This window comes from Halobacteriovorax sp. RT-2-6, assembly GCF_047085025.1.
Taxonomy (GTDB): domain Bacteria; phylum Bdellovibrionota; class Bacteriovoracia; order Bacteriovoracales; family Bacteriovoracaceae; genus Halobacteriovorax_A.
On record NZ_JBKIYH010000001.1, the window covers coordinates 816,106 to 1,046,791 of the forward strand.

Genomic DNA, 230,686 nt, shown 5'->3' on the forward strand with positions numbered 1-230,686 from the left:
TGATGCCTTAAGTCCCCTAATTTTTTTTAATCCGTGGTAGTAAGCCGTTGCTTGCCCCGGAGATCTATATGCATAACGCTGAAACTCAAGCATTGACATCTCTTTTGAAACACCAAGCTTATTGTGAAAAACCTCAACGACATCTTCAGCACTCGCCATTCCAAGTTGCACACTTGGATCAAGAAAGTAGCGAGCAATACGCCAAAGTCTCATTTCAAGGCCTGCAAACTTCTCTTCTAAAGTTAGATAATCATAAACAAGATCTTCCGCATATAATGCCCATCCCTCTACATTCACAGAATTCATTGCATAACGTGCGCGAATTAAGGAAGTCCTCTCTTCAAGCATACGACTAAATTGTAGATCATGCCCTGGTCTCCCCTCATGTGCAGTTAGAACAGTTGCAGCACTTTCATAAGAGAAGTCATCAAAAGGAAGGCTTCCTGTTGAAGACGTCGGTACAACAAACTCAGGCTTAATACTTCCGTCGTTTCCAATTAGTGGCGGAGGATTTAAGTGAGGAACAGGTTGCGCTCTCGATTCAGCATCCCCGGCCATTCGAATCACTAACTTCTGCTTAGGTAGTGAAACAAGATCATTTTCTGCAATTATTTTTTCCAACTTATCTGCAGCTCTTTCATAAAGCCTCTGAACATCATCAAGCTTTGTTACCTGCTTCTTCTTTAGAAATGTAATAACCGAAAGAGGATCTTCTTTTTTTAGATTATTTTTCTTTGCAATTTGAGATGCTAATTTCTGGTATTCTTTATAAAGCTCATCAAAGTCTTTCTTTCCAATTTTAATTAACTCATCCGCACCAATATCAACACCAGCATCACCTAAGGCAACTTGATATAGCTCTTTTGGTAAATTTGGATTTTGTCGTGCATGTGGAAGAATTTCGCTTCTTATGAATGCATCATACTCAAGAACTTGTTTTTGAAATAATTCATATTCCTTCTGCCAATCAGTACGGCCACTTGATTCAAGCAGTTGCTTTACTCCTGCAACGTAGGCCGGAGAATTTTCGAGGTTCTTTGTAACTTCCCCTATGAATGGATAAATTTTATCTTTATAAAGAGCAAGGTATCGCTTCTCTTCACTAAGCATTCCCATTACATAAGACTTCTTACCTTTTTCAGACATATAGTATTTAAAGCGATCAACCCCTGCTTCCTTTCGATGCTTTGGAGATTGAGGATTAATTAAGCCAAAAAGTGATTGATAGATTGATTCAGAAACATTAGAAGCACCGATAACTCCAAGACGTCTTGAAGTATCAACTCGATTCTTCATTCTCTTGATAACACTTAGAAGAATCTCATAATCTACCTTAAGGTTACCTAACTCAGTTTTCTCTTCTAGTTTCTCTAGTTTTTCAATCCACTGAATAAACAACTTATCATAAGCTTCATCCAGCTCCATTCGGGGGTTTGTCCCTAACTTATCATATTGTTCATAACCAAATGATGAGCCTATTTCAGGATTTAAATCAGAAAGCGCAAATGTAAACTCTTCGGCCAGTTTATCTGACGTTACTCCCCAGTCTTCTTCCTTTTGAGAAAAGCACGAAGTAATAATTAATAAAGATAGAAAGATTAAGTAGCTAAACTTTTGCATTATGACCCTTAGGAAAATATTTAGATTAGAAAAGTTTAATTGCTAGGTACTGGAATGTCTATGTTTGGTATTGGGTTTGCTGGTTTACAGGAATTGCTAACTTCACTTCGTGAAGTGTTGCGGTTGGGTGGTAATTTGGTAAGGGTGTTTTCTAGATTGCATAGTTGGTTCACCTGACCTCCCATACTGGTCGGTCGGCGTTGTTCAGCGTCATTTTGCCATCGTGGCAAATGCCGCTTCCAAAAAAAAAGCCGGATCACTGATCCGGCTTCTTAAAGAGAGACATTTTTGACGGAGTGAAAAAATCCTTTCTTCTGCTCCAACACACACACGTTTATATATAAGCAAGGCCCGTGCCAACTTTTCAAAACCACTGACGCAGCGAAAAGGCATTAATAGTACGTAGTTTCATAAAATGGCGATGTCATATTTATGACTGACACACATTGTCTTTGTGTTATTAAATTGACTTCACTGACTTCAAGAAACGAGACAATTTCATCATCCCAATATCACAAGCTTCAGTTTCATCTTCTGCGTTAAAAACTTGATCCACGTGTTTGAAAATCTTTTTTGTTTCTTTATAGACGATTGCAATATCTGCATTGAATCCACGAGATGTTTTATTAACTTCAATTTGACCAATGAGATTGTCATTATTTTGTAAAGTTACATAAAAATCTTTCGGATAATCATTTTGTTTCATATACTTGATGTATCTAATTCAAAGGAGAAAGACAATGAAATTTATTATTGCTGGGCTCCTCTTTTCTAGTATGACATTTGCAAACTGTTTCGAAGTTAGTAACGCAAATACGAAGATAAAGTGGGAAGCATACAAGACTGCAAAAAAAGTTGGTGTAAAAGGTGAATTTAAAAAATTCGACATCAAGACTACGAAGAAACAAGGTTCTATTGAGGATCTAATTCGTGGTGCACGTTTTACAATTGACGTAAACTCTGTTCACACAAAAGATGCTTCTCGTGATGCAAAGATTGAGAAATTCTTTTTTCAAGATATGAAAATCTCAGGTGTTGTTAATAAAGTTGATAGCAACTACCTTTATGTAGATATGACTTTAGGTGGAAAAACAATCAAGGTTCCAATGAAATACGATATCGAAGATGGTGAGCTAGAGGCAGAAGGAACAATTGATGTTCTTGATTTTGCTCTAGGAAAAAACCTATCTGCTATCAATAAAGCATGTCTTGCCCTTCACGAAGGGAAAACTTGGAACGATGTTCAAGTTTCAATTGAATCTAAGTTCTCAAAGTGTAAATAATATACTCAATTGTGGGTAAAGAAAGTGAACCTTCACTAACTTCACCCACATCTTTTTGTGATTAATTCAATTAACTATCATACTCCCTCTAAGTTCAGGGTCGAACCCTATTTAAGTAAGCTTGGAGGCATATTTGAAAAAGATAGCAACATTACTACTTTCATTGGTCATTAATATAACCTATGCGCAGGTCAATGAAATCTCAATCGAAGAAGCTTCTTTTCTTGATTCCCTATCAAAGAATTTTAAACTTCTTTATTTAAACTCTACATACGCAGAGATCAATTCAAAAGATAGAGATGGTATTACAATGGATCACCTCTTCTACTTTCGTTTAAACCTATCAAAGAATCAGAATATTCGTTGGGTTCCTGTATACACTCAATATATAGGACAAGAAGGAAAGAAAACACTTCAAGGAGAATACGCTTACTCATCATTAAGATGGTACGTAAACAATATCCTAACTGAAGATAAGCACGGAATTAACTTAAACTTTCAAAACCGAAATTATATTTTTGATGGTGAAGATCGCAACAGTGGATACGACTCATATCATAGGGCCTATTTCCTATCATCAAAAACAGTCGCTAACGGAAAGCTAACTTTAGAAGCGAATACTTACTTGCAGGTTTACAATAAGAATGGAAGGAATCCTAATGCAAATGCATGGCGTACAATGTTTGGAACTTTTGCTTTTTACAACTTTAATGACAACTGGTCTCTTGGCTTTGGTGGCGAGTGGTATACTGACCACAGAGATGGTGACAGAAAAGCTGGTGACGATCGTTTCGTCGCTTGGCTACCCTATTTAAGATATGCCAAGGGTGATGGATTTGTTGAACTTTATGCAACTTACACTGCGGCCCAATCAGGTGACAATGACCATGCTCTTATCATTGACGACTTTCACAAGCGTGGAACAGTTACATTGGATATCGGTTATTACTTCTTTTAAATCTTAACAGAATCTCAACTTTGCAAGTGGAGTTGTTATTGTTATTTTCATTGAGAACACAAGAACAATTTCCTCTCCACTTAATTACAATTGCATAGAGTAATCAGGTCTAGAGAACACACTTCGCGGCAAGGCCCCTGAATCTTGCCGCGATTCCAAAATAAATTTTCTTCTTTTCATTCGGTCAATTAATTGTTACTACAAATAAAATTTAGATATATCTGTAGGGGGATATTGAAATTGATTTGCTAGAACATTCGCTTCTGGTGTGTCGCTATATCTTTTATCCAACTACTATATATAACTTTTCATAGAATCAGGTACGCGAGCCTGACTTCTATTTCTCTAAGTATCTGGCGTGGCACTTGTGCCACGTCTTTTCTTTTCCTAATATTCAAATCTTAACAGAAACCAAACTTTTCTTTTGAGTCTTTGGTTGGTACTTAACCAGCATAAATAAAACTCGGAGATTATTATGAAACTTGTTATCGCACTTTTTGTTACACTTACAGCATTTGCTAATACTTACCAACTTTCAAACACTGTAGCTTCTGAAGCTAGCTATGACTACAAAGCTCTAGAAACAATTACACTTACAGATGTTGAGCATCTAAACTCAGACATCTTTGCTAGAACTGTTACTTTTAGAGCAGTACTTAACGGTGAACTAAAGTCATTCACTGGAAAGATCGTTGAGCGCGAAGTTGTTGGTTCAGATTACCTATACAAAGTTCAAGGATCTCTAGACAGAGACGTTGTTGCTAATGGTTACCAATGTGACGAATTTGAAGCATTCAACTATGTTTTCGATGCGCAGCTTGAAGTTAACTTTGAAGCAAAATACAGAGAAGTAAAAATCACAAAAGTTTCACTACTTAGAGAGTACAGCTACGACATCTGTCACGACAGAAAAGAGTCGACAATTACTCCATACATCCTAAAGTAATTCAATACTTCTAAGCGACACTCCGGTGTCGCTTTTTTTTTGCGATGGGAGCAACAGCGATGGACGAAGTCCTAGCAGCGACGAGCGAAGCTCTAGCAAAAGCGATGGGCGCAGCCCGAGCCACAGCGATGGACGAAGTCCCAGCAGCGACGAGCGAAGCTCTAGCAAAAGCGATGGGCGCAGCCCAAGCCACAGCGATGGACGAAGTCCCAGCAGCGACGAGCGAAGCTCTAGCAAAAGCGATGGGCGCAGCCCGAGCCACCGGCAAAGCCGCAAAACAAATTTTGAAATGATATTTAATTCTTTAAGGCTTGCTTCGGATGCTAGCGTAAGACGAGGGAAGGCGTAGTTTGCTACGCCGACCGAAGTCAGGCGCAGCAGACGGAGTGAGACCTAAAGAATTAAAAGAAGCCACCGCCCCAAGGGCCGCCCTTCTTGCGAGGCTTTTTCTTCTTGCCACCAAATCCAGGAAGATTAGGCATTCCACCTCCCCCCATTCCTGGCATACCAGGCATCCCCGGCATCGCTCCACCTTTCATCATTTGAGAAAGGCCACCCATCATCTGCTCCATCTGCTTAAACTTAGCGATAAAGTCACGAACCTGTGCTTCTGTATTTCCAGAACCACGAGCAATACGCTTGATGTGAGAATCCTTCATTATCTTATAATTGTCGCGTTCCTTTTTTGTCATCGAGTTGATGATAACGCGCATTCTTTTCATTTCATTTTCAGCAGGTGTTAAATCCCCTACTTGCTTAAGCATGCCCCCCATTCCAGGGATCATCTTCATGATTGATGCCATTGAACCTAAGTTCTTCATCATATCCATTTGTTTCATGAAGTCGTTTACAGAGAACTTTCCTTTCTCTAAACGTTTCATCATGCCTTCAGCATCATCTTTGTCTATTGCAGCTTCTGCTTTTTCAACAAGAGTTAGAACATCTCCCATATCAAGAATTCGTCCAGCCAGACGATCCGGATGAAAGAGTTCAAGGTCTTTCATTTTCTCACCTGTAGAGATGAACTTGATTGGAACTCCAGTTACGTGCTTGATTGAAAGTGCGGCACCACCACGAGCATCAGAGTCCATTTTTGAAAGTACGACACCAGTAAGCCCTACAGCTTCGTGGAAGCTCTTAGCAACGTTTACGGCCTCTTGACCTGTCATTGCATCTGCAACCATAAGAACTTCAGGATTAAGTCCCTCAAGGCTTTGACGAACTTCTTTAATTTGTCCCATTAGCTCTTCATCAACGTGAAGACGTCCGGCCGTATCAATGATAACAATTTCTTTACCGTGCTCTTTTGCATAGGCCATTGCCTCTGCTGCAATATCTTTCGGATGCTTTCCTAGATCAGAATCGAACCAGTCCATATTCATTGACTTAGCAAGAGTAATTAGCTGATCTTTAGCGGCAGGTCTGAAAGTATCGGCAGGAACAAGAAGAACGTTCTTCTTTTCTTTCTTTGTTAGGAAAAGTGAAAGCTTACCAGAGAATGTTGTCTTACCTTGACCATTTAGACCAACAACTAGAATTGGAGTAATACCGCCTTCAACAAAGTTAAGCTCAGTATTTGTGTCTCCCATCGTTTTTGCAAGTTCATCGTGAACGATTTTAATGAACTGTTCTTCAGGATTAACACCTTTGATAACTTTCTCACCAAGAGCTTCTTCTTTAACGTTGTTAATGAAATTCTTTACAACCTTAAAGTTAACATCAGCTTCTAGCAGTGCAGTCTTTACAAGTTTTAGAGTATCCTCAATATTGCTTTCAGTAATCTTTCCCTTACCCGAGATATTCTTAAACGCTTCTGAAAACTTATCACTTAAATTATCAAACATTCTTGTCGTCCTTATTTTATTTTATTCAAAATTATATCTAAACATTCACTTGGGTGCGTGGCCCAGTAGTCAGCACTATGCTCACCAAAGCCATCTTTAGTTATCCCACTCTCCCATAGAGCGCCAATTGATTCAACCCCAAAACCCTTTGCTCCTTGAGTATCCGTGTAGCTATCACCAATCATAAGAATCTTATTCTTTGGCATATCTTCAAGCATCTCACTTAACCCCTGCGGGTGTGGCTTAGGAGTCGTATCATCAAGACATCGTAACTCTAAAAAATGCTGAAGGACATTTTGGTCGTCTAAAATTCTTAACGTTGATCTGCGATCACGTGCCGTCCAAACATAGAGTTGAAATTCGTGATCAAGAAGATCTAAAATTAGTCTCTTCATTCCATCAAAGAGTTTGTAGTTATTGCTCTGCTTTGCCGTCACTTCTTTCCAAGTCGTCATGAGCTTGTTTCTTTGTAGTTCAGAGTTCACAGGATCAAGACCAAACTGATTTGCTGTGTAAACAAGATCTGGCCCATATTTTGAACGGGCCTCTTCGATCGTGACATCACGATTTAAAATAATCGTCATCATCTCGGCCACAGCGCAGATTACGGCCTCTTTAGATGAAACTAAAGTACCGTCGCAATCAAAAACAATATATCCTCTTGGATTTTCAAAAAACATTAGTAATTATTTCCAAATTATTGAAATATGTTGACCTAATTCTAGCTACTTGCTAAATAAACGCATGGCCAATAATCGCACTTTTTCACCATCTCTTCAAGCTAAGATTGACACTCTAATGGCACGTCGCCCAAAGGTCAAACTTGGTAATATTTCATTTGATTCACCACTTCTACTTGCTCCAATGAGTAGTATTTGCACAGCTCCATATCGTTTATTGATGGAAGAGCTAGGATGTGGTGGGACAGTAAGTGAATTGGTGAGCTGTCACGGGATTAACTACAAGAATGAAAAGACGGTGAAAATGCTTGAGATTCACCCACGAGAGAAGAATATTGGTCTGCAGCTATTTGGTGAAGATGGAACGGCCATGGCCGAAGCCGCAAAAGTGGCCGAAGAAAGACAGCCGAAATTTATCGATATCAATATGGGTTGTCCTGTTCGTAAAGTTGTCACAAAAGGCGGAGGATCTGCTCTTTTAAAAGATACTTCTAAGCTTGGAAAATTCTTCAACCAAATGAAGAATGCAATCGAAGTACCTTTAACAATTAAGATTAGAACTGGTTGGGATGAGAATTCAATTAATGCTGGGGAAGTTATTCATATTGCAAAAGAAGAAGGTGTTGAATTCGTTGCTATCCACGGTAGAACAAGAACTCAGGCCTATAAAGGATTAGCAAATTGGGATCTTTTAGAGAGTATTGCTGAAACATCTCCCCTGCCAATTATTGGAAATGGAGATCTTCACTCGGCCCCTATGACAAAGCAGCGCCTAATGGCAACTCGCTGTCAGGCACTGATGCTTGGACGTGGACCTCTTAGAAATCCATTTATTTTTCTCGAGAGCTTCTTAAACGAAGATGATGAGATTACATTCACACCAAGTGACTATCTTGAAGTTATCGAAAGATTCCGTGAATACATGGAAGAGTACACTGATCGAGAAAGAACTGTTCTTATCACACTTAGAAAGAATATCGTTTGGATGGCCGCAGGCTTTCCAAATGTAACTCACTTTAGAAATGTCATGTTCCAAACACCTGATATCGAAGAAACGATGAAGGTAACTCGCGAATATTTCGATGCCATAAAAAATGATCACAAGAAATTGGATCTAACTCAAGCCTTCATGGCCGGCGGACACGGCTAAGACTCCGAAATCACTTCTCATACTAAAGTTTTCCACTTGAAATGTCGAAGAGGCGTTAGTGGAGATAGTGTAAATTACTTTATACTTAAGTTAAGAGATGAAGAGACTTTTTAAAAATATTTTCAATACAGTGCTTATCGGTACATTGGCCTTCAATGCGATGGCCTCTGATATGTGTACAGATCTTGAAAATGAAATCTCTGCCATCCATGAAAAACAAGATCAAATGAAAAAAGATGATAAGGCGGACTCTCCAACACTTATCGAACTCAAAAAAATTCGCGATGCTCAAATGGCACAAGTAGTGGCCTTGAGATCATTAAAGAAAATTCGTAATGAATACCTAAGCTTTAAAAAAGAAGCCGAGGTACTTGATGTCGCTAAACTCTTTGATACTAATACTGCACAGGCGCTAAAAGAGCTTGAAACACACACTCAAGCTGTGACAAAGTATGCAGTCATTCACTCGACTGTATCGGCCTTAGCAAAGAAGCAAGCTGCAAGTATCGCTGAGAATAACAAAGAAGAAAATGCTTTCGTAAAACTCTTTAATCATCTTAAAGATGGAAATGGGAAGGATCTCTACTCTTATGTTAAATCTGCGTGTCGTGGCAGAGATGCAAGCGTACAAAAAGAATGCGAGGTCTTCAATGATTTCACAGGAAACTTTGAGATGGATCAAGGCTATGAAGATATGGCCAAGGATACAATCAATAACTATGGTGTAATCTTACAAAAAATTTATGCTGGAAGTGCAACAGAAAATGATGCAAACAATTTCCTAGAAGCTCACCTAGAGGCCCTAAAGGACGATACTGTTAATGTTGCATTAACAACGACAAAAGAAGGAACTCCTTCTATAAAAATCAACACTTCGGGCAATAGCTTAAATTTACTTTCGCACAACGATCAATTAAAGCATTACTACGAAAATACAATTTTAAAATTATACGAAGACACTTTTGATCATAACAAAGATCCAAATATCTTTAATACTGAAAAAGGTTCTTATGCTTCCTTCTACTTAGATAGTGGTATCTCTGATCAGTCATTTAGTGACTTATCTTCAGCACTGACAAGTCTAAAGAGCTGTCGTGTGAAAATAAAAGAGTGTGACGCGAGCAAAGACTTAGAAAAAATAAAAACTGCTATCAATGACTCTAGAGCGGCCATTGGTAATTACAATACACTTGATAGCATTTCACTCTACCCTAGCGAGGAAGAGAAGAAGGCCGACGAAAAAAGAAGAGATGATCTTAAGAATAAAATTCATTCATTCTTAAAAGATGCTAATGATAAAGTATCTGCCTTAAACAAAACAAGTAAGAGTAATCATAACTTTGGTGAAATTTTAGCAGATAATCTCGCAGAGCTTTGCCCTGGAACTCCGGGTGGTTCAACGACAGATATTTTATATGGCTGTGTTGAAAGTGAATTAAATGACGAAGCTTTAAGTCAAAAGATAAAAGAGCGTGAAGAAGCGCTGGGTGACGTTGAGAAGCAGATTGCAGCAATTTTCACAACAAGACCAATGAAGGACTTAGAAGTTCTAAAGGCCCTTAACTTAAAAACTTATAAGCTAAACTGTAGTGGCTTTAAAGAAGCTAATATCTCTTGTATGCCAGCTCTTGAAACGGGTAATGAAGGTATTTCGATTCTCACAAAACTAAGTGATGGTATCGATGATAAGATTATTACAGAGGATTACTCTCGCTACTTTTATGGTGAGCAAGAGCCTAATGATTTTCGCATGACTGATCGCTACCTACTAGATTACTGCCATGAAAAGAAAAACAAGCGCTGTAATGGAGCTGTTGTCGAAAATGGTGCAAGTGGAAATGATGAGGATAGCCGTGGCGACGAGTTTGATTATGCCTGTCGAGCTCTTCATGTTCGAACGTGTAACTTAAAAACAAAATCATTTGCCGATAGTAGTGTTGAACTTAAAAGTAATGAGTACTTCGACTGGGACCCTGTCTCAGAACGAATGGTCAAGCGCCAGCACAGAAAGAGCTTCTGGCCTCAAGTTGCGATGTATGCTGCTCAGAATTCGTATGCCTTCATTGGGCCAATGATCTCTACTCAGCAATTAAGGGCCCAACTTCCTGGATACATTTACACGGGCCGAGTTCAACAGCAACAACTCGCCTATCAACAACAGTACTATGATTGGTACATGGAAAAGCTTGATCTCTCTAATCAGAGAATGTTTAGTGGAAGCTATAATCCTTTCTATAGCTCTTACGACTTCTACGCCAATTATGGCTATGGATTTTAGAATCTGCTAAAACACACAAAAATTTGTCGTCTCATTCAGTTCGCTCCCTTACCAAAGTGCTAAAAATGCTCCTTATTTCAACAAGTTATCTATAAGTAGGTATTTCTTACCTTTTCTTTAATATCAACAGGTTAATATAAAGAAAGGCATCGAATTTCACGAAAAGTAAATGGGTAGGAAAATGTAAACCAATGAAATTTAAAGTAAGTTTACTCACATTCATAAGCACATTGATGCTCCTTACTTCATGTATGGAAGCGGCCAACAATCGCCGCTCTAATCTAGATTCAAACGACTCAGAACAAGAGTCATCAGATTATATTATCGAAAATCCTACGAATCCTTCTTGGTACGCCAAAGGTCAGTATGTCGATGGTGCTCTAACACTAAATTCCAGCGACACAGGAAGTATTTATCTTGTTGGTGGCATTGTTAATAATTACATTGTTTCACAAGATAAAAAGAATTCAGTGTTCTGTTTAGTTGGTTCTATTAATACTGCTAGCTCTACAGGAGTGGATAAGAAGTCACAAGTTAGATTAATGGCCACGCCAATTAAATCAAGTAAATCACAAGAAACAAGCTTAAGAATTAATGTTGCCAATGCTGGTGATAATGCTGCTTTTTGTGGTGGAGATAATATCGTAAGCTACACAAGCTCTGGATCTTCAGTGCTAGTTGACGCAAACGAGGCCGCTTACAGCCTTGCTACAATTTGCCCAGAATGTTCAACAAGTTTTACAACTATTGCACTCACTCTTCATGAGTCGGTAGCAGGTGTTCTAAAGCACTCACCTGTTCCAAGTACTTCAGTTAGCCTGTCGAATCTTTCTGTCACAATCAATGTTAATGGCTCATCAACAACACCTGGTGGTAGTTGTACAAATACTTCATGTCAGCAACAAGGCTATAACTGCTGTCTAAACGGACAATGTGTAATCGACGGTGAAGTTAGACCTGAAACAGATCAAAATAGTTCAGAATATAAAACAGCTCTTGCTGAAATCTTAGAAGATGCAAATAGTTTTAAAAATTATCCAGAACTCTTCTATGTCTGTCCTATCAACGTTAATCCGGGAGAGGATGACGATGATTCAAACGATGGCGATCCAATTGATGATGCAAATCAACAGCTATTAAAAGATATCGAAGATTACAAGTGTCTACTTGGTCAGCTCGATAGCTGTGATCCAAATCTTGATAGTGTGCGTGTGAAAGTATGGCAAAAATGTGGTTGTTCATTTGAGCCAACGTATATTGGTGGAGAACTTCAACTAGACTCTCGCTGTATTGACTACGGCCTAAAAGCTGAAAAGGACGCCAATGGTAATATTTTAAATATTCAATGTGATATTCCAGTAATTGAGAATGAAGACAGGCCATTTCAAAACCTATCAGTTTTAGTTTCTGGAAAGAGTGCTCCTCACCGCTTCTTCTCTCTAGCGGGAACTCCTTATGATGATTTATCAGAGATTCCAGAGGGAACAAATCAAGAAGGCGATACATTCTACTATCTTGATGATGCAAACAAGGCAGGCCCTTTAGAAACGTCATATAATATGAACGCTGTTATTGGTCAGATGACACTTGATCTTCAACAAGCACAACCGGCCAAGGCCTTAGATGTCGAAGTTGATAAAGTTTATATTGTCTCAGTAACAAGTGGTTACGCTACTCCTTGCCCTTACTGTCAACAAGATGCTTGGCAAAAGGTCTTTAGCTCACAGCCAGAGACAGCAAAAGGCTATGGGTTAACTTGGCGAGGGTATACAACTGATCGTGCCCAAATCGGCAGTAATACAACTTACGGAAATTATGAAGATACAATTTTTGGACGTGCTTGTTGGGTCCCTCCGACTATGCTACCGAGTTCACACATAAGCTATGCAGATGCAGGTGTGCAAAGAAGAAACCGTCTAGAAACTCAAGCGGCAATGTATGTAAACGGTTACCAAAGAGATTGGTATGGTTTTAATCAAGGTGCCCTTATTGGTTCATTTGATGGAGTATCTTGGTTCTCTGTTGGAGCAGGAAGACGTGTACGTTCGACAACGCAAAAACTATTCTTAGCAATTAATGCTCCTTTTGCGGATCTTGCTCAAAACACAAATTATACAGTTTCTGTTGTCGAAGATCTTGGTGGTCAAACGGCAGCAGATTATGACTGGGACTTCTCAAAAGATCCTTCGGCCGCAGGTCAAGGGTACGGGGCAAGTTGCCAGTATATGCATGCTTGTAATGTTGATAGCGATTGTGTTGCAAAACTTGGATGGGAATATGCCTGTGCTCAGGTAACAGATGTGAAAACCAATTGGCCAAAATTTGATATTGATGCATTTGAAAGAAATAACTATTCAAGAGAAGGAGTTTCACTCTCTTCTATTTTAAATACAAATATTAGTAGTGGTCAAAATAAGAGATGTGTTTACCGCGGGGCCGGTTCACTTTGTAAATTAAGCCCGACAACAAATGTTAAAAAGACAACACACTCAAAACTTTTAACTTGTGCTCCAAACTTCTACTGTGCGGCCCTGGACTCTGCAAGTTTTTCAAAAGAACTAATTCGCTCACCTAATGAGCCGACAGCAATCCTTTACGGACAAGCTGCAAGTATTCTTGGACGACCAATCTCTTACAGTAACCGCGGCGAAGAGCTGCCGACAAATATTCAACAAGCAATTGCTGCAAACCTCTCAATATATGCAGCTACTGGTACCTATGGGCCAGGAGATGTGGGCCTTTGTGTTCCAGGGCGCTCAACAGATACAACTAATGGATTTGAAAGTCGTCACGAGTCTGAAGATAATAAGAACCGTACTGATTATATTTCTCAAATAGCTTCTTGTAATGAAGATGCTACAGGCTTTAATCGTACCCGTTCATGTCCAGTATTCGACACAGACGGAAACTATGTGACTGTAGAAGATGCTACAATCAATGTTCCATCAGTATTACAAAATATGTGTTCAGCGGCTTCTGTTGATACAGATGAAACATCATCTTTCAAATCAATTGAAGCTGGTTTAATTAAAGATATCCTTCAGCTTCAAACGGAAACACTCGCGGCCAACGCCTGTGTTAGAAGAGCGGGAGCTGTTTGTCATACTAACTTAGACTGTGGTCCAAACCGCCTTCATGCTGATGTGGCAAGAGGACTCTCTCCTTCTAGCTTTGGTGATACAATCGCTGAGCAAAAGTACTGGGAAGAAGAACTCGTTTGTGGCCAAAGTCAACAAGAGCCTCTTTTAAATACGATTCTTGCGGGTAGTTACTATAACTATGATATGGGTCAAAACCGTTGTTGTCGTGAAATTTCGAAAGACTTCACGATGTACACACAAGTCGAGACAAATACATCATTTCCTGGTTATGACTCACAAAATGAGGTTCTTAATACGAGAACAACATCAAATGTATCTCCTGATGCAACAGGACGCTACTCTCGTTACTCAGCATCTGAGACATTTAATACAAGCTCAATTGAGATGAAAGTAGAACCGGGAGTTCTTCCAGATAATGGTCAGGCCCTTATTATTAATGAAACAGGACGCTCAAATTGCTGTGGTGGTGGTTTCATTAGAAAGTTTGAAGATGGAACAAATAACTGGACAGCTGGTGGACGCCTAAACCTTTCACCAACAAAGCTAGCTTGCCTTAACTATTCAATGAAGTCATGGCGTGAAGAGCTTCAACCTCTTTACCGTAATAACTGGCTAATGGAATACTCTTTCATGAGTGCTATTGGTGGTTACCGTACTTATAATGGAGAAGTAGGACAACCATTTGTTTGGCTAAGACCAGGTGATCCTATTGGAAGTATTCAGGCAAATATTAATGCTGACTCTGCGGCAGTACCTGAAAATATTAATACAACTTCACCTATTGATGGCCGTATTAGCTTCTACCCTGCCGATGAAGAAGGAACTCTATTTAATACGAAGATAGCATTTGGACTTTACCAGAATACTGGTTTTAATGACACATTCAATGCCCCGTATTCGCCAGTGGTTGTAAAACCGGCAGGATTCAATAACCCTATTGCCCCTGCACTTGGAGCTGATGATCTTGAGCAACAAACGCTTGCGATTTACATCCCTGACTATGTTAATGGTGCATCGATTAACGATGTTATCCTTAACTATATTACTGATCCAGATGCGACGGACTTTTCAGACCTTTCAACACACGATGAAGCAGCAATGACTGAAGTTGTCTGCCCAAGTGTAGCAGGTGCCGAACTAGCACTGGCCTCAATTAGTCAGCCGGCATACTGTACTGTTACTGAAAACAACTTAAGATACATGTTCTTTAGAATTAATAATGATCTTCTGTCTGCTCCCACACCAATGCAAATTGGATGGGTATCATTTAGGTACAATTTCCCTGCGAGTGCTTTTGGGACAATTCCAGGTGGACAAAAATACTACGAAAGTATCTTCGAAAGATATGAGTTACTAGGTGTTCCACAAGTTACTTATGAGGCCATTCGTTGTAATGATGAGAAGGCCAATCCTGCGGCCCACACTTCAAATGAAGGACGACTAGTTGAAGGTATCTATAATGAAGTAAGTGATCCGTTCTTTACTGATCCAGATAGAATTCCTGCAACAGATCCAAATATTGGAACAGCTGATGCAATTGATAATCAAGTATATTACAAAACAGATGGTTCAACGATTGCCCTACCTCAGATTTTTGCGGCCAACGACTTTAAGTGTTGTTCAAAGCTAGGGACAAACGTTACAGACCCAGGCTCAATGTGTTGTTCAGGCTTTGGTGTCTTAAATGAAGATAATACTTATGAGTGTCGTCTACCTAGTGGGACAAATATTAACACTTATCTAAACTTATTTATCTCATCTGAAGGTATCGTAACAGAAAGTGCGGATATGTCACTTGATCCAGAAAAGCATTATGATCTAAGAACAGGATTTCCACTTGTTGAGGGTGCCAATGGTGATCAAGTAAAATCTAAACTAAATCAAATTGGTAACCGCTTCTGTCAACTTGGAAAAGTAAGAACAGGTAGCGCCTTTGATAATTACTATCCTCAACCGGCGGCCGGCTACTTTACTGAAGACACTCAGTTAAAAGGTTATAACTCAATTGTCGACTCAATGGATGACTTAACTGCTGATGACGCTAACTACTCAAGCTTTATTAAAGGTTTCCGTTGGAATCATCACTTCTATTGTGAATAAGTTTCATACACTGTTCATTTAATAGACAGTAGTTTCTTCAAACACAACGAAAATTCAATATCTTGCCCCTTCTGTTTTTTGGCACACCTATTGCTTTATACATAGTATCTAAACTTAAGAAATGAAAAACCAAATGGGGAAACTATGAAAAAGCAAAATCTATCAACACTGATTAAAGTTGCCATCTTCACTGGATTAATTCCACTTTCTGCTTATGCAAATATTTGTACTATTGTAGAAAGGAAGTTTGAAAGAAAAGGTTTTGAGAAGATTAGTGACTTCGATAAAGACTTTCAAGAAAGATACAATAAATACAAGGATAGATGTGATCTAGAAAAATATAAGATTGCTGAAGAGAAGTTTCAAAAGAAACAAACAAATATCGAAAAAGATGAAAAGAAGCATGCTGACTTCATTAAAGACCGTGAGTCAATTGAGCTTTCAACAGAAGATCTTAGAGACTACTATGATAACTCACCTATTATCGCATACCGTGCATCACTGAAATATAAAGTATTCGAAGGTAATAAAGAAATCTATCTTCAAAAAGTTTCTGATGCTGATGCCATTTGCCAGAATATCCTTGGTGACAAGAAAGCTAAAGCAAAAAGTGCACTTGTTTCTATCGCTGAAAAAGAGCATATGGGTCAAGTTCAAACACCTCAGGATGTAAGTGATCAGCTAGAATCAAGATTTGATGGCGCTGGCTCATCTGCCGCATTTAAGATCACAAAAAGAGGTATCTTTGATCTTGGAGACAATGTTGAATCAGGAACAGTTACAGAAGACTTTGAAACATCAAGAAAAGAGCGTATGGAGTTCAATGCTGATCTAAGAGTTCTACAGGCCAATGGAAGCATCTCAACATTTGCAAGTGATATTAGAGCACTAGAGTTTACTAAAATTGAGTGTGTTAATAATCCTGTAAACGACAAAGATACTTTAGAAGACATTAAGACAAAGACGACAATTGAAACAAGAGTAAACTCTGCAAAAGTTGATAGCGATGAAGATGAGCAAAAAGTAGTTGTAAAATTTGAAGCACAAGAAAAACAAAACTTTATGGCCCAAAAAGGTAATAGTGATCGTGTTAATCCAAATCAACCAACGATCAACGATATCAGAAGAGGCGAAACTACAGAAAAGTATACAGTAGATGATCAGATTGACTTTATCCTAGGTGGATCAGTTAACTCAAGATCACAATAATAAATCCCCCTCCCCCCTTTAAAGGCCCGCATCATGCGGGTTTTTTTGTTTTGAGAAATATTCCAATTCCATATACAATTTAGATATGAAAAATTATTACAAAGTGCTTCTTGTTGCCACAATCAGTCATTTCTCAATGGCCCTAAGCCCTCCGCCTCCTCAGGCGCAAGTTATTGAAGAAGTAAAGTTTGAGCCGCATATGGTGGAGCATCTTATAAAAGGCTGTCCAGAAAACTCTGAATGTAATTCGCAAATGGGAAAAATATCAGAAGACTTTAAGCAAACTTTTTTAAAGGATAGCTTGATCAAGAAGAAAGAATTCGCAAACAAATATGGTCTGCCTTTCACTTTCTGGACAACTCTCCCTAAAGATAAAAATACAATTACCTATCAATCAAAGTGTAGTTTTCATCATCCTCAGAAAGATAAATTTGGAAAAATTGTAAATGACAGGCAGCCTATTTATGAAGGAATTAGATTTCTAAAGAGCACGAAGGAGCTTTCAAACAATCAAGATATCCTACCTAATATCATGTTAAGGCAAGGGCAAGATAAACCAACGATCATCCCACGCCACTCTATTCCATTTTATACAAATGGAGCGGCCATTTACTTTCAACAAGAGTATCGCGGGGTTGATTTTAAGTTTAAAATAGAAAATGAAAAGGTCTCCCTCTTCACAGATAAACTTCAAAACTATGAGATACAAAGTGGAGCTTGCAGCGAAGAGCTCTTAACTAAGTTTAAGGAAATTAATAGTCAAAAGCTCTATCAAAGTGCATATTGTAAGCTTATCTATGATGCAAAGGCGAAGAAGTATTTTCGCTATATTTTTGGATGGAGCTGTTAATTGCAACAGAAACAATTAGAAGAAATTGAGCTTTGTGTTTACAACCTAGAAAATCTATTTATAAAGGATGCCTTTGATCATCCTCCAAACCTAAACTACTTTAAATCACCACTAAATCTCAATCAATTGCGTACAGTTTTTAGTGAAATAAATGCTGATATTTATGCTCTAACGGAGATTGGTTATATTGAAAGTCTTCATTACTTTAATGAAAATTACCTTTCAAATGAGTACGAAATTTATCACAACCAAGGAAATAGTGATCGAGGAATTGAAAACGCCTTCTTAGTTAGAAAGGGCCTGCCTTTCTATTTTGAGCATCTCTCTCACACTGATAAAGAGATTGATTTTATCTTGCACGATGAAGATGAAACAAATTACTTTCTATCACGTGACTTCTCTCACTTAAGAGTATTTAGCGATAAAGAGAAAACAAAACATATAATGAGTCTTTTGAATGTTCACTTAAAGTCCCAACGAGATGATTCCGGCCATGACTTTAGATCAGTTAGAAGAAGAAAGGCCGAGCTTGAGTTACTTGTTCACGTCTATAAACAAGAATCTTCACTCTTTAAAGAAACCCCTGTCATTTTATGTGGAGACTTTAACGGTAATGCTTCGAATGAAAAAACAGATGAAGAATTTTTATCACTATACTCAGAAACAAATCTTAAGGATGTACTTGGAATTTTTGAATTACCACTAGAGTACCGAACAACATTCTATCAATTCGTTGGCCAAGCGGCCCACCCTCTTCAACTTGATTACCTCTTTATTGATGAAAGATTTAAAAATCAAATTGCAGATGCTGCTGTCTATCGCTACCGCAACTCAGTTGGAAAGGTTTTAGGCCCGCCGCGCAAACGATCGGATATATGGAATAATCCCTCTGACCACTACCCTGTGTACGCAATTTATAAACTATTGAAATAAGATTCGAGAATTGATGATTTACGCGATGCAATTGCAAGGATGAAAAAGATCATTTAATAAATTCTCTATGCATCAAATTAAACAACACATCTTAATCTGGCTTTTTGCGTTACCTACTTTTGCAGCTTCTGTTGTTGCCATCAGTGATAACCAAATTGATATCAATCATATTGATCTTAAGGATCATCTTTTTTCTAATCGCCAAGAAATCGAAAATGGTAAAGATAGCGACGCTAATGGAAAGATTGATGATCTTAATGGTTGGAATTATATCCAAAACTCTGGAAAGGTTTTTGATGACGGCCTTATTGGAACTTTCGACCCAAGAGTTTTTGAATACTATGAAATTAGAAAGAAGAAGACACTAAAGACGGCAACTGAAAGTGAACTTAAATGGTACACGGAAATTAGAAAAGACGACGAGTTTATGGAAAGCAGAGATGAGTTCTCTTCATATACGCACGGCTCTCATGTTGCATGTCTTGCAATGAACACAAAAACTTTGCCGTACGAGCTAAAGTCAGGAGATCTCCAGTATCTTCCAATTCGCTACTTAGGAGATGATCCGAAAGGTCTATTTGCTAAGAAGGAATTTATTCCTAGCAAATATAGTAAGTCATATCTAAAGATTAGAAATATCGAAAGATACTTAATGTACTATGAAAACTGGATGATTTCTAAAATGAGAGAAACTGTTAAGTACTCGTCTAAGTTTTCAAATATCTACCACGCATCTTGGGGGCAAAGCTGGGAGCCGGCCTATGATATGATCAACGGGCTCTTCCAAGATGAATTTAATTTAAAAGAAAAAGAAGTTAATGATAAATATGAAAAGCTAATCACTCAAATGCGTGATAGCTATATGAAAGGACTGATGGACAAAGGTCTAGAAGTGGTAAAAGCATATCCTAAAATGCTTTTCGTATTTTCTGCTGGAAATAAGAAAGACGATACGGACTCTTTATTGCATTATCCATCTTCAATTATTGCAGAAAACGTTATTTCTGTTGCCGCAATTGATGAACACAATAAAGATAAGGCCTATTTTTCAAATTTCGGAAAAAAGACTGTGACAATCTTTGCACCAGGAGTGGCAATCAATTCATGCTCACCAGGCGATAACTATGTTCCAATAAATGGAACTTCTCAAGCAGCTCCACAAGTAACAAACACGGCCGCAATGATTTATGCCATGGCGGACTTTTACAATAAAGATATTAATGGATCTTTTGTAAAAGACATACTGGAAGACTCGGCCAAAAAGCTGAGTACTTTAAGTAATCTTTGCACAAGTGGCGGACTACTCGATCAACAAAGCGCTCTAAGCCTTGCACGTTACTATTTAAAGTAAAACCTATGCTAAATTTTAGCTGAAATTTCATACGGAATGAGCATATTTTGCCTAAACCTCTTATCTATTTTGACGATAAGAATAGATAAGAGGTGGATCATATGAACAAATTAGCAACTTTAATCTTACTATCTTCATTAATGAGCTGTGCGAGTAGTACGCACCAAACTGAATCAATTGAAAGCAAAATTGCAGGCTTTGAAGATCGCTCAGATAGTGAAGTTAATCCAATCCCTTCTTATAAAATTAGAAGCTTTAAAAAGAAGAGTCGTGGCCCAGCGAGTGTTGGTCAAGAACTGACTAAAGATATCTCTAAGCTTGATAATAAGAAAGTCTACTTTCTTTCGCTTTATGAACAATACTTAACATTCTCTGATCTCTACCCTAGTTTTAAAAAAGACGTTAAAACATGTGCTTACTTTCATCAAGAGTTTAGCTCATATAATGACAAACCAAAGACTTGGAGTTATCAGCTAAGAGAAGATATTGATGACAATATTGAAAATGTGGTTTGGCACCTTCCATATGATGGAGAGAGAGCAACAAAAGCAACTCTTCCTCTTGCAATGAAAGAACATATGGATCGTACATATTACGAAATATCAAAACTATGTGACAATGGTTTCTCTGATAATTACTACGTTTTCGAAAACTATATTTCGTTAGCAAAAAGTAATAAAGTTTATGCAGGAACAAGTGAAGGTGCAAACTCACTAGTTAAAACAAGTCTTGTTTTTAACAAATTACTAATCGACAATCTTTCAACAAAGAAGAAAGTTAATATCGGTCGTGGACTAGCTTCAAAATCAGAAGATATTGAGTATACGGAAATTTCTTTTAGAAGAATGCAAGCACTTTGGTTTTAGGAATCTTTAACTAAATTAGGCCTTACCGACCTTTTAATTAACTTTAAGTAGAACCTATGATGTTCATATGAAAGTTCTACTTTTAATTCCCCTATTCATTATTGCATTGCTATCTTGCAATCAAGATCACCCCAAGCAAGGCCGCTTATCAGAGATAACAAGAAATTTTTACGAAATCCCTTCATTCTTTGATATCGAGATTGTCTCAATTGATATACAAAGTGAAGTCTTAGATCAAAATTACAATTGCTACGAATATAAACTTGATATCAACCTTAAGGCAAAAGAAGACCTACTAACCCTAAGACCGAATCGTCCATTTGGAAAGTATCGAATTAGAACAACAAAGGGTGAAGAGTTCATTCCCATCACAAATACAAAAGTTGAATTAGAAAAAGAAATTAGATACTACGAAGAGCAAATAGATCAGGTAGCTCTTATCAGTCAATGTGTACGAATGCGAGGTAAGAAATGTATTCGCTACAGAAAAGTGAAGGCCTCTCGTCGCCATAAAGAAAGTATGATTGATCGAAAAATAGCATCAACGAAGAAGTTCTTTCCTTTCGCAATAAATAAGAATCAGAATACTATTGTAAAAGAGCTACCCATTGTTGTTTGTAAGAATGAATTAACTAATAAGTGGAATTAGATAACACCAGTTAAGAGTAAATAAACCTCTCTAACATTTGCACGAACCACAGATATTGATGTCATCATATCCGAATAATAGATATGCTTTCTTCCATCTTCATTGTGATGAACTTTCGCAAAATCTTCTCTTTCAGTCATAAGGTGCCTCTTGAGTTCACGAGTACTAACAATGACCTCATTAATTTCATCTTCAGTTGCAATCTGTCCTTTATAGACTGAAATACTTCTTTGATAGAGAGATTCAACTTCTGAAAAGTAATTTAGAAGACGATCGGTTTCATCTGCTGATAGCTTCCAATTTTCGTAATACTTTGTAAGCATAGTTGTAAGCTTATCTAAGCTATCTGCTAATTGTTCGAGGTCAGAGGCGATCTGCATAAGCTTTATAGCATTGCGACTCTCAACTTCCTCTGCACCATTAGCAATTACTTTTGAAATAAAATCATTAATTTCAAGTTGAATATTATCAATAATTTTTTCATAATCTTTAATTTTTGCCAGAGCACGGGCCCCCTTAGTAGGACTTTCAATATACTCGTGGCACTTCTCAAACATTCTTGAAACAATATCTAAAAGCTTACCAATTTCAAGTTCGACTAAAACATATGCCATTGTCGAAGAAATATGTCTTCTTTCGCCAAGGAATTTTAACTTTGGACGATCCTTAAATTTCGCATCCGGATACATTCCCTGAATAAGTTCCGCCACAATATTCTTAAAGAAGAAGTAATTAAGGATTGCCAGTGAAATAACAAAGAATTGCCCTATGACAACAAGACTAACCGTTCCAACTGTTGTTTCAACATTATGATCAATGATCACAATTAATAAGAAACTAGCAAATGTGGCCACTAAGTAATGGACTAATGGATGGAGGGATAAACGAATTGCAAGAGGTCTTGCAACTTTTCTTGCCGTATTAAAATTTATAAAAAATGAACTTAGTGTTGAGGCGCAAATAATTGAAAAGCAAATACTAACAGGAAAAACTTTTGTGAAGATCATGACCACTGCGATGGCCAATGTCATCGTTTGGCTTCTTAAGATGAACGATACTAAAGTTCCAAAAACAAATCCAATTAGAAGGTTTGTAAATAAAGAATAATCAACAAATCGAACAACAATATCTTGAACAAGATCCCAAGTTAAAAGAGAGACAAGACTCTCATGCATTACCGATACACCAAGAAAAAGAAATGCTAGTCCAAATAGGAGCTTTGTTAGCTTTCTCACAAAGCGTTGTGTAAATACCAGACCAAGAATAAGAGCAAAGGCCATAAGATTCAGACCTATCTCCTGTCTTGAAAGCATTAGAATAAGAAAGATCGTAACGGCCCCAATGACAGAGCCAAAAAGCATAGGAATTACTCGATTCTTTTTAATCAAGTTGGCATTAACAAGACCTACCGTCACGATATTGGCCATTGTTGGTGAGAATGCTAGTAGACTCAGCCTTGCACCATTCCAGAAATTGACGACAAAGTTCTTTCCATCAATATCTGAAGCAATATGTTTGATAGCACCAGAACCCAGACTCTGAATACCTGCAGAGATAATTCGTTGTCCGTAATAAAATATAGCGAGTCCTGAGATAAAAAATAAAACCGTTTGCAAGTATTCCATGACTTATTAAATATAAATCCTTGTAAGATTTAAGAAGTGGCCTTGGCCACCCAGATAGGGATAATAATGTAGAGTATTGTATCTCGGATCAGATAAAATAGGAAAAAATAAATAAAAGCTTTTGGGCCTTTATTCCATAATCCTTCAATCCCCAAGTATTGAATCTTCTTAGACATTGCCACCATAAATTTTGTTTTACCATAGTGGGTAATGAAGAATGAAATAGCACCATCGACCTTGCGATCAAATGCCAGGAAAGGAGCCTTTAGTCGCTCCAGTAAGGACTTTAGAACAGTTTTCTGCTCTGATTGCTTATTCTTATCTACTTCGTTTGCATTATTAGTAACTGAGCTCATGATAAGCACAAATTAGCAGAGAAAAACAGTGGTGAAAAGGATTTTAGGAATCTTTGAACAACTATTAATGACACCATATAGAATTTCTATTGGCCCAGAATCAAGATATATAAGATAGTAATATTATGGAAGAAGATATTGACTAATACACTCAGACAATACAAATTAGCACAATATCTCACAAAAAGAATTAAGACGAATAAAGAAAAACAAGGTCTACAATTCCATGACACTTTTGGGTACCGATTTGGGTAATCTAAGTCACAGGGATTTTAGACGACACAGTGCAAGGAAGATTTTTTGCTACAAAAAATACACCTATTAAACATTCAAACTAAGAGTGAAAATATACCTACTCACCTGCTAAAAATGCCAGGTGCGTTTGTTCTTATTACATGTCAAAGAACAATCATCCTAACAACTACTGAATTCAGTGATGAAGACAGACAACTAGGACAATACTACTTTGGAAAGAAGGCCTATCACTTTCTACTAGAAACTATTTGTGGCCTACAAAGTAAGCTTAAGGGTGAGAGTGAGATCGTTGCCCAATTCAAAGAAGCATTCTCAAATTATTTAAAAGAAGATATTCGCTCTTCTCTAATTCTTAGAGTCCTTGAAAAACTATTTAAGGATGCTAAAGAAGTAAGAAAAGAGCACTTAATTAAGATTGGTCAACAATCTTATGCAGGTATTACAAGAAGAATCATTCAATCAAAATATGACTCTGGAGATGTTCTAATTTTAGGATCAGGACAATTAGCAAGAGATTCTATTAAGCACCTAATGAAAAAGTATAATGTTTATATTAGTGCTAGAAACCCAGAGAAAGTACAAGATATCATTAATGATTTTCCAAATATCAATATCACTGCTGTTGGCTGGAAGGATTATAACGAATACTTCAAGTTTAATAGCTATGTGAACACTATCGGATGCTCAGGAAAGATCTTTGCTGAAGAGTTCTTTGCTGGCCACTGTCCAAATAACTCAATCTTTGTCGACCTTGGCTCACCTTCTGTAATTGACACAGAATTTGACAAGAAACAGGGTGTTTATCGTTTAGGAGATATTCTTAATCACGGTAAAATGCTAGATGAAGAAAAGATTGAGAAACTAGACCAAGCGAAGATGGCCATTGAATCTCTTGTTGAGAAGAGAGCTAAGCACTTAGCTACAGTACGCGCAAATCTTTAGTATTAATTAACTCAAAAGCACCGTTATCTAAGTCGATCTGTTATCTACAGTAATTTACTGTAGGAGACGACATGGAGATTAATAGCTCAAATCGAATCGGACATATACCGCTTAGTACACTTAAGTGGATTCGAAAAAACTCAATTGTATTCGATAAAGAATTTATTTCTTTAAGAATGCTATTGCTACTTAGTCTACTCATCAATATTACATCCTTTGCACTTCCAATTGTTGTGATGCAAATCTATGATCGAATGATACCAAATCATCGAACAGCAACAGCGATTATTTTATTACTTGGACTAACTCTATTCCTAATGGCCGAAGCAGCTCTAAGATACTTGCGCTACTATATTATTACCTTTGCAGGTGCCCGATTTGAAAGTAAACACTCACAAGAGCTGATTAAGAAAACAATTACAGATTCAGATTTTTATAATGTTGGTGTATTTCAGTATTCCTTAAAAGAGATTCAAAGAAATAAGTCATTCTTTGCAGGACAAGGGATAATTACATTAACAGAGCTACCATTCTTATGCCTCTATTTTGGATTCCTTTTTTATATAAATCCGTTTATGGCATTAATTCCATTTTTTACACTGTCAGTTTATATGATGACCTCACTCTATTCTTTAAAGAGGATAACTAGAATAATCCAACTCAAGCACATAACTGATATTGATCAAAATAACCTACTTTATAAAATTCTCGATAATCTTACTGTGATTAGAAAGTTTGGTAGAATTAAACTATTTAACAATCAATTTAAAAAGAAACAGGCAAGAGTTGCTAAAAATAATTATCAGCTTAATTGCTATGAGCAACAGTTAATTAACCTCGGTCAATTAACAACACAAATTACATCTGTTGCCGTTCTAGCATTAGGAGTTTATCTAGTAAGAACAGGACAAATAGGAATTGGATCACTTGTTGCTTCACTTATTCTGGCCAATCGATGTGTAGCACCAGTCACAAAAATATTTCAAGTATTTAAGAAAGTACATGAGGCTAAAGTCATGTCTGATGTAATTATTCATCCAACAAGTTCAGCTCAAGCAAAAGAAAAACAAAAGCTAGAAAGTGTTTATTCGATGGTTATCCCTATTTATATAAGAGGTAAAAAGCACGAAATTCCATTCATGAAGGGCGATACTATTTCATTAAAATATCAAGACAAGGATACAAAGGAATTCTTATTTGCACCTAATTTGAAGGCCATCACAAAAAAAGTTTATATAAATGACTATAAGTTATCAGATGTTGATGACTTAAGTCTTTACCAGAAAATTGCAATCATAAACGCAAAGCCAAATATATGGAACGGCACAATTAGAGAGAACATCACTTCTTTTGGTCTAGTCGATGAAAAAAAGGCCCAAAAATTCATTAACATTTTGGGGCTTGGTGAAATAATTCGAAATCTTCCAAACGGACTTGATACAAAGCTGACATCAGAAGTTGAAGATAATATTTCTGATGAAGTAAAATCATTAATCTATATAACTAGACAGCTTGCACTGACACCAGAGATTATTGTTTTAAACGAATTTGAAGCAGGAGTAGATAGAGAAAACTATATTAAGGTATTCGAATATATTGCAAATATTAGAGAGTCACGAATTATATTTATCAATACCAGAGATCAAAACTTACTTAAGTTATGTAATCGAGATCTTTTGAATAATCGCATTGGCGAAATAGATACTTACTTGGCCTAGGGAGAATTATGTCGAATATAAAAATGATATTTCATAATTTAATGGAACTTAAGTATCAAGATAATTACAGCGAAGACGTCAATGAAATTTTGATGTCTTATCGGCATATGAGAGAAGTTGATCTTATTAACTCACTAGCATCGATTGGGTTAAAAACTGAAAAGCTAAAAATCAATCTTAAAAATATTGAAAATAGTGCGCTTCCATGTTTACTAGTTGCGGACCAATATATTGAAAACTTTTGCAACAACGGAGATCATCTTATACTTAGCTATGACATCAACCTAGAACAACATTATCTAATTAATGATCATGACTTAAAGAGACAAGTAGACATCGAAAATTTCTCTATCAAGTATGCTCTATTTATTAAACAAATTAACCATAACGAACTCGATAACGAAGTAATTTTTAGAAATACAGAAAAGAGTTTCCCAAAATGGATCAAGGCTTTACTTCTTCGTTTTAAGAAGGAATTCATTACTGTAATTTCTATTTCACTACTTAATACAATAACAACAATAGCATTAGCGCTCTACGCAATCATTATATATGACATAATGATTGATGCAAGAGACATGTCATTTTTCATACCGGCAACAACAGGTATTATGCTACTACTTGCAATAAACTTCACTGCTCGAAATATTCGATCAAATATAATAACCTGGTGTGTTCAGCGACTAGATTATATTCTCGAAGTTGCCATACTTGAGAAAGTTTCAAATATGTCAGATCATCAAAGGGAGTTAGAGAAGATTGACTTTCAAAACAATCGATTTGAAGAGATTAGAAACTCAGTAGAGTTTTTATCATCCGAAAACTTTTTAAAGTTAATTGATATATTATGTAATACCCTACTCATCTTTCCAATTATCTTTCTTTCTTGGCAAGTAGCTTTACCTACTCTAATTTTAGCTCCTCTCTACATTTTTATTTATCTATACAATATTTCAAATATCAGATTGAAGCAGAAAGAGTTTGATAGTTTAAATGAGAACAAGAACAATCTCGTTGATGAACTTAAAAGAACTTCAGAAGAAATATACCTTGAGAATCTCTTTCCAGTCTTTAGCACTCGCCTATCCTCACTTAGTTCCAACTCATGTTACAGAGAACATAAAACTAAAATGCATTCACAGAAAACATACCTCTTCTCATATTGTTTTATGGTTGGTGTTGCAATTATCTCAATAGCAATTGGTCTTAATTTAATTTGGAATCAAGGCCTAGAAGTAGGAAGTTTCTTTGGGTTAATGTTCTTACTATGGCATCTCTTAACACCAGCTCAGAAACTCTTAGAACTGCTACAAAAAACAGATACCGTTAACTCTTCATTTAAAAAGCTACATTATCTCCTATGCTCAAAAAGTGAAACTAGAACATACCGATCAATTGAAGATCTCTACACTAAAAATTTTGAGATTCAATTCAAATCAGTATCATTTCAATATCCTGACACTCTAGAAAATATCTTTGAAGATGTGAACCTTACAATAAAGCAAAATGAAATCTATGGTATTCATGCAGGCATAAACTCAGGAAAAAATGCTTTTATAAAACTACTTAATAAAACATATCTACCAAAATCAGGTTCAATACAAATAGGAGGAATTGATCACCGCCAATTTGATACTCTCTATTTGAGACAATATATCCTGACTTTAAATCTCAAAAAGTCCTTGTTGAAGGACATGAGTATTTACGAAAATATAAAATACATTAACCCGCTTATTTCACGTGAAGATATTATGATACACCTAGGTATCTTCGGTGTTGGTGAGTTACTTGAAGAAAATGGACTGACAATAGATACTCCTCTTAGCGGTTCAATGAAATTGAAATTATCAAACGAGCTCTATTCGACTATTGTTCTAGCGATACCATTTTGCACTCAAGCAAAAGTAGTTCTTATCGAAGATATCCCTTCAAATATGATTAACGAACAATTTAAATTATTAAAGAAATTCTTGAAACTTTCCAAAGGTAATTTCTCTGTTATTTTCTGTAGTGAACATAAAGAGATACTAAAAGAAACAGATAATATAATTTATATGGCACCTGGCTCAAAACTTTCGTCTGGAAGAAAAGAAGAACTTCTAAATATCCTCGAAGAAAGTGCACTTGTATAGAAAGATGTAAGGAATGAGATTTATGAAAGAACAAAAAAAAATATCTCTTAAAAATATCTCAGATTATGAAAAGCAATCCGACTATATTGGACAAGACATTCTGCTAGAAGAAGCAAGGGTACCACTAGCGACAAAATCGATGATCCTACTCTCTTGCTTTACTCTTATTGCTTTTTTTGCATGGATATCGTTTTCGACGGTAAATGAACTTGTAAGTGGTAATGGAATCATCGAATCAACTCGAAATATTATCACTATTCAACATAATAAGTCAGGCATACTTAATGCACTCTATGTTATGGAGGGACAGTATGTAGAGGAAGGAGAACTCCTTTATACACTTGTTGATGATAAAACAAAGAAGAAGGATAACACTCATTATATACGTTCAAACACAAGAGGAATCATAAGAAGCGTTATGATAGAGGCCATTGGACAAAGAATTTCAACAAGACAAAGTATAATGAGACTAGAGCCTATCGCTGACAGTGTCACAGCATCTATTGAAATCACTCCCGATGATATTAACTCTATTCAAGATGGAATGCCTGTTCAGCTAAAGTTTAAAGTTGGCAACAGGTATGAAACAATCCTAGGAGAGATTACATCGATCTCTTCTAATACATTTTACTCTAACGATGGTAAGGCCTACTACCAGGCCAAAGCACTTCTCTTTAAAAATCACCTTGGAAGAGACCCTAATAAGAATTTAATTTTACCAGGTGTCAAAATAAGAGCGGATATCTTTATAACTGAAAGAAGTATTCTGTCTTATTTAACAAAACCTCTAGAGTCCTCACTTAACTATGCATTAACAGAGAGATAATTATGTTTAAAAAACTACAGCAGGCCATTCAGGACAACATGTCAGAAGCAAGTAGCAGTGATAAGTCTCACATGCCAGAACATGAGACGAAAAAACCTAAGATACTTATCATAAGCAATAATAAATATATCACTGAACGCTTGATGCAAGTATTGGACGACACTTATGATATTATACAGCGAGATAAAGTTGAAATGATCATTCAAATCTTTGCAGATGTAAAAAAAAATGACGTTGATCTTATTCTCTTCTATGACTCAAGCTTAAGTAAAGACTTATCAATCTTTTCAATGCTAAAAAAGTACCCCAGATTCTCAAGTGTTCCAATAATAGTCTTGGCACAAGAAATTACAGAAAAGAGAAAGTCACACTATTTAAGCAATGACTTAAATGATTTCATTGATCTTCAAAGTTTCTCTAACATTAAACAGTTAATTAACTCAAAAATAAAACTTCAAGCTAAGATAAAATCTATTATTAATTATTCTCTCAACCACAATAGTGGGCTTGATATCGTATCAAACGCACAAATGCACATAAGAACACTAGCTGATGTTGCCGGATGTGCAAGAACATTAAAGCTATTTACAAATTCATCAATTACTCAAGAAAGGGCATTTTTTGAAATTATTCTAAACTCTCTTGAGCATGGTCAACTTAAGATTGATAAACTCGAGCGAGAGAAAATAAAGGCCAATGGGGACTATGAAAGTTATCTTGATATCTTATGCAATAGAAATAAAGAGCCTGTTATTGTGACATATGAAAAGCTAGAAGAGTCCTATCGCATCTCTGTCATAGATGGAGGAGATGGTTTTGAGTTCAAAAAATACCTAAAGGCAAACCTTAGTAACTCTATCAAAGAATCTGAAAAAGGAATTGCTATTGCCAATAGTACTAAAGGAATCGAGTTAAATTATATTGTTCCAGGAAATATTGTTGAAATTAATATTCCACATCAGGAAAAGTTCAAACTTTGGCACTAAAAAAAAGGCCCGTTATTAACGGGCCATTATTTTAAAGATTTTCTAAAGCAGAAAATAAATCGACAACCCCGCCCGTTAGGATATCTCCATCCATCGAAGACTTGGCCGTTACACTATTCATTAAAACATTTTTTAATTCAACTGCTGTTAAGTAAGGGTGTCTTGAAAGTACTTCTGCGGCTACACCTGTTGTATTAGGAGAGGCCATTGAAGTCCCTGACATATTTCCGTAGCGATTTCCAGGAGTCGTTGAATAAATTGATGATCCCGGGGCCGCAACATCAACACTTTTAACACCGTAGTTTGAAAAATAAGAAAAGCGACCATAGCGAGTTGATGAAGCTACAACTAACATCCCTTCACTTTCATAAGAAGCTGGATAAGTTAATTTTGTATCAATATTTTGTGAGCTATTACCAGCACTAACAACAACAAGAGTGTTATATGTTTTTGCGATATAATCAATTGTCTCCTTTACCAGCATTCCACCTTCATTATGTGACTTACCAAAAGAGCAGTTAATTACTTTTGCACCATTCTTTGCCGCATAAAGAAAGCTTTCCGCAATATCGACATCTGTTTCATCACCATAGCTTGGAACTGAACGAAGTCCCATAATGCGAACATTTGATGCGACACCTGCAATACCAACTCCATTATTTTGTGTTGCTGCTATTGTTCCTGAAACGTGAGTTCCATGTGAATGGCCATCCATCATATCCCCTGTTGCATTCCCTTCACTATCACGCTCAAGTGTATTGATTCCGTGAACATCATCGATATAACCATTACCGTCGTCATCAATTCCATTGCCAGGTATTTCCTTAGCATTGACCCACATTACATCCTTAAGATCCTCGTGGTTATAATCAACACCTGTATCAACAACTGCGACAATAATTGGAGCATTAGATTGTGACAATCCACTATCCTCATAAACTCTATTAACACTCATGCCATGCTTGTCAGCATCTTTAAATGCCCATAACTTTGAAAGTTTTGGATCATTTAAAACAGAGCTATAAATCTCATCTCCTTCTTCAATTGATTCTGACTCAAAAGATTCAACCGGCATTGGAAGAGGCTCACGTTTTGAGAAAGTATCAAATTGTGCATCAAGAATATTTTGATGCGCTCTTAATTTATTTAAAAGTGACTCATCCCCATTTGTATAAAGAACATATGTGGATTCAAAAAAGTAAACTGATTTATTTATTCCCTTAAACGCCGGAATATCTTTACCATTCTTTAACTTTACAATAATGCGTTTTGGGTTGATGTTAAGAGACGATGCCTTAGCTGTGATGTTAAGGAAAAAACCTAATAAAATTAGGACTGTTCCTATTAAGATCGATCGATTCATTTGCAATTCCTTTTGCTAATAAAATTTCAATGACTTAAGTGTATATATAAAAAAACGATATAAAAAATGTCTTTTTCTTACATTTTCACTCGGAGATGGGACCAGTTTAGTTAAAAATCAAAGATTAGACTCATCGCGCATGCTTGGTTTTAATGACAATTTCATGACAAAAAAGTAAGTTATCTAATGTATTTTACGTTCACACCATAAACAAGGATTTATTTTGAAATACATCATCGGAACACGTGGCTCACTATTGGCCCTGACTCAATGTAATCAAGTAAAAGATCAACTTGAAGAACTAACTGGTGACGAGTTTGAATTAAAGGTAATTAAGACTCAAGGTGACCAGATTGTTGATAAGCCACTTTGGCAACTCGAAGGGAAAGACTTTTTCACTAAAGAATTAGATGCGGCCCTACTACAAGGTGAAATCGACTTAGTCGTACACTCATATAAAGATCTTGGAAGTGATAGACCGGAAGGAATAAAGCTAGCAGCAATATCGAAACGTGACTATGCTTACGATATTCTCCTAATAAAGGAAGAGACTGTTAGTAAGTTAATGGCCAAAGAACTAACAGAATTTGTTGTTGGAACTTCTTCTCCACGTCGAATTGTTAATATTGAAAGCTCTCTATCGGAGTTCTTGCCTTATGGAGACAATGTAAAAGTATCAACAAAGATGCTTCGTGGAAATGTAAACTCACGTATTCAAAAACTTAGAGATGACAACTACGATGCGATCGTTCTAGCAATGCCTGGTATCGAAAGACTTGCTATTACTGAAAGCTCAAGAAAAGAGCTTGAGGTTCTACTTTCGGGAATGACTTATGCTGTTCTACCTCACAGTCAATTTCCAGCAGCCGCTTCTCAAGGAGCTCTTGGAATTGAATGTCTAGAAAACCGTGATGACAACGGAGTACTAGAAGAAAAACTTTTTAAGCTTCAAGACAAAGATACAGCAAGTGAAGTAAGCCGTGAGCGTAAAGCATTTGCAAGCTATGGAGGCGGTTGTCACCTTGCAGTTGGTATCAATGTCACAAAAAAAGGTGATTATTATATTCATACGCATAAGGGAAAGGTTGATGACAAGGTAATCTATGAAAGACACCTTGAAGGAAGCTTCCCTGCACCAGCCTCTAAGGCAAAGGCATTCATTGGCCTTCCGCATGCTGACCACAGAGAACAAGAATATATCTATTGTGAGTTAATCCACAAAGAGGCCCTAAAGAATGCACGCGTTCCAAATAACGACGTTCTTCTTTCTGCGCGCTATGGTGTAAGCCTTCTAAAGAATCACGGTAAAGCTGTATATACTGCTGGTACTTCAACTTGGAAGCTACTTGCTCAAAATGGCCAGTGGGTTCATGGATCATGTGATGGCCTAGGAGAAGACACACTAGACAAGATTCGCAGCTCAAAAGCCATTGAAGTTTTAAATGGCCCTAAACAAGAGCTAACAATCTTAACACATAAAGACTCTTACTCTGACTATGGACAAGTATTTGAATCATATGAAAAGAGCAATAAAGAAATTCGTGAAACATTCTTAGATGAGCTTAGACAGTGCGATGTATTCTTTTGGACTAGTTACTCACAATACAAAACTTATGTTGAACACCTTCCAGAGTTAAAAGACAAATTTCATGCTTGTGGACTTGGTAAAACATTTGAACAACTTTCAAAAGAAGGCGTTACTGTTCGTCCATTCGCGAGTATGGAAGAATTTAAAGCTTGGCTAAAAAAATAAATATAAAAGGATTACATATGAGCAATATGCACACAGAAATTTTTGAAAAAAGTAAGAAGATGGTTCCAGGTGGAGTTCACTCACCTGTTCGTTCATTCAAAGGAATGACATCAACACCAAAATTCTTTAAAAGCGCTAAAGGTGCTTACTTTACAGATATCGAAGGTAAAGAATATATCGACTTTTGCATGAGCTTTGGGCCACTCGTTCTTGGACACCAAAACGAAACTGTAAAAGAAAAACTAACTGAGGCTTTAGGTCGTGGCTGGAGTTATGGTGCTTGTGAACCATATTCAGTTGATCTAGCTGAATACCTACTTTCTCGTCTTACACATGTTGATCAAATCAGATTTGTAAACTCGGGAACAGAAGCAGTTATGACAGCACTTCGTCTTGCACGTGGTGTGACAGGAAGAAATAAAATTATTAAGTTTAATGGTTGCTACCACGGTCACGTTGATGCCATGCTAATTAAAGCGGGATCAGGACTTGCTGGTGCTGCTGAGTCTTCTTCTCTTGGTGTTCCAAAAGGTGTTGCAGATGACACTCTAATTCTAGAGCTTGAAGATCTTGAGGGTGTAAAGAAATGCTTTGAAGATCACAAAGATGAAATCGCTGCAATCATTGTTGAGCCACTTCCGGCAAATAATGGCCTCTTAATTCAAGACCAAGCATTCCTTGAAGGATTAAGAGAGATCACAAAAGCAAATGATGCACTTTTAATTTTTGATGAAGTAATTTCAGGCTTCCGTGTTGCTTTTGGTGGTATGGCAGAACTGACTGGAATCACTCCAGATATCGTTACTTACGGTAAAGTAATTGGTGGTGGTCTTCCAGTTGGAGCAATTGCGGCCAAGAAAGAAATTATGGAACACCTTGCTCCTGTTGGTGGTGTTTACCAAGCTGGAACTCTAAGTGCAAACCCACTTGCAATGGTTGGTGGACTTGAGACACTTAAACAAATGACAAAAGAGAGCTACCAAGAGCTTGAAGATAATACTCTAAGAATTGTAAATATCTTTAAGAAGTGGCTTGCTGAATATAACGATGGTCAATTTTCAAACTACAACGTAATTCACCACTCTTCTCTATTTTGGATCGTTCCAGGAGATAAGATAAAGTCAGTTGGAAATATTCCAGGCAATATTGGTGAAGACTTTGTTCCACTATTTGAACTTCTTCTTGAAAAGGGAATTTACCTGTCTCCAAATGCATATGAAGTTGGATTTGGTTCACTTGCACATAACGAAGAAGTTGCGAAGGATTTAGAGAACAGACTTTGGAACTAAAGAAAGCTTCTTCTCCATTCTTTTTAATCTCAACGATTACGACGGGACTAATTGGGCTCTTTGGCCTGTGGTGGCTCTTTTTAATTTTTAAAATGAGTGACCGCTTGGCAAAACTTAATATCACAGAGGGCCCAGACATAGGCTCACTAATTAAATGGGAAGGAATTACGTTTCTGGTCCTTATTCTCATTCTAGTGAGCTCTCACACTCTCCTCTTTATCAGAGACCAGAGAAAGAATCGCTCGATTGCAGCTTTCTTTGCAGGGCTTACGCATGAGCTTAAGACTCCCCTTGCAAGCATAAAACTTCAATCTGAAGTCATTAAAGATGAAGTTGAAAAAGACTCAAACCAAAGACTTCAAAAACTTACGACTCGCTTAATTGACGATACGATTCGACTAGAGAATCAAATGGATAAAATCCTACAGCTCTCACGTATAGAGCGAGGTGGAAACTTAAATTGTACAGATATTGAAGTAGGTCATTTCCTAGAAAATATTATTGAGAGTGGCTACCAAAATAAATTGAATGTTACGGTAACTAAGGAAGTAAAAAACATTAGCCTTCAAGCTGACGAGTTTGCTCTAAGTATCATTTTCAAAAACCTTTTAGAAAATACTATTTCACATACTGATTCGAATGAAGTTGAAATTACGATCAGTACTAAAGGACAGGCCGTAAATATCAGATATCATGATCGCGGCAGTTTTAGTGGTGATGTCAAAAAGCTTGGAAAGCTTTTCTACAAGCACCAATCGACGAAAGGCTCAGGCATAGGCCTATACCTTTCGAAGAAATTAATTGAAACGATGAAAGGTCAATTTAATATAACTTTAGATAAAGGCTTAATCTTCGATATTCAATTACCACTATCAGAACAAAGTGACGGAGGTAAAGATGAATAACTTCGGAAAGATTCTTGTCGTTGAAGATGATAACAATCTAGGTGATACACTAAGCGAATACTTAGGCGACATCGGTCACGAATGCCGACTTGCAAAGAATGTTAAAGACGCTCGTTACTATTTCGAAGACTTCAAACCAAATATCATTCTAATGGATATTGGACTTCCAGACGGAAATGGGATTGATCTTGCTAAAGACTTTAGAAAGCTTAGAAAAGACTTCATTCTTCTTTTCTTATCTGCTCTAAATGATCCTCAAACAAAAGTTGAAGGGTTTGAAGCAGGTGGCGAAGATTATATTACAAAGCCATTTGCTCTAAAAGAGCTAACGATAAGACTGGATCGACTACTAAGCTTTAAGACTAATATCGACTCCCTTGAGGAAGAAATTCTTATTGGTGATTTAAAAATTTGGCCAAAGCGATTTGAAGTACAAGATGGCGACGGCAGGATACTAAATCTAACACAAAAAGAGTGTGCCATTCTAGAAATCTTACTAAAGAAAAAGAATGAAGCTGTTGAAAGAGATTTTATTATTGACGAAGTATGGGGTGAAGATAAATTTCCATCACAACGTACTGTAGATAACTATATTGTTAAACTTAGAAAATGGGCCGAGAGTGACTCAAAGAACTCACTTGAGATTCAAAGTGTTCGCGGAATTGGCTACAAGCTTATTATAAAGGAATAAAAATGGGATTATTTAACGATCGCAAAAGTGAAAATGGAAAAGAATTTGTACCTGTATGGTTTATGAGACAAGCTGGGCGCTACCACGACCACTACCAAGGTATGAAAAAAGATCATACATTCATGGAGCTATGTAAAAAACCAGAGCTTGCATGTGAAGTAACAATGGGCCCAATCAATGACTTTAAATTTGATGCGGCCATTCTATTCTCAGATCTACTCTTCCCTCTAGAGCAAATGGGAATGGGCCTAGAGTATGCTCCAGGACCAAAGCTTGAAAAAACTCTAGAAACTGTTGCAGATGTAAAAGCACTTAAATTCTTAGATAGCGCAGAGAACTTTTATAAATTCCAAGGAGAAGCATGTACTCTTCTTAAAGATGCTCTACCAAGTAACAAGACACTTCTAGGTTTCGTAGGTGCTCCTTTCACTCTTTATACATATGCAGTTGAAGGATCTCATGCTGGTGCCTTATACAGCTCAAAAATTGGTCTATATGACGGACGTTGGGATGCATTTGTCGATCTACTTCTTCCAGAACTACTAGGAGAAATGAGAGCTCAGGCCATTGGTGGCGCAGACGCAATGTGTCTTTTTGATACAGCAGCCGGTGAGCTTAATTTTGAAGATTACACTCAAAAAGTACTACCAGTACTTAAGAAAGTAACTGCTGAATTCAAAAAAGAATTCCCAAATAAGAAAGTAATTTACTACTCAAAAATGACTCACCTTAGATACCTACAGGCGATTGAAGATGACAATATTGATGTACTAGGTATCGATTGGCGTCATGACCTTGGTCATGTTTTAAATACTCTAGGAAATGACTATTATATTCAAGGAAACCTTGAACCAGCTTATCTAGGACTTCCATGGGAGACTCTTGAGAAGAAGTGGATGGACCTATATGAGTCAGTGCAAAATGCTAATGCGCCGATGAATAAATGGATTTGCGGTCTTGGACACGGGTGCCTTCAGTGGATCGATCAAGAAAATGTACGTAAAAGTGTTGATTTAATTCAAACAAAATTTCAATATTAATTATTTGGGCGCAAAGCGCCCAAACTCCCTTCCTAGACGTCTTCTCCAACATCTGTGTAAGAAGATAACAGAATCTATCTCTATTTTAATTATCTGATTGGCCCTAAAATAATTTAGTTACAGTTATAAAATAACCAAGGAAGGTTAGATGAAAATTACACGCAAGATTTGTGTTCAGTTACTAGCAGGACTCTCACTACTTACAATTAATACTCATGCGTTTGAGCACAACTACATCGTGACAGGAAAGGACTTATTCCAGTCAACGCAAAGTCTACACTCGAATCTGCAAATTGATATTATTAAGGTTGAAAAAGACCTTGTTATTGCTAAGACAAAAATTATGAGCGAGCAAGCTGAGATCTCTCACCTTGCACACGAAGAGCATCAAAGATGTGGTGGTTTCTTTGCGTTTCAAACGAAAGAAGAAGCACTTCAATTCGTAAAAGAACAAAAAGAAAACTCAAATATTAATGCATTCTTAGCTGATTACACAATCAACCAAGAAGATCTTGTTAGATCGGCCATTGCAAATGCAAAAGAAAGCTCAATAAGAAGTGTTATTGAAAAGCTTTCTAGCTACAATAACAGATATTATAAATCTGAAACAGGTGTTGATTCTCAACAGTGGCTTAAAGATCACTGGACAAGCCTAACATCACACCGTTCTGATATTAGTGTTGATTTCTTTAACCACTCTTCATACCCACAACCATCAGTTATTGCGACAATCAAAGGTAAGAGTGATGATGTTATTGTAATCGGTGGTCACGGTGACTCAATCGCAGGTTGGTGGGGACGCACAAACGCTCATGCACCAGGTGCCGATGATAACGCTTCAGGTGTGGCAACGGTTACTGAAGTTTTAAAAACACTAGCTCAAAGTGGTTACCAACCAGAAAAAACAATTATGTTCATGTCTTATGCTGCCGAAGAAGTTGGTCTTCTAGGTTCTAAAGAAATTGCACAAACTTTTAAAAGACAAGGTAAGAACGTTGTTGGTGTTATGCAACTTGATATGACAAACTTCAATGGTTCAAACGATGACATCACAATCATCACAGATTATACAAACGAAGCACAAAATAACTTCCTAGGTTCTCTATTAGATAAGTATCTTCCAGAACTATCTTGGGGACGTGATACTTGTGGTTATGCTTGTTCAGATCATGCTTCATGGACTGCTCAAGGCTTCCCTGCTTCAACACCATTTGAAACTCGCAAACGTGAAATGAATGGAAAAATCCACTCATCTCGTGACACTCTAGATAATATGGGTGGAACAGCTGATCACGCTCTAAAGTTTGCGAAACTAGCACTAGCATTCACAATCGAACTTGATAGATAGGATATCTCTCGACTTTGATCAAATAAAAAAAGCCAGCTTATGCTGGCTTTTTTTTATTTAAATTCAATCGATAGTGGACAGTGATCACTTCCCATAACATCTGGCTGATGCCAGCAGTTTTTCACACGAGAAACAAACTCATCAGTTGACCAGAAGTAATCAATACGCCAGCCTACATTCCTTGCACGACAATCTCCGCGGTAAGTCCACCAAGTGTAGTGGCCATTCTCTTCAGCAGAAGTGTACTCGCGAAACAAATCAGTAAAGCCCTGTGCCTTAAACTCATCCATCCATTCGCGCTCAATAGGAAGAAAACCAGTCGTCTTTGTATTTGTCTTTGGATTTGCAAGATCATTTGCCGTATGCGCAGTATTATAATCTCCACAAATCACAACTTCTTTTTTCGTCTTCTTCTTTAGAGCTAATGCTTTATCAGCAACAGCACGACAAAAGTTTAACTTATATGGAACTCGAGCGTGATCTCTTTGTCCATTTGGAAAGTAACAATTAAAAAGAATGTAATCATCAAATTCAGAAATGATCGTTCTGCCTTCACAATCGAACTCAGGAATTCCAAGCCCTATCGTGTGCTTAACATTGATCCCCTTTCGAACCCAAGTAGCAACACCTGAATAGCCCTTCTTTTCAGCAGGAGCAATTAGCACTTCGTGGTTATCAGGATTATTTAAGCGATCACTTAATTGTTCAGGTAATGCCTTCGTTTCTTGAAGACAGATTACATCTGAATTATCTTCTAAATACCAATCGTAAAAACCTTTTTTTTCGCAGGCCCTAAGACCTGCGACGTTCCAACTAGAAATTTTAGTCAAAACTAAGCTCCTAAGATCGAGATACCAGAGTCAACGTAAAGAACTTGTCCAGTAACACCGTTAGCAAGACGAGAACCTAAGAATACCGCTGCTCCACCAACATCTTCTTGAGTAACATTGCGACGAAGTGGCGACTTCTCTTCAACATCATTTAGGAAACCTTTAAGCCCTGGAACACCAGAAGCAGCAAGAGTTCTAATTGGACCTGCTGAAATACAGTTTACGCGAATTCCTTCTGGACCTAGATCATCTGCAAGGTATCTCATTGTTGATTCAAGAGATGCTTTGGCAACACCCATTACATTGTAACCATTAAGAACCTTAACTGATCCGTGGTAAGTAAGAGCGATAACTGAACAATCTTTTGCCATAATAGGCTTTAGAACATTACACACACCTAGTAGTGAGTATGCTGAAATATCTTGTGCCATCTTGAAACCTTCACGGCTTGTTTTATGGAAACGATCTTTAAGATCAGTTTTATCTGCAAATGCTAGAGAGTGAACGATTACATCAACCTCTCCCCATTTTTCTTTTACGATTTCCGCCATCTGAGTCATATGATCTTCATTTTGAACGTCTAGTTCAAATGTAAACTCTCCACCGATTTGTTCACTTAGTGGCTCAACTCTTTTTTGAAGTGCTTCATTAAGATATGAAAACGCAAGACGTGCACCTTGTTCTTTCATTTGTGTTGCAATTCCCCATGCAATTGACTTGTCATTTGCAAGTCCTAGGACAAGAACTTTCTTTCCTTCTAAAATTCCCATTTATTACTCCATTTCTATTTAGTTATTTATTATTTAATAAATTTGTATCCGACAGATCGGATACTTATTATATGTTTTGGTTCCTTAGGGTTCTCTTCAAAGTATTTTCTAAAACGTACAATGAAGTTGTCAATGGTACGAGTATTTGAATCCTTTTTGTAGCCTAATAATTCAAGTAACTCACCGCGCGTAACCACTTCACCCTCATTTTGCGTTAAAAGTGTCAAAATCTTCACTTCCTGCTCTGTTAGAGTATATTCCTCTCCCTGGCAGAGTGCTTTAAAGTCAGAAAAGTGTATTTCATTGGCCCCAAATTTATATATAGTGACTTCCTTTTTTGTCCAACTAGAACGCTTTAAAAGACGTTTTACTCGCAAGATGAACTCATCTAAGTTAAAAGGCTTCGATAAGTAATCATCAGTACCTAAATTAAAACAGCGCACTTTTGATTTCGAGCTATCCTTTGCAGAAAGAACAAGAACTGGTGTTTTCTCATTAATCTCTCGTATTTGCACAAGAATATCTTCACCACTTATTACCGGAAGCATGAGATCCAAGACAACTAAATCAAACTCTTGATCCTTATATAATTTTATTCCCAAATCTCCTCGATTTGCATGAACGACTTCATAGCCTTCTAGTTCGAGGTTTAAGATAATACCTTTCGCAATATTTTGCTCATCTTCAATAAGTAAAATACGACTCATTTAACTAACCCTATTTTTAAATAATAACTTTAATGTCATCCCCTGATCGACACCTTCACTTTCAGCGCTAATGCGTCCTCCATGAATTTTCATAATTTGAGTGGCCATATAAAGTCCGACACCACTTCCCTTTGATGACTTTCCAACTTGGTAGAATTTTTTAAAAATATTTTTCAAATCTTTTTCTTCTACACCATCACCATTATCAACAAAGAAGAGTTCACTAAAACGTTTCCCTTTTTGAAAGATGATCTCCATTGTCTTCACTTCTTTGCTATTGTAGCGAATTGCATTAGTCAAAATATTCATTAATAGAATATCAAAAAGCTTGCTATCAAATTCGATTGATTCTTCATTATCAAGATGTACAAACGATATATCAAGCTCAGAGAAATTATGACGATTACGATGAACAAACTCTTCGATGGTCTGGCGGATATTGATTTGTCTTAAATCAGGCTCGACTTTCTTTTCTTCGAGACGCCCAAGTTGAAGGATTTGCTCAATATTATCACCAAGTCTTTCAGTATCATGTCTCATAATATCGAGATATTCCAACTGCTTTTCTCTCTCAAAGCTATGGCGTTTTAAAGTATCAATAAAGATTGCAATCGAAGCAACGGGAGTCTTTAGTTCGTGAGTAAATCCATTAATAAAGTTTTGCTGCATACGATAGAGCTGGCGAAGTTTTTGGTAATAATAAAAAACCATACTAAAGCCAACGATAATAAGTGAAACTAAAATAGACAGAATTAAGATCATTACCCATGTTTCAGTTTGTTGGAACTGAACAAGAGGAATATTCGACTTCTTAACAAAGTCCGTTAACTTGGCATTAACCTCTAAGTAAGAAGAAATATAGAGATATAAAGAAATACCTAAGGCCACCAAGCTCGATATAAAGATAAAGAGCGGGTGAATAAAAAATGGACCGCGTTTAATAAGTGACATATTGCAAATATTAGCAATTATTGGCACTATTAGTTAAGAAAATAATAAAAGAATTTCTATCGAGGACAACTATGCAAGACATCGCTCAATTTATTGACCACACTTTATTAAAGCCTGAAGCAAGTAGCCTACAAATTAAAAAGCTATGCCAAGAAGCTAATGAGTATGGCTTTAAATCAGTTTGTATAAATCCAAGTAATATCCTCGAAGCAAGGAAGTATATTGACCCAAGTAAGTCACTTATTTGTACAGTTATTGGTTTTCCACTTGGCGCCATGACGACAGAAACAAAGGTTTTTGAAACTAAAGATGCCATCGAAAAAGGTGCAGATGAAATTGATATGGTTTTAAATATCGGAAGGCTAAAAGAAGGAAATCTTGAGTACGTTGAACAAGATATCGCCGCAGTGGTTAAGGCGGCAAACGGAAAAGTTGTTAAAGTTATCTTTGAAACATGTCTTTTAAATGAAAAAGAAATTCGTTTAGCGGCCAAAGCATCCATAAGTGCTGGTGCTAGCTTCATAAAAACATCAACTGGATTCTCAAGTGAAGGAGCTAATCCTGAAGTCGTCTCAATAATGATTGATGAGGCTCAAGGAAAATGTGAAGTAAAAGCCTCTGGTGGGGTTAGAAGTCTTGAGGATGCACGTAAATATCTAGAAATGGGTGTAAAAAGACTAGGAACGAGTTCTGGTGTCGCGATCATGGAAGGTGAAAAAAATATCACAACTTCTTACTAATGTGTAAGTTTGCATCTTAGTATGCTATTGATAGAAGTAGATGAGAGAGAGGGACTCACACAAGGAGTTTTCATGAAGTCTATTTTGCTATCAGCAACTGTAACTTTAGTTTCAATCAAGGCGTACGCAAGTCTGCCATGTGAGCAACTCGACCAAAACCTGGCTTATGAAAACACTCGCGAATTCATAAGTATCAAAAAGAAAATCACAGAAAATTCTCAAGTAAATGACGACATTCGAAATCGAATTAAATCACTTATTAAGAACACGAGAAATTACTACTTCAAATCAGGATGCCAAAACCTAAGACATCAGCAGCTTGGGATTTTATTAGAGCTTAATGAACTGAAGAAGTTATAAGATTTTCTTTACCCTTGCCTACCTACTATTGCGCCAAGCAAAGTGCCACAATGACTTTAGAGTCATTTAGGCCAAGGCCAGGAAGGGTTATATGGAGAGAGTCACACACCAATTAACAATTTCAAAACATGCAAAAAAGCGCCTGCTTGAGCGCCAAATTCACTTTAGCGAAAATGATTATAGCCGCTTAAATGAAGCTGCTCATAAATTGAAGTTAAAAGGCGTAAAGGAATCCTTAGTTATTACTGACGATGCAGCCTTTATTCTCGATATCGATCGCTACTGTTTAATAACAGCAGTAAATAAAGACGAACTTAGTGATAATATTTTCACTAAGATTGATGCAACAATGATCTTATAGCTCATTCCAATAATTTGTTGGTAATTCACCTTTTCGAGCTAACTCACTTGCAAGGTTTGGAACCGCACCGCCAAATACTAGCTCACCATTTTCAATTTCAAGAACTGAAGTCGTAAGGATATTATTTCCTTCCATATTGTTGACTTCCAGCACTTGCGTAACTTTTCTACGGCCGTCATCAGTACGTCCTAATTGAATAATGAAGTCGACTGCTGTTGAAATATACTTTCTAACAACATGATAAGGAAGATCAAAGCCTGCCATTAAAAAGAGGGCCTCTACTCTTTGTAAACATTCCACAGGAGAATTGGCGTGAATCGAAGTCATACTTCCATCATGTCCAGTGTTCATTGCCTGAATCATATCAAAAACTTCAGCTCCCCTTACCTCACCAATAAAGATACGATCTGGTCTCATACGAAGTGTATTCTTAACAAGTTGGCTCATCGAAAGCCCTTCTTGTCCACTTGTTAGCCCGGCCTCTAGCCTTACACAATTTGTATTAGGAACAACTAACTCGAGAGTATCTTCGATTGTAATGATTCTCTCATCAGGAGAAACTTCCTTAAGAAGCATATTCATAAATGTCGTCTTACCTGAACCAGTTCCACCAGAAATAAGAATATTTTTCTTGGCCTTAATAAGTGATTTGAAGAAAGGAATATATTTTTCATTAATTCCAAAAAGCTGAGAGTGCTTATCGAGTTGGAAATTATTTGAAAGATATTTTCTAATAGTGATTGAAGTACCTTGAGATGCATATGGTTCACTAATAATATTGATACGTGAACCATCTGGAAGTCTTCCATCTAAGATAGGATTTTCGTTTGAAAATTTCTTCTTATTAAATAGTGCCACTTCATTTGAGAAATCGAGAATATCTTTCTTATTAAGAGGTACGTTAAGTCCAATAAACTCTCCTCCTCTTTCAACAAAAACATTCTTTGTTCCATTGATTACAATTTCAGAAATCCCCTTCTTCGTTGAAAGGTCTTCTAACATTTTCCATACACTATTTTCTGCCATACTCTTCCTTCTTCATACTGAACAAAACTGACTTACACAGTCTTAGATGCAATTAAATCAGTATCTCCAATACTTAAGGCGTAATTAATTATATTTTTTTGTAATTGATACTTTTGATCAGTAGCAAGCATCGACTCTATTGTATCAAAGCTTTGTTTCGCTCTAATTAATCCAAAGAGCTTCTCCTCTCCTAAATATTTTAGAAAGTGAACAAGCATAAGGATAAGGATATCAATGCGGATATTACGATTTTTTGAAAGAGATAAAAGCTGATCAATTCTTCTATCCGGAAAGTATGGATGATCTTCAATCTTTTCAATATCAGACTCATAACAAGATACTTTTAAATACATTCCAAGTGAAATTAGGCGCGAATACCCACTTACTGTTTTGTCACGAAAACGAGATTCTATTTTTTTAATATCTTCGATCTCTTCAATAACGACAGCATGCGGATGATTACTATTATAGAGAAAGTTCATATAGTAGGCCAAGAGACGATCACGAATACCGTGCCAGCCATACTTCTTCACAAGAGAAGTTAAATCTGTTTCTTCACCGCCATTTAAAATACGATAAAGAATCCTACCCATAGCAGGAGATTCAAAAATAAATCTTTGCAAATCGACAGATGTGTTACTTGAACTTGAAACATCACTTATTAGTAACTGACAAAATCTATCGGGAAGCTCTACATAATCTAATTCCATAAAACTATGATAAATGAGATTTAGATGAGATTCCAGCTTTATATTAGTAAGGAGCTCCTGTTATAATGAATCTATGAAAACACCTATTCTAGAAGAATTCAAACTCAAGGCAATTGATAAGGAAGAAATTAAGACGGCACTTAAAACGTACCGAGTTGGTCATCAGCCTCTCTATCTCGATGCATCGAAATTACAGAGGGATCGACTAATAAAGCTTCTTGGGCTTTTATCAAATGTTTTGGAGGAACAAAATCTTTCACCTAAATTCCCTTATCCTTTCTATGTGATAACGGATGTTGAAGATATTTGGACGCGCTTTCCAATCTTTAAATCTCTTGAAGATCTACCAAAGTACTATCAATTTGAAGCGGCAAGGCCAACTAATAAAGAGCAAAAAGTCTTAGACTTCATTGATATCTCAGCTTCAAATATAAGAAATGAAGATGTACAGTTATGTCTTGATGAGTTTGGACGTACAATTGCATCCCAAAGGATAATTAAAGCACTTGCAAAAGAAGGTGCAAAACTTGAGAAATTAATTTCAATCTTGGAAGACGAAAATGTCAGATAACGATAACAACGACTTAAAGAAAATTGACCAACATATCAAAAAGGTCTTAGGTGATGAATTTGCACCAATTCCTAAAAAGCAATCTTCTGGAAGTGAAGAACATAAACTGACGAATTTTCTCGATATTGAAAAGAATCGCATAAAGCAGCTAAAGGACTTCTTTCAAACGAGAGTTCCAAATGTGATTGAATTGAATCAATTTGATGAGCTCATGCAAGAATTGGTTGAATATAATGACCAACTTCGTGCAAAAGTGTTAAAAAAGACAGTTCTAAAAGACTCAAAGTTTAGTCTAAACTTAAAGCAAATATTTAATAAAACTTTTATCGAATAGGAGAAGTGAATGAAGAAGTTTTTTATGATGGCGCTTATTTGTGCATCAACACTGGCAATGAAACCAGCTACAGTTGAAATTTCGGGTGAAAATGGTGGCCGTTTAAATGGTAAAGCGTGGTCGTCAACTGAATTAAAAGACAAAGTTCACGTACTCTTTTATGTTGATCCAGATGAAAAAGATTTAAATAACCATGCTTCAGAAGCACTAGCTCGTGAAAAGTTTGACCGCACTAAATATGCCTCAGTTGCAGTAATTAATATGGATGCAACTTGGCTTCCAAACTCAATCCTAGAAGGTGCTTTAGAAGATAAGCAAAAGAAATACCCAGATACAATTTACGTAAAAGATCTTGAAAAAGTAATCGTAAAAAAATGGAAAGGAATCGTAAAAGATGACGATTCGAATATCCTTGTCTTTGATAAAAAAGGTAGCTTAGTTTACAAGATCAATGGCAAAGCAAGCGAAGCTCAAGTGAAAGAGATGATTACAATTATCAAAAAGAATATGTAGTGGTAGGTGCGAAAGCACCTACTCTTTTATAACTGTCGTGGAGTTCATCAAGACAGGATAAGTTTTTCTAAGTTTCTTCCCATTTTTTAACAGATAAGGCCATTCAACAACAACTTCACTTACCTTCTCGTCACCAAGGCCAATATGTATATAAGATGTACTCTGAGGTTGGAATTGGCCAAATGATGGATAATGCTGACGAGTATATGTATTACCTTTATTCGTATCAGCTATTATTTTAGCTCCATAAGCTTCTCTATTTGAATTCTTTCCTACTAATTTTAGCTTTATATAATTCTTCTGTGGTAGTCGATTTTCAAAAAGATATACTCTAGGCTGAATTCTAAAATCACGAGTATTTGTCTGAATCGTTAAGATATCCATTCGCCCATCATCATTAAAATCAAACACTACTGTTGAGCTAGGGTTAACAATATCAATACCAAGATCCGGGCCTCGGTTAACTAACTCATGATCTCTTTCTTGCACAAAAGACACAAGCCTTGAGTGAGGAGGAAACCCTGAATTATCAACGAGTAGATCAATAAGGCCATCATTATTCAGATCAGTCCAAAGTCCTCTCATATCACCTTGGTTCCAATTCGCCTTCGCCTCATCATTTGTATACTCTGTACGAATAAATGAAATACTCTTAAGCCCTTTATTAGTTAAAATACTTGAGCGATCACGAGACTCTAAGTCCAGAGAGTGTGAGATTTCTCCCATGGCAATATCATAATAGCCATCATTATTATAATCGCCACAAATTGCAAAAGTTGAATTTCCGCCATTAAAGCGGCCACCACTTGTGATAGCATCCATACTATATCCGGAACTCACTCCTGCATCAGTATAGACGATACTCTTTCCACGCTTTGTGGAAAGCCACAACTTATTTGGATGGCCTGCAGAGTTACTTGTTAAAATGTCTGCGAAACCATCATTATTAATATCGCAAATACTTGAAGAAAATGTAGGGGCCACATTAATATAAGTATTGCCTCTTTCTTCTAATTCACTCGTTAGTGCTCCCGAGATTTCAGAAATTTTTCCATTCTTATAAGTAAAAAGTCTGTTTTCGATTGTTTTGCCCTCTTCGTTGCGATCAAACCAATTGGCAACAAAGAAGTCTAAAAAACCATCATTGTCATAATCAAAGATATTTACGTTAGAAATTGGCGCTATAAAATCAAAACTAGTTTCACTAAATTTTCTAAAAACAATTCCATTATTTCGCGATGGACTACCTTTGTAAGAAACAAGTGGCTTTTTCGTCAGTGCTGACTTTTGATTATGAATTCCCGTAATTACATCTACAATGCCGTCCTTATCGAGGTCTACAAATTGCATGAATGTAACCTGAACATCATCTTCAAAGTAAATATTCTTAGCTTTTACAAATCCATCGTCTGTCGCAAGATAAAATTGAGGAACAGAATAATTCCCATTTAAAAAGACAAGGTCTTCTCTTCCATCACCATTTATATCGTAAACATAAACACGTGATGCCTTAATACCATCAAGACCAAGCTTTTGAGTTACATCGACAAATTTCGAACTTGCCTTTGTTGGCCCATAGTTAAGTTTGACTTGTTTTGCTTTCGATTTTTTTTCTTTCTTTTTAAAGACCTTACTTGAACATGAAGTAGCAATTAGGGCCGAAGAAAGTAGGAGTAAAGAATATTTCATATGAATATTCTAATAGGCCCTAGCATTTTTTACTAGGGCCTAAGAGATTATTTTTTAATTGTAATGAGAAATAATTAGAAATTAATGATATCTAGGCCGTATCCATCATTTGCACAAACTTGATCAGAAGTTTCTTTAACAACTTTGTCATCGTGTGAAGTCATTGCCTTAAGATTTGTCACAACTACTGCTCTTGCATCTTTTAGTGCAACACGAGCAAGGTTAAGAGCATAGTCTTTCTTATCTTGTTCGATCTTATCACTATTAAGAATTGAAGTTGTACGAGAAATTACAGCAAGCATTACATAAAGATTCATTGCCATTTCAGCAATTCTCTTTTGTGGAAGCTCGTTACCGATAATATTCTTACCATACTTCATAAGAGTGTTTTCAACTTGAATCGCGAATTGACCAAGAAGAGAGTTAAACTTCCCTGCTTCTTTATCAAGTTTTGCGTGATGCTTAGTAATTAGTCGCTGACCAATCATCTTTGATAGACGACCTTTAGCAAAGTTAGTTAAAACACCTACAGACTTAATTGGATCTTGAAGAGCTTTTGATACATCAGCTGCTTTTCCAAGAGCTTTCATACTTTCAGATGGGTTTCTAATACCAGAAAGAGCAAGGAAGATTCTTAAAATTTCGTTTGTTCCTTCAAAGATCATATTAATACGAGAGTCTCTCATAATTCTTTCATATGGATACTCTTTCATATAACCGTTACCAGCAGCAATCTGCATTCCTTGGTCAACAACTTCCCAAAGAGATTCAGAACCATAGATCTTACATACAGCAGTCTCAAGGTAGTAGTCGTTAAGACCTTTACACATATTACCAGTTGTCATGTATACGATTGACTCTGTTGCATAAATTCTTGCTGCCATAAGAGCAAGTTTATCTTGGATAAGACCAAACTCAGCAATTGGTGCACCAAATTGCTTACGACCTTTAGCATGCTCAGTAGCAAGCTTTAGGATTGTCTTCATTCCACCTACACATCCAGCACCAAGTGAAAGACGTCCAGAGTTAAGAACGTTCATGGCGATCTTGAAACCTTTCCCAAGCTCACCTAGAATATTTTCTTTTGGAACGATTACTTTATCGAAGTATACTGCACGTGTTTCAGATGCACGGATCCCCATTTTGTTTTCTTTTTCACCAAATGAAAGACCTTCCATTCCTTTTTCAACGACGAAACAAGAAATTTTTTCTTTAATTTCACCGTCTACCTCATGATCTGTCTTACAGAACACAGAATAGAACTCTGCAGTACCTGCGTTAGTAATCCAAAGCTTTTGCCCTGTAATTGTATAAGTGCCGTCACCGTTATCAACGGCCTTTGTCTTAATTGAATAAGCGTCAGAACCTGATCCTGGCTCAGTTAAACAAAATGCTGCTAACTTTTCACCTGAAGCGAGTTGTGGAAGCCACTTTGCTTTCTGCTCCTCAGTCCCCTCGTTTAAAAGTGCACGGTAACCAATCGATTGGTGAGCACCGATCATCGTTGCAACTGCGCCATCAAAAGAAGCAACTTCAGCGAAAACGCGACTATAAAGAGTGTAGTCAAGACCAAGACCACCAAGATCTTCATGAACACCCATCCCAAAAAGCCCAAGCTCAGCTAAACCTTGCATTACTTCTGGTGGGATCACACCCTCATGATCCATCTTCTCACCGTCTAAAGTCCCCTCACAGAACTTGTTTACAGCGTTTACCATCTCACGACCAAAGTCTTGCTGCTCATCAGTAAAACCTGGGTATGGAAATACATTGTCTTCTTTAACTTCACCAAAGAATAGATCTCCAACAATGGAGTCCATCATTTGCTTTTCTTCACTCATCATTAAGTCCTTTTTTAAAATCCATCTATGTGGGTAGAAAATTGATTGACTGGAATTCCCTGACATTTTAGCACGACATTCGTCAAATAATCAAAGCAAACACTTACTTAAGTTTAACCGACATTTTAACTCGGTCAAAAAGCAAGAAAATTCTTACCGAATATATCAATGGTTGATGCTTTGGGTAAACAACCTTAAAATACTATAAGGTATTAAAATATAAAAACTTTCAAGAAGAAACTTAATGACGAAAAAGAAAGGATTCTTTTCTAAAATTAAATCAAAATTATCCAAAGATCAGGATGATGGGGAATTTATTGAGCATGAAGAAAATCTTCATGACGGTGAAGAGTATGAGTACGAGGAAGAGTACGAAGAAGAGTACGAAGAAGAGGACAACGGCGAAGTCTACGAAGAAGACGTCGACATTCCCCTACCTCCCGCACCAACCCCAGACGCAGACCAGGTCTTAGAAGACCCCACTCTAGAAGTTTATATTGACGATCTAGAAGCTCACTCCGAAGAAGATGCCGGTTTTCTTTCTAAGCTAAAAAGTAAGTTAACTAACAAATCAACTAACGAAGCTGATGAAGAAGCTGACTCTGAAGATAGCGACGAAGAAGACGAAACTGAAGGATCAGAAAATAAATACAATGTCATGCAACGCATGCTTGATAAAATCAAATCAAAGACAGAAGACTTTGACTTATCAAGAGTTGGAAGTGGTCTTGGAAAAAGAACAAAAGGTCAACCAACTGGCGCACAATACTTTCTTCCTAACCTATTAAGTAATGAATCGCGCCCTAAGATTCATCATTATTTTTTAATTCTTTTAACTTGTGCCTTCTTATATCAAATTGGTAAATTTGCGGCCCTTTTCTTAAATGGCAAAGACGGTGGCGCAAAATTTCAAACAGATTTTAGTCGCCCTAATACTTACGATCACAATGCATCAATTGCTAATATTAGAAACTATAACCCATTCAATATTCAAGAAGATGAAAACGAAAAAACTGAAACAAAAGTTAAGCGTCCGAAGAATGTTGTTAAGATCTGCCTTGCTGCTGATCAAGAATCAAGACTTGGTTTCAAACTCTTAAATACAATTGTTCTTCAAAACAGTGCCAAGTCTGTTGCAAGTGTTTCTAACCGTGGAAAGGTAGAAAATGTTCGTGTTGGTGGAAAGATCAATAATATAGCAGAGATTGGAAGTATCACACGTCAAAAAGTTATCTTTAAAAACTTAAGAACTGGTGAATGTGAATTCATTGCAAACGTTGACGAGAAGGCCAAGCGCTTTGCTCGCAAGGCCAACACTAAAATTCTTCCACCAAGTAGCGCCAAAGACGTAATGCCTGAATTTAACAAGGATATTAAAGTTGAAGGAAATAACTTCAAAATAAAGAAGGAACTACGTGACTCTCTTTTAAGTAATATTGGAGATGTTCTAACGCAGGCTAAGGCCATTACAATTAAGAATCCAGATGGGTCCCTATGCTTTAAAATGACAGAAGTAAAGCCAGGATCAATCTATTCATATCTAAATGTTCAAAACGATGACATAATCTGTGAAATCAACGGTGCAAAAATCGAAAATATGAATCAAATTATGGGAATGTTTGGAAAAATTAAGTCTACGGACTATTACGAACTCGGTATTAAGAGAAACGGAGTTCAACAAAGCTACAACTACAATTTTGTCGAATAATTATAGGGATCATGGATGAAGAAACTATTTTTAAATCTCTCAGCGCTATCTTTACTTTGTCTTGCAGCAGACCCTGCTCAAGCACAGTTTAGACAATTCAAATCAAAAACCAAGGTTAATCGCGATGCGAATCCTTCGGCAGCTAGCCTACTCGATAGCAGCAATGCAGAGTCAGGAAGTGATGCATTTGGAAGAACTGCAACTCAGCCTAAGAAAACTGATGATGCTTACGTTAACTTAAATCCAGAGACTGCTTTTGGTCCAGAGATTGTTACAAGTTTTGACTTCGAAGACACTTCTCTTCAAGACCTAACTAAGCACATGCAAAAACTTACAGGTTTAAATCTGATTATCGACAAAGACCTAAAAGGAAAGATTTCTATTTCTGCACCAACACCTATTACTGTTGGTGATGCATGGAAAGCATATTTAGCAGCACTGAATATGAATGGCCTAACGATGGTTAAATCTGGTGCATTCTACAAAATTGTACAAGCTAGAGATATTCGCTACATCCCTACTAAAATCTACACAGGTAACTATGTTCCAGAAACAGAAAACTACCTAATGAAGATTATTGCCCTTAAAAATATTGATTCGACAGAAGTTTCACGCTCGTTTAGACCATTTATGTCTCGTTACGGACGAATCATTGAAATCAAACAAACAAATACTATTATTATTCAAGATACTGGTTCTAACATTAATCGTTTAATGAGTTTAATTAAATTCATCGATGTTCCTGGCCACGAAGAAACACTACAGATCATCCCTGTTAAGAATACTTCGGCATCAGAAATTGCAAAGCTACTTGATAAGATTTTAAAAGATGATACTTCTAAGAAAACTGCCTCAAGAAGAAGCTCTGATGGTGGTGGACAGATCATCTCAAAATTAACCGCAGAGCCACGTACAAACTCGATTATTGCCATGGCAAACTCAAGTGGAGCAAAGAGACTTAAGGAACTAATCAATAAGCTAGATGTTGAATTAGTTGCTTCTAATAACGAACAAATTCATGTTTACTACCTCTACCACGGAGATGCTGAAGATATGTCTAAGACACTATCTGAGCTAGTAAGTGGATCAAAATCGAATTCTTCAAGCTCAAGAAGAACTTCTCGTTTTTCTAGAACAGCAACTGAAGATAATAACGAATTATTTAATGCAGAAGTTAGAATTACTGCAGACAAGTCTAATAATGCTCTTGTTGTAACTGCCTCTCCTACTGACTGGCTTACACTTGAAAAAGTTATTAAGAAACTAGATCAACCAAAAGACCAAGTATTTATCGAAGGTCTAGTGATGGAAACAAATATCTCTAAATCACGTGATCTTGGTGTCTCTATCGTTGGTGCATACGGATCAGGTGCTGCAGACCGTGCTGGTTCAATTCACGGAACTTCAGGCTCTGTTCTGACACAACTTATTTCTGGAACTTGGACATCAATTGGTGGTCTATTTGCCGGTGTTGGTCTAGGAAATGAAATTGAAACAGAGATCAATGGTCAAACAGTGAAAATTGATTCAGTAAACGCACTTATTTCTGCAATTGCAAGTAACGGAGACACAAACGTACTCTCTACTCCTCAATTATTAGTTCTAGATAATACAGAAGGTATTTTTGAAGTTGGTGAAAAGATTCCTGTACCTAAAGAGAGCCAGGCATCTAATGGTTCAACAACGACTTCACTAGACACACAAAATGTTACTTTAAAGATGAAGATAACTCCTCAAATTAACAAGGTAACAAGATATATCAAACTAAAAATTGACCAAAACTTTGAAGATTTCTCAAGTAGGGCCCTTCCATCTGGTGTAGCATCAGTTGGTGTTGGTACAGTCGTAAGAAGTGCTGTAACAACTGTAACTGTTCGTGATCGCGACACAATTGCAATGGGTGGTATGATGAGAGACAAGACAACAGATTCAGTAAGTAAAGTTCCTCTACTTGGTGATATTCCAGTTCTTGGTTGGCTATTTAAGAATACGACGACACAAACTGAGAAACTAAATATGCTAATGTTCTTAACGCCAAAAATTCTTGATAACTATCAAGAAGATATTGCGAGTACAGTTAAAGAAAGCTTAAATCGTCGTGCTTCTCACCTAAAAGAGTTCCACGGTGAAAAAGATCCATTTAAGTCGACTGCTAAAGGTCTTTACAACAAGGCCCAAAAACAAGAGCAAGGTCCTCTTTATGATGAGCAACGTAACAAGTACTACAAGCAACAAAACCAAGATAGCGTGATGAATGACTCTGTTATTGAGCCTGGCTACAATGATGTCGTTCAGAAAGTAAATGCGAAGAAATCAGCTCCTAAGAAGGCCCCTGCTATAAAAGTAAAGTCTTCAGATAAAGAAGTTGTGATTAAGAAGTAATTTAAAAAGGCTTGATGTAAATGAGAAACCAAATGCTAGAAACATTTGAACACGGTAAAGAAAAGATTGGTGAGCTTTTAATTAAGCACACCTCTCTTACACGTGAGCAGTTAGATGAAGCACTAGAGATTCAACAAGAATCTGGAATGCTTATTGGTGAAATCTTACTTAAAAAGAACTATATTCACCCTCACGATATTACAAAAGTAATTTGTCACCAAATTGAAATACCATACGAGTCTGAAATTGATGTGGATACAATTGATCCTGAATTAATTACGAATATTCCAATTAATTATGCAAAGACGCAGGAGCTTATCCCAGTAATGGAAACTCCCCGCTTTGTTTCAGTAATTATTACGGATCCATTTAATTTTGATGCCATCAATGACCTAAGAGAAATTTTTAAAAAAGATATCCATATCTCAGTTGCCCAACCATTGAAAGTTAATGACGCAATCAATCGCGTGTATGAAAAAGCAAATAAGAATATGGTTCAGTCTCTTGAAGACGAATTTGATGAATCACTAGATCTTGACGGTCCGATTGATATCCTAGATGCTGGTGCGGATGAAGCCCCTGTTATTCGTTTTGTTAACTCGATTATTTTTAGAGCAGTAAAAGAGCGTGCAACAGATATTCATATTGAGCCGTATGAAAAAGAATCAATTTATCGTTTTCGTATCAATCGAGTTATGACGGAAGTCTTAAGACAACCGCTTAAAACACACTCTGCTGTAGCTTCACGTATTAAAGTTATGGCAAAACTTGATATTGCAGAAAAACGTCTTCCTCAAGATGGCCGTATTCCAATTAAGATGGCCGGTAAAGATATCGATATCCGTCTTTCAACGGTACCAGTTCAAAATGGTGAGCGTATCGTTATGAGGATTCTTGAAAAAGACAATAATATCCTTCAACTAGACCACCTTGGTTTCCACGGTAAGGTTCTTGATGATCTCGATGCCCTATCGCAAAGAAAAGATGGAATTGTTTATGTATCAGGTCCAACTGGTCACGGTAAATCGACAACTCTATTTGCGATGCTAAGTCGAATCAATACACCAGATCGAATGATTATTACAGTTGAAGATCCGGTGGAATACGAAGTACCTGGTATTTCTCAAATCCAGGTAAACCATAAGATTGAACTTTCATTTGCTAAAGCACTACGTGCCATTCTTCGTCAAAACCCTGATGTTATCATGGTTGGGGAAACAAGGGATTACGAAACTGCAGAGATGGCGATACAAGCTTCAATTACTGGTCACTTTGTTCTATCAACGATTCACACTAACGATGCATCGTCAGTACCAAACCGTCTGATTGATATGGGAGTGCAACCATTCATGATTGCCTCTTCTCTTTCTGGTGCTCTTGCGCAAAGACTTATTCGAACACTATGTAAGGAGTGTAAGAAGCCAAAAGATATTACTGACTTTGATCTAGAAGTACTAGGAATAGATAAAATACCTGAAGGTGCAACTGTGTATGAGTCCGTAGGTTGTCCAAGTTGTGACAATAAAGGCTACTCAGGTATGACTGTTGTCGCAGAACTTTTAATGATTAATGATGAAATTCGCTCACTTATTATTAACTCTGCTCCATCAGGGCAGATTAAAAAAGTTGCACAGAAATACGGGATGAAAACTCTTAGAGATGATGCCATTGAGAAAGTTATAATGGGAATCACTTCAATTGCAGAAATGAACCGTGCAATCAATATTGAAGGCGAAGACGAGAGTCAGGAACAATAAAGAAAAAGTAAAAAGAGTAAGAAGACATGGCCATATTTGATTACAAAGGTATCGATCGTACCGGAACTGAAAAGAAAGGTAATATCACAGCTGAAAACGAACAGGCGGCCAAGGCCAAAATTCGTGCTAAGGGTATTATGCTTACTGCGATAAAAGAACATAAGTCTTCTAGTAAGTCTTCTTTTGAGCTAAATTTCGGAAGTACCGTTTCAATCAACGACCTTTCACTTATGACAAGACAATTGGCCACTCTTGTTAAAGCAAAGATTCAAATTGTTGAAGCCTTCAATGCACTTATTGAACAGTGTGAGAACCCAAAATTAAAAGTTGTTCTCTCTGAGATTCGTCAAAAAGTAAATGAAGGTAGCTCCCTTGCCTCTGCATTCTCAGACTATCCAAAAATCTTTGACCATATTTATGTCAACATGGTTGAAGCCGGTGAACAGTCAGGTACATTAGATATTGTTCTACTTCGTCTTGCAGAATTTACAGAAGCGCAAGTTAAATTAAAAAATAAAGTTAAAGGTGCCATGATGTATCCAATCATCATGTTACTAGTTGGAGCCCTTGTTATGGGTGTAATTCTAGTTTTAGTTATTCCTAAGATTACAAAGATTTTTGTTTCGATGAAAAAAGAGTTACCTCTGCCGACAAAAATTTCAATTTGGCTATCAGGATTTTTACAACAATATTGGTGGGCCGTAATAATTGGCGCCTTTGGTCTTTATTGGCTATTTAATCGCTATATTAATACAAAGAATGGCCGCGCAAAATGGGACTACGTGACTCTAAAGCTTCCAGTATTTGGTTCACTTATTACAATGGTGAACGTTTCACGCTTTGCTTCAACTCTTGCAACACTTTTAAATTCAGGTGTACCAATTCTTGCTTCAATGAAGATTGTTAAAAACCTAATTGGTAATGTCCATATGCAAGATGCAATTGAAAGCGCTCGTATTAATATATCGGAAGGTTCTTCCATGGCAGCGCCCCTTGCACAATCAGGATACTTCCCTATCATGGTTACACATATGATAAGCTTAGGTGAAAAATCAGGTGAACTCGAACCAATGCTTAACATCATTGCGGAAAACTACGAGGATCAGGTAGAATCTAAATTAAGTGGGTTAACATCTGTACTCGAACCTATTATGATGGTCGGCATGGGTGGAGCTGTTGCTTTCATTGTAATGTCAGTTGTCGTTCCAATGATGGAGCTAAACTCAATCAATTAAGCTTTTTAGAGGATATAGAAAAGAAGACATTTAAGGAGATTTTAAATGAAGTACAATTTTTTTAAACGCCAAGTAATGAAGAGTCAGGCCGGGATGACATTAATTGAAATCCTAATTGCCCTTACTCTAATTTCACTTATGGGGACATTTATTGCAGGTAAAGTTTTCGACTCACTAGAAGAAGGTCGTGTAAAATCTGCTAACATTCAAATGAAATCACTAGAGTCACTACTGAAAGACTTTAGAAGAAAGTGTAACTTCTACCCTACAACAGAGATGGGATTAGACGCACTTATCAACAAACCGTCTGGCGGACGCGAGTGTAAGAATTATCCACCAAATGGATTTATCGATGCGGATGAAATCCCATTAGATCCATGGGATATGGAGTATGTTTATACTTCAGATGGAAAGACTTACAACATCATGTCTTATGGTAATGATAACGAAGAAGGCGGAGAAGGTTTCGCTGCCGATATCTACTTAAGAGACAATAAGTAATCTAAAATAAATTAGGGAAACTATGCATAAGGCACATGGACAATCAGGTTTTACATTAATTGAAATTCTGGTATCCATGGCCTTAGCTTCCCTACTTCTTTACATGGTTGCAGGATCAACCTTTTCCTCACGCCGCAACCTAGATGATACGATTGAAAATGTTGAACGAGTTATTCGCTTCTCAAGTGATGAAGCAAGCTTAACAAATAAATTTCTACGCGTTGGTTTTGACTTAGAAGATATCGACCAAAAACTCTCTTTAGAAATGGCACAAAGTAATGACTTTGTAATTGATATGGATTCAACAAAGAATTACGATGACATGACTGATGAAGAGAAAAAAGAAGCAAATAAGAAAGGTCGCTTCATGCCTCTACCGGACTTTGATGCTAATGACTTCCGTCCAACGGGCGGTGTTCGCATTGTTGCAGTTGGCAGCACACTAACACAAAAATTACACATAACTGGCAAACCATATGTTTACTTTTACCCCACAGGTGAGAAAGATTCTGTTATAATTATTCTTGCAACTGAAGATGAAATGGTCGCACTATCAACAGAGCCATACAGTCAAGTAATCAATCGTGAGTACGTGGCCTTGGAAGATGTTAACTTCTCTAGTGACGACTTTATTGAAAAACTAACAACAAAAGCAGAAGAACTTTATAACGAATGGTTAAGCAATTAAAAAATAATTCTGGATTTACCCTCATAGAGGTTCTTATTGCACTTGCAATATTCGCTGTCTTTATTACTTCATATATCACTGCTCAAGGCCTAAATATTACAGATTCGATGGAGATGCGAACGGAGATAACTCTTCGTGAATATGGAATTGAAAAAATGAATGAGATTCTGGCCTACCCACCGGAGCTAAAAGATAGTATTACGATGAAGCCTGAAGTAGGGAAATTTGAAAGTAATGAAAATATTAGCTATAGCGTTGAATGGAAGAATTTTACGGTACCAGACTTCGAAAAGATAACGGGCTCTGAAACACCAGATGATGGTGACGATAGCAATAACTCAATTCAAAAACAAATCTTTGGTGTTGTTAAAAAGAACCTTGAAAAACTTATTTGGCAAGTTAGTGTCACTGTTAAAGATGATACTACAGAAGAAACGTTTACAATAAGTACGTGGCTTTCAAATGATAAATATAAAGTAGAGATAAACGGACTCTAGAAGATGAGAAGTTTTAAAACCGATCATATTCACAACAATGAAAAGGGCTTCACATTAATTGAAGTTCTTATCGCTATCGCTATTTTATCAGTACTCATGACGGCCATTTATACAATCGTCGACAGCAGTGTTAACACGAACGATCGTGTTACTAAAGAAGACCGCGAGAGACTACAGTTAGAAATTGGAATGATGAGAATTGAAAGAGATATCGAACTCATCAACTCTCCTCTTTATTACGAATCGTCTAAAGCAGAAGATAACAAAGCTTTTGCAAAAATCTACAATGCCTCACAATCTCAATCGGGATCAAGGCTTGGAGGATCGTCTCAACAGCAACAGCAACAACAATCAAGTAAATATGTGATGACTTCTCATATATATCAGAATAAGAATTTTGATAACTTATCGTCAGGAAATGTTCCAATTCCAATTTTACAAAATGAAGAGAAAGGTTCACTGGTTTTTCTATCTTCAGCAAACAGAAGACTTATAAAGAATATGAAGCAATCTAACTTAATGTGGGTACGCTACCGAGTGGTAACGACATCGACAGAGGGGCAAGAGGAAGAAGAAAAAAATACAGAAGCTCCATATTCCCTAACGAGAACAATCATTCCAGTTGATATTTATAATACTGAATTAGATTGGGAAAAAGCAAAAGAATATCCAGTAATAGAAAACTTAAGAGACTTTTCTTTCGAATTCTATAGTCCAGAAAAAGAAAAGTTTGTTTCATCACTTAGAGAATTGAATAAATTAAGAAATACTCCACGTCTTATTCGTATGAATATCGATTACGTCTCAAAGAATGGAGATGAAATACAAATTAATCGAACAATTAGAGTAATGTGGCCAGAATTTGATGCAGCAGCAGACTTAAAGGAAAAGTATGACTTTAAAAAATAAGAAGACATTACTTAAGAATGAGTCTGGTATCGCCATTATTATGGTTACGACGGCCGTTGCAATTCTAACTGTTCTACTTGCTCAATTTACGTATGAGACAAAACTAAATAAAATCAGAATTGAAGGCCAAATCGATAAAGTACAAGCTAAGCTAAATGCTGAAGCAGGACTTCATTACGCCTTGTCTGTCTTAAAGGTATATAGAGAAGCGTGGAACAAACTTGAAGATAACACTTCCCTTCAATCGACAATTTCTAAAAGTGATATTGAAGCTATTGCCACACAACCATTCGTTGTGCCAATTCCGGTTACGACTGAATTAAGTGCTCTTCAAAAAAATGCTATTGCAGAGTTTGAAAAAGAATCACTAATACAAGGATCAATTTCAGTTAGTCTTAAGCCTATAACAGGATTTCTTAATCCTAATACCCTAAGAGTAATCAAACCAATGAATGGAAGCTCTTCACAATCTTCCTCTGAGGCAAGTGGCCAACAGAGCTCGACAATAACACCTCATCAATTCATGGAGAAAACTTTTACAGAAATGCTTGAAACAACATTTAGAAATGAGATCGAAAATAATGAAGACTTCGCTCTTCACTACTCTAATCTTGATCCGAAACTACTTGTTAAAGAATTAAAGTACTTTGTTTCTGGTAAAGAAGATTATGATGAGCCAGAAAAAGCAGATATCCAGAGAACTTATCAAAACCTTGGTGTTGAAGCCAAACATGCCGCTTTTGAAACAGCAGAAGAGCTTTACTCTCTTGCGGGCTGGGATGATGAGATCGTAAATCTTATAAAGGATCGAATTTCAATTCATAATGTTTCCGTAATTAATGTTAACGAAATTACAATCAATCAACTCAAAGTTTTATTTCCTGAAATGTCTGACGTTGCTCTGGAAGAATTCTTTAAGTACCGTGATGGTGATGAGGAAAATGGAACTTCACCAAGTTCATTTAAAAGTGACAAGGACTTCAAAGAACTTATTACAAATCGTCTCGGAGCTGTCGAAGCATCAGACTTTGATAAAAGAATTAAAGAATTTGCTGACGCAGATATTATCATTGGTACAGGTGGTAAGCTTTTCAAATTAGAATCCATCGGTATGTATGCCGACACAACGTATAAGTTGACTGCTTTTATCGACTTACCAATCAAACCTCAGGCACCAACAACGACATCACAAGGACAATCTGGCCAACAAGCAGGTGGTTCACAGAATCCAGATGATGATGACGACCAAGGTAGTGGACAACAACAATCAAGTACAGGTCAACAAGGGCAACAGTCTTCAAGTAAGTACTATCTCCTGCGTCCAAGAGTTGTTGAGATACGCACCTACTAATGGCAAATTTTTCATTCAAAAAAAAACAGCAAAGTTATTGAAATTTGGTAAAATAAATTTATGAGTATTTTAGTAATAGACTGTGGTGCCTACAGTATTAAATTTGTTGAAGGCCGAGTACACAAAAAAAGATTCATTATTGATGATATTGAAGAAGTTCTACTCGAAGATGTTCGTGGGCCAAGTGACCAAGAAGTATCGATTCATGAACTTCAACAAAGAATCATCTCAGGCTTTCTAAAAGACCAGCACTACAATGGTCGAATCATTACTCAACTACCAAATGAATTCTTAACGAATCGCTATCTTGATCTTCCTGCTAAGAGCAAGAAGGATGCGGAACTAATGATTCCTTTTCAACTTGAAGAGGACCTACCATTTAATATCGCCGATACTCACTACATTGTTAATCTTTATAAAAAGATCAATAGTCAATTTTCAGCAATTGTTCAAATTGCAGAAAAGAGTGTCTTTGCGACTTATCGTAATTTTCTACAAGCCTACCATACTGTTCCATCAAACTTAACGTCGGAACTTAGTGTTTATCAGAGCTTTGTTGAAGAAAAGAAATTAGAATCAAATGTATGTATTTTAGATATTGGTCATCAGACAACGAAGGCCTACCTAATTTATAACGGTATTATCTACACTCACCACATTTCGTATGTTGCTGGCGCGGCCATTGATGAGGCCATTTCAAAGACTTACAATATTGGGGCAGCAGAAGCACGTATTTTTAAACACGAAAACAGCTTCTTTCTAACGAAGTCACAGCTTGATAGTGTAACAAAAGAGCAGCAAGATTTTGCTCTTATGATGCATCATACTTTTAAAGACCTACTTTCTCAAATCGACCGATGGCTACTTGGACATAGAGTAAAAACAGGTCAAAGTATCGAACATATCTACTTAACTGGTGGTTGTGCCAATATCAAAAATATTGATAACTATATTACAGAAAGACTTCACGTAAGTGTTTCACAATTTATGACACCAGGTCTTGAGAGAATGGTTTCTGCACAAGAATACAACTCTCTAACACTCGCCTACACAATGGGTGCTTCAAATACATACAGAGAGCCTGCAAAAAACTTTTTTACGAAAGAATTTGCTTCTGCACTTAAAGATGGAATTAAACTAGAAAATACAATCTTTACTTTCTATCGTCTTGCTATAGTTTGCCTAGTTTTATCTGCAGGATTCTTAGTGGAATCACTCTACTTCGTAAATCAAGAAATTAAGTCAACAGATCGTGAGATCAAAAAACTAATTAAATCGAGTAACTTGAATATTACGCAAAAACAGGAAAGATATCTTAGAAAAACTCCTGAGAAGCTAACAAAGATTATTAAACAAAAAAATAAAGCAATTGATGTTGATTTAAAAGTTTTAGCAAAAGTTCCAAAGACTAGTGCTCTTGCTAACCTACACACAATTACAAGTGCGATAAAAAGAAACGAAGAAGTATCATTAACTAAGTACAAAGGTGATCTAAACTCAGGTTTTGCACAATTTCAAAGTAAGAGTGATCGAGATACAAAACAATTATTAAAAGTCCTTAAAGGACTTAATGTTGACGATGCCAATATTGATGAATCTAATAAAGATAAGATTACTATTAGTTTTAAAGGTAAATAATGACACAAAAGAGCATGTTTAAAGAAATTGATGTCGCTATTGATAAGCAAATAGAAGAAGCTAGAAATTCTGGTGTATTTCAATCATTTGCAGACCAACTACGCTCTTTCTCTGAAACTGAGCAAAAAATTATTAATCAGTTCTTATCTGGACTAGTTGTTATTATTCCTGTCATAGCTCTACTTGGTGTCTTTATCTTTAGAACAATGAAAGTCAGTGATCTGAACACAAGAAAAGAATTAGAGAGCGCTATTGTGAGCTTTAAAGAAGGCAACGTGAAGCTTAAGGCCCAAGAAGGCCCTATTGTAATAAATGATGCAATCTACGAAAAATCTGATTTCGTAAATAAATTAACGGATGCGACTTCGAGATTAAACTTAAAAGCAAATCAAATTAATGTTGATGGCTTTCAAAAAGAAAACTTAGGTGGTTCAATCAATCGTATTGAAACAAGTATTATGATTGATAAATTTACTAATAAGGCTTTCGTTGGCTTACTAAACGAACTACACCGAAAGTTTAAAGTTATCATAACAGAAATCGATCTTGAAAAAACAGCTGATGGAAAATTTGTTTCAGGCAAATTTCTTGTCGAATTTTATGCAAAAGTTAACTAATACATAATATGGGTATCCAGAAGAATAATATGAGTGAAGAAGCAGTACAAACAGACGTATACAAGATAAATAAGAAAACAATTTTTCTAATGACGATCCTTGCATTCTTATCTCTCTTTCTTGGATTCATTTTCAATTTTTCAGTTGAAGATAAAGTAATGAGTCTCGTTTATGATGGACTTAGAAAGAATCGAAGCTGCCCTATTTATTATCAGAACGCCTCTCTTAGCTATTTTCTTCCAGGTATTAACTTAAAAGAAATCGATATCTCATCTCGATGTTTAAATGCTCCATCAGGACTAACTATTTCAGAAGCCGATATTTCTTTAGGACTTCCAAGCTTTGCACCAATGGGTCTTACATTTAATACAGAAATAAGTAAGATTTCGGGATTAAATAATAATATCAATATTAAGTCGATTCACAATTTTTCAACTCAATACATTAAGATAGAAAATTCTGTAATCAGCTTTGAGGCCCTTGGCCCGCTAATGAATGCATTTAAAATAGATGGAACGATCAATCTAAACGCACTTGTTAGTACAGATTTAAAAGCAATAAAAGATCTCGATATTTATTTAACATCAAAGGATTTTACGATTCCGGCCCAAGTCATTCAAAGTTTTGAATTACCTACTCTAGCAATAAAAAATCTTTCATTTAAAGCACATGCTGAAGATGGAGGGGCCGTTGAAATCCAAGAGTTAATCATTGGAGATAGCAACTCACCTATTCGTGCCAATGCAAGTGGAACAATTTCTCTAGATAAAAGAAATATTAGAAATTCAAAAATCGATCTCGAAGCACAGGTTAAATTCACACCAGAATTTATCGAAAGTTTTGCGATTATCAACCTTCTTCTAGGCAATGGTACTCCTGACGAACAAGGTTTCTACCATATGAAAATTGATGGGACTCTTGGACGTCCAAACACGCCGAAAATGATTAAGCGCTAGTTGACTAAAGGCCAACTTTAAAGCATCTTAATTCAATGCAAAATCAATCACTACTTAAGCCAAAAGAAGCAAGGCAGCAAATTGAAGCTGACCTAAAGTTATTTATCGATCAAAATAATTATCACAATTTCTTCAGTGAGATATATGATTATTCGTTATTACCTGCAGGAAAGTTATTTCGCCCTCTGCTCGCTTATGCCACTGCAAAAGACTTTGGTATAGACTTTAGTAATCAAAAGCTTGAGAAGTCAATTAAGAGCTTCTCATGTGCATTAGAAATTCATCATACATATACACTTATTCATGATGATATGCCTTGTATGGATGATGATGAATATCGTCGTGGCAGACTTTCAACTCATGCAAAATTTGGCCAATGGCAAGCACTACTGGCCGGAGATGCTCTACAATCTCTAAGCTTTAATTTAATAAACAAAATACAAGTTAGGAATAAATACGAAATTCTAAATTATGCTCATTGGTGTTTAGGCGCCAAAGGACTAATTCTTGGCCAGGCCCTCGATTTAGGCCACCATATGACAGAGAGTTTTAAGAATTTAATTCTTACTCATAAGCTTAAGACAGCACGTCTTATTCAACTCTCAATTGTTGGGCCATACCTATTTAATGACGATGCGGATTTAAAAACAGCAAAGGCACTACACCGCCTTGGACATCACATGGGAATAGCATTTCAACTTCTTGATGATCTTTGCGAATTAGAAGATGAAGTTTTAAGTGAACATGAGGAAGCTGTAAATCCTTGGAAGACACGATCGCAAGAATGTTTCAATGAATTACAATCTAATCTAGAATATATGAAAGTATTTTTTGAAAAGTACGCGTGCGAAAATATCCGTTTAGTGTACGGAGAATATCTTGGAAAGATACTTAGTATTATTGAACCAAATCAAAGAACAATAACTGGTCACTTAGATGTAGAGACAGGCGCTAGGCCCGCCTCTTTAGATCCAATTATTTCTTTGTTGAATACTTTGACTCTTTAGGTTCAATTGATTCAGGATGCTCTTCGCTTGCTCTAGTTTATCTAAATCAATATTGTAATTTACAACTTTTGATTTAGAAGACTTTGCAGGCTTAGTATTTAACTTCTTCTTGGCAACAGCACTGTCTTTAGAAAGATCTAATTGACCTCTTAAAACTAGCTTAGCTTTTTCAATAGTCATCTTTTCTTCAAATAGAAGGCCTTTGATTTTTGCCAGCATTTGAATATCTTTTTGTTCAAAAAGTTTTTGACCAGTAGAAGAAACGAGAGGTGAAATTTCATCAAATTCACTTTCCCAAAATCTTAATACGTATGGCTTTACACCAACGATTGAGCAAACTTCATCAAGTTTAAATAACGATTTTTGTGGAATCGATAATGTTTCTAGCATTTAAAATCCGTTTTCACTCTCGTAGTCATCATCAGTATCATTTCTGAATGATGTTAATGCTTTCGGTGTTCCTTCCTTAGGAGCAATTGAAGTGTCTTCCTTACCTTTATCATCGATACGGTGAACGTAGCGTCCAGTAATATCTTCTTTTAGCACCTGTGAAGGTTTAAAAGTAAGAACACGTCTTGCTGAAATTTCCATCGCCTCACCTGTTTGTGGGTTACGGCCAACTCTTGATGCTTTATCGCGAATTGAGAAGTTTCCAAAACCAGAAATTTTTACTTTTTCCCCGCGGGCCAAAGTATCTTTAATTACCTTAAAAACTAAGTCAACAAGGTCAGAAGCTTCCTTTTTAGAAAACCCTGCTTCCTTATAAACTCGTTCGACAATATCAGCTTTAGTCAAGCTCATTGCATTCCTCCATGAATCAAAAGAACCTTTATATATTAATAGGTTAGCAGAATTATGAATATTTCACAAAAAAAATTTTGTGGGAAATATATTTCATTTTAATAACTTAGCCTTTTTCGGCGTAAAGATGTCAATTAAGCCAGTTTTAAGAAAACATTAAGTTGAGTAGCTAAATAAATACCATGTATTATGTTTATATCAACTTCTTCTTGTCAAATTGGCGTATTGACATGAACAATCCCCAGCACAAGTTTTGCACTTCTGCTGGGGATTTTTTTATCAGACTATTTCACTTAGATTATTAAGACTTCTTTTTAACTGCTTTCTTCTTGGCCTTTTTCTTTCCAAGTTTCTCTTGATCTTTAGCAATCTTTTTTAGGAGCTTTTGCTTTTCCGCATCTTTCTTCTTAAGCCAGTCAGTTAATTTAGTATCAACATCATTTAGCTCTTCAATTAGCTTCTTGGCAACAAGCTTAGGTGACTTCGCAATTTTTGTATACTCATTAAGTTTTTTCGTTTCATCCTGAATAAGTAACTTGCGTTTTTCAACTTCATCTTTTGTCATACGATAAATTGGCATATCTGCTAGATAGTCAGCATAAACGTACTTCTTTTTATCAAGATACTCTACGAAAGACTTTCTGTTTTTCGACTTTGTCGCCTTTTCGTATTCTTTATTTTTGATGAATTTGATAATTTCATTATTCTTTGTAATTGAATCTTTCAGATCAAGGCAAAGAAGTTCATAACGACGAGTAACAACCTTTAACCTTTCACCAGTGAAGATTTCAATAATCTCTTCAGCTTGATCAAAGATCTTTACCCCTCTTTCTGAAATTAGAGTGTAATTTGGAGAAAGAGTTGAAGTTGCACCAATTGTATCTTGAATTTCTTTAAGTGTTGCTTCTTGGCCCTTCTTTAAAAGAAGTTCAATATTGATTTCATTATCCACAGAAGCATCAACGAAATCTTTGATATAACCGCTATCAATGAATTTTGTCAGGTGACGATAAATCTTCTTAGCATCGTAACCACGAGGAAGTTCAGTAATAAAGAACTTTCCACCTTTTTCTTCAATCGACATTTCAAACGTAAGTTTTCCAGTCTTCTTATCAACATGAATTGGTAGAGAATAATTATGAACGTAAGGTTTTAACTTCTTCACCTTACCAGTTTCAATAAATGAAATCATCGACTTAATAATATCTTTGTGATGAAAACTTGGAATCGTCGAAGAGAAACCTGTACCAATCCCCTCAGCTCCGTTTAATAACATAAGAGGAAGCTTTGGAAGAAGCCCTACTGGCTCCATCGAACGTTCATCATAATTTGGAACCATTTCAACTTGGTTCATATCATCAAATAGTAAGAGATCAGATACCTTACCTAGCTTACATTCGATATACCTTCCAGCGGCCGGATCAGTTTCCATCCTCTCTCCGAAGTATCCTTTCTTATCAATAAGAGGATAGTTATTAGAGAAAGTATAATCTTGGGCCATATTTACAATGGCCGATTCAATCGAAGCTGGTCCGTGCGGGTGAAGAGTTAAAACGAGACCAGTGGCAGCTGAAACTTTTAAAAGTCCTTTCGACTGATTTTTCCAAAGCGTATAAAGAATACGTCTTTGACCCGGTTTAAGGCCATCTTGAAGATAAGGGATCGCACGATCCATTAATGTATAGATCTGATACGTGCGGTATTCATCTCTTACGATATCTTCTAAGTTTACTGATTCTAGTGAATGAAGATAAGTTTCTTGCATTATTTATTTCCTTCCAATTTCTTTTTTAATCAAGGTAATCAATCATGTCGGCCAGACCACCAGTTGCAGCTTTTTTTGCAACGGCCTTCTTTGCCTTTTTCTTAGCAGCTTTCTTAGCGACTTTTTTTGCTGGTTTTTTCGCCGTTTTCTCAGTTTTTTTCGCAGCTTTTTTAGCTACTTTCTTAGCTGGTTTAGGCTTAGTTACAACTTTATCTTCAGAAATTGCCTCTGACATAATCTCAGACTGCTCTTCATCAAGTAATAAATCTTTTCTAAGATTCGTATCTTTACCAAAGCAGATATTTAACATCTCTTTAGCTTTTGATTTTTGATCAACGATAATTTTTGTATATTCATCTTTTGATAAAACATACTTCCAGGCTTCCGGTGACATCTCACCAAGCCCTTTGTTTCGATGAATTTCTTTTATTCTTACTTCTCCAGAATTTCTAAACTCTTCTAGTTCTTTATCTGATTCGAAATACAGAGTTTTCTTATCTGTCACGACTTCAAAAAGTGGCGCTTTTGCAATTTGAATAGCACCCATTTCAAATAATTCTGGCCAAAATTGGTAGAAGAAATTTGTTAGAAGCGTATTGATGTGCCCACCGTCAACATCCGAGTCGGCAAGGAATACGATATTAGAATAACGAAGCTTCTTCTCATCAACCTCTTGTCCAAGAACAAGACCGATTGATGCCATGATATCTGAAAATTCCTGATTATTTAAAATGTCTTTGATACCTGCTTGGGCAACGTTCATAGGTTTACCACGAAGAGCAATCCCACCTTGGTACAGTTTATTACGAGCAGATCTTAGACCACCAATGGCCGAATCCCCTTCACAAATAAAGAGTGTACATAAATCACGTTTTTTTCTTTCGTTGGCATCAAGAAGTTTTTCAACTCTTTGTCTTTTTTGCTTACGGCCCTTAGATGCCGCTTCTTTAAGAACTTGATATTTGTGACGAGACTTAGCTCTTTCAATAACAACTTCAAGATAGTCTTTGTTTTTTCTCATGAATTTATCAATAGACTTTGCCATTAATTCTTCAAGGGCCTTTTCAAGATGTGCATCACGAACTAACTTACGTTTAGTTTGCGATTCAAATCTTGGATTTGGCATTGTCACACCAAGAACAAAAGTAAGACCAGAAAGAATATCATTATCAACTAACTTAATTTTCTCTTTCTTTGCCTGACGTTCTAACTTGTCTTTAATCGCATTAATGAAAATTCTTCTTACGCGATCGTGGTGGAAACCACCATCATAAGTAGGAGTAGAGTTAACAAAAGAAATAAATTTCTCTCTTTCTTCACTTCCCTTATCAATAGTTAGAGAAAGAGACATATCAATCTTTCCCTTAACCTTTTTCTTCTTAGTATTTACTGTTTCGTAGATATAGGCTGCTTCACCAAAATCATGCGCATTCTCTTCATCAATTCTTTGAGCTAGTTGGAAGAGACCTTTTTGATAGTGATACTTCTCACCATTAAAGTAGAAAGCTAGCCCTGGATTATTGTAAGCAAGGTCAATAATTCTCTTTCTCAGAAGGTTTTCATCAATCTTATTATCTTTGTATACTTCTTTTGACAGAGTTACTTGGATTGATACACCAGATGCACCTTTGAAGGCTTTTGGTTTTGATTGAGTAATCTTTAGGGCCCCGTCGATAAACTTCGTCGTCTGCTCTTTCTTAGAGTTATAGTGTTTAATTGTAACAATAAACTCATCTGCAGTAAGACAAGTTGCAGCAGCACCAAGTCCGTTCTGTCCTAAAGTTCTGTGTAAGAAGCCTTTCTCGTCTGTTTCTTCATCCTTAAACTTAGAACCAGTTCTAAACTCAGAATAAACCTGCTTGACTTTATTTAATGGGAAACCAATACCATTGTCGGCAACAACAACAGTTTTCCCATCTTCACTAAGAGAAGTGTGAATTTCTGTAACGTGCCCGCGGTAATACTCATCAATACAGTTATCTAAAAGCTCTTCAATGGCCTTTGATTTTGCCTGATGAAATTTAACGGTTTTGAAATCTACTGACTTATCTTCGTAGACATATGTTTCTAAATCTTCAATATCATTAGAACCAAAGACGAGCGTAATACGGTTTCGACAGTGCCACCTTTGATCTTTACTCTCAATGACGGCGTCTTTCGTCTTACCTTTACGATTAACTTTTTCAATGCTGCGTCCCATGCTTAAATTTTCCCCTATCTTAGCTTCGTGCTATAATGAATTTACTATAAAGAATAAGGGAAACTTAAAGGCCTTGAAAGTTACAACGCGTCAACCATTGATAATTACAGCAGTTTTTTACTTGATTTTGGTATTTTCAAATCTTGCTATCGCCTCTGATTTCAAGGGGATTGATGCTGATATCAAAGAAATTTTAGTTGATAAAAAAAGAATTTATCGAAAGGCCATTGTTAAGACCCAAGAAAACAAACAAAGTTTAGATTACCAAATATATGGAATCCATCCAAATAAATGCAAAGTCGCTTTAAGAAAATTGTCGCGCTACGAAAAATTTAATGAATATATCGACCTAGTAAAACTATCAGGTTATTCAGAAAAGAAAAAAGAGATCTATCTGTATCTCGACCATACTCTCATGCCCTTTCCGATGTCGCTAAATTTTAAAATTCCCCGCATCACAAAACCGGGTGCCTATCCATTTACATTTGATAAGGGATTCTTAAAAGGACTAAGGGGAGAAATCAATGTGAGACAACTTTCGGATGGTAGATGCCTCTTCTTTTCAAAAAGTTATTGGAAGGGTGAAAAATCTTCGATACCAGACACTCTCTTTGAGATGTTTTCAGAAACCCTTGGAGAGCTTGCGATGGAAAAGTTATTTCGTGTATCTCGCCGACTTTAGTTCTTCTATAAAAATTTTCTCTCTTATTTGCCAGAAACGCTGTTTCTTTCGCGCAATCACAAATTTCGGTTCTCTAAAATACTTTCGATCCTTTAAGATTTTATCAAGATCATCAATATAATACTTAAGCTCAGGTGTTTTTAAGTGTTTCTTCACAAAAGCATGATAGAAGGCCATCTGTTGCGACTTACTATTTAGCTGATAATATTCTTTTAAAGACTCTCCGTTCACATCAAAGTAGCTGACTTCAAGAGAGCGTCCCTTCTTACCTTGATGTTCACTAAAGATCATCTCTTCCACACGCATAATATGGGCATCTTTAAGTTGCATTGCCTCTTTTAATTTCTTATCAGCGTCACGTAATTCATGTGAACAATGTACACATTCATGAGCACTAATATCATTACTTTGTCCGCAATTATCACAGCTTTTAAATCGAAAAAGAAAGCCACACTCTTGGACAGTCATATTACTTTCGTCAATATGGATACCTTGGCACTTTCGGCCATAGTGTTCAGTGATACAACCTTCACTATCAACCTTGCCCCAAAAGATATTAGCATGCCCACAATCAGGACACATCACCTGCACTTCTTGAGTTTCTCCATGAGGTCGGATTTCACCGACTTCAGGTTTAAAAATATCGTGGTCAAGTCCAGTATAATCGAGAATTAAACAGTCTTCTTTTCCTTCAAAAAGTCTTAGACCTCGTCCAACAATCTGTTGATAAAGACTAATGGACTCTGTTGGACGAAGGATTGCAATCAAGTCCACATGAGGAGCATCAAACCCAGTTGTTAAAACAGAGACGTTTACTAAGAATTTTATTTTTTGATTCTTAAAATCATCGATGATTTGGTCGCGAACTTTTTGATCAGTTTCACCTGTTACAATGGCACTAGAGTCTTCAGGTAAAAAACTCAAGACTTCATTGGCATGCTTTACTGTAGAAGTAAAAAGCATAACCCCATTTCTCTCTTTTGCCTCTTGGACGATATGCTTAACAATCCCTGGTGTAACACGAGCGCTATCGTTCAAAATTTTCTCAATTTCTTGAGTTAAAAATCGTCCAGAATTCTCATTAACTTCAAGTTTTGAAAAGTCATAGCAAGCAACAGGAGAATCAATTTTAATTGGCCTAGTTAAATAACCATTTTTAATCATATAACTAAGTGGCAACTCATAAATACAATGCTTAAAAAAGCGCTCTTCTTTTGTCCTTAGAATTTCATGATAGTGATAGTTATAAATCCATCCCATTCCAAGGCGATATGGTGTTGCCGTAAGGCCAAGAAAGAAAACCTTTTGGTTTACTTCTTTTAGTTTGTCAAAAACCTGTTGGTATTGAGACTCTTCTTCTAGCGAAATTCGATGGCACTCATCAATGATAACAAGAGAAAAATCTTTGAAGAAATCATCAGCAGCACGGGCAATAGATTGAATCGAGCCGAAAATAACCTTTTCGTCCTTATCCTTTCTATTCATAGAGGCAGAAAAGATTCCCGCTTTTAAATCATAGGACTCATACTTAGCATGATTTTGTTCTACTAACTCTTTTACATGGGCCATCACAAGAACACGCCCACGTGCAATACGCGCAAGTTCAGCAATGACTAAACTTTTTCCAGCACCTGTTGGGAGAACAATAAGAGAAGGATCAGCACATTTTCTAAAGTGAGAGACCACTCTCTCAACAGCTTCAACTTGATAATCCCTGAGTTTAAATTTCATTGATGTATTGTATACAAGAATATTTGAAATGGAAAAAAAGTGGCCTATTGATTTTAATCAACATCCAACATTTAAAGAGCATCTCCACACGATGACTCGTGAAGTCGAAAACTTATTATTTAATTTAAAGTGTAAAATGATTACTGTTTGATGTTGTTGAAAGTGACTTAGGAATACTTATTGAAACACTAGTCCCAACACCTTGTTTACTAGATACAACGACATCACCATACATTTTGGCCAATAAATTTCTTGCAATTATCATTCCCTGACCACGTCCAGTTTCCCCTTCAGTACCCAATACCTGCTTAGACATGCTAACATTCATCCCCTTTCCTTCATCAATGATTTTAAACACGAAAAAATCATTGATCTCTGAAATAGAGATGATGATCCTTCCGTATGGAAATGAGTATTTAATTGCGTTATAAAAATAATTTGCAAGAATATTATATGTAAAGATTGGTCTATTAATATAAAAGTCACTACTCTGAGTACTTACTTCAGTAATAACATCTAGATTCTTTCGTAAAATTTTATCTTTGAAACTATCAACTAAATCATCAACGACACTAGATACATTCTCAATTGAGTAATTATTAACAATATGGTCTTCATCTATTTCATTTTGAAGTGCATTATTAGCGATAAGATTTATGATTTCGATGTGTTTCGATATTGTTGTTGCAACCTTAAGATCTTTTTCATCCTCTAAAGTTCGTAACAACCTTTCACATGAAAGTTTGATTGTGACGATTGAATTATTAATGTCATGGCCTAAAGCACGAACTAACACACTCTTTTGTTTTAGCGACTGATCAAGTTGTTCATTTAACTTTTTAAGTTCGTAATTTTGTTGATCTGATTCTTCTCTAAGCTCATTAATTAGATTTATATACATTGATTTTGCGGCCAAATGTGCAAATCTCGTTTTAAGAAAAAGACCAATTGTAGAAACAATATTCAGCTTTTGACTTGGAGATATCTCCATTGTCATTGAAGAGTTTTCAATCCTTAAGCTAACAACTTTGGCAGGTTCTCGACCAATTATCATTGGAAAGTTCCTATAAACTTCTGCATAAATCTTGAAAAATAACGAATGCACTTTCGGTGCCGAAGCTTCTTGGACAAGTCTAATATTTTTACCACGTGTCGATACATTCAAAGTAACGCCTTTGAATAAATATGTTAAAACCAATTTAGATTGAATGTTATAAAGGCTTTTAAGAGATAAAATACTAAAAACTAAGTTTTTAAATACACTTAGTTTTTCTGAATTTAGGCCATCATTGGCAATAACTCGAATAACTTCATCCTCATCAACTTTTTGTAGAAGAAGATCTGCATAGTCATTTAAAAACTTATAAGAAATATACTTATCACAAGTATTTTCATACTTAGAATATAATTCATTGAATGGAGCTTTATCGACACCAAGCTTTGTGACTGAATCTATAATCAGACGGGCCATTAGCTTGGAGCATTTAAATTCGTACATGAAAGTTAAGTACCAAAACTATTCAACAAATTCACTCCATAAATAAATTTTACACAGTTTATTGGCTTGTAAATAAATAGCACCTACATTAGCTAATTTCATAAGTAACTGAAATAACGGGATAAATCAATTTGCAGTATAGATCCTCTCTAGTCGTACTACAATTCTCAAATGGAAATTCAACTAAAAATTATTCACAAGCAAGAAATGTTTAGCAGCGCTAACAAAGCACTGCTTCAAAAGGCCTTTCTAATGTATCAAGAAACATGGGCCGAAATCTTTAAAATTCAAGATAACTTTTGCTCAGATACATTTCTAAGGCAAGAGCTTCATATTCTGCTTTTAGACGCTGATAATAATGTATGTGCTTACTGTGCAATGAGTAAGCATGACTTCTCCATTCCTTTATTTAAACAGCAATCATACTTTAGAGAAATTCCAATGAAAGGCATCAGGGCAATAAAAGAGCTGGCCATAAGTAACGTCTACAGTATTGAGTTACTAACAATTTCTCCGAGTTATCGTAAGAAAAGACACCACTTAGACTTCTACAGTATCTTGCGACAAATTCTAGTGAATATTACAAGAGATATTCAAGCAAAACATGTTATTGCACCAACTGTAAAAACTAATAGCGCAAGTAAGGAAGGTCAAAAGCATGGGGATATTATCTGCGCCAATATTATTTACAAGGGACTCTTATGTAATCTTCTATATTTTAACGAAAAAACAGCTGTCGATATAAATGATGAAATTCTTAAAAGAAAAGTTAACAAACTCTATGATGAGTATAGAGATTCAGTTCTATTTTTTAAGTTTCCAGATGAGGAGGAAAATTATGAATCATTTAGAAAGTTTGCTTAATGAATGTGTTACTCAAATAATCGAAGAAGTAAGAGCAATAAAGTTTGAAGATGAAAATGTATACGCCAATTGGCTAGCGCAAACTTACTATTATACCTCTGTCTCTGAAAGTATTTTGAGAACGAGTGCAAAGCATTGCAAGTCCGAGGAATTATCAAAGCGATGGTTAGAACATGCTGATGAAGAGTCTGGACATGAGAACCTGGCCCTTAGTGACTTAAAGAGTTTAGGTTATAACATTTGTGATTTTCAGGAGTATGAAGAAACAAAGATCTTCTACCAGTCACAGTTTTACTATGCCAATACATATGGAGGTGAAAGTGTTTTTGGTTGGGTCTTAGCACTAGAGGCATTCGCAGCAAATCTTCCTCAAATAATTGTTAATAACTTAATTCAAAAGTATGGAAAATCAGCGACAAGATTTATGAAAGTACATACAGATGAAGATATAGAACATATCAAAAAGGCATTAGAAGCAGTTAATCAACTACCAAACAAAGATATCATTATAAATAATATGAAAGAAACAACTAAACGTTATATCAGGTTATTACAAGCATGTGAAAGTAGTGCTCAGACTCTTAGCAAAGCATCTTAACAAATAGGCCCTACTACAATTTAATGAAGTAGGGCCTATTTTATAAACTAAGCAATTTTACTTAAATCATTCTCATCACCTATCGTTGCCTCTTCCTCATAAAAGCGAGGTGGTTTTTTAAAGACAAGATATAGGTTGGTCAACAAGTAGGTTTTTATCAATTCAAGGTAACCTGACGTAGAAACCTGTACTAGGTCCTCTTCATTTTCGTAATCGATTAAACTATTGCAAAAATTTTGGTACTCAATATTATTTGCCCGACTCATTTGAAACATATTTGTTTTAAATCCCATCTTCTTGCATGGAGACTTAAGAACAAAGCGATACGGGTCAATATTGCACTCTGTAGGGTCCTGAAACCATTTTTTGATGTAGAACTCTTCAAGAAGTTTTACAACGTTAATATAGTCCTTTGGTGGTTTCTTGATCTGACTCTTTGGAGATGGCCAAACTTTACGACTTATCTTATCAAAGGCTTCAATTGCAGCAGGAGTCGCTGATATATTAGTCGTATAAAAACATTTATGCTGCTTAAAATACTCCAACTTATTAAAGCATGCCATCATGGCCATCGCTTCATTACCAGTATAAGAATTTGCAATCATAATTCCGACATGAAGAATATTTACATCACCATCTTCAATAATATAATTCATTAAAAATGAAATATCTTTTCCACGTGTATGAACTATAGAAACAATAATATGACTCAAAAAACTTTTAATCTCATCGATATCTTCTAGCTGAAGGTATCTAATATTTACTTTTTTCTTAGAAGTATTATTAATTTCTATAATTGAACGATACAAACGTTTTAAATTAAAATCATCCAAATACAGGCCTGGCCTGAAATATGTTTTGAAGGAGTAGCTCCCCCACTTTACCTCATTCATAAGTGCTCCCTAGGCAGCTTTCTTTACTTGTTTTCCTTCCTTACTCTTTGAACCAGCATTCGTTAGTTGAAATTCATACTGGTCAAAAAACACCCCTAAATGATCCGTATGTGGTAGGCCACAGATAACTTTATAAGCTTCGTTGGCCATGAGAACTCCAGATAACCAAACGACAGGCGTAAAACTAGGCCTTGTTGCTTCCTTAGTTACAATCTTATCAACGAGGTCTTTAGAAATATATTTGTATGGAGAAAAATGACTGAAGGTAAAATCAACCTCTTCTCTAACTGCCTGGTTACATAGTTCAGGCGTTAGATCCTCAACCGCAGTATTCTTGGTACATAAATCGAGATACTCTTCCCAGTGGGGAGAATCCGGAGTCATTACAAAGACTGATGCAAATGGAGTGATCCAAGCATCAACGATTGTGATATTTTTTCTGCGCGCTGCTCTTTCTAGAATTAATGAGTAAAACATTTCATCCATTCCATTGATAACAATATCAACGTCATCTAAAAGATCTTCGATATTATCTTTTGTAACACCTTCGTTAAATGATTCGATCTTTAAATTTGGATTTATACTTCTGAACTCTTCTTCTAAGACATCGACTTTATAGCGATCATAGTTCTTTGCATTACAATGTATTTGACGATTTGAATTATGGGGCTCGTAACGATCAAAGTCAGCAATTTTAATTTTTCCTATTCCCATACGAACAAGAACTTCACTAGCGACACCTCCCATGCCACCAACACCACAAACTAAAACTGATGCTCCTTGTAATTTATCTTGATCCTCTTGAGTAATTAAACCAATATTTCTTGAAAACATCTCTACCCTCCAGTTAACGTGAGAGTATAAGTTAAAATGATTTTTTTGGAGAATCTGGGGAGTTACAAATGGGTCATTTTCTGAGCTCAGCAAAAATACTTGGCACACAATAGTAATAATTAATACTTATGAGACTGATTTACGACTTTGTATTTTGACCGTCTAGGAAAAGAACGTTTGTAAAATCTGTTTCTTCTTGAGAAATATTTTTTATTAACTCAATTGATGTTCCATTTCCTAAACTCGATGAAATATTAACCTTGAAGCCTAGTGCGTTGGCAGTATCCATAATGATACTCATTCCATGTCCAGAACCCTTCTCACCATTAGTCCCCTTAGTTGAACCAATTAGACCAACATTTCTTTTGATAAGCTTAAGTTTTTCTTCTGGAATACCTACACCAAAATCAACAATTCTTAGACAAAGATTCTCATCACAAACAGAAGCTGAGAAAACAATACTTTCATTCTTATGTGAGAATTTGATCGCATTATACATAATATTAGAAATTAGGTTATTTTGTAGTGCGATTTTATTTGTATATAAAGTTAGGTTTTGATCAATTTTAAAGTCGTGAATAATTCGAACACCTTTTTGGATAGCAATGTCGTCATACTCTGTCACTGCTTCAATTAAAAGGTCATATAAATTATTTTCTTGAAGCTCAAAAAGTTCACCATCAATATGTGTCGTAACAATTGAGTTTTGAATAATTCCCTTAACTGAGTTTGAGAATTGATTGATCTTATTAACCGCTTGCTCATAATCACCATTCTCAATTCTTTTCTTAGCTACTTCAAGACTAAGAAGTTTATTAGCAACATCATGGTGTAAGGTACGATTACTTAAATTCAATTCTGTATTTAATAGCTCAAGGTTCTTTCGATACTCTTCAAGCTCTAAGTTTTGCTTCTCAAGTAGATTCGAATACTCCACATTTTTTAGAATAACTTCGTGAAGTTTTTTCTTTGTGAAGAAGAAATTGTAAAGCAAGTTCGGAATGCTGACCTTAGCGAAGGCCGCATTACTAACAGAGAATACAACTCGGTCATCTACGACAAGATACTTCACTCTTGAATATGTACGACACCCAACGAAATTAACTGGAATCGTTTTGAAAAGTTCAACATACATATTTATGAATTCGTGAAAGATCTGAGATGAATCTGAAAACTCAAAGATAATTTGAAAAGAATCTGAGCTAAGTTTCTTTGTATCAATTTTGATATTGGTATAAAGCATCTTAAAAGATAGCTTTAAAAAGAACTCATAGAGTAAGCTATAACTAATTACATATGTAATGATGTCAAAAAATGGTTTAATGATTCTGTTTGAAACACCGGTATTACTAATAATTTCAGTATAGTTCGGGTACTTTTCAGAGAAGAAGACTGTGATATCTTTAAATTCTTGCCAGCTTATACGCGACTTTACATCTAAAAGATCTTTGTCTTTAACTGGAAGCTCGGCAATAAAATCTTCAACGGAATCCCCCATCGACTTTACACCATCAAAATATGCGACTAATGCCTTATTACTAACTTCCAACCAATTACACCTTATAAAACAATAAATACTGATTATCACTACAAGAATTAAAATGGCAACTTAAGTTATTTCTTTAACTTTACACCACAATATATATTGTAACCTTTGGCCAAGATTCTTAATAGCGAAGCAGAAGTTGCCGAGAACCTAAACTATTTGAAAGTATTTCTATTTAGATTGGATTAGAATTATATTCCTTCGAAGCATTTTTGTAATAATTCACCATACTCTCTCGTAGCGATCTCAAGTAAATCACTTGAATTTTTAGGAGCATGGTAATTGTCCACAAAGTGTTGATAGACATCTTTGCGATAAGAGTCAGGGAAGTTCTTATCTTTGATATTAAAATCTTTGCCCTTTACAAAGATTGTATTGGGCGTAAATACACTCGCAAAGCTTGAAATTTTTAACGTGTCTTTAAAATGAATATCGCCATCAGGAAAAAGGCGATCCTTAATTCTCTTAAGGCCCTTCTTTCCAAAGCACGTATTTTTATAGCTATTAATCCCATGGGCCATATAGATATCTTGAAGCTTACTCTTAATTCCCAAGATGAGATCCGAAGCGGTATAACCAAAGAATTCATGGGCAGCAATATGAGCATTAACTCCAGGAATATTTTGAGAGAACCAGCGCTGAGTATTCTTAAGTGCAATATCAGAACGTGTATGACTCCCCTTTATTAAAACATCAAAGTCCGCATGCATTAACTCATGAAAAATAGTCGATGCTAAGATAGTGAACTGATACTCTTGTCCAGTTGGAAAATCAGACGAGCTAACAATTCGATCTCCACGCCAATTCTTTTGTCGTAAAACAATCGTGTTCGTTTTGTCGTTATATGTGGCCTCTGCACCACTTTTATTCATTAACCATTTCTCAAAAACATTTGGTTTTCTGATTCTAATCTTTCTTACAACATCATCTAAGCGTGAAAGCTTCAATCCTAATTCATTTTCTAGTGAGTTAGAAAAATCAGATATTGCTACCGGAGAAGAGGCCAAGACATAAGTTGAAAGTAATAAAGTGAGTATCGATTTCATATCCATAATTAGACCCAATAAGCCTTAATAAGACTAGTTATGTAAGAAAAGATAAGAGTTTTAAGCGTGTGATATTACGTTGCTACCGTGGCCATCACGTTTATTATCTAAATGTTCTGATACTTGGTTAACAAAAGGGATCTTTACAATTACCTTTGTTCCACTCTTCATACTCATGAAGCTAATTTCACCGTCAATTCGTTTGATGATGTAGCAAAGTATGCTAAGGCCCATTCCACTGCCCAGTTCGTTACGAGTACCACTACTCGATCTCACTTTTGAGAAATTCGTTACTGATGAAATAATGTCGTCAGAAATACCGCCCCCTGAATCAATAACACTAAAGTACACATGAGTTTTATCGTGAATCATTGAAAGGTAGACTTTTGAACGTGGCTCAGAGAACTTCAAGGCATTAGAAACAAGATTACCTAAAATCGAGTTAACTAAACTCTCCTTACTAATGGGTAGCGAAGCTTCGATATTTTGATGGGGATAAGTGACAACCAACTGAACTCGCTTCTTGTTAAAGTCGTCTTGGTAGTGAGAGACAACAGACTTTACTATTGACGAAAGCTCCACATCATATGAAAGATTATCTTTATTAAATTGCTTACGAATCTCTGCTTTAAATTTGATGAGCTCACTTAATCGATCATAGGCTAACTTTACATAGGTCAAGTTCTCATCTTTTAACGCCCTTGAAAGACTTAAAGACAAAAAATTTAAGTCATTTGAAGTATCATGAATAACGGCCTTATAAACTGCATTAATAAGCTTTAACTCTTCTTGTAATTTATAATCCCCATCAACTTTCTTTTCTAAGATCTTAACCAGAAGCCCTAACATGATTGCAATATAAGTGATGACGCCCGCACTCCAGCCCCAAATCCCAGAGCCCTTTATTTCAAAGGTAAATGGATAGGTAAATGTGACTATTCCTGCGATAGCAAAAATAGTAAAATAGAAAAAATTCACAACATACTTTATTCGTTTACCAAAGTAGGCCAATGCATAGATACCAGGAGTGAAACTTCCGATGGCCACAGTAAGGGAATAATATTCAGACTCAACTCCAGCTAAATACAATAAAAAGCCAGCAATGCCACTTAAAACAAAAAGACTCATCAACTCAACTCGATACTGGCTTAATCGATTATTTAGAAAGAAATTACATATCAAATAAAGTGGAATGAATTTTAAGCCAAAGAATATGACGTCGAGTTCCATCCACTGAGCACAATAAAAACGTGTAGCATAGAGGAAGAAATTAAAAATTAGGGCCATTTTAAATTGCTGGTAGTCACTTTCTTTATCCACCATTGCAACAACATAAGTACTGACAACGCACAGAAGTAGAAATGATAAGAGTACGATATATAGGGCCGTCATATTATCCATACATCAAAACTAACATAGTGGAATATATGAACAATTGAAGAAAGGATAACTTAGCTTAACTTTTATTCGAAATTAGCTAATAAAAAAGGCCAGCTATAAAGCTGGCCTCTTCTATATGTAAATTTATTACTTTAATCCTAGTTACCCACCAAAATCGTCAAGCATGATATCGTCGCGCTCAACCCCTAGGTCAAGAAGCATATCGATTACACACTTGTTCATGATAGGAGGACCACATAGGTAGTACTCACAATCTTCTGGAGCTGGGTGCTTAGCAAGATACTCATCGTGAAGTACTTGGTGAATGAACCCAGTGTAACCTGTCCAATTATCTTCCGGTAGTGCATCTGAAAGAGCAACGTGCCAAGTGAAGTTATCATTTTCGGCCTGTAGACCGTCGAAGTCTTCAACATAGAACATTTCTCTAACTGAACGAGCACCGTACCAGAAAGTCATCTTACGTTTAGAGTGTAGTCTCTTTAGTTGGTCAAAGATGTGTGAACGCATTGGCGCCATACCAGCTCCACCACCAACGAATACCATTTCTTTATCAGTGTCACGAGCAAAGAACTCTCCGAATGGACCAGAGATTGTAACTTTGTCACCTGGCTTACAGCTAAAGATATAAGAAGACATTTTCCCTGGAGGAGTTCCCTTAGGAGCTCTTGGAGGAGGAGAAGCAATACGCACGTTAAGCATAATGATTCCCTTTTCTTCCGGGTAGTTTGCCATCGAGTAAGCTCTGATAGTTTCTTCGTTTACAGTTGAATTATACTGCCAAAGATTGAAGTGATCCCAATCTCCACGGTATTCTTCTTGTACGTCGAAGTCTTTGTAATCAATTGAAAGCCCTGCTGGTCTTTCGATTTGAATATAACCACCAGCTCTAAAAGGTACAGACTCACCTTCTGGAAGCTTAAGCTTAAATTCTTTAATGAAAGTCGCAACGTTATCATTTGAGATAACCTCACATTCCCATTTCTTAACACCAAAGACAGACTCTTCAACTTCAACTTCCATATCAGTTTTGATACCAACCTGACATGCAAGTCTTAAGCCTTCACGAGCTTCTTTCTTTGAGATATGTGATAATTCAGTTTCAAGAATTTCACCACCACCTGCGTGAACGTGAACTTTACACTGACCACATGTACCCCCACCACCACAGGCAGAAGATACGAATAGTTTTTGATCGGCAAGAGCGTTAAGTAGTTTACCACCAGCTGGGATATGAACCACTTTCTCACCATTGATCGTTAGCTTAACGTCACCACTTGATACTAGCTTTGATTTAGCAAAAAGAATTACTAAAACAAGAGCAAGAACCACAACGGTAAACATTAAAACACCAAGAATAATTGCATTCATAATATTTCCTTTTTATTACTTACCGTTACTAAAGTTGGATTCCTGAAAAACTTAGGAAACCAAGTGCCATTAGACCTACAGTGATAAAAGTGATCCCAAGACCTTTTAGTCCATCTGGAACATCACTGTACTTCATTTTTTCTCTAATACCTGCAAGAGCAGCAATCGCTAGGGCCCAACCGAAACCAGAACCGATACCGAAAACAACAGACTCTCCAAAAGTATAATCTCTTTCTACCATAAATAGTGATCCACCCATGATGGCACAGTTAACAGTAATAAGAGGTAGGAAAATCCCAAGAGCGTTATAAAGAGCTGGCATAAATTTATCTAGGAACATTTCTAGGATTTGAACCATCGCCGCGATAACACCGATGTAACAAATTAGACCTAGGAATGAAAGATCTGTACCAGAGATCCCTGCCCACTCAAGAGCATTTTCTTTTAGTAAGTAGTTATAAAGTAGGTTGTTAATAGGGATTGTAATTGTTTGTACAACAACAACCGCTACACCAAGACCAATAGAAGTCTTAACCTTTTTCGAAACTGCTAGGAATGTACACATACCTAGGAAGAATGCTAAGGCTAAGTTTTCAATGAATACTGCTTTAATAAATAAACTTAAATAATGTTCAAACATATTTCACCTACCCTTACATTTCTTCTACTTGATCTTTCTTCCAAGTACGTAGTCCCCAGATGAAAAAACCAATTAAGAAGAATGCAGATGGTGCAAGAAGTGCCATACCATTAGTTTGGTACCAACCACCTTCTCCAGTTGTTGCTAAAACAGATACTCCAAATAGCTTTCCTGAACCAAGAAGCTCTCTAAAGAATCCAACAAATACAAGTACGATTGAATAACCGATTCCGTTACCAACACCATCAAAGAATGACATGATTGGAGGGTTCTTCATCGCATATGCTTCCGCACGTCCCATAACGATACAGTTTGTAATGATTAGACCAATATAAACTGACATCGATTTAGCAACGTCATAAACGTAAGCCTTAAGAACTTGATCTGTCACGATAACTAGTGAAGCAATAATCGTCATCATTACGATAATACGAATTGCACTAGGAACGTGATTTCTAATAAGTGATACGAATAAGTTAGAGAAAGCTGTAACAACTGTTACCGCTAAACACATAACTGCTACTGACTCCATTTTTGTCGTAACCGCTAGAGCAGAACAAATACCTAGGATTTGAAGTGCAATTGGGTTGTTCTCAAATAATGGAGAAACTACTGTTTCTTTAAAATTCATTATTCACCCCCACCTTGTGTGAATTTGTCAATGAATGGTCCAAATGCATCGTCACCCATCCAATAGCGAACAGTTCCTGTTACACCATTAGCTGTAAGAGTTGCACCTGAAAGTCCATCAATATCAAAGCTGCTTGCTTTATTAGCTTCACCTTTAATAACTTGAATTTGAGGTTTACCTGCATCACCAAAGATTTTCTTTCCTGGCCATACTGATCTCCAGTGTGGGTTATCAATTTCACCACCAAGACCTGGAGTTTCACCGTGAGAGTAGAAACCAATACCTTTAACAGTATTAAGATCTGTCTCAAGAACTAGGAAACCGTACATTGTTGACCAAAGACCTTTACCGTGAATTGGGAAAACAACAGACTTAGTTGTCTCACCATCTTTTACGAAGAATACTTTAGAGTATTTCGCACGGAACTTGATTTTTCCTTTGTCCTCAGATGCAGGAATTGCGTAGTTCATTTTTGGATCTTTAGCAGCTTTAACAGCATCAAATTTAGTAACATCCATATCAGTTACGTAGTCACCAGTTTTAAGATCAACTAGTTTCTCTTCGATTTGCTTATAAGCTTCTAAAATTTCTTCTTTAGTAGCAGTCGCCTTTACAAGACCTGCAGTCATAAGAAGGTTTTTCTTAACGTCTAAAACTTTATTCTCATCTTGAAGTGGCTTTAGTGAAACCGCTGACCAAGATACGACAACTGAACAAACAACACATAGGATTGTTGCTACGATCAGAGTTTTTGCAGTACTATCATTACTCATCACTGCCCCCTTAAGCCGTTTTGTATCCGTTTGCACGTTTTTTGATATTTCCTTGAATTACAAAGTAGTCAATTAAAGGTGCAAAACAGTTTCCGAAAAGGATTGCAAGCATAGTACCTTCAGGGAAAGCTGGGTTAATAACACGAACAAGGATAACCATGAAACCGATTAGAGCACCATAGAACCAGTGTCCTTTGTGTGTCATAGAAGCTGATACTGGATCAGTTGCCATAAACACTGTACCAAAAGCAAAACCACCGATCACTAAGTGCCAAAGTGGAGTTACTGAGAACATCATATTTGTATCAGAACCGATAGCATTTAAAATTGCTGAAGTAACAACTGCTCCAAGAACCATTGAAAGCATAATTCTCCAAGAACCGATACCTGAGATGATTAGAACTGCTGCTCCGATTAAACAAGCAAGAGCTGAAGTCTCACCCATTGAACCTGGCATAAATCCTAAGAAAGCATCTTGCATTGAAGTTGTGATTGCACCAACACCACCAAGAGCTGCCTGAGAAAGAGCTGTTGCTCCAGTGAAACCATCTACTGCAGTCCATACTGCGTCCCCTGAAATTTGTGCAGGATATGCAAAGAAAAGGAATGCACGAGCAGTAAGTGCTGGGTTAAGGAAGTTTTTCCCTGTACCACCGAAAACCTCTTTACCGATTAAAACACCGAAAGAGATCCCTACAGCAACTTGCCATAGAGGAATTGTTGGAGGAAGAGTTAATGGAAATAGCATCCCTGTGACAAGGAAACCTTCGTTAATCTCGTGACCTCTAACGATTGCAAATAGTGCTTCCCAGAAACCACCAGCGATTTGAGTCACTAGGAAAATTGGGAAGAAGTATAAGAAACCGTGAAGTAGGTTTGCAACTAAGCTTTCTGGAGAGAAACCTGCACCAAGCGCCATGATGATATCAGCACGCCAACCTTCAGGAGTCATACCAGCCGCTGCAAGAGCAGAGTTAGCCTGGAAACCAGTATTGTACATTGCCATAAACATTGCTGGAATAAGAGCAATAGCAACTGTGATCATTAATCTTTTTAAGTCAAGTGCATCTCTAACATGAACTGAACCTTTCGCTACTCCACCTGGAGTATAAAGGAAAGTATCGATCATTTCATAAACAGCATAAAACTTTTCGAATTTCCCGCCTTTAGCGAAATTATCATGTTGAGAATCTAGAAGTTTGCGCAACATTGTAATTATCCTTCTTTCTCAATAGTAGTTAAACTTTCTCTTAGAGCTGGACCGAAATCAACTTTACCAGGACTTACGAAAGTACATAGTGCTAAATCTTCTTCATCTAGCTCTAAACAACCAAGCTCTACAGCGTAGTCATTGTCTTTTGTAACAAGTGCTCTTAAAAGTTGAGTTGGTAGCATATCAAGAGGCATTACCTTTTCGTATGACCCTACTGGAACCATTGCTCTATCAGAACCATGAGTAGCAGTTGTGAAATCGAAAATTTGCCCTGGCTTTAACCAGTGTAGGAAAGTACGCTTAACAGAGAATTTATTAAGACCTGGCTTGTGCCATCCTAAGAACTCTCTTTCACGACCTTCAGTAAGTAGAGAAATTTGGTTGTGGAAACGACCTAGGTAAGAAAAACTTCCAACCATTGCGCGACCGTTGAAAACCGAACCAGAAACAACTCTCACCTCACCTTGTCCAACTTTTCCTGAAGTAACTTCACCTAAATGAGCACCTGGAACTGTTTTAACAAGAGTTGGGTTTACAGATGCAGGACCTGCAATTGAGATAATTCTTTCAGTTGAAAGTTCACCTGAAGTGAAAAGCTTACCGATTGCGATTACATCTTGGTAACCAATCGACCAAACAATCTTCTTAGCGTTTACAGGATCAACAAAGTGAATGTGAGTTCCTGCGTTACCTGCTGGGTGAACACCAGCAAATTCCTTCACTTCAACTTTAGTCGTTGAAGGCTTTGGAATATTAACTCCAGCTGCTTTACAAACAAAAGTTCTTCCATCAGTTAGTTTTGAGATAATCTCAACACCATTCGTGAAATCTTCGCTTGCTTCAGCAATTACTACTGCTGGATCAGCTGCAAGAGGATTAGTATCCATTGCAGTTACGAAAATAGAGTGTGGCTCAGAACCTAAAGCTGGTGCCTTAGAAAATGGCCTTGTTCTGAAAGCTGGCCATAGACCTGACTCAACTAAAAGAGCTTGAACAGCTTCTTTCGTTAAATCTTTTACTCCCGTCCCTTTAAAGTTTTCAAATGTAACTTGCTCGTTACCTGAAACTTCAATTACTAAAGTTTCAAACGCTCTTCTTGCACCACGGTTAATTTCAATAACCTTACCGCTGATAGGTGCTGTATAAAGAACACCTTCAACTTTCTTACAAGAAAATAACGCCTGACCTTTTTTAACCTCGTCACCTACTTGAACAAGCATAGTTGGCTTCATTCCAACATAGTCTGGCCCAGTAAGAGCGACTTTAGTCACTTGAGGTCCTACCTCAATCTTTTGTGATGGCTTCCCACTGATAGGAAGATCCAATCCTCTCTTAATGTGAATCATAGCGACAAATCCCGTTATCTTGGTTTGTTAACAATAAAATATTTATGAAATTATTAGTTTTTTAACAGAAATACATAAAGTTGTAACCCTAATTTTAACTAATCACACCACCGCACTTAGCGACCATGACGCGTTAAAACAAAGGCTATTTAGTCGACAATTATCGACCACAACACTTCTTAAATTTCTTGCCTGAACCACAAGGACATTGGTCATTGCGTCCAACTTTAGCACCATCTCTCTTAACCTGCGCTACGATTGGCTCACCGTCAACGAAGAACCAGTCTCCATCAACCTTAACAAATTCAGAACGCTCATAATGCACATGGTCTTGGCCACCTAAACCAAAAGTCGCCTTAAACTCAACCATTCCCCAGTCATCTCTCTCAGTTCCTTCTGCAGTGTCAACGATCTCAAGACCCTTCCACTCAGATTGTGATGACCACGCCTTGATTTCATTTACATCCATATCATCTCTGTGATCAGGGTGAGTTGAATCAACGATGAAATCAATATTGCCGATTGTATAAGCAAAGTAACGTGCGCTCATAAGTTGAGCTGCAGTTTGGGCCTTGGCTTCACCCTTAACAATTGCTTCACATGTCTTTGTATCAAGACCAGAATTACTCATAATAAACTCCATTTAATATCGATATAATAAGTCGGTAAAATTTGTGTTTGTTTCATCAAAATATACCTTGCTTTCTAGTAGTCGACTAGAAATAAATGTAAAATGCTCTCTAAGCATTTTCTGGTATTTTGTACGACTTCGACGAATGGCATATTCATCTTTAAACTCAAGATCTTCGATCTGGCGATCGAGTTCTTTATCCGTTGGAACTGTTAGATAAAAATACTTTAACTTGGATGCAAGAATTGGCAGACAATACTCTAATTCCTCATCTGTGAGATATTGAAACACACTTGTGCAAACACCAAGATCAAAAGATTTCTTACTCTTCTCATTCTTGCGACACCAGCTAACAATATCCATTCTCTCTAACTTAAACTGAGTTGATTCAATTTTGTTTATTTCACGCTCTTTTACAATTTTGTAAGCGTATTCACTGGGCTCAATTCCATGGGCCTTATATGGCTTAAACTCGTCTAAAAGTGCCTCAAATAAATGACCAAGGCCAAAGCCTAAATCAATAATAGAATTGATATCAATATACTCTAATCCAAATAAATTTTTAATATAGCCAACGTGCTGCTCGACATTGCCTATTCCATCCATTTGATCAGCTTCTTCATAATTTACATCCCAATAGTCCTGGGAAAAACCAAGAGAACCTTTTTCTTTCATTTTATTTAACCTTTAGTGTCTTTCCGATTAAGTATGCATTCGAAATAAATCGGTAGATACCCACAGAGAAAATTGCCCCCCAAAGAAGCAAGAAGGATTGATTTTGATAGCTCAAATACGCCAGTGGCACAAAGCACGTGAAGAAGGCTATCACCATGTGACGACCTAAGAAATCAAAGCGATTGATTCCAAAGACTAGCCCATCATAGACATATGCAATTGAAACAGGAATTTGAGCAATGGCCAAGAAATAAATAATGCCTTTAATCGTTTCATGAATACTTTCATCGTACGTAAAAAGTGAAATTAATGGGCCATTGGCAAAAGTGAAAATGAAACAGAAGATAATTCCAATAATCCCCCCCATAAAAAGAAGCTTATGAAAGATATCTTTTAAGTGCTCATGGCCTTCATTTTTGAAAAGTGTCCCACCTATAATATTTCCAGAAGTCGCGACTCCATCAGTAAAGAAAGATGCAAATAACCATAGGTTGAGAATAACCTGATGAGCAGCGAGGGCCTTTAAAGAGATTGAGCTCGCAACTTTTGTGGCCAAGAAAAAACTTAGAGTTAAAAAAGCCGAGCGCATAAAAACATTGATAGAACTTTTTCCAATATGAAAGGCATCCGCTAACATGATTTTTTGTTTTAAAAACAAATGACGAATTTTTTCGTGAGTCAGAATAAAGTATAAACTTATTAGAAAGCCTACAGCATTAGCAAAAATCGTAGCGGCCGCAACGCTTGAAAGCCCCATATTAAGTTGATAGAGACCTATGTAAGACAATACAATATTAATCGAAGTTGCTACCCCAATTATTCCTAAAACGATATTTACTTTCGCCATTCCTCTTAGAACTGATAAGGCCGACATAAATAAAAGAATAAATACATGGCCATATAGTCTGGTTAAAAAATAGTCATCACATAAAGAATAAAGATCCTTCGTGACACTCAAAAATTCATAAACATAGTGGCGTGCGGGAACAAAAATGAGAACGAGAAAAAGTCCAATCGAGAAAGCGATTAGGAAAGTCACCTTAATAAGCGAAACTACATTCTCATACTCACCTTTAGCTAGTTTTTGAGAGATTGCTTGGATTGGTGCATGGACCAAGAAGTTAAACATCCAGGTAATAGATGAAATAACCGAAACACCAATGGCCATCGCGGCCAGCATTTTTGTATCAAAATTTCCAACAAGTGCAGTATCAACAATTGAGCTTAGAGGCTCAAGCATTGATGCGAGTATGGAAGGGATAGAAAGGGCCCAAAGGCCCTTATATGTTAACCAGTTGCGGTCCAAAATTTTTACTTTGTAAATTTTAGTATTTAGTTACTGCAGAGAAGATTGCAATAAAGATTAACGCAAGGATTAAACCAAGACCTGCTAGACGGTTTGATTTCATACGTTTTGCAAGGATTGGCCCAAGCGCAGAAACTGCAACCCATAGTCCAACTTTTACTTTTACCCATACTGGCCAACCAGCACCGTGACTAACACCGATACGAGCAAGAAGCCCCATACCACCTACGAAAAGTAGGAAACTTGCAATCCCAGAAGTAATTTTAAAAAGCTTTCTGTTTTGCGCTTCAGTACTTACAAATTGTGGTGCAAATGCAGCAACCATAAGAACAACCATAAACACGTGAAGTACTTTGTAAAATTCATAACTCATTTCTTTTCTCCAATTCTCTCTTCAAGACTCGTCATTCTATCATTTAATATTGTTAAAGTTTTATTAACTTTTGCTAGCTCTCTTTCTAGCATTAAATCTTCTCTATGTAGACTTGATTGCATCCCTTCTACATTTCTTTTTAAGACTTGTACACGTCTTCCGATCGTAAGAAATTGTCGACCGAGCATGACATTTGCAAAAATAGCGGTATAAGTGGCAAATAGCCCTGTACCAAAGATCATAAGAACGACAGCAATAATACGCCCAGCAAATGTGACAGGAGTAATATCACCATAACCAACAGTTGTTATTGTCGTAAATGCCCACCAAACAGCATCCCCAAGTTCAATAACTTTTGGGTTATGCCCTTTTTCAAGATGTAGAAAGACGAAGGCGAAGATAATAACGCCAAGGTTCCCCATGATTGTAATAAACCAGAAAGCAACAGTTTTGAATAAATAAATAAAGCGTTCAACAAATACGCGAAAGCCTGTGCGCAAAACTAACCTCTTCTACAAAATTTTAATTTAATATATAATATTTAATATGAGCTATTTTGGAAACAGCAATAAAGGAGAAAAGATCCTACGCGGTGCATACAACTACTACCGCAAGGATAGTCTCTATGCTGAAGAAACATTTGAAGTTTACCGCAGACCAAAACTCCATCAAATCTACTTTGAAGGAGAAATGCTGGCGCGTGTAATGACTGGTGAGCTCTTAAAAATCAATGTCGCCTACACCGTTGATAAAGAGTACACACCTGTTAAAGTTCAAATTATTAAAAGCCTCGGGGAACAAATCTCAAAAGAGATTTTCTTATTTGATCATTCAACAAGTGAACTCAAGTACCAATTTGATTGCGATGGTGAAGTTAAGCTAGAATCTATTACGACTTCTCCAAAATTCTATGTCACAACACCGCTGAGCTGCTGTAGTATGCTTTTTCTTTGGTCAAAGAAATTTGATTCCGTTGGAAAGAATTACTATTCATTCTTCTCTACTAATAATCAGTGGAAATACGAAGGTCCAATCATTAATAACAATATTGTTGTTGAAAGAGCAGCTCAAACATCAGAGTCCATTAAAATTGCAGGGGCCACTGTGACAGCTGTTCAGTACAAATTATTTGAGAAATTAGATTCTGATGATGCCAAAGATATGAAAGTTGATCCTGAATTCTTAAGCATCTGGTTATCCCAACACCAAACAATTCCTTATATTATTAAAGACAAGCAAGGAACTAATATAACGATAAAGTATCTTAACAACCTCGATCGAGGCTAAGAATGAAAAGGCTGTGGACAGGATTATTTCTAATCGTTTTGACATCTTCTTGCGCAGGTAAAATTTGGTTAGAAAGCACTAAGCCTGACTCGAAAGCTATCAATAGCATCCTGTCTAAAGAAAATGGTGAAAGTTCAAATTTAAATTTAAAACTTAATCACTCCGACAAAGTAGAATTTACTCATAACTTTAGGCCTTGTTGTGCTTTTGGTACTAATTTCACAGTGGCACTCTTATCAATACCTATCCCCTTTTTTAAAGAGACAAATACGGTCAATTACGATTCTCTTGGAACCCATATATACAATATAGAAAAATTTTCAGCAGAAGAGATGGCCTCAATCGGTAAAAGAACGCCAGAGGTAAATGGCCTAATTTATACAAGAAGAGGTGGTTTAATCGATACTGCACATATCAGAGATACTGCAGATGTCACGCTTACACTCTTCTATAAAATTTATCCTAGGCTTGGAACAAATTTTGAAATTGAGTTACCTCGAGAAATTGGTAAACGATCAATTCTTTTCAATGCTTTTGATACAAGTAAAATGGAAGGAAAAGATAGAATCTTCCTAAGCTCTGCACTAGCGGCCAAACTTGCTTACGAGATGGCAGTTTCACACGAATTTGCCCAGTGGCATGGTTATAGGAATGTCTCAATATTTCCAGAGGAGCAATCAGCTTACTCACCAGAAGATCTCTATTCAAATATACTTGGTGCAAAACTTGCTTCGGCCCTAATCAACGAACAGCTCATCTTTTCAAGTATTCAGTATAATTTGAATATGACTTCTTGGCTTGAGCAAACTTTAAAAGAGTTAGGGCCTGTCGATAAAGAAGAAACTCAAAGACTTCTAATGACGACGAACAAAATATGGTGGGATCAAGATATTAGATTACCTGATAAGTTCATGCTGAGAAAAAGGGATTATAGCTTATCGTTAAGGCTCTCTCCTCTTGAAATTCCGACTTCTCCGCTAAAAGATCCAGCGACACTTGAAATTAAAGAATTTTTTAGAAATTACAACTTAGATAAAATTGCAATTCTTAAGCTTGAAATTGATCCTTCATTCGAAGATAAATTTAATCATGTTCCAAAACATATTTGGAATAAGAAGCTAACGATTAAAGACCTTAGAAAGATTGCTCAATACGATAAAGAATTTGACGACAATTACCTTAAGAATAATTAACTTCAAAAAACGTATATAATATAGATCTATGAAGAATAATCTACTTTCACCTATTCTCGCTTTACTCTTGTTGGCAACTTCATGCGCAAAACTTCCGGCCAGCAGAAGTGAAATTAAAAAGAAAAATAATACACATATTTCAAAACAATTATCACCATTCATGTCTGATGGTTGCTCAAAGTGGCCAGACGGAACAATTTCAAAACCCGATGCATGGCTGAAATGTTGCTTTGTTCACGATCAACACTATTGGCTTGGTGGAACAGAAGCGCAGCGATTTAATGCAGATCAACAACTAAAGGCATGTGTAAAAGAAGAGTTTACTGATTGGATGTCGATAGTCATGTACCTTGGAGTGCGTATTGGAGGAGGCCCTCAATACCAGACCTCTTATCGTTGGGGCTACGGTTGGAACTACGACAGAGGCTATATTCCTTTAACACAGGAAGAAATCGATTATGCAAAAACAGTCGCTCCAAAAGAGTTCGAAGATATTAACAAATATATAATAAGGAGAACAAATTAATGAAGCTCATCATCTCTCTAATAATTCTCCTAAGCTCTTTAATGAGCTTGGCCCAAGAAATGCCAGTTAATAAAGTAAGTGAAGAAAAACCTCGCTATTTTCCAATCTGGGGAGAAGAAGCAAAGAAGATGGGCTACACACTTCCTCGAGCTTATGGAATCAATATTTCAAGAATTGAGCACGATGAAAAATTTGGTGTAAAAAAAGCAACTTTAAATGATGAAAATTTATTTGATGCACTCCCTGTAACAGGAGATGTAAAAGTCGATACTGAAACAAAAATAAATATGATTCGTACAGACTTCTGGCTTTTACCATTCTTTAACTTATATCTTGGGATTGGTCAGATTCATTCTGATGTACAACTTGAGTTTAAAACTCAATTGCCAATCGTTGGTGCCCAACAACATAAAATTCCATTTAAAGCGACTGGGACAGTTGCAAACCTTGGAGGAGTTCTTGTCGCTGGTTACAATAATTGGTTTGCAATGACTAATGTTAACTTAACTGACGTTATCATTGAAGATGAATTAGATGTGAGTCTTTATAGTATTGCTTTCCGAGGTGGATACAACGCTGGTAAACTTCAAATTTTTACGGGCGCTATGTATATTGATAGTGATATTAAAATCACTGGCTCACGCCAAGATATTGTCCTCAACGTAAGCCTTTCTTCATATGGATGGCACGGACTTGCGGGTCTCAATTACGAAATCAATCGTGAATTCGGATTAACCACAGAACTTAGCTTTGGCGATCGTTACATGTATCTTCTAGAATTTGGCTACCGTTTCTAAGTCCTAATCAAGGGTATTAACAAAATCTTTAGAAGCTTCAAGAGCATCCTTAAAATTTGTGCGATGAATTTGATATGGCTCCATTTGCTTTGTTAGCTTGGACATAGTCGAATTCTTCCACTTCTTAATACGAGAATCAATAACAACAACCGCTCCTGCATCCGACTCAGTTCTTAAAAGTCTTCCAAGCTTTTGATGAAGGTTTCTTGTTCTGTGTGCAAGATAGTAATCTTCAAATTCATTACCGATATTAGTTTCATAGTACTCACGACGAAGACGAATAACTTGCTCCATTGAAAGATCAGGGATTTTATCAATGAAAACAAATCTCAGAGCATCACCTGGAACATCAATCCCCTCTCCAAACGACTCCATTCCGATGAGAATACCATTACCACTTTCTTTGAATTCTTCCACAACATTGGCACCCATTCCTTGAACGAAAACAGGTAGCTTGCCCTCAAATTTATCCAGCATATATTCCACGGCCTTTTCAAAACGAGCGCGTGCAGAGAATAGTAAAAGGGTTCTACCATCAATATCCTCAATGAATGGTGTTAGACGATCACAAATAGTCTTTACAAAATCTTTGTCGTAAAGCGATGGTGTATCGTCACACAAGAAAACTTTTGTACGATTCTTATAATCATATACTGAAGGTAGATAGAGCCCTGTTCTAAAGCGTCTTTCAGGCTCACTATAGAGGTAGCCCGTCGACCATTCCATGCCACGACTTCCCTGATCTCCATGCTCATTGCCAAGAGTAGCAGAAGTATAGACAACAGATGATGAGGTCTGCAGAAGCTGGTCATGTAAGATGCGCCCAGTGTTGATTGGGCCTGCAGTTAGTAAGAAGCCTTGTTGTTCATGATACTTCATTGATAAAGAATGAGGCTGCGATGAGCTTTCAATCTTTAATAAGACAGCTAGAGCATTCATCACATCTTCAAGCTGACCGACAAATGCTTCAAAACGAGTCCAAGCAGTAATTTCACCTTGGCCTTGCATATCACTTGCCTGCCAACGAATTGTATACGGATATAATCTTTCATAAACTGATTTTAGAAGATAGAAAATACTCTCCAGATGGTGGAAGACACTTAAGCGAAGTCCTTCTTTTTCTGTTGGCATAATCATTGGAAGCTCATTCCAAAATTTATCTGTATAGCGAGGCATCTTTTTAAAGATCATCTCAAACTTTTCTGGAAGCTCAAATAAGTGATCTCTAAGCATAGAGGCCGTATCAATTGATAACATTCGAAGAGACGAAATCTCTTCCTCTTGATTTTCTTCAATCATTGTATTGATTAAGTAGAAAAGAGAACCTAAACCTTGTAGGTTTTGAAATTGTTTGTGAAGACTTTCAAGATCACTTTGTGCCACTTCTGCAGAAAAAGCCTTTGTCGCCTCACCTTCAATTTTATGGGCCTCGTCCACAACCACGTAAGCAGGTCTAGGAAAAGACTTTGTCCAAGAAAACATCAAAGCGTGGTTTCCGATAATAATATCAGCTTCCTTAGCGTCTTTTAAACCTCGAATATAAGTACAGTTGGCGTAGAATGGGCACTGCTTACTTGAGCAAGCGCGGTAATCTACGGCCAAGTCTTTTTGAGCTTGCGTAAAGTTTTCAAGCTTCATACGAAGAACAAATGGTAGATCATCTTTAGAGATCATATGTTCAAGCGCACTATTTGAATTGTGATAGAAAAGAGATTCAAAATAGATATCTGCAAACTTATCTTTTATGTCATTACTTTGAGAAAAAAGGTCTTCCTCATTTTGTCTTTGCGTAAATAGAAGTTCGCAAAAGTGGTTACTTGAACCAATGAGCTGGCGAATCTTCAGATCTTTTGGTGAAACTCCTAAAAGTTTATGAAGTGCCGGAACATCTTTATTCATGGCCTGGGCCTGAAGAGTCTTTGTCCCTGTAGCAACAAGAACTTGCTTCTGTTCACTTAATGCAAATAGTGCACTTGGCACTAAGTAGCCAAGAGTTTTCCCCGTTCCAGTTGGCGCTTGCACCATGGCGTGAATATGATTCTTAAAAGATTGGCCAACTTTAAGGGCCAGATCCTCTTGTGACTTACGATAGCGATAGCCATTGAATAATGTCGAAACCTTCTCTTCATCGCTAAAGATATTTTTTACGTTTTGCCCGTTAAAAGTTATATCGAAATTTTGCTCATACACCTGCTTATCTTCAAGTGTTTTAGGATATGCCCACTCTAGGGCCATCTCAATATGAGCTGCTGGATCAAAATCTATCTGCTCAGAGATTTCAAATAGCTCTTCTTCATAAAGACATAGAAACCTAAAGAACCAATAATCATGAAGTGAGTACTTATGCATTATTGACATCATGAAGTTATATTTACCGGCATCTTTCTTTGTCATAAGTGTTGCGACAATTACAACTTTTAAAAGATCAACTGAATCCTGAAACCCTCGGTGTAATTCTTTTTCAGCTAATCCAAAACCAACAATAAAGTTTTCAAGTTTAAGTGAAGACATATGAGGGAAAAGGAGTGAAAGAAAATAAAGAGAATCTTGCCAACGGTGACCTTCTCTAAAATCGAGTGTTTCAAAGTGATGGTCTAAGAAGCCGGCCTCAAAATCTGCGTTATGAGCGAGAATGTCGTGGCCATCTAACTCAAGGACTTCTCCAATAACATCATCAAGAAGCGGAGCACGCTTTAGCATTTTGTTATCAATACCTGTGAGCTTTTGAATGAACTTTGAAATTTCAAAACTAGGACGACATAGTGATTCATATTTATGAACAAGTTTAGTTCCTTCAAACTGAAGAAAACCAACATCAATTATTTCATCAACACTACAATCTGCACCTGTTGTCTCGATATCAAGAAGTGCCCATTTGCCTAGTGTGTTATTTTCTGTATTCATCGTATCCATGCTTCTTTACTGCTCCCATAGGCCTTCGCCTTTATTTAACTTAACATTGTTAAATCGTATTGATAATCACCTTTTTATGCCTTATTCTAGGCTACATATTATTAATAATTTCATTACGTAAGGGTGCGCCATGTCTTCAGCGACATTTTTTCAAATTCAATCATTTTTGATCCTATCTTTAATGATTTATGGAGTAACCCAGAGCAAAAAACGCCAGAAGCACGTTAAGATAATGTCTGGAGCGATGATTTGGGATGTTATTTTAATTCTACAAATTGAATTAAGCCGCAGTGCAATTGATAAAGCAATGGAAGTATTCCAATCGCAAACAGCTCTAAAAATTCACCTATTCTTTGCGGTATCAAGCGTACTTCTTTACATCGCAATGGTAATCTCTGGCCGTATGATTCTAAAAGGTAATTCTAGCTTTATTAAAAAACACCGTTACCTAGGTATTACTACTCTAGCGTTTAGAATTTTAACTTTTATCACAAGCTTCTATGCAGCTTCTAAAGTTGTACTATAAGAAAACGCAAAATAAAGAAAGCGAGTTTATATGTTATTTGAACAAGTAAAAACAATCATCGAAGAAAATATCAAAGATTCACAAGTAATGATCTACGACCTAACTGGTGGAGGCGATCATCTTGGTATCACAATCGTGAGTGATGAATTTAAAGGTAAAATGCTTTTAGCTCAGCACAGAATGGTTATGGATATTTTAAAGCAAAAGTTAAGTGAAGACTTACATGCGGTACAGCTAAAAACTCTAACTGTTGAACAGGCAAAAAATCAGGGACTAATCTAGTCCCTGTTCATATTTTTTAAATAAAAATCAAATTGATTATTTCTTAGTGGTGATCATCCATCATCGCATCATCAAAATCTTTACATGCAATTGCAAGAGACGCTGGAAGAAGGGCCCAGAAACCAACTAAACATAGTGCTACGAATACTTCTAAACTCATATATTATTCCTTTTAATTAAATTTCTTTGAAATCTAATGACCATTATAGGTCATTTAGGCTTTCCTGACTAGAAAATTCGACTTCTGGGGTTTGCCCCTTATCGATTTCAACTTCCATAATCCTCTGAAATCTCTTAGAAATCTTTCCAGTTGTTATATTAATATTATTTACATCTTTAGTAACCGTCGCTAAGTGCTTAGTTAGATCGCCCCATCTCTTCTCATAGAGGCCAAAATCAACTCCTAGCTTATTAATCTCTTCGTGAAGAATCGACATATACTTAGATCGCTCCATATTCATCAAAACTGATTGAACTGTTGTTAAAGTGGCCATAAAAGTTGTCGGTGAAGCAATCCAAACATTCTTCTTTTGAGAGTAAGCAATAATATCTTCGTGATAGGCATGGATCTCAGCAAAGATTGCTTCTGCAGGTAAGAATAAAACGGCCTGCTCAGAAGTTTCCCCCTTAATAATATATTTTGAAGAAATATCATCAATATGCTTTTTAACGTTCTTCACAAATTCACGACGAGCAACAGTCTTTTCCTCAACCGATCCCTCAAACATTCTCTTAAAATTCTCTAACGGAAATTTCGAGTCCACACAAAGTCTTCCAATTGGCTCAGGAAGATCAAGCATGGCATCCACAAGCTTGTCATTAGATAGCTTAAACTGAAGCTTGTAGTACTTATCACCTTCTCCAAAGACAGACTTAAGAAGAGAAGTTAATTGAACCTCACCAAAAATCCCACGTGACTTCTTATCTGTTAATACCTCTTGTAGACTTACAACATTCGTTGAAAGAGATTCAATTTTCTTTTGGGCCTCATCAATTTTAGCAAGACGAGCAATGATTCCAGTAAAAGTTTCGTTAGTTTTTTTGAAACCTTCATTTAAGTTTTCTTGAACCTTATTATTAATCTTTTCAAGCTTTTCTTGAATAGCATGATTAGTCTTATCAAATTTCTTTTCAAGATCTTGAGTTAGCTGATCCTTAAAACTAAACATGTCTTTATTAAGTGCGCCCTTTGTCTCCATTAAGCGCTCTACAACGATCTCTCTAAGATTTGAAAAATTCTCCGCAAGCTGATTATTATTTCTAAAAAGCGTCTCTGTCATATCGTCTTTTTGAGAGCGAATAAGATTTGTTACTTCATCAAAATTAACCGTGTGTTCTTTCTTAAAAATTAGAAATAAGAAAGCTAAGATTACAACTTGTAAAACGATGACAATAATTATTGGAGTCATTAATTCTTCCCTTCAACTTTTGGCGTAACATATTTTTGGGCCTTTTGCTCTCGCCCTTTCTCTTTAATGAACTGTAGTCCATCAATCCACTTGCCTTGCACACGAACACCCCAGTGTAAGTGTGGAGCACTAGAACGACCAGTATTACCACTTAAAGCGATGACTTGACCACGCTTAACTGTTTCACCTTGCTTAACCTTGAATTTTGACAAGTGGCAATACATCGTGATGACACCTGCACCGTGGTCAATAAAGACGGCATTTCCATTAAAAAAGAGATCTTTAACAAGAATAACTTTACCATCATTCGAAGCTTTTACAGGAGTTGGCCTTCTGGCACGCATATCTGTTCCCGAGTGCCAGCTATTTTTCTTATCATTAAAGACACGACGGTTTCCATAATAGGCAGTAATTTTTGAGTTTAGTGGCTTAATAAATTCTTTATCAGTTAATGACTTTTCAAGTTCAGCAGTTGCATAGGCTTCTTTTTGTAACTTCACCTCTTCCTGCCAACGCTTAACATCCTCAGGAGCTAAATCCACGTGTTTTTTAGAAACCTTAATATAAGACTTCTTATACTCAAATGGCTTAACTTCAAAAGTTGCAATATGATATTGAACCTCTTGTCCGTATACTTCAGACTTTAGGTAACAGTGAACCGAAGTTGGTGCGTTTGTCTCTTCACCGTCTTTTGTTTCAAAATACCAATACTGCGGTGCCCAGACTGTTTCAAGCGTATTCCCTTTCACATTGTGGCCAAGTGTCTCTTCGCCACATAGAACGCGAAATTTTTCGCCAATACTTGGCAATTGCAAGACGATTTTATTGACCTTACCAGGATAGGCCACACGCTGCTCAACTTCATAAGTTCCAAGCTTAGGTAATGGCTTAATTCCAGCACATGAATAAATAAATAGAATAAAGAAAAATAGTAATAGCTTTGTGTGTTGTCTCATAAGAAAATTATGGCAAAGAAGTCACGTTTTTTAAACGCCTATTGCTTTAAAAGTACTAAAAATCAGGGTATAAACAAATATATTTATTTCGAAGGGGTAATTTAATGGCGATTATTAAGCCGCAAAATGCAAAAGGTACAAGAGATTTTGGTCCAATTGAGTCATCAAGAAGAAATCATATTTTTGAAACAATTAAAAAGAGGTTCCAATCTCACGGTTTTATGCCACTTGAAACGCCGGCCGTTGAAAACCTGAACGTACTTACGGGAAAATATGGAGAGGAAGGAGATAAACTTCTTTTTCGTGTTCTGAACTCAGGAGACTTTTTAAAGAAAGTAAAACCTGAAGATTTAGAAGAAAAGAATCTATCAGCTGTTTCGAGCAAAATGTGTGATCGTGGCCTTCGCTACGACCTAACAATTCCATTTGCTCGTTATGTATGTGCAAATCTTAATGAGCTGGCCCTGCCATTTAAACGCTACCAAATTCAGCCTGTATGGCGAGCTGATCGCCCTCAAAAAGGTCGCTATAGAGAGTTCTATCAATGTGATGGAGATATCATCGGAACAGAATCACTACTAAGTGAAGTTTCTCTAGTTGAGGTTTATCACGATGTATTTAAAGATCTAAAAATCGACGGTGTTGAAATCGTTATCAATAACAGAAAGATTCTTCAGGGTATCGCAAGTGTTCTTGGAGTTAGTGACAAACTAACAGATATGACAGTTGCCATTGATAAGCTCGATAAAATTGGTGCTGAAAAAGTTGGTGAAGAACTACTTGGCCGCGGATTCAATGAAGATCAAGTAAGTCGCCTCTCTACTCTACTAACACTTGAAGGTGACTCAGATAAGAAGCTTTCAACAATTAGAGAGTTCCTTGGTGCTGATGAAATTGGTAAGCTTGGCCTAGAAGAGCTAGAATTTGTTCTTTCAAACGTAAGAGAGCTTGGTATTGAAAACCTAGTATTTGACCCTACTCTGGCCAGAGGACTTGATTACTACACTGGCTGTATCTTCGAAGTTAAGCTAGTTGATGGTTCAATGGGAAGCATCGGAGGCGGTGGACGCTACGATGACTTAACAAGTATGTTTGGTCAAAAAGAGAAACTCTCAGGTGTTGGTATCTCATTTGGAGCAGAAAGAATTTATGATGTAATGCTTGATCGCGGATTATTCGAAGAGATTAGTGCAAGCGTTGATTATATGATCATCAACATGAGTGATGAAGACCAAAAAGAATACCTACAAATTGCTCGTAAATTTAGATTAGAAGGCCACTCGATTGAAATCTACCCTACTTCAGCAAAAATGAAGAAACAGATGACTTACGCTAACAAGCGTGGAGTTAAGAATGTAATCTTCTATGGTGATGCTGAGAAGGAAAGAGGCGTGCTACAAGTGAAGCATATGGAATCTGGAGAACAATCAGAAATTAAACTTTAAATAGTCGACATACCATCCATCTTGGACATAAAAAAAAAAGCCACTCTAAGAGTGGCCTTTTTATTTCTAACGAAATTGATTCGTGTCGATTATCCTAGGATATCGTATGGACGAATTGTCTTTCTACCGTTAGCTGTACATCTCTTTTGAGCTTGATCAACTAGCCAGTATACGTACTCGTTCATTGCTTCAAGAGCGTCTGAAGATACGTTGTATCCTTTACCCTTAAGTGCTTCTTTAGTTTTTGAACCAACTAGAAGCATTTCTCTTTTAGATGCTTTCTTAGCTGTTTTCTTAGCTGCTTTTTTTGGAGCTGCTTTCTTTGCTGCTGCCTTCTTTGGAGCTGCTTTTTTCGTAGCTTTTTTCTTTGCCATTTTAAACCTCGTGTTTAGTGTTTTTAATGAAAAATTTGTAATAATGTAATTTTAAGTACCTGGCCTAAACTACGTCAATAAAAAAAACGGAATGCCTCTTTAATTTGTCGATAAATAGCACTAATCTCAACTAAATAAGTGGGTAAAATGGTCACCTTTGCACCGATTCCAAGCTTAAGCTAATCTTTAGTGATGGATAAACAAGCTATTAAAATTGCTTCAGAAAAAAGCAATAAATTTATATTAGCGTTTGAGAATATTACAAGTAATACAAACGTCTACGATACAGAAAAAAACCAAATACTGATGTTGGAATCACCTAATAGTATTTGTGCAATTATTCCAAAGAAAACATGTGCTAGTGGGCACAAAATTAATCTCTACATCATTCAAAGCTCGCAGGTCCCAAAAGGTCAGCTAAGCGATATTACGAAACTTAGCAATGTCATAAAGCTTTCGAGTGAAGTCGTGGAGATTGAAGAGTATGGCCCTGAAGAAAATAAAGTTGTTTTTCGTTTACTAGAGGACAACATGAAGGAGCACAAGAAAATTGAAGCAGTGATCTTAGAAAGACAAGAGCGCTTCAATGAACTTTTAAATCAATATAGAAACACACACGAAGAATAAAAAATAAGAGACAGTTACGGAATTGAAGAAATGAATAGAGAAGCATTTTTTAACGACATGGAAGTTTTAGTAGTCGAGTCCATAGGAAACGCACGCGTGGCCTATGAGAATGCATTTAAAACTCTGGGGGTCCAGAGAAAGAATGTTCGATTTGCTAAAACTTTTGAAGATGCACTTAAAGAGATGAAAAGCTTTAAGCCTACTCTTGTATTCTCTTATGAAGTTCTAGCGGAAGGACGCTATAACCAAGTTCTTAAAGAGCACTTAAAAATACTTCCAAATCGTACAAAGAATAGTTTTATTCTCTTAACACAAAATGACTCTATTGATGCCATTTCAAGAATCGCGCAACAACAAGTCGATCTTGTTCTTCCGATTCCTTTTACAGTCGATAGCATCAAAGCACTTATGGAAGAACTTTACAAAATGAAGTCTTCCCCTAGTGAGTATAGACAATTAATCAATGAAGCCTACGAGTATGTTGGTTCAAAGCATGAAAAGGTTTTTGAGATCACGCAAAAAGCCCGTGAACTATCAAAAAATCCATTTGAAACACACTACCTTGAAGGTCTTTGCCAGTTTAAAGAAGAAAAGTATGATGAGGCGATAAAGTCACTTGAACAAGCCTATGCTCTAAATTCAACAGACTTCAATACATTAAAGTTATTCTTTAAAGCATATAAGCACCAAAAAAATTATTATATGGCACTTCAGTATTCATTAAAACTTCATGCTGCCTACCCTATTTCTCCAGATATGCTAAGAGATCTATCGATGGTTGCAGTTGCAGCGAGAAAGCATGAGCTTATCTTAAACTACTATGAAGCGTATAAGAAAGTGAATGAACCATCTGATGATATTAAAGATGCCATTGCTGCAGCTCTTGTTATCTATGTTCAATGTGAATTGGATAAGATTGATTTCGATAATACTTCGATTCAAGAACTTCTAAGAGACAAGAAATATAAGGATTCATTAAAACTCTTAGAAGAAGCTTCAATTATCTGTACGACAAAGCCTGCAATTTTAGAGCGTATGCTAGTGGTTCTGGCCCATACGCCAGACAATAAAACGACTAAATTTATTCAAGTAAAACAAAAAGAGAAGTTTCCAAAATATGAGAATGCACCGTTGATGGATGCCCTTGTATGTGACAAAGATTCAACTGCTTCTCAATCATTAAAGATGGCCATTGATACACTAAACAGCGGCTATAAATCAGAAATCCTTTATGAAATCATCATTAAGCGCTCTATTGAGATGAACCGAAAGAAGGAAAGCACCCAAGAGTGGTATGAGCAGGCCATTAAAATCTTTCCAAATATGAAGGTCAGGCTCGATAAATTTTATAATGCTTAATGTAATTTCGAACACTTCGCTCCGCGCCGTACTATAAAGCCCTTTGCATAGGCCCACCAAAATTATATAAGAATAGGAAATTTTTGGGGGTATTTATGTTTAGAGCAGTAATCTTGCTAGCTGCTATTGTTTACTTAACTAGTACAATGGCGCAATTTCAAGCACCACAAATTCCATCTCATACACAAGCTCAATGTGTTGAGAAATTATGTGCAAATAATCCAGGTGAGTGTAGTTCAAGAACAGAGCATCGTATGATCTTTGATGCATGTTCAAGACAACTAGACTTAGGATGTATTGATTTATCAATGAAGCTTATTTCAAGCTATGAGCAAAATGAAATTGAAGAGATGGTTTCAATTGCTCGCTCTTGTCAGTATGTATCTGGATATGCTCATCAAACAGCAATGAAGAATATGTACCGTTATGATCGTGATGAATTCTCAGAGATCACTTTTATTAACTCGAGACTTTGGCTTGTTCAAAACTCTTGTTTAGCAAGTGCTCTTTCAAGACTTCACCCAAGAGACTTTGATAGTCTTGAAGACTTAAAAGCGATTACAAACCAATGTACAGGGACTTTTGATGTAGCCTGTTTTGAAAAGCAGTGTAAGTCAAAATATTCATGTAACGATCAAGAAGAGGTTGTTGATGCACTTAGAAGCTGTATCTCAGGACCAAGTAAAGTTGATCGTCGCAGACTATAAAATTTAAAGATTAAAAAATTAAAAAAATAAAAAAATAAATACACACAAGAACACAACACACAGGTTTTTTTAATGATTAAAATTATAATTAAAATAGTGGCCATCACGATGGTGGCCACGTTTTCTAAGGCTCAATTTAACAGCTCAATCCTTTTTAGCGGGCGTCTTGCAAACTCATGTCAATTCGTAAGTGACCAAGCAGTCCTTGAAGTTGTCGACTCACTAATCACGGCCATCAAAGATATTAATGATGAGCGCTACCGTTGTCAGTCAATATATGCCAACTCAAAGGCCTTCCTCGCCTCTTTAAATGAACAATACCGTTCAAGCTCTAGTGAGCTTTCAATTATTGACTCAAACCTTGAGACGATTTCGAGTGAAATCTATAAGCTTGTTACAGCTAGCTCATATACGGGACAATTTGATCAAGAAATTCTAAGTCTTCAGCGCAGACGACAAGAACTACTTGATGCGGATAATAACCGTAATAATGGAATTGTTGATTCGCTTAGTATGGCCACAACGATTCTTGATGATCTTAGAGCGGCACCAGAGTGTGATGAGGATCTTGGCACAAAAATGATTCGTCCAACGATCATGCTTATGGGTCAAGTTGCAGGCGCACTTTATCCTGGATCGAACCTATTTACGGCAGCGGCCTCAACAGGTCTTGCCAATATGGTGGACAGTCTTGTTTCATACGTTCAATTTAAAGGTAATGATGCTAACCAAGCTTTAGAAGATCTCTATAATAATCGTAACTACTACGTCTCTTACAAGTGTGCTTATAAGAATATCAATGCAATGACTTGTAACCTTCGTCGCAAAAATGCAACAAGAGAAGAAGCAAAGTGGCTGTACAATTATATTAAGGAGCTTGATACTCCAACAAAAGATTTTGAAAGAGTAAAAGACTTAAGAAAGCACTACCCTCGTCTTCAACGAATCCTTAGTGAACTTCGTGATATTTACGAGACAGCAAACCAACAGGATACAATTGTAACGATTGCCACTCTACAAAAAGAGCAAGCAAAACTTAGGCTCTATCAACCAAATCCTTACGAGATTGAAGAGTGGAATGATAGCTATCAAAACATTCGCCCATGGTCAGAGTGGGCCCATATGCTGACTTGGTATACAAATATCAACTCTAAACTAAAAGTTTATTGTCGAGAGTTCCAAAATGGTAAGTACTGGGTAAAAGAAAATAGTGACTGTCAGGAAGCTGCTATTGCACGTGATGAAGATCGTACGCAATATATCCAAGAAGTAATTAAGCCGGCCTTAGCTGACCTTGGTGCCGATAAGGAAAGACTTTCTGAAAAACTTAGAAACTCAGTAAACGTTGAAAGACTTTATAAAGTAATCGAAGCCGAAGATAATTGGCGCGACAACAAGAAGGACTTCTCGATTTCTGAAGTTATTCAAATCTTTGAAGAAGACCTAGAAAACACGACAACAAGGCCAGAGGCAACTTCACTGTTTTCAATTAGAATTAAGAAAGCACTAAAGGCCCTTAAGGCACTCGTTAATTTTGAAAATGTTGTGACAGACACACAAGGACTAACGCCAGAAGATTGTGATATCGACAATCCAACATGCCAGTGTGACAGCTTCAAGGACCTTTCTCAAGCTGCTTATACGTATCTTGCAAATAACCTATCTGATGGTGATGTACTTTCAGTTGAAACAATTGATGCAAGTTTTTACAACTATATCAGGACAGTTGAAGAATTCTTCTTATATGGCCTTCCATATGCTGAATCTCCTGAGCTTACATACCAAGATAGCTTAAACTACTCGAAGTATATTTTCTTAGTTCCAATTTATCGTGGAATGCAAGAAAGCCTTCTTCGTGGAGATAATGTGGGAGCAAGTAATATCCCACTAATGAATACAGCACGTAAAAACTTTGAAAAAGTTTTCGCAAAAGAGATCATCAAGGTTCTAAACAAGAATGTAAAAGTCGCCCTTGATAAAGGAAGCCGTGACGATATCTACCGTGACACTCTTCACTCTTGTGCCATCTACTACCCGATGATTAAACAAAAAGGTATGGGCCTAAGAGCAAAGTATGTTCTTAAAAGGTGTAAAGAGCTACTGGATAAAAGTGGCGGAATCCCGTACCTCATCCAAGGTACAGAGCGCTTTTCAACAAAGAATGAAGCTTACAAAAACCAGTGTTTCTATCGTGATTACGAAGAGGCCGTAAGCACAAAGAAAGCAGAAATCGCTCGTGAACTTGATCAAAGTGGTGATTTACCAGAATTATAATATTGCCAACCCCACCAGGGTTGGCTATTATCTTTCTACAAAATATCTCAATTGAGGGCCTTTAGCTCAGCTGGGAGAGCGCTTCGCTGGCAGCGAAGAGGTCAGCGGTTCGATCCCGCTAAGGTCCACCAAAACAAAAAAGCCCACTCTTGCGAGTGGGCTTTTTTGTTTTTGTTGATATTAGTATCAGATCTAATTGCTTTTGGCGGTCGATGGCATGGATGCCATCGTGTCGACGACGCAGGAGCAAAAGTCGACTCCCATGCGTGCTTGCCAATCATCTTACCAAGATGCCAAAGTCGACTCCCCTGCAAACTAGCTCACTATTTAAAAAAGAACATTTCGTGCAAGATCACTTTACGTTGGCTCTGCATAAAGAAAAAGCAACTGAAAAACTAATCTTTCGCTTGCACTAGGACAATTGTCCTAGTACTGTACCAATTAGGACACTAGTCCTAATTAAGTAAGAGGTAAAAATGTCAGACTTATCCACTAGAGACGAAATCATAGAAAATGCTGATAGACTTTTTTATGAACAAGGCTTTGAGAAGACTTCCTTTACAGATATTGCAAAAGAGGTTCAAATCTCTAGAGGTAATTTCTATCATCACTTTAAATCTAAAGATGAAATTTTAAGTGCAGTAATACAATACCGCCTCAAGAAGACTGAAAAGCTATTAGAAACATGGCAGTTAAAAGGCAAAGACCCTCAAAAAAGAATTCAACTTTTCATTCATATTCTAATTGCAAATTTGACTAAAATTAAGCTTTATGGGTGCCCCGTCGGAACGCTTACTACTGAGTTGAATAAATTAGAGCACGTTTCACGAAGTGAAGCTAATGAAATATTTAACCTATTTCGTGACTGGCTTAGGCAGCAATTTGTTGATTTAGGATTTAAAAAAAATGCTAACAAATATGCAATGCATGTATTAGCAAGAAGTCAAGGAATTGCAACGCTGGCAAATGCCTATAGAGATGAATCGTTTGTTAATTATGAAGTTAAAGTTTTGATTGATTGGGTAAAGGGTTTAAATAATAAATAAATTAGGAGATTAAAATGTTTGTAGTGTTTTTAAAGTTTTCAGAAAATAAAAATCTAGCTGCGGACTTTATGGATGCCCATAAAAAATGGATAAAAAAAGGAATTGATGATGATGTATTTATGGTTGTTGGCTCACTGCAGCCAAACCTAGGTGGAGGTATCATTGCTTCATGTTCATCTTATTCAGATTTAGAAGAAAGAGTAAAGAATGATCCATTTGTTGAAAAAAATATTGTTAAGTATGAAATTCATGAAATATCGCCTTCGATGGCCCATGATAAGTTTAAATTCTTAATGAAGTAGAAAAGTATGTGTGAGCAATGAAAAATACAATTAAAGGTAATGACGGAAAAATAAGATGTAAATGGTGTGGCGTTTCCCCTGAATTTATTGAATACCACGATAAGGAATGGGGATTTCCCGTCAAAGATGACTATAGATTATTTGAAAAAATTTGCTTGGAAGGGTTTCAGTCCGGTTTAAGCTGGAGAACAATTCTTTCTAAAAGAGAAAATTTCAGAAAGGCCTTTAAAGATTTTAATTTTCATAAAGTCTCTAGATTTAACGAAAAAGATATTAATCGCCTACTTCAAAATGAAGGGATTGTTAGACATCGTGGAAAAATAGAGGCAACAATTAACAACGCTAAAATGGCAAAAAAAATAGTAAAAGAGTTTGGTTCTTTAGCTACCTATATTTGGAGCTTTGAGCCGAATAGTAAAAAACCAATAAAACCGCAAACTGTCTCTGTGACTCCTGAATCAACTTTACTGTCTAAGGACTTAAAGAAGCGAGGTTGGAAATTTGTTGGCCCAACAACTGTTTTTGCTTTCATGCAGGCGATGGGGTTAGTTAACGACCACGTTTCTAAATGTGCCATCCAAAAGAATGTGGAAAAGTCTCGAAAAAAATTTAAAAAACCTAAAATAGAAAAAATATAAGGTTCCAGGTCACTTTCCGTTGACCGTGCGTAAAGAAAGAGCACCTGGAACAACAGTTTCTATATACCACACAAAAACGAACGGATAGTAACTTAAAAGCCACACAGTATCCAAACAGTCATAATAATAATTATCGATATTACAGCTTTTACAGCTAAAGATATCTTTCGTGCTTTTACACATCTATAATCATCACATTCCTTTATAAATTCAAACATATTAGATGACTTTGAAACATCATAGTCCTTTTTCAATCTAATAAAGAGCATAGAATTATATGTAAACAATACGCCGAGTACAAAAAATAAAAATGCATAAATGCTAATAAATACTATATTCATATATCACCCCTTTTAAGAACAAAAAACAGCAGAATATCTGGCTCCTTGCCAACTTAACCAAGCAATAAAGTGTAGATGGATGTATAACACTTTATAAGTTACCATATCTTAAACAATAAAAAGCAGGTAAAAAAAATGAATGATCAAACCAATCGCAAGAAAGACCCCTTAGAGGGTGTGACTTTAAAGATGATGTTAACAGATGTTATCAATCTCTTTGGCTGTAAAGAAATCTATGCAATGACAGAGATCAATAGCTTCAATGATGAGCCTCCCATGTTTAATAAAATTTTAAAATTTATTAGAAAAAATCCATGGGCCATTCAAAAGATTGAGAAGATGTATCGTGGGAATTTAGAAACGATAGAAAAAATGAAACGCGATGGAACGGTATCAAAAAAAGACCTTGCTCTTGGAAGTGGTACTGGTGGGCGTAAGACAAAATACTGAGAGGCATAATAAGAATAATAACTAGGAAGTGTTTCTAATATCTAAAACCACATCAATTAAAGATTTTCGCCCGCTAAGCCGACTATTGAACGTTAATAAAGTGAGGAGAAAGCGTGGCTTCAACAGTTAAATCAAAAGTTATTGGATATGGCTCATCTAAGGTAAAGGGAAAAACTAGAGAGTACACATTTCTTGAATTTGAAGATGGTACCAAACTTAAGAATGTCATCACTACTACATATATCGCTGACCATATTTGTGTAGGTGAAGAAATTGAAATTTCTTATATGAATGTTAAAAAGTTTCAATTTATCATTGGTGCAAGATCTAGAAGAGGTGAATTAATGTTGGCCTCAGATGACTCCATGATTATTACGGCCGTTGCATTTTATTGTATTCGCGACAGCTTCCTCATCTCAACCTTTGTAGGTTACTGGATTGGAAAGCTTTCTTTAATACAATACGAAAATATTCAAATAGCGATTAGGCACTTTGCTTACTTTGCCATTGCTGTTTGTTCAATCTACTTATATAAGTTTATTAAGTTCACAAAAGATTATAAAAGTGGAGTTGCTGCATTAGAGGAAAGTTCCAAACAAGTACAGGCGGCATAACTTAATATATGTCTAGAAATAAGAATAAAAAAAATAACCTAAAACAACAGTACCGCATTCTACATGACGAAGCCGTCAAAAATGGTGAAGACTATTATAAGGACCCTGTTACAGGCGGTATTGTTTCAACAGAAGTACGCCTAAAGCGTATGAGAAAATGCTGTAAGTATGGCTGCCGCCATTGCCCTTGGGGCTTCAAGAAAAGAAGCTAAATTAAAAAGTAAGTGGATCACTGCTCTAAACAATGTAGAGATATCATGCTATAATTTTGACGTTAATGACAAATACAGGTGAACAACTTTGAAATTAAGAAATCAAATCGAATGGGCAATACATTGCATGGAATTTTTAGCGAGAGTTCCAGAAGGTGTATTTATCCCAACAAAAGTTCTCGCCAAATTCCATGGAATCCCTAAGGAATACCTATCTAAGGCCTTACAACTCTTGGCCTCAAATGGATTGATTGAAGGGACCTTAGGTCCTAAAGGTGGCTATCAATTAGCAAAAGACCCTTCCCAAATTAGTCTTTTAGAAATTGTTGAGGCCATTGAAGGAAAGAAAAGAACATTTAATTGTCAGGAAATTCGATTTAACAACCCTTGCCTAAAGAAAAAAGACAAAGATAAAAGTGTAAAGTGCACAATTGCAATTGCAATGCTTGAGGCCGATGAAGCTTGGAGAAATGTTCTTAGAGAAAAGAAATTATCTGACATTGTTTCAGGAATAAACGCGCAAGTTCCAGCAGAAATCTTCGACTTATCAGAACAGTGGGTAAATAAAGAGATGTCCTAAACGGCGCCTCTTTTAAGTCTCCAAAACATGTATCCATTTAATAAGGCCAATATAACAGTAAAGATAATAAAGTCATAAGCCTGTTCAAACCCTACTGAAAAAATCATACTGAAAGTAAAAGTTACTAAGAGTATAAAACTTGCTAAGAAAGTTTCTTTTAACCTTACATTAAAAATAAAAAAGACAGCTAATAAGACTTCAACGATAGTGACAATATACCCAAAAAAGTATGACACTTTTTTAGGAAACCATGGGTTTAGGCTTGCTGTGTAGCTCAAAAAAGTATCAAAATCACCCCAAACAACTCCCATATTTCCAGCAGGCCCTAGTAGGCTTAATCGATCAGCTACAACCCACAAATACGTGATTGCGAGAAGATACCTAGATATTAAAAGAGCTTTTTTGAAACACATACTTTTCTCCTTGAGCCAATTAAGGATATAATATATCCTTAATAATACCTTTGCAATATAAAAAAAGGATAGATATGAGTCAGGAAAAAAGATGGAAATTATTTTTCTTCTTATTATTTCTAGGAAATCTTATAAGCGCTTTGTGGATGCTAGTAGGCCCTGTACATTGGTATAAAAACTTTCCAGGAAGAATTCCTGACTTTGGACCTTTAAATGAGCATTTTGTTCGTGATCTAGGATGTATTTTTTTAGTATTAAGTGTGATCTCATTTAAATCAATTATCGATAGTTCATGGAGAAAGAATACACTCTTCATCTTACAGGCTTGGTTTACGGCCCATGCCATAGTTCATCTCTTCGATACACTTAGAGGGCTGGTTGCAATGGAGCATTTATTCATGGATATACCTTTATGCTACATGCCTCCTCTACTAGTTGGTTTCATGCAGTTTTATTACCATAAGGAACAGAGTTCAATGAAAGGGGGGAAGCTTGTTTAAAGATTTATTTTTCCTCTTGGTTGGAATCTATTTAGGACTCTCCCCTTTTTTAACATATTACTTTACCCATGGACCGGCCTGCCCATGTCACGCACTAATAAATGAAAGTGAAGTACCTTAAAGAGCTATCCTATTTTAATTAAGTTTCAAATAAATCAATATTCAGGCCACAAACAACCTCTGTTCCAGATTCCTTAATGTCATCTTGAGTGGATTGAATTAGCTTTAAAATTTTCTCCTTCAGAGGTAAGAAATCTTTTTCATCAATCGTAAATGTAGAAGAATAATGAATATTATTAGGCTCTTCTTTAGCAATGATGTCTAACACTTGTATTCTCTTTGCCATCTGATGAGGTGTGTTTAGCCAAGACTCAAATGGAAGGTGTATAGACTTTCCGCTAAAGATGTAGTTTTGATCATGTTTTTCAACTAGGCCAAGCTTTTCTAAGTAGATAAGAGTTGATCTTACTTTTTTCTCACTTAGTGCAAAGTGATTGGCCAGATTAGGAATTGTTTGTAACTTGGGACAACTAGTCGCGATGTGTATCGCAGACGGTATCCATGAGATAAAATAGTCTTTATATTGCTCATTTTCATCGTCAATAACCATTGAATTGACTCTAGAAGCGAGATTACCTGCTTCCTCAGCAATTTTCTCGCCCTTGTACTTCAAGTAACTTTTAAGTTCGTGAGTTGAGGCCCTAGCGTAGCGAATTAGATTTAAGAAATATTCTGTTTCAATTTTGGAGAAGTTAAAAAATACACTTAATTTATACGCTTGATCTTCACTTAGATCGGCCTTTTCCTTCAATACCTGCGATAGATATGCAGCTTGGCAACCAATTGCCTTTGATAACTTGGCCTGAAGCCCCCTTTGTGCATAAGCCTCAAGAACCAAGTAGCGAAGAAATTTATGATAATTTTTAAACTCGAATATTTCCATTTACGAAGAATAGTATATTAAAAATAAACATTCAAGGGGCAAAATGTATATAAAAAATATATACACATATTTTATTGCTTGTTAAATCTACTCCTGTTCAATATCAATTGAAACTATTTTTCTAAAGGGAGTACTTATATGAAACTAAAAATTGAAATCATCGCTTTTATCTTAATGGCATTACATCTAATTAACCCAGTATTTGCAGGCCCTATCGTTAGTGCTGGCCCAATGGCCCACCCAGCGATAAGCACAATGCATATTGATAACTCTGTAGCAGGTATCGACTTTCCAACTGATGCACCGGCTCCTCAATACGATTACGTTCTATCACTTTATAATGGAGTTAGAATTCCAGTTTATACTGACCATGCCGAGTTAGTTCGCGCAGAAGCTGGGACAGATTATCCGACAGATATCCAAGCACCATATTGGACGAAATTTCAAAGAGTCCTAGTATTAGAAAGTAAATTTCGCTACCCTGTTAGACTTACTTTTGATGTTAATGACAACCTATTATGGAAGCTAACAAGCGGTGAAGTTATTAATGTATCTGAAGTTGTAAAAATTGTGAAAGCAGAAGCTGGTATTGATTACCCTACTGATGTTCCATACTTCTTCAATCGTGACTTCTATGTTGCAGTTATGATTGATAGCACTAGAATCAAACTTTAAAGATATATCGATTGGCCGAGAAGAGCTCCTTTTCGGCCTAATTCAACAACACATATTAAAACATAAAAAATAGTACCCATTTACGGTACTTTTATTCTCATTTACCCATGGATCATTAAATCTGAGTGAACAAAACTTAGCAAGTTTCAGGCTAGATTATTTCAATCTCTTGAATAAGTACTACGACCTAGAAGAAAAAAATGAGGATAATACTGAGCATGCCTACCTATTTGCCTGTGTGGAAGCAAAAGGGCAAGAAATTTACCCATTAAAATAGTTATTGAAAAGGCCAGTTTACTGGCTTTTTTATTAGCTCCCCAAGACAAAAAGCATGTAATATCAGAATCTTAGTAACTTCCCATTACATATTTAAAAGTAATTTTTTTTACTTTTATACCGAAAAGAAAACATGTTCTATTTTATAAGCCTTCTTATATTTGCCATCTCCTTACCTACTCATGCAGGTGATCTCGATACCTATTACGAATTAGAGTTAGAAATTAATCGACTTCATTCTCAGTTTAATAAGAATCAAGAAGAGGTATCAAAGAAGAACACCCTCTATCATCGCATGCTCAAACCCCAAGAAACGGCAGCAGAAATAGCAAGACTACAAAAAGAGAATAAAGATATTATAGAAAGATTAAGGCCATTAAAAGAAGAGTTTCAGGCATTAGAGAGTAAGCTCGTCGTTAGATCAGTAACGGGTGAACTTAAAAATATAAATGCTGTGAAGGATAAGAATCTTTGCCTAAATAGTGAACTCCTCTACTTTTCAACTGATCGAGAATTTGAAGGGTGGAATTTAAAGTATGGTAGCAGCGAAAGAAGAATCTCATACTATGCTAATAAGAGCACTTATATTAAAAGCTGTCTGGAAAATCGACCTGAAGACTCGGTAGTCGAGGTCGATTATAAATCGCAATCACTTTGTGATAAAAATAGCGACCTCTTTAAGTATGTTGGAACAAAGACAAAGTATAAAACCTACATTAAAGAAGGTCTTGTTAATGTCGATGTCTCACTCTACCTAAAGTTTGACGGTAATGAGAAAGACAAAGAAGAATCAATGGCACTTGTAAGAAACTCAATGCCTTGTGTGAAAGATTTTTACGCAAGACACGGGCTAAAGCTTAATGTCGATTTAAAAGAAGAGACTGGCATCATGGATCGATTCAAATGCGATCACACGATTACGATCTCTAAGGAACACAAAAGGCCTACGGCCAAAGAATGGGCAACTCATAAATTTGCAAACGTTGCAAATATTAATGATCAAAAAAGATGTAAGCTTTATATCCATGAACTCGCCCATAATTTGGGATTAGCTGATGCATATAAAGATAGAAGATGTCCTGATCGAAAAATCATTTTAGATGATAAGAATATTATGGGTGATGGACCAAGTGGTTACTCACCATATCAAGCCGAGTTAAATGGTAGCCAACTTAGAACGATCTTATCCCCACTTTGTGATTAAAGAGGAATTTCAATTCTAAAAGTTGTTCCACCCCCAGAATTAGAATCAATGGTAATTGAACCACCATGCTCCTTGATGAAATTATGAGATAGAGATAAACCTAATCCACTTCCTTTTCCATACTCCTTAGTTGTAAAGTATGGTTCAAAAATTTTTCGTTTATTCTCTTCACTAATCCCTGCACCACTATCAGAAACTTCAATAACGGCCTTATCGTCACAACTAGTGAGAGTTACTTTGATCTGCTTTACCTCACTCTGCTCAAGAGCATCTCTAGCATTGGTAAGTAAATTCATCACAACTTGTTGTATCTTCCCAGGACTTCCTTTCACCTGTAACTCACCTAAAGAATTTTCAAATGACACGCTAATCCCATAGTGTTCATATATCTCTTCAATCATAAGGATACAGTCATTTAAGACTGCAGATAGATCAAATAAAACTAATCCTTGTCCATCCTTGCGAGAAAAATTCCTTAATCCTTTAACAATATTTTCAATCTGTGTTGCTGACGATTCTATTTTCTCTAATGACTTTACGATATAATCTTCATGCTCATTAGATTTGAAGTTCTCTTTTTTTAGTCGGGCAAGGTATCCCTTTATAATTGTTAGTGGCCCATTAATCTCATGGCCAACACCAGCGGCTAGTTCCCCAATGGCCGCAAGCTTTGAACTGTGAGTAATCACTTGATCTTTTTGTTGTAGTTCTTTTAATTGACTAACAAGCTTTCTTTTAATAGGAATAAGAATTTTAAAAAATTCGTAAATTAATAGAAGAATGATTAATGAGAATAAAAGCAGCTCTATTTTACTTAAATTTAATATTTTCGTTTTAGAATAATCTGCAGACTCAAAAACTATCTTATTCATATTTTTTAAAAATAAATCTGTATCTTTGACAATCTCTTCAAGGCTTTTCTTTTGATTCTCACACAAGTTTACGATACAGTTAATATTCCTATCAATACTACTTAAAATGGGATCGAGATCTTTATACTGCTGCTTAATATTTGGCGAAAATGCAGGAGCTATTCCCTTATCTTCACTACCATTTTTCAAATCCTCATGAGTAGAAAACAGTAATTCTTTTGTGACAAGGATCTCTTTACTTACTTCACTCCTTGGCTCAACACTAGTATTAAAAGAATAAATTAAAGACTGCTTAGCAAGTCTTTGACTTAGCATACGTTGGCGACCAGCTAAGTTAATAACCTGGGAGTAACTTTCCTGTTGAAGAATGAGAAATTGCATTAAAGCTTGAGCAATTATAGTGAATAAGAGAATCGATACGAAAGCAATAAGATACTTATATGTAATTCCTCTTTCATAATCAATCTTCATTAACCTCTTACCTCACGCTGCTAACTTACTTGCGACCTTTGTTTGATTATCATAAATATTCTCTAAATCAAATTCCTCCCCTAAGATTGCAATCGTTGTCCTAAGACTTAACTGAGATTCGAGAAGAGTTTTAAAATGACTTGATGCCTTTTCTTCACCATGATTTAAAATAACAAGCTTAGGTGAAATACGTGATTCATTTAGCCATCCGATAAGATCTAAGTAATCACCATGCGCAGATAATGAATCGATATAAAATATACTAGCTCGAACTGGAAGTCTCTGTTTATGCATATGGAGTTCTTTTTCACCATCAATTAGAATACGACCTTTCGTTCCTTCAGGTTGGAAGCCAACTAAAATTATTCCACTATCTTCATCCACAATATGCTTCATTACATGATACACAACTCTCCCACCATCAATCATCCCTGAAGCACTAACGATAATACGAGGTCCAGACTTTTCCATAAGGGCCTTTGAATCTTCAACATCTTCGATTTCTTCAAATGTATCAGGATAAATATCGATATCCTCTGTTACATTATCTTTGACATGACCCTTTCGAAAGCAATCATTAAATATACGGTTAGCTTTCTTAGAAAGTGGGCTATCTAAATGAACAGGTACGCTAGGGATGGCCTCTTCATTCATCAATTCTTTAATAAGATAGAGAATATCTTGTGTACGACCAACTGAGAAGGCCGGTATAACCGCAACTCCACCGCGCTTTAAAATTGTATTTAGATACATTCCTAAAACTTCTTTTGCAGGAATACGGGCATGTAGCCTATCTCCATATGTAGATTCTAAAACAAGATAATCAGTTTCACAGATAACTTGAGGTTCGTTTAAAAGGATATTTCTCTTATGCCCAACATCTCCAGAAAAAACGATTGTTTTAACTTCTCCACTAGCTGCTTTATAGCGGACTCGAATAAAGCTTGCTCCAAGAATATGGCCGGCCCAGAAAAAAGTAATTGCAATATTGTTAGTAATTGTCAGCTCTTGTTCGAAATCCACAACTTCAAAGTGTTCAAGAACAGCTTGAGCTTCCTGCGTTGTATATAAAGGAAGGGCCGGCTTGTGTCTTGAGATCTTTTTTCGATTTGCATATTTTGCATCTTCTTCATGAATACGGGCCGAATCCATTAATAAGATCTGACAAAGCCTAAATGTTTCCCTTGTACAATAAACCTTACCTCGAAAACCATCCCGATATAGACGAGGTAAAAGGCCGGAATGATCAATATGTGCATGAGTTAAAAAAACTGCACTTAGCTTACTGGCACCATGATACGACATCCAATTGCGTTCACGATTTTCCTTGGCCCCTTGATAGAGTCCATAGTCAACAAGATACTGCTCTTTATAATCCTTCCCAACTTTTAACAAAGTTTTAGATCCAGTAACACCACCAGCTGCTCCAAGAAAAGTAATTCTCATCGATACATCCTTTTTATAATTAAATTTCGTGTACTACCTATCGACGTTTTAATAGTTAAGAATGTTTAATATTGATAAAAGAAAGGTTATCATAGTTGAGTATTCAATACGACTAACAAAAAACTCACAATCACTTTGCAGAAATTAGACTCGAAACAAACTTAAAAATTCTTTTTGAGACATATACTTAATTCATAGGAAATCAACTCAAGGAGAATTATATGAGAAATGCCAAAAAAATTAATCTATCAACAAAAGGGTCAGTTTAATACTGACCTTTTTTTATATCGTCAGACAATGATAGATTTATAATTTCATTCTTTGAGCGACTTCCCTTTGATAAGGATCATCTGAGGAACTAAGAGCAGAGATCACTCCTTGTCTATTTTCAACTGGTTGGTTTTGGCTAAGTTTCCACTGCCCTTCAAGAGAGGTTACTTCAATTTTAATTCCAATAATTGCGGCCAGAAGCTTTTGTGTATAATCACGAGGAGCATCTTCAACCTTCCAAGGATTGTGGCCTCCTTCTTCCTGTTCATTAGTAAGCATCTCAATCGAATTAAGAATCCACTCCTTATCTTCAATAAATGAAATTTTTCCACGAGCATGAACAACAATATAGTTCCATGTTGGAACAGCTTTACCAGTCTCTTTCTTAGTTGGGTAATGATTAGGAGAAATGTAACAATGAGGGCCATTGAAGGTAGTTACAACCTCACTGTTATCAAGTGTGGATTTCCAAAGAGAATTTGCTCTTGCAATATGTCCAAATAAGAATAGCTTCCCCTCTTCTTCGACAACGCAAAGTGGAAGATGATTAACCTCAATCCCTTCAGTTCCGTTTGATATCAGATTCGCAAATGTCGTCTCCTTCATCTGCTTTATTAACTCGGTCCTATCTTCCTGCTTGAATAGCTTTGGTATATGCATTCTACTACCTCTAATTCATTTATTAATGCTACAATGATAACTCAATAAACACTGGAGTTAAAATGCCTTATATCCTAAGTCCAATTATTACAGAATCAATGCCTGGAATGTGGTTTGAAGGTCAAGGCTATAAGCGAGAGAATATTTACTCGATGAATGATCCAAAAGGTCCTCCAGTAAATTATGATGCTCATACTTTAAAACCACATAGTCTCACTCATATGGAAGCACAATCTCACACTATGAAAAATGGGATGAGCGTCGATGACTATTTTAAGAAGCAAATAAATTCATTTTTTGGGCCAGTAGTTGTCGTAAAACTAAAAGGAAAAAACTGGAAACCTGTAGAAGGCCTTGATGGTATTTACCATTGGGAAGTCTCACTAAGTGAGCTTAAGTCCGAGCTTGGAGATGAGATTCCATGCAAGTTGATTTTGTCAGTCGAAGAAATGCCAATAAACAAATCACAACTGCACGACCCTAATTATGTCTTAACACTTTCACAAGAAAGTGCTGACTACTTATTACAAAACCCTAACTTTGATATGTATGGTACTTCTTGGAAGTCTTCTGACTTTTGTCCAGGGAGCAGAAATAGGCCGATTCATAATACACTTTTTAAGCAAGCTGCCATTTTTGAAAATTTAAAACTAGACGACGTGCCTGCTGGAAAGTACTTCTTTTCAGGCTTTCCACTCCCACTACACTTAGCTTCAGAGTCACCGGTATGTCCGGTTCTCTTCAAGAAGGATGAAATTAATTTCTAAGATCACTTCTCTTATAAGCGTCATCGACAAAAACTTCGACTAAAGCATTTAGTGCATCTGTAACAGTAAAAATACCGTACACACGATTTCTATTATTAAGTACAATTGCTGAGCCAACTTTATTACTTGATAGCTGATAAGCTACTTCACCTAAGCTATCGTCCTTGTTAACAGCAAGAACAGATTCATTCATGAAGTCTTTAACTAAAACTCCATCACACCAGCTCTTTCCATAAATTGACATAACATCTCTTTCTGAAATGATTCCCACAATTTGATTCCCGTCACTTACAGGAAGATGCCTAATTCCATTATCTTTCATAATCTTAAAAGCGATATCGATACTGGCATTTTGATCAACAACGTGAACTGCGGGAGTAGTAAATTCTTCGACTGATATATGCTTCATACATGCCTCCTAAATTAAATTTAGATTAGCACAATGGACTAATTGGTAACTGACAAGTGTCAGTTTTTACGAAAAAAAATCTTAATTTTTGCCTTAACCTCAAGAGAGTTCTCGTCAATTTTGGCAAAAAATGGGCATTAAAATCAAAAAAATTGGCCATTGGTTAATTCACGTAACTATCTAGAATAACTGTATTATGTGATTTAAAACACAGTTTTTATTTATACGTTTGCCTTAGGTAGAAAGATTAAATACAATTTTTATATGTTAGCTAAGAAGAGGGTCTTGGTCGCCGAAGATGAACCGACATTAAATGATATCTACGTGGAAACCTTTGAGTCATTTGGTTATGAAACCATAGGTGTCAAAAATGGTGAGTTGGCCCTAGACTATGCAAAACATAATCCTGTCGACTTTGTCATCACTGATCTAAAAATGCCAAAAATGGATGGCCTAAAACTTTTGGAAGAAATTGGAAAGCTTAATGCTCCAACACCTCCAGTTTTAATTATTACAGGCTTCATTGACGAATTAAATGCACAAAGAGCAAAGGAGCTAGGTGCTGTTGATCTTATGACGAAGCCGTTCGACTTCGACAAAGTCATTCTCTATATTGAAGAAAAACTAAAGCAGCAATCAGAATCCTAAACGCCCCATTCCTTAGAAAGTTCACCAATTCTCTTTTTAAATAAAAGCGAGAGAATCATTGAAACGATAGTAAGTCCTATTGCAAGTCCCGCCCATAAACCAGCTGCTTCCATTCCGTGTTGATAGCTTAAATAAATCCCAACAGGAATTGCAATTAGCCAATAACCGCAAAACGAATAGAGCATTGGTTGCTTACTCATACCAAGCCCTCTTAAGACTCCCCACATTGCGACTTGTAGTCCATCAGGTATTTGAAATAAAGCAACATATAAGAATAGTCCTGATCCATAAAGAACAACGGCCTGATCAGTCGTGAAGAGTCCCATTAAGAATTCATGAAAGAAGAAATAGCATATTGCCGTTATGACCATATAAGATACGGCCATAAAGATACACCCATAGGCATAATTCCTAATCATCTCCATATCTTTTCTACCAAGAGCGTAGCCGACCTTAACCCCTGCCGCGCCATTGATGGCAAGAGGAACCATAAAAGTTAGTCCCGCAATTGTTAGAACAATATTGTGAGACGCTGATGCTACAAGACTCATGCGTCCAACTAAGACAGTAACAGTTGAGAACATTAATACTTCAATAAAAGTTCCAAGACCAACTGGTATTCCAAGTTTTATCAATTCCTTAAAAGACTTTTTACTAAAATGCGTTTCAATTGGAAGTACTCGATAAGCATAAATATAAATAATTAAAGCTAGAATAAAGCGAGTTACAACAGTTGCAATTGCCGCACCTTTTATTCCCATTTCAGGAATAGGTCCAATCCCAAACATTAAACAGTAGTTCATAATGAGGTTAACGACATTCATAAAAATGATAAGAGCATTGGCAAAAATTGTTTTATCAAAAGCTTGAAGATATTCCTTAATCATTTGAAAAATAAGTGCAGGAATAATAGAGATATTGACCCAATAAAGATAAGTCTTAACAAGAGGTACGATCTCTTTATTCAAACCGATATAGTCAACAAAGTAAGTAAAGATATAAAGGGCCGTACAAATAACACTTCCTAAAAGAAGTGCTAAAGTCATTCCACTTCCCCATACGCCATTCTCGTGTGGATTCGTATCAGCTCCACGCATTCTTGCCGTAACTGCACTGACAGAAAATAACGTTGAAATTCCAATCATTATAAAAGGAGACAACATACCTGCTGCAACACCAATAGATGCTACTGCTGATGTTGAATAGCGTCCGGCAACAAAAATATCACCGACGTTAAAAAGCATCTGCCCAACCTGGCCAATTACAAGTGGAATAGTAAAATAAATAAGTTCTTTGAGTCTCTTACTCGTTGTTGCAACTACCATAATAGTTAGAGGTTATACCTTAATTTTTTAATAGATGGCATATAAAAATTGTAACCAAATATACTTTAAATCTCGGCCAAATCTTCGTAAAATATGAACACAAAGGAGTGCTTGTGAAAATTGTTTCAAATGCAGCGGAAGCTTTATCGATAGTATATTCTAATTCAAATATTTTTATTCATGGTGGTGATTCTACGCCACAGGCCCTAATTGACGGGTTACTTGAAAATGCTCATAAATTAAAAGATGTCACACTTACTCACCTACATACTCACGGTGATGCGAAATATGCAAATGAAGAATATTGTGAAAACTTTAAAATTCTCAATCTCTTTGTTGGCGGAAATGTGAGAAAACATATCGACTACCAAAGAGTTGATTATCTTCCATGCTTTCTATCTGAAATTCCAAACTTATTTCGAAGCGGTAGAATTCCTCTAGACTTTGCACTTATTCACGTCAGTCCTCCTGATCAACATGGGCACTGCACTCTAGGTACATCTGTTGATATTGCAAAGGCTGCAGTAAGTAGTGCAAAAGTTGTAATTGCTCAAATTAATCCACATATGCCTCGTGTTCATGGTGATGGCTTTATTCATATTAATGATATTGATTATGCGATTGAAATTGATCACGAAATTGTCGGCCATCAAGAAGTTTGCTTGAGTGAAGAGGATTTAAAGATAGGACAACTCACTTCATCTCTTATTGAAGATGGCTCAACTCTTCAAATGGGAATTGGATCAATTCCTGATGCAGTTCTGGCTAGTTTAAAGAACCACAAGAACCTAGGGATTCATACAGAGATGTGGTCAAATGGTGCGCTTGATTTAATTAAAAGTGGCGCCGTAAATAATTCATGTAAGAATGTTCACCGTGGAAAAACAGTTAGTGCCTTTATTGTTGGAGGCAAAGATGTACATGATTTTATCAATGACAACCCAAGCGTTATTCAACTTGAAGCAGACTATGTAAATAACCCAAGTATCATTAGAAGAAACCCAAAAGTATGTGCGATCAATAGTGCCGTTGAAATTGATCTTACAGGACAGGTCTGTGCAGACTCAATCGGCCATCGTATTATCTCTGGAGTTGGTGGCCAGATGGACTTTATGAGAGGCGCCTCACTTTCTGAAGGAGGTAAGCCTATTATTGTTATCAACTCACGAAGTGCAAAAGGTTACCCTAAGATTGTTCCAACATTAAGGTCAGGAGCAGGTGTCGTAACAACTCGATCACATATGCACTATGTTGTTACAGAGTATGGTATTGCTGATTTATACGGAAAGAGTCTTAATCAAAGAGCACAAGAGTTGATTAGAATTGCTCATCCTGATGATCGTGAGAATCTTGAAAAGATGTGGCATGAAACGCACTGTAGAAAATAATCTACAGTGCACTCACTGGGGATTGGCATAATAATTCTACCATACCACTCCCCTCATATTTTTCTTTTGCTACTTTTAGATCAACTCTCTTAAAGATCATATAAGAAATAAATGATCTAAGATTTAATAAGAATGGATTCTCTTGTCCATGAACAGATACATATGCATCCGAGACATAATTTTCATAAATTTCTCTAAAGCCAGGTGAGTCGATAACAAGAAGCATGACACAAATTGCGATAGCTTCCTTACCCTGTTCCACACCTTGATTGATCACTTGGTTTAGCTCATCAACAGTATCAAAGGTATGTTTTGAAATTTCTTTAATCTGCTCAGCGAGTAAGTTGATACAGTGTTCACCACATGTCGTAATAAATTCTTCTTTTGAACCAAAGTGATAAAGAACTGAAGAGACATTAATCTCGGCCTTCTTCGCTATATCTCTTAAACTTACGCCGTAGACACCATTTTTTGCCATTAAAGGAATCGCAACATCAATCAAATTCTGTTTAGTATTATTCATCTAGCTACTACCTTTTGTTAACTTACCGTCAATTTGAATAAAATTCTTGATTCAACTTAGTTAACATGTTAACTATATAGTTAACACATTAACAAACTTGGAGTAACAATGTCAATAATAAAGAGTGAATATGTACAGGAAAGTATTATCGGACGCATGATTCGCACAACTCGAATCCTCGATAAAATGATCTCTGAAGAAGTTTCGCATTTTAAACTTACAAAGCCTCAATTTGATGTCCTTGTCATCCTACACTTAACAGATCAAGAATCAGTTACGACAACAGAGTTAGCAGAAGAGCTTCTAGTATCGAAGGCCAATATCACGGGAATCGTTAAAAGACTTGAAGCGGCCAATCTAGTCAAGAAGGCCATTGACGAAAACGATACTAGGTCAAAGAAAATTACACTTACTGAAGAGGGCCTTGAATTAATCAATAAAGTACTTCCTCGCTACTTCAGCATGGGGCATGAACTAGTTTCAAGATTTTCTCAAGATGAGAAAAGTAAACTTTTATGTCAGTTGGGAATGATTGAAGAGTTTTATCAGTCAAAAAGATAAAATAAAAAAATCTTAAAGAGAATCTAAAGAGACAGAATATACAGGAGAACCACACTCATGAGAAGGATCAAGACTTATATTGTCTTGTTTGGACTTGCTAGTAGCGTAAGCGCTGCTCAATACAGTTTAAACGAACAATCAGTAGTTGAACTTGCAGTCAAAAGAAATGAAAATGTTGGTATTGCAAGACAAGAATTAGAACAGGCCAAAGAAACACTAAGTAGTGCAACATCTAATCTATTTCCAGTCCTTTCAATATCTGCAGGCTTAACGAAAAATGATGGTAAAGGTAATATCATGCCTCACGGTTATGACTGGAATCACAATGCAAGAGTTCAGCTCACACAACCTTTATACACTTTTGGAAAAATCTCTAGTGGTGTCGATATTGCAGAATCTGCAAATAAGATCGGAAAGTTGAGAACAGTTGTAACAAAGGCTGAAGTTGAGAATGCTGCAAGACAATTATACTACAGAGTTTTATTCAACCAAGAGCTTGTACGAATAACTGAAGACTCATATAAAAATGCTGTTAAAAATAAAAATGCGCTTGAAGAACGTGTTTCTTACGGACGTATCTCACGAAATGATAATATCAAAATGCAAGCTGACCTTGCCAGTAGAAAACCAAATTGGATTATTGCAAAGAAAAACCTTAAAAATGCAATCTTAGACATCAAAAACTTTCTGGCCCTACAACCAGAAGATGACGTAAAGGTAGTTGCTGATAACTTTAATGCTAAAGATAAAATTGCAACGATACCCTCAAACTTACAAAAGCTTGATGAAACAGTTGATGTAAAGATTCTGAAAGAAAGCATTCAACTATCAGACTTCTCTGTTGAGCTTGCCAAGAGCCAACGTCTTCCCGACCTTGGATTATTTGTTGCCTACTCTCCTCTTACTTATCGAGTTGATAAACCATTCTCAGGAGATATCTCACATAACCAAAATGATATTTCATTTGGTTTACAGTTTACGTTTGACTGGGATCTTGGAGGAAGTAAGAACTCAGAAGTAGCTATAAAAAGAAGTGATGCGAATATCGCGCGCTTGAAGTTTAATCAACTAAGAAGAGAAATTAGAACTCAATACTTAAAACTTGAACAAGACTACGAAGGCCTTCAAGAAAGATTTGATGCGGAAGCTGAAGCTGTAAAACTAGCCTCTTCATCTTATAAAGTAGCTCTTAGCTCTTTTAAGTCTGGTGGAGTATCACAACTTCAGCTCAATGATAGTGAAATTCAACTAACTCAACACCGTCTAAATCTTGCTCAAACGAAATTACAACTAAAGGTAACTCGTGCTGAGATGGATCGACTTCTTACGACTACAGGAAAGGGAGATAAATAATTATGAAGCAAATAATCTTCGTTTTAATAGTTGGTCTTGTTTACGCAGGTAGCTTATTTGTTAAAGATTTAGACCTACAAAGAAAGAAAGGCAAAGAAACTGCGACTATGTATACAATTCGTGCTGTTTCAGGAACTCCAGTTAATACAACAAAGGTTACGAGAAGGGCCTTCTCAAACTTTGTCATTGTAACAGGTAGTAATATTGGTCCAAGAATTCATGCATCAGTTGCACCAAAAGTGGCAAATCTAATAAAGCCAGGAGCACTTGTTAGTATTCGCGTAAAAGATAAGAAAGTATACGGAAATGTAGTTTCGGTTGATGCCAAAGCTGATTATCTTTCGGGCCTGCATAAAATCGTTGTATCTTTTGCAAATAAAAAGATTCCAACAAATCTCTATATTATGAATATCGAAACACACAAATTAGAAAATGCTTTAACGATTAAAAGAGAAGCTGTTTCAGAAAGAGGTGGTTCGCATAACGTATTCATCGTTAATGATAAGAATATCGTTACAAAACGCAATATTGAAGTAAGTGATAGTAACGAAGACTTCTATGTTGTGAAAAGCGGACTAACTGAAGGAGACACTGTTGTGCTAAGTGACCAACGTTATCTTAATGATGGCGAAAAAGTAAATATCATCAAAGCACTAGTGGATCAGGATTAAGGAGTTAGAAGATGATCGAAATATTTGTTAAACGCCCTGCCACAACAATCATCTTTATTGCCATCTTTATGGTAATGGGACTGGTTTCAATTGGTAACTTAATTATTGAACCGACACCTAAGGTTGAGCTTCCACTTATTACAGTACAAACGGTCTATGCTGGTGCATCACCTGAAGAAATCGAATCACAAATTTTAAAGAAGATTGAGGACGAAATTTCAGAAGTCTCTCAAATTAAGAAAATCAAATCAGATGCACGTGACAGTTTTGGTATTGTTATCATTGAATTTGATATTGAAGCAGACGCTAATATCAAATCAATTGAAGTAAAAGATAAGGTTGAAGCAATCTTAAACGATTTTCCAGATGGAGCAGATCGTCCAATCATTGCAAAGTTTGACCCATTAATTCAGCCAATTGCAACTCTTGCTCTTTCAAGTACAAAGCATGACCTGACTCAAGTATATGAGTATGCTGATAAAAAACTTAAGTCTCGCCTATCATCTATCAATGGTGTTGCCTCTGTTGACATTTTTGGTGGACGAGAAAGAGAGATCAATATTGAGTTAGATAATAACCTTCTTATTCAAAATTATCTTTCAATTGAGGATGTTCTTGCGGCCATCTCTAGAAAGAACCTAAATATCCCAGGTGGATCAATTAATACTACAGACTCTAAGATTAGTGTTCGCTTCGTTGGGGAGTTTGCCAACGTTGACGAGATCAGAAATCTAGAAGTTGTTTCCCGAGAGGGACAAGTTTTTAAGCTTCAAGAAATTGGAAATGTTTCAGATAGCTTTAAAGAAGTTGAAACGATGGCACGCTTCAATGAAAAGGAAGTAGTCGGTCTATCAGTACTAAAGCTTTCTGATGGTGATGCTATTAAGATCGTTGAAAATTTAAAGAGTTCTCTTGAGAAAGTACAAAGTGAGCTACCTGATGGGATGCAACTTGAACTAGTCGTTGATACAACTCGAATTACACTAGATGATACAAAAGGTACAATTAACTCGATCTTCATTGGTATTGGTTTAACAATTGCGATTCTTTTAACATTCCTGGGAGACTGGCGTGGTGCCCTTATTGCAAGTATCGTAATTCCGACTTCAATTATCTCAACACTTTTCCTTATGGACATGTCATCGTTTTCAATTAACGTTATGACACTTCTTGCATTCGGTACATGTCTAGGTACCCTCATTGCAAACGCTCTTATCATTATCGAAAACGTTTACAAGCATCTAAAAATGGGAAAAGACTCTCAGTCGGCAGCCATTGATGGGACGAAAGAAGTTTTACTTGCTGTAATGGCCTCTTCAGGAACAAACCTAGTTGTATTTACTCCACTGGCCTTCATGGGTGGTGTCGTTGGTAAATTCATGCTTCAATTTGGTATGACTGTTGTATTTGCAACGATCTTCTCGATTCTAGCATCTGTTACGTTAACACCAATGCTTTGTGCCTTACTTCTAAAAGACCCTGATACTTTAAAAGGACCTTTCCCTAAGCTCGCAGGTCTTGTCGATCGCTTACTTGCTTGGGCAACGAAACAGTATCGTTGGTTCTTTGATAAATTTATGAATTGGCCTATTACTTCAATTATTGTCCTAATGGCGCTTTTCTTTACAATTGTTTATCCGGCAAAACGTGTTGGTAATGAGTTCCTTCCAAAGTCTGACCGTGATGAATTTAAGGCATTTATTCTTATGCCAGATGGTTCACCAATTGAAAAAACAGCTCAGATCACTCAACAGGTTGATGAGATTATAAGAAAGTACCCAGAGGTTGTTTCAACTCTTTCAGATATTGGTTATGACGGTGAAGAAAGATCACGTATTACCGTCAACTTAACTTCAGCAACAAAGAGAAAAAGAGACTATAAAGAAATCATGGATGATCTACTTCCAAAGGTATCTAATATTCCTGAAGCAGAAATCACTCTAACTGGTGGTAGTCGAAACGCTAGTAATGATGGTGATATTACAATAAACGTCACAGGAGATAATTTCGATAATATGATTATTGCATCAGAAAAAATGCAAAAGATCATGAAGGACTCAGGATACTTTAGTTCAATTGAAAGCTCTTACCGAATTCCAAAAATGGAGATTCAGTTTATTTCTGAACCTCAAAAAGTAATTCGTCAAAACCTTTCAAGCTCGCGTCTTGGGGGCACAATCCGTGCACTTGTAAATGGTAATGATGATGCCGTTTATAAAGAAGGTGGTGAAGAATACGATATAAACGTAACTCTTGCGCCAGAATTTAAAAGAAATATCTCTGACTTTGATAAATTTCTAATTCATGGAAAGGATGGACTTATCCCAATCTCAAGCCTTGGTAAGGTTCAAGTTGTCGAAGCATCTTCGCCTCTTAAAAGACGTGACAAAGAAAGAATCATTCAGATCAAGGCCTTTGTTGTAAAAGGTGTTGTTGGTGCCATCATGGGAGATCTGGGCCAGCAATTCAATAAGGCAGAACTGCCACAAGGAACAAAATTTATGTTCGCAGGCCAAGCAGAAAGTCAGAAAGAATCTCAACAAGAGATGGGAAAAGCCTTCATGTTAGCGGTTATCTTAACCTATATGCTACTTGTTGCGATCCTAAACTCATTTGTATTCCCAGTGTCAATTGGTTCAGCGATTCTAACATCTTTCCTAGGATCTTTTTTAATGATGTTCTACACAGAGCAGACGATTAATATTGGTTCCATGATGGCCATTGTAATGGTTGTAGGACTTGCCGTTAACAACGCCATTCTTATGATTGAATATACTCAGCAAAAGCTTGATGAAGGTGTTGAGATTAAGGAAGCATTATGGTTAGGGGCCGAGGAAAAACTGAAACCTATTCTAATGACTTCTATTGCCATTATCGCTGGTACAATGCCACAGCTCTTTATGATCGACAAAATGAAGTCGGCCATGGGTGCGGTTTTGATTGGTGGTATGCTAGGTTCAATCTTCTTTACATACACACTCGTTCCAACGATTCACTTAGTGCTATATCGAGTGAAAGAATGGCTCTCTAAGCTACTGAAATCAAATGCATAATTTGAAAAAAGGCCTCTTAATTAGAGGCCTTTTTTATGTCTAAACTTAAGACATCTCCTGTAAATCTTCCCATCTTGAACAAACTCATCCTTAAAAGTGCTATAAATGTTCATTACTTTATTTAGCAACAAGCGAGAATTAAAGATGAGATCAATAATCCTTACCTCAGTTCTATGTTCAGGAATTTGCCAAGCTATGCCATCACAGGGTGTCGTTAAAGTATCTGACGGTGCAAGGGCAAATTGTAATGAGAAGAAGGACCTCTATCGAAATAAGCTTCAAGCATATAAAGTTAAAAATTATAGTTCCAAGCAAATTGGAGATAATATTGAACTGACATTGAACATTCAAATGCTCCAATGTAGTCAAACAGATAAAAGCATTGCCTTTAAAGAAAAGAACATCTTTGATCTATTCACTTATAAAACATTTCGCAATATCGAAATGGAAGTAAGAACAAAGAGTGCTAATATTCTTTTCTATCAAGATGGTATTTATAAGAAACTTTCACAAGTTGATATCATAGATAACCAAGACCTTTCTAAAATTACTGCGAGCTTTAACGTTAAAGACCTCTTAACGAAAGAGAAGTATGAGAAATACTTAAATGGAGAAAAGGTTATCACTAGCCTAGACTTCAGTTTAAAAAGGTTAATTGAAGTTTCAGGTAATGACTTCAATGGAATTTACGATCAGAATTACGGTGGTTTTAGAGTGTTTTTTGAAATTAAATAATAAAAAAAGGGCCTCATAAGAGGCCCTTTCTATTTGTCTTATTTTTGATTCATACCTTTGTACTTATCTTTTGACATAGTCGTTACGTAAGCCGCAACATCTTTAATGTCTTGAGCTGAAAGACCACGAACCTTTGTCCACATCATAGAAGTATTCTTAGTTTTTCTCTTCTTTGATTGAATCGCAGTAACTTGCTCAGCAACGTAAGCAGCATCTAGACCAGCAATTCTTGGACCTTTAACAATTGCAATTTTACTAACATCTGCAGCTTTCCCCATACCATCAGCATTGTGGCAAAGAGCACAGTTAACTTTCTTGTAAATTGCTTTACCTTTAGCAGCATCTCCAGCGTAAGCACTTACACTTAGTAGAGCGGCAACAACAGTGATTTTGAATAAATTCACAATATATCTCCTTTATATTTATAGCGTAGCTATACTTTATGCAATTATCGTCAAATCGTCAGTAAATTTAAAAGAAAATATACCCTTGGGGCCATTTGTTGAGCTATACTCTCTTGCACACAGTGGCAAGTTAAAGAAACTCAAAAGAAACTTAAAAGAGAGTAAAAATGAACACAAGTGTCATAAGCCTAATTTTAGGAACAATATGCATCGGATTAGCACCTATTTTTGTTAAAAATCTCAGTGGTGACCTTTCTCCGAGCATGATTGGCGCTCTTCGTTGTTCAATTGCGGGTTCAATTCTTCTTATTTACCAACTTCTTATTAAGAAAAATTATATCAAGGACAAACGCTTCTATACTATGACGGCCGTCATAGGTTTCTGCTTTGCTATGGACTTATTTGTTTGGCATCGATCAGTTCACTTAATTGGTGCTGGCATGTCTACAATTTTAGGCAATACCCAAGTTTTCTACTTACTTGTTTTTGGCCTTATCCTTTATAAAGAAAAAATAACACTCAAAAAGCTACTAGTATTTCTCTTTGCTTTCTTTGGAGTATTTCTCATTCTAAAAGGCCAAGTTCAATTCTATCAGTCAGAGGAATTCTTTTGGGGAGTACTCTTTGGTCTGACAACAGGGTTGTGCTACTCACTTTATACAACTTCAATTAAGAAAACGTCCCTGATGACATTTAAGACGAAAATCACTGCACTAGAGATTATCACCTACTCTTCTCTTGTGACTGGAGCGATTCTCTTTATTACCGCTCAATTTGAGCACGGCCACAAAAGCCTAGCTCTTGAGCATCTGCCTTCTGTATTTGGGCTTGCTATTCTTTGTCAGGTCATTGGCTGGTCATTAATTAGCTATGGCCTTAAAAGTGCCCCACTTTCTGTTTCAGGACTTATTATTTTATTACAACCAGTGATTGCTAAGACTCTAAGCATATTCCTTTTTAATGAGCCATTCTCTTCACTTGAAATAATTGGAGCTGCAATTCTCTTAACGTGTATTTACCTAGGAACTCACCTTTCGCGTCCAAAGAAAACGAAATCAAATGACAATTGAGGCCAATCTTTATAACATTTCATAAATAATTTTAATTAGGTATGGTTTAAATGAAGGTGATCTCTTTACTTGCTCTAGTGAGCATTTTTCTTATTAGTTGTTCAAATAATAACGAGACAGATCTCCTTGTCCCAAAGGATAAAGAAATTCACCAAGAGGCAACTAAAAAGGCCATTAAAGAGATTGAAAATAATAGTGTTGTCTTCTCCCAACAACAAGCAAACCATTGGAATGGGAAGAAGAAAGTTGATTTCAACAAAGATATTAAACCAATATTTGATAATCGCTGTGTTGTTTGTCACAGTTGCTACGATTCACCTTGCCAACTAAAACTAACTTCCCGAGAAGCCGTTGAAAGAGGTGCCTCTAAAGATAAGGTCTATATGGGAGAGCGCTTAATCGTTGCTTCGCCAAGCCGACTTTATATCGATGCAAACTCAACTAAGCAGTGGAGAGATAAAGGTTTCTTCTCAGTTTCACATAAAATTCTTAATAAAAACGTCATAGCAAAGATGATAAAGTTAAAAGAGGTTGTGCCTCTTCCGGAGACAAAGATTCTTCCGACAAGCTTAGACTTCAGCCTAGAAAATGATCGTTTTTGTCCAAAAGAAGACGAATTTGAAAACTACGCGAAGTCTTCTCCTTTTGGAGGTATGCCATATGGCCTTCCAGCACTAACAAATAAAGAGAGTGAGCTAATTACAACTTGGATAGCCCAAGGCTCAAACTTCAACAAAGAAGCTCCCCTTTCAAGAGAAGAACAAAAAAAAATAAAAGATTGGGAACTTTTCTTAAACAAGAAAAGTAAAAAACATCAACTTATGGCGCGCTACCTTTATGAGCACCTTTACCTAGCAAATCTATATTTTAGTGAAAAAAATGAAACGAATTTTTATAAATTAGTAAGATCTAAAACACCAACTGGAAAACCAATCAAAGTCATTGCCTCTCGAAGGCCATTTGATGATCCAAAGGTTAAGAGAGTCTACTATCGACTAGTGAAACAGAAAGAGACAATTGTCGATAAAACGCATATGCCTTACCTCTTTGATAAAGAGAGAATGAATTGGTATAAGAAATTATTTATAACACCAAAGTATCAGGTAAAAGAACTTCCTAGCTACCGAGCCCTAGAAGCAGCAAACCCATTTTTAACTTTTAAAGATTTACCTGTTGAATCACGTTATGAGTTTCTTCTTAAAGAGTCTCAATACACGATTTCTAACTTTATAAAAGGTCCTGTTTGCCGCGGTCAAATTGCCCTTAATGTAATTCAGGATCACTTTTGGACTTTCTTTGTAAACCCTAAGCTTTATAAAAACCGCAATAATTTTCCACTTACAAATGAGCTAGAGCGTATGAGTCTTCCTGCACAGTTTGCAAATGTGGGTGGTGTTCAATGGTTCAAGTATAAAAATGAAGAAGAAAAATATCTTAAAAAGAAGTCAGAATTTATCGATCAAAACTCCTCTATCCTAAATCTAAATTCTATTTGGAATGGCGATGGAAACAATCAGAATGCAGCATTAACTATTTTTAGACATTTTGATAGTGCGACAGTTTTGAAAGGACTTGTTGGTCAAAATCCAAAAACAGCTTGGGTCATTGATTATCCACTCTTAGAAAGAATTCACTACCTCCTGGTTGCTGGCTTTGATGTATATGGGAATTTATCTCATCAACTCAACACTAGACTTTACATGGATTTTTTAAGACTTGAAGGTGAATTCAACTTTCTAACATTACTACCTTCAAAACAAAGATTGGAAGAAAGAGAACTATGGTACGAAAGAGCTTCTGATAGAGTTAAAGAACATATCGTAGGACGCTATGCTTGGATAAAGAAAGAGCCCGCAATTTCATATAAGACTAGAGACGCAAAGAGTGAACTATTTGAACTATTAAAAAATAGACTAGCTCCTGCTTTAAATAAGAGGTTTGAAGTTAAAGATGATAATCTCAAAAGCTTAATGAATAACGAAGAGATGAAGAAGACTGCTGTAAATCTCTTTTCACAAGTATCTTTTATCTTGATTGAGGATACTAATGAAACATATACGTTAATTCACAACAATGCTCACTACAATATCTCTCACCTCTTAAAAGAAGGAAGTCAGAGAATTACTGAAGAAGATAACTTCACTGTAACAAAAGGAACTGTAGGGAGTTATCCGAATACTATTTTTAAACTTAAAAAATCTCAACTACCGAATTTTGTAAATGCAATTAAGAATACTACTTCACAGGCAGCTCATAGCAGGCTTCTTGATAAGTATGGTGTGAGAAGAAGTGATAAAAGATTTTGGCCAACACTAGATAAAATTCATGAAATAGCCTTTAAAACAAATCCTATTGAATTTGGTCTTTATGATTTAAATCGATTGGAAAATCGCTAAAGACATCAAAATTTAGTTAATTTTTTAAAGTAACTCTCCGACAGTTATGCCATGGATAAAGTATTAATTTCTTGGGCAGGAAACGATGAAGTCGAATCCTTCTCTCCGTACTGTGCAACTGTAAATAGAATTTTTTCATTTTTAAATATCGACTTTAAGTTAAAAACAGTCCATGTGAACTCTCAAATTCAGGGTGTGCCAGCTAAGATGAGCAGTCTTCCTGCTATTATTGATGGCGATAAGAAATACTTAGGCATTAGAAATTGTATCAACTACTTCAAAGACTTGCGTGGAGAATCTGAGCTTTTTCTTTTAAACAATGAAGAAGCGATGCAGGCCCAACTCTTACAAGATTGGTGTATAAATTCATTATGGGCAAGTATCGTTTACTTCTCATACAAAGATACAAAAGGACTTAGCGCTATGAAGAAAAAATTCGCTAAGCAGGCCAAGTATGTTCAAGATATAGATGAATCACCAGAAGATGTTATTTCGTCAGTAAAAGAAATTATAGTAAAGCGTATCTCAGAGTATGAAATCTTTCATAAAGATCAAGCATGTGCACTTGATTATTTTGAATCACAGATTACTCATATTAACGAAATACTGGGAACGAAGAATTTTATTTTTGGCAACGATATCAAGTATATCGATATATTACTCTATTGCCATCTGAATCGTATTCTCATTACTGGACTACCTCCTGCAGATCTAATTAAGCAGAAGTACCACCGTATCATCAGGTGGCTCCAACGAGTGGCCGCCCAAACACGTTCAAAAGATAATATCTACCCTACCCATCTAGAAAGTTAGCTGCAATATTTCAAATTATGCTCTTTTTCTATTAAACTTAGATAAAAGATTTTAAATGGAGACATTATGAAAAATATTGCCATCATCATGGCCATGGACTCAGAAGCAGCACCGCTTTTAGAGAAACTAGCTATCACAGATCAAGACAAAAAATTAGACCCAAATCTACCAATGAAATTATATCAATGTGAATATCATGGACATAAAATTTCAATAATTATCAGTGGTGAATGTAAGCATCATAAAGTCCAAAATGTAGGAACCTCTCCAGCAGTTGTCTCTACCCTTCTTGCAATAAAAGAGCTTGGAGCAGACATGATAATTAATGCTGGTACTGCAGGTGGCTTTAGAAAGCGTGGTGCAGAAGTTGGTGATGTCTACACGGCAGACACGACAGTATTCCACGATCGCAGAATACCAATTCCAGGATATGAAAATTACGGAATATATAAGACAAATCACCCTATTGCCCAAGAATATGGAAAACTTCTGAATTTAAAGACAGCTATTATTTCAACAGGAAACTCACTTGATATGAGTGCTGAAGATGAAAAGTTAATAGAAACAAATCAAGCAGTTCTTAAAGATATGGAAGCCGGAGCAATTGGCTGGGTAGTTGATCAATTCAGTATTCCAACACTCTTTTTAAAGTCAGTTACTGACATTGTTGACGGAGAGCATCCAACAGAGGAAGAGTTCTTTGCCAATTTGAGATTAGCATCGGATAATTTAGGTAAGAAATTAATTGAGCTAATCGAAAAAATCTAAGGAGTGATTTATGAAATTACTAGCTGCTATGCTTTTTATCCTTCCAGCTTTAGCTGCACCATGTGCAGGACAAGAAGGTGAATATTGGATCAACAATGATGGAACACAAGGTGGATTCGTTGCTGATACAGCTTATGTATCAAAGAATGTTTATATTGGTGAGAATGCACAAGTTTGTGACAAGGCCCAAGTAACAGGATTTGCAAAAATCACAGGTAGTGCAATTATTTCAGACTACGCTAAAGTTTGGGGTAATGCTCACGTGTATGAGAATGCAAGAGTTTATGATGAAGCGTCAGTTTGGGATAATGCTGAAGCTTTTGGCGAAGCTCAAATTTATGGCTTTGCAGGACTTAAGGGTAACGTAAAAGTTTACGGTAAAGCTCGTATGTTTGATGCTACTTACTCTTCAGGACGTTATTACTAGGAATATATATGAGAAAAATCTTTTTATTTTCACTGTCTCTTTTTCTAATTGTAGGCTGTAAGGAACAAACACAAGTTAAACTTCGTGTAATTGAAACCACTGACCTACACGGTTACTACAAAGACTACGATTATTATAAGAACGAAGAAAGTAAAAGATTTGGACTTGTTAAAACGGCTACACTTATTAAAAAGTATGCCGCACAAGCAGATAATTATACGCTCATCGATAATGGTGATCTCCTTCAGGGGAATCCTATGGCCGACTTTGTGGCCACTCACGGAAAAGAAGGAGTTCACCCTGCTTTTAAACTCATGAATCATCTAAAGTATGACGTGGGTAATATTGGAAATCATGAATTTAATTACGGCCTAGAGTTTCTAGATGCCTCTCTTAAAGATGCAAAATTTCCATATATCAATGCTAACGTTTACAAAGACGAAAATGGTAAGCCAGCATCGCCTTACTTTAAGCAATATGTAATTTTAGAGAAAAAAGTTAAGGACACAAAAGGTCTGCCACATAAACTTAAAATTGGATACATTGGTTTTGTTCCGCCACAGATCATGGTCTGGGATAAGAATAATCTTGAAGGGAAAGTCGTGGCCCGCGATATTATTGAAGTCGCAAAAGAGCTTACGGCGAAAATGAAAAATGAAGGCGCTGATGTCATCATCGCAATTCCACATTCAGGAATTAGTACAGATGAATACAAGCTTTATGCAGAGGACTCAGTTTACTACCTAAGTCGCGTTCCTTATATCGATGCCATTGCCTTTGGTCACACTCATGCTCTATTTCCTTCAAAAGAATATGAAGGAATTCAAGGTATTGATGCGAAGAAAGGAACAATAAATGGAGTCGCTGCCGTTATGCCTGGGAAATGGGGATCACACGTTGGAATCATTGATTTAAAATTAAACTTTGATGGAAGTAAGTGGCATGTGATCGATGGACAATCCTCAGTCTACTCGATTTATGATAAAGAATCAGATTCAAGTGTAAAACCTGATCTTGAACTTGCAGAAATCATTGAAGATGATCACCAACGAACAATTAAGCTCGCAGGTGAAAAAGTTGGTTTCTCTAAGGAGGAGTTTTATAGCTTCCTCTCACTAATCCAAGATGATGCGGCAACACAGATTGTCTCTAATGCTCAAATTGATTATGTGAAAAGAGCAATACAAGGCGATGCTAATTTAAGTGGGCTCCCAGTATTATCTGCAGTTGCACCTTTTAAAACAGGTGGCAGAAAGAATGATCCAAATGGATACACAACTGTTGAAAAGGGAAATCTGACATTGAGAAATGCAGCTGATCTCTACCTCTACCCTAATATGCTCTACGCTCTAAAGCTCACAGGAAAAGAAGTTAAATTGTGGCTAGAGTGCTCTGCGGGGATGTTTGCTCATATTGATCCAAACTACAGCAAGGACCAACCTCTTCTAAACTGGGGAAGCTTTCGTTCATACAACTTTGATATGATTGACGGTCTAACTTACGAGATCAATATCACAAAGAGAAGACACTACGATGAAAATTGTAAGGTTTTAAATAAGGATTCATTCAGAATTGAAAACTTAAAGTATCAAGGAAAGGCCGTTACTGATGAGCAAGAATTCATACTTGCTACTAATAGCTTTCGTGCAACCGGTGGTAAATTTCCAGGTGCAAAAAAATCTAATGTTGTTTTTACGGCCCCAGACAGTAATCGTCAGGTCCTAATCAACTATATTAGAAAACAAACTATTGAAAAAGGTTTTGTCGATGCTCGTCCAAATGAGAACTGGAAGATCAAGCCAATAGCTAATGCAGACAAACTTAAGGTTTACTTTGAAACTTCTCCATCAGATAAAGCGACAAAGTATATTAAGAAGAAGTCAAAATTTAAGCTTAACCGTATTAAAGGCCTTGATGATGAAGGCTTTGCAAAATACTATATCATTCTTAAATAGACACACCGCTCTTAAAAATCACCAAGGCGTAAGTTGTTGAATTTACGCCTTAACGTATTAATAATATGACATTTAAATCAAGATTAGATAAAATCTAAGGTCCGGGGATTATATTCTCAAACGATTTAAAAGGATTTTATATGTCAGTATACGTCAATAGAACATTAAATATGAAGAAGATCAAGGCCATTGGTTTTGATATGGACTACACTCTAGTTCGCTATAAAACAGAAGCTTTCGAAAAATTTGTTTTCGAACTCGTGCTTCAAAAATTAGTAGATGTAAAAAATTATCCAAAAGAAGTAACAGATTTAAAATTTGATTTTAACCAAGTTATTCAAGGTTTAATTATCGATCGTCTTCGTGGAAATATTTTACAAACAAACCGCTACGGAAAAGTAAAGATCGCAAAGCATGGTACAAAGCCAATGGACTTTCATGATCAGAATGAAATCTATGGGAATAGTATCATTGACCTAAACTCAGAACAGTATCAATCACTAGATACAAACTTTTCGATTTCAAATGGTGCAATGTTTGCAAACCTTGTTGATCTAAAAGACCAAGGCTTAAAACTTCCTGATTACGAAACACTATCTCACGATATCAAAGAAGTTATCGATATCGCTCACTCTGACAATTCTCTTAAAGGATATGTCGAAGAGCATCTTGAAGACTTCATTATCAAAGACCCAGAAGTGGCAAAGCTGCTAGAAAGGTTTAAACGCTTTGGAAAGAAGTTAATTCTTATCACAAATAGTGAATGGACTTGGACAAAAAGACTAATGGAATACACGATTAATCCATTCTTAAAAGAGCATGAGAACTGGACAGACCTATTTGATATTTCAATCTGTCTTGCATGTAAGCCAAGATTCTTTAACGTAAGCAATATGTTTCTAGAAATTCAAACGGATACTGGACTAATGACAAATGCAGAAGGTCCTCTAGAGCAAAACAAGGTGTACCAAGGTGGATGGGCCGGAAAATTACAAAAAGATCTAGGCCTTGAAGGTGAAGAGATTCTTTACCTTGGTGACCATATCTATGGTGATGTTCTTACATTAAAGAAAACTTTCAACTGGAGAACAGCTCTTATCCTAGATCCTCTTGAAGCAGAGATAGAAGCGATTAGACAGTCAACACCAACACAAGCTCTTATCGATGCTGAAATGGAACAAAAAGAAAAGCTAGAACATGAGCTAAATAAGCTAGAGCTTTTAAAGCACGAAGATCCAGAAAAATATAATAAAGAAGATATTGGAAAGATCTTTAGCGAAATTGATAAGATCAACTCAAAAATCTCTCTGCACTTAGATGCTTATCGCCAATTCTTTAACCCACACTGGGGAGAAATGATGAGAGCAGGACTGGAGGAATCACGTTTTGCTGATCAAGTTGAAAAGTATGCATGTTTCTACATGGCAAAGATTACAGATCTTCTAGAGTACACTCCACGTACTTACTTTAGGCCAAAGAAAAGAATCTTGGCCCACGAAGATTCAACTATGCTTTAAATTTATATTGAACAAATTGTTGAAAGACACGGTAAACTTCATCACCGTATCCCCCGGCCATAACCCATGCTTGGGGGATACCTTTCGACTCTAATAATTCATTCATATACTTATCTCTTTCAAGACATTCTTCTAAACTTAGCTGAATTCCTTTAGCACTTTCCAAAATGTCTTTTTCATAAACATCTGCACCTTGAACTACAATACAAAGATCGTAATCTTCTTTGATAAAGTCCCCTACTTCTTTGAGTTTTACAAGATAGTCATCATCGGGAGTAACTGGGATATCAAGAGTGCTAGGAATATAACTTGAGTTAGTTTTATCAGGATTATCAAGTGGCCAACCATCCTTCATATGAATTGAAACACAATCAATCGACTCATCGTTGGCAACAATTTGTGCAGTTCCATCACCCTTATGAGCATCCATATCTACAACGAGACACTTACCAAGACCTTTTTCCTTTTGTAATTTTCTAATTGCGATAACGATATCGTTAAACATACAAAAGCCACCTGGCCCATCACTCTTTGCATGATGCATTCCTCCTCCTAAATGATAAGAGAAGCCCGATTCTAGAGCATTACAGGCAGCAAGGTATGTTCCTTCGCAATGAGAAAGAGCACGATTAATAAAATCACTTAAAGGTTTTACTGCAGCAGAAGGCTCGTAACGATGATAGCTTCCATCGTCATTAATAAGTTCGTAAGCTTCAAGAACAAGTCCAGTAGGATCAAGTTTAGTACGAGCACAAAAGTCGCGATCATGGGCAAGGGCCAAGTCACTTAAAAAGAAATGTGTTGATTTTCTTCTTTCAAGAAATGGAGAATTTTTGAATTCTTCGAGGATTTTGGTTACTCTCTCGTCTTTTAAAGGAACGCCAATACCATAGTCAGTATAACTTCCAAGGGAGTCTTCCATGTAATAGAGTCGACTTTTTTCTGGATGGTATTTCATATTCATTCCTTTATTAACGAAACTTAGCTTGCTTGATTATCCTAATATTATATAGTTATACATTAAAATGGCCTGTAAATCTTACAAATTTAAGAATGTGACAAGGCCCTTTGCTATAGTAATCTATTAGCTTTGCTATAAGTATACGATTTTTTTGGGAGATTAAATTTCATGACAAATAGGACAATCTGGCTTCGCCATGAAACAAAACCATTTGAAGAGCGTAGTGCACTTACGCCCCAAGCTGCCCTAATGCTAAAGGAGCTTGGTCATGAAGTAATTATTGAACGCTCACCTAGTCGTATTTTTAAAGATGATGAATTCGAAGAACTTGGCCTTAAGATGATGCCTACAAATTCATGGATAAACTTTGCACCGGCAAATGCTTTTATCCTTGGTTTAAAAGAATTAGATGTTCACACTTTTCCATTAACTCACAGACATATACACTTTGCTCATGTTTACAAAAATCAAACAGGTTCAAAAGAAATGCTTGATCGTTTTATTCAAGGAGATGGAAAATTATATGACCTTGAATACCTAACAGACCCTAAAGGAAAAAGAATTGCAGCATTTGGGAAGTGGGCAGGATTTGTGGGAGCGGCCCTAGGGCTTAAGAACTGGATTTGCCAACAAAGAGGAAAAGACTTTAATGATTGTGGCCCATTGAACTCATATTCATCTCAGCATGAGTTAATTAATGATATATCAAAGGAGCTAGATGAGCTTGGTTCAAGGCCAAGAGTTCTTGTCATTGGAAACCGCGGCCGTTGTGGCCGAGGAGCAAAAGAGCTACTTGAAGCTGTCGGTGTTGAAATGACTGGTTGGGGAAGGGCCGATACACAAGTGGCCAGACCTATTAAGCAAATTCTCGATTACGATATTCTAGTCAATTGTACTTTAAATAAAAAACCGGCCGAGCCATTTCTCAATTTAGAAATTCTACAAAATGAAAGAAATCTTTCTGTAATTTCTGATGTTAGTTGTGATCCTACAGGTCCTTGTAACCCTCTTCCGATATATCCTGATATTACGACAATTGATATTCCAACGTTTAGAGTTCAAGAGTTAGATCAGCTCTTAGAAGTTACAGCTATTGATCACCTTCCATCTCTTCTTCCAAGAGAAAGTACTGAAGAATATGTGGAGCAATTACTTCCTCATTTAATCAATTTACTTAATGGCGATATTGAAGATTCTCCGTGGGAAAACGCACTTGAGATTTTCTATCAAAAAACGATTGAGCTAGGCCTAGAGAAAAAATTAGTCGAAGAGCCTCAGCTATTGATGTAATTTTCAATAGCTCTTACTTCATCGTAATTTTCAAAATTTTCGTATTTTTCATAGCCCTTAATAAGGTATTGGCACTTTTTTAAACAAAGCTGAGTTAACACTTCAATTCTCTCAGTTGAAAGCTGGCGATTTTCTTTGGCCCAGGCCATGGCCTTAACTCTCCAGTAATCCATTGCAAAGAACTTGAAGGATAGTTGATCATCATGACCTGCATGCTTAATTACCAGAGGCTCATCTAAGAAGTTGATTTCATACAAAGAAGTTATCTTAAGCCATAGGTCATAATCTTCGCACACAATAAAGCTTTCATTAAAACCATTCATCTCTTCAAATAATGTTCTTTCAAGTAAAACGCTTGAAGGTGAAATGACACAATTTTTTAAAGAGCGAATAAACATATCCCCTCCGACTTTTTGATGAGCTTTTTTTTGTTTTACAACTTCACCATCTCTAAGCCAAAGCTCCCCTGTATGGCAGAGGCGATGTTTTGAGCTATCTAGTAAGCTTAATTGTTTTTCAAGCTTGTCTTCTTTCCACTCATCATCAGAGTCAAGAAATGCGATATATTTCCCTGAAGATTTTTTTACACCTAGATTTCGAGCAGCTGAAACTCCTCTATTTTCTTGATAAGAATATTTTATGCGAGAATCCGAGTAGGACTCAACAGTTTGCTTTGAATTATCAGTTGAACCATCATCAATAACAATTAATTCAAAATCTTGAAAACTTTGTCCTAAAACAGAGTCAATTGCACGGGCCAAGAACTTGGCCCGATTGTATGTGGGAATGACGACACTAACTAACACTATTAATAATATCTTCTAGTACTTCTTTCGTAACTTTCTTCTCAAGAGAGTTTAGGACTCCATCTAATTGGTCATGATTTCTAGCACCACAAAGAACAGTGCTTAGTTCATCATGAGAAAGATTAAAGTGAATTGCAAAGTCTAAACCAGTAAGTCCGTGCTTTTCTAGTGCAGGTTGCATTCTTGCAACAATATCATAGCGACTTTCTTTATCCATGGCCTTCCACCATGGTGCCCATGAGCGGCAGTCACTTTTGTCAAATTTTCGATCCTTCGTCACTCGTCCAGTTAGGATTCCTTTATCAAGAGTTCCCCAGCTCATAAAACTTAAGTCATTTTCATTTACGATTGGGAAAATATCTTTTTTAACGTCTTGTTCAAAAAAGTTAAATTGTGATTGGATCACCTCAACTCGATCGACTTGTGACGCTAATTTAAACTCTTCGGCCGTAGTATTACAAAGTCCGATATGCTTAACTTTTCCTTCATGCTTGGCCTTTGCAATAACCTCAAGAGTTTTTCTGATATCCACTCTTTCATCAGGCCAGTGAACCATATAGAGATCAATATAATCTGAATTTAGATCTCTTAGTGATTGTTCAATCATTTTTTGAGTGACAACTGGATCATTAGACATATCCACTCGTTTATTCTCGTGCCAAGTCACACCTGACTTAGAAACAATAAAAACTTTTTCACGATTATTTTTAAATGCTTCGCCAATTCTCTTCTCACTCTCACCAAAGCCATAAATCGGTGCCGTATCAAAGATCTTCACTCCACGATCAAAGGCGTATTGTAAAAGACTAATCGAATCTTCTTTACTAATATCACCAAATCCATAACCCGCGCCCTCTCCAGAGATACTGGCGCCACCAAAAGCAAATTGTCCAAATTGATCTAATATTTTCATAAGTCATGAATATCTATTTCGCCTAAATGCGTAAAGACTTGACGCACCGACAAGATAAACGTTATTTCCTAGTTATGGATTTACTTGTATTTGCCCACCGCGGCGAAGCTCAAACATTTTTAAAAGAGATGGATTTTAAATCACATCCAGACTTTAATGACCTCTACTTATGTGCAGATAAGAGCTACGGCTTAATTCTGACTGGAGAAGGTCCACAGAACGTTCTCATGGCCCTCACATATGCTATGGGTATCCTTAAAAACCAGGCAATTCAAATAGGTCAAATCATCAATCTTGGAATATGTGCTTCATTTAATGCTGATCTTAAGCAGGGTGAGATTTTTGAAATCAGAACAATCTACGGGCAAGAGGAATTCAAAAGTTTTCAATGCCAACAAAGCTCATCTAAGCTAGATCTTATCACTGCAAATGAAAGAGTTCTTGATAGGGAATTAGCAAAATCACTTTCACACTTTGCCCCTTTGGCCGATCGCGAAGCATGGGCCATCGGTCTTGCTGCAAAAAAATTTCAAACACCACTTAGAGTTTTTAAATTGATTTCGGATCACGTCACTGATGCACCTATTTGTGAATATATAAAAGAGCATGCCCAGGATTATTCCCAAGAGCTCTACCGCTACTTTATTGAGTCTTTTACAAGTGAAGAAAAATTACAAAGTGACGATCTTGCTCTACTAAATGATGATGCATTTTACTTTACACTCTCACTTGAGCGCGAAGTAAAAAATCTCGTACAACAAATTCTTATTAAGTATGATATGAGTTTAAGTGATCTTTTAAACTTAAGCACATTTAAAGATATTCAAGCATTAGAGACAACCCCAAAGAAGAAGGCCCTCGAGCTTAGAGACTTCTTAAAAGAGAAACTCTATCCGACTCGTACTAAGATTATTAGACAACTAGATAACTTTATCAAAGAAACAGGACTTGATAAAAATGAATTATCTTATGATCCTTCTCTTGAAAAAGTTGTGCTAAACCTTAGAACTAAAATTAATTCTGAAAAAGAAATCCTTGATCTACAAAAGAAGCTTTCAAAGATTGATTGGCAAAAATTCAACGCCCTTATGAATGGAGAGGAGCTTTGAAGATCGAGAAAATCTTTATCGAAGATTCAATTAAAAATTCTCTGATCTCAAATCAGCTTCCACTTAAGTTTCCAAAGGCTACAGTCCAAATAATCGAAAATTACGCTGATATTTGGGGCAGAGTTAAAAAGCCCTACTTACAAAAGAGAGATTCTCTAAATCTCTTTATTGCAAGAAAGCAAGGCCAACTTGTTAAAGAGGCTCCCAATGCCTACGGTATCTCAGGAGAGCCTCACTACTACTTTATCCACGCTTACAACTGTATCTATGAGTGCGACTACTGCTACCTTCAAGGTTATTTCAATACTCCTGACCTTGTTCTCTTTGTGAATCACGAAGAGATTATAAGTGAGATGCAAAAAATTGCTGAACAATCTGATGAGAATATGTGGTTTCACGCAGGCGAGTTTAGTGACTCTCTTGCCCTAACTCACCTAACTGGAGAGCTAGATTACTACCACAAATTTACAAAGAAAAATCCTCACTGCTACATTGAACTTAGAACCAAATCAGCAAATATAAAAGAGCTTCTAAAACTAGAGCCGCTGCCAAACTTCATCACTTCTTTTTCTCTTTCACCAAAGAATAAGATTAAGTCTCACGACCTAAAGACACCAAGTCTTGCGGCCCGCCTAAAGGCCATTAAAAGCCTTTATGAAGCAGGTCACCCCATCGGTATTCACTTTGATCCTGTGATACACAGTGAAAGTTTTGAAAGTGAATATGAAGAGCTAATTAGTGAACTAAGCAGTGTGATTCCCTTAAGTAAAGTTGAGTATATTTCCATTGGTGTTGTACGCTTTACGAAAGATGTCTATTCACAGGTCAAGAAGAACTATCCACAAACAACATACTTCCATTCAGAACTTACTAAAGGTGAAGATGGAAAGATTCGCTATCCAAGACCAATGAGAATGTGGATATTAGGAAAGATTAAAGATCTTTGTCTTAAAGCAGGTGCCTCTAAAAAAAGTACCTATCTTTGCATGGAAGAGTAATTAATCATTTAGATATTCAGGATAACTAATATATAGAATTTCAATTACAGACGAAGAAAAGCCTCGTTGTCTTTCGCGGTAATTACGATAGATCTCTCCAGGATTAACAACCTTTGCCTTCTTATCTGAATCTTTCATTATCCCAACTTGCGTCGCGGCCATCTCATCATAAATCGACTCAAGTTCAGAAAAGTATTCGTCATTCTTGCTTGATAAACTTCCAAGGGCCTTTAATAGAGTAAGTGACATTAAGATATTATCTTGTAAGCTATCACTTTCAAGACTTACAACTAATTTATTAACCATACTGCCCACAATCTCGGCCCTTTGGTTGTCAGAAATTTTACCTTCACTAGACATTTCAATTAGTGTTTCAAATAGAACTGTAATATTTGATTGGCGACAAACAAGTGGAGCGCGCATAATCTTTGCCATATCATCTTCACTTATCTCATCAACACTATCCAAAGCCTCTTGAGCAAGTTCAGGAAAGCGTTTTGCAATAGCTCTACCTTCGATATTTATTAATAAATCCATCGCACGATTAAGGAGACTCAAAACATTGCCGTCTTCTTTTGCGTAAAAGCCAGAATTTGGATCTATGATTTGAGCAGGAGGCATATAATCATTATAAGTCTGTTCACAATCAATATTGGCCTTTCTAAGCTCCTCTATTGAACCACTCAGCTCAGAGAAAACACCATTGTCCATACCGAGCCCAACCAACGCAACGACCTCATCGTCAGATCTTTTATAATCACTCTTTTCATGAAATTGCTTTCGCGGGACAAACTTTTTCTTTGGTAATTCACGGTTAGTGAAGGCCACCGGAGCATTCTGTGAATACTGCTCTCTTAAGGCCTCAGGATGGTATTCGTCATTGTAGTAAGTATAGAAATAGTAACCGAGGGCCATTAAGACCAAGACTGACAAAAACAATAATATTCGTTTTTTCAAATCTCTTTCCTCGAAAAAAGTTCTAACTATCTAGAATTACATTTAATAATAATTATATGATAACGATATTTCGCTGCTATGTCCAAACAACTTTGATTTTTTGCAGTAAAAACCATGGGATATTACGCAATTTGTACAAAAGTAGTTGCACTTTTACGACGTTATGTTTATATTCTACAACCTAATAACCCATATATTAATGTAGAGTTTATATAAATAAATAAGGATGAAGTGATGGCACGTACATGTGATTTAACTGGAAAAAGAAGACTTGTTGGTAACAAAGTTTCTCACGCTAAAAATAGAACAAAAATGACTCAAAAACCAAACCTACAAACGAAGAGAGTTTTTGATCCTGTAACTGGTGAAACAATTAAGCTTAAGCTTTCAACTAGAGCAATTAGAACTCTAGATAAAGTTGGTTCACTTTCTAAGTTCCTAAAGAAGTACAAGCACCTTTGGAACGCTTAATTAGATTTAACTTAAAAGTTATATAGATAAAGAAAAGGCCAGCATTAGCTGGCCTTTTTATTTGTGTGAATTTTAAAAATTCTTAGTATTGAACATCTACTTGATCAATAACAAATCCCCACTTCTGAACTGAACGGTCAGACTTGAAGATAAGCTTTAAAGTATCACCTTCAGCAAAGAAAGAAGTATAGTTCTCACCTGCTCCAGTAATTTTCTCAACTAGAACACCTCTTGCATCTCTAACTTCAATAAAGTCATAACGATTCTCAAGATCAAATTTACGAACTCTAACTCTCATAAACTTTGCACCTTCAACTGTGTAAGTTGTTTCAAGAGTTTGGTTTTCAGTATATGGATGTTCTGATTCAAAAGATGCAACATCTACAGTTTGCCAATCTTCTGGATTTGGTTCGTTTCTTTCAGGAATAGTATCTGTAAGAAGGTTGTAAGCATTGATACGTCCAGCGTTGATTGTCTTACCTCTAAGAGCAGCAACAGGATCAGAAGTTACCATAACTTTATTTCTTACTTGTAGTGGAGTTAGTCCTTTATTTTCTGAAAGGAAAAGTCCGATTACACCTGAAACGTGTGGAGTTGCCATTGAAGTTCCTGAGTAAGAAGCATATTTACCGTTGATAACAGTTGATAGAATTTCGTGTCCTGGAGCACCGATGTGTACAGTTGAGCGTCCATAACAAGAAAAGCTTGCTAGTTCATCAGCAGCAGTTGTAGCTGCAACAGAAATTACGTTATCAACATTGTAGTTTGATGGGTAGTGTGGACGTGAATCATTATCTGTAGAAGAGTTACCAGCAGCAGCTGTGAATACGATACCTGCAGCATTTGCTCTTTCAATTGCTTCTTTAAGAGCTTCTGAGCGGCCACCGCCTCCCCAAGAGTTAGACATAATATCAACACCGATTTTTGTTGCATAATCAATCGACTTGATTGCCGCTTCAGTTGAACCTGAACCGCTATCTGTTAGGAATTTAATCCCAACAAATTGAACATCTCTCATTACACCAGCAACACCAATTGCGTTATGTGAAGCACCGATTGTACCAGCACAGTGTGTTCCGTGAGAGTGTCCGTCCATTGGATCACCATCGTTATTTGCGAAGTCGTATCCGTGAACATCATCAATGTATCCGTTTCCATCATCATCAATTCCGTTACCTGGAATCTCACCTTCGTTTGTCCACATTTGATCTTTTAGATCTGGGTGGTTGTAATCAATCCCTGTATCGATAACTGCGATTTTAATTGCACGATCACCTTGAGTGATTTCCCAAGCTCTTAGTGCATCAACGTCAGCACCTTCTACACCTGAAACACCTCTTGGAGCATTAGAACCTGTATTTTTCAGACCCCAAAGTTGTCCAAATTTTTCATCTGCTGGCGTGTAGTAAACACCTTCATCTGAAGTTGTGTTATAGCTTAAGATTTCTTCTAATACATTTGTGTTTACGATTGGCTTTACGATTTTGTAGATAAAGTTTGGCTCTGCATATTCTACTTCTGCTCTTTCATTCATCTGCTTTGCAATTGAATCAATTGATACAAGAGACTCGTTAAATTTAACAACATAAAGATCCCCTGACGTAAGCTCGATACGACGGTCAAGTGAACTTCCATGTAATGATTGTCCAAAGAAACTTTCAACTGAAACATCTTTCTTTAGCTTAACAATTAGTTCACCTGGAACGTAATCAGCAGCTAGTGGAGAAAGTGCCATCGCTGAAACAACAGCTGGTGCTAAAAATGCGTTTAATCTCATTAGATCCTCCTAATCTTTTTATCTCCCTTCCATGGGAGACCCTATGCTAAGACTTTTAAATAATTGTCTATCAAGTAGTTTAGCACCCTTTCAGAGGCAAAAATTTCAAAAGATACAAAATATTGAAAATGTGAGAAAATGTTAGTTAATGATACACGGTAAAAGTAGCGACCCAGTCCTAATTAAAAGAATCAAAGTTAACGTTTGGACACTTCGAGATGAAGTAGAAGCAGCGGTAAAACTAAGGTACAAGAATGGTGAAAAGCCTAATATTGATGACCTTATTGAGACTTATAAAGATAAAGGTGAACTTCCAATCAATGATAGTATTGAAAGTGAAGAAGCAGCACTTGATCCACAAGCTTTGGCAGATGCTGCCATGTCTGGAGACAATGTTACTCCGATAAAAGAAACGAAAATCATCAAGCAATTTATTCCTGATTTACCTCCAGAAAAGGTCTACGTCGGCAATATTCTCCTATCTGAACTTTATATGGATGGGATGTATTTCTTTTGCGAAAGACAATTTACTCAGGGCCAATCAATTGTCGTTGATATTCAAATTCCAAATCGTATCATCCTAAATGGTGTGGTTGTCTTTTCTCGTAGCTACAACATGAAAAGTCGCATTATCTCTCAAACGAGTATGCCATTTAGAACAGGGATAAAGTTCACTTTTCTTAAAGAGGGTGAACGTACACTTCTTAGAAATTTCATCAAATCTATTGAGCCAGAAGTTAGAGAAGAGCCGGCGGCAGTAGCGGCCAGCAAAGAAAGTAGCTCAGGTGGCGATGACGACTTCGATCTCTTTGACGATCTCGAATAAGAATTCTAGAATTTCTTATGCAAAATATAAAACGTAATTACTTTTCAGCTAGTCTTGTCTCAATACTCTTTATTACTCTCCTATTTGGAGCAGTTATTAGTGAGTTTTTTCAAGCACCGGTTATTACATCTAAAGAACTTTCTAATCTCCAATTTCTTTTCACAAGTGATCAGATTGATAAGGTTGAGGATATTTCACTTCAATCAAACCTTGGACGATTTAGTCTTGCTAAAAATAAAAACCAATGGATTATTACGAAGCCTAGAAGAATCAATGCTAATGAAGCAATCATTAATAAACTTTTAGACTCACTAAAAAATGTAAAGATTAAAAAGATCTTTCCAAAAGATCCAATCAACCTTTCAAACTTCTCCCTAGATAATCCTACTTCAATTGTTACATTAAAGGGTGAAAATGGAGAAGATGAAACGATCTCATTTGGACTTATCAATCCTATCGATAACTCTACATATGTTGTAAGCGATAAAGACAATGCGATCTACCACGTTAATGCCGTTAAGTTTTCACTTGAGAAAATCGACCTTCCATCACTTATTGACTCACGAGTCTTTAGTTATGCTCCAAGCGATATCAGAGGTGTTAAAGTTATAAACTCTGGCAAACTACGTTTTGAATTTAGTCGTAATGATAAAGACATCTGGGTATCAGGAAATAAGGCCCTTGATGATGAAGCAGTCCAAGAGTTCCTAGTTAAGCTAACGAGTTTTAAATCAAATTCAATCCTTGATAAGCGTACTGAAAAAATGGACAGTGCAATTGAGCGCTATCTTGCTAAGCCATATTATAAAGTTATTGTAAAAATTAAAACTGGTGAAGAGATTGAATATGATCTTTCTTGGGTATTAACTAGTCTTCCAGATCTTAATATTGAGAAAAAAGAGAACTTTATTATACGAGCTTCAAATAGAGAGCACCCTTTCTTAGTAAGCAAAGAGTATCTAAATGTATTATACAAAAGGCTTAAATCTTTTAGACCAAGCCCTTTGAATAATATTATTTACTAGTCGATTAAATTGTTAAGAATTTGAGAAGCTGCGCCTTCAACTTCATCAATGACGTGTTGGATAGCTTTTCCAATGCGGTGGTGCTTGATTGGAAACTTAGCAAAAGGAATGAACATATAATATGTCTCCCCTTTACATGTCTCAAGAGCATTTAAGTCCTTAAAGATATTCTCATCGAAATCAATTTTAACTGTTTTTGCTCTTGTACAATTTCCAATAACTTCATCAAATTCTTCGAATTTTTTCCCTGTAGCGCTGAGGAGTCCCCCAACCTCAGCACTAAGAGATATTTGGTCGGACTGCGATAGACTTAAGAAGTTCTTATGACCTTCAATTGATACAAGGATTCCCTTGCGACTCAACTGAACAATCTGTCCATCAACAGGTTTTAATATTGAATTCCAAAATGAAAATTTTGCTTTTAAATTTGTGTTCATTCTAAAGTCGCGATGACTTAGAGAAAGATTATTTAATAGACGGTCATATACAAATAATTTGTAGATATCGTAATCAACCCATCTCATTGAATGGAGATGCATGAATGGACCGGCCTTATGCTTAAGAGAAATAAGAGTTTGCTTATTAACATCAAACCATAAGTGCTTAAGCCTTGGGTCTATATAGAAGTTATAAAGATCAAATAGAGTCGTCTCCATCTCACCTTTCTTATTAACAAGCCAAACAGGAATTTCTTTGAAAGTTTCAAGCTCTTCCTTCACTTCTTCAATACTCATTGAAGAATCACCATTGATATGACGCTCTTTCATTGCACAAATTAATTTCGACCAATTCGACCAGTGTAAACTGTACGAACTATCATCAAATAATTGAATTGATTCAAATAATTTCGGATCAGCAATGTAATCTTCTAGATTCTTAAGCGCACTCATGGCCTTCTCTCTTGTCAAAATTAGCTCAACATTCGTTGTATTCAACCAATATAGCAACTTAGTTAATAAATTCGAGCCTTATTAAAATTAGCCTTTATATTCTATTGATTTCGGGCTCTTAACTTAGAAAGTTAGGCTTTTTCCAAGAAATTACAAAATTGCGAAATATTGCCTATTATTCTTGGTATTTAATGATTTTAGCGACTTAAGCTATAATATGAACATGAGAGCAGAGGATATATTCCGTAAATCACATTTGGCACTAAACTTGACCCCTTTTACGATTAGGGAGCTTTTTAATATTCCGACAACACCTTGTGATGTTTATATCTTCGAAGATGGTAAGTTTAAGCACAACCTCTACCGTGGAACATATGTTTCTAATGACACTCTTAAAGAGATGATTGAAAGAGGTCACACGATTGTTTTTGCAAGCAAAGAACAAAGGCAAGAACTGAAAGAGCTGCAACAAGATTGCCTCAGGCAAGTAACTCGCTCTTTTTCAATGGGTGATACTTATCAAAATTGTAAGAATCAACTTAATCTTATTACTATAAACCTTCGATATCTCTTTGAAGATCCTACTGATGATAATGCCCTCAATCTTCAGTATCAAAGCTTAAAAGTACTGGCATCTTTCTTGATTAAGAATCCAAAAATGCACGAAGCGCTCTATCGTTTTTTTGCGGCCCAAGGTCATCATTATATTTTTGCACAACCCCTACTTTCATCAATTTTTCTAGTAGGGATATTAAAGACATCTCAACTTTATAATGACAAAGATATTGAGAACTTTTTTATCACGAGTTATTTTAAAGATATTGGAATGTCTGCCATTCCAATTGATAAATATGACAAAGAGAACCTATCAGAGATGGATAAGGTACTACTTGCAAAACATCCAATAATTTCAGCGAGAATTTTACAAGGTCGTATTCAACTAAGCCCTGCTCACATGAAAGTAATAGAAAACCATCACACGTTCAGTATTCTAGATAAGTATGATTCAGATAATCAGTATCTAAAAAACTTAACAGTGACAGGTTTTGAAACAATCATGGTTAATATTTGTGATATCGTAGCGGCGATGATCTCTCCACGCCCATATAGAGAGGCTTTAACAATTTTTGATGCTCTAGAAAAAGTACGCACACATATTAGTAAAGACTACCCTCACGAGTTTAAAATTATCATTAACTATTTCAGGAATTTCTTTACAAGTTCAGTCAAGTAAAAAAAACTTTTCATTACGTTTCAAATATTTCAAAATAATAATTAACCAAGGAACCGGTTAATATATTTTTAATTACATATATTTAAATAAAACTATAGATTGCTAAATGATCCAGGGAGGGAACATGGCCAACGAAGTAAGCCCAGTTACGGGAATTATCGCAGAAGAAAACGTCTTTATCGATTTTGGTGAGCACGAAGGAAAATCAATCCTTGAAATTCAGGACACTCTACCTGATTATTACGAGTATCTCGTAAACAAAAGAGAAGAAGGAATCTGTACGATTCGTCGTAATCAAGATAAGTCCTTCAGACTTTACGTATCAAATACATTACAATAATCATGCAGGGCGACAATGTCGCCCTTTTTTTTTAACAAAATCTTAATAAACACCATATTTACCATGTGCTAAATTCAAGAAAACACTGAATTTAGGAGACACACATGATTAAGAGAATAATTGCACTTTGCCTACTGCTGGCGAGTTCAAGTACTTTCGCTTTAAAGATCAACGCGGCCGGAGCATCGTTTCCATATGCTATTTACTCAAAATGGTTTTCTGAATACTCGAAAATTCATCCAGAAATTCAATTCAATTACCAACCAATTGGTTCAGGTGGTGGTATACGCCAACTTTTAAAAGAGACTGTTGATTTTGGTGCATCAGACGCACCAATGAAAGAAAAAGATAAGAAGAAAGCAAAATGGCCAGTTCTACACGTTCCGATGGTTCTTGGCGCCGTTGCCATTGCTTATAATCACCCACAAATTCCAGATGAGCTTAAGCTTGATGGTGCAACACTTGCAGATATCTACTTAGGTAAAATTACAAAGTGGAATGCTGAGCAAATTGCAGCTCTTAACCCTGGTGTAACTCTACCATCTGATGACATTCTTGTTGTTCGTCGTGCAGACGGATCAGGTACAACGAAGAACTTTGCAGACTACCTTGTGGAAGTCAGCACAGAGTGGAAGCAAAGAGTTGGTACGGGTAAATCACTTCGTTGGCCAACTGGAGTTGGAGCAAAAGGAAATGATGGTGTAACTTCAATTGTAAGCAACACTAAGGGTTCAATCACATATATGGATCTTGCTCACGCTAGAAAGAATAATATTAAGACAGTGGCCCTTAAGAATAAGTCTGGTATCTTTATCAATCCAACTGTTGAGGCCGTATCAGCTTCAGCTAAAGAGTTTAAAACAACTGGAAAAGAGTTAACAGGTTCACTTATTAACAGCAGCGCTAAAGACTCATATCCTATCAGTGCTCTGACGTATATCCTTCTACCAATGGTAGAAAAAGACCAGAAAAGAGTTGAGATTTACAAATTCGTTGAATGGGCAATTAGTAAAGGCCAAAGTTATGCTAAAGAACTTTACTATGCTCCCCTACCAACTGAACTTTCCAAAAAGGTATTAGAAAGGGTAAAATCTCTTTAATGAACCTACTTAAAAAATTAGGGCCAATTTCTCCTTCAAAACAGGATAAGTTGGCCTATATAACACTTCGCTTTTTTTCACTTATTGTCATTATTCTACTGATACTTATGATTGGTCAGCTTTTCTATGCCAGTCGTGAAGCATTTAGTGAGTTTGGATTTAAATTTATTTTCGATGATTTCTGGAATCCAATTGATGACGAGTTTGGGGCACTTCCATTTATCTTTGGTACTGTTGTTACTTCACTTCTTGCCCTTCTAATTGCAGGTCCTGTTAGTATTGCAGTGGCCCTCTTTATTACAGAATATTTACCTAAATCAATTTCAAGTATTCTAGGAACTTTTGTTGAACTTATTGCGGCCGTTCCAAGTATCATTTTTGGTTTATGGGGCCTCTACTACTTAGCTCCTTTTGTTAAAGACCTTCTAACTCCTGCCCTAAAGGCAGTATTTGGATTTTTACCTTTTTTCCAAGGCCCAAGCTTTGGGATTGGTATTCTTACGGCCTCAATTATTTTGGCCATTATGATTATCCCAACTATCACATCTGTTGCACGAGAGGTATTTCGTTCAGTTAATATACTCCACAAAGAAGCTGCCCTAGGGCTTGGGGCCACAAAATTTGAGATGATTAAAATTGCAGTTTTAAGGCCAAGCTTTTCAGGAATGGTAGGAGCACTAGTTCTAGGTTTAGGACGCGCCCTTGGAGAAACAATGGCCGTGGCCATGGTTATTGGTAACACTCCTCAAATCACTAAATCAATCTTTGCTCCAGCTTCAACAATGGCCTCAGTTATGGCAAATGAATATGCAGAAGCAGAAAGTGATCTACACTTATCCGCTCTATGCCTCGTTGGACTTCTCTTATTTGTCGTTACTTTTGTAGTTAACTTAGTAGCACGTACAATTGTATGGAAGCAAACAAAGGGAGCATCAAAGTGAAACTCTCAAAAAGTCGTGTCATAAAGAATCTAATTTTTAAGGGACTGTTAGTTCTTTCTGCTTTATTAGTGATTCTACCGTTAATTTTAGTTTTTATTTTCCTTCTTCAAAAAGGTTCAACTTCAATAAGTTTAGACTTCTTTTTAAATGATCCTAAACCAGTTGGAGAAATCGGTGGTGGTATGAGACATGCCATCCTAGGTACTCTTATTATGGTATCAATAGGTTCACTAATTGCGGTTCCAGTTGGAACACTATGTGGTGTCTACTTGAGTGAATACGGGAAAAGTAAAATTGCAACGGCCCTTAGATTTACAATCGATCTTTTAACAGGCGTGCCTTCAATTGTAGTTGGTATCTTTTCTTATCTAATATTTGTTGTAAGCTTTAAATCATTTTCAGCACTGGCCGGAGCATTTGCTCTAAGTATTATTATTCTTCCTATTGTGACTAGAACAACAGAGGAAATCTTAAAGCTAATCCCTAGGCATGTTAGAGAAGCAGGACTTGCTCTTGGACTTCCAAGATGGCGAGTTATCTTCAATATTATTCTTAAAGGATCAAGAAACTCTCTCATGACAGGTGTAATACTAGCAATATCACGTGCGGCCGGAGAAACAGCCCCCCTATTATTTACGGCATTTGGAAGCATGTACATGAGCTACAATGTAACAGGTCCAATGGCCTCACTTCCGGTACAAATTTATAACTACGCAATCAGTCCATATAAAGAATGGCAACAACAAGCTTGGGCCGGTTCATTCACCCTAATTATTATTGTTCTTGGACTGAACTTAAGTGCAAAATTCTTATTCAATTCAAAGAAGCTTAAGAAATTCTTTGTGAGGAAATCATAATGGCAAATAGCGATATCATATTAGATGTAAAAAATATTCAAGCATGGTTTGGAGACTTTCACGCTGTAAAAGGTATTGATCTTAAGTACCATAAGAATACTGTCAATGCGATTATTGGCCCTTCAGGTTGTGGTAAATCAACTTATATTAGAACCCTAAATCGTATTCATGAAGAAGTCGAAGGTGCACGTGTTTCAGGAGAGGTTATTCTTGAAGGAAATGACATCTACGCTCCATCTGCCGATCCTGTTGAAATTCGCAGAAAAATTGGAATGGTTTTTCAAAAGCCTAACCCATTTGCGGCCATGAGTATCTATGACAATGTTGTCATCGGGCCAAGACTTTGGGGAAAGAAGAAAAAAAGTGAACTCGATGAAATCGCCTATAATTGTCTAACGAAAGCGGCCTTATGGAATGAAGTAAAAGATAAACTTCATCAAGAAGGAACTTCACTATCAGGTGGTCAGCAACAGAGACTCTGTATTGCTAGAACACTAGCGACAAACCCGCCAATCGTATTAATGGATGAGCCGACATCGGCCCTTGATCCAATTGCGACCGGAAAGATCGAAGATCTTATGAGTGAACTAAAGAAAGACTATACGGTAATCGTTGTTACACACAATATGCAGCAGGCAGCACGTATTGCAGACTATACAAGTTTCTTTATCCTTGGAGAGCTTATTGAGCATGGACTAAGTAGTGATGTCTTTACCAACCCAAAAGAAAAGAAAACTGAAGATTATATCACTGGCCGTTTTGGCTAAGGAGCATTCAATGGAATTGACTGTTGAAACACTAAGAAAAGATATTACAGAAATGGCCGCAATTGTAGAAAAGATTCTACATGTTGCAGTTGATGAAAAATCAACAATGGAAAATCTTTATGAGCTTGAAAATGAAATCAATGAATTTCATAAGCTTGTGGATGATCATGTATTTAAATTTATCGCTCTTAAGTCGCCTACTGCAATTGATCTTAGAACGGCATTGGCCATCATGAAGATCAACTCTGAACTTGAAAGACTCGGAGATGAAGCAGTTAACCTAAAGCGCTACTTAATGCGAATTTCAAATAGAGAAAAACATTGCAGCATCATTCAAGCAGAAGTTTTTGAGATGGTAAGAAAGAGTTTAATTGCCTTTGCTTCTAACAATATTCAAATGGCAACAGATGTAATCAAGGCCGATCACGAAGTTAACTCTCTTCATAGAGATCTAGTGAAGAAGTTTTATCAACTTCTTAAAGATGGAAAGGCAGAAGTTGATGAAGGTTTTGCTGTCATTCGTGTTTCGAAAATATTTGAAAGATGTGGTGATCACGCAACAAATATTTGTGAAGATATAATCTTCTTAGAGTCAGGTAAAGACGTAAGACATACAGAGGATCAATAAGGCAAATAATGAAAGCACTAATTGTAGAGGACGAACAATCAATCGCAAAACTAATTGGGGTAAACCTTAAGGCCATAGGCATTGATTATGACATGGCAAATACAGGTAATGATGCCATCACTGCTATTGAGAATAATCAGTACGAGCTTTTTGTTTTGGATCGCATGCTGCCGGACCTTAGTGGTGTACAAATTTGTCAGTATATTCGAAATACTAAGAAGCTTAAGAATGTAGGAATTCTTTTTGTTACTGCCTTAACTTCTAGCGAATCCATTATTGAAGGACTTGATGCCGGTGCTGATGACTATATTACGAAGCCTTTTGATATTGGAATTCTAAAGGCAAGAGTAAGCAGTCTAAAACGACGAGTTGAAAGTCATCACACAAGCTCTCCAATCAACAAAAAGAACACATATAACCATATGGGAATAAAAGTTGATGTCGATGGAGTAAAAACTATTATTGATGAAAAAGAAATTAAGCTGACAGTTTCTGAATTTAAAATTCTTTGTGTCCTAATCTCTTCTCCAGGTAAGGTTTTTACACGTAAACAAATCGTTGATCTTATCAAAGGTGAAAATATTTATGTTACAGACCGCACTGTTGACACTCATGTTTTTGCTCTTCGTAAGAAGCTTGGAAGTAAATCAAAAGTTGTTGAAACAGTTCGCGGGATAGGATATCGAGTAAAGAGTGAAGAATAACTTTTTTAACTTCCTTAAAATAAAGTTTCTAAATGATATCATCTTTTATCAAACGCTAATCTTTTGTTTATCCCTACTCTTTCTGGGCACATTCTTTATCATAAACTTTAAAGATAACTTTATTCACTCGATCGTAGATCAGGAATTACAGTCGCTACGCCAAGATGGTATTGCAAAAATGTGTGACAAACAAACAAAGAGAACACAATTTTATATTTTAAATGCAAATCGTACGATTAGATGTGCGGCCCCAAGCTTTAAGATTGAGGATTTTAAAAATATTATTATTGGCGAATATGATAGTGATGATCGATATATCTATCATCACCGTGTACTTCACTCAAAAGGAAAGAGCTATACTCTCTTTTTAAGGATTGAGTCTGATGCACTAAAACTAATTTCATCAGAAGTCTTTTCCAAACTCTTTATGGCGATGGGAATCTTAGGAATTCTCTTTATTGCAGGACAATTCTTTCTCTTCCGCCACTATTTTACTCCTCTATACGACCTCTTTCATATTTTTAGAATGAAAGGAGTTATTGATACTACTGATAGTCGTGATTACTGGGATTATATTGAGTCTAAGTCTATTAAGAACTTCAATAAGAGACGAAAGCTTCAAAGAGATCTCTTTAATACAAAACAGTATTATTCAGTCATTATTAACTCAATAGATGACCCTGTCGTTGTAACTGATAGTAAGGGCAGAGTTATTTTCTGTAATAATGCATTTAAGAAATCTTTTGCACCTTTTAATGGACGATATCGAGGCGTAGAACTTATTAGTATAATTAGAGACTATGACTTTATTAATCTTATAAGAAAGAATGGTTACCAGGCCAATCTGATCCATAATACTCAAATCGCCTTAACAAAAGTTAGTGGGAAAACAAACTCATTCCAGTTAAAGATTAGCGATATTGAATCTAAGAATAAAGACAAAGAGATTCTTTTCTACTTTAGTGATATTACAAAACTTCAAGACGTAAATAATATGAGACGTGACTTCTTTGAAAATGTTTCACATGAGATTAAGACACCTCTGACATCGATTAAAGGCTATACTCAAACTCTAAAGTCCATTAATACAGACGAAGATCAACAAGAGATTATGGATATTGTTATTCAAAATGTTGATCGCCTTGATGAGTTAATCAATGGAATTCTTTCACTATCAAAGATTGAAAATGAAGGAAAAATTGAAGTAGAAGAAATTAATCTTCCTTCGTTTATTAATGCTCTCATTAATGATCAACAGCTCAAAATAAATGCAAAGAATATGAGTGTAAATTACTCAAATACGGGAGCTGATACAATCGTTGCTAATGGAAAGCTACTATATCACTGTATTTCGAACCTCGTATCAAATGCGATTAAGTACTCGCGAGAAAATACCCAAATTACTATTGAAAGTGGTCAAAGAGAAAATCATCGTTATATTGCAATTACTGATGAAGGTGTTGGCATACCAAATGATAAAATCGCAAGAATCTTTGAACGCTTCTATCGTGTTGATCAATCTCGTAGTATCAATACTGGTGGAACAGGCCTAGGACTTGCCATTGCAAAGCACTCTGCACAAAAAATGAAGGCATCAATCGAAGTTGATAGTATGGTAGATAAGGGAACAACTTTTACAGTGCTCTTTCCAATTAAATCTTAGTCGATTTCAAACTTAATAGGTGCCTGCATTAGTTGACTTAGAACTTCTTCAACGTTTGCATCATTGTATAGAACTTCATAAAGTCCTTTAAAAATTCGTGCGCGAATTTCATATTTCTCAGCTAGTAAGAAAGCCGCTTTTGTCGTCTTATAACCTTCAACAACTGTACGTTGTGAATTGATAATATCAAGAGGCTTTCTCCCCTTAGCGATCTCAAGTCCAAAAGTTTTGTTACGAGACAGTCCACCTGTTGTTGTTAGAATGAGATCCCCCATTCCACTTAGGCCATAAAATGTTTCAGGACGAGCGTTAAATACCTTACCAAAGCGTAGCATTTCGACGATTCCACGAGTAATCATAGCGGCACGCGTATTGTGATTGTAGCCTAGGCCTTCAACGATACCACCAGCAATGGCCAAAACGTTTTTAAGAGCACCACCTAGAAGGACACCTTTTATATCGTAATTTGGCAGGGCCTTAAAATATGGAGTTTCTAATTTAGTGGCAACATCCATTAACACTTTTTTAGATCGTCCTGCGATTGTGACAAGAGTAATCTGTTTTTCCATAATTTCTTTTGCGAAACTTGGGCCAGATAAGAATGTGATATTGTCACGATAATGCGGAAAGAAATCATTTAGTAGATCATCACTTAACTCAAGAGTATCAGGATCAATCCCTTTTGAAAGACTAATTAAAGGAATGCCTTTACCAAGGTAGCTATTAAAGCGAACAAGGTTTTCACTAAAGAAAGTTCTAATTCCGTGAGTAGGTAACCCTGAAACAATAAGCTCTAAACTATCTTCTTCACTAGGATCTAGCTCACTCCAATCAAGGATTGCCTTAATATTAGCGTCAAGCTTAATACCAGGAAGATAGACAGAATTGATACGGTCCTCATTAATATCTTTATAGATATCTTCTGAGCGTACCTTTAAAATTACATTTTCAAATTTATTTGCCAGAATTGATGCAATCGAAGTTCCGAAAGCACCAGCTCCAACAACGAGAGCTGTTTTATATTCAAAGTTATCTTTTGTCATAGTGCTAGTATACCATGTAGGCGCCCGACTCTTTCATAAATCGTTAACACTTCATCAGAACTATTGCACTTTACATTGAATGTGAAAGAGATGTACTTGCCTGTTTTAGATGGTTTTTCATGGTGAGGCTTTTCTCCTACGGCCATGATTAACTCATCACGATTTGTCTCATTTCCAATAAACTTAAAATTATAGACTGCTGGCCACTCATATTGGTCATCCAATAAGGCCTTTAGTTTTGTTAAATCCATACTAATCAACTCCTACTTTGGCCATGTATCCTTAAAATCAATAGGACTTCCGTCAAAGTCTAAAACTTCAGGAACGATGCCATGGACATAGCGGAAGATATCAATAACTTCTCTAACAGCACCGTGTCCACCTTCTCTTTGCGTTACATAGTCACAATACATTTGAATCTCGTGAGATGCATGTGGCGTTGTTGCAGCAAATCCTGCTGCTTTTAGTAGAGGAACATCAAAGAATTCATCCCCCATAAAAAGTACTTCTTCTTGTTTGAATCCAAGATCTAAGACTTTTTTAAATGCGACTCTTTTATCCTCGTCACCCAAGAAGGCAAAATCAAGTTTTAAGTTATTCACAAAACGCTCTTGAACACCTTTTGATGCACCTCCAGAAATAACACCAACTTTAAATCCTGCTTTCATAAGTAGTTTTAAAGCATAGCCATCCGAAGTATGTGATGAGCGATTAAAGCCCATTTCATCATCTTGGTACCAAACATGACCTGGAGTTAGAACTCCATCAATATCAAAAGCGAGTACTTTAATATCTTTTAATTTTTCTTTATATTTTTGAGCTTTTGTAAATAAATCCATTAATTATTCCATAATAGCGTTTCTAATTCTTAATAGTCTTTGGATAATAACACCCGCTTGGTCTAGAGGCAGGCTTGTGGCCGCATCAGACTTAGCTTCACTTGGATTCGGATGTACTTCCATAAAGATTCCGTCTGCACCTGCTGCCACGGCCGCTTGAGCAAGAGTTAGAATCTGCTCACGCTTTCCACCAGTTGAAGTCCCTAGACCTCCAGGTCTTTGAACACAATGAGTAGCGTCGTGAATTGCACGAACACCAAAAGACTTCATGATTTGGAAACTTGCCATATCTACAATAAGATTATTGTAACCAAAAGATGTTCCCCTCTCAGTTAAGAGGATCTTATCCTTTGAAATAAACTCTTCGGCCTTCTTAACGATATTTCCAGTCTCTTCAGGAGATAGGAATTGTCCTTTTTTAATCTTAAGTTGAGCGTCGTATCTCTTACAAGCTTCAGCACCTGCTAAGATCATATCTGTTTGACGACAAAGAAATGCTGGAATTTGAATTGTATCAACAACACTTGCAACAGTATCGGCTTGTTCAGCAGTGTGAAAGTCTGTGATTAATTGCACACCATATTGCTTCTTCACTTTTTCAAGAATTTGAAGACCTTTTTCAAGTCCAGGACCTCTGAAAGAATCGATTGATGAGCGGTTTGCCTTATCAAAACTCCCTTTATAAGAAAAGTTGATTTCATCCTTTACAGGCTCAAGCATTTCCAAAAGACGTCCACAAACATCCATACACATTTGTTCAGACTCGATTACACAAGTCCCCATGAATAGATCAAATTTTTTATTTTCCATATTTATCTGCCTCTTTAATAAATTCACTAAATACTGGGTGGGCCGCATATGGCCTCGATTTAAACTCCGGGTGGTACTGACACGCAAAGAAGAAAGGATGATCCTTAATCTCAATTGTTTCAACGAGGTTAAGTTCAGGATTCTTTCCACTAATAACAAGACCACACTCTTTTAATTGTTCAACATAGAAGTTGTTAACTTCTAGACGATGGCGGTGTCTTTCATGAATTAGTTTTTCACCATACATCTGTCTTGCGCGACTTCCATCAAGAAGCTCACACTCATAGCTACCAAGGCGCATACTTCCACCTTTAGCACCATCGCGAGTTTGACCTTCCATATAGTGAACTAAAAGATCTCCACCAGCATTAAATTCTTCTGATGTAGCATCTGTTAATCCACAAATATTTCTAGCATATTCAATAATTGCAAGCTGCATTCCTAGACATATTCCAAAGAATGGAACTTTATTTTCACGAGCAAAACGAATGGCCGAAATTTTCCCTTCCGTACCACGCTCTCCAAAACCACCTGGTACAAGAATACCTTGTACATCTTTAAGAAGCTTATCTGCTCCTTCTTTTTCAATATCTTCCGAGTCAACATATACAGGAACAAGCTTTAGCTGATGAGCAAGTGCCCCGTGTCTTAAGGCCTCATCCAGAGACTTGTACGACTCTACTAATTCCGTATACTTTCCAACAACACCAATCTTAACCTCTCTTAGTGGATGATCGAAGTTATATGCAACCTTTTCAAGGTCATCAATCTTTGGCGATGAAGACCAAATCCCTAAGATCTTTGTGATCTTTTCATCTAGCCCTTGAGAATGGAAGTTAAGTGGTACTTTATAAATTGAATCCAAGTCTAAAGATTGGAATACATTGTCTTTTGGTACGTTACAAAATAGTGAGATTTTATCCATAATCGACTGATCAATCTCACGATCACTGCGACAAATAATAATATGTGGGAATAGACCTTGTGAACGAAGCTCTTTAACTGAGTGTTGAGCTGGTTTGGACTTTAACTCTCCCGCTGCAGATAAATAAGGAATTAAAACAAGGTGAACAAATAAAACATTCTCTTGTCCAACGTCATGAGCAAATTGTCTAATTGATTCAACATATGGAAGAGATTCAATATCTCCAATAGTTCCACCGATTTCTCCGATTAGAATATCTGCATCCTCTGCTGCAATATGAATACGACGTTTAATTTCATCCGTGATGTGAGGAACAACTTGAACCGTCTTACCAAGATACTTCCCTTCTCTTTCTTTCTCAATTACCTCTAGGTAAACTTGACCTGTCGTAAAGTTTGATTGTTTTGAAAGTGTTAAAGAAGTGAATCTTTCATAGTGACCAAGATCGAGATCTGTTTCAGCACCATCGTCCGTTACAAAAACTTCTCCGTGTTGAGTCGGACTCATTGTCCCTGGGTCAACATTGATATACGGATCCATCTTAAGCATATTAATGCGAATTCCACGTCTTTCTAGTAAAGATGCAATTGAAGCAGCTGCTAAGCCTTTTCCAAGAGAACTTGTAACTCCACCAGTAATGAAAATATACTTCTTTTGGCTATTTGCCATTTATCACTCCCTCCACGAATGGAATATCTTCCGGAGTATCAACTCCACATAATGTCATATCTGTAATTGCGGCACCAATTGTGTAGCCGTTATCAAGTAGTCTTAATTGCTCTAAACATTCAATCTTCTCATTAGTCGACTCACCTAGAGAGCAGAAATTCTTAAGGACTTCTGGTTTGAATGAATAGATACCAATATGTAAATACCAGTTTAGCCCCGGTGTCTTTTGACGATTGAATGGATGAGGGCTTCTTGTAAAGTAATGGCAAATATTTTTCTCTTTTGAAAAGACGGCCTTCACCTTATTTGGATTTAAGTAATCCTCATGATCATTATCAATCGACATCTCTTTTATAACAGTCGCTACATCAAAATTTTGAGAATTATGAATTCGCAATAGTTCAGTTAGTAAGTCAGCTTTGATCAATGGCTCATCACCTTGCACATTGATAACGAAGTCATACTTTTCATCTTTAAAAAAACGATCGTAGGCCAAGAAGATTCTTTCACTTCCCGACGGAACATCATCATCGACTCGAACCACATTGCGGCCAGACTCATTTAACATTTTTTCAATTTCATCATTATCCGTAACGACACAAACTTTTGAACCAGGAAAATTTTCAACAATACCAGCACATCCATCATAAACATGAGAGACCATTGCCTTGCCGGCGATATTTGCTAGAGGTTTTCCGGGGAAACGAGTCGAGGCGAATCTTGATGGTATTAATACCAAAGCTTTTAAGTTCATTATTTACCTTTTTGACAGTAAATAATAACAAATACCTGTGATACTTGCAAAGTGTGATATCATAAATCTCATGAAATACTTCGCCTTAACACTCAGTGCCATTGTTTTTATTTATACGGCCTCAATTGAGAATAGACTTAATGCGCAAACTATTTCCGATTCAATTATTACTGACCCAAGTATTTCTCGTCGTTGCGACTCACTAATGAACCAAAGACAAGAAAAAGTTGAACACCGTCAAAGACTGCTTTTTCTCTTAGATCGAAATAAAAATCTTCTAAAGACGACACCTGATAATAAAAAGTCGATTTCCTCAAAGCTAAGAGACAATCAATACCGCGTCATCCAAGAATTAAAGATTACGAACTTGAAAGTTATTAAGCTCGAAGAACAAATTGTTCGCCGTGGATGTCCAGGATTGACTCTCTAGCGAGCAAGTGTTGCCATCTCATATCACGCAAGTCATAATTTTAGCAGACGCACAAAATTAGCAATTAGCTAAATGAGAGGGACTTCACTTATGACTAAAACAATAGGCTTTGTTTGCGCCTACCTATTTCTATCAAGCTTTTCTTATGCATTAGAACAATCTCCTGAAATCTTTATCCAAGAGGCCAGTGAAGATAAAGTTGATGAAAATGCTTATCGTCCACTCGATATTGGAACAGTAATCGAGCAAGGAATGAGAAGCTACCAAGACAATGTTATCCGTCGCAAAAATATTGAGATTCTAAAAAATAGATTAAAGGATACAAAAGAAGAGTTCTGGACGCCTAATCCAAAAATTAACTTGCAACTAAACCCACAGCGAATTGGAACACTTAAGAGTGGAAGTAATGACTTAACTCGCCTACCTCGTACAGCGAGCGGAAGTGTTGGACTGGAGCTTGGAGAATATACGCTTTTCAATTGGGGTAAGGACTACCTTAATTATAAGAATGAAAAAGAATCACTTGAGCGTCAAATTGACCGCGACAAAGAAACACTTCGTGAGTTTAAACAGGAACTCGTTCGTGAATATGTAAGACTGATTCACGCTAAAGACTTGAAGATCATTGCTCGCCAATACCTTCAACGCGCTACTCTTGTTTACCGTATGAACCGAGAAAAAGTATTACAAAAGAAAATTACAAAACACGAGTACTACCAATCTCGCTCAGAGTACTTAAGAGCTCAAGAAGCCTATACTGACGCTAAGACAAATGAAAATATCGCTTCAGAAGATATGGCCAAACGTTTAAATGATCCTCCGGGAACACTTTATTTCATCAAAGACGATTATCAATACGAAAAGTCGACTTATAGCAGAGACAATGCCATCGCTACAGCGAGAAAAGTTTCACCATTTATTCTTGATAAGAAAGTCGAAAGAAATATTAAAAACCGCGAGTATGAAATAGCAGTTAGAGATAATCTTCCTCTTCCAAAAATCACAGTAAATTTTGGAACTTACTCTCAAATTTTTGACGGCAGCTCTGTAACAAATGACTACTACACGACATCAGTTGGTAATTCAAATATTGATCTTGTGGCCAGCTTAAACGCAAGTTGGACAATCTTTGGGGACGGTGGACTTTTTAATCGTAGAAAACTTGCAAATGCAAGGCTAGAAAAAGAAAAGGCCATGTATGATTTAAGTCTTACAAGAAGAAAGGTTGAAGAGGCCATTGTTAATATCTTCAACTTTTTAAACTCTGCAGTTGAGCATCTAAATATTATTAAATCCCGTAATGACTCGTTAAAAAAGAGAATGGAGACAGCTCTTTATCAATATACAAATCGTAAGACACGTTATCTTGAGTACCAATTAGCGATGCAGGACTACTTTGACTCACTAACGAGAGAGTCGATTATTAAATTTCAATACCTGGCCAAGAGAGTTGAACTGGCCCAAATTGTAGGTCTAGAAAATCTTCCTGACCAAGCCTTTGATAAGGCCATTATTAAGGGAGGAGGACAATAATGAAAAAATTAAGTTTTATCTCTACTCTACTTTTATTAACACTAGCCACAACTAGTTTTGCACAAGACTTAACAAGTTTTGAAGATATCAATATCACTGATGAAGATTATGGCTATGAACTTTCACGCTATAATATCAAAGATGATAATTTCTCACTTGAATTTAATTATGGTGGAATTACAAACTTAAGTGAATTTGCTTCGACAAATACAATCAGTGGTACAATTACATTTTACAGCGAAAGGTATTCACTAAATCTCTACGGCGCTCTTAATACACTTGATGTTGCGAGTGTAACACAATTTGATAATCTTGATGCAAGCCTAAGTGTTTACTCAGTCGGAGCAGGGCTAAGTAGACGCTCAATCCTAATCAACGACTTCATCAATATTAAGTCTATTTACGATGAAATTCAGGCACATCTTACTTATAATATAAGTGACTCAGAGGCTTTCGGTACTGAATTATCAGGGTTTGGCTTTAATGCTAGCTATGGCCTAATTTATCGAGTAAGTAGTGGCCTACACTTCTCTGCACGATTTATTTATAACCTAATGGCATTAGAAAGCTCGGATGAAACAATTACGACTGAAGCATCAGCGAGTTGGGTAAGTGCTCAGCTTGGAGTTGGATTTATATTTTAATTAACTGGAAGACTTATGATTGAAAGATACGAAAAGAAAGAGATTAGTGAAATTTGGAGCGAGCAATTTAAATTTGAAAAATTTCTTGAAGTCGAAATTGCACTGACAAAGGCCCTTGAGAATGCCGGAATTATAAAAGAAGCATTTTCAAATAAGTTAAATCTTGTGACTGTTAATCCTGAGCGAATCAAGGAGATCGAACGTGAAACAAGACATGATGTTATTGCCTTTTGTACTTCAATTACTGAGCAACTAGAGACTAATGAAGGAAAGTATTTTCACTTTGGAGTCACTTCATCCGACATCATTGATACAGCTCTAACACTTCAAATAAAAGAAACACTTAATCGTATTCTACCAGCTTTTGAAATGCTTATTAAAACACTCGATGAAAAATCAAATGAGCATATGGAAACAATCTGCATTGGACGCTCTCACGGTATCTTTGCAGAGCCAATGAGTTTTGGCCAAAAACTGAGAGGACATCTTTGTGAGTTCAAAAGACGCTACAGTGATCTCAAAGATTTTTATGACAACGAACTGACAGGCCAAATCTCAGGTGCAGTTGGAAATTACACTATTTTAACTCCGGCAATTGAAGCTGAAGTTTTAAACTTTCTTGGACTAAAAGTTGAACCTGTTTCAACACAAGTCATTCCTCGCGATCGCATTGCAAAGCTAACGACAATTATCTCACTATTTGGCTGCGCCTTAGAAAGACTATGTGTCGAGATTCGCCATCTTCAACACTCTGATGTTGCAGAAGTTTTTGAAGGCTTTAAAAAAGGTCAAAAAGGTTCATCGACAATGCCACACAAGAAAAATCCTATCTCAAGTGAGAACCTTACAGGAATGGCAAGAATGCTTAGAACATATAACCAAGTAGCAATGGATAACTGCCTGCTTTGGCATGAAAGAGATATCAGCCACTCAAGTGCTGAAAGGTTCTTTCTACCTGATATGTTTGGAATCCTACTCTATTCAATTGAGCGTATGAATAGCACTGTAGAAGATCTCGTCATTGATAAAGAAGCAATGAAATCTAAAGTTACTCAAAACTTTAAACACCTTTCTAGCTTCGTTTTACATAAATTAATTGAAGTTTCTAATAATACAAGAGAAGACCTATACCGTGTAGTTCAAAAGGCTTCATTTGAAGCAAGTGATCGCCAGTCTTTCTTTACGATTTTAGAAAACGATCTTCCAGATAGTGACGACAAGAAGCTTATTGGGCAACTAAAAGATCTCAATGATCTCGAAATCTATAGTGCCCATACCAAAAGTGTTTTTTCTCGTAGCTAAAACTAAACAGTAAATTCAGTAAATGGATGCGGAAGAAGTTCTTTAAATAGAACTTTTTTCGTAATTCCTTTTAGATTTCCTAGATAAACAGGAAAGTCTGCCTTTACAAATTCAGACATGACTTGAAGGCAAAAAGCACAAGGAACTGCTGGCTCTTCTTGGTCTGTCACAACTACGATAAATTCGAAATCCTTCTTACCAAATTGTGCAACACTTGATAGAACACTTCCCCTTTCCGCACAAATTGTTCCACCGTAGCTAGCATTTTCAACATTACAACCTGGGATTGGATCATCAATACCGTTTAGTTTTAAGGCCGAACCTACTTGAAATTTTGAATACGGAGCATGTGCATTTGAGCGCGCTTTAATTGCAATGTCATATGCCTGCTTAACTTTGTCTGATACATCAATTTTATTTTCCATAGAGATCATTATAAATGAAATCACATCGAAGTCTATTTGAAAAAAACCGGCCTCCTTTTAATAAAATTGAAGAGTAGAGGCCGGACAAAACCTGGAGGAGTTTTGATGAGGCTTAAAAACTTAAGCTTATATTTCCAAGAACATCTCGTTGATTAATCAGCCCATGTCCTTTCTCTAGTGTTTCAGTAGAGATCTCACCTAAGTCCATTGCAACAAGAGGCTTAAGCGCCCCAGCTTCAACTAAATGAGTCACCTCTCTTAAGTAATTTCCGTATTCTTCATGATCAACTATTCCACTTGAAGAAACTAAAACAAACTCTTGCTCAACTTCTGGTAAAGCGCTCACAAAATCGTTAGGTAAAAATTCATCTCGAGTCGAAAAAAGAGATACCATACGAGTTTTCTTACTTACTATTGCCCTTAGCCTACGAATGTATTGATTCGGAGAGCTAGCACAAAGAATATAGTCAACTTTATCAATTCCCATTCGCTTTAATTGTGTAGCAATTGGAAGGGAGCTATTAATGGTCAAGTCTGCTCCCATCTTCTTTGAAAACTCCTTCGTTTCCATATCATCAGCAGTCGTAATAATTGTTAAATTCGTTATTTTTCTGGCCAGTTGCGTGGCCATGGCACCAATACTATTGCCTCCATCGATAATTAAAATTGTTTGCCCACGACTACGTTCGGGATCAACTTGTAATTTATCAAATAGACTATCAAAGGCCATAATTGATGCTAAAGGAAGCGTTGCCGCTTGTGCAAAGTTTAGATTACTCGGCTTATGTGAAACAAGTCTCTCATCCACAATTTGAAATTCTGAATTAGTACCACTTCTTTTCATATCACTAGTGTAATAAACTTCATCACCAACTTTAAAATCTTGAACGCCTTCACCAACTTCTGTCACAATACCTGAAGCATCAAAGCCCAATGTCTTTCCCATATGTGTTGGTCTCATTTCATTATCATATGAGCCAAGTGAGACAGACTTAACCTCAATGAGGAGATCTCGTCCCTTTGCTTTTGGGCGGTCCACCTCTATTTGAGAGAAGCTCATTGGATTGATTTCGTTCACAATAAAAGTTTTCATAAATAAGTCTCCATGTAGTAGTTGTGTGATAACCACATGCCTATTATGGAATTTTGTAGCGTAAAGTTTGTGGAGAATTGGTCAATTCGCCGTGAATAATAATTTTTATTGTGATTTTAACGAAAAGATAATTTGATTTAATGAACAAAACCTTTAAATGTTGCGTCAAATACTATAGTATTTAGCCTTACACTTAAATAGGAAGAGAGACATGTCAGCTGATAAAATCAAGCATAGTGAAGATGTGAGTGCTTCGCTTAAAAATCGTTTTATCGATTTAACAATCAAGAAACCAGAGAACTTAAAAAATGATTTTCTTTCAGGACTAACAGTTGCTTTAGCACTTGTTCCTGAGGCCATCGCATTTGCTTTCGTAGCAGGTGTTCATCCAAAGGTTGGTCTTTATGCGGCCTTTATGATGGGACTTATCACAGCAATTTTTGGCGGACGTCCAGGAATGATTTCTGGTGCGACAGGTGCCGTTGCAGTTATTTTTGCTCCCCTTGTTTATAAAGTAATGGAAATGAGCAAAGATAGTGGAATGACTTTTGATGCGGCAATGGAAAATGCATTAAGCTATCTTTTTGCGGCCGTAATTATAATGGGACTAATCCAAATTATTTTTGGATTACTAAAACTTGGAAAATTTATTCGTCTCGTTCCTCATCCAGTAATGCTTGGATTTGTTAATGGTCTTGCTATCATTATCTTCCGTGCTCAATTTTCTCAATTTACGGTTGGTGGAGAACTTCTTGCTTCAACTCAACTTCTGGTAATGTGTGGATTGATCGCTTTAACAATGGGGATCAGTGTTTTCCTACCAAAACTAACAAAGGCCGTACCGGCAACACTCGTTGGTATCGTCGCGTCTACTGTTATTGGCTACTTCTTAAATGAAGCAAATCCAGGCCTTGTTAGAACTGTACTTGATTTTGTTCAAGACCAAGATAAGACAATCACAACAATTGCAGCAGGTCTTCCAACATTTAAAATTCCATACGTTGAATTAACAATGGATAATCTAAAGCTAATTCTTCCATATGCATTCCTTGCAGCAGCAGTTGGTCTAATTGAATCACTAATGACACTACAATTAGTTGATGAACTTACAGATACTAGAGGTCAAGGTAACCGTGAATCAGTTGGTCAAGGTCTTGCCAACTTAGTAAACGGATTCTTTGGTGGAATGGGTGGTTGTGCCATGATCGGTCAATCAATGATTAATATCCGTGGTGGAGGTCGAGGTCGCTTCTCAGGTATCACGGCGGCAATCTTACTACTAGGATTTGTACTTTTTGGTGCACCTTTGATTGAGATGATTCCTCTTGGAGCACTTGTTGGTGTAATGTTTATGGTTGTTATTGGAACATTTGAATGGTCAAGCTTACGTCTATTTAAGAAAGTTCCACTTTCAGACTTCTTAGTTATTATTCTTGTTTCTGTCGTGACAATCTTAGCGGACCTAGCTGTTGCAGTACTAGTTGGTATTATTGTTTCTGCTCTTGTATTTGCTTGGGAGCACGGAAAGACAATGCATGCAAAGAAAAGAGATGAAGACGACAAGACAATCTATGAATTAGATGGCCCACTATTTTTTGGTTCAGTAACATCATTTAAAGATCTTTTTGATTTTAAAGATGACAAAGAGCATGTGTATATTGATTTTGACAACTCACGTGTTTGGGATCACTCTGGTATTGAGGCCCTACAGAATATTACTGAGCGCTACGCACAGCAAGGTAAGAAGCTACACCTTCTTAATTTAAGTAAAGACTGTCTTATTCTATTGGATAAGGCATCAAATATAGTTGAATTATCTGTTATTGAGGATTTAAATACTCATATCGCAGATGATAGACTTGATGGGTAATTGATTTTTCTGTACAAAGAAAGTCTTTTCCTAAACAATTATTAGAGACACTAATTAAAGGATTAAATTATGAGTGAAGAAAAAGGATTAAAAAAACCAGTAAAACTAAAATCAGACTTAGCAGCAATGCTTGGTGAGACAGAACTGCCAAGAACTGAAATCACTAAAAGACTGTGGGATTATATTAAAGAAAAAGGTCTTCAAACTAAGACTGAAAATGGAAAGCCAGAGAACGCAGGTAAGTTCATCGTAGCTGATGCAACTCTTCTTTCAATCTTTAAGCACACACACTCGACTTCAAAGTCTGGTAAAGTAACTGACCTTCGTAATATGAAGGAAGGTGAAACGATCAACATGATGCAAATGGCAGCTGTTGTTGGTGCAAATATCGAAAAATAATTTTCATAAAATTGCATAAAAAAAGGGCCTACTTAGTAGGCCCTTTTATATGGATATCAAGTCCAAGTTCTTTTTGAATTCTTTTAAAATATTTTTCTTCACTTGGTGAGATATAAGAGATAGCAATACCTCTTCTTCCCCCACGTCCAGTGCGCCCAATACGGTGAGTGTAATTTTCAACTTGTTGTGGAAGACTAAAGTTTAATACATATCCTACGCCATCGATATCAAGCCCTCTTGCCGCAATATCTGTAGCAACAAGAACATGCATATTACCTTTTTGAAATTCTTTTAAGTTATAGATTCTCTGGCGCTGGTCTCGATCACCATGAATGGCACATGCTTTTATTTGATTTGCTTTTAAATGCCTCTCAAGCTTATTGGCATCTGACTTTGTTTTTACAAAGACAATGATACTTTTTACTTGGCGATCTTTTAAAAACTTTAATAGGAAGTCAGCTTTTCTTTCTTCTTCGACGAGATAGGCCATCTGACGAATCCCCTCATGCCTTGCTTTAACAGGTGCAATTTCAATTTTATGAGGATTCTGTAAAAGTTTATTTGCAATAGCTTCTACTTCTTTGGCCATCGTAGCAGAAAAGAAAAGGCACTGCTTACTTTCAGGAAGTCTCTTTAATACAAATTCAAGATCATCCTTAAAGCCCATATCTAACATACGATCTGCTTCATCAAGAACTAAGTGCGTTACTTCATCTAAAAAGATTTTTTCATCTCTTATAAGATCAACTAAGCGTCCTGGAGTTGCAACGAGGATCTGAATCCCCTTCGTAAGCTTTTGAACTTGTAACTTTTTTGCACTTCCACCATAAACAGCAAGAGTTGAAAGAGCTAGGCCCTTACCATACTCCTTAAAACTTTCTTCGACCTGCATCGCTAGTTCGCGAGTTGGTGCAATAATAAGTGATCTAATATGAAATGGTTTAAGTTTTGACTTACTCTTTGAGATTAAATCAAGAATAGGCGTCGAAAATGCGGCAGTCTTCCCACTTCCAGTCTGAGAGATCGCAAGAAGATCCTTGCCTTCTAATACTGCTGGGATTCCTTCAGCTTGAATCTGAGTTGGTTTTGTATAGCCCTTCTTTAAAAGAGCTTCTTCAATAGTTTGGGATAGCCCCAATTGCGTAAATTCTGCCATTCGTCATTTTTAGCAGAGTTTATAGGGGCCAGTCAATGTGTATTCCATTATACTAAGGATATGGAAGTTGCATTTAATAAAGAACATCTCTTAAAATTCGTCCAGACCACGATGCCATTTGGAAAGTACAGGGGACGACTTCTTATTGATCTTCCTGATGAGTACCTCGTGTGGTTTTCGCAAAAGGGCTTCCCACAAGGAGAGCTCGGCAGACTCCTAGAAGAGCTTGCCGAGATCAAATTAAATGGACTTGAATTTCTATTCAAAGACCTTCGTTAGAAACAATCCTCACCGACTCTATTTGGCATTTGATGACTTAGAGTGTGTGTAAACTTAAATCCACGAATATTTGCGTTAATATTTTCTTGAAGAGACACACGACATTGACCTTGCGCATCTTTAGAAAAGAACTTTGTCAGAGTTATTTCAAAATCAATATCTTCGACGCCAGGGTTGTTGCCAATAACATCTTCAAGGTGTTGTGTATCGTACGTGAACATACATGGTCCATCTTCACCTACGTTACGGTGATTCATAATCGTCTCACCAGCAAGCTCCGGAACAATAACTTTAACAAAGAAAGTTTCACCATAACCAAGGCTCGTCCACTTAAGTTTGGCCGTACTAATATCAACTGGTAGTGTAACAGTACGCTTTGATAAAACTTTTTGATTAGCAAATGTCATAAATGAAAATAATAAGACAAAAAGGACCTTCATTTCTCCTCCTCGATTCCTTTTGATGAAGAGATAATGGCCTTCCTATTAAGATAAATAAAATAACAATTACAAACTACTGTGATAAGTAATATTTATTATAAAGCATGGTACTCCAAAATGCGAGACCGATGACATTGAGAATAATTATTTGTGTGATACGAAAGAATTTTAATTTTTCTTTGTGCTTAATTCCTAATCCGAATTTATAAAGAGATAAAAGATTCAGAACGACAGGAACAAATATCATACCAAAGATAGCAAGTCTTAATGAGTCGTGCATATAATCCACTTCTTTTTGTGACTTACTTTCTTCAAGGTTTAAAACTTCGATGCCGTTTTTCTCTAAGATATACTTAGCATCGATATAATATAATTCTTCAACAGAAATCAAATACTCTTGGGCAGCTGCAGAGTTTAAGTAAATATGCTGATTCAAGTGGCCACTAGAAGAATGTACTTTGATACCAGCGCTCTCTAACATTTCCCTTACATGCTTTGCATCTTCTAAGATTAATGTCGTATAAATTTGCTTAAGCTTCATTTTAATTTGCAATTAATTTTCTAATTGCCTCCACACAATTTGTCTTACGTGAAAACTGCTTTCCACCATAGAAGTTAGGATCAAGTGTCGCACGATTAATCTCACCTTGTTTGGCCGATTCCACGCGAAGCTCTTGAAACTCTAAAGCTTCGGGATAAATCGGCCCAGTATACGCCTTTCCTTCCGAAGCTATTGCAGAGTTCTTCCCTCTTGGCCTAACAGCTTTTTCCCAACCATCAAAAACAGGATTATTCACAAGCTGATCTTTAAGTGGACGATAAAACCTCATATTTGTGTACTGCTCTACATTTGCAAGACCTTCACCAATAATTGGACGATATTCTCGCATTTCAAGTCCTAAGTCATCTGTCATTTTCTTAAGATCTTCAATAAGCCTTGCTGGATTCTTAAGATATTCTTCATGACTTACATTTTGTAACTCCCCTGAAATCTCATCTGTTGTATTTAAGGCCTTATTTAAGATGGCCCTGAATAACTTCATTTGTAGAGCACTCTCATAAGCATCACGAGGAGCATTCATTAAACGAACCTCGGCCTTTCTGATTTTCGGATTAACTCTAAAAGCAGGACGCCATGGAACTTTTGGATTAGATATATCGAAATCATCACTAATAAATTTCTCAGGGATAACATCTTGGAAATATGCCGAAACATCTAAGTGAGTGTAACGGGCCTTACGTCCAACACGTTTATTAAAATAGCCTTCATTATAAAGTGCTTTTTTTAGTTCAGTTTCTGTCCCATTCCAATTAGCAAGTTTTTGTGCAAACTCATCTGAGATAGCAACTGGCTCCGCACTCTTAACACGATTTAAATCTTGAAACATAAATGCAATCACAGAACGATACTCATTGAAGACAGCAAGAAAGCGAGCAAACTCATGTGGCTTACCATCAAAGACTGTTAAATTAATATTTAAGTGACCACCACCGGCCTTAATATATGGAAGTGCATTATTCTTTTGAAAAGTATCAAATACGGCCTGCATCTCATCCATATTTGGTTCAAATTTAGGTGTGACAACTTCAATAGATCCAGCTCGAACCGAGTCAATAATGACATCACCTGCTGGAGTATAATTTCGGCCAATACCATCCCACTCAACTCTCCATGATCGATCTTTAGAGTCACGGATTTTAAAAGCAATATCAAGACCGTGGCCATGCCCATCTTCATACAGTCTTTCAACTTCCCCTTCTCCACCTAAACGATCACGAAGATCAGTTGCAAGTTTTTCAAGGTATGCTTCTTTTTCATCAGGTGACATATCCACACGAGTTTGAAGCCATGACATTTTACCGTCCATAAGCCTTTGGCGATTATAACCGCCATCTTCATTTTCAATCATAGCAAAATCACCCTGATACTTAAGGGGAAATTTTGCAGAATACTCAATACCAAGATCAACTTTATTTACGTCTATTGGCATATTCGTACCTGGTTTGAATTTATGAAAGTTTTCTGTGTCAGAAAAACTTCTCTGCGGCATCATGTACTTTCTGATGTCTTCTGTGATATTTGAAGAAGCAACCCATTCTCTTTGTAAAGAGATGATGGCCTTTTTCAAGTTCTCTCGATTAGTATGTCTTAAGCTTCCAACATCAATGAGATAATCCCTTGTTAAATTTTTAAGAATCGTCTTCTTAGTTTTCCCAAGAATCGGACATTCATTATACCAATTCCAAAGGACGACATTATAGCCTTCAAGGGATGCTTGATTAAGTTTATCGGCGGCCCTCTTCGCTTGCTCCATAGTTAGACCAAAGCGATGCTTTAAATCGGAAGCTTCTGCATAATGTATCGTCTCTTCATCAATGAGAGTCCAAGAGCGAATCTTTTCAATTCCAGAAAAGTCATTACGAGAAAAACGTGAAGCAAGTGAGGCTTGAATAAAACGTGCGACTCTTGCATTCTTTGTTCCAGAGCGAAATTCAATTGAAATCGAATCATTTACAAAACGACCTTCATAATCAACTCTTAAAGGTCCTCTATTGGTTTCTTCTCCATCGATAATTCCATTTGATATTTCCCAATCATCAAGAATTTCTTTATAGTCTGCCGTTTCGATTCCTGAGCGCCCGGCAATTCCCTCAAGAACAATAAGGGCCTGAGCGACTTTAGTAAGTTCTGCAGCTTTTTGACGATTAAATTTTTTCCCAACTGGAACGACCATACGTTGATGTCCAGGGGCCTGAAACAACTCTCCATTTCTTCCCATTGTCTTTTTAAACCACGCAATCATCTCTTGAAATTCACCATATGATTTTTGAGGTTTAAATAGAATTTCCCAACCAACCGAAGTTGGCTCGATATCATCTATATATTTTTGAAAAATACCGATATTTGGAACCATACGGTAGTAAGGTTTCAATTCTGTTTCGATATGTGGAAACTCACCTTTAAAGAATTGCCTTCTCGTTAGAGGCGAAAGATAACTAAATGGACTGTTATTTGTTTTACTTCCCCACTCATTCCACATTTCCTCAAGTTCATCCAAAGACGCTTCTTCTGGATTAAAACCATTCAGAAAGGAAATATCCATGGCCTTACTTCGCCCTTTTTCATCGAAGAGCTCTTGTGCAGGATCGTAGCGAGTTCCATTTTCATCTACCCATACACGACTTGATTGTCCTGGGGTATTATTCATCCACTTTGTGAAGAATTCTTTTAAAAATTTGCGACGCTTCGACTCTTCAGTTGGAAGAATATCCATAAATGCCCTAACATCTGGACCTAGAATTCTAGTTACATACGAAGAGGAGCCTTCTTTCTCCGCCCCCCATGTAATAGAGCGTCGGCCAGAGCCTTTGACACCTATTGCTTTAGCATTATAGCCAACAGATGCTTCCATCATCTCTCCCCAAATCTCATAAGCGCTACTTTGTGTTGAAGCGGGTGTTCGCCAATCAATTTCAGGTAGATTATTTTTTACAAAATAGACCTGAGGAAAAACACCTAATAGAAGTGAAAAGATTAAGATAAAAGAAGGGTTCTTAATAAACTTCATGAACGTCCTTAATAAAGATTAATTATTCATTCACTTTTCGGAAATTCAACGCCCATACTTGATCAAAAGACTATTTTAAAAATAATTCCAATAACTTACAAGCTTGCCTAAGTCTAATGAGATACATATAATCGCGCCCATGAAAAATAAAAAACCACTAAATTACTGGCGTATCAGTTTTAAACTAGTCTTACTTGTTCTAAGTATTTACATCTGGTTTGCGCTCTACCAAGGAATGACTGGTAAGTAATGAAGGCCGCAGTCATTGGAATACTTTCACTAAATATCTTAGCGGCCATCCCAAGTCCCGGATTTTGTCTTGCGGACTATGCTACGAAGAAGTATATCCAAAATGATTTTTCGGCTCCCTATCCAAAGGAAGTCATTTTTAGTTGTCAGTATGATTGTCGCGATATGGAAAGTGAATCCATTGAAAAGATCACTGGTATTTCAAAGGTAAGTGTCTCAAATATTTCTGATGATGCTTTAAAAGTTGTTTGCCAGGGTGTTATTGTAAAAAAATCAAAATGGGGATACGACTACGATCGCACACTTGAGTTCTATGCTCATCAAACAAATATAAAAGAAGTAAAGAGCTGGGCAAATCACACTATTCCAACAGAGAATAAATATACGACAAAGCTTCTCACTGATTTCAAAAATCATCTTAATAAAGTCTATCCTAGCTATAAGATCGCAGGAGAATCGAAAACTGAAGTAGCAAAAGAATTTGCACAAGCAGCTTATGTTTTAGAAGAGATGGCAAAGCAATTACCTGAGAATAGAAATCTATTTGATGAATACCGACTAATGCTTGAGCAAAGAAATGGAGAAACGGGAAGTGAGCTAACGGCCAACAAGTTAGTCATGGACCAAATACTCTTTGGAGCAAGTTGGTCCATGAATATAAAAAATTAATCGCGTCGATTTAATTTTGAAAGAAGTCTTAATACTTCAATATATAGCCACACAAGAGTAACCATTAAAGAGAAGCCCGCATACCACTCAAGATATTTTGGTGCTCCCTGATCAACACTTTTTTCAATAAAGTCGAAATCTAGAATTAAACTAAATGCAGCAACACCTACTACAATAAGGCTAAATCCAATTCCCACTGGGCCATTTCCGTGAATCATTGGGATCGTTGTTCCAAAGAAAGACATAATGAAACTTACGAGATAAACACCCATGATTGCAAACATCGCCGTCATGATTACCTTTCTAAACATCCCTGTTGCTCTTACAAGGCCCCAACGATAAAGAAAGAATAAAGTAATGAAGGCAGAAAAAGTAATCGTTACAGCATTAAAGACAATCCCTTGAAATTGAAATTCATAGATTGCAGAAATTGACCCAAGAAGAAGGCCTTCACATAGAGCATAAACAGGAGCTGTAAACATGGCCAACTTTGGTTTAAAGATCGTAATAAGAGCGAAAATAAAACCGCCAATACCACCAATCAACGGATACATACCCATTTGTGGTTGCATTGAATTCTCCAGAGTACCTAGAGTTACATTCCATGTATAAATAAATGTCATAAGCATTAGAGCAAAGAGAATCATCCCTTTATTAAATACTCCAGAAAAAGACATTCTTTCATCTGATAAAGTTCCCGCCTTAAAGACGTCATTTCTTAGTGTCGGGTTTGTCGACCTCATAATTCCTCTTTTGTTATAATTTTAATTTATTATATCAAAAGCACAGAGGTTTGGTCTAAGAAAACAGAGTCTTTTTAAATAACAGAGAGAATTGTGTACCGTGATTGTCAGGTGATACTGCTTTTGTTTTTGAGTGCACAGAAATACTGCCATGACTAAGTTCGACAAAGGTCTTAACTATGGACATTCCAAATCCTGTTCCTTTTTCTCCACTTGTTCCAATTTTAGAAGGAATCGCATTATTTTCAAATAATACTTCTAATAACTCTTCCTCAATTCCTACACCCTTATCAATTAGATTAACTTGAACTCCATCATTTCTTTCAGTAACGGATATTTCAATTTCTTGGCCTGTTTCTGAAAATTTAATCGCATTTGATAATAGATTTCCAAAAATTTGATATTTTAATGCTGTGGAATTCCCCATGAAGTAAACATTCTGGTTTGCATTATAATCATACTTTAAGGTGATATTCTTATCATGTAATTTTGATTCAAAAACTCGATAGAGATATTCAATGATATGATTCAGATATACTTTCTCAAATTTTAACTCAACCTTACCTTGCTTAATTGATTGTAGATCACGAATCTGAGTTAAAATATTGCTTATTCCCGAAGTACATGAATTAATACGAGTTAAGCACTTTTGAATATCGGCATCATCATTAGTGGCCAATAACTTACTAAGCCTTTTAGCAGAGAGATTAACAACAGTAAGAGGGTTACTGATATCATGTCCTACTAATGTTAAGAGAGTATCAATCTGTTCCTTTTTTTCAACAATCGCTTGGTAGAAGCGATCTCGATCAATCATGTAAACAAACATAAAAAGAGAGTTCAAAAGAATAAAGCCAATCATGATCAGAACTTGACCTAAAACTTCTCCTGTTTCATTCAAGTAACTATGTAGAACAACACCATTTAGGTGCAAGATGAATAAATAAGTTGCGGCCAGAATAGATAAAATAAACCATAAGAGTAAATCTCTCCTGGTTCCAATCAAACCTGCAATCATAGGTAAAACTGCAAACCAGATAGGAGAAACACTAAAAAATCCTCCCGTTAAAATCGACCAAGAGAACTCATGAATAAAGCCTGCTAAAATTGTAATATTAAGAGCTAGTGATAAAGAACCAAAAAAGTAATAAAAAACGGGACTAAAAAAATGTATTAAACATGTTCCGATTCCAATTTGATAAAGAAGAGGGTTGTCACAAAAGAAGTATGAAATAACCAAATGCCCCCACATCAAGGGCGCAGTTAAGAAAACTGTATAAATATACAGGCTCAATTGTGAAAGATCTCTTACAGATAGATCAGGCTCCCTAAGGGCCAAGAATCTAATGATCTTATTAATAGGGTTTACTGGATTCATAACCATTTATTAATACCACGAACACAAGTTTTGTTTAGATAATTAAGATATTAATAGTAGATAAGCGCTTAAAAATAAAGATAAATTTAAGCGCTCAGTGCTATTTGTAATTTTCCTTAAAAAAGCTGTGCAACAAAAAATATTGCCAACGATCTATGGCAAGTTAGAATTGAATACTTGCTGATATTTTCTTTAATGGCATGTACTCTATCCCCTCTATTTTTAAAGATTTATCCAAATTTTTAAGCTCCTTCTTGAAGTTTTCAGCAATTTTTCTTTGCCTTGGATCTTTAAACTTATAGCGAGCATTAATTAGCTTTGTCACAGTAGTCGGTGAAAAGAATAGATTATCGGCCATTGAGTATTTCATCTGATCGATAGCATTGACCAGCTTTGATCTCTTGATCATCTTTGTATCTTTTGTCGGTGCTGCTTGTCTTAGTCGCAGTGGAACTTTTCTTTTATCAAGGATTCCGTAATTATAGTGATCCGTAGCGTGTGCAACAGTAACGGTAAAAAGATAAGTCGTGACCGCTCGAACTAATTTATCATCTTCGAAAATTTCTTTACTCGAAGGAAATTCATTTACATGCTGATTACAGTAATCGGCCCACTTACTAATCCAAAAGTCATCGGTACTCACATCAGCTAAAATATCTCTTACGAAATTATAAAATACTTCGTAGTAGCGTTTTAAGTAAATGCCATACTTACCCTCTACACTTGGCGATTTTAGTGAATAAGAAAATGGCGGGTATGAAAGATTACCTTTAATACCTTTATATCCTTCAACTAGTAAATCTCTTAAACCTTCAGGTCCTCCTGGGTAAGGAGCATAAGTCATCCACCACTTTTCTTGTAGAAGTGAACTCTTATAATTCAAGACTGCATTCTCTAGAGGAAGAGTAAATCTGAAGTGTGGAGATAATAATCTAAAAAGAATATGATCTTTTGGAAGAGATGTTTTTGAGATGGCGTTAATTGAATCAAAAGGAAAATGTAAAAGAGGATGAACAACAAGGGTTGCACATAGAGCACCACCTTGAAGAACAAAGTATTTCGCCAACTCCCAAGCATCACATGGATTGGAAATATCAAATACTGTCTCTGTCTTTTGAACGTAAATTGCTTGAACTTTGAAACGTTTCCCTTCTTTGTAAAGAAGTGTTTTTGTAGCGCTCACATGAATACCTTCTAAAGGCTTAACAACACGAACTGCATCAAGGTCAACGATAAACCAGTTCTTTTCGTCTTTATTATAATCACTAAAACACTTCCAATCTTCATCATCCAATTTATCTGTTAGAAATTTACTCATCATGGAATAGTTTAGAAGATCTTCGAATTCTTTATTTGTTACTTCTTTAAGGCCAGGAAAGATTAGACCCTTTATAAAGTAGTATGGAGAGAGAGCTAGAGTGGCCACATAACGAGAGCCAATAAACATCCACCAATCAAGAGTTTCTCTAAGTGGTACATGAATAACCGCAGGAGACTCTCCCCAAGGGTGTACAGGAGAAGGTTGAGGCCATGGCCCCTTTCTCTCATACATGAAATCCTTTTGAGAATAGAGGTGCTTTGGAGAAGTTGCACTGTTGATCTGAGAGCGGATTTTATCCTTAACTCGACTTGAGAACTTGCCTTGATTTTTCATTTTGCCTTCCTAGCTTAAAAAAATATTATTCGATTTCAATACCAAAAGGACTCAAAAGGTTGAGGACTTCAGGCATTGAAAACTTACAGTTTTTTAAATTTGTATTTGCAATATCGATATAAAAATTTCGTGCATTAAGAAATTTAGAGCCTTTTAAATTGGCCCTTGAGAAATTCGTTCCCTGAAGATCGCTTTCAGAGAAATCACTCCCCTCAAATGTCCCTTGAGAATAGTCTGTCTCTCTAAGAGATGAGCAAGTAAATTGCGCCCCATGAATTGTACAGTCCTGAAAAGATGCATAATCTAGAATACAATTTTTAAACTTAAGTTCGAAAAGAGTATTACAGTCTGCGAAGTTTAAACCAATACATTTAGAATCATTGAATGTAACATCACGAAATGTGGCACCTAGCAACTTCAAGTTACTTAAGTTTGAACCTTTGAAAGAACATTCGATGAACTTGGCCCCAGATACATCTATCTCACTTATATCAAGGCCGTTGAACTCACAGCAGATAAATTCACTACCCTTGAACTCACTAACCTCGCTAATATTATCAGTATCAAAAACTTCATCTTCAAAATATGGCATGAGAGCATTTTAAACTAAATTTATTAACGAGGCTATTTTAAATTTTATGAGAAAATAGGTACAGGTTTGCGATCATCATTAATAGCAACAAGAGTGAAACTCCCCTTTACTGCTTCAACTTGTCCCTCTTCGTACATACCTTCAAGCATTAGTCTTACTTCAACAACAAGACTGCTATTGCCAACCTTCGTAATCTCTCCTACAAGCTCGGCAAAATGCCCACCTGGAATAGGCATATTGAAGTCAACTCGGTCACTTGAGACAGTTACAAATTTCTTGCGGCCAAATCGAGTTGCAGTGATAAAGGCTACCTCATCCATCCACTTAAGCGTGTTACCACCAAATAATGTATCGTAGTGATTTGTACTATTAGGGAAGACGGCCCTAACTACCGTAGTTTTCGCGCGTGCAATAGCTTCGCTTAATTGCGCTTCATTCATAGATTCCTCCTCGGGATTAAAATTTTGCTAGCTTGGGATCGGACTTTACCGTTGCGGGACAGTGTTGGAATTACACCAACTTCACCTCCTAGCGCTAACTATCCTAAATCTCGATAAACTTAAAGGCAATAAGAATTACAATTAAGCTGGCTAATTAATGTGGCCGTGGTATTGAGAATCAACAATAATTAATTAAGGACACATATTATGAAGAAATTACTATCAATTGCGGCCTTATTTCTTAGCTTCAATGCTGCCGCAGTTCAAACTACAGCAAGGCCATTTAGCTTTGATCTATATGCACCTACTAATGAGCTAAATTTTAAAGTTACTCTTGAGCAATGGTGCCGCTATGAAATTCCAGTTTGGGGAGATAGCGCGAAATTTGAAACAAAACATAAATCAACTGCTCTAGTTGAAAAGAAGTCTAATCAATCAAGTGGGTTAACTCGCTATACTTTTTCACTAAAACAAGCTCAAAGCTTAGATATGACTGGTTTTTTTAAGTACGGCAAAGAGTGTACAAGTGGAATTAAAATTCTGGTTCAAAGTGCAAAGTATGCGCTTGGTTGGGCAAATCAATATGGCCGTCCAATTGAGTTTAGCTTCTTAGATGAAATGTATGCTTATAAAGAATATGACACAGTATTTGAGCCAAGTGATGATAAGAATATTAAGCTATTTGAAGGTAATGAGATCTCGTTCGTATACGATTCGCTACCAAAGGCCAATCAGGTAAATGTAACGATTTTATCAAATGGCAAGAAAATACCGAGCGCTTTTACTAAAGGTGTTCTAAAAAATCCAGAAACTGGCTTACCTTACAAGTTAAAGAAATAAAAAAGGCCTCTTTAAGAGGCCTTTTATTTTTTAGTATCCTAATTTATCGTAAACAACTTCTTCTTGTTCAGTCACACAATCAGTAACTGCAAAGTAAAAATCTTGATTAAGTCTTGGCCAGCCATTACGAGATACTTCAATCATTTGATCGTACTTTGTATATCCCTTGATTTCACATGTTGCTGCATATTCTGTTGCTGTATAAGAATCATCATCACCCCATACTTCATCAAGAATAACAAAGTCTAAAACACAAGAGTTAGTTTCTGCATTACACTTAAGAGTATCAAATCTAAAATTAAAATCACCTTCACACCAAGTATCACCACAGATATTATCAATCTCAGTAACAACTTTACTTTCTTCTTGCTTAGTTAGAGTGTTTGCAAAAACAGACGATGCAAAAAATGCTAGAATTATAATTTTTTTCATGAGTAATCTCCCAAATAATGATTTTTCGGGAATATAGGCTGAGCAGAAGTGTATGTAAATCCGATTAATAATATTTACACAATACAATAATTAGATAGATTAAAAGAGCTCTTCGATCATCTCGATTCCTCTAGCAAGCTTGGCCGAGGCATCTGAATCCCTTTCATTTCGATCTGCAATATCTCTTAAATCTTGCGATTTTATCTTCTTAGATAGCTTAAACTTTGCTGAGAAGGCTTTTTTATCAACATAAGCAGTAATTATAGCTGTAGCGTATGCTTTATTCACTTCAGCAATGAAGTTATTAACTGGTCGATAATTATTCGCTTCTTTAACTAGCTTCTTAATTCGGCCACTATCTTGAGACACTTTAAGACCTCGATCTTTCATTTGCTTCATAAACTCTTGCATTACACCAGCACCACGTGTGGCCAGTCCAAGAAAGATAGAATCAATATTTTTTTGATTCACAGGAATTCGACTAATATTCTTATAAATAAAGAGTTCTGCACTTACTAATCCCGTTTCACTTGATAGCGTTGCCATATCTCTTAAATAGTTTGGATCAATCTCATTTTTTGGATCATAACCCCCAAGACAGATATTACAGGCCGCTACTTTTGCAGATTTCTTATCAGAGAAACAACAAACTTCACAACCATAACTCACATCAATTCCATGGCCATGTCGATATCCTAAATTATGTAGAAGCTCATGAAATACAATTCCTTCAAGCTCATCTCTAGGTGGACCATTTTTAATTGAGTTTAAAAACCCTGACTTCATTTTTGGATTAAGTGAGACATATGGGCCATCCACCCCTAAGTTTTTCAATTTGTTGTTACCAACAGATGCGTTAGCAATTGTTCCTTGCCAAGAATAATCATTTTGATGACATATAACTGATGTCGGCTTTACTTTACCACTTAATTGAATATTTAAGAGATTGATAATATTGGCGATCTCAGCTTTTGCTCCAGTCTCTTTATTATTTGTTCCAAGCTCTGACAGACAACTCATTCCTTTATCAAGAGAGTTTCTCATAAGAGTTTCAAAATTATCATCACCAAAGTTTTCTAAACAGCTCTTATGTATTTGTACTCCGGGTGTAAATTCATAAAAGCCATTATTAAGCTTTTGTAGAATTGGATCAAAATCAGAAATCAAATCATCAAGCGAGTTGATGGATTTTAAAAAGCTCTCATATGAGCACGTATTTATCGCTTCGCTATGCTGAATATTTTGAATTCTTTTTTCAATAACCAAAAGACGCTTATCGTTTTCAATACGGTAAAGTTTATAAATCGATTCTTTCTCGAGTTTCTCAATGATTTCAATTCGATCAAATTTTAAATCGAAGTTATTATCAGATTCAATCGTCGTTAGATTTCCAACAACTTTCATCTGATAATCAAATTTTCCATCGTAATTACGATCATTCAGATGCTCAACAAGTCGCTGACTTTGGTAGCGAAAAATATTATCAATCTTTCCATCTTTATTATCATCAAACTCAAAGACTTGTTTTTCTTCGGCCTTGGCCAGAAGACTAAAGAAGGCCAAGATTATAATTGAAAGTATTTTAGAATGCGATTTCATCATGATATTTATTTATCGGAAGAATCATGAAAAAAATGACAAAAAAGGCCCACAATCGTGGGCCTTAAATATATGAAAATATATAGTCTAGATTACCAAGTATTGTAACAACGCTGACGACTTAACTTCTTTTGAGTTTGGTTATAGTAGATAGTACAGCTATGGTATTCATAGTGTAGCATTAACTTAACATGGTGATCCTCTTCCTCACCTACTGGCCAGAAATTAGGTGCATGACTAACCTCTAGATCCCATAGACGATCAGCTGTACAAAAAGCTTCTACAGAATCGTAATTTAAAAGATCAGCAGTGAATTGAATTGCTTCAACCTTAACAGCATCATTTTCAAATCTTAGACATTCATTTGATCCATTAATTGCGAATACTTGTGTGCTGATAAATAGCGCCACTAGCATCATAAGTGCGTTTTTCATAATTCCCCCTTATAAAAGTGAGGAAGTTTTACCTATCAAACAATAATATGACAAAACATATTGCGTTAATTAGGCCACTTTTGCGAGGAAAGTATTATCAAAAGTCTCGAAATCACCAATAATCTCGACAAGCTGAATATTTTTGAATTCAGGAAGCTCTATTGGATAGCCTCCACCAATAACGACTTCAATCTGACGCTCAAGTCTGTCGTCAATTTTTTGAAGATATGGAATAATACTCTTAAAGTAATCCCAGCTATCAGATGAAACAGCACCTAGGATGAGCCCCTTGCAGTTTAGGGCATTGATTGCTTCAGCAAGACACTCTGCTGGATTTGCGGCACCTAGATAGTAAGTTCCAACCCTTCTTGTTCGACATAGAATATCTGCAATCATAATTGAAAGCTCATGCAAATTTCCTTCCGGAGTTGCAAGAACATAACGTCCATTTAGATCATTATTAGGAAGACGTATCTGGCTCATTTGATCGCGTATAATCGTCGAAATAATATGTTCTTGAGTAACACTGTAACTTCCTTCAAAGACAAGTCTTCCAATTTTTTGCATAACTGGTAGAACTACTGAGAAGATAAAGTCTTGGGCACTAAGACTTAACCTTAGAAACTCTATTTCATTTCTCACACTTTCAATTTCGTATATAGCTAATGCTGAAAAGAGCTTATCAATTGATTGAGCAACCTTATCTTCTTCAGAGAGACTTGATTCACTAATAGCAATACTAAGTTCTTTAAGCTCGTCTAAAGACAGCCTCGCTACTTTGGAGATGGTTTGCCCAGACTTAATGAGTGAAGCAATCATCTTGGCGCGGGCCAAGTCTTCTGGGCCATACAAACGTTGACCGCCCTCATCGCGAATTGGGCTAAAAGCATTGTATCTCTTCTCCCACATGCGAATTGTGTGAGGCTGAACATTACAAATACCTGATATTATTCGAATTGCTACATTTTGCTTCATTTTTAACCTCAATATCTTACAATTAGTTGTTTAACTGTTGTATATTATATTATATATACAAGACCTATACAAGGAGTAATTAATGGGAATTATAATTACTGGTGCAACAGGGCTTATCGGCCGTGAATTAATTCATGAATTGGCCATTCATGGCCATGAAGATATTCGAGTACTGAGTCGAAATCCTGAGAAGGCACAGGCTTCTTTTAATATTCCAATCAAATGCTTTTACTGGGATCCACAAAAAGGTGAAGTCGATAAAGACGCATTTAATTCTGTAGATACTATCATTCATCTTGCTGGTGAAAATATTGGTGCAAGAAGATGGTCTAAAAAACAGAAAGAAGAAATCGTAAACTCTCGAGTGTTATCAACTCGACTACTCGTCAACACTATAAACGAAAATAAAACTTCGATTAAAAAATTTATTAGCGCAAGTGCGATAGGAATCTATGGCAATCGAAGTGGAGATCAAGTCTTAGATGAGCAAGCAGGCTTTGGAAGTGACTTTCTCGCTAAGACTTGTATTGCATGGGAAAAAGAAACAGAGAGACTCACTAATAAGGATATCTTGGTTAATCATGTAAGAACAGGGATAGTGCTCGCAAGCAATGGCGGTGCTCTTGAAAAGATGCTCATCCCATTTAAACTAGGAGTCGCAGGAAAGCTTGGTAGTGGAAAACAGATGATGAGCTGGATTCATCTCGCAGATATGGTGGCCATCTATCGCTTTCTTGTTGAAAATGATTTCGAAGAAAGTGCATTTAATGCGGTTGCTCCAAAAGCCTATTCAAACTCTAATTTTACAAGAGTAATGGGAAAAGTTTTAAAACGACCAACAATCCTTCCTGCTCCAGGTTTTGCTTTAAAGATAGCACTTGGAGAAATGTCGACATTAGTGTTAGACGGACAAAACGTTTACCCAAAGAATCTCTTAGATAAAGGCTATTCATTCAAATTTGAAAATCTGGAAGATGCTCTACAAAATCTGGTGGGTTTAGAAAAAGAATTTAAACAAGTTCAATGGGTAGAAAGGCCACTAGATGAGGTTTTCGGCTTCTTTAGTGACGAGAAAAATCTTGAAACAATAACGCCTGATTCTTTAAGTTTTAAAGTCCTAGGAAAAAGTACTCCACAAATAGAAGCAGGAACAATTATTGATTATCAACTAAGTCTTTATGGCCTGCCATTTAAGTGGAAAACAGAAATATCAAGTTATGATCAAAATAATGAATTTACTGATACTCAGTTAAAAGGCCCTTATAAAAAATGGGTTCATACCCATGGATTTAAGGTGTACGCAAACGGTACTTTAATGACAGATAATGTTTCCTACATGGTTCCCATGGGACAACTAGGTAGTATGGTCGCAGGTGCCTTTGTCAAAAAAGATATTAATAAAATTTTTAACTATCGTAGCCAAAAATTATACAAAATTTTTGGTGAGACTAATAACCATGCTGAATAAAATTTAAGAGGAGAAGAAATGAAGAAGCTCATGTTACTTATTGCCATTTTATCAAGTTCACTAACTTTCTCTGGATCGTCACTTCCACTAGATACTGTCGATTATGTTGATCTACAAAGCTATCTTGGTAAGTGGTATGAAATTGCTCGCTTTGAACAGAGTTTTCAAAAAGGCTGTGCTGCAGTTACAGCAAATTACAGTCTACGTTCTGATGGTGATATCGAAGTTTTAAATACGTGTCGCCAAGGTTCACCAACAGGAGAATTAAAAACTGCCAAGGCCCGTGCTTGGGTTGTTGATAAAGAAACTAATGCTAAGTTAAAGGTACAATTCTTTCTACGTGGAATTAAGCTGCCAATCTTTGCAGGAAATTATTGGATCTTAGATCTAGGCGAAAATTACGAATACGCTATGGTTGGAGATAGTTCAAGAAAGTATCTGTGGATTCTTTCAAGAACAAAAGAACTTGATGAGAAAATCTACCTTGAGCTTATTGCCAAGGCGAAAGATCTTCACTTTGATGTTTCTAAACTAATTAAAACAAAGCACTAATTGCTAAATAAGGAGAACCCAATGTCTTTGCGTCCTAAAATTGCCATAAGCTCTTGTCTGCTCGGTGAGAATATTCGCTATAATGGTGGTCATTGTCGTGAAGACTGGGTCTACTCTGAACTATCAAAATTTGTAGACTTTGTACCAGTATGCCCTGAGTTTGAAATGGGCCTAGGAGTTCCACGAGAAGAAGTACATTTGTTCAAAGTTGATAAACAATCTAATGAAGTACGCTTAAGATCAAAGTTTACTAAAAAAGACCTTACGGAAGAAGCAAATCAGGTTTATCAAAATATTCATGCACGTATAGCTAACGAGGAAATAAATGGTCATATTTTTACAAGAAAGTCCCCTACTTGTGGAACTGACAACGTAAAAACAATTACCCTTAGTGATGAAAACTACGTTACGAAATCAACAGGACTATATGCTCAATATATTATGGATACGATGCCAACTCTCCCATTTATTGACAGTGGTAGAATTAAAAATCTGGAGCTACGAGAAAACTTTGTAAAAAAAATATTCTCTCATTTAAGATTTCAACAACTCGATGGATCGATAAGAGAGCTACAACTATTTCATCAAATGTATAAGTACTCTATTATGGAACATAATCAGAACAACTTAAGACTCCTAGGTGGAATAGCTGCCAATCATGAAAAACTTGATGTTAGTGAAGTCTATTCAAAATACTTTAAGCTCTTCATGGAAACACTCGATATTCTCCCTACAAGAAAGAATCGACTAAATGCGTGTTTTCATGTTTTTGGCTATTTCAAGAAAGATCTCACAGCGCATGAGAAAGATATTCTCATAAAAATGATGGAAGACTATAAGAATGGAATATCTAACTATTTAACAGTTAATTCCTTTTTGAACATACTAACGAATACACACAAGAAAACTTACCTTCAAGATCAATACATTTTTGGGCCTTATCCAAAAGACTTGAAGCTTCTAAAAAATATTGCATAGAATGAGAAAGAAAGAAGAAGTTAATATATTTTGGTTTAGAAGAGACTTAAGACTTAGAGATAATCGTGGTTTACTCTATGCCCTTCAGTCTAATAAACCAGTTATACCGATCTTTATCTTTGATAAAAATATTCTTTCCAAGTTAAAAGATGAAGATGACCTAAGAGTAAGCTTCATTCACGATGCAATTCAAGAACTCAAGGAAGAACTAATTGAACTAGGAAGTGATATTCTTGTATATCACTCAACTCCAGAAGAAGCATACAAAGATTTATGTGAAACCTATACTATTGAGGAAGTTTTTACAAATGAGGACTATGAGCCTTATGCGATAAAAAGAGATAACAAAGTTGAAAAGATTCTAAAAAGTGAAGATATAAAATTCTCACGCTACAAAGACCACTGTATCTTTGCAAAAAATGATATTTTAAAAGAAGATGGTAAACCTTATGTTGTCTACACACCTTTTAAAAATAAGTGGCTTAGTACACTTGCACCAAAAGATATTGCAACAATTGAGACTCATAAATTCTTTAATAACTTTCACAAGTTTAAAGCGAAAGGCTTTCCAAGTTTAAATGAGCTAGGTTTTACTTACAATGAGAAGGCCAAGGATCAAGTGAAGACGATTAAAGGTAAGATCATCGATAGCTACGATCAAAACCGTGATATCCCAGCACTAGATGCAACCTCAAAGCTTGGTATACATCTACGCTTTGGAACAGTCTCTCCTCGAAAGTGTGCCCAAGTGGGCTTTAAGAGAAATCAAGTCTGGCTTAGTGAGCTAATTTGGCGAGAATTTTTCATTCAAATCATGTATCACTTCCCTCACGTGATCGATGGGCCATTTAGAGAAAAGTACGGCCAGATTAAGTGGAATAACGACAAGAATCTATTTAAAAAATGGTGTGAAGGAAAAACCGGTTATCCAATCGTTGATGCAGGAATGAGAGAGCTTAATGAGACAGGCCACATGCATAATCGCGTGCGAATGATTGCTGCCTCTTTTCTCGTGAAGGACCTTCTCATTGACTGGCGTTGGGGGGAGGAGTACTTTGCACGTAAATTGAATGACTTTGAGCTGGCCTCTAATAATGGTAATTGGCAATGGGTTGCTGGAACAGGGTGTGATGCCGCTCCATATTTTAGAATTTTTAATCCCTATACACAGCAAAAGAAATTTGATCCTGACTTTAAATATATAAAGAAATGGGTACCCGAGTACGGAACTTCAGAGTACCCTAATGAAATTATTGATCACAAAATTGCTTATCATGAAACACTAAAAGCCTATAAGGCCTGTGAGTAAGAAACAATTAAATTGTTACACAATCAGTAATTGAACGCACTACTTTAAAATCTGAACCATAATCATCACTTAGATTATATTCAACAGTGATTTCATCATTTGAGTATTCGTCTGTCGCGAAATCTTCTTCACAGCTAAGAATCTCAATACGATCGTGTGCCCCTTGATAATAGCGCCCATTCATATCCTGTGCTGCTTGATGAATTTGACTGCATACTTGTGATGCATCACCCACAAAACAAAATTGGCGTGCTCTAACAGCATCACTAACTTCATAATTAAAACTTGAATCACTAAAACCAATGATAGCACCAAGCTTTGAATCCGAAGTGATGATAAATGTTGAATTTGAAGAATGTGCAAACGCACTGACTGCACTCATCATAATGAGTGACTTAAAAATTGTTTTCATATTGAGCTCCCTAATACTAAATATGTTTTCCAACTTTTAGCATGATGATCTCAATAAATAAAACACTAATAGAATCTTAACGAAATCTAAAAATTAATGACGAAGGTAGTGTTTTCACTATCATTATCGATAAATAGCTTATATCCCGAGCGCTCAATAATCTGCTTAGTAATTGCAAGGCCGACTCCATGTCCGTTTCCGCACTTCTTCTTCGAGTGTCCTAACTCAAAGATACCTTCTTGAACCTTGGCCGGTATCCCCTTTCCACTATCGATAACTTTAATAAAGCGCTCAGTTGAAGATGCTACGACCTTAATCCATGGAGAATCCGTAGTTTTAATCTCATCTAAAGAGTTTTTAATGAGATTAACCAAGCAAAGACTAAGTTCCGTTTCATTTCCCTCAATTGCAAAATCATCCATCTCTATTTCAACTCTAACACTATGACGTGCAATCTTATCACTAACTAGTTCAAGAGCATCTTGTGTTATTTGGGAAACAGAGATCTTTTCTTTCGATGATGAATAATTCTTTTTAAAAATATTCATATAAAGGTCAGTTACTTCAAGGATCTTTCCAATATGACGACGCAGCTTTTGCGTATAGGGAGAGAGTTCCTTATCTACCATTTTATCAAGTCTATCGTTAGTCGTACCTAAGACAAAGAGATGATTTCTTATGTCATGAGCAATACTTGCAGAAGCAAAACCAAATTGAGCAACTTTAGAGAGCTTAACCATATCTTTTTCAAGGTTGTACATTTTAGTAAAGGCCAAGTCTTGATAGTACATATTAAAGCGCATTGATTCAAAGACATAACCTAGGTAATAGATCGGCACTAGATATCCAATTGTTTCAGTACCAATTAATGTATCCCAACAAGATACAAATAAAGTAAGAAGAATACCTGCTTTAAAAAGATACTCCTTGCCCTTTCTCTTATTTAACTCACTCCAAATCACAACCGTCGTATAAAGAATTGTTATAATTCCAAAAAATCCGACAACAACAACTAAAACGCTTGGATATATAGTTAAGTTTAATGCTTGAGTAAAAAGAGTTGATGGAGGAGTTGTGCGAGGAATAAACATGAGGTCGATATCTGTTAGCAGGTAAAGGAAACCTCCTATAACTTGGAAAATAGAATGACCTATACAAAAAATCTTGGCCGGCTTTAATAACTTTATATCCTGACCAAGAAATCCTTCAATTGCCTTTATATAACAATAGTAAGTGAAATATGCGAAGAACCAGTAAGTGAGTAGAAGAAAATTTGAAAGCTTAATATCTGAAACGTGAGTATTGACGGCAATTAGGATGGCGTATGAGCCTGCTCCCAAACACATTGCGATATGCCAGAAGACCTTACGACTAAGCAACTTTCTAGAGGTATAAACCCCTATAGAAGCTTGGTATAAGAAAAACGCAAATGCGAAGGTCGTTACATATCTAGTAAGTACCTTATATTCTTCGATGCTCATACATTAAATATACTATATTTAAAATAATTAAAACACCTAAAAACATTCGAATTTATTAAAATTATCTCAAGCTAGTTGGTAAAGGTCTTATGACTCCAAATTTTGACTCAATTGAGTTCTTCTTAATACTCTGTTCCTTCATTAACTCAACGATTTCTAATGCACTCATATTAGGGTTTTGTTCCATAAGATGGGCCGCCATATTAAGGGCCATTGGCGAGGCCATCGATGTTCCCGAGTGACGTATTTTCATATCACCAAGAAGGGCCGCCTCAACTTTTGTTCCTGGAGCAAAAAAGTCAACAAAGCTAGAACTATAGTTTGAATAATCTGCCATTTCATAATTTTCATCATTTCGCCAATCACTATCTGTTGTAGCACCAATAGTCACAACATTAGGATAAGTATAGCAAGCTGGGTACATACAATCACGGCTTCCATTCAGAAAGCGCCCATCATTTCCAGCGGCCACAAAGAAGACAACCTCAGGATTGTTCAAGAATAGGTTTTGCATACTTCGATATGTTTTACGATCAACTAGCCCTAGTGACTGGTGCGGAAATGAAAAACTCATATTTACGAAATCAACTTCTGATTTCTGTAGCTTTGCTGAAATCATATCGAGATATTTCGACTCTCCAAAATCTCCAGCAAAGGCCAGAAGAGATGCCGACTTTAAACCACGTAATGCAATTGAAGAAACATGCGTTCCATGCGATGTAATTGGACCAGTTGTTCCCTTGGCCTTAATCGTTTCAAATGGGATTCCGTAAACTGCAGCTTTTTGAACAGAAGGAGCACCCGTTCGAGGTAAGAATCCTGAAAATGGATTCATAAACTTGATATCGCTATCACCATCAAAATGGACGCCCAAAATATTATCAATAAATCCATCACCATCATTATCTTCTTTATTAAAAGATTCATTTGAATTGATTAGGATATGATCTTGAATATCGACATGGTTATGATCAAAGCCAGAATCAATAACAGCAATTTTCACAGTGGCATCTTTAGGCCCACCATCAACCTCACCTACTTCATTTTGAATATAGTCACCGATTTTGACGTCATCATTATTGAAAACATCAAATCCGATAATGCGATCAGCATCGTAGATAAACTTATATTTAAAATCTTCACCGTCTGTATTAATAACTTTTCTCTCGACAATAGTACCTTCAGATATAGTGTCAATACTTTCTAAAACATGGGTTCTCTTATCAAAACCATATTCTTTTAAAATAATTTCTTGATTATTTATCTTTTGTACTAATACCTTTGACTGTACATGGTTCCCCTGAGTATTAAATACTGTTTTAAAGAATAATGAATCACTTTTATAATCAAAGGTAATACTTGAAATCTGTTCTCCCTCGATTGTATAGAAGTTCTGCTTTACTAATCTATTATCTAAATAGAACTCTTGGGAAGAAAGGCCATTAGTCTTTTCAAAATACTTTGAAATACTTTTCTTAGTACCTTCAATACATGTTTTGACATTGCCATCAAGAGTACAAGTCTGCGCAGCAAAAATATTAGTGATAGAAACTAGGGAAATAAAAAAAGGGATTATTTTCATAATCCCTTTATATCTTAATTTTGAATTTTATATTTGTTCTTTGAAAAAACTATGTCCAAGATTAAACTTTAGACACTTCTTAGTTTAACTCACAAGTGTAGTTAATTTTATTTTTCTTGAATAGAAAACAACGGTAGCTAACATTAATTGATACAGAGTTTTCGTCAATTGAAATTGTCTCTTTATAGTTAGAAGCACCACCAAAATCACCACAAGCATCTCCACCTGGACGATTAGAGTTTGTTGAAACAAGAAGAGTATCTGCATCTGTTAATTCTGCACTATCAAGAAGTGCAACTGAAACAGGATTTGCATATAGTTCAGGAGTATCAAACTCAACTCTTACAGCATCACTATCCTTCTCAACAAGAACAGTACAATTTCCTCTTTCTTCACCATTCATGATTACCTTACCAGACTTACCGTCAAAGCTTTTTAGGTCAGATACAAAGCTATTAATATCAGAGTTTGCTGATACATTCGCTCCAAATGCTGAAAGCGCAATTAAGATTGCTAAAGAAATTGATTTCATATGATTCTCCTTATTTTTAATGTCTTATAGAGAACCTTATACCTAAGAAATAAAATTTAATCAGCTTAACATGTAATTTTAACCTACCTGTCAAAAATCAATCACAAACGTCGTATTTAGCTCATCGCGATCTAAGTCGAGCCTAAAACCGGCCCGTCCTAGTAATTCCTTAGTGATGGCAAGACCTATTCCATGCCCCCCAGCACTTCCCTTGGTCGTATAGCCGAGACTAAAAAGCTCCTCTTTACTCACAGTAATCACCCCATGCCCACAATCTATAATCGACAACTTACGGGTGTCTGCATCCGTCTTAATTTTGACCCAAGGAGCATCGTACTTCCCCTCTTGAGAGACCTCCTCAAGAGCATTTTTTAAGATATTAACTAAGCAAATCGTTACCTCTGTTTGATTGCAACATAAGTCAAAGTTTGCGATATCCACTTCTAATTTAACGCCTGCCTCTCTAAATTTTGCAGCAACGAGCTCTAAGGCTTCTTCAATGACAAATTTAATCGTCGTATCAGATTTAATATTATTAGTATTCTTCTTGAAGACATCCATATAGAGATTAGTGATTTCAGTTATCTTATCTGTATGTTTATCAATTGAAAGATACGTCTCTTCAGGGTTTGTTGATCGCCCCCTAATTAAACGATCAATAGAAATTTTAATAATAAAAATATGATTCCTTATATCATGAGCAATACTTGCAGCAGCGAAGCCAAATTGTGCAATTTTAGAAAGTCTAATAACCTCTGTTTCTAGGTTATACATTTTTCGATAACTTAAATTACGGTAGTAAATATTAAATCTAACTGCTTCAAATGCGTTCCCAAAATAATACAGAGGTAGAATTGCTCCAGTTACTTCAAGTCCAAGAAGTGAATCATTTAATACGACTAAAAAACTTATTATAATTCCTAACCGTAAGAGGCGCTCCTTCTTCTTTAATCGATTTAATTCTAACCAGACCATTGTGCATGAATAAAAGACCACAAGGGCACCGATACCCCCAAGTGCCTTCCCCATCAGATTTGGAGAAACATTAAAATTCATTGTTCTAGCGAAGAGACTATCTTTTACATAATTATGCTTATCAAAGAGAAAGTTAAAATCAAAAGCAAGTGTAGTGAAGGAACAAATAAGCTGAGTAACAACGAAGAACAGACAAAATGTCTTAGCAAATGAAAGACCTTTAACTTTATGCCCGAAATAAATCTCAACCGTTCTTAGGTAACAATAGAATGATGAGTAGGCACATATCCAAAATACAATAAGAATAAAATCAGATAACTTCTGATTAATAAAATGCGTATTAAAAGCAAAAACAAAACAGTAGCATGCAGTTGAAATACACATGGCCGCTGGCCAAAGAATATTGCGATCACGTATCTGATAATAATTCGCAAGGCTAGCAAAGAACTGATAAACGAAGAATGAAAAAACAAAAGTCGTTAAATATCTTGTAAATGAAATATATAAGTCAAGCTCCACAAACGTTCCTCTAAGTAAATGACTTAGCGATTAGTATAATAGAGATTAAACTCCATTTAATTAGACCAACCAAATTATCTTGATATTCTCTAATTATATCAATCGGTTACCCTTTAAACCTCAATGAAGGTGAATGGCAAGAGTTGTATTCGAAAGATTTTCATATAGCCAAGAATTAAAGTCGAAACGACTAGATAAGATTCTCTCCTCCATCATCTAATTGCTCAGGACGACTCCAATAACTATACTGCGGCGTCCAGTCACTGGATGATACACCGGCCAAAGATAGAATATTCCACATAGAGCAAAATTCATCTCCAGGACCGAATGCCGCAGAATTTTTTCGATACACCTTAGTGCCAACTTTTTGGTAACAGACAATTCCAGGCATATTCTCCTCACCTGCAACGACGCTTTGATCCTTAATATATTCTCCTCCCCCATGAGATAACATATTAAAACGCCACCCTCTCTCATTTGCAAAACGACGTTGTACGTCTGGCCTGTCTTTTGATACCAAAACGAGTGAACACACGCTCTCAATATGAGAAACAAAACCGTTAATTCCATCTCCCCACAATGTACAATAACGGCATCCTTGTCCCATATTGTGTATTATAATGAGCTGATCCTTATCCCCAAAAAGATCATATAAATTCACTACACCTGCAGTGCTTCGAAATGTATAATTTTTAACTTCTTGCGAGGCTTGATCTCTACGTAGAGCCGCAACCTTTTGAGTTAACTCAAAAAGCTCCTTTTCCGCATCTCTTAGTGCTGAAACATTTTCCATATAATCTCCAAATGAATGAATTTATATTCAAGTGCACACTAGAAGCTGTCAATTTAGGAAAGGTAAAGAATAGAAAAGCTATTTTAAACAATTGATTAATTCTTCAATAAGCCTTTTTGTATCTCTATTTTCAAGAAAGTTTTGTCGTACACAGATATATATTCCGTGACTACTGTCTTTCTTCTTATAAATTTTTAATCCACCAGAATTATTGAAACTTGATTCAGGTACGACACAAAAATGGCCACCAGCTTCACAAAGAGAAAGCATTGCCTTATGTGAGTTTACACAACCTATGATTTCAAATTTAGATCTCCAATTTTTACCTAAAGTTTTGTGTAAGAATTCTTCTGTATAAAGGTCTTCATTACGATATGTGACGAGCTTTCTTTTGCGCTTACCATCCTCTTTCTTAGGGCCAACGAGGTAGGTGCCGTCACGAAAAACTTCAAAAAAGCTCAAGCTCTTTTGAGCAGGAATAATATGAGTCATAATGATATCTAACTCTCCTGCTTGTAATTTATCGATAAGATTAATGGCCGAATCGAACTGGAGATCAAAGTGACCAATTCTTTCATTTTCATGTAAGTCATTTAGGGCCGATAAGAGATATTTTTCACCTGCCTCAAAGATACTCCCAACTTTCAGATCAATTTTCTGTTCTTTATTATGAATGGCGCCACTAATTGTATTAAAACTAGGCAGGACTTGATCAAGAAACGCCTGTCCTTTTAGAGTTAATGATGTTGTTTTGTTTGAGCGAACAAAAAGCTCATAACCTAATTCATCTTCTAGAAGTTTTATCTTTCTTGAGATCGCAGGTTGAGATGTATTTAGCTCCCTCGCTGTCTGAGAAAAATTTAAGTTCTGTCCAAGATGACAAAATACTTCAATATAATTGAGATTTATATTCATAGCTTTTAGCTACCATACAATTTTGGTATACACAAAATACTTTTATATTATTTCAATATATAAATATTTCTTGTTATCAATGGCCAACAAGGAGAAATTGTATGAAAACTGTGTGTAAAAATCTTATTTCTATTTTTTGTATTACTCTTACTGCCAATACAACTATGGCAACTCAAATTAACTATAATACATTCACGAAACTATTTTGTAGTGATGATGTTTCAGGTCACACTTATAGCGTATCACTTCTAGACTATAAGCCTAATACGACATATATCCTGGAAAATAGCGGTAATAGATCATACAAAGGTCACGGCGCAGTTAGATCGATAGAAGACGGCGAAATGGTGATTTATTCAGAGGAATCAGATTTTGGAATCGCATATCCTATCAATGACTTAAGTGGTGCCTACTATTTCGATGGTGGGGACAGCCGTGCTATTGAGTGTAACTTCTTTGATGAAAGAAATATAAAAAGAATGAAGCTACCAAAGAAGCTTAAATTTCTAAAAAAACATCGAAATGTCGATGCTTATATTACTGATCTAAAAGTTGGCGGCCTAGAGATCATTCAAGAAATTTTTGAACATAAAGTTGTTAATATGGGCGATTGGTATCCAGTTAAAGTCGATAAAGAACAGCAAAAGAAGGTACTTTATACACTTGATAAGCATATTCCAAAATTTAGTAAGCTAGTCGATGATATCAACAATTCAGGTATTCAATTTGTAGGCCTTTTATTCGGAAGAGATTGGTATTACGCCAATGGTGAAATTGCTTTCATTCTAAGACATGAAAATAAACTATTTCTTGCTCATTTCGAATTTGATAGTGATATAAGATTTGGAGATAAAGATCTTGATTATATTTATTAAAAGCAAAAGGGAGCATGAAGCTCCCTTTTTATATTCTTAGTAACAATAAGCATTTTGAGTAAGTAGAACTTTCTTAGTATCTACTAAATAAACCATTTCCTGCTCACATTCTGTTTTTACAGGAACATAAATTTGCTCACCTTCATCGTAAAAAACATCTGTCGTTTCTTCAGTCCAAAGCACGTTAAAGAAAACCTCTTTATCTTCTGCACTACTATTTGAGTAGTAAACATAAGCTTTTGGTCCAAAATATGATTTTGCAGTTTCTTCTACTGCCTTCTTTGCCTTAGCAATAACAGAGTTAGAAACAGGTGATGCAACTGCAGATAGAGATAGCATTGCTACCAGTAATAATTTTTTCATCGAATTCTCCTCATAAGTTTTTGTCTAAATAGCAAGCTTTCTATTTAGTCGTCCATGAGTTTTCTAAGGTATGTAATTTATTCTTCTAAATATTTTAATAACTTACTAGTGTCTATTTTTTAGTCTGCCCTATGATTAATTACACTTATGAAGATTTTTTTACAGTTTCAGCTATATTGGCCTCATGAAAAATATAAAGAAAATAATTACAAATGGTCTAATCCTATCAACTCTCGTATCGAGTGCTATGGCACAAGAGAATCTCTACTTCTGGGAACAGAAGTCATTCAATCCACTACAGGAGAACTGCGAGTGGCGTTATGAAGGCTGTGTCTCAGTAGACGAAAATCAAATTGATATGCGCTCTCAAGCAAAGCGAATGCTTGATGAAATCTACAGCTGTAAAAATACAATTCAAGGCTGTAGTGAAGAAGAGCAAAGAAATATCGATGAAATGGAAGGAATTAAAGGAAGAATTGGAAACGAAACTATTCGTGGCGGGATGAATCCTAAAGAGTTCTCTGAATTCCTAAGAAAATACGACCCTAGTGATAACAAGAAGGGCTACTTCATACCACTTGGTCTAAGTGACAAAGAAGCACTTATGTTAGCAGCATCAACATCACTGGGCCTTGTAATGTTTGCATCAGATGAAGAAACGATGGACTTCATTCAAGACCACAAAAATGGATTTACTGAAAAGTTAGTATACCCAACAAATAACCACGAACGCCTGATCATGGGCGGAGCTGCCGCAGGTTCTTACTTTATGGGTGTAGTGCTTGAAGATGGAAAGTTAAAGAAAGCAGGACTTTATGTTGTAACGTCACAAATTGCGACACAAATTGTAACGGAGGGCTTTAAGAAAACTTTCGGTCGTCAAAGACCTAATAAAGACCTTGGTGCCTATGAATTTGGAACTGAAGGGAAATCATTCTTCTCTGGACACTCTTCAGGTGCATGGTCATTTGCGACAGTATTTGCAGAAATCTACAAAGATAATAAAGTTGTGCCATACCTTGCTTATGGTGTTGCGGCCCTAACATCTTACGGCCGTCTACACGATCGAAAGCACTGGCTATCAGATGTATTTGCAGGGGCCATCGCAGGTCATCTCATTACAAAGCTTGTTATCAGAATGCATGAAAGTGATGATAGCCAAGGTGGACTAATGGTTTTTCCAAGCTGGAATGCTGAATCAGGAACATTCATGGTTAATTTTGAATGGACTCCTAAGAGAAAAAATTCACAGGGTGAATTCAAATGTAAAAAGATGCCTGAAGGAAAAGAAAAAATCCGCGCATGTATCTATGAAGCTTACTTAAGATCACAAAACTAAAACTGAGGCCAGCATAGCTGGCCTTTATACGTATAAATTTTATCGAGTAACTATGATAAATTTTGATATCCCCCTATAATCAGACGAATTGGAGATATTATGAAAAAGTTGAAATCCCTAGCTCTACTAGCTCTTATTGGAATTAGTGCACAAGCTCAAGCGGCCCGTATCTGGTCATCAATCCCTTTTGTAAGAGGAGCGGATCTGTGTGCTTATAAGCAAGCCTACTCACAAACTCGAACTGAGTATATGAGTGAGATGACTGGCCTTGCCTCAGAGCTTATGCAATCTGGAGCAAAAGGTAGTGAAGCGCTACAGATGCTTGTTACTTTCGATGCTTTATATGACAAGAACGTAAGACTAGCGACTCAACATAAGTATCTTGATGTAACTCTTGAAAATACACTAAAGGCTTACTTTGATGGTTACTACCGTGATTTTCCAGTAGTTGATAGAAAACTAGAATTCGTCCAAATGAATAATATTCGATATATTTTTAATTCAATCAACAATGGTCAAAGGCCTGGTTGGATTCCTGATAATGCTGGTGCACTTGTTGATTACATGGCCTATGGATCATACTCTTTTGCTCCAAACTGTCGCGGAAATATTCAAGTAACTCTTACTCTTGTAGGCTCAGATGGTTCTACTAAAAACTATCAAGGAATTGGGCAACCTTCTGTTGTGATGTCTCAAATTGCTTCACGTATGTTTGAAGATTTCCAAAGAACAAAATTCCCTTCTACTCTAAGAGTAAATGGTAGAAAACTGACAATCATTGGAACGCATAATGGCTCAATCGGAAGAGTAAACTCACTAAGACAAGCAGAACAAGCTTGTGACAATATGTATGCAAGACTTCCTAATGGATCAGAGCTTGAGGCCATTGATGCCTACGGAGACTGGAACGGAGGTATTTCTATCCACCAAAATATTTGGGCCCTACGTGGCGGAAAGGTTTATCATCCAGGACTAATGAATCCGTCACCAGTGCGTGATCCTTGGTCAGTAAATGCAAAAGTAATGAATTACTTTTGTGTACGTTAAATTTTAAATAGTTTTTTAATATCAGTGTCGGGTTTAATTTGCCCGGCACGATAATCCATAACTCTCTTTCTCTTCTCATTGAAATAATGATGAAGATGAATGAGAACACCAAATTTATCATCTAGTTCCATTTTAGAAATAAGAAAGCCGGCCTTAAGCTTAGGGATAATAACGGCATTATTAGTAGCACAGTGGCGAGAGTAGACCATCTGAAATCCTTCTGCTTCAAGGATTGCGAGAGTTTTATCAAGCATGGCACCGTACACACCGTGTCGTCGATACTCAGGAAGAACTGCAGAGTTACACATATAGTAAGTGGTACTATTTTCTTGAAATCCCCAACTCCAGCCGATGAAATTCTCATCTTTATCGAATGCCGCAAGACAAAGTTGATATGGACTCCCCATATTCTCTTTTAGTCTTTTGATATTAGTTAATTCTTCTTCTGAGAGAATATCCCAAAGAACATAACTATGGTCTTCTTCAAAGACTGCTTCTTTGTGTGCCTGATAATACTTATCAAATTCTTTGCCTTCTAAGATTCTAATTTCAAATTCCATCATAGAAAAATGATACAGGAAATATTAACGGGTGCAAATCATTTGAGAGAATTTAAAGAGGAGGCTACGCCACATAGCCTCCCCCATTTTAGAGTTTTAGAATCTAAAACCAATACCGATACCAACAAGGAGAGGATCGATATCAACTTCAGCCTTCACAACTCCAGATCCAGTATCAACTGTTGCATCTGTTTGTAAGTAAAGTTTTTTTACGTCAAAGTTTAGATACATATTTTGTGCAACCTTGATATCTGTACCAAGCTGTAATGCATATCCAAATGAATCATCGTACTTAGTTGAGGCCATGTCTCCAGGAACTTCTCCATAAAAGATTGTGTAGTTGATCCCTGCTCCTACATATGGTTTAAACATACCAAAATCCATATGGTACTGAGCAAGTAATGTTGGAGGTAGAAGAGAAACACTTCCAAGGCTTCCTGTTCCGTTAAGATTTACATCATGAGTTGCTGTTGCAAGAATTAATTCAACAGCAAAGTTTGGATGGAAGAAGTAAGAGAAATCGACTTCAGGTACTGATTCGTTATTAATTGCAATATTACCACCGATATTATCACTAACATCAGGGCTTACACCTAGCGCTCTAACACGCACCATCGCGTTTTCCTGCGCGAATGAAAAAGAATTGAACATTAAGAAAAATAGAATTGAAATGATTGATGTTTTTTTCACAAAAACTCCTTGTGTGTATTTTTATATAAAAAAAATAACAAAAGAGTTTTTAAATTTTTATGAGACAGATCAGAGATAAAAATAAAAATAAAAAAAAGCCTACTTTTGTAGGCTTTCATTTTTAATTCTTAGTAGTGGAATCCCCACTGTTGCATGAATGCATGATCTGAATCATCAAACATTGGCCACCAGCCTTGAGAACCTAGTTGCTCACCTGTTTCATAATCGATCGTATGGTTGATCCAACCTGTTGGCTCTGGTCCAACAAAACGACGAAGAACAATTCTTCCATCAACAATATAATCTGAACGGTGATAAGTTACAGTGAAAACAGAACCGTCAGCCTTTCTTCTAAAGAAACGAATTACTTCACGATCTGTTAAATTATCACCAAGGTTCCACATAAGAGTTGTGTCACCAAAATCTTTGGCCTTATACCAATCACCTACTAGGTAATCGTGCTTCATTGTTGAAACCATCGAACGGAATTCTTGGTATTCAGTCATAAGTGTTTTTGCGTCTGGGTGGTTATAACCAAAAACTAGGCAAGGCAGCATTGCCAGCATTAGAATGATAGATTTCATTAACTTCTCCTTTAAATTGAACGAGTATTTTCGCAATAAAGATCATGGAATGGCAACAATTGGCAACTTAAGAAAGTTAAATTTATTTATTTTCACATACTTACAATGAGATAAATAGCAGTAATTCTTATAGGATGGAAGATCGTTAGGGCCATAACATACTTATTTATGGTAGTTATAGCGCCATGCAAGTAAACGTAAAATACCTCGACAATCTAAAAATCGAAGCAAGCTTCGACGACTTTAAAATCATCTCAGACCAACCTGTTCGCTACAAAGGTGACGGTACAGCTCCTGGGCCATATGACTATTTCCTCGCATCCTCTGCCATGTGTGCAGCATACTTTGCGAAGGTCTATTGTAATAGTCGTGATATTCCAACTGATGATATTCGTATCAGTCAGCAAAATATTGTGGATCCTGACAATCGCTATAAGCAATCATTTGTCATTCATGCAGAACTTCCCGCTACGATTTCTGAAAAAGATAAGAAAGGGATTCTAGCATCAATGGAGCGCTGTACAGTTAAGCGAGTCATCCAAAATGAAATCGATTTTAAAATAGAAGCAAAAGAAGTTTTAGGAAACGATGTTAAGCTTGAATATGAAGTTGAAAACACTAAAACGATGATTCCAGGCAAAGATTGTTCTCTTGAAGAGACAATCGCTAATATGACTGAACTTCTTGCAGGACTAGGGATTAAAATTGAAATCGCTTCTTGGCGTAACCAAGTCCCACACGTTTGGTCTGTCCATATTAGAGACGCAGACTCTCCAATGTGTTTTACAAATGGTAAGGGTGCAACAAAAGATGCGGCCCTTGCATCTGCTCTTGGGGAATACCTTGAGCGCATCAGTACAAATTATTTCTACAGTGATTACTATCTTGGTGAAGAAATCGCAAATGCAGACTTTGTTCACTACCCTAATGAGAAATGGTTTGAGATTCCAGAAGATGACTCTTTACCACTAGGGCTTATGGATGAAACACTTATCTGTGCCTATGATAACGATGGAGAGCTTTCAGCATCACATTTAGTTGATACGAACTCAGGAAATTATGAGCGCGGTATTTGTGCTCTTCCATATGAAAGGCAATCAGATGGAAAGACTGTTTATATACCGGCCAACCTTATTGCAAACCTTTTTGTAAGTAATGGGATGAGTGCTGGAAATACAAAATATGAAGCCCGCGTACAATGTCTTTCTGAAATTTTTGAAAGAGCTGTAAAAAAACAAATCATTGTTGATGAAATTACTCTTCCTGATGTACCCAAATCAGTATTAGAAAAATACCCAACGATTATGGAAGGTATAAACAAGCTTGAAGAAGCAGGTTTTCCAATCGTTGTTAAAGATGCTTCACTTGGTGGAAAATTTCCAGTTATGTGTGTCACTCTTATGAACCCTAGAAATGGTGGCGTCTTTGCTTCTTTTGGTGCGCACCCTCGTTTTGAGGTTGCTCTTGAGAGATCACTTACTGAACTTCTCCAAGGACGAAGTTTTGAAGGAATGAATGATACATTCCCTCCAACATTTAATGAATTTGCGATCAAAGAGCATAATAATATTGTTGATCACTTTATTGATTCAACAGGTATCATTTCTTGGCGTTTCTTTGCAGGAAAGCCGCAGTATGAATTTAATGAATGGAATTTTTCTGGAACAACTCAAGAAGAATATGACTACCTGATGGGGATTTTAAAAGAGCTTGAAAAAGAAGTATATATTGCTGACTACAATGAACTAGGAGCAGCGGCTTGTCGAATCTTGGTACCTAATTATTCTGAAATCTATCTTCCAGAAGACCTTATTTGGGATAACCACAATCAGGCACTAGACTACAGAGAAGCGATTTTAAACCTACACGCACTTGATGAAGAGGATTTGTCAGAGTTAGTTGCTCAACTTGAAGAAAGTTCTCTTGATAACTATATGCCTGTATCAGAACTAATTGGTGTGGCATTTGACGAAAGTACGGTTTGGGGACAATTAGTAATTGGCGAGTTAAAAGCACTTACATACCTTGCATTAAAACAATTTGATGATGCAAAAGAGCTAGTAGAAATGCTTGGTACGTTTAATGACAATACTATTGAGCGAAGACGTTTTTATCAAGTATTAAATATTGCACTTGATATTGAACTTGGCGACGATCTTGAGATGAAAGATTACATTGAAAACCTAACTCGTATGTACGGGCCAGATCTGATGGAGCGAGTGAATAAAACCATAACAGGTGAAATTCGTTTCGACGGATTAACTCCAACAAGTATGAATCTTGAGGGAATCGATAAGCACCTTAAGTTAATTGAAAGTTATAAAAAGCTTCAATTGGCACGCCACAACTTTCTTAAATAAATCTTTATGGTAACCTCTTATAGAAAATCTTTAGGAGGTTACCAATATGAGTACAAATCTAAATACAATTCAATTTAAAGATGCAAAAGGTCTTACAAAGACGATCCCTGACTTTAATGCAAAAGCATACCTCATCGTTAATGTTGCTTCAAAATGTGGCCTAACACCACAATATGAAGGATTACAGAAATTATATTCTGAATATAAAGACAAGGGACTTGAGATTCTGGCATTCCCAGCAAATGAATTCCTTGGACAAGAACCTGGAAGCAATGAAGAAATCCAGCAATTCTGCTCTCTTGAGTACAACGTGACATTTCCAGTAAATGAAAAGATCATTGTTAAAGGTGAAGGTCAACATCCTCTATACAAGGCCCTTACTGAAACAAAAAAAGATGCTGTAAGAAATGATAAGCCTGACTTTGAGCAACTTCTAACTAGTAAAGGACTTATCACAGGCCAAGAGCATGATATTCACTGGAACTTTGAAAAGTTTCTTCTAAATTCGAATGGTGAAATTGTAGAGCGCTACTTTCCTGATATTGCTCCAACTGATGAAAAAATCACTTCAAAGTTAAATGAAATTTTATAAGTAAGACCTGCGTTAAGCAGGTCTATTTCTTATGTCACTAACATTTTTATTCATCAAGAAGCGAATAAAGTATTTATAGAAGAATTTTTTTATTCCTTTAGGGTTTGTTCCATATTTTTGATAAAACTCATCTGGAGTTTCATATAATCCCAAATCTCTTACGATCCCTTCCTTTTGAATATAAGTTGAGTTTCCACCTTTCCAATCGACTTCAGGATTCTGTAAATCTTTACAAGCAACTCCGTAGCCACAAAACGAACGAACATCCTTTCCGGCCATCTTTTGAATAGCTGTCAGATAATCTATATCGAGGATAAAACCTTCAAGATTATACCATTTTCCATGATACTTAACTTCGACCCAACTATGAAGAATTTCACGAGGAGCGATTGTATAAAAAAATCCTGTAACTGCTCCGTATTGTAGTTTTTTGTCAATCGTAAAACCATGAAGCCTATTCTCAATCCCACAGGAAGTCAGTAAACTCATCAGTAGTGTTGCCTTGGTATTGCACTGACCGTAGCCGTCACGTAATACTTGAGATGCTGTAATATCATCACTTGAGTTATAGCCAAAATTAATCTCATCTCGAACATAACGGTAGCAAGCTCCTATGATTTGAGATTCGTCTCGAGAAAGCTCTAGAATTTCATCTTTCAATTTGATTATATCGGGGTGATTAAGATCGAGTAACTTTGATTTCATATATTCTCCTTAAGAAGATAATACGAATCTTGGATATTTTATTCTTGTATAAACTGGCTATTTTTAAAAATTTCTTTTGGTGAAAGACCAAAACTTTGTTTAAAAAACTTTGAGAAATGTGCAGAATCACTAAAGCCAGCAGCGATGGCAACATCCGTAATATTTCGACCTTCTGCTTGGGCATCAACCGCCCTCTTAAGCTTTTGCCAAAGAATATACTTTCTAAATGTTACACCAACCTCTTCTTTAAATAGATGTAAAAGACGACTTTCCGAAAGTGCAAGCGAGTTTGCAAAATCCTTTAACTTTACTTCATCAAGGTTCTCATAATCTTTAATCATTTGAAATAACTTGATAATTCTCTCATCCAATTCTTTATTAGATATTAGGCCAAGTTGTTTAAGAAAGCTTTCGACACTCTTGCGATTGATCGTTTCAAGTTTTAGAACTCTAGTATCAATATGTTCAACATCAAGTTTGAAGCTGGCTTCTTCATCAATGAGAATCGTTAAATTGTGACAACTCTCACTTAGGAATCTGTGCTTTGTTAACGAAGGCAGGTAAATAAATCTCTTTTCAAACACGCCTTCTTCTGTCTCATATTTTAAAGGACAAGAATCTAGGGAGAAAGACAACTGTTGAGCAATATGAGAATGAAACTCGACATTTAGTGATTCAGATTCAATTACAGTGAAATAGTCAAAGAGATAAATTTTTCGATTCATGGCCCTATTATAAGGGCCATTTGAATCAATTACTAGCTTGTTATGCTGCGATTTTTTCTAATTTCTCAACTGCTGTTTTAATTTGTTCACTCTTCTTAACTAGATCTTCAACTTCACGAGCTGAAGACTCCTGTGAACTCTTTAGCTGCCATTGCGACTCATTTAGAGTATTAATCGAAGTATTAACATCTGCGATACCATTTTCTTGTTCAGAAAGAGCACCTAGGATTTCATTACACATACTTGAGGACTCCATTGACTGACCAACCAACTCTTCAAGAGCATCACGACAATCGGCCATTAACTTTTGCCCTTCGAGCAAATCTTTCTCTGTTACTTGAACGAGATTTTCAACAGTCTTTGTCGTCATATCAGTTAACTCTTTCACTCGACGAGTTGATTCATCAATTATTGTAGCGATCTCAATTGCTGACTCTCCACTAACCTTAGCAAGTCCCCCAATCTCTTCTGCCACAACACTAAATCCCTTTCCGTGCTCTCCAGCTCTTGCAGCCTCGACCGAAGCATTGAAAGATAAAAGCTTTGTCTGAAAAACGATATCACTAATAACTTCAGTCTTTTCTTGAATATCATTGATTGTATTCGAGATATCATTTAACTGAACACTATTGTCTCTAATGACTTGAATTACCTCTTCGTTATCTTTTTTGATGATATCAAAAGACTGCACAAGTCTTAGAATTTTTTCTTTAGACTCATTTGAAATATTTGCTGTATGTTTAGCAAGACCACTTGATCGATCAGCATTGTCTCTTGTTGAGTCAACCATAGACTTTATTTCAGTTATGGCCGCAGCAACATTATCCACAGAGTCAGTTTGCTTACTTGAAACATCAAGAATTTGTCTCGAACTAGAGTTAATATTATTAGCGATTCTCTCTAGCTCTACATATTCTTGTTTAAGGTTTCTAATGACTGACTTAATTGGAGCAATGAAATTTGCATACATTGAGTGCGCATTCCACAAAGAAAGGCCAAGAGCAATAGCAACACAAATCATAAGACCAATTAGAGTGCTCTTTTTAGCTTCAAAAACTGCGACATTAACATCATCTAGATAGACACCTGTTCCAATTACCCAACCCCATGGTTCGAAATATTTGATATAAGATGTTTTTTCAATTACATCACCTTCTTTCTTTCGAGCACGATAATAAGTTAGTTGGCCTTCCCCTTTTTCAAGACCAATCTTTAGAAATTCCTTATAAAGAAATGTTCCCTTACCGTCTTGATACTTGGCCATATTATTTCCAACTTTATATGGGTCTGCACCATGAGCAACAACATTAAGATTCTTATCACTTACAAAGAAATAATTCTTTCCATCAAAACGTAGCGCCTGAAGAAGGTTTTTAGCATGAAGCTTTGCTTGTGCTTCTGTAATCTTCCCCTCTTGTGATTCATCATAAAGATACTTAACCATACTATATGCATTATGTATCGCAACCTTTACGCTTTCATTCTTTCCAATGCGTGCTGTTGAGTTAATTGCCGGAAGTGTTACAGCAAATAATAGAACGACAAAAACTGCTGAAGACAAAACAGAATAAACTGACGCAGAAAAGAAGTACTTGATTCTCTCTCTTAGACTAACCATTAGATTTCCTCCTAAATACCTCTTACTCCTCGTCAGTTTACAAAACAAATTAATGAACCAAACTCAATTATTTTTATGATATTGGTCAGGATTTACCTTTAATATGAATGACAGTTTTCAAAGACGATCTGCTCTTCATCATAAAGTGATAACTCAACTCTTCTGCCCTCAATTACAACTCTTCCAATTTCTAACTCACCTTTATCTGTACTCGTATAAATGTGGGCCTCCTGTGAATTATAAAATTCGATCCTTCCCTTCGCTAATACTTGTGTACCGAAAGGAGGCCATCCACATCTTCCTCCTGAAGACATGCCTAACTCTTTAGTGAAGCTAAACTGATTATTCTCGTAAAAAAAATTGAAAAAAGATGGCCAACATCCTACTGCCGCAGCAGAAGCACTCTTGCAAAATAGATTTTCTGGTGCCTCTTGGGCATTGGCCTTCATTCCAAATGTTGTCCCTATAGACATAAGAAGAGTTAGTTTTAATATCAATAATTTCAAATACATATATTCCTCCCTTTCTGATGAAGGCAATATACAAAAGTAATCTATTGAATAAAAGTGAATGTTATTATATCTTTGGTAACTTATGGATACCAATAAAATTAGACATTTCAAATCGCTTGTACAGACCAAAAATATGAGAGAAGCCGCGCAAATTCTTGGGATATCTCATGCAGGGCTTTCAAAATCAATCAAAAGCTTGGAGCAAGAGCTTGGTGTTGATCTCATTACAAAAGACGGGCGTGGTATAAAAATCACACAGGCGGGATTGCGAATTGCCCAAGAGATAGATCGACTATTACTAGAGGAAGAAAGGCTTTTACAACTGGCCAATCAAGAACAAATTAAAGTTGAAACAATTTGTCGAATTGGTACCTTTGAAGTTTTTTCTACTTACTTAGCACCAGATATCATGACTCAACTTGGTGACGATATACAAGTTGAAATTCGTGAGTTAACACCTGGAAAAATTGAAGAAGCTATTATCAATGGTAATGTTGATTACGGACTGACTTATATTCCTGTACCTCATCATCAACTTGATCATTTAAATATAGGACATGTTCAAATGGGACTATATGGCACATCAAAATTCAACAAACAATATATAAGTGATAAAGTTGATTTTGATCTTTTACCTTTTGTCGCTCCTCTTACTTCTGTAAACGACACTCCGACAAGGGCACAAGGACTTGATGGATGGCCAGATGGAAGAATCAAGCGATTTATCAAATACCGTGTTAGCTTACTAGAGACCGCCTTATCAATTTCACGCTCAAGCTTAGCTGTTGGTTATTTTCCGACTTTTCTAGTCGATCTACATAATAAGAATGTTAAAAGTGAATTTAAACTTCATGAAATAAAGATTTCTAAACTTGATTCAACTAAGCAACCAATATATCTTGTAAAAAGAAAAGAAGATCAGGAAAATAGAATTACAAAAGTACTTGGTAAAGTACTACGAAAACTTAAATAGAGTAACTTGAATCAAGAATGACAAGAGGGATAATGAAAAAATTAGTTTTCTTCGTACCAAAAGCAAATGCTGAAATGGTTAAGAATGCAGTATTTGATGCTGGCGCAGGGACAATTGGAAATTACGATCGCTGCTCTTTTGAGGTTGAAGGTATTGGACAATTTAGGCCAAATCAAAACGCCACCCCACATATAGGAAGAGGTGGAGAGCTAGAAAAAGTTGTAGAATTAAAAGTTGAAACAATTTGTCCTGATAATAAAGTAGATGAAGTAATCGAGGCATTAAGAGCGGCCCACCCATACGAAGAGCCAGCAATAGATCTCTACGACCTTATTAATTTTTAATAGATAAAATCGAGGAGTATCGATGAGCACATTAAGTGAAAAAAGCTGTATTCCATGTCAAGGCGGAGTTCCACCTCTCCCACTTGATGAAAAGCTACAACTAAAAGACCAGATTGATCCACGTTGGAGCTTTACAAATGATAAGAAGCGCTTGTGTCTTGATCTAACATGTGAAAAGTTTGAGCAACCAATGGCCATTGCAAATGAAATAGCAAAGGTTGCGGATGAGCAGTGGCATCATCCTGATCTGTATATAAGTTTTGGAAAACTAAGAGTCGACTTATGGACACATAAGATAGATGATCTCGTGGAAAGTGACTTCATATTTGCGAGTAAAATCGATAAGATCCTAAAGTCACATAAGCTTTAAAATAATATTGTATACGAATGGTATAACTTCAATAGCAATAAGAACAATGATGACAATTTCCATCAAATGACTTTTATGGTTATTTACTTCTGCCATATACATTTGTGAAACATCAAGTAAGTTTTTTAGTTTTTGATCCACAAGAGATTGCCATTGTTCTACTTGTAAACGCTTCAAACAAATACGAAATAAGCGTGCATAGTAAATATCTCCAATAACCTTAACGGAATTCTCAATTCGATCGACAAGTTCACTTGTTTCAAAATATAACTGACTTGCATCCTTAGCTAAGACAGAAATTTTACTAAAGACAGAAGGATTTTTTTCCACGACTTGGCGATATAAACCTGAAAGCTTCTTATCAAGAAGATCATCAAAGTAGCGAAGTTCTAGGAGCTGTATATTTGCAAATTCAATAACATCACAAATATCATGTCCATCAACTTCAGAATAAACGAACGCATTATCCCAATCGATTGCCACTAGATCATCCGGTCCATACGATATCGTACAATCGATAACCGGAGCGAGCATGGCCGGACTAAGCTTTACGTTCTTTTCCATTGCTAATAACTGATAAACAAAAGAGTCTTCTAGCCAATAATCCTTATTATGATATTTTGGAGAAGTAACGAAAATACTATACTCTTCACTTTGTTCCCAAGTCTTAGGCTTAATAAGAGAATCCCCTAACGACTCCACAAAGAAGTTGATTCGTTCTCGACAGAAGTTCTCTACAGAGTCTCCCTGAGACCAATTCTCTACCCATTCAATAAGCTCCTTCTTCTCAACAAAGAAAGGACATTCGATATCAACAGAAAAAGAAAGCGCACCATAACTCCAAAGTTTAACAGTTACAGCAACTTTCATATTTTCGATTGAATGATCTCCTAAGAAAACCACCAAAGGAGGATCTTGAAATAGCATATTTTTAGAAGGTCTATTTAAGCTAAACTTTTTTAAGATAGTAAGGCTTTTGAGCTTTTCATAAGCTTTGTCTAATTTGACTTCGTGAGCGATATCAAAAATTCGATATACTTTTAGGACACCCATTTTCTTATTCATAAGTCACCAATACCTAATTTATGGAAATAGTGAAATAACACATTTCAACTGTCCACTTCCATATTTTGCCATTTTTTCAAACTCATCAATACCTACAGGGATGTTTATATTATCGACCTTATCTTGATTATCTTTCAAATCAGGATCATTAAAATAAATAAACTCGTCATCAATATTAGTTATGACAATCCAATGCGGAACTTTCGTCTCCGTCAATCGATAGGCACTAATTAAAACTAAGGCCAATCCTCCGCCTTCTATTATCTCACGGATTTTGCTGATGCCATAATTTTTAAAGTGAGTTTTTACACCTACTTCCTTGAGTTTCTTTTCAAAATTACTTTGAACTAGCTCAATCACCTGTTTTTTCTTCTTATCTCGTACTGTGTCAGTAAAAAGAGATGACTTTCTATTGATGTAAATTTCAGTTTTAAGGCCGCGATTCGCGGCTGCAAGAGCAATCCCATGAGGGCCACATCCACCATGGCCAGAAGCCATATAAATGGTTGTGGCCTCACGCCATAGATCTAACTCTAACTCTTGATTAAGCTTAATTTTTGGACGTAAAAAGCGCAGTGCCATCATCAGTGCACTCGGTCCACAAGTGAAGTCTGTCGTTTGTTGATAATAAGGGATATTTCTCTTTGCCTTGAGCGGAGCTTTACGGATCCTCTTCTCATAGCAAAGAGCATCTTGATGATCCTCATAATAGTCATGTTTTATCTTAAATTCTTTATATCCTAACTTTTCATAAAGAGAAATGGCCCCCTTATTAGTGCGTTTAACCTCAAGGCGCAAATATGAACATGAGTGTTCCAAACCCACTTTCTCGGCCAATAACATAAGTTTTTTTGCTAGCCCCTGCCCTTGATGGGCTTTACTTATAGCAATTGAGTAAATACGTCCTAAAGAAGTCCCTCTGTGAAAAAGAACTAGGATATAGCCAGCAATTACCTTGTTAACAAGGATAACTTTTAAGGCCCCATGAGACTTGGTAATGGCGTATTTAAAATTCGTGGCGCTCAGGCGATCGCCATCAAATGACTCCTCTTCAATTGCAAGGAGTGCGTTCAGATCTTCTAAGGTTGCATCTCTAAAAATATGCATAAAAAACTCTCGCTTTTTTTTAATAATTTATATTATTCTTGTGTAAAAAAATATCTTTATTTTTATGTGGAGATAAAAAAAGATGGAAAAACTTGTTGTCATCGTTGACCGTCTAAAAGATTGGCAACCCTACTTCCCAACTGACCAGGTCATTACGGCCAAGGACTACTTATCAAAAGAAGAGTACCAACAACTTAAAAACTTAAGAGTTTTAAACCTTTGTAACTCTTCCAAGTACTTATCTCTTGGTTACTATACTTCCCTTATTGCCGAGGCACGAGGCCATAAGGTTATGCCAACGGTAAAGACTATTAATGATCTTTGTAAGAAGAAGCACTACACTTATGATCTCGACGAACTACAAAGTTTGGCACAAGAGGTGGCAACGAAGTATATCGACAATAAAGAGGAAGTTCGCTCAATTGCTTTTCGAGTCTTCTTTGGTGAAACCAAAGAGAAGCTCTTTAGGAATATTGGTAAGGTAATTTTTAATAACTACCCTGTCCCTATTTTTGAAGTACGCTTGGCCTTTAATAAGATTTGGAAGATTAACTCAATCGTACCTGTTCATATTTCTGATCTCAGTGAAACACAAGAGACATTCTTCGCTGACCATTTAGAGAAATTTAACAATCGTATTTGGCGTCTTCCAAATGCGAAGAAGCAATACAAATATGATTTAGCAATCCTAGTGGATGATAAAGAGAAGCTTCCTCCTAGTAACCCCGAAGCAATCAAGAAGTTCATCGAGATTGGTAATAAGAATGGTCTCTATGTTGAAACAATTTCTAAGTACGACCTTGCACGAATCAACGAATTTGATGCTCTTTTTATTCGTACAACAACATCTCTAGTAAATCCTACCTATGCATTTGCAAAAACTGCTGTTGATGAAGGACTTATTGTCATTGATGATCCAAATGCTATTTTGAAGTGTACGAATAAGATCTATCTACACAACCTCTTTAAGAAGAATGGCATAAATACGATTAAGAGTGAAATTGTTAGTGACTACAACGAAGCAACACTTAACCTTCTTGTTGAAACGCTGAAGTTACCGATGGTTTTAAAGATTCCAGATGGAAGTTTTTCAATTGGTGTGACAAAAGTAGAAACTAGAGAGGAATTAAAAGAAGGCCTAAAAGACTTTCTACACAAGTCAGCTCTTATTCTAGTTCAAGAGTTCCTTTATACAGATTTTGACTGGCGAATTGGAGTGATTAACAAAAAGCCTTTCTATGCTTGTAAGTACTTTATGAGTAAGGAACATTGGCAGATCTATAATCACGCAAGTGGTGAAGAAGATAGCTCAGGAGATTCGCTGTGCTTAGCGATCGAGGATGTTCCACAATATGTAATCGATACTGCGACAAAGGCCTGTGCAAAAATTGGTGATGGACTCTTTGGCGTCGATATTAAAGATGACGGGAAGAAAGCTTATGTCGTTGAGGTCAACGATAATCCAAACCTCGATTTTGGAGTTGAAGACGAATTAATTGGCGACGAGCTTTATGAAATTGTTATCAAGCATTTCATCCATAAAATTGAAGAAACTAAGAATCTTCACTAGAATCATAAGTGTGGCCTAGCCACACTTTCTTTAAAGCTTCATAAAGCGCTTCATTAATATGCATTAACTTAGCATCTGAACTTTGTCCCAAGAGATATATTTGCTTAGCAAAGTCACCTATTACTGGTGCATCGTTTGGGTCTAACTTCTTTACTTCCTCAGGATACGCTTCTTTTAAGCGCTTACATATACTCATTGTTTTGCCCCCGTTCTTGTCTCGGTAAGCAGCAACACCAAATGAGCGACAGACTGCCGGCCTTGTTGAATAATTCATACAAAAACCTTTAGTCCCATCTTCAGAGTTACGATGGTAGAATACACAAGTTTTAGAAGGAGTCCCTTCAAGTTCATCTAACAACTCTTCAACTCTCTCAATTCCCTCGTCATTAAGTAGACGGAATGCACTAGGTAACATTTCTGAAGTTGAAGCAGATATTTCCTGACTCAAGCAACATGCTCCACACCCACTAAGGCAAGGTAGTTCCTTGGTCAATTGATAGCTAGAGAAAGTCTTTGCAGACTCTTCAAAGATTGATTCGATATGCTTAGAGATCTCTTTATTTAAATTCACAAAACCTTCAACATGTAAAAACCGAAGGCCATTCTATTCATAAAAATTTAATTGGCAATAAAATTCGACATGCAAAATCGCTTCAACAAATTCAAGAGCTTAGCGTTTAGTAATTTATACAACACAACTACTCTAGATAAATTTTCTAGAGTATAAAGCATCCATGAAAATCATAATCACTACCCTATTTCTAAGTCTTACGACGTATGCAAAAGTTTTTAATGTTATGGCCCCTCTACTTGTAGGTGATCCAAATAATTTAAACTCTGATTATTCCAAATATCAAATTGAAGACTTTAAAAGACAGTTACATGAAATAAAGGCCCTGGGGGCAACAGGTGTCAGTACAGATATTTGGTGGGGATTAGTTGAAAAAAATGATAACCAATTTGATTGGCAATACTATCAGCTCTTAAGTGACTTAATTATTCAAGCAGGTCTAAAGTGGGTTCCAATTCTTTCATTCCATCAATGTGGTGGTAATGTTGGAGATACATGTAACGTCCCTATTCCAAATTGGCTTTGGAAAAAATACGGACAAGATGCCATGTCAAAATCAGAGCAAGGTAATTACTCAAAAGAATTTCTATCTGTGTGGACAACTAAAAATGCCATCGGAGAATTTTACGATGTCATGCACTCGTTTAATTATCACTTTGGTCACAAGATGAATCAAATTTATGAAATTAATATTAGCCTTGGCCCTGCAGGAGAGCTTCGTTACCCTTCTTATAACTCCCACGATTATGGCACAGGATATCCGACAAGAGGAGCAATTCAAGCCTACTCAAATCCAGCAATTGAAAGCTTTCAAAATGCAATAAAAGAAAAATATAAGAGTGTTAATGCCTTAAATAATGCGTGGGGTTTTGGATTACAAAAATTCACACAAGTTTTCCCACCAAATCCGAATTTCTTTTTTTCAAATAACGAACAGTATACTCAATATGGGAAGGATTTTTATCAGTGGTATTCTAATAGCTTAAAACAGCATGGAAAGCGCATACTATCTGCGGCCATTGACGTCTTTAGAATGCACTCACATATTCAACTAGGTTTTAAAGTACCAGGAATCCACTGGCGTGTGGCACCTGGAGGGGATCGCCTAGCAGAGTTAAACGCAGGCTTAATCTCTACAGATAATGATATTTATAGCGATAATACGGGTCATGGCTATAACCGTATCATTGGTCTTGTTAACGAACTTAAGGCCGAGAAGAGTTTTTACAATATCAACTTTCACTTCACTTGCTTGGAGATGGATAATTTTGATGGAGCGACACATGCCCAAAGTTATGCTAAGGCCCTTGTGTTTTGGGTTGCTCAAGAAGCAAGTCGACAAGGAGTAAGGATTCTCGGGGAGAATGCATTGGCAGGAACTTTATACTCGCAAAGAGCATGGGATAATATCGCCGATGCCCTTTACTTTGGAAATTATGATGGTGTTACATTTCTTAGAATGGGAACAATTTTAAGCAGTGGACTAGCAAGAGACAACTTCTATCGCCTTACTCATCCACACTAACTTTTTTAAGTAGAAAGTCTGCTCTATCGTCCAAGGCATTGTAATTTTCGCTTGAAAGCTTCCCTCCAGAAAGAGAAAGCTTTCTTACACTATCTCCGATCACAAAGTCATGATAGTAATTATTTAAATAGATCACATTTGAGCTTACACCTAAAACCATTTGATCTCGCCTTGTAATACGCATAGACTGATCTATTGTTACCTCTTCTAAGTTAGAAAAGAATCTTAAGAAATAATAATTTCCAACAATCCTCCATTTTCCTTGAATAAATTCCGCCTTACTACTAGGCTTCTCCGAATATGAAATTGTTTTAGAGAACCAAGCATTCATCGAATCACATTTAAAATTACCGATAACTCGAGAGGCATACGTATAAAGTCCCTGCCAACGAGCAATGCTTAAAGAGCTTAAATTGTCACATTCTAATTCAGATGAGTTTTCTCTTTCATTTTGTGCAAACTCAAATGGATGATAATCAAAATCAGAAGGGTTATATTCTGTTTTATTAATTACACTTTCAATCCATGCCTTATAGTCTGGTAAGAATGTATACATCCCCTTTCCTGAAGAGCAATCGAGATCCTCAACACCATCAAAAGCTGCTTTAGCATACCCTTGAGTCGCCCCAACTAAGTAAGTTTTATCATCAATCATAACCGTGGCAGGACCACCAGAGTCACCACGACAAGCTCCGTTGTCGTCTTCATAAAGTAGAATTGAACGCTCTAGAAGATTGCGCCTTATATCCATTGCTCTTACTTCAACCTTCTTGGCCCTACCAACAACTCCATTAGCATCTTGACCAAAGCCAGTAAGCTTAATCTTTCTATTTAAAACCTTATCACTTTCCAAAGGATCAAGAATTTCTATAACTTCAGCACTCTGTGGAGCTTCTTCTTCCAATTCAAGAATAGCGATATCAAAGTTATGCCCAAAGTCTCCTCTTACTGATTCGAGGTTATGCATTCTTAGCAAAGTATCCTGTGCCAAGTGGACTTCTTTGATATTAATAAATTTAGTACTGGTAGAAACAAAGGCAACTTGCATATTCTTAAAAGAAGAGCCAATCAAACAATGGGCAGCAGTAATAATGTGATTCTTGGAAATGAGGCTTCCAGTACAAAATGACTTAGCCAGATCATTTTCTTTAGTTATAGCAACCGTATATTTGAGTTCCTCTGCTTGAATCGCTAGGGACTCTCCACCAATAATGGCATTCGCTTGTGTTTTAACTTCCATCGCTCTTTGGGAACAAGAAGTAAGTGAAATTAACAGGGCAATACATAAAGGAATATTTCTCATGTAAAGAATGTAGCAAAAGAGAGCACTCGTAAGTAAAACTTCGTAAAATCCAGATAGTAATTATATGTAAAACTCTTGGCCAGTTATCGTATTTTCAGCAAGTTAGACACTCACCGAAGCAAGTAAATCTTATCTGGCACCTATTCATAACTACTTTATTTTATTACAAAGCATTATGACAAAAATAAAACTTCTACTCCTAGCACTTCTACAATTATCGATCTATGCCATATCCTTTGAAGGTAAGGTCCTCTATATCCATGATGGCGACACCATGACTGTTTATAGTGACTTCCTTGGCAAGAAAAAGAATATCCGCATGCTAGGAATTGATACTCCTGAAGTAGACTTTAATGGTAATACTCAAGGACAAATATCTCTTGATGCTAGAGACTTTCTAAGAATTCTTGTGCCAATTGGAAGTATGGTAACAATTGATCTTGGAAGAGATGGGGATCTTAATACTCGCCGTCTACTTGGAACAGTCTTGTATAAAGGTCAGGACATAAATTATGAGATGCTAAAATCGGGGCTAGCAGTTCCTTATTTTATCGAACCTTTTGATAAAGAAATCATGTACAAATATATGGAAATTTCTGAAAGAGTCTTTCTCGAAGAAATTGGTCTTTATGCACTAGACGTTCAGCTTCCTTACGAGTTTCGCATGAGTGTTCAAAATCGAGTTGGAACAAATTACGTTGGTGACCTTAAGACGAAAATCCTTTATTCACCTGAAGATGGCCATCTTGTACCACCTTATCGCAGACTCTTCATCCGTTCTTTTGAAAGAGCGATGCAACTGGGCTACAAATTATTTACAAATTAATTATTCACAAACGTGCCTAACAATTTCGCTTACACCATCACCTGATTCAACTTCAGTTGTGTAGATAAATTCGTTATCCTTTGGCCCGTATGCGATAGCCTCCTGTTGAGGAAGCTCTTTTGTTCTAACAATTCTAAAGTCAGTCTTTGCTTCTAATTTTCTTGAATTAAATTCCGCTAACGAATTAAATTCAATATTAAATTCGAAAACTGCCCCATAAGTTAGAACAAGTAGAGTTTTCCCATCTTTAGAGATGTCCATTGCTGTCGCAATCCTTCCCCAAAGATTGTAGTTATACAAATGAAATGGAAGATCAATAATTGCAACTTCCTTTAATTCCATTTTTTCTTCTTTCTTTACACCTTCTTGGATTTTTTCTTTTTCGATTTTGAATAGCTTCGCTGGCATTGCACGACGATTTTCTTCATCGACAATTTTAGTTAAAATATAAATATCACCACTTGGATGAACAACCATACTTTCAGCATCGTACTTTTCTTTATTTGGATAAACTAATCTCAAAACAAATTCAGGATCAATCTCTTTGGTATCATCTTTAAGCTTTGCTTCATTAAGAGCTACGACAGAAAGGAACTTTCTCTTCTTCTTATTGTCTCCAATGTCGGCGATGTAAACACACTTTTGCTCACCACATGGACCCAGAGACATATCTTCCATATCATACGGTCGGAAATTATTGATTTTAACTTTCTTTGTATTCTTCCCTGTGAGAGTTGTCCAAAAAATCTCAGGGCCTGATCCTGAATCATTTAAGTTATACATTCGATCATCATAAATCTGAGAGATTGCAATTCCAGATGTCTCATTTAAAACAGTATTATCAAGCCTACCAATTACCTGTGGTTCAGACCATTTCTGACAAATAGCAAATGTTGAAATTGACACGAGCGCAATTGTGATTAGACGTAACATAGATCCCCCAAAATGTTGCTGGACTATTAAATCACCCGTCGTTTACTATGACAATACACATGCATGGAGAGATTAAATGCTAGACTTTAAGGCAAAACCAATAATTGCAGTTATTTACCTTCGCCCTCTACTTGGCTACCCGAGTCATCCTGGGTTAAATAAAGTCATCGACTATGCTCTAGAAGATCTTGAAGTCTTAAGAAAGTGTGGAGTTGATGCTGCCCTTTTAGAAAATGAGCATGACAGACCTTATACTGTTGAGGCTTCAAAAGAAGTCATCGCAAGCATGAGTGTTGTGGCCAACATGGTTCAAAGACAAGCAGGTAACTATCCTATAGGCTCAGAGTTTTTAATCAATGATCCAGAAGCTTCACTAGCTATTGCTAAGGCCGGCGGAAACTCATTTATTCGTACAGACTACTTTGTCGATCACATGGCACGAGAAGAATACGGTGGTGAGATGAAAATTGATCCACAAGGCTTACTTGATTATCGAAAAAAGATTGCGGCAGATGACATCCAGCTCTTAACTGATATTCAGGTTAAGTATGCGACGATGTTAGAAGAGAAGTCTCTTGCCCAATCAGCTCGAGAAGCTTATGAATACAAGAGTGCTGCCGCCGTAGTATCTGGGCGCGAAACAGGAATTGCTCCTAGTGTTTCAGAAATTATGGAGGCAAAAGAAGGCGCACCAGATCTTCCAATCATTATTGGTTCTGGCCTTTCTCATAACAATCTAGATGAACTCTATCCTGCTCTTGACGGCGCTATCGTTGGAAGCGCGCTTATGACAGACACTCGTATGGATTATGAAAAGATTGCACCATTTATGGATATCGTAAGAAGGCTTAGACAATAATGTATACCTTCATTGGTGATGCTGGATTTGATGTATATTCAACATCAAATGAAAAATTTCTTGGAGGCTGTTCCTTAAATGTAGCAACCCACTTTAAGAGAAACTCAAATTTTAGAGCAAGCCTTATTTATCCTGCTGCAAGTGATGGTCAAGAGATCATCAGTCATTGCCAAAAAGAAGACATCCAAACTCATCCACTTGAACGAAGTGGTAAGACACCAATTCAGTTTATCGAAACCCTTGAAAGTGGAGAAAAGAATTTTACAGAATACCAATCAGGCGTAATTGAAGATTTTGCATTAACAACACAAGAAAGGCATATGATATCTGCCCTCGAAGGCTACATCATTTGTCCATTATATACTCAGATCCTTCCATTTATTGATCAACTTATTGCTTGTTCACCTAAAGCGAAATTCATTTTCGATTTCCACGATGCGAGTGAAATTGATATTGAAAAATATCTAAAACATGCAAGTCTCGCTCAGTTCGGCTTAGTTAATGGCCATCCTCTCGAAGACTTTCTCTATGACTATGTAAAGAGTCACGAGATTGAAATTTTGATAACAAGAGGAAAAGATACGATTAGCAAGTTATCAAAAAAACAAATTGAAAACTACAACCCAATCCCATTAGAAACAGTGGTCGACTCGACCGGAGCTGGCGACGCATTCCTAGGCGCATACCTCGCCCTCAACAATATCGAAAAAGCATCTCAATATGCAAAATCTATTTTATCTGTGAGGGGCGCGGGTACCAATCGAGAATTCAAAGACTTATAGTTGAAAATTAACCAATCCAAATACAAGTGCCTAACTACTTATTAGTGGAAATCTTCATTTGTACCCGCGCCCCATTTTAAAAAATATTAATATCAAAATGAAAATAAAGTGCGCAATATCGGTGTAAGACTTATTACCTCTAAAAACAAGTGAGGTAAAAATGAATCAATTACTAATTAATTTTAAAGAATCAAAAACATTAAATGAATTAACAGAAATTCTAGATAGTGGATGGCAAATATATAAATCTAATGCATTGTTATACAGCAGCTTCACATTAGGTTTTTCATTATTACTATGGGCACTTTCAATTATCCCATTTGCCTCCGGTTTACTAACACCATTTTTTTTAGCATCGTTTTACACAGCAATCATCAAATCAGAAACGAAAAAAGAAATTACAATTTATGATTTCTTTGCAATTCCTAAAGAAAAATTCAATCTAATTTTTATTAGCGGCTCCTTGTCATCATTGATTACATTCTTTGGTTTTATTCTCTTTATCCTTCCAGGACTTTACTTTTTCGCTTCTTATCTTTTTGTTATGCCTTTAACTCTAGAGAAACAAAATGATAAGTCTAGTGCATGGGAGATATTAGAAGAAAGTAGAAAAATATTTACAAACAATTATAAAATCATAACAGCAGCTGTATTTGTTTACATTGCTCTAGCACTACTTGGAGCACTAGCACTCGGTCTAGGACTTTTTATCACAATACCTTTAATAACTTGTATCAATTATCAACTTTATAAAAAAATTAAGTAACAACTTATGGCGCTTAATGCGCCATTTTTTTTTAGCGAGGTAATAATGCCTAAGAAAAAATTAATCCGACAAGGAGAATTCCCCTACCACGTTACAACTCGTAACAATAACAAAGACTGGTTTAGCATACCTATGCATGAAGTTTGGGATATTTGTAAAGAGTCCCTAATTTATGCTCTAGAGAAAGAAAAAGTCGAAATAAACTGTTTTGTTCTTATGTCAAATCACTATCATTTACTTCTGACTACTCCTGATGAAAATATCGATCGTTTTATGATGCATTTCAATTGGAGAATTAGTTATTTAATTTCTAAAAAGACAGATAGAATTAATCACAAATTTAGCAATCGCTATAAATGGTCAATCGTGGCAAATCAAAGTTATCTCTATAATGTTTATCGCTATATTTACCAAAATCCGATACGTGCAGGAATCTCTGAAGCTTGCATTGATTATCCTTACACATCACTACATTTTACTAGTTTTGAAGCACAGCTATTTAAATATCGGCCTCATATAAATTATACTGGAGCTAAACAACTTATAGAAAGGAAGTACGATACTGACTTTGATAATTGTATCAGGAATTCCTTAAAGAAAAGCTACTTTACTCCAAAACAGAATATATCTGCACTTTATCTAAAAAGATTAAAAGGCATTAAGATTGGAATGTAACAAGTGGAAATCTCGATTGGTACCCGCGCCCCTTTTTAGGAGGCATAAAGAGGCTTAAGTTTTATTTCACCTTTTTCGAATGCTATCTCATGAATTGAAGAAATAAATCGTCGCTCACTTCCTGATTCCTTTTCTTGAAAGATGATATATTTGAAAACCTCAGAAACTACCAAAGCAGCTTCTTCTAAGTTATATCCATATGAAGAAACAACAGACTGTCTGATCAAACGATCAATTACATTAACAGGACCACTACCTCCAGCACAAGCAACTCCAACAGAATTATTTCTAACAAGATCAATATATGGATAACTCAATCTTTCATCTAAGTAACTAAGTGTAATGTAGTCACCTCTAGATTCTTCCGCTGCACTCATGACCTCGGTAATAGAATCAGCATCTTTTCCACGTGGCATAAGTCTTGTGACTAAATTTCGATAAAAAACTATCGATGGCGTTGTTTCGATAGAAACGAGTGTCTTCTCTTTTGGTAAGAGATTTAGAATCGTATTATAAAGAGTTGTCTTGCCTGAACCAAAGTCTCCTGCACAAAGAATACCTTTATTTGATCCAACAATTTCTGTAATAATATCTTTTCCTTTTTCTGTAAGCGCATTTAAAGAGACATAATCCTCAAGAGATAAAATTTTCTTAGGAAGTTTTGTTAATTTAAGCGAAGGGCCTTTAATCGATATCGGAGAAAGAACAACTGAAACAGTTAGAACTTCTGTTATATATCTAGAGAAGGACACTTGATCTTTAGTTATACTAAAACGATCTTTAAGTGCGTTGATGACACTTTCATACTCGTCTTTACTATTGAAGCATTGTACAGGGTGCCAGCTATCATTTTTTTTAACTGATACATCGTGATAAGCACCAATGCTAACTTCATCAATAGATTCGTCACATACTAATTTATATAAATTTCCAAGTACTGCTTCTAATTGATCGTTCATCTTCTCTCCTACAGTTAATATCTACTGTAAGCTTATTTGTTATCTTAAAATAAATCACCTAGGGACTTCCCTAGGAGGCTACTAACCACCTGAATTTAAGTGCATTAGTGACGGCCTCTGTACGCTTACTTGCTTGAGTCTTTTTGAAAATAGAGCTCATATGGTATTCAATAGTCTTTTCAGATATAGAAAGAGCATTGGCGATCTCTTTATTCGTGTAACCAAGAGAGACCAAATCTAGTACTTCAGCTTCTCTTGCAGTCAAAGGATTATCAGATGAAATCGCCGATTGATCGACTGATTTTGTTAAAGACTCCAGGGTTTTAGCGACTCGATTAAGGCACAGTGATTGGTTTTTACCTCGTGAGTAAAGACGACATTCTTTTGCTAAATTAAGTAATTCTGCCTCAAGGGTTTTGATGGCTACTCCCCAAATTAAACTAAATTATTAAAAACCAAAAAATCCGTAGTATTCCTATCGGTTAATATCCTTGAAATAATTAGCTTATTTGATCTTTGGAGAGAGTTAAATTACTGAAATCTCGATTGGTACCCGCGCCCCTTTTAAGTAAGAATTACAGGAGGAGATGTCATATGGTCTAAATAGAGTTAATTAAGTTGAATATTGAATAAAAAGGGACAAAGAGGGGCAAATGAAGATCTTAACACTACTTACCATTCTATTTACTCTAAATGTCACAGCAGGATGTCTTGAAGACCAAACAAGCTGTGACTACGAATTTCAAGGCTGTGTGAATTTTGCGATTCAAATGCCATATGAAAAAGATATCTCTTCAATGCTCTATCGCTGTCAGGAAAAATACTTAACAGTAATCACTTATGAACAATGTATGTCAGTGGCAGAAGAAATGATCTTCATGAGAGACAAGAATAAGGCCCGCGCAATATGTGGAACACAATTTGGTGGTGCATTTAATTTTGATCAATGCCTAGCTCATGCTGAGGCACAAGCCTATACTGAAGATATCACTCGCCTAGGACTTGAATGTTTTGAAAAACAAAAAGAAACAATCACACTAGCACAGTGCTCACAGGTTGCTGCACTTATGCACTTTATTAAAGACAAGAACTATATCAATCGATACTGCTTTGAAAAGCATTTCTAAATACAAAGCCTCCGAAAGGAGGCTTTTTTATTTTCGCACTAATTCAAGATATGCATACATTGCTCTTCGCTTGAGCTTCTTCGAAAAACCAAGAACTTCGTTGGTTGAAGAGACCCCCGCATAAATCGAAACTTTCTTTTTCTGAAAATATTTCAATGCTTCATAGTATAGCAGTTTTGAAACACCACGGCCTTGAGCATCCGGATGAACTGAAATTGACATTATATGACCTATCTTAGTTCTTGTAATACTTGGAACGATAAAACCAATTGCCTTCCCGTCCTCAACAGCAACTAACGCATCCACATCATACTTAATAAGACCATCCACAAAACCCAAAAACATCTTACGGGGAAAATTCTCACAGCGTGAAGTTGCACTAAACTTGTGAGCAAGGTACTCAATATCGACCACCTCATCTCTTAACTCTTTATTAAGTTTTACGATTTTAACATTCTTATCAAACTCATATTTTGAAAGGTACTTTAGGCCATCATCAACACTTGCCAGAAGCTCCTCTCCACGGCTTCGGCCGCCTAACTCGAGCAATTGATTATATATTTGTGACTTTACTGGAACATAGAAGTGTGCTCTTTTAATGCGTTTAACATTTTTAAACACATCCTCGACCATGTCTCTAGTTTCAAGTACAGACCATTTTGGAGCAATTTGAACATCAACTTTTATTATTCTAAGACCTATATCATTTGAAGCAAAGAACTGATAAAGGTATTTATTTTTCTTCTCATCATGACGTGTGAATTTAGAAATATCACTTAAACTCTCTCTAATATCATTTTTACGAGTTGAAGTGTATTTTTTTGGTACAGGGATGTCCTTGCTTTTGCAAAATTTCACGAGAGCAGAATTATCATATAACAAATCAAGGAGCTTTCTATTCATTAATAATCCAATAAACTTTTAATAGTTGGATGATCTACTTTTTCTAGCTCTGCCTTGATATACTTCATCGAAGTTGCAAAACTACCATCATTCCAAATGCTAGAAATATTAGCTTCTTTTTCTTCTATTAATTGTTTTGACGTTAAACCAATTTTCTCAGTTTGAATTCTTGTGATGATACCAACCAGCTCACCTGTTTCACGATCAACTAATGGAGATCCTGAATCACCACCTGAAGAATCACAACCTGTAGCAATTGAATAAACCTTATCAAGCTTTCTTACTCTATCATCTCCAAAAATAATCTGACAGTCATGAGAATTCTCGTAACGTGCTAGTCCAAGTTTCTCATTATCAAAGAAACCAAATCCGACAGTAGTTAGAGGAGTTCCCTCAACGGCAACTTTATCAAAATTTAACTTCACAGGTGTTACAGTTTCCATAAGAATTGATTCTTTATCCTCCATGTCGATTGAAACAATCGAAAAATCTAAATCATCACTATAGAAAACAAGCTCTTTTGCTTTTAAAGAAAATTTTGGTCCGGCAATAAAATGAAAAAGCATATCTTTAAAGTTTTCACGATCAATAACATGGGCAGCAGTAGCAACAAGGTGCTCTCCTGCAAAATGGCCGAGATAAAAAGCTGTACCAACATTCTTCAGTGTTAATTTATTGGCAGTATTTACTACGCCGAGTCCAGTGATTAAGATTGAGCTCTTTAGTGCTTCTACATCTGGCGAATCATTTCCACTAATATGAGTACGATTCCATTCATCACCAATAATATACTCTTTAATATTTAGATCTCTTCTCTGATTCGAAAGTACATATTTAAGATAAACGCTTGGGTAATTAATATTTTCGTAGAGCTTAATAATAGCTTGATAAACTGACCTTGAAGAACAAGTACGCTCGATGCGATTAACTTTAGTTACATAAGCTCTAATATATTCTTGTCTTAAATCCATGAGATTCGTTATATATACACCGTCATCACTCATATTCTTAGTGATGCTTGTAATTTCGGCCAGAGAGCTTCTTTCTTGCTCCTCACTACACAATTGTGCTTGAGTATTGAAAGTGATTAAGAATAAAATTAGAATAATTGGTAAATTAAAGCGCATTTTCTATTAGACCTTTTTTAGCGTTTAGTTTCTTTTTAGTTAAACGAATTAGACGATTTAAGGAGATATATCTCTCCTTTCCTTTACGCATACAAAGTTCATTACTTTCACTAGCAATTTCAATAACGGCATTGCGAACTTCTTCATATGAATAATTTGAATTCTTATATTTACGATTGACTCGTTTTACAAATGTATAGAACAGATTATTGTCACGACTATATTTATTCTCTTGTAACTCAAGTACTTCTTCTTCGATTTTAGAATCTATATCCTGATTAGCAATTTCTTCTTCAGAGAGCTCAGACATTTTTAAAATAATATATGTTCCAATAATTCCTTTTTCATTTTGTAAAAGATCAAAGAAAGAAGCAACAGCAGTAATTCCAAGAACAATTGGGATAGAGAATGGAACAAACGCCACAATAAATACAGCAATAGGATGACCAACAACTTTTGCTAACCAGTAGTAACCTTTTAACTTATATACCCAATCTTTATCTGTCTGATTACTTGACTGGTCTTTAGGATAGAATGTCTCAATTTTATCTTTATAGGCGTCCATACACTGATATTCAAAAGTGTTTGCCTGGGCAGTACTCCATAAAATCGAAATACATAAGAATAGGGTTTTAAGTATTTTCATCATATTTGTAGAAAAGAGAATAAATGAATTTTTTATAAAATACTTAAGTATTGAAATAAGTATCTCGGTGTTCAGGTAGTATACACCTCCACACTTACCAATAATATTAACCACTTAGACTCAATCTATATTTAAACATTCTTTAATCCAATCTAATTATCTCAATACCGAAAAAACCATTGTGGAAAATAAACTTAACTTAGACATTCTACTAGAAAATATTGATGGCATTGCCTATCGCTGCTTAAATGATAAACAGTGGACAATGCTATTTATGACTTCAGGAGTAGAAAGGATTCTTGGGTATAAACCTGAAGAATTAATCAATAACAATGAATTATCGTTCGCTGATATCTACCACCCTGATGATGCTCTTAGAGTTTGGAATGAAGTCCAACTTGCTATTGAAAATCACACATTCTTTACCATTGAATATCGAGTTAAA

229 protein-coding genes, 1 tRNA gene and 1 riboswitch (2 of these 231 running past the window's edge) are annotated in these 230,686 nt (G+C 36.4%); of the genes, 128 read left to right on the forward strand and 102 right to left on the reverse strand.

Annotated elements, in window-relative coordinates:
- On the reverse strand, window positions 1–1,620 hold the 5' portion of the coding sequence (locus tag ACMAYS_RS03715; RefSeq protein WP_412462766.1) for a DUF885 domain-containing protein. 123 nt of this gene lie to the left of the window's left edge; only the first 1,620 of its 1,743 coding nucleotides appear in the window; the start codon lies at window positions 1,618–1,620; its stop codon lies off the left edge, out of view.
- A gap of 460 nt (window positions 1,621–2,080) precedes the next feature.
- Window positions 2,081–2,326: a hypothetical protein gene (locus ACMAYS_RS03720; protein WP_021266900.1), complete on the reverse strand. Its 246-nt coding sequence runs from the start codon at window positions 2,324–2,326 to the stop codon at window positions 2,081–2,083.
- Window positions 2,327–2,360: 34 nt separating this feature from the next.
- On the opposite strand from ACMAYS_RS03720, the gene ACMAYS_RS03725 reads away from it, so the two are divergent.
- The 4 genes from ACMAYS_RS03725 (at window position 2,361) to ACMAYS_RS03740 (ending at window position 5,100) form a co-directional block, all read left to right on the forward strand.
- A complete protein-coding gene (locus ACMAYS_RS03725) occupies window positions 2,361–2,903 on the forward strand; it encodes a YceI family protein (protein WP_158246784.1) in 543 nt (180 codons plus the stop codon).
- 133 nt (window positions 2,904–3,036) lie between these two features.
- The gene (locus tag ACMAYS_RS03730; protein ID WP_103216859.1) at window positions 3,037–3,861 is read left to right on the forward strand and encodes a hypothetical protein; all 825 of its coding nucleotides are present in this window, start codon (window positions 3,037–3,039) and stop codon (window positions 3,859–3,861) included.
- Between the two features lie 475 nt (window positions 3,862–4,336).
- Window positions 4,337–4,807 carry a hypothetical protein gene (locus tag ACMAYS_RS03735; protein ID WP_412462767.1) on the forward strand — a complete coding sequence of 157 codons (471 nt, stop codon included), beginning with the start codon at window positions 4,337–4,339 and terminating at the stop codon, window positions 4,805–4,807.
- Between the two features lie 59 nt (window positions 4,808–4,866).
- The gene (locus tag ACMAYS_RS03740) at window positions 4,867–5,100 is read left to right on the forward strand and encodes a hypothetical protein (protein WP_412462768.1); all 234 of its coding nucleotides are present in this window, start codon (window positions 4,867–4,869) and stop codon (window positions 5,098–5,100) included.
- A gap of 108 nt (window positions 5,101–5,208) precedes the next feature.
- Here ACMAYS_RS03740 and ffh read toward each other — a convergent pair whose 3' ends face one another.
- Window positions 5,209–6,651: a signal recognition particle protein gene (ffh, locus tag ACMAYS_RS03745; RefSeq protein WP_392991479.1), complete on the reverse strand. Its 1,443-nt coding sequence runs from the start codon at window positions 6,649–6,651 to the stop codon at window positions 5,209–5,211.
- Window positions 6,652–6,662: 11 nt separating this feature from the next.
- Window positions 6,663–7,331 (reverse strand): HAD family hydrolase, encoded by a 669-nt coding sequence (locus tag ACMAYS_RS03750; RefSeq protein WP_103216856.1) that lies wholly within the window; start codon window positions 7,329–7,331, stop codon window positions 6,663–6,665.
- A 64-nt stretch (window positions 7,332–7,395) separates the two neighbouring features.
- Here ACMAYS_RS03750 and ACMAYS_RS03755 point away from each other — a divergent pair, with 64 nt between their 5' ends.
- The 9 genes from ACMAYS_RS03755 to ACMAYS_RS03795 all read left to right on the forward strand — a co-directional run bounded on the left by ACMAYS_RS03755 (window position 7,396) and on the right by ACMAYS_RS03795 (window position 21,818).
- Window positions 7,396–8,481: a tRNA dihydrouridine synthase gene (locus ACMAYS_RS03755; RefSeq protein ID WP_412462769.1), complete on the forward strand. Its 1,086-nt coding sequence runs from the start codon at window positions 7,396–7,398 to the stop codon at window positions 8,479–8,481.
- A gap of 97 nt (window positions 8,482–8,578) precedes the next feature.
- On the forward strand, window positions 8,579–10,759 hold the full coding sequence (locus ACMAYS_RS03760; RefSeq protein WP_412462770.1) for a hypothetical protein: 2,181 nt from the start codon (window positions 8,579–8,581) through the stop codon (window positions 10,757–10,759).
- A gap of 191 nt (window positions 10,760–10,950) precedes the next feature.
- On the forward strand, window positions 10,951–15,960 hold the full coding sequence (locus ACMAYS_RS03765) for a hypothetical protein (RefSeq protein ID WP_412462771.1): 5,010 nt from the start codon (window positions 10,951–10,953) through the stop codon (window positions 15,958–15,960).
- 144 nt (window positions 15,961–16,104) lie between these two features.
- Window positions 16,105–17,169, forward strand: a complete 1,065-nt coding sequence (locus ACMAYS_RS03770) for a hypothetical protein (RefSeq protein WP_103216852.1) — start codon at window positions 16,105–16,107, stop codon at window positions 17,167–17,169.
- Between the two features lie 85 nt (window positions 17,170–17,254).
- Window positions 17,255–18,019, forward strand: a complete 765-nt coding sequence (locus ACMAYS_RS03775) for a hypothetical protein (RefSeq protein WP_412462772.1) — start codon at window positions 17,255–17,257, stop codon at window positions 18,017–18,019.
- Window positions 18,020–18,952 (forward strand): endonuclease/exonuclease/phosphatase family protein, encoded by a 933-nt coding sequence (locus ACMAYS_RS03780; RefSeq protein ID WP_103216850.1) that lies wholly within the window; start codon window positions 18,020–18,022, stop codon window positions 18,950–18,952.
- A gap of 67 nt (window positions 18,953–19,019) precedes the next feature.
- Window positions 19,020–20,303 (forward strand): S8 family serine peptidase, encoded by a 1,284-nt coding sequence (locus tag ACMAYS_RS03785; RefSeq protein WP_412462773.1) that lies wholly within the window; start codon window positions 19,020–19,022, stop codon window positions 20,301–20,303.
- Window positions 20,304–20,404: 101 nt separating this feature from the next.
- Window positions 20,405–21,169, forward strand: coding sequence for a hypothetical protein (locus ACMAYS_RS03790; protein ID WP_103216848.1), 765 nt, complete (start codon window positions 20,405–20,407; stop codon window positions 21,167–21,169).
- Between the two features lie 67 nt (window positions 21,170–21,236).
- Window positions 21,237–21,818, forward strand: a complete 582-nt coding sequence (locus ACMAYS_RS03795) for a hypothetical protein (RefSeq protein ID WP_392991468.1) — start codon at window positions 21,237–21,239, stop codon at window positions 21,816–21,818.
- Here ACMAYS_RS03795 and ACMAYS_RS03800 read toward each other — a convergent pair.
- On the reverse strand, window positions 21,815–23,443 hold the full coding sequence (locus tag ACMAYS_RS03800) for a PhoU domain-containing protein (RefSeq protein ID WP_412462774.1): 1,629 nt from the start codon (window positions 23,441–23,443) through the stop codon (window positions 21,815–21,817). The two genes, ACMAYS_RS03795 and ACMAYS_RS03800, sit on opposite strands and share 4 nt — an antisense overlap.
- Before the next feature lie 29 nt (window positions 23,444–23,472).
- Window positions 23,473–23,799, reverse strand: coding sequence for a hypothetical protein (locus tag ACMAYS_RS03805; RefSeq protein ID WP_103216845.1), 327 nt, complete (start codon window positions 23,797–23,799; stop codon window positions 23,473–23,475).
- Between the two features lie 300 nt (window positions 23,800–24,099).
- On the opposite strand from ACMAYS_RS03805, the gene ACMAYS_RS03810 reads away from it, so the two are divergent.
- From ACMAYS_RS03810 to ACMAYS_RS03830, 5 genes are all read left to right on the forward strand, one after another.
- Window positions 24,100–24,996 carry a hypothetical protein gene (locus ACMAYS_RS03810; RefSeq protein ID WP_146037768.1) on the forward strand — a complete coding sequence of 299 codons (897 nt, stop codon included), beginning with the start codon at window positions 24,100–24,102 and terminating at the stop codon, window positions 24,994–24,996.
- Window positions 24,997–25,067: 71 nt separating this feature from the next.
- Window positions 25,068–26,714, forward strand: a complete 1,647-nt coding sequence (locus ACMAYS_RS03815; protein ID WP_412462775.1) for an ABC transporter transmembrane domain-containing protein — start codon at window positions 25,068–25,070, stop codon at window positions 26,712–26,714.
- 8 nt (window positions 26,715–26,722) lie between these two features.
- On the forward strand, window positions 26,723–28,846 hold the full coding sequence (locus tag ACMAYS_RS03820; RefSeq protein WP_412462776.1) for an ATP-binding cassette domain-containing protein: 2,124 nt from the start codon (window positions 26,723–26,725) through the stop codon (window positions 28,844–28,846).
- 22 nt (window positions 28,847–28,868) lie between these two features.
- Window positions 28,869–29,672, forward strand: coding sequence for an HlyD family efflux transporter periplasmic adaptor subunit (locus ACMAYS_RS03825; RefSeq protein ID WP_412462777.1), 804 nt, complete (start codon window positions 28,869–28,871; stop codon window positions 29,670–29,672).
- Window positions 29,673–29,674: 2 nt separating this feature from the next.
- A complete protein-coding gene (locus ACMAYS_RS03830; RefSeq protein WP_392991461.1) occupies window positions 29,675–30,658 on the forward strand; it encodes a hypothetical protein in 984 nt (327 codons plus the stop codon).
- A 31-nt stretch (window positions 30,659–30,689) separates the two neighbouring features.
- Here the strand turns inward: ACMAYS_RS03830 and ACMAYS_RS03835 are convergent, their stop codons facing one another.
- Window positions 30,690–32,021: a S8 family peptidase gene (locus ACMAYS_RS03835; protein ID WP_103216839.1), complete on the reverse strand. Its 1,332-nt coding sequence runs from the start codon at window positions 32,019–32,021 to the stop codon at window positions 30,690–30,692.
- Window positions 32,022–32,244: 223 nt separating this feature from the next.
- Between ACMAYS_RS03835 and hemC the strand changes: the two genes are divergently transcribed.
- From hemC to ACMAYS_RS03865, 6 genes are all read left to right on the forward strand, one after another.
- A complete protein-coding gene (gene hemC / locus ACMAYS_RS03840) occupies window positions 32,245–33,774 on the forward strand; it encodes a hydroxymethylbilane synthase (RefSeq protein ID WP_412462778.1) in 1,530 nt (509 codons plus the stop codon).
- A gap of 17 nt (window positions 33,775–33,791) precedes the next feature.
- Complete coding sequence (locus tag ACMAYS_RS03845; RefSeq protein WP_233189681.1) at window positions 33,792–35,063, forward strand: glutamate-1-semialdehyde 2,1-aminomutase; 1,272 nt, start codon at window positions 33,792–33,794, stop codon at window positions 35,061–35,063.
- Complete coding sequence (locus ACMAYS_RS03850; protein ID WP_103216837.1) at window positions 35,054–35,968, forward strand: sensor histidine kinase; 915 nt, start codon at window positions 35,054–35,056, stop codon at window positions 35,966–35,968. Before ACMAYS_RS03845 ends, ACMAYS_RS03850 begins: the two co-directional genes overlap by 10 nt.
- Window positions 35,961–36,659, forward strand: coding sequence for a response regulator transcription factor (locus ACMAYS_RS03855; protein ID WP_392991455.1), 699 nt, complete (start codon window positions 35,961–35,963; stop codon window positions 36,657–36,659). Before ACMAYS_RS03850 ends, ACMAYS_RS03855 begins: the two co-directional genes overlap by 8 nt.
- Window positions 36,660–36,661: 2 nt before the next feature.
- The gene (locus ACMAYS_RS03860) at window positions 36,662–37,699 is read left to right on the forward strand and encodes a uroporphyrinogen decarboxylase family protein (protein ID WP_103216835.1); all 1,038 of its coding nucleotides are present in this window, start codon (window positions 36,662–36,664) and stop codon (window positions 37,697–37,699) included.
- A 148-nt stretch (window positions 37,700–37,847) separates the two neighbouring features.
- On the forward strand, window positions 37,848–39,047 hold the full coding sequence (locus ACMAYS_RS03865) for a M20/M25/M40 family metallo-hydrolase (protein WP_103216834.1): 1,200 nt from the start codon (window positions 37,848–37,850) through the stop codon (window positions 39,045–39,047).
- A 53-nt stretch (window positions 39,048–39,100) separates the two neighbouring features.
- On the opposite strand, the gene ACMAYS_RS03870 is transcribed toward ACMAYS_RS03865, so the two are convergent.
- From ACMAYS_RS03870 to ACMAYS_RS03885, 4 genes are read right to left on the reverse strand one after another with little or no spacing between them, the layout of a single operon-like run.
- A complete protein-coding gene (locus ACMAYS_RS03870; protein WP_392991453.1) occupies window positions 39,101–39,877 on the reverse strand; it encodes an exodeoxyribonuclease III in 777 nt (258 codons plus the stop codon).
- Between the two features lie 2 nt (window positions 39,878–39,879).
- Entirely contained in the window at window positions 39,880–40,647 is a 768-nt protein-coding gene (locus ACMAYS_RS03875; protein ID WP_103216832.1) for an enoyl-ACP reductase, read from the reverse strand.
- 29 nt (window positions 40,648–40,676) lie between these two features.
- Window positions 40,677–41,354, reverse strand: a complete 678-nt coding sequence (locus ACMAYS_RS03880; protein WP_392991451.1) for a response regulator transcription factor — start codon at window positions 41,352–41,354, stop codon at window positions 40,677–40,679.
- Window positions 41,355–42,305, reverse strand: coding sequence for a sensor histidine kinase (locus ACMAYS_RS03885; RefSeq protein WP_392991450.1), 951 nt, complete (start codon window positions 42,303–42,305; stop codon window positions 41,355–41,357).
- A gap of 71 nt (window positions 42,306–42,376) precedes the next feature.
- On the opposite strand from ACMAYS_RS03885, the gene deoC reads away from it, so the two are divergent.
- From deoC to ACMAYS_RS03900, 3 genes are all read left to right on the forward strand, one after another.
- The gene (gene deoC / locus ACMAYS_RS03890) at window positions 42,377–43,045 is read left to right on the forward strand and encodes a deoxyribose-phosphate aldolase (RefSeq protein ID WP_392991448.1); all 669 of its coding nucleotides are present in this window, start codon (window positions 42,377–42,379) and stop codon (window positions 43,043–43,045) included.
- Window positions 43,046–43,117: 72 nt separating this feature from the next.
- On the forward strand, window positions 43,118–43,405 hold the full coding sequence (locus ACMAYS_RS03895) for a hypothetical protein (protein WP_103216828.1): 288 nt from the start codon (window positions 43,118–43,120) through the stop codon (window positions 43,403–43,405).
- 91 nt (window positions 43,406–43,496) lie between these two features.
- The gene (locus tag ACMAYS_RS03900; protein ID WP_103216827.1) at window positions 43,497–43,766 is read left to right on the forward strand and encodes a TIGR02530 family flagellar biosynthesis protein; all 270 of its coding nucleotides are present in this window, start codon (window positions 43,497–43,499) and stop codon (window positions 43,764–43,766) included.
- Here ACMAYS_RS03900 and ACMAYS_RS03905 read toward each other — a convergent pair.
- Together ACMAYS_RS03905 and ACMAYS_RS03910 are read right to left on the reverse strand one after the other, a co-directional pair.
- Window positions 43,761–44,792 (reverse strand): CpaF family protein, encoded by a 1,032-nt coding sequence (locus ACMAYS_RS03905; RefSeq protein WP_103216826.1) that lies wholly within the window; start codon window positions 44,790–44,792, stop codon window positions 43,761–43,763. The two genes, ACMAYS_RS03900 and ACMAYS_RS03905, sit on opposite strands and share 6 nt — an antisense overlap.
- Before the next feature lie 32 nt (window positions 44,793–44,824).
- Entirely contained in the window at window positions 44,825–45,502 is a 678-nt protein-coding gene (locus ACMAYS_RS03910; RefSeq protein WP_103216825.1) for a hypothetical protein, read from the reverse strand.
- A 73-nt stretch (window positions 45,503–45,575) separates the two neighbouring features.
- Here ACMAYS_RS03910 and ACMAYS_RS03915 point away from each other — a divergent pair, with 73 nt between their 5' ends.
- From ACMAYS_RS03915 to ACMAYS_RS03925, 3 genes are read left to right on the forward strand one after another with little or no spacing between them, the layout of a single operon-like run.
- The gene (locus ACMAYS_RS03915; RefSeq protein ID WP_103216824.1) at window positions 45,576–46,073 is read left to right on the forward strand and encodes a hypothetical protein; all 498 of its coding nucleotides are present in this window, start codon (window positions 45,576–45,578) and stop codon (window positions 46,071–46,073) included.
- Window positions 46,063–46,407, forward strand: a complete 345-nt coding sequence (locus ACMAYS_RS03920; protein WP_103216823.1) for a hypothetical protein — start codon at window positions 46,063–46,065, stop codon at window positions 46,405–46,407. The genes ACMAYS_RS03915 and ACMAYS_RS03920 overlap by 11 nt, the downstream gene beginning before the upstream one ends.
- Before the next feature lie 9 nt (window positions 46,408–46,416).
- On the forward strand, window positions 46,417–46,920 hold the full coding sequence (locus tag ACMAYS_RS03925) for a YtfJ family protein (protein ID WP_103216822.1): 504 nt from the start codon (window positions 46,417–46,419) through the stop codon (window positions 46,918–46,920).
- A gap of 18 nt (window positions 46,921–46,938) precedes the next feature.
- On the opposite strand, the gene ACMAYS_RS03930 is transcribed toward ACMAYS_RS03925, so the two are convergent.
- Both ACMAYS_RS03930 and ACMAYS_RS03935 read right to left on the reverse strand, forming a co-directional pair.
- Window positions 46,939–48,609: a CRTAC1 family protein gene (locus ACMAYS_RS03930; RefSeq protein WP_412462779.1), complete on the reverse strand. Its 1,671-nt coding sequence runs from the start codon at window positions 48,607–48,609 to the stop codon at window positions 46,939–46,941.
- 74 nt (window positions 48,610–48,683) lie between these two features.
- A complete protein-coding gene (locus ACMAYS_RS03935; protein WP_158246782.1) occupies window positions 48,684–50,450 on the reverse strand; it encodes an acyl-CoA dehydrogenase family protein in 1,767 nt (588 codons plus the stop codon).
- A 244-nt stretch (window positions 50,451–50,694) separates the two neighbouring features.
- Here ACMAYS_RS03935 and ACMAYS_RS03940 point away from each other — a divergent pair, with 244 nt between their 5' ends.
- From ACMAYS_RS03940 to ACMAYS_RS04000, 13 genes are read left to right on the forward strand one after another with little or no spacing between them, the layout of a single operon-like run.
- Window positions 50,695–52,158 (forward strand): hypothetical protein, encoded by a 1,464-nt coding sequence (locus tag ACMAYS_RS03940; protein WP_412462780.1) that lies wholly within the window; start codon window positions 50,695–50,697, stop codon window positions 52,156–52,158.
- A gap of 15 nt (window positions 52,159–52,173) precedes the next feature.
- Complete coding sequence (gspD, locus tag ACMAYS_RS03945; RefSeq protein WP_103216817.1) at window positions 52,174–54,540, forward strand: type II secretion system secretin GspD; 2,367 nt, start codon at window positions 52,174–52,176, stop codon at window positions 54,538–54,540.
- 20 nt (window positions 54,541–54,560) lie between these two features.
- Complete coding sequence (locus tag ACMAYS_RS03950) at window positions 54,561–56,297, forward strand: GspE/PulE family protein (RefSeq protein ID WP_103216816.1); 1,737 nt, start codon at window positions 54,561–54,563, stop codon at window positions 56,295–56,297.
- Between the two features lie 26 nt (window positions 56,298–56,323).
- A complete protein-coding gene (gene gspF, locus ACMAYS_RS03955; protein WP_412462781.1) occupies window positions 56,324–57,532 on the forward strand; it encodes a type II secretion system inner membrane protein GspF in 1,209 nt (402 codons plus the stop codon).
- Window positions 57,533–57,577: 45 nt separating this feature from the next.
- Window positions 57,578–58,033 (forward strand): type II secretion system major pseudopilin GspG, encoded by a 456-nt coding sequence (gene gspG, locus ACMAYS_RS03960; RefSeq protein WP_412462782.1) that lies wholly within the window; start codon window positions 57,578–57,580, stop codon window positions 58,031–58,033.
- A 22-nt stretch (window positions 58,034–58,055) separates the two neighbouring features.
- Window positions 58,056–58,721: a prepilin-type N-terminal cleavage/methylation domain-containing protein gene (locus tag ACMAYS_RS03965; RefSeq protein ID WP_392991439.1), complete on the forward strand. Its 666-nt coding sequence runs from the start codon at window positions 58,056–58,058 to the stop codon at window positions 58,719–58,721.
- Window positions 58,706–59,218: a prepilin-type N-terminal cleavage/methylation domain-containing protein gene (locus ACMAYS_RS03970; RefSeq protein WP_392991437.1), complete on the forward strand. Its 513-nt coding sequence runs from the start codon at window positions 58,706–58,708 to the stop codon at window positions 59,216–59,218. Before ACMAYS_RS03965 ends, ACMAYS_RS03970 begins: the two co-directional genes overlap by 16 nt.
- A 3-nt stretch (window positions 59,219–59,221) precedes the next feature.
- Window positions 59,222–60,127 (forward strand): type II secretion system protein J, encoded by a 906-nt coding sequence (locus ACMAYS_RS03975; protein WP_412462783.1) that lies wholly within the window; start codon window positions 59,222–59,224, stop codon window positions 60,125–60,127.
- Entirely contained in the window at window positions 60,111–61,478 is a 1,368-nt protein-coding gene (locus tag ACMAYS_RS03980) for a hypothetical protein (protein WP_103216810.1), read from the forward strand. Before ACMAYS_RS03975 ends, ACMAYS_RS03980 begins: the two co-directional genes overlap by 17 nt.
- A gap of 60 nt (window positions 61,479–61,538) precedes the next feature.
- Window positions 61,539–63,116: a pilus assembly protein PilM gene (gene pilM / locus ACMAYS_RS03985; RefSeq protein ID WP_412462784.1), complete on the forward strand. Its 1,578-nt coding sequence runs from the start codon at window positions 61,539–61,541 to the stop codon at window positions 63,114–63,116.
- A complete protein-coding gene (locus ACMAYS_RS03990; protein WP_103216808.1) occupies window positions 63,116–63,733 on the forward strand; it encodes a hypothetical protein in 618 nt (205 codons plus the stop codon). Before pilM ends, ACMAYS_RS03990 begins: the two co-directional genes overlap by 1 nt.
- Window positions 63,734–63,762: 29 nt before the next feature.
- Complete coding sequence (gene gspN / locus ACMAYS_RS03995) at window positions 63,763–64,689, forward strand: type II secretion system protein GspN (RefSeq protein ID WP_412462785.1); 927 nt, start codon at window positions 63,763–63,765, stop codon at window positions 64,687–64,689.
- Window positions 64,690–64,724: 35 nt separating this feature from the next.
- Window positions 64,725–65,696: a polyprenyl synthetase family protein gene (locus tag ACMAYS_RS04000; protein WP_392991433.1), complete on the forward strand. Its 972-nt coding sequence runs from the start codon at window positions 64,725–64,727 to the stop codon at window positions 65,694–65,696.
- On the opposite strand, the gene ACMAYS_RS04005 is transcribed toward ACMAYS_RS04000, so the two are convergent.
- The 4 genes from ACMAYS_RS04005 to ACMAYS_RS04020 form a co-directional block, all read right to left on the reverse strand.
- Window positions 65,655–66,086, reverse strand: coding sequence for a MerR family transcriptional regulator (locus ACMAYS_RS04005; RefSeq protein WP_103216805.1), 432 nt, complete (start codon window positions 66,084–66,086; stop codon window positions 65,655–65,657). The genes ACMAYS_RS04000 and ACMAYS_RS04005 overlap by 42 nt on opposite strands.
- Entirely contained in the window at window positions 66,087–66,491 is a 405-nt protein-coding gene (locus ACMAYS_RS04010; protein ID WP_392858006.1) for an integration host factor subunit alpha, read from the reverse strand.
- Between the two features lie 307 nt (window positions 66,492–66,798).
- Window positions 66,799–68,262, reverse strand: a complete 1,464-nt coding sequence (locus ACMAYS_RS04015; RefSeq protein WP_103216804.1) for a DNA gyrase subunit A — start codon at window positions 68,260–68,262, stop codon at window positions 66,799–66,801.
- 25 nt (window positions 68,263–68,287) lie between these two features.
- Window positions 68,288–70,462: a toprim domain-containing protein gene (locus tag ACMAYS_RS04020; protein ID WP_392991431.1), complete on the reverse strand. Its 2,175-nt coding sequence runs from the start codon at window positions 70,460–70,462 to the stop codon at window positions 68,288–68,290.
- Window positions 70,463–70,535: 73 nt separating this feature from the next.
- On the opposite strand from ACMAYS_RS04020, the gene ACMAYS_RS04025 reads away from it, so the two are divergent.
- Window positions 70,536–71,144 carry a hypothetical protein gene (locus ACMAYS_RS04025; RefSeq protein ID WP_146037766.1) on the forward strand — a complete coding sequence of 203 codons (609 nt, stop codon included), beginning with the start codon at window positions 70,536–70,538 and terminating at the stop codon, window positions 71,142–71,144.
- Here the strand turns inward: ACMAYS_RS04025 and ACMAYS_RS04030 are convergent.
- Together ACMAYS_RS04030 and ACMAYS_RS04035 are read right to left on the reverse strand one after the other, a co-directional pair.
- Window positions 71,118–72,875, reverse strand: a complete 1,758-nt coding sequence (locus ACMAYS_RS04030; RefSeq protein WP_392991427.1) for a DEAD/DEAH box helicase family protein — start codon at window positions 72,873–72,875, stop codon at window positions 71,118–71,120. The genes ACMAYS_RS04025 and ACMAYS_RS04030 overlap by 27 nt on opposite strands.
- A 124-nt stretch (window positions 72,876–72,999) precedes the next feature.
- Window positions 73,000–74,373 (reverse strand): sensor histidine kinase, encoded by a 1,374-nt coding sequence (locus tag ACMAYS_RS04035; RefSeq protein ID WP_412462786.1) that lies wholly within the window; start codon window positions 74,371–74,373, stop codon window positions 73,000–73,002.
- Between the two features lie 171 nt (window positions 74,374–74,544).
- Between ACMAYS_RS04035 and ACMAYS_RS04040 the strand changes: the two genes are divergently transcribed.
- Window positions 74,545–75,237 carry a hypothetical protein gene (locus tag ACMAYS_RS04040; protein WP_412462787.1) on the forward strand — a complete coding sequence of 231 codons (693 nt, stop codon included), beginning with the start codon at window positions 74,545–74,547 and terminating at the stop codon, window positions 75,235–75,237.
- Window positions 75,212–75,835: an iron-containing redox enzyme family protein gene (locus ACMAYS_RS04045; protein ID WP_158246779.1), complete on the forward strand. Its 624-nt coding sequence runs from the start codon at window positions 75,212–75,214 to the stop codon at window positions 75,833–75,835. Before ACMAYS_RS04040 ends, ACMAYS_RS04045 begins: the two co-directional genes overlap by 26 nt.
- Window positions 75,836–75,882: 47 nt before the next feature.
- Here the strand turns inward: ACMAYS_RS04045 and ACMAYS_RS04050 are convergent, their stop codons facing one another.
- The 16 genes from ACMAYS_RS04050 to ACMAYS_RS04125 all read right to left on the reverse strand — a co-directional run bounded on the left by ACMAYS_RS04050 (window position 75,883) and on the right by ACMAYS_RS04125 (window position 91,011).
- Window positions 75,883–76,728: a hypothetical protein gene (locus ACMAYS_RS04050; protein WP_103216797.1), complete on the reverse strand. Its 846-nt coding sequence runs from the start codon at window positions 76,726–76,728 to the stop codon at window positions 75,883–75,885.
- Window positions 76,729–76,737: 9 nt separating this feature from the next.
- Window positions 76,738–77,562, reverse strand: a complete 825-nt coding sequence (locus ACMAYS_RS04055; protein WP_412462788.1) for a ThiF family adenylyltransferase — start codon at window positions 77,560–77,562, stop codon at window positions 76,738–76,740.
- Between the two features lie 139 nt (window positions 77,563–77,701).
- Complete coding sequence (locus ACMAYS_RS04060; protein ID WP_412462789.1) at window positions 77,702–79,111, reverse strand: ATP-binding protein; 1,410 nt, start codon at window positions 79,109–79,111, stop codon at window positions 77,702–77,704.
- A gap of 188 nt (window positions 79,112–79,299) precedes the next feature.
- Window positions 79,300–80,154: a hypothetical protein gene (locus tag ACMAYS_RS04065; protein WP_392991416.1), complete on the reverse strand. Its 855-nt coding sequence runs from the start codon at window positions 80,152–80,154 to the stop codon at window positions 79,300–79,302.
- Window positions 80,155–80,214: 60 nt separating this feature from the next.
- On the reverse strand, window positions 80,215–81,555 hold the full coding sequence (locus tag ACMAYS_RS04070) for a sensor histidine kinase (RefSeq protein WP_412462790.1): 1,341 nt from the start codon (window positions 81,553–81,555) through the stop codon (window positions 80,215–80,217).
- A gap of 141 nt (window positions 81,556–81,696) precedes the next feature.
- Window positions 81,697–82,923 (reverse strand): NADH:ubiquinone reductase (Na(+)-transporting) subunit F, encoded by a 1,227-nt coding sequence (gene nqrF, locus ACMAYS_RS04075; protein WP_103216792.1) that lies wholly within the window; start codon window positions 82,921–82,923, stop codon window positions 81,697–81,699.
- A gap of 28 nt (window positions 82,924–82,951) precedes the next feature.
- Entirely contained in the window at window positions 82,952–83,563 is a 612-nt protein-coding gene (gene nqrE / locus ACMAYS_RS04080; RefSeq protein ID WP_103216791.1) for an NADH:ubiquinone reductase (Na(+)-transporting) subunit E, read from the reverse strand.
- 13 nt (window positions 83,564–83,576) lie between these two features.
- Entirely contained in the window at window positions 83,577–84,194 is a 618-nt protein-coding gene (locus ACMAYS_RS04085) for an NADH:ubiquinone reductase (Na(+)-transporting) subunit D (RefSeq protein WP_103216790.1), read from the reverse strand.
- Entirely contained in the window at window positions 84,194–84,967 is a 774-nt protein-coding gene (locus ACMAYS_RS04090; RefSeq protein WP_199177507.1) for a Na(+)-translocating NADH-quinone reductase subunit C, read from the reverse strand. Before ACMAYS_RS04090 ends, ACMAYS_RS04085 begins: the two co-directional genes overlap by 1 nt.
- Window positions 84,968–84,977: 10 nt before the next feature.
- Window positions 84,978–86,183: an NADH:ubiquinone reductase (Na(+)-transporting) subunit B gene (locus ACMAYS_RS04095; RefSeq protein ID WP_103216788.1), complete on the reverse strand. Its 1,206-nt coding sequence runs from the start codon at window positions 86,181–86,183 to the stop codon at window positions 84,978–84,980.
- Entirely contained in the window at window positions 86,183–87,526 is a 1,344-nt protein-coding gene (locus tag ACMAYS_RS04100) for a Na(+)-translocating NADH-quinone reductase subunit A (RefSeq protein WP_103216787.1), read from the reverse strand. The genes ACMAYS_RS04095 and ACMAYS_RS04100 overlap by 1 nt, the downstream gene beginning before the upstream one ends.
- A gap of 160 nt (window positions 87,527–87,686) precedes the next feature.
- Window positions 87,687–88,157: a YchJ family protein gene (locus tag ACMAYS_RS04105; protein ID WP_199177506.1), complete on the reverse strand. Its 471-nt coding sequence runs from the start codon at window positions 88,155–88,157 to the stop codon at window positions 87,687–87,689.
- A 12-nt stretch (window positions 88,158–88,169) separates the two neighbouring features.
- Window positions 88,170–88,832, reverse strand: coding sequence for a class I SAM-dependent methyltransferase (locus ACMAYS_RS04110; protein WP_103216785.1), 663 nt, complete (start codon window positions 88,830–88,832; stop codon window positions 88,170–88,172).
- 1 nt (window position 88,833) lies between these two features.
- Window positions 88,834–90,138 carry an MATE family efflux transporter gene (locus ACMAYS_RS04115; protein WP_255407608.1) on the reverse strand — a complete coding sequence of 435 codons (1,305 nt, stop codon included), beginning with the start codon at window positions 90,136–90,138 and terminating at the stop codon, window positions 88,834–88,836.
- A 19-nt stretch (window positions 90,139–90,157) separates the two neighbouring features.
- The gene (locus tag ACMAYS_RS04120; RefSeq protein WP_103216783.1) at window positions 90,158–90,511 is read right to left on the reverse strand and encodes a SirB2 family protein; all 354 of its coding nucleotides are present in this window, start codon (window positions 90,509–90,511) and stop codon (window positions 90,158–90,160) included.
- Window positions 90,508–91,011: a potassium channel family protein gene (locus tag ACMAYS_RS04125; RefSeq protein WP_392991408.1), complete on the reverse strand. Its 504-nt coding sequence runs from the start codon at window positions 91,009–91,011 to the stop codon at window positions 90,508–90,510. The genes ACMAYS_RS04120 and ACMAYS_RS04125 overlap by 4 nt, the downstream gene beginning before the upstream one ends.
- Before the next feature lie 46 nt (window positions 91,012–91,057).
- On the opposite strand from ACMAYS_RS04125, the gene ACMAYS_RS04130 reads away from it, so the two are divergent.
- The 4 genes from ACMAYS_RS04130 to ACMAYS_RS04145 are packed head-to-tail and all read left to right on the forward strand — an operon-like array spanning window position 91,058 to window position 94,314.
- Window positions 91,058–91,798 carry a hypothetical protein gene (locus ACMAYS_RS04130; protein WP_392991406.1) on the forward strand — a complete coding sequence of 247 codons (741 nt, stop codon included), beginning with the start codon at window positions 91,058–91,060 and terminating at the stop codon, window positions 91,796–91,798.
- Window positions 91,799–91,800: 2 nt separating this feature from the next.
- The gene (locus tag ACMAYS_RS04135; RefSeq protein ID WP_412462791.1) at window positions 91,801–92,991 is read left to right on the forward strand and encodes a DUF4056 domain-containing protein; all 1,191 of its coding nucleotides are present in this window, start codon (window positions 91,801–91,803) and stop codon (window positions 92,989–92,991) included.
- A gap of 28 nt (window positions 92,992–93,019) precedes the next feature.
- The gene (locus ACMAYS_RS04140; RefSeq protein ID WP_412462792.1) at window positions 93,020–93,517 is read left to right on the forward strand and encodes a hypothetical protein; all 498 of its coding nucleotides are present in this window, start codon (window positions 93,020–93,022) and stop codon (window positions 93,515–93,517) included.
- Window positions 93,517–94,314 carry a hypothetical protein gene (locus tag ACMAYS_RS04145; protein WP_412462793.1) on the forward strand — a complete coding sequence of 266 codons (798 nt, stop codon included), beginning with the start codon at window positions 93,517–93,519 and terminating at the stop codon, window positions 94,312–94,314. Before ACMAYS_RS04140 ends, ACMAYS_RS04145 begins: the two co-directional genes overlap by 1 nt.
- A gap of 3 nt (window positions 94,315–94,317) precedes the next feature.
- Here ACMAYS_RS04145 and ACMAYS_RS04150 read toward each other — a convergent pair whose 3' ends face one another.
- The gene (locus ACMAYS_RS04150) at window positions 94,318–97,227 is read right to left on the reverse strand and encodes a helicase C-terminal domain-containing protein (protein ID WP_412462794.1); all 2,910 of its coding nucleotides are present in this window, start codon (window positions 97,225–97,227) and stop codon (window positions 94,318–94,320) included.
- Between the two features lie 130 nt (window positions 97,228–97,357).
- On the opposite strand from ACMAYS_RS04150, the gene ACMAYS_RS04155 reads away from it, so the two are divergent.
- Both ACMAYS_RS04155 and ACMAYS_RS04160 read left to right on the forward strand, forming a co-directional pair.
- Window positions 97,358–97,753 carry a hypothetical protein gene (locus ACMAYS_RS04155; protein ID WP_103216776.1) on the forward strand — a complete coding sequence of 132 codons (396 nt, stop codon included), beginning with the start codon at window positions 97,358–97,360 and terminating at the stop codon, window positions 97,751–97,753.
- A gap of 30 nt (window positions 97,754–97,783) precedes the next feature.
- A complete protein-coding gene (locus ACMAYS_RS04160) occupies window positions 97,784–98,035 on the forward strand; it encodes a BolA/IbaG family iron-sulfur metabolism protein (protein ID WP_392991396.1) in 252 nt (83 codons plus the stop codon).
- 203 nt (window positions 98,036–98,238) lie between these two features.
- Here ACMAYS_RS04160 and ACMAYS_RS04165 read toward each other — a convergent pair whose 3' ends face one another.
- Window positions 98,239–99,444 (reverse strand): DNA recombination protein RmuC, encoded by a 1,206-nt coding sequence (locus tag ACMAYS_RS04165; RefSeq protein ID WP_103216774.1) that lies wholly within the window; start codon window positions 99,442–99,444, stop codon window positions 98,239–98,241.
- Entirely contained in the window at window positions 99,444–100,400 is a 957-nt protein-coding gene (locus ACMAYS_RS04170) for a M23 family metallopeptidase (protein ID WP_103216773.1), read from the reverse strand. Before ACMAYS_RS04170 ends, ACMAYS_RS04165 begins: the two co-directional genes overlap by 1 nt.
- Before the next feature lie 104 nt (window positions 100,401–100,504).
- On the opposite strand from ACMAYS_RS04170, the gene hisS reads away from it, so the two are divergent.
- The gene (gene hisS / locus ACMAYS_RS04175) at window positions 100,505–101,845 is read left to right on the forward strand and encodes a histidine--tRNA ligase (RefSeq protein ID WP_412462795.1); all 1,341 of its coding nucleotides are present in this window, start codon (window positions 100,505–100,507) and stop codon (window positions 101,843–101,845) included.
- Window positions 101,846–101,934: 89 nt separating this feature from the next.
- On the opposite strand, the gene ACMAYS_RS04180 is transcribed toward hisS, so the two are convergent.
- Entirely contained in the window at window positions 101,935–102,219 is a 285-nt protein-coding gene (locus ACMAYS_RS04180) for a hypothetical protein (protein WP_103216771.1), read from the reverse strand.
- A gap of 192 nt (window positions 102,220–102,411) precedes the next feature.
- On the opposite strand from ACMAYS_RS04180, the gene ACMAYS_RS04185 reads away from it, so the two are divergent.
- The 12 genes from ACMAYS_RS04185 (at window position 102,412) to ACMAYS_RS04240 (ending at window position 111,369) form a co-directional block, all read left to right on the forward strand.
- Window positions 102,412–102,846 carry a hypothetical protein gene (locus tag ACMAYS_RS04185; protein ID WP_103216770.1) on the forward strand — a complete coding sequence of 145 codons (435 nt, stop codon included), beginning with the start codon at window positions 102,412–102,414 and terminating at the stop codon, window positions 102,844–102,846.
- Between the two features lie 30 nt (window positions 102,847–102,876).
- A complete protein-coding gene (locus ACMAYS_RS04190; protein ID WP_392991392.1) occupies window positions 102,877–104,205 on the forward strand; it encodes a tetratricopeptide repeat protein in 1,329 nt (442 codons plus the stop codon).
- Window positions 104,206–104,300: 95 nt separating this feature from the next.
- A complete protein-coding gene (locus tag ACMAYS_RS04195) occupies window positions 104,301–104,912 on the forward strand; it encodes a hypothetical protein (RefSeq protein WP_103216768.1) in 612 nt (203 codons plus the stop codon).
- 72 nt (window positions 104,913–104,984) lie between these two features.
- The gene (locus ACMAYS_RS04200) at window positions 104,985–107,186 is read left to right on the forward strand and encodes a hypothetical protein (RefSeq protein WP_412462796.1); all 2,202 of its coding nucleotides are present in this window, start codon (window positions 104,985–104,987) and stop codon (window positions 107,184–107,186) included.
- Window positions 107,187–107,241: 55 nt separating this feature from the next.
- Window positions 107,242–107,317 (forward strand) — tRNA-Ala (locus ACMAYS_RS04205).
- A 345-nt stretch (window positions 107,318–107,662) separates the two neighbouring features.
- Window positions 107,663–108,232, forward strand: a complete 570-nt coding sequence (locus ACMAYS_RS04210; protein WP_412462797.1) for a TetR/AcrR family transcriptional regulator — start codon at window positions 107,663–107,665, stop codon at window positions 108,230–108,232.
- Between the two features lie 14 nt (window positions 108,233–108,246).
- Complete coding sequence (locus ACMAYS_RS04215) at window positions 108,247–108,534, forward strand: YciI family protein (protein ID WP_412462798.1); 288 nt, start codon at window positions 108,247–108,249, stop codon at window positions 108,532–108,534.
- Between the two features lie 17 nt (window positions 108,535–108,551).
- Window positions 108,552–109,172 carry a DNA-3-methyladenine glycosylase I gene (locus ACMAYS_RS04220; RefSeq protein ID WP_412462799.1) on the forward strand — a complete coding sequence of 207 codons (621 nt, stop codon included), beginning with the start codon at window positions 108,552–108,554 and terminating at the stop codon, window positions 109,170–109,172.
- Between the two features lie 476 nt (window positions 109,173–109,648).
- Entirely contained in the window at window positions 109,649–109,963 is a 315-nt protein-coding gene (locus ACMAYS_RS04225) for a VF530 family DNA-binding protein (RefSeq protein ID WP_103216766.1), read from the forward strand.
- A 113-nt stretch (window positions 109,964–110,076) separates the two neighbouring features.
- Entirely contained in the window at window positions 110,077–110,577 is a 501-nt protein-coding gene (locus ACMAYS_RS04230; RefSeq protein ID WP_412462800.1) for a hypothetical protein, read from the forward strand.
- 8 nt (window positions 110,578–110,585) lie between these two features.
- The gene (locus ACMAYS_RS04235; protein WP_392991380.1) at window positions 110,586–110,789 is read left to right on the forward strand and encodes a DUF5522 domain-containing protein; all 204 of its coding nucleotides are present in this window, start codon (window positions 110,586–110,588) and stop codon (window positions 110,787–110,789) included.
- An 88-nt stretch (window positions 110,790–110,877) separates the two neighbouring features.
- Window positions 110,878–111,369 carry an RrF2 family transcriptional regulator gene (locus ACMAYS_RS04240; protein WP_392991378.1) on the forward strand — a complete coding sequence of 164 codons (492 nt, stop codon included), beginning with the start codon at window positions 110,878–110,880 and terminating at the stop codon, window positions 111,367–111,369.
- Here ACMAYS_RS04240 and ACMAYS_RS04245 read toward each other — a convergent pair.
- Window positions 111,366–111,782, reverse strand: a complete 417-nt coding sequence (locus tag ACMAYS_RS04245; protein WP_392991376.1) for a hypothetical protein — start codon at window positions 111,780–111,782, stop codon at window positions 111,366–111,368. The genes ACMAYS_RS04240 and ACMAYS_RS04245 overlap by 4 nt on opposite strands.
- 74 nt (window positions 111,783–111,856) lie before the next feature.
- Between ACMAYS_RS04245 and ACMAYS_RS04250 the strand changes: the two genes are divergently transcribed.
- Window positions 111,857–112,282, forward strand: coding sequence for a hypothetical protein (locus ACMAYS_RS04250; RefSeq protein ID WP_392991374.1), 426 nt, complete (start codon window positions 111,857–111,859; stop codon window positions 112,280–112,282).
- 139 nt (window positions 112,283–112,421) lie between these two features.
- Here ACMAYS_RS04250 and ACMAYS_RS04255 read toward each other — a convergent pair whose 3' ends face one another.
- On the reverse strand, window positions 112,422–113,225 hold the full coding sequence (locus ACMAYS_RS04255; protein WP_412462801.1) for a TIGR02147 family protein: 804 nt from the start codon (window positions 113,223–113,225) through the stop codon (window positions 112,422–112,424).
- Window positions 113,226–113,363: 138 nt separating this feature from the next.
- Between ACMAYS_RS04255 and ACMAYS_RS04260 the strand changes: the two genes are divergently transcribed.
- Both ACMAYS_RS04260 and ACMAYS_RS04265 read left to right on the forward strand, forming a co-directional pair.
- Complete coding sequence (locus ACMAYS_RS04260; protein ID WP_392991372.1) at window positions 113,364–113,900, forward strand: hypothetical protein; 537 nt, start codon at window positions 113,364–113,366, stop codon at window positions 113,898–113,900.
- A gap of 409 nt (window positions 113,901–114,309) precedes the next feature.
- Complete coding sequence (locus ACMAYS_RS04265; protein WP_412462802.1) at window positions 114,310–115,380, forward strand: hypothetical protein; 1,071 nt, start codon at window positions 114,310–114,312, stop codon at window positions 115,378–115,380.
- Here ACMAYS_RS04265 and ACMAYS_RS04270 read toward each other — a convergent pair.
- The 3 genes from ACMAYS_RS04270 to ACMAYS_RS04280 all read right to left on the reverse strand — a co-directional run bounded on the left by ACMAYS_RS04270 (window position 115,377) and on the right by ACMAYS_RS04280 (window position 119,099).
- Window positions 115,377–116,723 carry an ATP-binding protein gene (locus tag ACMAYS_RS04270; RefSeq protein ID WP_412462803.1) on the reverse strand — a complete coding sequence of 449 codons (1,347 nt, stop codon included), beginning with the start codon at window positions 116,721–116,723 and terminating at the stop codon, window positions 115,377–115,379. The two genes, ACMAYS_RS04265 and ACMAYS_RS04270, sit on opposite strands and share 4 nt — an antisense overlap.
- Before the next feature lie 12 nt (window positions 116,724–116,735).
- Window positions 116,736–118,169: an MBL fold metallo-hydrolase RNA specificity domain-containing protein gene (locus tag ACMAYS_RS04275; protein ID WP_412462804.1), complete on the reverse strand. Its 1,434-nt coding sequence runs from the start codon at window positions 118,167–118,169 to the stop codon at window positions 116,736–116,738.
- A 306-nt stretch (window positions 118,170–118,475) separates the two neighbouring features.
- The gene (locus ACMAYS_RS04280) at window positions 118,476–119,099 is read right to left on the reverse strand and encodes an FMN-binding negative transcriptional regulator (protein WP_103216758.1); all 624 of its coding nucleotides are present in this window, start codon (window positions 119,097–119,099) and stop codon (window positions 118,476–118,478) included.
- 62 nt (window positions 119,100–119,161) lie between these two features.
- Here ACMAYS_RS04280 and ACMAYS_RS04285 point away from each other — a divergent pair, with 62 nt between their 5' ends.
- Window positions 119,162–119,866, forward strand: coding sequence for a hypothetical protein (locus ACMAYS_RS04285; RefSeq protein WP_103216757.1), 705 nt, complete (start codon window positions 119,162–119,164; stop codon window positions 119,864–119,866).
- On the opposite strand, the gene ACMAYS_RS04290 is transcribed toward ACMAYS_RS04285, so the two are convergent.
- Window positions 119,856–120,275: a CBS domain-containing protein gene (locus tag ACMAYS_RS04290; RefSeq protein WP_103216756.1), complete on the reverse strand. Its 420-nt coding sequence runs from the start codon at window positions 120,273–120,275 to the stop codon at window positions 119,856–119,858. The genes ACMAYS_RS04285 and ACMAYS_RS04290 overlap by 11 nt on opposite strands.
- Window positions 120,276–120,539: 264 nt before the next feature.
- Between ACMAYS_RS04290 and ACMAYS_RS04295 the strand changes: the two genes are divergently transcribed.
- Complete coding sequence (locus ACMAYS_RS04295) at window positions 120,540–120,923, forward strand: response regulator (RefSeq protein WP_103216755.1); 384 nt, start codon at window positions 120,540–120,542, stop codon at window positions 120,921–120,923.
- On the opposite strand, the gene ACMAYS_RS04300 is transcribed toward ACMAYS_RS04295, so the two are convergent.
- Entirely contained in the window at window positions 120,920–122,248 is a 1,329-nt protein-coding gene (locus ACMAYS_RS04300; RefSeq protein ID WP_412462805.1) for an MATE family efflux transporter, read from the reverse strand. The two genes, ACMAYS_RS04295 and ACMAYS_RS04300, sit on opposite strands and share 4 nt — an antisense overlap.
- Window positions 122,249–122,361: 113 nt before the next feature.
- On the opposite strand from ACMAYS_RS04300, the gene ACMAYS_RS04305 reads away from it, so the two are divergent.
- Complete coding sequence (locus ACMAYS_RS04305) at window positions 122,362–123,636, forward strand: acetyl-CoA hydrolase/transferase family protein (RefSeq protein ID WP_412462806.1); 1,275 nt, start codon at window positions 122,362–122,364, stop codon at window positions 123,634–123,636.
- A 1-nt stretch (window position 123,637) separates the two neighbouring features.
- On the opposite strand, the gene ACMAYS_RS04310 is transcribed toward ACMAYS_RS04305, so the two are convergent.
- Complete coding sequence (locus ACMAYS_RS04310) at window positions 123,638–124,159, reverse strand: TetR/AcrR family transcriptional regulator (protein WP_392991355.1); 522 nt, start codon at window positions 124,157–124,159, stop codon at window positions 123,638–123,640.
- A gap of 108 nt (window positions 124,160–124,267) precedes the next feature.
- On the opposite strand from ACMAYS_RS04310, the gene ACMAYS_RS04315 reads away from it, so the two are divergent.
- The 5 genes from ACMAYS_RS04315 (at window position 124,268) to ACMAYS_RS04335 (ending at window position 130,532) form a co-directional block, all read left to right on the forward strand.
- Window positions 124,268–124,720, forward strand: a complete 453-nt coding sequence (locus ACMAYS_RS04315; RefSeq protein WP_103216751.1) for a MarR family winged helix-turn-helix transcriptional regulator — start codon at window positions 124,268–124,270, stop codon at window positions 124,718–124,720.
- A gap of 57 nt (window positions 124,721–124,777) precedes the next feature.
- Window positions 124,778–126,073 carry a TolC family protein gene (locus ACMAYS_RS04320; protein ID WP_392991352.1) on the forward strand — a complete coding sequence of 432 codons (1,296 nt, stop codon included), beginning with the start codon at window positions 124,778–124,780 and terminating at the stop codon, window positions 126,071–126,073.
- A gap of 2 nt (window positions 126,074–126,075) precedes the next feature.
- Window positions 126,076–126,744: an efflux RND transporter periplasmic adaptor subunit gene (locus ACMAYS_RS04325; protein WP_392991350.1), complete on the forward strand. Its 669-nt coding sequence runs from the start codon at window positions 126,076–126,078 to the stop codon at window positions 126,742–126,744.
- Between the two features lie 11 nt (window positions 126,745–126,755).
- Complete coding sequence (locus ACMAYS_RS04330; protein WP_412462807.1) at window positions 126,756–129,797, forward strand: efflux RND transporter permease subunit; 3,042 nt, start codon at window positions 126,756–126,758, stop codon at window positions 129,795–129,797.
- 144 nt (window positions 129,798–129,941) lie between these two features.
- Window positions 129,942–130,532, forward strand: coding sequence for a hypothetical protein (locus ACMAYS_RS04335; RefSeq protein WP_392991346.1), 591 nt, complete (start codon window positions 129,942–129,944; stop codon window positions 130,530–130,532).
- A 38-nt stretch (window positions 130,533–130,570) separates the two neighbouring features.
- On the opposite strand, the gene ACMAYS_RS04340 is transcribed toward ACMAYS_RS04335, so the two are convergent.
- Window positions 130,571–130,936, reverse strand: coding sequence for a c-type cytochrome (locus tag ACMAYS_RS04340; protein WP_158246778.1), 366 nt, complete (start codon window positions 130,934–130,936; stop codon window positions 130,571–130,573).
- 167 nt (window positions 130,937–131,103) lie between these two features.
- Here ACMAYS_RS04340 and ACMAYS_RS04345 point away from each other — a divergent pair, with 167 nt between their 5' ends.
- The 7 genes from ACMAYS_RS04345 (at window position 131,104) to ACMAYS_RS04375 (ending at window position 139,882) form a co-directional block, all read left to right on the forward strand.
- Window positions 131,104–132,006 carry a DMT family transporter gene (locus ACMAYS_RS04345; protein ID WP_103216745.1) on the forward strand — a complete coding sequence of 301 codons (903 nt, stop codon included), beginning with the start codon at window positions 131,104–131,106 and terminating at the stop codon, window positions 132,004–132,006.
- A gap of 77 nt (window positions 132,007–132,083) precedes the next feature.
- A complete protein-coding gene (locus ACMAYS_RS04350) occupies window positions 132,084–134,402 on the forward strand; it encodes a fatty acid cis/trans isomerase (RefSeq protein WP_412462808.1) in 2,319 nt (772 codons plus the stop codon).
- Between the two features lie 51 nt (window positions 134,403–134,453).
- Entirely contained in the window at window positions 134,454–135,215 is a 762-nt protein-coding gene (locus tag ACMAYS_RS04355) for a glutathione S-transferase C-terminal domain-containing protein (protein ID WP_392991342.1), read from the forward strand.
- Between the two features lie 66 nt (window positions 135,216–135,281).
- The gene (locus ACMAYS_RS04360; protein ID WP_412462809.1) at window positions 135,282–135,983 is read left to right on the forward strand and encodes a 5'-methylthioadenosine nucleosidase; all 702 of its coding nucleotides are present in this window, start codon (window positions 135,282–135,284) and stop codon (window positions 135,981–135,983) included.
- 10 nt (window positions 135,984–135,993) lie between these two features.
- Window positions 135,994–136,410 (forward strand): hypothetical protein, encoded by a 417-nt coding sequence (locus ACMAYS_RS04365; RefSeq protein ID WP_392991338.1) that lies wholly within the window; start codon window positions 135,994–135,996, stop codon window positions 136,408–136,410.
- A gap of 8 nt (window positions 136,411–136,418) precedes the next feature.
- Window positions 136,419–138,365 carry a bifunctional 2',3'-cyclic-nucleotide 2'-phosphodiesterase/3'-nucleotidase gene (locus ACMAYS_RS04370; protein WP_412462810.1) on the forward strand — a complete coding sequence of 649 codons (1,947 nt, stop codon included), beginning with the start codon at window positions 136,419–136,421 and terminating at the stop codon, window positions 138,363–138,365.
- 140 nt (window positions 138,366–138,505) lie between these two features.
- Complete coding sequence (locus ACMAYS_RS04375) at window positions 138,506–139,882, forward strand: HAD-IG family 5'-nucleotidase (protein ID WP_103216739.1); 1,377 nt, start codon at window positions 138,506–138,508, stop codon at window positions 139,880–139,882.
- On the opposite strand, the gene ACMAYS_RS04380 is transcribed toward ACMAYS_RS04375, so the two are convergent.
- Window positions 139,872–140,840 (reverse strand): histone deacetylase, encoded by a 969-nt coding sequence (locus tag ACMAYS_RS04380; RefSeq protein WP_392991332.1) that lies wholly within the window; start codon window positions 140,838–140,840, stop codon window positions 139,872–139,874. The genes ACMAYS_RS04375 and ACMAYS_RS04380 overlap by 11 nt on opposite strands.
- 171 nt (window positions 140,841–141,011) lie before the next feature.
- Between ACMAYS_RS04380 and ACMAYS_RS04385 the strand changes: the two genes are divergently transcribed.
- Window positions 141,012–142,133 (forward strand): saccharopine dehydrogenase, encoded by a 1,122-nt coding sequence (locus ACMAYS_RS04385; protein WP_412462811.1) that lies wholly within the window; start codon window positions 141,012–141,014, stop codon window positions 142,131–142,133.
- Here ACMAYS_RS04385 and ACMAYS_RS04390 read toward each other — a convergent pair.
- Together ACMAYS_RS04390 and ACMAYS_RS04395 are read right to left on the reverse strand one after the other, a co-directional pair.
- Complete coding sequence (locus tag ACMAYS_RS04390; RefSeq protein ID WP_412462812.1) at window positions 142,118–142,939, reverse strand: glycosyltransferase family 2 protein; 822 nt, start codon at window positions 142,937–142,939, stop codon at window positions 142,118–142,120. The two genes, ACMAYS_RS04385 and ACMAYS_RS04390, sit on opposite strands and share 16 nt — an antisense overlap.
- On the reverse strand, window positions 142,929–143,852 hold the full coding sequence (locus ACMAYS_RS04395; protein WP_412462813.1) for an aldo/keto reductase: 924 nt from the start codon (window positions 143,850–143,852) through the stop codon (window positions 142,929–142,931). Before ACMAYS_RS04395 ends, ACMAYS_RS04390 begins: the two co-directional genes overlap by 11 nt.
- A gap of 74 nt (window positions 143,853–143,926) precedes the next feature.
- Here ACMAYS_RS04395 and ACMAYS_RS04400 point away from each other — a divergent pair, with 74 nt between their 5' ends.
- Together ACMAYS_RS04400 and ACMAYS_RS04405 are read left to right on the forward strand one after the other, a co-directional pair.
- The gene (locus ACMAYS_RS04400; protein ID WP_412462814.1) at window positions 143,927–144,961 is read left to right on the forward strand and encodes a hypothetical protein; all 1,035 of its coding nucleotides are present in this window, start codon (window positions 143,927–143,929) and stop codon (window positions 144,959–144,961) included.
- The gene (locus ACMAYS_RS04405) at window positions 144,958–145,959 is read left to right on the forward strand and encodes an SPL family radical SAM protein (RefSeq protein WP_103216733.1); all 1,002 of its coding nucleotides are present in this window, start codon (window positions 144,958–144,960) and stop codon (window positions 145,957–145,959) included. The genes ACMAYS_RS04400 and ACMAYS_RS04405 overlap by 4 nt, the downstream gene beginning before the upstream one ends.
- Here ACMAYS_RS04405 and ACMAYS_RS04410 read toward each other — a convergent pair whose 3' ends face one another.
- Window positions 145,960–146,916 carry a hypothetical protein gene (locus tag ACMAYS_RS04410; RefSeq protein WP_392991324.1) on the reverse strand — a complete coding sequence of 319 codons (957 nt, stop codon included), beginning with the start codon at window positions 146,914–146,916 and terminating at the stop codon, window positions 145,960–145,962.
- A gap of 234 nt (window positions 146,917–147,150) precedes the next feature.
- Between ACMAYS_RS04410 and rpmB the strand changes: the two genes are divergently transcribed.
- Window positions 147,151–147,387, forward strand: coding sequence for a 50S ribosomal protein L28 (gene rpmB / locus ACMAYS_RS04415; protein WP_103216731.1), 237 nt, complete (start codon window positions 147,151–147,153; stop codon window positions 147,385–147,387).
- Between the two features lie 82 nt (window positions 147,388–147,469).
- Here rpmB and ACMAYS_RS04420 read toward each other — a convergent pair whose 3' ends face one another.
- The gene (locus ACMAYS_RS04420; RefSeq protein WP_103216730.1) at window positions 147,470–149,164 is read right to left on the reverse strand and encodes a S8 family serine peptidase; all 1,695 of its coding nucleotides are present in this window, start codon (window positions 149,162–149,164) and stop codon (window positions 147,470–147,472) included.
- Window positions 149,165–149,312: 148 nt separating this feature from the next.
- Here ACMAYS_RS04420 and ACMAYS_RS04425 point away from each other — a divergent pair, with 148 nt between their 5' ends.
- Window positions 149,313–149,990: a hypothetical protein gene (locus tag ACMAYS_RS04425; RefSeq protein WP_103216729.1), complete on the forward strand. Its 678-nt coding sequence runs from the start codon at window positions 149,313–149,315 to the stop codon at window positions 149,988–149,990.
- A 17-nt stretch (window positions 149,991–150,007) separates the two neighbouring features.
- The gene (locus tag ACMAYS_RS04430) at window positions 150,008–151,015 is read left to right on the forward strand and encodes a DUF4340 domain-containing protein (protein ID WP_103216728.1); all 1,008 of its coding nucleotides are present in this window, start codon (window positions 150,008–150,010) and stop codon (window positions 151,013–151,015) included.
- Here the strand turns inward: ACMAYS_RS04430 and ACMAYS_RS04435 are convergent.
- Entirely contained in the window at window positions 151,012–151,950 is a 939-nt protein-coding gene (locus tag ACMAYS_RS04435) for a hypothetical protein (RefSeq protein WP_103216727.1), read from the reverse strand. The genes ACMAYS_RS04430 and ACMAYS_RS04435 overlap by 4 nt on opposite strands.
- A 178-nt stretch (window positions 151,951–152,128) precedes the next feature.
- On the opposite strand from ACMAYS_RS04435, the gene ACMAYS_RS04440 reads away from it, so the two are divergent.
- The 9 genes from ACMAYS_RS04440 (at window position 152,129) to ACMAYS_RS04480 (ending at window position 160,139) form a co-directional block, all read left to right on the forward strand.
- On the forward strand, window positions 152,129–153,139 hold the full coding sequence (locus ACMAYS_RS04440) for an HD-GYP domain-containing protein (RefSeq protein WP_146037759.1): 1,011 nt from the start codon (window positions 152,129–152,131) through the stop codon (window positions 153,137–153,139).
- Between the two features lie 124 nt (window positions 153,140–153,263).
- Entirely contained in the window at window positions 153,264–153,479 is a 216-nt protein-coding gene (locus tag ACMAYS_RS04445) for a hypothetical protein (protein ID WP_103216725.1), read from the forward strand.
- Between the two features lie 104 nt (window positions 153,480–153,583).
- Window positions 153,584–154,579 carry a phosphate ABC transporter substrate-binding protein PstS gene (pstS, locus tag ACMAYS_RS04450; protein ID WP_103216724.1) on the forward strand — a complete coding sequence of 332 codons (996 nt, stop codon included), beginning with the start codon at window positions 153,584–153,586 and terminating at the stop codon, window positions 154,577–154,579.
- Window positions 154,579–155,520, forward strand: a complete 942-nt coding sequence (gene pstC / locus ACMAYS_RS04455) for a phosphate ABC transporter permease subunit PstC (protein WP_103216723.1) — start codon at window positions 154,579–154,581, stop codon at window positions 155,518–155,520. The genes pstS and pstC overlap by 1 nt, the downstream gene beginning before the upstream one ends.
- Window positions 155,517–156,377, forward strand: coding sequence for a phosphate ABC transporter permease PstA (pstA, locus tag ACMAYS_RS04460; protein WP_103216722.1), 861 nt, complete (start codon window positions 155,517–155,519; stop codon window positions 156,375–156,377). The genes pstC and pstA overlap by 4 nt, the downstream gene beginning before the upstream one ends.
- A complete protein-coding gene (gene pstB, locus ACMAYS_RS04465) occupies window positions 156,377–157,144 on the forward strand; it encodes a phosphate ABC transporter ATP-binding protein PstB (RefSeq protein ID WP_103216721.1) in 768 nt (255 codons plus the stop codon). Before pstA ends, pstB begins: the two co-directional genes overlap by 1 nt.
- Window positions 157,145–157,154: 10 nt before the next feature.
- On the forward strand, window positions 157,155–157,772 hold the full coding sequence (gene phoU / locus ACMAYS_RS04470) for a phosphate signaling complex protein PhoU (RefSeq protein ID WP_392991318.1): 618 nt from the start codon (window positions 157,155–157,157) through the stop codon (window positions 157,770–157,772).
- 8 nt (window positions 157,773–157,780) lie between these two features.
- A complete protein-coding gene (locus tag ACMAYS_RS04475) occupies window positions 157,781–158,476 on the forward strand; it encodes a response regulator transcription factor (RefSeq protein WP_412462815.1) in 696 nt (231 codons plus the stop codon).
- Entirely contained in the window at window positions 158,466–160,139 is a 1,674-nt protein-coding gene (locus ACMAYS_RS04480; protein ID WP_412462816.1) for an ATP-binding protein, read from the forward strand. The genes ACMAYS_RS04475 and ACMAYS_RS04480 overlap by 11 nt, the downstream gene beginning before the upstream one ends.
- Here the strand turns inward: ACMAYS_RS04480 and ACMAYS_RS04485 are convergent.
- The 6 genes from ACMAYS_RS04485 to ACMAYS_RS04510 are packed head-to-tail and all read right to left on the reverse strand — an operon-like array spanning window position 160,136 to window position 165,179.
- The gene (locus ACMAYS_RS04485; protein WP_103216717.1) at window positions 160,136–161,182 is read right to left on the reverse strand and encodes an NAD(P)H-dependent glycerol-3-phosphate dehydrogenase; all 1,047 of its coding nucleotides are present in this window, start codon (window positions 161,180–161,182) and stop codon (window positions 160,136–160,138) included. The genes ACMAYS_RS04480 and ACMAYS_RS04485 overlap by 4 nt on opposite strands.
- Window positions 161,179–161,433: a DUF493 family protein gene (locus tag ACMAYS_RS04490; protein WP_233189678.1), complete on the reverse strand. Its 255-nt coding sequence runs from the start codon at window positions 161,431–161,433 to the stop codon at window positions 161,179–161,181. Before ACMAYS_RS04490 ends, ACMAYS_RS04485 begins: the two co-directional genes overlap by 4 nt.
- A gap of 12 nt (window positions 161,434–161,445) precedes the next feature.
- Complete coding sequence (locus tag ACMAYS_RS04495; RefSeq protein WP_103216715.1) at window positions 161,446–162,021, reverse strand: KdsC family phosphatase; 576 nt, start codon at window positions 162,019–162,021, stop codon at window positions 161,446–161,448.
- Between the two features lie 3 nt (window positions 162,022–162,024).
- Window positions 162,025–162,831: a 3-deoxy-8-phosphooctulonate synthase gene (kdsA, locus tag ACMAYS_RS04500; RefSeq protein WP_412462817.1), complete on the reverse strand. Its 807-nt coding sequence runs from the start codon at window positions 162,829–162,831 to the stop codon at window positions 162,025–162,027.
- Window positions 162,821–164,425: a CTP synthase gene (locus tag ACMAYS_RS04505; protein WP_103216713.1), complete on the reverse strand. Its 1,605-nt coding sequence runs from the start codon at window positions 164,423–164,425 to the stop codon at window positions 162,821–162,823. The genes kdsA and ACMAYS_RS04505 overlap by 11 nt, the downstream gene beginning before the upstream one ends.
- Window positions 164,415–165,179 carry a 3-deoxy-manno-octulosonate cytidylyltransferase gene (locus tag ACMAYS_RS04510; RefSeq protein ID WP_103216712.1) on the reverse strand — a complete coding sequence of 255 codons (765 nt, stop codon included), beginning with the start codon at window positions 165,177–165,179 and terminating at the stop codon, window positions 164,415–164,417. The genes ACMAYS_RS04505 and ACMAYS_RS04510 overlap by 11 nt, the downstream gene beginning before the upstream one ends.
- Window positions 165,180–165,249: 70 nt before the next feature.
- Between ACMAYS_RS04510 and ACMAYS_RS04515 the strand changes: the two genes are divergently transcribed.
- From ACMAYS_RS04515 to purB, 4 genes are all read left to right on the forward strand, one after another.
- Window positions 165,250–165,609: a hypothetical protein gene (locus ACMAYS_RS04515; RefSeq protein ID WP_103216711.1), complete on the forward strand. Its 360-nt coding sequence runs from the start codon at window positions 165,250–165,252 to the stop codon at window positions 165,607–165,609.
- A gap of 90 nt (window positions 165,610–165,699) precedes the next feature.
- Window positions 165,700–167,142 carry a TolC family protein gene (locus tag ACMAYS_RS04520; protein WP_392991311.1) on the forward strand — a complete coding sequence of 481 codons (1,443 nt, stop codon included), beginning with the start codon at window positions 165,700–165,702 and terminating at the stop codon, window positions 167,140–167,142.
- Window positions 167,142–167,786: a hypothetical protein gene (locus tag ACMAYS_RS04525; RefSeq protein ID WP_412462818.1), complete on the forward strand. Its 645-nt coding sequence runs from the start codon at window positions 167,142–167,144 to the stop codon at window positions 167,784–167,786. The genes ACMAYS_RS04520 and ACMAYS_RS04525 overlap by 1 nt, the downstream gene beginning before the upstream one ends.
- Window positions 167,787–167,801: 15 nt before the next feature.
- A complete protein-coding gene (purB, locus tag ACMAYS_RS04530) occupies window positions 167,802–169,088 on the forward strand; it encodes an adenylosuccinate lyase (protein ID WP_392991307.1) in 1,287 nt (428 codons plus the stop codon).
- 2 nt (window positions 169,089–169,090) lie between these two features.
- Here the strand turns inward: purB and cdd are convergent, their stop codons facing one another.
- A complete protein-coding gene (cdd, locus tag ACMAYS_RS04535) occupies window positions 169,091–169,513 on the reverse strand; it encodes a cytidine deaminase (RefSeq protein WP_103216946.1) in 423 nt (140 codons plus the stop codon).
- A gap of 112 nt (window positions 169,514–169,625) precedes the next feature.
- A complete protein-coding gene (locus ACMAYS_RS04540; RefSeq protein ID WP_412462819.1) occupies window positions 169,626–170,606 on the reverse strand; it encodes an alcohol dehydrogenase catalytic domain-containing protein in 981 nt (326 codons plus the stop codon).
- 211 nt (window positions 170,607–170,817) lie between these two features.
- Between ACMAYS_RS04540 and ACMAYS_RS04545 the strand changes: the two genes are divergently transcribed.
- A complete protein-coding gene (locus ACMAYS_RS04545; protein WP_103216706.1) occupies window positions 170,818–172,476 on the forward strand; it encodes a SulP family inorganic anion transporter in 1,659 nt (552 codons plus the stop codon).
- 69 nt (window positions 172,477–172,545) lie between these two features.
- Window positions 172,546–172,875: an SWIB/MDM2 domain-containing protein gene (locus tag ACMAYS_RS04550; protein WP_103216705.1), complete on the forward strand. Its 330-nt coding sequence runs from the start codon at window positions 172,546–172,548 to the stop codon at window positions 172,873–172,875.
- A gap of 28 nt (window positions 172,876–172,903) precedes the next feature.
- Here ACMAYS_RS04550 and ACMAYS_RS04555 read toward each other — a convergent pair whose 3' ends face one another.
- Window positions 172,904–174,031: a DEAD/DEAH box helicase gene (locus ACMAYS_RS04555; protein WP_412462820.1), complete on the reverse strand. Its 1,128-nt coding sequence runs from the start codon at window positions 174,029–174,031 to the stop codon at window positions 172,904–172,906.
- Window positions 174,032–174,091: 60 nt separating this feature from the next.
- Here ACMAYS_RS04555 and ACMAYS_RS04560 point away from each other — a divergent pair, with 60 nt between their 5' ends.
- Window positions 174,092–174,310 (forward strand): DUF3820 family protein, encoded by a 219-nt coding sequence (locus ACMAYS_RS04560; RefSeq protein WP_103216703.1) that lies wholly within the window; start codon window positions 174,092–174,094, stop codon window positions 174,308–174,310.
- On the opposite strand, the gene ACMAYS_RS04565 is transcribed toward ACMAYS_RS04560, so the two are convergent.
- The 3 genes from ACMAYS_RS04565 to ACMAYS_RS04575 form a co-directional block, all read right to left on the reverse strand.
- Window positions 174,307–174,750 carry a hypothetical protein gene (locus tag ACMAYS_RS04565; RefSeq protein ID WP_392991300.1) on the reverse strand — a complete coding sequence of 148 codons (444 nt, stop codon included), beginning with the start codon at window positions 174,748–174,750 and terminating at the stop codon, window positions 174,307–174,309. The two genes, ACMAYS_RS04560 and ACMAYS_RS04565, sit on opposite strands and share 4 nt — an antisense overlap.
- A 73-nt stretch (window positions 174,751–174,823) precedes the next feature.
- Window positions 174,824–175,303: a hypothetical protein gene (locus tag ACMAYS_RS04570; RefSeq protein WP_146037758.1), complete on the reverse strand. Its 480-nt coding sequence runs from the start codon at window positions 175,301–175,303 to the stop codon at window positions 174,824–174,826.
- Window positions 175,293–178,319 (reverse strand): hypothetical protein, encoded by a 3,027-nt coding sequence (locus ACMAYS_RS04575; RefSeq protein ID WP_412462821.1) that lies wholly within the window; start codon window positions 178,317–178,319, stop codon window positions 175,293–175,295. Before ACMAYS_RS04575 ends, ACMAYS_RS04570 begins: the two co-directional genes overlap by 11 nt.
- Before the next feature lie 249 nt (window positions 178,320–178,568).
- On the opposite strand from ACMAYS_RS04575, the gene ACMAYS_RS04580 reads away from it, so the two are divergent.
- Entirely contained in the window at window positions 178,569–179,237 is a 669-nt protein-coding gene (locus ACMAYS_RS04580) for a hypothetical protein (RefSeq protein WP_392991296.1), read from the forward strand.
- On the opposite strand, the gene ACMAYS_RS04585 is transcribed toward ACMAYS_RS04580, so the two are convergent.
- The 5 genes from ACMAYS_RS04585 to ACMAYS_RS04605 form a co-directional block, all read right to left on the reverse strand.
- Window positions 179,234–179,980: a Bax inhibitor-1/YccA family membrane protein gene (locus ACMAYS_RS04585; protein ID WP_103216698.1), complete on the reverse strand. Its 747-nt coding sequence runs from the start codon at window positions 179,978–179,980 to the stop codon at window positions 179,234–179,236. The genes ACMAYS_RS04580 and ACMAYS_RS04585 overlap by 4 nt on opposite strands.
- A 55-nt stretch (window positions 179,981–180,035) precedes the next feature.
- Window positions 180,036–181,364, reverse strand: coding sequence for a sensor histidine kinase (locus ACMAYS_RS04590; RefSeq protein WP_412462822.1), 1,329 nt, complete (start codon window positions 181,362–181,364; stop codon window positions 180,036–180,038).
- Window positions 181,365–181,521: 157 nt separating this feature from the next.
- Window positions 181,522–183,012 (reverse strand): hypothetical protein, encoded by a 1,491-nt coding sequence (locus tag ACMAYS_RS04595; RefSeq protein WP_412462823.1) that lies wholly within the window; start codon window positions 183,010–183,012, stop codon window positions 181,522–181,524.
- A 25-nt stretch (window positions 183,013–183,037) separates the two neighbouring features.
- Complete coding sequence (locus ACMAYS_RS04600) at window positions 183,038–183,604, reverse strand: pentapeptide repeat-containing protein (RefSeq protein ID WP_412462824.1); 567 nt, start codon at window positions 183,602–183,604, stop codon at window positions 183,038–183,040.
- Window positions 183,605–183,648: 44 nt separating this feature from the next.
- Window positions 183,649–184,044, reverse strand: coding sequence for an acyl-CoA thioesterase (locus ACMAYS_RS04605; RefSeq protein ID WP_392856563.1), 396 nt, complete (start codon window positions 184,042–184,044; stop codon window positions 183,649–183,651).
- A gap of 17 nt (window positions 184,045–184,061) precedes the next feature.
- A riboswitch (cobalamin riboswitch) is annotated at window positions 184,062–184,166 on the reverse strand.
- A gap of 85 nt (window positions 184,167–184,251) precedes the next feature.
- On the opposite strand from ACMAYS_RS04605, the gene ACMAYS_RS04610 reads away from it, so the two are divergent.
- Window positions 184,252–184,884 carry a hypothetical protein gene (locus ACMAYS_RS04610; protein WP_103216693.1) on the forward strand — a complete coding sequence of 211 codons (633 nt, stop codon included), beginning with the start codon at window positions 184,252–184,254 and terminating at the stop codon, window positions 184,882–184,884.
- Window positions 184,885–184,914: 30 nt separating this feature from the next.
- Here the strand turns inward: ACMAYS_RS04610 and ACMAYS_RS04615 are convergent, their stop codons facing one another.
- From ACMAYS_RS04615 to ACMAYS_RS04630, 4 genes are all read right to left on the reverse strand, one after another.
- Window positions 184,915–185,316 (reverse strand): hypothetical protein, encoded by a 402-nt coding sequence (locus tag ACMAYS_RS04615; protein WP_412462825.1) that lies wholly within the window; start codon window positions 185,314–185,316, stop codon window positions 184,915–184,917.
- Window positions 185,317–185,415: 99 nt separating this feature from the next.
- The gene (locus tag ACMAYS_RS04620; protein ID WP_392991286.1) at window positions 185,416–186,918 is read right to left on the reverse strand and encodes a hypothetical protein; all 1,503 of its coding nucleotides are present in this window, start codon (window positions 186,916–186,918) and stop codon (window positions 185,416–185,418) included.
- 89 nt (window positions 186,919–187,007) lie between these two features.
- Window positions 187,008–187,349, reverse strand: coding sequence for a hypothetical protein (locus tag ACMAYS_RS04625; RefSeq protein WP_103216690.1), 342 nt, complete (start codon window positions 187,347–187,349; stop codon window positions 187,008–187,010).
- 69 nt (window positions 187,350–187,418) lie between these two features.
- Window positions 187,419–188,324: a MerR family transcriptional regulator gene (locus ACMAYS_RS04630; protein WP_103216689.1), complete on the reverse strand. Its 906-nt coding sequence runs from the start codon at window positions 188,322–188,324 to the stop codon at window positions 187,419–187,421.
- 82 nt (window positions 188,325–188,406) lie between these two features.
- Between ACMAYS_RS04630 and ACMAYS_RS04635 the strand changes: the two genes are divergently transcribed.
- The 4 genes from ACMAYS_RS04635 to ACMAYS_RS04650 are packed head-to-tail and all read left to right on the forward strand — an operon-like array spanning window position 188,407 to window position 192,631.
- Entirely contained in the window at window positions 188,407–189,792 is a 1,386-nt protein-coding gene (locus tag ACMAYS_RS04635) for a TIGR01777 family oxidoreductase (RefSeq protein WP_103216688.1), read from the forward strand.
- An 18-nt stretch (window positions 189,793–189,810) separates the two neighbouring features.
- Window positions 189,811–190,344, forward strand: a complete 534-nt coding sequence (locus ACMAYS_RS04640) for a lipocalin family protein (protein ID WP_103216687.1) — start codon at window positions 189,811–189,813, stop codon at window positions 190,342–190,344.
- 21 nt (window positions 190,345–190,365) lie between these two features.
- Complete coding sequence (locus ACMAYS_RS04645; protein ID WP_103216686.1) at window positions 190,366–191,322, forward strand: YbgA family protein; 957 nt, start codon at window positions 190,366–190,368, stop codon at window positions 191,320–191,322.
- 1 nt (window position 191,323) lies between these two features.
- Window positions 191,324–192,631: a cryptochrome/photolyase family protein gene (locus ACMAYS_RS04650; protein ID WP_103216685.1), complete on the forward strand. Its 1,308-nt coding sequence runs from the start codon at window positions 191,324–191,326 to the stop codon at window positions 192,629–192,631.
- 7 nt (window positions 192,632–192,638) lie between these two features.
- On the opposite strand, the gene ACMAYS_RS04655 is transcribed toward ACMAYS_RS04650, so the two are convergent.
- The 7 genes from ACMAYS_RS04655 to ACMAYS_RS04685 form a co-directional block, all read right to left on the reverse strand.
- Window positions 192,639–193,043 (reverse strand): hypothetical protein, encoded by a 405-nt coding sequence (locus tag ACMAYS_RS04655; protein ID WP_412462826.1) that lies wholly within the window; start codon window positions 193,041–193,043, stop codon window positions 192,639–192,641.
- 86 nt (window positions 193,044–193,129) lie between these two features.
- Window positions 193,130–194,524: a sensor histidine kinase gene (locus tag ACMAYS_RS04660; RefSeq protein WP_412462827.1), complete on the reverse strand. Its 1,395-nt coding sequence runs from the start codon at window positions 194,522–194,524 to the stop codon at window positions 193,130–193,132.
- Window positions 194,525–194,585: 61 nt separating this feature from the next.
- A complete protein-coding gene (locus ACMAYS_RS04665; protein ID WP_412462828.1) occupies window positions 194,586–196,106 on the reverse strand; it encodes a S8 family serine peptidase in 1,521 nt (506 codons plus the stop codon).
- Between the two features lie 79 nt (window positions 196,107–196,185).
- Window positions 196,186–196,638 (reverse strand): hypothetical protein, encoded by a 453-nt coding sequence (locus tag ACMAYS_RS04670; protein WP_392991276.1) that lies wholly within the window; start codon window positions 196,636–196,638, stop codon window positions 196,186–196,188.
- 90 nt (window positions 196,639–196,728) lie between these two features.
- Window positions 196,729–198,132, reverse strand: coding sequence for a sensor histidine kinase (locus tag ACMAYS_RS04675; protein ID WP_412462829.1), 1,404 nt, complete (start codon window positions 198,130–198,132; stop codon window positions 196,729–196,731).
- A 190-nt stretch (window positions 198,133–198,322) separates the two neighbouring features.
- Window positions 198,323–198,925 (reverse strand): DUF899 family protein, encoded by a 603-nt coding sequence (locus ACMAYS_RS04680; protein ID WP_412462830.1) that lies wholly within the window; start codon window positions 198,923–198,925, stop codon window positions 198,323–198,325.
- Between the two features lie 78 nt (window positions 198,926–199,003).
- Window positions 199,004–199,840, reverse strand: coding sequence for a LysR family transcriptional regulator (locus tag ACMAYS_RS04685; RefSeq protein ID WP_103216677.1), 837 nt, complete (start codon window positions 199,838–199,840; stop codon window positions 199,004–199,006).
- A gap of 101 nt (window positions 199,841–199,941) precedes the next feature.
- Between ACMAYS_RS04685 and ACMAYS_RS04690 the strand changes: the two genes are divergently transcribed.
- Window positions 199,942–200,715, forward strand: a complete 774-nt coding sequence (locus ACMAYS_RS04690) for a hypothetical protein (RefSeq protein WP_103216676.1) — start codon at window positions 199,942–199,944, stop codon at window positions 200,713–200,715.
- 36 nt (window positions 200,716–200,751) lie between these two features.
- Here the strand turns inward: ACMAYS_RS04690 and ACMAYS_RS04695 are convergent, their stop codons facing one another.
- Complete coding sequence (locus tag ACMAYS_RS04695) at window positions 200,752–201,078, reverse strand: hypothetical protein (protein ID WP_103216675.1); 327 nt, start codon at window positions 201,076–201,078, stop codon at window positions 200,752–200,754.
- Between the two features lie 184 nt (window positions 201,079–201,262).
- Between ACMAYS_RS04695 and ACMAYS_RS04700 the strand changes: the two genes are divergently transcribed.
- Both ACMAYS_RS04700 and ACMAYS_RS04705 read left to right on the forward strand, forming a co-directional pair.
- Window positions 201,263–202,417: a phosphatase PAP2 family protein gene (locus ACMAYS_RS04700; protein ID WP_412462831.1), complete on the forward strand. Its 1,155-nt coding sequence runs from the start codon at window positions 201,263–201,265 to the stop codon at window positions 202,415–202,417.
- Window positions 202,418–202,516: 99 nt separating this feature from the next.
- Entirely contained in the window at window positions 202,517–203,464 is a 948-nt protein-coding gene (locus tag ACMAYS_RS04705) for a hypothetical protein (protein ID WP_412462832.1), read from the forward strand.
- Here the strand turns inward: ACMAYS_RS04705 and ACMAYS_RS04710 are convergent.
- The 3 genes from ACMAYS_RS04710 to ACMAYS_RS04720 form a co-directional block, all read right to left on the reverse strand.
- Entirely contained in the window at window positions 203,461–204,027 is a 567-nt protein-coding gene (locus ACMAYS_RS04710; protein WP_392991269.1) for a GNAT family N-acetyltransferase, read from the reverse strand. The genes ACMAYS_RS04705 and ACMAYS_RS04710 overlap by 4 nt on opposite strands.
- A gap of 93 nt (window positions 204,028–204,120) precedes the next feature.
- Window positions 204,121–204,714: an OmpW/AlkL family protein gene (locus ACMAYS_RS04715; protein ID WP_412462833.1), complete on the reverse strand. Its 594-nt coding sequence runs from the start codon at window positions 204,712–204,714 to the stop codon at window positions 204,121–204,123.
- A gap of 128 nt (window positions 204,715–204,842) precedes the next feature.
- On the reverse strand, window positions 204,843–205,298 hold the full coding sequence (locus tag ACMAYS_RS04720) for a hypothetical protein (protein WP_021266502.1): 456 nt from the start codon (window positions 205,296–205,298) through the stop codon (window positions 204,843–204,845).
- Between the two features lie 185 nt (window positions 205,299–205,483).
- Between ACMAYS_RS04720 and ACMAYS_RS04725 the strand changes: the two genes are divergently transcribed.
- Both ACMAYS_RS04725 and ACMAYS_RS04730 read left to right on the forward strand, forming a co-directional pair.
- Window positions 205,484–207,658 (forward strand): OsmC domain/YcaO domain-containing protein, encoded by a 2,175-nt coding sequence (locus tag ACMAYS_RS04725; protein WP_412462834.1) that lies wholly within the window; start codon window positions 205,484–205,486, stop codon window positions 207,656–207,658.
- Between the two features lie 46 nt (window positions 207,659–207,704).
- A complete protein-coding gene (locus tag ACMAYS_RS04730) occupies window positions 207,705–208,250 on the forward strand; it encodes a glutathione peroxidase (protein WP_103216669.1) in 546 nt (181 codons plus the stop codon).
- Window positions 208,251–208,262: 12 nt separating this feature from the next.
- Here the strand turns inward: ACMAYS_RS04730 and ACMAYS_RS04735 are convergent, their stop codons facing one another.
- The 4 genes from ACMAYS_RS04735 to ACMAYS_RS04750 form a co-directional block, all read right to left on the reverse strand.
- On the reverse strand, window positions 208,263–208,955 hold the full coding sequence (locus ACMAYS_RS04735; RefSeq protein ID WP_412462835.1) for a transglutaminase-like domain-containing protein: 693 nt from the start codon (window positions 208,953–208,955) through the stop codon (window positions 208,263–208,265).
- 38 nt (window positions 208,956–208,993) lie between these two features.
- Window positions 208,994–209,680 carry a helix-turn-helix domain-containing protein gene (locus tag ACMAYS_RS04740; protein WP_412462836.1) on the reverse strand — a complete coding sequence of 229 codons (687 nt, stop codon included), beginning with the start codon at window positions 209,678–209,680 and terminating at the stop codon, window positions 208,994–208,996.
- Window positions 209,681–209,720: 40 nt separating this feature from the next.
- Window positions 209,721–211,298, reverse strand: a complete 1,578-nt coding sequence (locus tag ACMAYS_RS04745) for a methyl-accepting chemotaxis protein (RefSeq protein ID WP_412462837.1) — start codon at window positions 211,296–211,298, stop codon at window positions 209,721–209,723.
- Window positions 211,299–211,396: 98 nt separating this feature from the next.
- Complete coding sequence (locus ACMAYS_RS04750) at window positions 211,397–211,810, reverse strand: hypothetical protein (RefSeq protein ID WP_412462838.1); 414 nt, start codon at window positions 211,808–211,810, stop codon at window positions 211,397–211,399.
- 82 nt (window positions 211,811–211,892) lie between these two features.
- On the opposite strand from ACMAYS_RS04750, the gene ACMAYS_RS04755 reads away from it, so the two are divergent.
- From ACMAYS_RS04755 to ACMAYS_RS04765, 3 genes are read left to right on the forward strand one after another with little or no spacing between them, the layout of a single operon-like run.
- Complete coding sequence (locus tag ACMAYS_RS04755) at window positions 211,893–212,783, forward strand: LysR family transcriptional regulator (protein ID WP_103216664.1); 891 nt, start codon at window positions 211,893–211,895, stop codon at window positions 212,781–212,783.
- A gap of 32 nt (window positions 212,784–212,815) precedes the next feature.
- Window positions 212,816–213,127: an NGG1p interacting factor NIF3 gene (locus ACMAYS_RS04760; protein WP_412462839.1), complete on the forward strand. Its 312-nt coding sequence runs from the start codon at window positions 212,816–212,818 to the stop codon at window positions 213,125–213,127.
- 22 nt (window positions 213,128–213,149) lie between these two features.
- Window positions 213,150–213,497, forward strand: coding sequence for a 4a-hydroxytetrahydrobiopterin dehydratase (locus ACMAYS_RS04765; protein WP_412462840.1), 348 nt, complete (start codon window positions 213,150–213,152; stop codon window positions 213,495–213,497).
- On the opposite strand, the gene ACMAYS_RS04770 is transcribed toward ACMAYS_RS04765, so the two are convergent.
- Both ACMAYS_RS04770 and ACMAYS_RS04775 read right to left on the reverse strand, forming a co-directional pair.
- Window positions 213,483–214,562 (reverse strand): hypothetical protein, encoded by a 1,080-nt coding sequence (locus ACMAYS_RS04770; RefSeq protein ID WP_103216661.1) that lies wholly within the window; start codon window positions 214,560–214,562, stop codon window positions 213,483–213,485. The genes ACMAYS_RS04765 and ACMAYS_RS04770 overlap by 15 nt on opposite strands.
- A gap of 18 nt (window positions 214,563–214,580) precedes the next feature.
- The gene (locus tag ACMAYS_RS04775) at window positions 214,581–215,669 is read right to left on the reverse strand and encodes a GNAT family N-acetyltransferase/peptidase C39 family protein (RefSeq protein ID WP_412462841.1); all 1,089 of its coding nucleotides are present in this window, start codon (window positions 215,667–215,669) and stop codon (window positions 214,581–214,583) included.
- 82 nt (window positions 215,670–215,751) lie between these two features.
- Between ACMAYS_RS04775 and ACMAYS_RS04780 the strand changes: the two genes are divergently transcribed.
- Window positions 215,752–217,239 carry a RimK family protein gene (locus ACMAYS_RS04780; protein ID WP_412462842.1) on the forward strand — a complete coding sequence of 496 codons (1,488 nt, stop codon included), beginning with the start codon at window positions 215,752–215,754 and terminating at the stop codon, window positions 217,237–217,239.
- On the opposite strand, the gene ACMAYS_RS04785 is transcribed toward ACMAYS_RS04780, so the two are convergent.
- Window positions 217,223–217,810, reverse strand: a complete 588-nt coding sequence (locus tag ACMAYS_RS04785) for a YkgJ family cysteine cluster protein (RefSeq protein ID WP_412462843.1) — start codon at window positions 217,808–217,810, stop codon at window positions 217,223–217,225. The genes ACMAYS_RS04780 and ACMAYS_RS04785 overlap by 17 nt on opposite strands.
- 163 nt (window positions 217,811–217,973) lie before the next feature.
- Between ACMAYS_RS04785 and ACMAYS_RS04790 the strand changes: the two genes are divergently transcribed.
- Window positions 217,974–219,335, forward strand: a complete 1,362-nt coding sequence (locus ACMAYS_RS04790; protein WP_412462844.1) for a family 14 glycosylhydrolase — start codon at window positions 217,974–217,976, stop codon at window positions 219,333–219,335.
- Here ACMAYS_RS04790 and ACMAYS_RS04795 read toward each other — a convergent pair.
- Entirely contained in the window at window positions 219,319–220,638 is a 1,320-nt protein-coding gene (locus tag ACMAYS_RS04795) for a S1 family peptidase (protein WP_412462845.1), read from the reverse strand. The genes ACMAYS_RS04790 and ACMAYS_RS04795 overlap by 17 nt on opposite strands.
- A gap of 175 nt (window positions 220,639–220,813) precedes the next feature.
- On the opposite strand from ACMAYS_RS04795, the gene ACMAYS_RS04800 reads away from it, so the two are divergent.
- On the forward strand, window positions 220,814–221,464 hold the full coding sequence (locus tag ACMAYS_RS04800) for a thermonuclease family protein (protein ID WP_412462846.1): 651 nt from the start codon (window positions 220,814–220,816) through the stop codon (window positions 221,462–221,464).
- On the opposite strand, the gene ACMAYS_RS04805 is transcribed toward ACMAYS_RS04800, so the two are convergent.
- Window positions 221,465–222,397, reverse strand: coding sequence for a hypothetical protein (locus ACMAYS_RS04805; protein ID WP_412462847.1), 933 nt, complete (start codon window positions 222,395–222,397; stop codon window positions 221,465–221,467).
- Between the two features lie 76 nt (window positions 222,398–222,473).
- On the opposite strand from ACMAYS_RS04805, the gene ACMAYS_RS04810 reads away from it, so the two are divergent.
- The 4 genes from ACMAYS_RS04810 (at window position 222,474) to ACMAYS_RS04825 (ending at window position 225,479) form a co-directional block, all read left to right on the forward strand.
- Window positions 222,474–223,256: a BtpA/SgcQ family protein gene (locus ACMAYS_RS04810; protein WP_412462848.1), complete on the forward strand. Its 783-nt coding sequence runs from the start codon at window positions 222,474–222,476 to the stop codon at window positions 223,254–223,256.
- Complete coding sequence (locus tag ACMAYS_RS04815; RefSeq protein ID WP_392991241.1) at window positions 223,256–224,038, forward strand: PfkB family carbohydrate kinase; 783 nt, start codon at window positions 223,256–223,258, stop codon at window positions 224,036–224,038. Before ACMAYS_RS04810 ends, ACMAYS_RS04815 begins: the two co-directional genes overlap by 1 nt.
- A 160-nt stretch (window positions 224,039–224,198) precedes the next feature.
- Window positions 224,199–224,804, forward strand: a complete 606-nt coding sequence (locus ACMAYS_RS04820) for a hypothetical protein (protein WP_412462849.1) — start codon at window positions 224,199–224,201, stop codon at window positions 224,802–224,804.
- Window positions 224,805–224,849: 45 nt separating this feature from the next.
- Entirely contained in the window at window positions 224,850–225,479 is a 630-nt protein-coding gene (locus tag ACMAYS_RS04825; protein ID WP_392991239.1) for a transposase, read from the forward strand.
- Window positions 225,480–225,514: 35 nt separating this feature from the next.
- Here the strand turns inward: ACMAYS_RS04825 and ACMAYS_RS04830 are convergent, their stop codons facing one another.
- Together ACMAYS_RS04830 and ACMAYS_RS04835 are read right to left on the reverse strand one after the other, a co-directional pair.
- Window positions 225,515–226,438: an ATPase, T2SS/T4P/T4SS family gene (locus tag ACMAYS_RS04830; RefSeq protein WP_103216649.1), complete on the reverse strand. Its 924-nt coding sequence runs from the start codon at window positions 226,436–226,438 to the stop codon at window positions 225,515–225,517.
- 70 nt (window positions 226,439–226,508) lie between these two features.
- The gene (locus tag ACMAYS_RS04835; RefSeq protein WP_392991235.1) at window positions 226,509–226,703 is read right to left on the reverse strand and encodes a response regulator transcription factor; all 195 of its coding nucleotides are present in this window, start codon (window positions 226,701–226,703) and stop codon (window positions 226,509–226,511) included.
- 388 nt (window positions 226,704–227,091) lie between these two features.
- Between ACMAYS_RS04835 and ACMAYS_RS04840 the strand changes: the two genes are divergently transcribed.
- Complete coding sequence (locus tag ACMAYS_RS04840; RefSeq protein WP_412462850.1) at window positions 227,092–227,565, forward strand: hypothetical protein; 474 nt, start codon at window positions 227,092–227,094, stop codon at window positions 227,563–227,565.
- Between the two features lie 27 nt (window positions 227,566–227,592).
- On the opposite strand, the gene ACMAYS_RS04845 is transcribed toward ACMAYS_RS04840, so the two are convergent.
- From ACMAYS_RS04845 to ACMAYS_RS04855, 3 genes are read right to left on the reverse strand one after another with little or no spacing between them, the layout of a single operon-like run.
- Complete coding sequence (locus ACMAYS_RS04845; protein ID WP_412462851.1) at window positions 227,593–228,468, reverse strand: GNAT family N-acetyltransferase; 876 nt, start codon at window positions 228,466–228,468, stop codon at window positions 227,593–227,595.
- Window positions 228,468–229,595: a S1 family peptidase gene (locus ACMAYS_RS04850; RefSeq protein WP_412462852.1), complete on the reverse strand. Its 1,128-nt coding sequence runs from the start codon at window positions 229,593–229,595 to the stop codon at window positions 228,468–228,470. Before ACMAYS_RS04850 ends, ACMAYS_RS04845 begins: the two co-directional genes overlap by 1 nt.
- A complete protein-coding gene (locus tag ACMAYS_RS04855) occupies window positions 229,585–230,244 on the reverse strand; it encodes a hypothetical protein (RefSeq protein WP_392991227.1) in 660 nt (219 codons plus the stop codon). The genes ACMAYS_RS04850 and ACMAYS_RS04855 overlap by 11 nt, the downstream gene beginning before the upstream one ends.
- Before the next feature lie 178 nt (window positions 230,245–230,422).
- On the opposite strand from ACMAYS_RS04855, the gene ACMAYS_RS04860 reads away from it, so the two are divergent.
- Window positions 230,423–230,686: the beginning of a PAS domain-containing protein gene (locus ACMAYS_RS04860; protein WP_392991225.1), read on the forward strand. 912 nt of this gene lie beyond the right edge of the window; 264 of the gene's 1,176 nt are visible here — the first part of the coding sequence; its start codon is at window positions 230,423–230,425; its stop codon lies beyond the right edge, outside the window.

Excerpts from the sequence above, each read along its gene's own strand:
- ACMAYS_RS03720 (WP_021266900.1), bottom strand. The coding sequence starts at position 2,326 with ATGAAACAAAATGATTATCCGAAAGATTTTTATGTAACTTTACAAAAT.
- ACMAYS_RS03725 (WP_158246784.1), top strand. The coding sequence starts at position 2,361 with ATGAAATTTATTATTGCTGGGCTCCTCTTTTCTAGTATGACATTTGCA.
- ACMAYS_RS03735 (WP_412462767.1), top strand. The coding sequence starts at position 4,337 with ATGAAACTTGTTATCGCACTTTTTGTTACACTTACAGCATTTGCTAAT.
- ACMAYS_RS03740 (WP_412462768.1), top strand. The coding sequence starts at position 4,867 with ATGGACGAAGTCCTAGCAGCGACGAGCGAAGCTCTAGCAAAAGCGATG.
- ffh (WP_392991479.1), bottom strand. The coding sequence starts at position 6,651 with ATGTTTGATAATTTAAGTGATAAGTTTTCAGAAGCGTTTAAGAATATC.
- ACMAYS_RS03750 (WP_103216856.1), bottom strand. The coding sequence starts at position 7,331 with ATGTTTTTTGAAAATCCAAGAGGATATATTGTTTTTGATTGCGACGGT.
- ACMAYS_RS03755 (WP_412462769.1), top strand. The coding sequence starts at position 7,396 with ATGGCCAATAATCGCACTTTTTCACCATCTCTTCAAGCTAAGATTGAC.
- ACMAYS_RS03760 (WP_412462770.1), top strand. The coding sequence starts at position 8,579 with ATGAAGAGACTTTTTAAAAATATTTTCAATACAGTGCTTATCGGTACA.
- ACMAYS_RS03765 (WP_412462771.1), top strand. The coding sequence starts at position 10,951 with ATGAAATTTAAAGTAAGTTTACTCACATTCATAAGCACATTGATGCTC.
- ACMAYS_RS03770 (WP_103216852.1), top strand. The coding sequence starts at position 16,105 with ATGAAAAAGCAAAATCTATCAACACTGATTAAAGTTGCCATCTTCACT.
- ACMAYS_RS03775 (WP_412462772.1), top strand. The coding sequence starts at position 17,255 with ATGAAAAATTATTACAAAGTGCTTCTTGTTGCCACAATCAGTCATTTC.
- ACMAYS_RS03785 (WP_412462773.1), top strand. The coding sequence starts at position 19,020 with ATGCATCAAATTAAACAACACATCTTAATCTGGCTTTTTGCGTTACCT.
- ACMAYS_RS03790 (WP_103216848.1), top strand. The coding sequence starts at position 20,405 with ATGAACAAATTAGCAACTTTAATCTTACTATCTTCATTAATGAGCTGT.
- ACMAYS_RS03795 (WP_392991468.1), top strand. The coding sequence starts at position 21,237 with ATGAAAGTTCTACTTTTAATTCCCCTATTCATTATTGCATTGCTATCT.
- ACMAYS_RS03800 (WP_412462774.1), bottom strand. The coding sequence starts at position 23,443 with ATGGAATACTTGCAAACGGTTTTATTTTTTATCTCAGGACTCGCTATA.
- ACMAYS_RS03805 (WP_103216845.1), bottom strand. The coding sequence starts at position 23,799 with ATGAGCTCAGTTACTAATAATGCAAACGAAGTAGATAAGAATAAGCAA.
- ACMAYS_RS03815 (WP_412462775.1), top strand. The coding sequence starts at position 25,068 with ATGGAGATTAATAGCTCAAATCGAATCGGACATATACCGCTTAGTACA.
- ACMAYS_RS03820 (WP_412462776.1), top strand. The coding sequence starts at position 26,723 with ATGTCGAATATAAAAATGATATTTCATAATTTAATGGAACTTAAGTAT.
- ACMAYS_RS03825 (WP_412462777.1), top strand. The coding sequence starts at position 28,869 with ATGAAAGAACAAAAAAAAATATCTCTTAAAAATATCTCAGATTATGAA.
- ACMAYS_RS03830 (WP_392991461.1), top strand. The coding sequence starts at position 29,675 with ATGTTTAAAAAACTACAGCAGGCCATTCAGGACAACATGTCAGAAGCA.
- ACMAYS_RS03835 (WP_103216839.1), bottom strand. The coding sequence starts at position 32,021 with ATGAATCGATCGATCTTAATAGGAACAGTCCTAATTTTATTAGGTTTT.
- ACMAYS_RS03845 (WP_233189681.1), top strand. The coding sequence starts at position 33,792 with ATGAGCAATATGCACACAGAAATTTTTGAAAAAAGTAAGAAGATGGTT.
- ACMAYS_RS03855 (WP_392991455.1), top strand. The coding sequence starts at position 35,961 with ATGAATAACTTCGGAAAGATTCTTGTCGTTGAAGATGATAACAATCTA.
- ACMAYS_RS03860 (WP_103216835.1), top strand. The coding sequence starts at position 36,662 with ATGGGATTATTTAACGATCGCAAAAGTGAAAATGGAAAAGAATTTGTA.
- ACMAYS_RS03865 (WP_103216834.1), top strand. The coding sequence starts at position 37,848 with ATGAAAATTACACGCAAGATTTGTGTTCAGTTACTAGCAGGACTCTCA.
- ACMAYS_RS03875 (WP_103216832.1), bottom strand. The coding sequence starts at position 40,647 with ATGGGAATTTTAGAAGGAAAGAAAGTTCTTGTCCTAGGACTTGCAAAT.
- ACMAYS_RS03880 (WP_392991451.1), bottom strand. The coding sequence starts at position 41,354 with ATGAGTCGTATTTTACTTATTGAAGATGAGCAAAATATTGCGAAAGGT.
- ACMAYS_RS03885 (WP_392991450.1), bottom strand. The coding sequence starts at position 42,305 with ATGTCACTTATTAAACGCGGTCCATTTTTTATTCACCCGCTCTTTATC.
- deoC (WP_392991448.1), top strand. The coding sequence starts at position 42,377 with ATGCAAGACATCGCTCAATTTATTGACCACACTTTATTAAAGCCTGAA.
- ACMAYS_RS03895 (WP_103216828.1), top strand. The coding sequence starts at position 43,118 with ATGAAGTCTATTTTGCTATCAGCAACTGTAACTTTAGTTTCAATCAAG.
- ACMAYS_RS03900 (WP_103216827.1), top strand. The coding sequence starts at position 43,497 with ATGGAGAGAGTCACACACCAATTAACAATTTCAAAACATGCAAAAAAG.
- ACMAYS_RS03905 (WP_103216826.1), bottom strand. The coding sequence starts at position 44,792 with ATGGCAGAAAATAGTGTATGGAAAATGTTAGAAGACCTTTCAACGAAG.
- ACMAYS_RS03910 (WP_103216825.1), bottom strand. The coding sequence starts at position 45,502 with ATGGAATTAGATTATGTAGAGCTTCCCGATAGATTTTGTCAGTTACTA.
- ACMAYS_RS03915 (WP_103216824.1), top strand. The coding sequence starts at position 45,576 with ATGAAAACACCTATTCTAGAAGAATTCAAACTCAAGGCAATTGATAAG.
- ACMAYS_RS03920 (WP_103216823.1), top strand. The coding sequence starts at position 46,063 with ATGTCAGATAACGATAACAACGACTTAAAGAAAATTGACCAACATATC.
- ACMAYS_RS03925 (WP_103216822.1), top strand. The coding sequence starts at position 46,417 with ATGAAGAAGTTTTTTATGATGGCGCTTATTTGTGCATCAACACTGGCA.
- ACMAYS_RS03930 (WP_412462779.1), bottom strand. The coding sequence starts at position 48,609 with ATGAAATATTCTTTACTCCTACTTTCTTCGGCCCTAATTGCTACTTCA.
- ACMAYS_RS03935 (WP_158246782.1), bottom strand. The coding sequence starts at position 50,450 with ATGAGTGAAGAAAAGCAAATGATGGACTCCATTGTTGGAGATCTATTC.
- ACMAYS_RS03940 (WP_412462780.1), top strand. The coding sequence starts at position 50,695 with ATGACGAAAAAGAAAGGATTCTTTTCTAAAATTAAATCAAAATTATCC.
- gspD (WP_103216817.1), top strand. The coding sequence starts at position 52,174 with ATGAAGAAACTATTTTTAAATCTCTCAGCGCTATCTTTACTTTGTCTT.
- ACMAYS_RS03950 (WP_103216816.1), top strand. The coding sequence starts at position 54,561 with ATGAGAAACCAAATGCTAGAAACATTTGAACACGGTAAAGAAAAGATT.
- gspF (WP_412462781.1), top strand. The coding sequence starts at position 56,324 with ATGGCCATATTTGATTACAAAGGTATCGATCGTACCGGAACTGAAAAG.
- gspG (WP_412462782.1), top strand. The coding sequence starts at position 57,578 with ATGAAGTACAATTTTTTTAAACGCCAAGTAATGAAGAGTCAGGCCGGG.
- ACMAYS_RS03965 (WP_392991439.1), top strand. The coding sequence starts at position 58,056 with ATGCATAAGGCACATGGACAATCAGGTTTTACATTAATTGAAATTCTG.
- ACMAYS_RS03970 (WP_392991437.1), top strand. The coding sequence starts at position 58,706 with ATGGTTAAGCAATTAAAAAATAATTCTGGATTTACCCTCATAGAGGTT.
- ACMAYS_RS03975 (WP_412462783.1), top strand. The coding sequence starts at position 59,222 with ATGAGAAGTTTTAAAACCGATCATATTCACAACAATGAAAAGGGCTTC.
- ACMAYS_RS03980 (WP_103216810.1), top strand. The coding sequence starts at position 60,111 with ATGACTTTAAAAAATAAGAAGACATTACTTAAGAATGAGTCTGGTATC.
- pilM (WP_412462784.1), top strand. The coding sequence starts at position 61,539 with ATGAGTATTTTAGTAATAGACTGTGGTGCCTACAGTATTAAATTTGTT.
- ACMAYS_RS03990 (WP_103216808.1), top strand. The coding sequence starts at position 63,116 with ATGACACAAAAGAGCATGTTTAAAGAAATTGATGTCGCTATTGATAAG.
- gspN (WP_412462785.1), top strand. The coding sequence starts at position 63,763 with ATGAGTGAAGAAGCAGTACAAACAGACGTATACAAGATAAATAAGAAA.
- ACMAYS_RS04000 (WP_392991433.1), top strand. The coding sequence starts at position 64,725 with ATGCAAAATCAATCACTACTTAAGCCAAAAGAAGCAAGGCAGCAAATT.
- ACMAYS_RS04005 (WP_103216805.1), bottom strand. The coding sequence starts at position 66,086 with ATGCTAGAAACATTATCGATTCCACAAAAATCGTTATTTAAACTTGAT.
- ACMAYS_RS04015 (WP_103216804.1), bottom strand. The coding sequence starts at position 68,262 with ATGCAAGAAACTTATCTTCATTCACTAGAATCAGTAAACTTAGAAGAT.
- ACMAYS_RS04020 (WP_392991431.1), bottom strand. The coding sequence starts at position 70,462 with ATGGGACGCAGCATTGAAAAAGTTAATCGTAAAGGTAAGACGAAAGAC.
- ACMAYS_RS04030 (WP_392991427.1), bottom strand. The coding sequence starts at position 72,875 with ATGAAATTTAAACTCAGGGATTATCAAGTTGAAGCTGTTGAGAGAGTG.
- ACMAYS_RS04035 (WP_412462786.1), bottom strand. The coding sequence starts at position 74,373 with ATGTACGAATTTAAATGCTCCAAGCTAATGGCCCGTCTGATTATAGAT.
- ACMAYS_RS04040 (WP_412462787.1), top strand. The coding sequence starts at position 74,545 with ATGGAAATTCAACTAAAAATTATTCACAAGCAAGAAATGTTTAGCAGC.
- ACMAYS_RS04045 (WP_158246779.1), top strand. The coding sequence starts at position 75,212 with ATGAATCATTTAGAAAGTTTGCTTAATGAATGTGTTACTCAAATAATC.
- ACMAYS_RS04050 (WP_103216797.1), bottom strand. The coding sequence starts at position 76,728 with ATGAATGAGGTAAAGTGGGGGAGCTACTCCTTCAAAACATATTTCAGG.
- ACMAYS_RS04055 (WP_412462788.1), bottom strand. The coding sequence starts at position 77,562 with ATGTTTTCAAGAAATATTGGTTTAATTACTCAAGAGGATCAAGATAAA.
- ACMAYS_RS04065 (WP_392991416.1), bottom strand. The coding sequence starts at position 80,154 with ATGAAATCGATACTCACTTTATTACTTTCAACTTATGTCTTGGCCTCT.
- ACMAYS_RS04070 (WP_412462790.1), bottom strand. The coding sequence starts at position 81,555 with ATGGATAATATGACGGCCCTATATATCGTACTCTTATCATTTCTACTT.
- nqrF (WP_103216792.1), bottom strand. The coding sequence starts at position 82,923 with ATGAATGCAATTATTCTTGGTGTTTTAATGTTTACCGTTGTGGTTCTT.
- nqrE (WP_103216791.1), bottom strand. The coding sequence starts at position 83,563 with ATGTTTGAACATTATTTAAGTTTATTTATTAAAGCAGTATTCATTGAA.
- ACMAYS_RS04085 (WP_103216790.1), bottom strand. The coding sequence starts at position 84,194 with ATGAATTTTAAAGAAACAGTAGTTTCTCCATTATTTGAGAACAACCCA.
- ACMAYS_RS04090 (WP_199177507.1), bottom strand. The coding sequence starts at position 84,967 with ATGAGTAATGATAGTACTGCAAAAACTCTGATCGTAGCAACAATCCTA.
- ACMAYS_RS04100 (WP_103216787.1), bottom strand. The coding sequence starts at position 87,526 with ATGATTCACATTAAGAGAGGATTGGATCTTCCTATCAGTGGGAAGCCA.
- ACMAYS_RS04105 (WP_199177506.1), bottom strand. The coding sequence starts at position 88,157 with ATGAGTAATTCTGGTCTTGATACAAAGACATGTGAAGCAATTGTTAAG.
- ACMAYS_RS04110 (WP_103216785.1), bottom strand. The coding sequence starts at position 88,832 with ATGAAAGAAAAAGGTTCTCTTGGTTTTTCCCAGGACTATTGGGATGTA.
- ACMAYS_RS04120 (WP_103216783.1), bottom strand. The coding sequence starts at position 90,511 with ATGAGTTATGAATTTTACAAAGTACTTCACGTGTTTATGGTTGTTCTT.
- ACMAYS_RS04130 (WP_392991406.1), top strand. The coding sequence starts at position 91,058 with ATGAGCTATTTTGGAAACAGCAATAAAGGAGAAAAGATCCTACGCGGT.
- ACMAYS_RS04135 (WP_412462791.1), top strand. The coding sequence starts at position 91,801 with ATGAAAAGGCTGTGGACAGGATTATTTCTAATCGTTTTGACATCTTCT.
- ACMAYS_RS04140 (WP_412462792.1), top strand. The coding sequence starts at position 93,020 with ATGAAGAATAATCTACTTTCACCTATTCTCGCTTTACTCTTGTTGGCA.
- ACMAYS_RS04145 (WP_412462793.1), top strand. The coding sequence starts at position 93,517 with ATGAAGCTCATCATCTCTCTAATAATTCTCCTAAGCTCTTTAATGAGC.
- ACMAYS_RS04150 (WP_412462794.1), bottom strand. The coding sequence starts at position 97,227 with ATGGATACGATGAATACAGAAAATAACACACTAGGCAAATGGGCACTT.
- ACMAYS_RS04155 (WP_103216776.1), top strand. The coding sequence starts at position 97,358 with ATGTCTTCAGCGACATTTTTTCAAATTCAATCATTTTTGATCCTATCT.
- ACMAYS_RS04160 (WP_392991396.1), top strand. The coding sequence starts at position 97,784 with ATGTTATTTGAACAAGTAAAAACAATCATCGAAGAAAATATCAAAGAT.
- ACMAYS_RS04165 (WP_103216774.1), bottom strand. The coding sequence starts at position 99,444 with ATGACTCCAATAATTATTGTCATCGTTTTACAAGTTGTAATCTTAGCT.
- ACMAYS_RS04170 (WP_103216773.1), bottom strand. The coding sequence starts at position 100,400 with ATGAGACAACACACAAAGCTATTACTATTTTTCTTTATTCTATTTATT.
- hisS (WP_412462795.1), top strand. The coding sequence starts at position 100,505 with ATGGCGATTATTAAGCCGCAAAATGCAAAAGGTACAAGAGATTTTGGT.
- ACMAYS_RS04180 (WP_103216771.1), bottom strand. The coding sequence starts at position 102,219 with ATGGCAAAGAAAAAAGCTACGAAAAAAGCAGCTCCAAAGAAGGCAGCA.
- ACMAYS_RS04185 (WP_103216770.1), top strand. The coding sequence starts at position 102,412 with ATGGATAAACAAGCTATTAAAATTGCTTCAGAAAAAAGCAATAAATTT.
- ACMAYS_RS04190 (WP_392991392.1), top strand. The coding sequence starts at position 102,877 with ATGAATAGAGAAGCATTTTTTAACGACATGGAAGTTTTAGTAGTCGAG.
- ACMAYS_RS04195 (WP_103216768.1), top strand. The coding sequence starts at position 104,301 with ATGTTTAGAGCAGTAATCTTGCTAGCTGCTATTGTTTACTTAACTAGT.
- ACMAYS_RS04200 (WP_412462796.1), top strand. The coding sequence starts at position 104,985 with ATGATTAAAATTATAATTAAAATAGTGGCCATCACGATGGTGGCCACG.
- ACMAYS_RS04210 (WP_412462797.1), top strand. The coding sequence starts at position 107,663 with ATGTCAGACTTATCCACTAGAGACGAAATCATAGAAAATGCTGATAGA.
- ACMAYS_RS04215 (WP_412462798.1), top strand. The coding sequence starts at position 108,247 with ATGTTTGTAGTGTTTTTAAAGTTTTCAGAAAATAAAAATCTAGCTGCG.
- ACMAYS_RS04220 (WP_412462799.1), top strand. The coding sequence starts at position 108,552 with ATGAAAAATACAATTAAAGGTAATGACGGAAAAATAAGATGTAAATGG.
- ACMAYS_RS04225 (WP_103216766.1), top strand. The coding sequence starts at position 109,649 with ATGAATGATCAAACCAATCGCAAGAAAGACCCCTTAGAGGGTGTGACT.
- ACMAYS_RS04235 (WP_392991380.1), top strand. The coding sequence starts at position 110,586 with ATGTCTAGAAATAAGAATAAAAAAAATAACCTAAAACAACAGTACCGC.
- ACMAYS_RS04245 (WP_392991376.1), bottom strand. The coding sequence starts at position 111,782 with ATGTGTTTCAAAAAAGCTCTTTTAATATCTAGGTATCTTCTCGCAATC.
- ACMAYS_RS04250 (WP_392991374.1), top strand. The coding sequence starts at position 111,857 with ATGAGTCAGGAAAAAAGATGGAAATTATTTTTCTTCTTATTATTTCTA.
- ACMAYS_RS04255 (WP_412462801.1), bottom strand. The coding sequence starts at position 113,225 with ATGGAAATATTCGAGTTTAAAAATTATCATAAATTTCTTCGCTACTTG.
- ACMAYS_RS04260 (WP_392991372.1), top strand. The coding sequence starts at position 113,364 with ATGAAACTAAAAATTGAAATCATCGCTTTTATCTTAATGGCATTACAT.
- ACMAYS_RS04265 (WP_412462802.1), top strand. The coding sequence starts at position 114,310 with ATGTTCTATTTTATAAGCCTTCTTATATTTGCCATCTCCTTACCTACT.
- ACMAYS_RS04270 (WP_412462803.1), bottom strand. The coding sequence starts at position 116,723 with ATGAAGATTGATTATGAAAGAGGAATTACATATAAGTATCTTATTGCT.
- ACMAYS_RS04275 (WP_412462804.1), bottom strand. The coding sequence starts at position 118,169 with ATGAGAATTACTTTTCTTGGAGCAGCTGGTGGTGTTACTGGATCTAAA.
- ACMAYS_RS04280 (WP_103216758.1), bottom strand. The coding sequence starts at position 119,099 with ATGCATATACCAAAGCTATTCAAGCAGGAAGATAGGACCGAGTTAATA.
- ACMAYS_RS04285 (WP_103216757.1), top strand. The coding sequence starts at position 119,162 with ATGCCTTATATCCTAAGTCCAATTATTACAGAATCAATGCCTGGAATG.
- ACMAYS_RS04290 (WP_103216756.1), bottom strand. The coding sequence starts at position 120,275 with ATGAAGCATATATCAGTCGAAGAATTTACTACTCCCGCAGTTCACGTT.
- ACMAYS_RS04295 (WP_103216755.1), top strand. The coding sequence starts at position 120,540 with ATGTTAGCTAAGAAGAGGGTCTTGGTCGCCGAAGATGAACCGACATTA.
- ACMAYS_RS04300 (WP_412462805.1), bottom strand. The coding sequence starts at position 122,248 with ATGGTAGTTGCAACAACGAGTAAGAGACTCAAAGAACTTATTTATTTT.
- ACMAYS_RS04310 (WP_392991355.1), bottom strand. The coding sequence starts at position 124,159 with ATGAATAATACTAAACAGAATTTGATTGATGTTGCGATTCCTTTAATG.
- ACMAYS_RS04315 (WP_103216751.1), top strand. The coding sequence starts at position 124,268 with ATGTCAATAATAAAGAGTGAATATGTACAGGAAAGTATTATCGGACGC.
- ACMAYS_RS04320 (WP_392991352.1), top strand. The coding sequence starts at position 124,778 with ATGAGAAGGATCAAGACTTATATTGTCTTGTTTGGACTTGCTAGTAGC.
- ACMAYS_RS04325 (WP_392991350.1), top strand. The coding sequence starts at position 126,076 with ATGAAGCAAATAATCTTCGTTTTAATAGTTGGTCTTGTTTACGCAGGT.
- ACMAYS_RS04330 (WP_412462807.1), top strand. The coding sequence starts at position 126,756 with ATGATCGAAATATTTGTTAAACGCCCTGCCACAACAATCATCTTTATT.
- ACMAYS_RS04335 (WP_392991346.1), top strand. The coding sequence starts at position 129,942 with ATGAGATCAATAATCCTTACCTCAGTTCTATGTTCAGGAATTTGCCAA.
- ACMAYS_RS04345 (WP_103216745.1), top strand. The coding sequence starts at position 131,104 with ATGAACACAAGTGTCATAAGCCTAATTTTAGGAACAATATGCATCGGA.
- ACMAYS_RS04355 (WP_392991342.1), top strand. The coding sequence starts at position 134,454 with ATGGATAAAGTATTAATTTCTTGGGCAGGAAACGATGAAGTCGAATCC.
- ACMAYS_RS04360 (WP_412462809.1), top strand. The coding sequence starts at position 135,282 with ATGAAAAATATTGCCATCATCATGGCCATGGACTCAGAAGCAGCACCG.
- ACMAYS_RS04365 (WP_392991338.1), top strand. The coding sequence starts at position 135,994 with ATGAAATTACTAGCTGCTATGCTTTTTATCCTTCCAGCTTTAGCTGCA.
- ACMAYS_RS04370 (WP_412462810.1), top strand. The coding sequence starts at position 136,419 with ATGAGAAAAATCTTTTTATTTTCACTGTCTCTTTTTCTAATTGTAGGC.
- ACMAYS_RS04375 (WP_103216739.1), top strand. The coding sequence starts at position 138,506 with ATGTCAGTATACGTCAATAGAACATTAAATATGAAGAAGATCAAGGCC.
- ACMAYS_RS04380 (WP_392991332.1), bottom strand. The coding sequence starts at position 140,840 with ATGAAATACCATCCAGAAAAAAGTCGACTCTATTACATGGAAGACTCC.
- ACMAYS_RS04385 (WP_412462811.1), top strand. The coding sequence starts at position 141,012 with ATGACAAATAGGACAATCTGGCTTCGCCATGAAACAAAACCATTTGAA.
- ACMAYS_RS04395 (WP_412462813.1), bottom strand. The coding sequence starts at position 143,852 with ATGAAAATATTAGATCAATTTGGACAATTTGCTTTTGGTGGCGCCAGT.
- ACMAYS_RS04400 (WP_412462814.1), top strand. The coding sequence starts at position 143,927 with ATGGATTTACTTGTATTTGCCCACCGCGGCGAAGCTCAAACATTTTTA.
- rpmB (WP_103216731.1), top strand. The coding sequence starts at position 147,151 with ATGGCACGTACATGTGATTTAACTGGAAAAAGAAGACTTGTTGGTAAC.
- ACMAYS_RS04420 (WP_103216730.1), bottom strand. The coding sequence starts at position 149,164 with ATGAGATTAAACGCATTTTTAGCACCAGCTGTTGTTTCAGCGATGGCA.
- ACMAYS_RS04425 (WP_103216729.1), top strand. The coding sequence starts at position 149,313 with ATGATACACGGTAAAAGTAGCGACCCAGTCCTAATTAAAAGAATCAAA.
- ACMAYS_RS04430 (WP_103216728.1), top strand. The coding sequence starts at position 150,008 with ATGCAAAATATAAAACGTAATTACTTTTCAGCTAGTCTTGTCTCAATA.
- ACMAYS_RS04440 (WP_146037759.1), top strand. The coding sequence starts at position 152,129 with ATGAGAGCAGAGGATATATTCCGTAAATCACATTTGGCACTAAACTTG.
- ACMAYS_RS04445 (WP_103216725.1), top strand. The coding sequence starts at position 153,264 with ATGGCCAACGAAGTAAGCCCAGTTACGGGAATTATCGCAGAAGAAAAC.
- pstS (WP_103216724.1), top strand. The coding sequence starts at position 153,584 with ATGATTAAGAGAATAATTGCACTTTGCCTACTGCTGGCGAGTTCAAGT.
- pstC (WP_103216723.1), top strand. The coding sequence starts at position 154,579 with ATGAACCTACTTAAAAAATTAGGGCCAATTTCTCCTTCAAAACAGGAT.
- pstB (WP_103216721.1), top strand. The coding sequence starts at position 156,377 with ATGGCAAATAGCGATATCATATTAGATGTAAAAAATATTCAAGCATGG.
- phoU (WP_392991318.1), top strand. The coding sequence starts at position 157,155 with ATGGAATTGACTGTTGAAACACTAAGAAAAGATATTACAGAAATGGCC.
- ACMAYS_RS04475 (WP_412462815.1), top strand. The coding sequence starts at position 157,781 with ATGAAAGCACTAATTGTAGAGGACGAACAATCAATCGCAAAACTAATT.
- ACMAYS_RS04485 (WP_103216717.1), bottom strand. The coding sequence starts at position 161,182 with ATGACAAAAGATAACTTTGAATATAAAACAGCTCTCGTTGTTGGAGCT.
- ACMAYS_RS04490 (WP_233189678.1), bottom strand. The coding sequence starts at position 161,433 with ATGGATTTAACAAAACTAAAGGCCTTATTGGATGACCAATATGAGTGG.
- ACMAYS_RS04495 (WP_103216715.1), bottom strand. The coding sequence starts at position 162,021 with ATGGATTTATTTACAAAAGCTCAAAAATATAAAGAAAAATTAAAAGAT.
- kdsA (WP_412462817.1), bottom strand. The coding sequence starts at position 162,831 with ATGGAAAATAAAAAATTTGATCTATTCATGGGGACTTGTGTAATCGAG.
- ACMAYS_RS04505 (WP_103216713.1), bottom strand. The coding sequence starts at position 164,425 with ATGGCAAATAGCCAAAAGAAGTATATTTTCATTACTGGTGGAGTTACA.
- ACMAYS_RS04510 (WP_103216712.1), bottom strand. The coding sequence starts at position 165,179 with ATGAACTTAAAAGCTTTGGTATTAATACCATCAAGATTCGCCTCGACT.
- ACMAYS_RS04515 (WP_103216711.1), top strand. The coding sequence starts at position 165,250 with ATGAAATACTTCGCCTTAACACTCAGTGCCATTGTTTTTATTTATACG.
- ACMAYS_RS04520 (WP_392991311.1), top strand. The coding sequence starts at position 165,700 with ATGACTAAAACAATAGGCTTTGTTTGCGCCTACCTATTTCTATCAAGC.
- ACMAYS_RS04525 (WP_412462818.1), top strand. The coding sequence starts at position 167,142 with ATGAAAAAATTAAGTTTTATCTCTACTCTACTTTTATTAACACTAGCC.
- purB (WP_392991307.1), top strand. The coding sequence starts at position 167,802 with ATGATTGAAAGATACGAAAAGAAAGAGATTAGTGAAATTTGGAGCGAG.
- cdd (WP_103216946.1), bottom strand. The coding sequence starts at position 169,513 with ATGGAAAATAAAATTGATGTATCAGACAAAGTTAAGCAGGCATATGAC.
- ACMAYS_RS04540 (WP_412462819.1), bottom strand. The coding sequence starts at position 170,606 with ATGAAAACTTTTATTGTGAACGAAATCAATCCAATGAGCTTCTCTCAA.
- ACMAYS_RS04545 (WP_103216706.1), top strand. The coding sequence starts at position 170,818 with ATGTCAGCTGATAAAATCAAGCATAGTGAAGATGTGAGTGCTTCGCTT.
- ACMAYS_RS04550 (WP_103216705.1), top strand. The coding sequence starts at position 172,546 with ATGAGTGAAGAAAAAGGATTAAAAAAACCAGTAAAACTAAAATCAGAC.
- ACMAYS_RS04555 (WP_412462820.1), bottom strand. The coding sequence starts at position 174,031 with ATGGCAGAATTTACGCAATTGGGGCTATCCCAAACTATTGAAGAAGCT.
- ACMAYS_RS04560 (WP_103216703.1), top strand. The coding sequence starts at position 174,092 with ATGGAAGTTGCATTTAATAAAGAACATCTCTTAAAATTCGTCCAGACC.
- ACMAYS_RS04565 (WP_392991300.1), bottom strand. The coding sequence starts at position 174,750 with ATGAAGGTCCTTTTTGTCTTATTATTTTCATTTATGACATTTGCTAAT.
- ACMAYS_RS04575 (WP_412462821.1), bottom strand. The coding sequence starts at position 178,319 with ATGAAGTTTATTAAGAACCCTTCTTTTATCTTAATCTTTTCACTTCTA.
- ACMAYS_RS04580 (WP_392991296.1), top strand. The coding sequence starts at position 178,569 with ATGAAGGCCGCAGTCATTGGAATACTTTCACTAAATATCTTAGCGGCC.
- ACMAYS_RS04585 (WP_103216698.1), bottom strand. The coding sequence starts at position 179,980 with ATGAGGTCGACAAACCCGACACTAAGAAATGACGTCTTTAAGGCGGGA.
- ACMAYS_RS04590 (WP_412462822.1), bottom strand. The coding sequence starts at position 181,364 with ATGGTTATGAATCCAGTAAACCCTATTAATAAGATCATTAGATTCTTG.
- ACMAYS_RS04595 (WP_412462823.1), bottom strand. The coding sequence starts at position 183,012 with ATGAAAAATCAAGGCAAGTTCTCAAGTCGAGTTAAGGATAAAATCCGC.
- ACMAYS_RS04600 (WP_412462824.1), bottom strand. The coding sequence starts at position 183,604 with ATGCCATATTTTGAAGATGAAGTTTTTGATACTGATAATATTAGCGAG.
- ACMAYS_RS04605 (WP_392856563.1), bottom strand. The coding sequence starts at position 184,044 with ATGAATGAAGCGCAATTAAGCGAAGCTATTGCACGCGCGAAAACTACG.
- ACMAYS_RS04610 (WP_103216693.1), top strand. The coding sequence starts at position 184,252 with ATGAAGAAATTACTATCAATTGCGGCCTTATTTCTTAGCTTCAATGCT.
- ACMAYS_RS04615 (WP_412462825.1), bottom strand. The coding sequence starts at position 185,316 with ATGAAAAAAATTATAATTCTAGCATTTTTTGCATCGTCTGTTTTTGCA.
- ACMAYS_RS04620 (WP_392991286.1), bottom strand. The coding sequence starts at position 186,918 with ATGATGAAATCGCATTCTAAAATACTTTCAATTATAATCTTGGCCTTC.
- ACMAYS_RS04625 (WP_103216690.1), bottom strand. The coding sequence starts at position 187,349 with ATGAAAAACGCACTTATGATGCTAGTGGCGCTATTTATCAGCACACAA.
- ACMAYS_RS04630 (WP_103216689.1), bottom strand. The coding sequence starts at position 188,324 with ATGAAGCAAAATGTAGCAATTCGAATAATATCAGGTATTTGTAATGTT.
- ACMAYS_RS04635 (WP_103216688.1), top strand. The coding sequence starts at position 188,407 with ATGGGAATTATAATTACTGGTGCAACAGGGCTTATCGGCCGTGAATTA.
- ACMAYS_RS04640 (WP_103216687.1), top strand. The coding sequence starts at position 189,811 with ATGAAGAAGCTCATGTTACTTATTGCCATTTTATCAAGTTCACTAACT.
- ACMAYS_RS04645 (WP_103216686.1), top strand. The coding sequence starts at position 190,366 with ATGTCTTTGCGTCCTAAAATTGCCATAAGCTCTTGTCTGCTCGGTGAG.
- ACMAYS_RS04650 (WP_103216685.1), top strand. The coding sequence starts at position 191,324 with ATGAGAAAGAAAGAAGAAGTTAATATATTTTGGTTTAGAAGAGACTTA.
- ACMAYS_RS04655 (WP_412462826.1), bottom strand. The coding sequence starts at position 193,043 with ATGAAAACAATTTTTAAGTCACTCATTATGATGAGTGCAGTCAGTGCG.
- ACMAYS_RS04660 (WP_412462827.1), bottom strand. The coding sequence starts at position 194,524 with ATGAGCATCGAAGAATATAAGGTACTTACTAGATATGTAACGACCTTC.
- ACMAYS_RS04665 (WP_412462828.1), bottom strand. The coding sequence starts at position 196,106 with ATGAAAATAATCCCTTTTTTTATTTCCCTAGTTTCTATCACTAATATT.
- ACMAYS_RS04670 (WP_392991276.1), bottom strand. The coding sequence starts at position 196,638 with ATGAAATCAATTTCTTTAGCAATCTTAATTGCGCTTTCAGCATTTGGA.
- ACMAYS_RS04680 (WP_412462830.1), bottom strand. The coding sequence starts at position 198,925 with ATGGAAAATGTTTCAGCACTAAGAGATGCGGAAAAGGAGCTTTTTGAG.
- ACMAYS_RS04685 (WP_103216677.1), bottom strand. The coding sequence starts at position 199,840 with ATGAATATAAATCTCAATTATATTGAAGTATTTTGTCATCTTGGACAG.
- ACMAYS_RS04690 (WP_103216676.1), top strand. The coding sequence starts at position 199,942 with ATGAAAACTGTGTGTAAAAATCTTATTTCTATTTTTTGTATTACTCTT.
- ACMAYS_RS04695 (WP_103216675.1), bottom strand. The coding sequence starts at position 201,078 with ATGAAAAAATTATTACTGGTAGCAATGCTATCTCTATCTGCAGTTGCA.
- ACMAYS_RS04700 (WP_412462831.1), top strand. The coding sequence starts at position 201,263 with ATGAAAAATATAAAGAAAATAATTACAAATGGTCTAATCCTATCAACT.
- ACMAYS_RS04705 (WP_412462832.1), top strand. The coding sequence starts at position 202,517 with ATGAAAAAGTTGAAATCCCTAGCTCTACTAGCTCTTATTGGAATTAGT.
- ACMAYS_RS04710 (WP_392991269.1), bottom strand. The coding sequence starts at position 204,027 with ATGATGGAATTTGAAATTAGAATCTTAGAAGGCAAAGAATTTGATAAG.
- ACMAYS_RS04720 (WP_021266502.1), bottom strand. The coding sequence starts at position 205,298 with ATGAAATCTATCATTCTAATGCTGGCAATGCTGCCTTGCCTAGTTTTT.
- ACMAYS_RS04725 (WP_412462834.1), top strand. The coding sequence starts at position 205,484 with ATGCAAGTAAACGTAAAATACCTCGACAATCTAAAAATCGAAGCAAGC.
- ACMAYS_RS04730 (WP_103216669.1), top strand. The coding sequence starts at position 207,705 with ATGAGTACAAATCTAAATACAATTCAATTTAAAGATGCAAAAGGTCTT.
- ACMAYS_RS04735 (WP_412462835.1), bottom strand. The coding sequence starts at position 208,955 with ATGAAATCAAAGTTACTCGATCTTAATCACCCCGATATAATCAAATTG.
- ACMAYS_RS04740 (WP_412462836.1), bottom strand. The coding sequence starts at position 209,680 with ATGAATCGAAAAATTTATCTCTTTGACTATTTCACTGTAATTGAATCT.
- ACMAYS_RS04745 (WP_412462837.1), bottom strand. The coding sequence starts at position 211,298 with ATGGTTAGTCTAAGAGAGAGAATCAAGTACTTCTTTTCTGCGTCAGTT.
- ACMAYS_RS04750 (WP_412462838.1), bottom strand. The coding sequence starts at position 211,810 with ATGTATTTGAAATTATTGATATTAAAACTAACTCTTCTTATGTCTATA.
- ACMAYS_RS04755 (WP_103216664.1), top strand. The coding sequence starts at position 211,893 with ATGGATACCAATAAAATTAGACATTTCAAATCGCTTGTACAGACCAAA.
- ACMAYS_RS04760 (WP_412462839.1), top strand. The coding sequence starts at position 212,816 with ATGAAAAAATTAGTTTTCTTCGTACCAAAAGCAAATGCTGAAATGGTT.
- ACMAYS_RS04765 (WP_412462840.1), top strand. The coding sequence starts at position 213,150 with ATGAGCACATTAAGTGAAAAAAGCTGTATTCCATGTCAAGGCGGAGTT.
- ACMAYS_RS04770 (WP_103216661.1), bottom strand. The coding sequence starts at position 214,562 with ATGAATAAGAAAATGGGTGTCCTAAAAGTATATCGAATTTTTGATATC.
- ACMAYS_RS04775 (WP_412462841.1), bottom strand. The coding sequence starts at position 215,669 with ATGCATATTTTTAGAGATGCAACCTTAGAAGATCTGAACGCACTCCTT.
- ACMAYS_RS04780 (WP_412462842.1), top strand. The coding sequence starts at position 215,752 with ATGGAAAAACTTGTTGTCATCGTTGACCGTCTAAAAGATTGGCAACCC.
- ACMAYS_RS04790 (WP_412462844.1), top strand. The coding sequence starts at position 217,974 with ATGAAAATCATAATCACTACCCTATTTCTAAGTCTTACGACGTATGCA.
- ACMAYS_RS04795 (WP_412462845.1), bottom strand. The coding sequence starts at position 220,638 with ATGAGAAATATTCCTTTATGTATTGCCCTGTTAATTTCACTTACTTCT.
- ACMAYS_RS04800 (WP_412462846.1), top strand. The coding sequence starts at position 220,814 with ATGACAAAAATAAAACTTCTACTCCTAGCACTTCTACAATTATCGATC.
- ACMAYS_RS04805 (WP_412462847.1), bottom strand. The coding sequence starts at position 222,397 with ATGTTACGTCTAATCACAATTGCGCTCGTGTCAATTTCAACATTTGCT.
- ACMAYS_RS04810 (WP_412462848.1), top strand. The coding sequence starts at position 222,474 with ATGCTAGACTTTAAGGCAAAACCAATAATTGCAGTTATTTACCTTCGC.
- ACMAYS_RS04815 (WP_392991241.1), top strand. The coding sequence starts at position 223,256 with ATGTATACCTTCATTGGTGATGCTGGATTTGATGTATATTCAACATCA.
- ACMAYS_RS04820 (WP_412462849.1), top strand. The coding sequence starts at position 224,199 with ATGAATCAATTACTAATTAATTTTAAAGAATCAAAAACATTAAATGAA.
- ACMAYS_RS04825 (WP_392991239.1), top strand. The coding sequence starts at position 224,850 with ATGCCTAAGAAAAAATTAATCCGACAAGGAGAATTCCCCTACCACGTT.
- ACMAYS_RS04830 (WP_103216649.1), bottom strand. The coding sequence starts at position 226,438 with ATGAACGATCAATTAGAAGCAGTACTTGGAAATTTATATAAATTAGTA.
- ACMAYS_RS04840 (WP_412462850.1), top strand. The coding sequence starts at position 227,092 with ATGAAGATCTTAACACTACTTACCATTCTATTTACTCTAAATGTCACA.
- ACMAYS_RS04845 (WP_412462851.1), bottom strand. The coding sequence starts at position 228,468 with ATGAATAGAAAGCTCCTTGATTTGTTATATGATAATTCTGCTCTCGTG.
- ACMAYS_RS04850 (WP_412462852.1), bottom strand. The coding sequence starts at position 229,595 with ATGCGCTTTAATTTACCAATTATTCTAATTTTATTCTTAATCACTTTC.
- ACMAYS_RS04855 (WP_392991227.1), bottom strand. The coding sequence starts at position 230,244 with ATGATGAAAATACTTAAAACCCTATTCTTATGTATTTCGATTTTATGG.